Source organism: Pseudomonas panipatensis (genome assembly GCF_900099785.1).
GTDB classification, from domain to species: domain Bacteria; phylum Pseudomonadota; class Gammaproteobacteria; order Pseudomonadales; family Pseudomonadaceae; genus Pseudomonas; species Pseudomonas panipatensis.
In genome coordinates this window covers 1-220594 of the sequence record NZ_FNDS01000001.1, presented here as the reverse complement: position 1 = coordinate 220594, position 220594 = coordinate 1, and the positions used below count along the sequence as shown (strand labels likewise).

At 67.1% G+C, this 220594-nt stretch carries 217 protein-coding genes, 1 rRNA gene, 2 pseudogenes and 1 riboswitch (1 of these 221 cut by a window edge); of the genes and pseudogenes, 107 read left to right on the top strand and 113 right to left on the bottom strand.

The window, feature by feature from the left end; translation table 11 throughout:
* The 3 genes in view from BLQ74_RS01085 to BLQ74_RS01075 are tightly spaced (at most 3 nt apart) and all read left to right on the top strand, a layout consistent with a single transcriptional unit that may run on beyond the window.
* A protein-coding gene (locus tag BLQ74_RS01085; RefSeq protein WP_090259954.1) for a high-affinity branched-chain amino acid ABC transporter permease LivM crosses the window boundary here: on the top strand, positions 1 to 154 show its 3' portion. 1103 nt of this gene lie to the left of the window's left edge; only the last 154 of its 1257 coding nucleotides appear in the window; its start codon lies beyond the left edge, outside the window; it ends in the stop codon at positions 152 to 154.
* Positions 151 to 918: a high-affinity branched-chain amino acid ABC transporter ATP-binding protein LivG gene (livG, locus tag BLQ74_RS01080; protein WP_090259952.1), complete on the top strand. Its 768-nt coding sequence runs from the start codon at positions 151 to 153 to the stop codon at positions 916 to 918. The genes BLQ74_RS01085 and livG overlap by 4 nt, the downstream gene beginning before the upstream one ends.
* A 3-nt stretch (positions 919 to 921) precedes the next feature.
* The gene (locus tag BLQ74_RS01075; RefSeq protein ID WP_090259951.1) at positions 922 to 1623 is read left to right on the top strand and encodes an ABC transporter ATP-binding protein; all 702 of its coding nucleotides are present in this window, start codon (positions 922 to 924) and stop codon (positions 1621 to 1623) included.
* Positions 1624 to 1685: 62 nt separating this feature from the next.
* Here the strand turns inward: BLQ74_RS01075 and BLQ74_RS01070 are convergent, their stop codons facing one another.
* Both BLQ74_RS01070 and BLQ74_RS01065 read right to left on the bottom strand, forming a co-directional pair.
* Complete coding sequence (locus BLQ74_RS01070; RefSeq protein WP_090259950.1) at positions 1686 to 2372, bottom strand: GntR family transcriptional regulator; 687 nt, start codon at positions 2370 to 2372, stop codon at positions 1686 to 1688.
* Between the two features lie 73 nt (positions 2373 to 2445).
* Entirely contained in the window at positions 2446 to 3180 is a 735-nt protein-coding gene (locus tag BLQ74_RS01065; RefSeq protein ID WP_090259948.1) for an SDR family NAD(P)-dependent oxidoreductase, read from the bottom strand.
* 302 nt (positions 3181 to 3482) lie between these two features.
* Here BLQ74_RS01065 and BLQ74_RS01060 point away from each other — a divergent pair, with 302 nt between their 5' ends.
* The 3 genes from BLQ74_RS01060 (at position 3483) to BLQ74_RS01050 (ending at position 6968) form a co-directional block, all read left to right on the top strand.
* On the top strand, positions 3483 to 4514 hold the full coding sequence (locus tag BLQ74_RS01060; protein WP_090259946.1) for an ABC transporter substrate-binding protein: 1032 nt from the start codon (positions 3483 to 3485) through the stop codon (positions 4512 to 4514).
* 67 nt (positions 4515 to 4581) lie between these two features.
* A complete protein-coding gene (locus BLQ74_RS01055; protein WP_090259943.1) occupies positions 4582 to 5649 on the top strand; it encodes a phosphotransferase in 1068 nt (355 codons plus the stop codon).
* A complete protein-coding gene (locus BLQ74_RS01050; RefSeq protein ID WP_090259940.1) occupies positions 5646 to 6968 on the top strand; it encodes an aspartate aminotransferase family protein in 1323 nt (440 codons plus the stop codon). The genes BLQ74_RS01055 and BLQ74_RS01050 overlap by 4 nt, the downstream gene beginning before the upstream one ends.
* 3 nt (positions 6969 to 6971) lie before the next feature.
* Here the strand turns inward: BLQ74_RS01050 and BLQ74_RS01045 are convergent, their stop codons facing one another.
* A complete protein-coding gene (locus BLQ74_RS01045; RefSeq protein WP_090259938.1) occupies positions 6972 to 7433 on the bottom strand; it encodes a sn-glycerol-3-phosphate transporter in 462 nt (153 codons plus the stop codon).
* A gap of 274 nt (positions 7434 to 7707) precedes the next feature.
* Positions 7708 to 8622: a LysR family transcriptional regulator gene (locus BLQ74_RS01040; RefSeq protein ID WP_090259936.1), complete on the bottom strand. Its 915-nt coding sequence runs from the start codon at positions 8620 to 8622 to the stop codon at positions 7708 to 7710.
* A gap of 104 nt (positions 8623 to 8726) precedes the next feature.
* Between BLQ74_RS01040 and BLQ74_RS01035 the strand changes: the two genes are divergently transcribed.
* The gene (locus BLQ74_RS01035; protein ID WP_090259934.1) at positions 8727 to 9326 is read left to right on the top strand and encodes a short chain dehydrogenase; all 600 of its coding nucleotides are present in this window, start codon (positions 8727 to 8729) and stop codon (positions 9324 to 9326) included.
* A 51-nt stretch (positions 9327 to 9377) separates the two neighbouring features.
* Here BLQ74_RS01035 and BLQ74_RS01030 read toward each other — a convergent pair whose 3' ends face one another.
* Positions 9378 to 9776 (bottom strand): DUF488 domain-containing protein, encoded by a 399-nt coding sequence (locus tag BLQ74_RS01030; RefSeq protein WP_090259932.1) that lies wholly within the window; start codon positions 9774 to 9776, stop codon positions 9378 to 9380.
* 105 nt (positions 9777 to 9881) lie between these two features.
* Between BLQ74_RS01030 and BLQ74_RS01025 the strand changes: the two genes are divergently transcribed.
* Complete coding sequence (locus BLQ74_RS01025; RefSeq protein WP_090259930.1) at positions 9882 to 10550, top strand: COG3650 family protein; 669 nt, start codon at positions 9882 to 9884, stop codon at positions 10548 to 10550.
* An 18-nt stretch (positions 10551 to 10568) separates the two neighbouring features.
* Here the strand turns inward: BLQ74_RS01025 and BLQ74_RS01020 are convergent, their stop codons facing one another.
* The 9 genes from BLQ74_RS01020 to BLQ74_RS00980 all read right to left on the bottom strand — a co-directional run bounded on the left by BLQ74_RS01020 (position 10569) and on the right by BLQ74_RS00980 (position 19176).
* Positions 10569 to 11672, bottom strand: coding sequence for a PLP-dependent cysteine synthase family protein (locus BLQ74_RS01020; RefSeq protein WP_090259928.1), 1104 nt, complete (start codon positions 11670 to 11672; stop codon positions 10569 to 10571).
* 19 nt (positions 11673 to 11691) lie between these two features.
* Positions 11692 to 12597, bottom strand: a complete 906-nt coding sequence (locus BLQ74_RS01015) for a DMT family transporter (RefSeq protein ID WP_090259926.1) — start codon at positions 12595 to 12597, stop codon at positions 11692 to 11694.
* A 155-nt stretch (positions 12598 to 12752) separates the two neighbouring features.
* A complete protein-coding gene (locus BLQ74_RS01010) occupies positions 12753 to 13082 on the bottom strand; it encodes a Na+/H+ antiporter subunit G (protein ID WP_090259925.1) in 330 nt (109 codons plus the stop codon).
* Entirely contained in the window at positions 13079 to 13348 is a 270-nt protein-coding gene (locus BLQ74_RS01005; protein WP_090259924.1) for a K+/H+ antiporter subunit F, read from the bottom strand. The genes BLQ74_RS01010 and BLQ74_RS01005 overlap by 4 nt, the downstream gene beginning before the upstream one ends.
* The gene (locus BLQ74_RS01000; protein ID WP_090259922.1) at positions 13333 to 13833 is read right to left on the bottom strand and encodes a Na+/H+ antiporter subunit E; all 501 of its coding nucleotides are present in this window, start codon (positions 13831 to 13833) and stop codon (positions 13333 to 13335) included. The genes BLQ74_RS01005 and BLQ74_RS01000 overlap by 16 nt, the downstream gene beginning before the upstream one ends.
* Positions 13830 to 15332: a monovalent cation/H+ antiporter subunit D gene (locus BLQ74_RS00995; RefSeq protein ID WP_090259920.1), complete on the bottom strand. Its 1503-nt coding sequence runs from the start codon at positions 15330 to 15332 to the stop codon at positions 13830 to 13832. The genes BLQ74_RS01000 and BLQ74_RS00995 overlap by 4 nt, the downstream gene beginning before the upstream one ends.
* Positions 15329 to 15661, bottom strand: coding sequence for a Na+/H+ antiporter subunit C (locus BLQ74_RS00990; RefSeq protein ID WP_090259916.1), 333 nt, complete (start codon positions 15659 to 15661; stop codon positions 15329 to 15331). The genes BLQ74_RS00995 and BLQ74_RS00990 overlap by 4 nt, the downstream gene beginning before the upstream one ends.
* A complete protein-coding gene (locus tag BLQ74_RS00985) occupies positions 15661 to 18459 on the bottom strand; it encodes a monovalent cation/H+ antiporter subunit A (RefSeq protein ID WP_090259914.1) in 2799 nt (932 codons plus the stop codon). The genes BLQ74_RS00990 and BLQ74_RS00985 overlap by 1 nt, the downstream gene beginning before the upstream one ends.
* A 252-nt stretch (positions 18460 to 18711) precedes the next feature.
* A complete protein-coding gene (locus BLQ74_RS00980) occupies positions 18712 to 19176 on the bottom strand; it encodes an outer membrane lipoprotein (RefSeq protein WP_090259911.1) in 465 nt (154 codons plus the stop codon).
* A 181-nt stretch (positions 19177 to 19357) separates the two neighbouring features.
* Here BLQ74_RS00980 and BLQ74_RS00975 point away from each other — a divergent pair, with 181 nt between their 5' ends.
* Entirely contained in the window at positions 19358 to 19594 is a 237-nt protein-coding gene (locus tag BLQ74_RS00975) for a hypothetical protein (RefSeq protein ID WP_090259909.1), read from the top strand.
* Here the strand turns inward: BLQ74_RS00975 and BLQ74_RS00970 are convergent.
* The 6 genes from BLQ74_RS00970 to dinG form a co-directional block, all read right to left on the bottom strand.
* Complete coding sequence (locus BLQ74_RS00970; protein ID WP_090259906.1) at positions 19579 to 20718, bottom strand: glycerate kinase; 1140 nt, start codon at positions 20716 to 20718, stop codon at positions 19579 to 19581. The two genes, BLQ74_RS00975 and BLQ74_RS00970, sit on opposite strands and share 16 nt — an antisense overlap.
* Positions 20719 to 20809: 91 nt before the next feature.
* Positions 20810 to 21457 carry a pyridoxamine 5'-phosphate oxidase gene (pdxH, locus tag BLQ74_RS00965; protein WP_090259904.1) on the bottom strand — a complete coding sequence of 216 codons (648 nt, stop codon included), beginning with the start codon at positions 21455 to 21457 and terminating at the stop codon, positions 20810 to 20812.
* 84 nt (positions 21458 to 21541) lie between these two features.
* Entirely contained in the window at positions 21542 to 22333 is a 792-nt protein-coding gene (locus BLQ74_RS00960; protein ID WP_090259902.1) for an OmpA family protein, read from the bottom strand.
* 279 nt (positions 22334 to 22612) lie between these two features.
* On the bottom strand, positions 22613 to 23758 hold the full coding sequence (locus BLQ74_RS00955; protein WP_090259900.1) for a serine hydrolase domain-containing protein: 1146 nt from the start codon (positions 23756 to 23758) through the stop codon (positions 22613 to 22615).
* 108 nt (positions 23759 to 23866) lie between these two features.
* Positions 23867 to 26155, bottom strand: a complete 2289-nt coding sequence (locus BLQ74_RS00950) for an alpha-amylase family protein (RefSeq protein WP_090259898.1) — start codon at positions 26153 to 26155, stop codon at positions 23867 to 23869.
* A 99-nt stretch (positions 26156 to 26254) separates the two neighbouring features.
* Positions 26255 to 28399 carry an ATP-dependent DNA helicase DinG gene (gene dinG / locus BLQ74_RS00945; RefSeq protein WP_090259896.1) on the bottom strand — a complete coding sequence of 715 codons (2145 nt, stop codon included), beginning with the start codon at positions 28397 to 28399 and terminating at the stop codon, positions 26255 to 26257.
* 121 nt (positions 28400 to 28520) lie between these two features.
* On the opposite strand from dinG, the gene BLQ74_RS00940 reads away from it, so the two are divergent.
* A complete protein-coding gene (locus BLQ74_RS00940) occupies positions 28521 to 28985 on the top strand; it encodes a CopD family protein (protein ID WP_090259894.1) in 465 nt (154 codons plus the stop codon).
* Positions 28986 to 29014: 29 nt separating this feature from the next.
* On the opposite strand, the gene BLQ74_RS00935 is transcribed toward BLQ74_RS00940, so the two are convergent.
* The 3 genes from BLQ74_RS00935 to BLQ74_RS00925 all read right to left on the bottom strand — a co-directional run bounded on the left by BLQ74_RS00935 (position 29015) and on the right by BLQ74_RS00925 (position 30804).
* Entirely contained in the window at positions 29015 to 29779 is a 765-nt protein-coding gene (locus BLQ74_RS00935; protein WP_090259892.1) for a hypothetical protein, read from the bottom strand.
* Complete coding sequence (locus BLQ74_RS00930; RefSeq protein ID WP_090259890.1) at positions 29772 to 30050, bottom strand: DUF1145 domain-containing protein; 279 nt, start codon at positions 30048 to 30050, stop codon at positions 29772 to 29774. The genes BLQ74_RS00935 and BLQ74_RS00930 overlap by 8 nt, the downstream gene beginning before the upstream one ends.
* Before the next feature lie 121 nt (positions 30051 to 30171).
* Positions 30172 to 30804, bottom strand: coding sequence for an OmpA family protein (locus BLQ74_RS00925; RefSeq protein ID WP_090259889.1), 633 nt, complete (start codon positions 30802 to 30804; stop codon positions 30172 to 30174).
* 140 nt (positions 30805 to 30944) lie between these two features.
* Here BLQ74_RS00925 and BLQ74_RS00920 point away from each other — a divergent pair, with 140 nt between their 5' ends.
* The 3 genes from BLQ74_RS00920 (at position 30945) to BLQ74_RS00910 (ending at position 32670) form a co-directional block, all read left to right on the top strand.
* Positions 30945 to 31433 carry a DUF6231 family protein gene (locus BLQ74_RS00920; protein WP_090259886.1) on the top strand — a complete coding sequence of 163 codons (489 nt, stop codon included), beginning with the start codon at positions 30945 to 30947 and terminating at the stop codon, positions 31431 to 31433.
* Positions 31434 to 31435: 2 nt separating this feature from the next.
* The gene (locus BLQ74_RS00915) at positions 31436 to 31909 is read left to right on the top strand and encodes a YchJ family protein (RefSeq protein ID WP_090259884.1); all 474 of its coding nucleotides are present in this window, start codon (positions 31436 to 31438) and stop codon (positions 31907 to 31909) included.
* A gap of 134 nt (positions 31910 to 32043) precedes the next feature.
* Complete coding sequence (locus BLQ74_RS00910; protein WP_090259882.1) at positions 32044 to 32670, top strand: trimeric intracellular cation channel family protein; 627 nt, start codon at positions 32044 to 32046, stop codon at positions 32668 to 32670.
* Positions 32671 to 32677: 7 nt separating this feature from the next.
* Here the strand turns inward: BLQ74_RS00910 and BLQ74_RS00905 are convergent, their stop codons facing one another.
* Positions 32678 to 33214, bottom strand: a complete 537-nt coding sequence (locus tag BLQ74_RS00905) for a hypothetical protein (RefSeq protein WP_090259880.1) — start codon at positions 33212 to 33214, stop codon at positions 32678 to 32680.
* A gap of 122 nt (positions 33215 to 33336) precedes the next feature.
* Between BLQ74_RS00905 and BLQ74_RS00900 the strand changes: the two genes are divergently transcribed.
* The 8 genes from BLQ74_RS00900 to BLQ74_RS00865 all read left to right on the top strand — a co-directional run bounded on the left by BLQ74_RS00900 (position 33337) and on the right by BLQ74_RS00865 (position 41330).
* Entirely contained in the window at positions 33337 to 33822 is a 486-nt protein-coding gene (locus BLQ74_RS00900) for an LEA/WHy family protein (protein WP_090259877.1), read from the top strand.
* Positions 33823 to 33829: 7 nt separating this feature from the next.
* Complete coding sequence (locus BLQ74_RS00895) at positions 33830 to 34027, top strand: SEC-C metal-binding domain-containing protein (RefSeq protein ID WP_090259875.1); 198 nt, start codon at positions 33830 to 33832, stop codon at positions 34025 to 34027.
* Positions 34028 to 34237: 210 nt separating this feature from the next.
* Complete coding sequence (locus BLQ74_RS00890; RefSeq protein WP_090259874.1) at positions 34238 to 36781, top strand: penicillin acylase family protein; 2544 nt, start codon at positions 34238 to 34240, stop codon at positions 36779 to 36781.
* A gap of 346 nt (positions 36782 to 37127) precedes the next feature.
* A complete protein-coding gene (locus BLQ74_RS00885; RefSeq protein ID WP_090259873.1) occupies positions 37128 to 37907 on the top strand; it encodes an ABC transporter substrate-binding protein in 780 nt (259 codons plus the stop codon).
* Positions 37908 to 37997: 90 nt separating this feature from the next.
* The gene (locus BLQ74_RS00880; protein ID WP_090259871.1) at positions 37998 to 38723 is read left to right on the top strand and encodes an ABC transporter permease; all 726 of its coding nucleotides are present in this window, start codon (positions 37998 to 38000) and stop codon (positions 38721 to 38723) included.
* Positions 38720 to 39433: an ABC transporter permease gene (locus BLQ74_RS00875; RefSeq protein ID WP_090259868.1), complete on the top strand. Its 714-nt coding sequence runs from the start codon at positions 38720 to 38722 to the stop codon at positions 39431 to 39433. Before BLQ74_RS00880 ends, BLQ74_RS00875 begins: the two co-directional genes overlap by 4 nt.
* Positions 39434 to 39439: 6 nt before the next feature.
* Entirely contained in the window at positions 39440 to 40558 is a 1119-nt protein-coding gene (locus tag BLQ74_RS00870) for a succinylglutamate desuccinylase/aspartoacylase family protein (RefSeq protein WP_090259866.1), read from the top strand.
* A 7-nt stretch (positions 40559 to 40565) separates the two neighbouring features.
* A complete protein-coding gene (locus tag BLQ74_RS00865) occupies positions 40566 to 41330 on the top strand; it encodes an ABC transporter ATP-binding protein (RefSeq protein WP_090259864.1) in 765 nt (254 codons plus the stop codon).
* Positions 41331 to 41506: 176 nt separating this feature from the next.
* Here BLQ74_RS00865 and dcd read toward each other — a convergent pair whose 3' ends face one another.
* A complete protein-coding gene (dcd, locus tag BLQ74_RS00860) occupies positions 41507 to 42073 on the bottom strand; it encodes a dCTP deaminase (RefSeq protein ID WP_090259862.1) in 567 nt (188 codons plus the stop codon).
* 250 nt (positions 42074 to 42323) lie between these two features.
* Here dcd and BLQ74_RS00855 point away from each other — a divergent pair, with 250 nt between their 5' ends.
* Entirely contained in the window at positions 42324 to 44249 is a 1926-nt protein-coding gene (locus BLQ74_RS00855) for an AMP-binding protein (protein WP_090259859.1), read from the top strand.
* 127 nt (positions 44250 to 44376) lie between these two features.
* Here BLQ74_RS00855 and BLQ74_RS00850 read toward each other — a convergent pair whose 3' ends face one another.
* The 3 genes from BLQ74_RS00850 to fabG are packed head-to-tail and all read right to left on the bottom strand — an operon-like array spanning position 44377 to position 48064.
* Positions 44377 to 45687 (bottom strand): aspartate aminotransferase family protein, encoded by a 1311-nt coding sequence (locus BLQ74_RS00850; RefSeq protein WP_090259857.1) that lies wholly within the window; start codon positions 45685 to 45687, stop codon positions 44377 to 44379.
* Positions 45688 to 45698: 11 nt separating this feature from the next.
* Complete coding sequence (locus tag BLQ74_RS00845; protein ID WP_090259855.1) at positions 45699 to 47249, bottom strand: APC family permease; 1551 nt, start codon at positions 47247 to 47249, stop codon at positions 45699 to 45701.
* Between the two features lie 41 nt (positions 47250 to 47290).
* Positions 47291 to 48064, bottom strand: coding sequence for a 3-oxoacyl-ACP reductase FabG (fabG, locus tag BLQ74_RS00840; RefSeq protein WP_090259853.1), 774 nt, complete (start codon positions 48062 to 48064; stop codon positions 47291 to 47293).
* A 218-nt stretch (positions 48065 to 48282) separates the two neighbouring features.
* Here fabG and BLQ74_RS00835 point away from each other — a divergent pair, with 218 nt between their 5' ends.
* A complete protein-coding gene (locus tag BLQ74_RS00835; protein ID WP_090259851.1) occupies positions 48283 to 49293 on the top strand; it encodes a phosphotransferase enzyme family protein in 1011 nt (336 codons plus the stop codon).
* Positions 49294 to 49525: 232 nt separating this feature from the next.
* Positions 49526 to 50563: an AraC-like transcriptional regulator QhpR gene (qhpR, locus tag BLQ74_RS00830; protein ID WP_090259849.1), complete on the top strand. Its 1038-nt coding sequence runs from the start codon at positions 49526 to 49528 to the stop codon at positions 50561 to 50563.
* Here qhpR and apbC read toward each other — a convergent pair whose 3' ends face one another.
* On the bottom strand, positions 50564 to 51658 hold the full coding sequence (gene apbC, locus BLQ74_RS00825; RefSeq protein WP_090259847.1) for an iron-sulfur cluster carrier protein ApbC: 1095 nt from the start codon (positions 51656 to 51658) through the stop codon (positions 50564 to 50566).
* Between the two features lie 163 nt (positions 51659 to 51821).
* On the opposite strand from apbC, the gene metG reads away from it, so the two are divergent.
* The 14 genes from metG to BLQ74_RS00755 all read left to right on the top strand — a co-directional run bounded on the left by metG (position 51822) and on the right by BLQ74_RS00755 (position 63403).
* On the top strand, positions 51822 to 53909 hold the full coding sequence (metG, locus tag BLQ74_RS00820) for a methionine--tRNA ligase (protein WP_090261135.1): 2088 nt from the start codon (positions 51822 to 51824) through the stop codon (positions 53907 to 53909).
* A gap of 173 nt (positions 53910 to 54082) precedes the next feature.
* Positions 54083 to 54412, top strand: a complete 330-nt coding sequence (locus BLQ74_RS00815) for a hypothetical protein (protein WP_139199019.1) — start codon at positions 54083 to 54085, stop codon at positions 54410 to 54412.
* Positions 54412 to 55527: a glutathionylspermidine synthase family protein gene (locus tag BLQ74_RS00810; protein WP_090259843.1), complete on the top strand. Its 1116-nt coding sequence runs from the start codon at positions 54412 to 54414 to the stop codon at positions 55525 to 55527. Before BLQ74_RS00815 ends, BLQ74_RS00810 begins: the two co-directional genes overlap by 1 nt.
* A 37-nt stretch (positions 55528 to 55564) precedes the next feature.
* Positions 55565 to 55963, top strand: a complete 399-nt coding sequence (locus BLQ74_RS00805) for a DUF350 domain-containing protein (protein WP_090259841.1) — start codon at positions 55565 to 55567, stop codon at positions 55961 to 55963.
* 69 nt (positions 55964 to 56032) lie between these two features.
* Positions 56033 to 56278: a type II toxin-antitoxin system CcdA family antitoxin gene (locus BLQ74_RS00800; protein ID WP_090259839.1), complete on the top strand. Its 246-nt coding sequence runs from the start codon at positions 56033 to 56035 to the stop codon at positions 56276 to 56278.
* On the top strand, positions 56278 to 56589 hold the full coding sequence (locus tag BLQ74_RS00795; RefSeq protein WP_090259837.1) for a CcdB family protein: 312 nt from the start codon (positions 56278 to 56280) through the stop codon (positions 56587 to 56589). Before BLQ74_RS00800 ends, BLQ74_RS00795 begins: the two co-directional genes overlap by 1 nt.
* A 43-nt stretch (positions 56590 to 56632) precedes the next feature.
* The gene (rsxA, locus tag BLQ74_RS00790; protein ID WP_090259835.1) at positions 56633 to 57217 is read left to right on the top strand and encodes an electron transport complex subunit RsxA; all 585 of its coding nucleotides are present in this window, start codon (positions 56633 to 56635) and stop codon (positions 57215 to 57217) included.
* Positions 57214 to 57780: an electron transport complex subunit RsxB gene (gene rsxB, locus BLQ74_RS00785; protein WP_090259832.1), complete on the top strand. Its 567-nt coding sequence runs from the start codon at positions 57214 to 57216 to the stop codon at positions 57778 to 57780. Before rsxA ends, rsxB begins: the two co-directional genes overlap by 4 nt.
* The gene (gene rsxC / locus BLQ74_RS00780) at positions 57777 to 60074 is read left to right on the top strand and encodes an electron transport complex subunit RsxC (RefSeq protein ID WP_090259830.1); all 2298 of its coding nucleotides are present in this window, start codon (positions 57777 to 57779) and stop codon (positions 60072 to 60074) included. The genes rsxB and rsxC overlap by 4 nt, the downstream gene beginning before the upstream one ends.
* A gap of 3 nt (positions 60075 to 60077) precedes the next feature.
* Positions 60078 to 61115 carry an RnfABCDGE type electron transport complex subunit D gene (locus BLQ74_RS00775; protein WP_090259828.1) on the top strand — a complete coding sequence of 346 codons (1038 nt, stop codon included), beginning with the start codon at positions 60078 to 60080 and terminating at the stop codon, positions 61113 to 61115.
* Between the two features lies 1 nt (position 61116).
* Positions 61117 to 61770 carry an electron transport complex subunit RsxG gene (gene rsxG, locus BLQ74_RS00770; protein WP_090259826.1) on the top strand — a complete coding sequence of 218 codons (654 nt, stop codon included), beginning with the start codon at positions 61117 to 61119 and terminating at the stop codon, positions 61768 to 61770.
* Entirely contained in the window at positions 61767 to 62477 is a 711-nt protein-coding gene (locus BLQ74_RS00765; RefSeq protein WP_090259824.1) for an electron transport complex subunit E, read from the top strand. The genes rsxG and BLQ74_RS00765 overlap by 4 nt, the downstream gene beginning before the upstream one ends.
* Positions 62474 to 63112, top strand: coding sequence for an endonuclease III (nth, locus tag BLQ74_RS00760; protein WP_090259822.1), 639 nt, complete (start codon positions 62474 to 62476; stop codon positions 63110 to 63112). Before BLQ74_RS00765 ends, nth begins: the two co-directional genes overlap by 4 nt.
* A gap of 108 nt (positions 63113 to 63220) precedes the next feature.
* Positions 63221 to 63403, top strand: coding sequence for a PA3496 family putative envelope integrity protein (locus tag BLQ74_RS00755; protein ID WP_090259821.1), 183 nt, complete (start codon positions 63221 to 63223; stop codon positions 63401 to 63403).
* Positions 63404 to 63485: 82 nt separating this feature from the next.
* On the opposite strand, the gene gloA is transcribed toward BLQ74_RS00755, so the two are convergent.
* The 3 genes from gloA to BLQ74_RS00740 form a co-directional block, all read right to left on the bottom strand.
* Complete coding sequence (gene gloA / locus BLQ74_RS00750; RefSeq protein ID WP_090259819.1) at positions 63486 to 63878, bottom strand: lactoylglutathione lyase; 393 nt, start codon at positions 63876 to 63878, stop codon at positions 63486 to 63488.
* A gap of 92 nt (positions 63879 to 63970) precedes the next feature.
* Positions 63971 to 65188 carry an argininosuccinate synthase gene (locus BLQ74_RS00745; protein ID WP_090259817.1) on the bottom strand — a complete coding sequence of 406 codons (1218 nt, stop codon included), beginning with the start codon at positions 65186 to 65188 and terminating at the stop codon, positions 63971 to 63973.
* 117 nt (positions 65189 to 65305) lie between these two features.
* Positions 65306 to 66304 (bottom strand): flagellar protein MotY, encoded by a 999-nt coding sequence (locus BLQ74_RS00740; RefSeq protein ID WP_244507125.1) that lies wholly within the window; start codon positions 66302 to 66304, stop codon positions 65306 to 65308.
* A 140-nt stretch (positions 66305 to 66444) separates the two neighbouring features.
* On the opposite strand from BLQ74_RS00740, the gene pyrC reads away from it, so the two are divergent.
* On the top strand, positions 66445 to 67491 hold the full coding sequence (gene pyrC / locus BLQ74_RS00735; RefSeq protein WP_090259813.1) for a dihydroorotase: 1047 nt from the start codon (positions 66445 to 66447) through the stop codon (positions 67489 to 67491).
* Positions 67488 to 68162, top strand: coding sequence for a ribonuclease T (gene rnt / locus BLQ74_RS00730; RefSeq protein WP_090259811.1), 675 nt, complete (start codon positions 67488 to 67490; stop codon positions 68160 to 68162). The genes pyrC and rnt overlap by 4 nt, the downstream gene beginning before the upstream one ends.
* A gap of 123 nt (positions 68163 to 68285) precedes the next feature.
* Here the strand turns inward: rnt and BLQ74_RS00725 are convergent, their stop codons facing one another.
* Positions 68286 to 68888, bottom strand: a complete 603-nt coding sequence (locus BLQ74_RS00725; RefSeq protein ID WP_090259809.1) for a peroxiredoxin — start codon at positions 68886 to 68888, stop codon at positions 68286 to 68288.
* 272 nt (positions 68889 to 69160) lie between these two features.
* Here BLQ74_RS00725 and BLQ74_RS00720 point away from each other — a divergent pair, with 272 nt between their 5' ends.
* Together BLQ74_RS00720 and bfrB are read left to right on the top strand one after the other, a co-directional pair.
* Positions 69161 to 69376 carry a bacterioferritin-associated ferredoxin gene (locus BLQ74_RS00720; protein WP_090259807.1) on the top strand — a complete coding sequence of 72 codons (216 nt, stop codon included), beginning with the start codon at positions 69161 to 69163 and terminating at the stop codon, positions 69374 to 69376.
* Positions 69377 to 69577: 201 nt separating this feature from the next.
* Positions 69578 to 70054, top strand: a complete 477-nt coding sequence (bfrB, locus tag BLQ74_RS00715) for a bacterioferritin BfrB (protein ID WP_024765400.1) — start codon at positions 69578 to 69580, stop codon at positions 70052 to 70054.
* A gap of 42 nt (positions 70055 to 70096) precedes the next feature.
* Here the strand turns inward: bfrB and BLQ74_RS00710 are convergent, their stop codons facing one another.
* The 3 genes from BLQ74_RS00710 to BLQ74_RS00700 all read right to left on the bottom strand — a co-directional run bounded on the left by BLQ74_RS00710 (position 70097) and on the right by BLQ74_RS00700 (position 73902).
* A complete protein-coding gene (locus tag BLQ74_RS00710) occupies positions 70097 to 71257 on the bottom strand; it encodes an MFS transporter (RefSeq protein ID WP_090259805.1) in 1161 nt (386 codons plus the stop codon).
* A gap of 92 nt (positions 71258 to 71349) precedes the next feature.
* Positions 71350 to 71676 (bottom strand): Grx4 family monothiol glutaredoxin, encoded by a 327-nt coding sequence (grxD, locus tag BLQ74_RS00705; RefSeq protein ID WP_090259803.1) that lies wholly within the window; start codon positions 71674 to 71676, stop codon positions 71350 to 71352.
* Positions 71677 to 71808: 132 nt separating this feature from the next.
* A complete protein-coding gene (locus BLQ74_RS00700; protein ID WP_090259800.1) occupies positions 71809 to 73902 on the bottom strand; it encodes a molybdopterin oxidoreductase family protein in 2094 nt (697 codons plus the stop codon).
* 306 nt (positions 73903 to 74208) lie between these two features.
* Between BLQ74_RS00700 and argF the strand changes: the two genes are divergently transcribed.
* Positions 74209 to 75126: an ornithine carbamoyltransferase gene (argF, locus tag BLQ74_RS00695; protein ID WP_090259798.1), complete on the top strand. Its 918-nt coding sequence runs from the start codon at positions 74209 to 74211 to the stop codon at positions 75124 to 75126.
* A gap of 142 nt (positions 75127 to 75268) precedes the next feature.
* Positions 75269 to 76342 carry an ABC transporter ATP-binding protein gene (locus tag BLQ74_RS00690; RefSeq protein WP_090259796.1) on the top strand — a complete coding sequence of 358 codons (1074 nt, stop codon included), beginning with the start codon at positions 75269 to 75271 and terminating at the stop codon, positions 76340 to 76342.
* Positions 76343 to 76368: 26 nt separating this feature from the next.
* Here the strand turns inward: BLQ74_RS00690 and BLQ74_RS00685 are convergent, their stop codons facing one another.
* Entirely contained in the window at positions 76369 to 77118 is a 750-nt protein-coding gene (locus BLQ74_RS00685; RefSeq protein ID WP_090259794.1) for a helix-turn-helix transcriptional regulator, read from the bottom strand.
* Between the two features lie 196 nt (positions 77119 to 77314).
* Here BLQ74_RS00685 and lon point away from each other — a divergent pair, with 196 nt between their 5' ends.
* From lon to cmoB, 5 genes are all read left to right on the top strand, one after another.
* Positions 77315 to 79714 (top strand): endopeptidase La, encoded by a 2400-nt coding sequence (gene lon / locus BLQ74_RS00680; protein WP_090259792.1) that lies wholly within the window; start codon positions 77315 to 77317, stop codon positions 79712 to 79714.
* A 277-nt stretch (positions 79715 to 79991) separates the two neighbouring features.
* The gene (locus tag BLQ74_RS00675) at positions 79992 to 80387 is read left to right on the top strand and encodes a protease inhibitor I42 family protein (RefSeq protein WP_090259790.1); all 396 of its coding nucleotides are present in this window, start codon (positions 79992 to 79994) and stop codon (positions 80385 to 80387) included.
* Positions 80388 to 80775: 388 nt separating this feature from the next.
* On the top strand, positions 80776 to 81348 hold the full coding sequence (locus BLQ74_RS00670; protein ID WP_090259788.1) for a hypothetical protein: 573 nt from the start codon (positions 80776 to 80778) through the stop codon (positions 81346 to 81348).
* A gap of 121 nt (positions 81349 to 81469) precedes the next feature.
* Positions 81470 to 82210: a carboxy-S-adenosyl-L-methionine synthase CmoA gene (gene cmoA / locus BLQ74_RS00665; protein WP_090259786.1), complete on the top strand. Its 741-nt coding sequence runs from the start codon at positions 81470 to 81472 to the stop codon at positions 82208 to 82210.
* The gene (cmoB, locus tag BLQ74_RS00660; RefSeq protein ID WP_090259784.1) at positions 82207 to 83175 is read left to right on the top strand and encodes a tRNA 5-methoxyuridine(34)/uridine 5-oxyacetic acid(34) synthase CmoB; all 969 of its coding nucleotides are present in this window, start codon (positions 82207 to 82209) and stop codon (positions 83173 to 83175) included. The genes cmoA and cmoB overlap by 4 nt, the downstream gene beginning before the upstream one ends.
* Positions 83176 to 83264: 89 nt before the next feature.
* On the opposite strand, the gene pdxJ is transcribed toward cmoB, so the two are convergent.
* From pdxJ to rpoE, 12 genes are all read right to left on the bottom strand, one after another.
* The gene (gene pdxJ / locus BLQ74_RS00655) at positions 83265 to 84008 is read right to left on the bottom strand and encodes a pyridoxine 5'-phosphate synthase (protein WP_090259782.1); all 744 of its coding nucleotides are present in this window, start codon (positions 84006 to 84008) and stop codon (positions 83265 to 83267) included.
* The gene (recO, locus tag BLQ74_RS00650) at positions 84001 to 84705 is read right to left on the bottom strand and encodes a DNA repair protein RecO (protein ID WP_090259781.1); all 705 of its coding nucleotides are present in this window, start codon (positions 84703 to 84705) and stop codon (positions 84001 to 84003) included. The genes pdxJ and recO overlap by 8 nt, the downstream gene beginning before the upstream one ends.
* 52 nt (positions 84706 to 84757) lie before the next feature.
* Complete coding sequence (gene era / locus BLQ74_RS00645) at positions 84758 to 85666, bottom strand: GTPase Era (RefSeq protein WP_090259779.1); 909 nt, start codon at positions 85664 to 85666, stop codon at positions 84758 to 84760.
* On the bottom strand, positions 85659 to 86348 hold the full coding sequence (rnc, locus tag BLQ74_RS00640; RefSeq protein ID WP_090259776.1) for a ribonuclease III: 690 nt from the start codon (positions 86346 to 86348) through the stop codon (positions 85659 to 85661). The genes era and rnc overlap by 8 nt, the downstream gene beginning before the upstream one ends.
* Entirely contained in the window at positions 86345 to 86722 is a 378-nt protein-coding gene (locus BLQ74_RS00635) for a DUF4845 domain-containing protein (protein WP_090259774.1), read from the bottom strand. Before BLQ74_RS00635 ends, rnc begins: the two co-directional genes overlap by 4 nt.
* Positions 86723 to 86864: 142 nt before the next feature.
* Positions 86865 to 87719, bottom strand: a complete 855-nt coding sequence (gene lepB / locus BLQ74_RS00630) for a signal peptidase I (protein ID WP_090259772.1) — start codon at positions 87717 to 87719, stop codon at positions 86865 to 86867.
* 5 nt (positions 87720 to 87724) lie between these two features.
* On the bottom strand, positions 87725 to 89524 hold the full coding sequence (gene lepA, locus BLQ74_RS00625; RefSeq protein WP_090259769.1) for a translation elongation factor 4: 1800 nt from the start codon (positions 89522 to 89524) through the stop codon (positions 87725 to 87727).
* 147 nt (positions 89525 to 89671) lie between these two features.
* Entirely contained in the window at positions 89672 to 91096 is a 1425-nt protein-coding gene (locus BLQ74_RS00620) for a DegQ family serine endoprotease (RefSeq protein ID WP_090259767.1), read from the bottom strand.
* Complete coding sequence (locus BLQ74_RS00615; RefSeq protein ID WP_090259766.1) at positions 91084 to 91587, bottom strand: SoxR reducing system RseC family protein; 504 nt, start codon at positions 91585 to 91587, stop codon at positions 91084 to 91086. The genes BLQ74_RS00620 and BLQ74_RS00615 overlap by 13 nt, the downstream gene beginning before the upstream one ends.
* Complete coding sequence (locus tag BLQ74_RS00610) at positions 91584 to 92534, bottom strand: MucB/RseB C-terminal domain-containing protein (protein WP_090259763.1); 951 nt, start codon at positions 92532 to 92534, stop codon at positions 91584 to 91586. Before BLQ74_RS00610 ends, BLQ74_RS00615 begins: the two co-directional genes overlap by 4 nt.
* 20 nt (positions 92535 to 92554) lie before the next feature.
* Entirely contained in the window at positions 92555 to 93142 is a 588-nt protein-coding gene (locus tag BLQ74_RS00605) for a sigma-E factor negative regulatory protein (protein ID WP_090259761.1), read from the bottom strand.
* A 30-nt stretch (positions 93143 to 93172) separates the two neighbouring features.
* A complete protein-coding gene (rpoE, locus tag BLQ74_RS00600) occupies positions 93173 to 93757 on the bottom strand; it encodes an RNA polymerase sigma factor RpoE/AlgU (protein ID WP_090259759.1) in 585 nt (194 codons plus the stop codon).
* A gap of 391 nt (positions 93758 to 94148) precedes the next feature.
* Here rpoE and nadB point away from each other — a divergent pair, with 391 nt between their 5' ends.
* Positions 94149 to 95765: an L-aspartate oxidase gene (nadB, locus tag BLQ74_RS00595; protein ID WP_090259757.1), complete on the top strand. Its 1617-nt coding sequence runs from the start codon at positions 94149 to 94151 to the stop codon at positions 95763 to 95765.
* Here the strand turns inward: nadB and BLQ74_RS00590 are convergent.
* Together BLQ74_RS00590 and BLQ74_RS00585 are read right to left on the bottom strand one after the other, a co-directional pair.
* The gene (locus BLQ74_RS00590; RefSeq protein ID WP_090259755.1) at positions 95734 to 96186 is read right to left on the bottom strand and encodes a protein YgfX; all 453 of its coding nucleotides are present in this window, start codon (positions 96184 to 96186) and stop codon (positions 95734 to 95736) included. The two genes, nadB and BLQ74_RS00590, sit on opposite strands and share 32 nt — an antisense overlap.
* Positions 96170 to 96424: an FAD assembly factor SdhE gene (locus tag BLQ74_RS00585; RefSeq protein WP_074978862.1), complete on the bottom strand. Its 255-nt coding sequence runs from the start codon at positions 96422 to 96424 to the stop codon at positions 96170 to 96172. Before BLQ74_RS00585 ends, BLQ74_RS00590 begins: the two co-directional genes overlap by 17 nt.
* Before the next feature lie 165 nt (positions 96425 to 96589).
* Between BLQ74_RS00585 and ygfZ the strand changes: the two genes are divergently transcribed.
* Both ygfZ and BLQ74_RS00575 read left to right on the top strand, forming a co-directional pair.
* Positions 96590 to 97534, top strand: coding sequence for a CAF17-like 4Fe-4S cluster assembly/insertion protein YgfZ (ygfZ, locus tag BLQ74_RS00580; RefSeq protein ID WP_090259753.1), 945 nt, complete (start codon positions 96590 to 96592; stop codon positions 97532 to 97534).
* A 56-nt stretch (positions 97535 to 97590) separates the two neighbouring features.
* Positions 97591 to 98427 (top strand): HDOD domain-containing protein, encoded by an 837-nt coding sequence (locus BLQ74_RS00575; protein ID WP_090259751.1) that lies wholly within the window; start codon positions 97591 to 97593, stop codon positions 98425 to 98427.
* A gap of 150 nt (positions 98428 to 98577) precedes the next feature.
* Here BLQ74_RS00575 and ung read toward each other — a convergent pair whose 3' ends face one another.
* Positions 98578 to 99273, bottom strand: a complete 696-nt coding sequence (gene ung / locus BLQ74_RS00570; RefSeq protein ID WP_090259749.1) for a uracil-DNA glycosylase — start codon at positions 99271 to 99273, stop codon at positions 98578 to 98580.
* A 79-nt stretch (positions 99274 to 99352) separates the two neighbouring features.
* On the opposite strand from ung, the gene BLQ74_RS00565 reads away from it, so the two are divergent.
* Positions 99353 to 100213, top strand: a complete 861-nt coding sequence (locus BLQ74_RS00565; RefSeq protein ID WP_090261133.1) for an HDOD domain-containing protein — start codon at positions 99353 to 99355, stop codon at positions 100211 to 100213.
* A gap of 7 nt (positions 100214 to 100220) precedes the next feature.
* Here the strand turns inward: BLQ74_RS00565 and BLQ74_RS00560 are convergent, their stop codons facing one another.
* The gene (locus BLQ74_RS00560; RefSeq protein WP_090259748.1) at positions 100221 to 101102 is read right to left on the bottom strand and encodes an AraC family transcriptional regulator; all 882 of its coding nucleotides are present in this window, start codon (positions 101100 to 101102) and stop codon (positions 100221 to 100223) included.
* A gap of 138 nt (positions 101103 to 101240) precedes the next feature.
* Here BLQ74_RS00560 and BLQ74_RS00555 point away from each other — a divergent pair, with 138 nt between their 5' ends.
* The 4 genes from BLQ74_RS00555 (at position 101241) to mmsB (ending at position 105464) form a co-directional block, all read left to right on the top strand.
* A complete protein-coding gene (locus BLQ74_RS00555; RefSeq protein WP_090259746.1) occupies positions 101241 to 102404 on the top strand; it encodes an isobutyryl-CoA dehydrogenase in 1164 nt (387 codons plus the stop codon).
* A 137-nt stretch (positions 102405 to 102541) separates the two neighbouring features.
* Positions 102542 to 103360: an enoyl-CoA hydratase gene (locus BLQ74_RS00550; RefSeq protein WP_090259744.1), complete on the top strand. Its 819-nt coding sequence runs from the start codon at positions 102542 to 102544 to the stop codon at positions 103358 to 103360.
* A 10-nt stretch (positions 103361 to 103370) separates the two neighbouring features.
* A complete protein-coding gene (locus tag BLQ74_RS00545; RefSeq protein ID WP_090259741.1) occupies positions 103371 to 104474 on the top strand; it encodes an enoyl-CoA hydratase/isomerase family protein in 1104 nt (367 codons plus the stop codon).
* Positions 104475 to 104579: 105 nt separating this feature from the next.
* On the top strand, positions 104580 to 105464 hold the full coding sequence (mmsB, locus tag BLQ74_RS00540; RefSeq protein WP_090259739.1) for a 3-hydroxyisobutyrate dehydrogenase: 885 nt from the start codon (positions 104580 to 104582) through the stop codon (positions 105462 to 105464).
* A 64-nt stretch (positions 105465 to 105528) separates the two neighbouring features.
* On the opposite strand, the gene BLQ74_RS00535 is transcribed toward mmsB, so the two are convergent.
* Positions 105529 to 105708, bottom strand: coding sequence for a hypothetical protein (locus BLQ74_RS00535; RefSeq protein WP_090259737.1), 180 nt, complete (start codon positions 105706 to 105708; stop codon positions 105529 to 105531).
* A gap of 47 nt (positions 105709 to 105755) precedes the next feature.
* On the opposite strand from BLQ74_RS00535, the gene BLQ74_RS00530 reads away from it, so the two are divergent.
* Positions 105756 to 106397 (top strand): NAD(P)-dependent oxidoreductase, encoded by a 642-nt coding sequence (locus BLQ74_RS00530; protein WP_090259735.1) that lies wholly within the window; start codon positions 105756 to 105758, stop codon positions 106395 to 106397.
* Between the two features lie 190 nt (positions 106398 to 106587).
* On the opposite strand, the gene BLQ74_RS00525 is transcribed toward BLQ74_RS00530, so the two are convergent.
* Positions 106588 to 108573 (bottom strand): alkyl/aryl-sulfatase, encoded by a 1986-nt coding sequence (locus BLQ74_RS00525; RefSeq protein ID WP_425287469.1) that lies wholly within the window; start codon positions 108571 to 108573, stop codon positions 106588 to 106590.
* Between the two features lie 112 nt (positions 108574 to 108685).
* On the opposite strand from BLQ74_RS00525, the gene BLQ74_RS00520 reads away from it, so the two are divergent.
* On the top strand, positions 108686 to 109615 hold the full coding sequence (locus BLQ74_RS00520) for a LysR family transcriptional regulator (RefSeq protein ID WP_090259733.1): 930 nt from the start codon (positions 108686 to 108688) through the stop codon (positions 109613 to 109615).
* Positions 109616 to 109648: 33 nt separating this feature from the next.
* Here the strand turns inward: BLQ74_RS00520 and BLQ74_RS00515 are convergent, their stop codons facing one another.
* Together BLQ74_RS00515 and BLQ74_RS00510 are read right to left on the bottom strand one after the other, a co-directional pair.
* Entirely contained in the window at positions 109649 to 109846 is a 198-nt protein-coding gene (locus tag BLQ74_RS00515; protein ID WP_090259731.1) for a hypothetical protein, read from the bottom strand.
* Between the two features lie 121 nt (positions 109847 to 109967).
* Positions 109968 to 110216 carry a DUF1145 domain-containing protein gene (locus tag BLQ74_RS00510; protein WP_090259729.1) on the bottom strand — a complete coding sequence of 83 codons (249 nt, stop codon included), beginning with the start codon at positions 110214 to 110216 and terminating at the stop codon, positions 109968 to 109970.
* A gap of 262 nt (positions 110217 to 110478) precedes the next feature.
* Positions 110479 to 110577, top strand: a riboswitch (guanidine-I (ykkC/yxkD leader).
* 57 nt (positions 110578 to 110634) lie between these two features.
* Between BLQ74_RS00510 and BLQ74_RS00505 the strand changes: the two genes are divergently transcribed.
* The 13 genes from BLQ74_RS00505 to BLQ74_RS00445 all read left to right on the top strand — a co-directional run bounded on the left by BLQ74_RS00505 (position 110635) and on the right by BLQ74_RS00445 (position 125569).
* On the top strand, positions 110635 to 111711 hold the full coding sequence (locus tag BLQ74_RS00505; RefSeq protein WP_090259726.1) for a putative urea ABC transporter substrate-binding protein: 1077 nt from the start codon (positions 110635 to 110637) through the stop codon (positions 111709 to 111711).
* A 53-nt stretch (positions 111712 to 111764) separates the two neighbouring features.
* Entirely contained in the window at positions 111765 to 112580 is an 816-nt protein-coding gene (locus BLQ74_RS00500; RefSeq protein WP_090259725.1) for an ABC transporter permease, read from the top strand.
* Positions 112577 to 113389, top strand: coding sequence for an ABC transporter ATP-binding protein (locus BLQ74_RS00495; protein WP_090259723.1), 813 nt, complete (start codon positions 112577 to 112579; stop codon positions 113387 to 113389). The genes BLQ74_RS00500 and BLQ74_RS00495 overlap by 4 nt, the downstream gene beginning before the upstream one ends.
* Before the next feature lie 14 nt (positions 113390 to 113403).
* A complete protein-coding gene (locus tag BLQ74_RS00490) occupies positions 113404 to 114132 on the top strand; it encodes an urea amidolyase associated protein UAAP1 (RefSeq protein WP_090259721.1) in 729 nt (242 codons plus the stop codon).
* 11 nt (positions 114133 to 114143) lie between these two features.
* Positions 114144 to 114779, top strand: coding sequence for an urea amidolyase associated protein UAAP2 (locus BLQ74_RS00485; RefSeq protein WP_090259719.1), 636 nt, complete (start codon positions 114144 to 114146; stop codon positions 114777 to 114779).
* Positions 114780 to 115009: 230 nt separating this feature from the next.
* On the top strand, positions 115010 to 118630 hold the full coding sequence (gene uca, locus BLQ74_RS00480) for an urea carboxylase (RefSeq protein ID WP_090259717.1): 3621 nt from the start codon (positions 115010 to 115012) through the stop codon (positions 118628 to 118630).
* Positions 118631 to 118795: 165 nt separating this feature from the next.
* Positions 118796 to 120604, top strand: coding sequence for an allophanate hydrolase (gene atzF / locus BLQ74_RS00475; RefSeq protein WP_090259716.1), 1809 nt, complete (start codon positions 118796 to 118798; stop codon positions 120602 to 120604).
* A 99-nt stretch (positions 120605 to 120703) separates the two neighbouring features.
* Positions 120704 to 121777 (top strand): DUF2157 domain-containing protein, encoded by a 1074-nt coding sequence (locus tag BLQ74_RS00470; protein ID WP_090259713.1) that lies wholly within the window; start codon positions 120704 to 120706, stop codon positions 121775 to 121777.
* Entirely contained in the window at positions 121777 to 122601 is an 825-nt protein-coding gene (locus BLQ74_RS00465) for a DUF4824 family protein (RefSeq protein WP_090259711.1), read from the top strand. The genes BLQ74_RS00470 and BLQ74_RS00465 overlap by 1 nt, the downstream gene beginning before the upstream one ends.
* A gap of 85 nt (positions 122602 to 122686) precedes the next feature.
* Positions 122687 to 122902 (top strand): cysteine-rich CWC family protein, encoded by a 216-nt coding sequence (locus BLQ74_RS00460; protein WP_090259709.1) that lies wholly within the window; start codon positions 122687 to 122689, stop codon positions 122900 to 122902.
* Positions 122902 to 123597 carry a pseudouridine synthase gene (locus tag BLQ74_RS00455; RefSeq protein WP_090259707.1) on the top strand — a complete coding sequence of 232 codons (696 nt, stop codon included), beginning with the start codon at positions 122902 to 122904 and terminating at the stop codon, positions 123595 to 123597. The genes BLQ74_RS00460 and BLQ74_RS00455 overlap by 1 nt, the downstream gene beginning before the upstream one ends.
* 73 nt (positions 123598 to 123670) lie before the next feature.
* A complete protein-coding gene (locus tag BLQ74_RS00450) occupies positions 123671 to 124738 on the top strand; it encodes a L,D-transpeptidase (protein ID WP_090259705.1) in 1068 nt (355 codons plus the stop codon).
* A gap of 84 nt (positions 124739 to 124822) precedes the next feature.
* Positions 124823 to 125569 (top strand): murein L,D-transpeptidase catalytic domain family protein, encoded by a 747-nt coding sequence (locus tag BLQ74_RS00445; protein WP_090259703.1) that lies wholly within the window; start codon positions 124823 to 124825, stop codon positions 125567 to 125569.
* A 119-nt stretch (positions 125570 to 125688) separates the two neighbouring features.
* Here the strand turns inward: BLQ74_RS00445 and BLQ74_RS00440 are convergent, their stop codons facing one another.
* The 4 genes from BLQ74_RS00440 to BLQ74_RS27365 form a co-directional block, all read right to left on the bottom strand.
* Positions 125689 to 125937 (bottom strand): hypothetical protein, encoded by a 249-nt coding sequence (locus BLQ74_RS00440; protein ID WP_090259700.1) that lies wholly within the window; start codon positions 125935 to 125937, stop codon positions 125689 to 125691.
* A gap of 371 nt (positions 125938 to 126308) precedes the next feature.
* Positions 126309 to 129185, bottom strand: coding sequence for an HD domain-containing phosphohydrolase (locus tag BLQ74_RS00435; RefSeq protein WP_090259697.1), 2877 nt, complete (start codon positions 129183 to 129185; stop codon positions 126309 to 126311).
* A complete protein-coding gene (locus BLQ74_RS00430; protein ID WP_090259695.1) occupies positions 129182 to 130024 on the bottom strand; it encodes a substrate-binding periplasmic protein in 843 nt (280 codons plus the stop codon). The genes BLQ74_RS00435 and BLQ74_RS00430 overlap by 4 nt, the downstream gene beginning before the upstream one ends.
* 287 nt (positions 130025 to 130311) lie before the next feature.
* Complete coding sequence (locus tag BLQ74_RS27365) at positions 130312 to 130479, bottom strand: hypothetical protein (protein WP_170842748.1); 168 nt, start codon at positions 130477 to 130479, stop codon at positions 130312 to 130314.
* 95 nt (positions 130480 to 130574) lie between these two features.
* On the opposite strand from BLQ74_RS27365, the gene BLQ74_RS00425 reads away from it, so the two are divergent.
* Positions 130575 to 131474: an alpha/beta fold hydrolase gene (locus BLQ74_RS00425; RefSeq protein WP_090259693.1), complete on the top strand. Its 900-nt coding sequence runs from the start codon at positions 130575 to 130577 to the stop codon at positions 131472 to 131474.
* Positions 131475 to 131641: 167 nt separating this feature from the next.
* Here BLQ74_RS00425 and BLQ74_RS00420 read toward each other — a convergent pair whose 3' ends face one another.
* Complete coding sequence (locus BLQ74_RS00420; RefSeq protein ID WP_090259691.1) at positions 131642 to 132061, bottom strand: ArsR/SmtB family transcription factor; 420 nt, start codon at positions 132059 to 132061, stop codon at positions 131642 to 131644.
* Positions 132058 to 132708 carry a peroxiredoxin gene (locus BLQ74_RS00415; RefSeq protein ID WP_090259689.1) on the bottom strand — a complete coding sequence of 217 codons (651 nt, stop codon included), beginning with the start codon at positions 132706 to 132708 and terminating at the stop codon, positions 132058 to 132060. Before BLQ74_RS00415 ends, BLQ74_RS00420 begins: the two co-directional genes overlap by 4 nt.
* A gap of 146 nt (positions 132709 to 132854) precedes the next feature.
* Here BLQ74_RS00415 and BLQ74_RS00410 point away from each other — a divergent pair, with 146 nt between their 5' ends.
* The 3 genes from BLQ74_RS00410 (at position 132855) to BLQ74_RS00400 (ending at position 136373) form a co-directional block, all read left to right on the top strand.
* Positions 132855 to 133793, top strand: a complete 939-nt coding sequence (locus BLQ74_RS00410; protein ID WP_090259688.1) for an MBL fold metallo-hydrolase — start codon at positions 132855 to 132857, stop codon at positions 133791 to 133793.
* Between the two features lie 96 nt (positions 133794 to 133889).
* Complete coding sequence (locus BLQ74_RS00405; RefSeq protein WP_090259685.1) at positions 133890 to 135569, top strand: bifunctional protein tyrosine phosphatase family protein/NAD(P)/FAD-dependent oxidoreductase; 1680 nt, start codon at positions 133890 to 133892, stop codon at positions 135567 to 135569.
* Positions 135570 to 135578: 9 nt separating this feature from the next.
* Positions 135579 to 136373, top strand: a complete 795-nt coding sequence (locus BLQ74_RS00400; RefSeq protein ID WP_090259683.1) for a sulfite exporter TauE/SafE family protein — start codon at positions 135579 to 135581, stop codon at positions 136371 to 136373.
* 24 nt (positions 136374 to 136397) lie between these two features.
* Here the strand turns inward: BLQ74_RS00400 and BLQ74_RS00395 are convergent, their stop codons facing one another.
* The 15 genes from BLQ74_RS00395 to BLQ74_RS00325 all read right to left on the bottom strand — a co-directional run bounded on the left by BLQ74_RS00395 (position 136398) and on the right by BLQ74_RS00325 (position 153133).
* On the bottom strand, positions 136398 to 136673 hold the full coding sequence (locus BLQ74_RS00395) for a hypothetical protein (protein WP_090259681.1): 276 nt from the start codon (positions 136671 to 136673) through the stop codon (positions 136398 to 136400).
* Between the two features lie 60 nt (positions 136674 to 136733).
* Positions 136734 to 137996 (bottom strand): arsenic transporter, encoded by a 1263-nt coding sequence (locus BLQ74_RS00390; RefSeq protein ID WP_090259679.1) that lies wholly within the window; start codon positions 137994 to 137996, stop codon positions 136734 to 136736.
* Between the two features lie 107 nt (positions 137997 to 138103).
* On the bottom strand, positions 138104 to 138889 hold the full coding sequence (locus tag BLQ74_RS00385) for a cyclase family protein (protein ID WP_090259677.1): 786 nt from the start codon (positions 138887 to 138889) through the stop codon (positions 138104 to 138106).
* Positions 138886 to 139878, bottom strand: coding sequence for an NAD-dependent epimerase/dehydratase family protein (locus tag BLQ74_RS00380; protein WP_090259675.1), 993 nt, complete (start codon positions 139876 to 139878; stop codon positions 138886 to 138888). The genes BLQ74_RS00385 and BLQ74_RS00380 overlap by 4 nt, the downstream gene beginning before the upstream one ends.
* A complete protein-coding gene (locus BLQ74_RS00375) occupies positions 139869 to 140861 on the bottom strand; it encodes a fumarylacetoacetate hydrolase family protein (RefSeq protein WP_090259673.1) in 993 nt (330 codons plus the stop codon). The genes BLQ74_RS00380 and BLQ74_RS00375 overlap by 10 nt, the downstream gene beginning before the upstream one ends.
* A complete protein-coding gene (locus BLQ74_RS00370) occupies positions 140858 to 141430 on the bottom strand; it encodes a cupin domain-containing protein (RefSeq protein ID WP_090259671.1) in 573 nt (190 codons plus the stop codon). The genes BLQ74_RS00375 and BLQ74_RS00370 overlap by 4 nt, the downstream gene beginning before the upstream one ends.
* 11 nt (positions 141431 to 141441) lie before the next feature.
* A complete protein-coding gene (locus BLQ74_RS00365) occupies positions 141442 to 142215 on the bottom strand; it encodes an SDR family NAD(P)-dependent oxidoreductase (protein WP_090259668.1) in 774 nt (257 codons plus the stop codon).
* Positions 142212 to 143402: an MFS transporter gene (locus BLQ74_RS00360; protein WP_090259664.1), complete on the bottom strand. Its 1191-nt coding sequence runs from the start codon at positions 143400 to 143402 to the stop codon at positions 142212 to 142214. Before BLQ74_RS00360 ends, BLQ74_RS00365 begins: the two co-directional genes overlap by 4 nt.
* A gap of 150 nt (positions 143403 to 143552) precedes the next feature.
* Positions 143553 to 146027 (bottom strand): efflux RND transporter permease subunit, encoded by a 2475-nt coding sequence (locus BLQ74_RS00355; RefSeq protein ID WP_090259662.1) that lies wholly within the window; start codon positions 146025 to 146027, stop codon positions 143553 to 143555.
* Between the two features lie 3 nt (positions 146028 to 146030).
* Positions 146031 to 147086, bottom strand: coding sequence for a WD40/YVTN/BNR-like repeat-containing protein (locus BLQ74_RS00350; protein ID WP_090259660.1), 1056 nt, complete (start codon positions 147084 to 147086; stop codon positions 146031 to 146033).
* A 279-nt stretch (positions 147087 to 147365) separates the two neighbouring features.
* Entirely contained in the window at positions 147366 to 148733 is a 1368-nt protein-coding gene (locus BLQ74_RS00345) for a DUF1329 domain-containing protein (protein ID WP_090259658.1), read from the bottom strand.
* 14 nt (positions 148734 to 148747) lie between these two features.
* A complete protein-coding gene (locus BLQ74_RS00340; protein ID WP_090259656.1) occupies positions 148748 to 150430 on the bottom strand; it encodes a DUF1302 domain-containing protein in 1683 nt (560 codons plus the stop codon).
* 130 nt (positions 150431 to 150560) lie between these two features.
* A complete protein-coding gene (locus tag BLQ74_RS00335; RefSeq protein ID WP_090259654.1) occupies positions 150561 to 151685 on the bottom strand; it encodes an FAD-dependent oxidoreductase in 1125 nt (374 codons plus the stop codon).
* A gap of 152 nt (positions 151686 to 151837) precedes the next feature.
* Positions 151838 to 152188: a Rieske (2Fe-2S) protein gene (locus BLQ74_RS00330; protein ID WP_090259652.1), complete on the bottom strand. Its 351-nt coding sequence runs from the start codon at positions 152186 to 152188 to the stop codon at positions 151838 to 151840.
* A 3-nt stretch (positions 152189 to 152191) separates the two neighbouring features.
* Complete coding sequence (locus BLQ74_RS00325; protein ID WP_090259650.1) at positions 152192 to 153133, bottom strand: VOC family protein; 942 nt, start codon at positions 153131 to 153133, stop codon at positions 152192 to 152194.
* Between the two features lie 284 nt (positions 153134 to 153417).
* Between BLQ74_RS00325 and BLQ74_RS00320 the strand changes: the two genes are divergently transcribed.
* Both BLQ74_RS00320 and BLQ74_RS00315 read left to right on the top strand, forming a co-directional pair.
* A complete protein-coding gene (locus tag BLQ74_RS00320) occupies positions 153418 to 154368 on the top strand; it encodes a LysR family transcriptional regulator (RefSeq protein ID WP_090259648.1) in 951 nt (316 codons plus the stop codon).
* Between the two features lie 202 nt (positions 154369 to 154570).
* Positions 154571 to 155728 carry an alpha/beta hydrolase family protein gene (locus BLQ74_RS00315; protein WP_090259646.1) on the top strand — a complete coding sequence of 386 codons (1158 nt, stop codon included), beginning with the start codon at positions 154571 to 154573 and terminating at the stop codon, positions 155726 to 155728.
* A gap of 292 nt (positions 155729 to 156020) precedes the next feature.
* Here the strand turns inward: BLQ74_RS00315 and BLQ74_RS00310 are convergent, their stop codons facing one another.
* The gene (locus BLQ74_RS00310; RefSeq protein WP_090259643.1) at positions 156021 to 156401 is read right to left on the bottom strand and encodes a nuclear transport factor 2 family protein; all 381 of its coding nucleotides are present in this window, start codon (positions 156399 to 156401) and stop codon (positions 156021 to 156023) included.
* A gap of 277 nt (positions 156402 to 156678) precedes the next feature.
* On the opposite strand from BLQ74_RS00310, the gene BLQ74_RS00305 reads away from it, so the two are divergent.
* Together BLQ74_RS00305 and BLQ74_RS00300 are read left to right on the top strand one after the other, a co-directional pair.
* Positions 156679 to 158022, top strand: coding sequence for a metal-dependent hydrolase family protein (locus tag BLQ74_RS00305; protein WP_090259641.1), 1344 nt, complete (start codon positions 156679 to 156681; stop codon positions 158020 to 158022).
* Positions 158023 to 158024: 2 nt separating this feature from the next.
* Complete coding sequence (locus BLQ74_RS00300; RefSeq protein ID WP_244507124.1) at positions 158025 to 158471, top strand: GlcG/HbpS family heme-binding protein; 447 nt, start codon at positions 158025 to 158027, stop codon at positions 158469 to 158471.
* Here BLQ74_RS00300 and BLQ74_RS00295 read toward each other — a convergent pair.
* Entirely contained in the window at positions 158462 to 159391 is a 930-nt protein-coding gene (locus tag BLQ74_RS00295; RefSeq protein WP_090259637.1) for a LysR family transcriptional regulator, read from the bottom strand. The two genes, BLQ74_RS00300 and BLQ74_RS00295, sit on opposite strands and share 10 nt — an antisense overlap.
* 504 nt (positions 159392 to 159895) lie before the next feature.
* On the opposite strand from BLQ74_RS00295, the gene ppnN reads away from it, so the two are divergent.
* Positions 159896 to 161281: a nucleotide 5'-monophosphate nucleosidase PpnN gene (ppnN, locus tag BLQ74_RS00290; protein ID WP_090259635.1), complete on the top strand. Its 1386-nt coding sequence runs from the start codon at positions 159896 to 159898 to the stop codon at positions 161279 to 161281.
* Between the two features lie 96 nt (positions 161282 to 161377).
* On the opposite strand, the gene BLQ74_RS00285 is transcribed toward ppnN, so the two are convergent.
* The gene (locus tag BLQ74_RS00285) at positions 161378 to 161623 is read right to left on the bottom strand and encodes a hypothetical protein (RefSeq protein ID WP_090259633.1); all 246 of its coding nucleotides are present in this window, start codon (positions 161621 to 161623) and stop codon (positions 161378 to 161380) included.
* Between the two features lie 359 nt (positions 161624 to 161982).
* Here BLQ74_RS00285 and BLQ74_RS00280 point away from each other — a divergent pair, with 359 nt between their 5' ends.
* From BLQ74_RS00280 to BLQ74_RS00270, 3 genes are all read left to right on the top strand, one after another.
* A complete protein-coding gene (locus BLQ74_RS00280; protein ID WP_090259631.1) occupies positions 161983 to 162192 on the top strand; it encodes a cold-shock protein in 210 nt (69 codons plus the stop codon).
* 104 nt (positions 162193 to 162296) lie between these two features.
* The gene (locus tag BLQ74_RS00275) at positions 162297 to 162590 is read left to right on the top strand and encodes a hypothetical protein (RefSeq protein ID WP_090259629.1); all 294 of its coding nucleotides are present in this window, start codon (positions 162297 to 162299) and stop codon (positions 162588 to 162590) included.
* 338 nt (positions 162591 to 162928) lie between these two features.
* A complete protein-coding gene (locus BLQ74_RS00270; protein WP_090259627.1) occupies positions 162929 to 163450 on the top strand; it encodes a hypothetical protein in 522 nt (173 codons plus the stop codon).
* A gap of 110 nt (positions 163451 to 163560) precedes the next feature.
* Here BLQ74_RS00270 and BLQ74_RS00265 read toward each other — a convergent pair whose 3' ends face one another.
* Entirely contained in the window at positions 163561 to 164103 is a 543-nt protein-coding gene (locus BLQ74_RS00265) for a flavin reductase family protein (protein ID WP_090259624.1), read from the bottom strand.
* Positions 164104 to 164387: 284 nt separating this feature from the next.
* Between BLQ74_RS00265 and BLQ74_RS00260 the strand changes: the two genes are divergently transcribed.
* Complete coding sequence (locus tag BLQ74_RS00260) at positions 164388 to 164891, top strand: GNAT family N-acetyltransferase (protein WP_090259622.1); 504 nt, start codon at positions 164388 to 164390, stop codon at positions 164889 to 164891.
* A gap of 465 nt (positions 164892 to 165356) precedes the next feature.
* Here BLQ74_RS00260 and BLQ74_RS00255 read toward each other — a convergent pair whose 3' ends face one another.
* Positions 165357 to 166046, bottom strand: coding sequence for a GNAT family N-acetyltransferase (locus BLQ74_RS00255; protein WP_090259620.1), 690 nt, complete (start codon positions 166044 to 166046; stop codon positions 165357 to 165359).
* 311 nt (positions 166047 to 166357) lie between these two features.
* Here BLQ74_RS00255 and BLQ74_RS00250 point away from each other — a divergent pair, with 311 nt between their 5' ends.
* Together BLQ74_RS00250 and BLQ74_RS27360 are read left to right on the top strand one after the other, a co-directional pair.
* Entirely contained in the window at positions 166358 to 167155 is a 798-nt protein-coding gene (locus BLQ74_RS00250) for a class I SAM-dependent methyltransferase (protein WP_090259618.1), read from the top strand.
* A 170-nt stretch (positions 167156 to 167325) separates the two neighbouring features.
* Entirely contained in the window at positions 167326 to 167478 is a 153-nt protein-coding gene (locus BLQ74_RS27360; protein ID WP_170842747.1) for a hypothetical protein, read from the top strand.
* A gap of 62 nt (positions 167479 to 167540) precedes the next feature.
* On the opposite strand, the gene BLQ74_RS00240 is transcribed toward BLQ74_RS27360, so the two are convergent.
* Positions 167541 to 167939, bottom strand: coding sequence for a RidA family protein (locus BLQ74_RS00240; RefSeq protein WP_090259614.1), 399 nt, complete (start codon positions 167937 to 167939; stop codon positions 167541 to 167543).
* A gap of 165 nt (positions 167940 to 168104) precedes the next feature.
* On the opposite strand from BLQ74_RS00240, the gene BLQ74_RS00235 reads away from it, so the two are divergent.
* Positions 168105 to 169028 (top strand): LysR family transcriptional regulator, encoded by a 924-nt coding sequence (locus BLQ74_RS00235; RefSeq protein WP_090259611.1) that lies wholly within the window; start codon positions 168105 to 168107, stop codon positions 169026 to 169028.
* 13 nt (positions 169029 to 169041) lie between these two features.
* On the opposite strand, the gene map is transcribed toward BLQ74_RS00235, so the two are convergent.
* From map to BLQ74_RS00205, 7 genes and pseudogenes are all read right to left on the bottom strand, one after another.
* A complete protein-coding gene (gene map, locus BLQ74_RS00230; protein ID WP_090259609.1) occupies positions 169042 to 169839 on the bottom strand; it encodes a type I methionyl aminopeptidase in 798 nt (265 codons plus the stop codon).
* Entirely contained in the window at positions 169836 to 170102 is a 267-nt protein-coding gene (locus tag BLQ74_RS00225; protein ID WP_090259607.1) for a ParD-like family protein, read from the bottom strand. The genes map and BLQ74_RS00225 overlap by 4 nt, the downstream gene beginning before the upstream one ends.
* 410 nt (positions 170103 to 170512) lie before the next feature.
* Positions 170513 to 171091 (bottom strand): S-(hydroxymethyl)glutathione synthase, encoded by a 579-nt coding sequence (gene gfa / locus BLQ74_RS00220; RefSeq protein ID WP_090259606.1) that lies wholly within the window; start codon positions 171089 to 171091, stop codon positions 170513 to 170515.
* Between the two features lie 67 nt (positions 171092 to 171158).
* Positions 171159 to 171536, bottom strand: a pseudogene (locus tag BLQ74_RS27610) (S-(hydroxymethyl)glutathione dehydrogenase); the annotation flags it as partial.
* Between the two features lie 139 nt (positions 171537 to 171675).
* Positions 171676 to 174813, bottom strand: coding sequence for an efflux RND transporter permease subunit (locus BLQ74_RS00215; RefSeq protein WP_090259604.1), 3138 nt, complete (start codon positions 174811 to 174813; stop codon positions 171676 to 171678).
* 21 nt (positions 174814 to 174834) lie between these two features.
* On the bottom strand, positions 174835 to 175890 hold the full coding sequence (locus BLQ74_RS00210) for an efflux RND transporter periplasmic adaptor subunit (protein ID WP_090259601.1): 1056 nt from the start codon (positions 175888 to 175890) through the stop codon (positions 174835 to 174837).
* Entirely contained in the window at positions 175887 to 177254 is a 1368-nt protein-coding gene (locus BLQ74_RS00205) for a TolC family protein (protein WP_090259599.1), read from the bottom strand. The genes BLQ74_RS00210 and BLQ74_RS00205 overlap by 4 nt, the downstream gene beginning before the upstream one ends.
* 206 nt (positions 177255 to 177460) lie before the next feature.
* Here BLQ74_RS00205 and BLQ74_RS00200 point away from each other — a divergent pair, with 206 nt between their 5' ends.
* From BLQ74_RS00200 to BLQ74_RS00190, 3 genes are all read left to right on the top strand, one after another.
* Entirely contained in the window at positions 177461 to 178123 is a 663-nt protein-coding gene (locus tag BLQ74_RS00200) for a response regulator (protein WP_090259597.1), read from the top strand.
* Positions 178120 to 179469, top strand: a complete 1350-nt coding sequence (locus BLQ74_RS00195) for an ATP-binding protein (protein ID WP_090259595.1) — start codon at positions 178120 to 178122, stop codon at positions 179467 to 179469. Before BLQ74_RS00200 ends, BLQ74_RS00195 begins: the two co-directional genes overlap by 4 nt.
* A gap of 428 nt (positions 179470 to 179897) precedes the next feature.
* Complete coding sequence (locus BLQ74_RS00190) at positions 179898 to 180560, top strand: dihydrofolate reductase family protein (RefSeq protein ID WP_090259592.1); 663 nt, start codon at positions 179898 to 179900, stop codon at positions 180558 to 180560.
* A gap of 21 nt (positions 180561 to 180581) precedes the next feature.
* Here BLQ74_RS00190 and BLQ74_RS28010 read toward each other — a convergent pair.
* Positions 180582 to 180680, bottom strand: a pseudogene (locus tag BLQ74_RS28010) (integrase); the annotation flags it as partial.
* Positions 180681 to 180865: 185 nt separating this feature from the next.
* Here BLQ74_RS28010 and BLQ74_RS00185 point away from each other — a divergent pair.
* From BLQ74_RS00185 to copC, 9 genes are all read left to right on the top strand, one after another.
* Positions 180866 to 181258 (top strand): hypothetical protein, encoded by a 393-nt coding sequence (locus BLQ74_RS00185; RefSeq protein WP_244507123.1) that lies wholly within the window; start codon positions 180866 to 180868, stop codon positions 181256 to 181258.
* Positions 181259 to 181363: 105 nt separating this feature from the next.
* Complete coding sequence (locus tag BLQ74_RS00180) at positions 181364 to 181816, top strand: hypothetical protein (RefSeq protein ID WP_090259590.1); 453 nt, start codon at positions 181364 to 181366, stop codon at positions 181814 to 181816.
* Positions 181817 to 181895: 79 nt separating this feature from the next.
* On the top strand, positions 181896 to 182144 hold the full coding sequence (locus BLQ74_RS27605; RefSeq protein WP_090259588.1) for a DUF2933 domain-containing protein: 249 nt from the start codon (positions 181896 to 181898) through the stop codon (positions 182142 to 182144).
* Between the two features lie 3 nt (positions 182145 to 182147).
* Entirely contained in the window at positions 182148 to 184490 is a 2343-nt protein-coding gene (locus tag BLQ74_RS00170) for a heavy metal translocating P-type ATPase (protein ID WP_090259586.1), read from the top strand.
* 95 nt (positions 184491 to 184585) lie between these two features.
* The gene (locus BLQ74_RS00165) at positions 184586 to 184852 is read left to right on the top strand and encodes a heavy-metal-associated domain-containing protein (protein WP_090259584.1); all 267 of its coding nucleotides are present in this window, start codon (positions 184586 to 184588) and stop codon (positions 184850 to 184852) included.
* Positions 184853 to 184877: 25 nt separating this feature from the next.
* Complete coding sequence (locus BLQ74_RS00160) at positions 184878 to 185327, top strand: DUF411 domain-containing protein (protein WP_090259582.1); 450 nt, start codon at positions 184878 to 184880, stop codon at positions 185325 to 185327.
* A 223-nt stretch (positions 185328 to 185550) separates the two neighbouring features.
* Positions 185551 to 187236, top strand: coding sequence for a copper resistance system multicopper oxidase (locus tag BLQ74_RS00155; RefSeq protein WP_090259580.1), 1686 nt, complete (start codon positions 185551 to 185553; stop codon positions 187234 to 187236).
* 9 nt (positions 187237 to 187245) lie between these two features.
* On the top strand, positions 187246 to 188106 hold the full coding sequence (locus tag BLQ74_RS00150) for a copper resistance protein B (RefSeq protein WP_090259578.1): 861 nt from the start codon (positions 187246 to 187248) through the stop codon (positions 188104 to 188106).
* 55 nt (positions 188107 to 188161) lie between these two features.
* Positions 188162 to 188548 (top strand): copper homeostasis periplasmic binding protein CopC, encoded by a 387-nt coding sequence (gene copC / locus BLQ74_RS00145; RefSeq protein WP_090259576.1) that lies wholly within the window; start codon positions 188162 to 188164, stop codon positions 188546 to 188548.
* Between the two features lie 831 nt (positions 188549 to 189379).
* On the opposite strand, the gene BLQ74_RS00140 is transcribed toward copC, so the two are convergent.
* The 15 genes from BLQ74_RS00140 to BLQ74_RS27350 all read right to left on the bottom strand — a co-directional run bounded on the left by BLQ74_RS00140 (position 189380) and on the right by BLQ74_RS27350 (position 204966).
* Positions 189380 to 191071: a PAS domain-containing hybrid sensor histidine kinase/response regulator gene (locus BLQ74_RS00140; RefSeq protein WP_090259574.1), complete on the bottom strand. Its 1692-nt coding sequence runs from the start codon at positions 191069 to 191071 to the stop codon at positions 189380 to 189382.
* The gene (gene ercA / locus BLQ74_RS00135) at positions 191055 to 192218 is read right to left on the bottom strand and encodes an alcohol dehydrogenase-like regulatory protein ErcA (protein ID WP_090259572.1); all 1164 of its coding nucleotides are present in this window, start codon (positions 192216 to 192218) and stop codon (positions 191055 to 191057) included. The genes BLQ74_RS00140 and ercA overlap by 17 nt, the downstream gene beginning before the upstream one ends.
* An 86-nt stretch (positions 192219 to 192304) precedes the next feature.
* Complete coding sequence (locus BLQ74_RS00130; protein WP_090259570.1) at positions 192305 to 194143, bottom strand: S9 family peptidase; 1839 nt, start codon at positions 194141 to 194143, stop codon at positions 192305 to 192307.
* On the bottom strand, positions 194140 to 195285 hold the full coding sequence (pqqE, locus tag BLQ74_RS00125) for a pyrroloquinoline quinone biosynthesis protein PqqE (protein WP_090259568.1): 1146 nt from the start codon (positions 195283 to 195285) through the stop codon (positions 194140 to 194142). Before pqqE ends, BLQ74_RS00130 begins: the two co-directional genes overlap by 4 nt.
* Positions 195257 to 195535, bottom strand: a complete 279-nt coding sequence (pqqD, locus tag BLQ74_RS00120) for a pyrroloquinoline quinone biosynthesis peptide chaperone PqqD (RefSeq protein ID WP_090259567.1) — start codon at positions 195533 to 195535, stop codon at positions 195257 to 195259. The genes pqqE and pqqD overlap by 29 nt, the downstream gene beginning before the upstream one ends.
* Complete coding sequence (gene pqqC, locus BLQ74_RS00115) at positions 195535 to 196284, bottom strand: pyrroloquinoline-quinone synthase PqqC (RefSeq protein WP_090259565.1); 750 nt, start codon at positions 196282 to 196284, stop codon at positions 195535 to 195537. Before pqqC ends, pqqD begins: the two co-directional genes overlap by 1 nt.
* 10 nt (positions 196285 to 196294) lie before the next feature.
* On the bottom strand, positions 196295 to 197209 hold the full coding sequence (gene pqqB, locus BLQ74_RS00110) for a pyrroloquinoline quinone biosynthesis protein PqqB (protein WP_090259563.1): 915 nt from the start codon (positions 197207 to 197209) through the stop codon (positions 196295 to 196297).
* A 49-nt stretch (positions 197210 to 197258) separates the two neighbouring features.
* On the bottom strand, positions 197259 to 197330 hold the full coding sequence (gene pqqA / locus BLQ74_RS00105) for a pyrroloquinoline quinone precursor peptide PqqA (protein ID WP_003106462.1): 72 nt from the start codon (positions 197328 to 197330) through the stop codon (positions 197259 to 197261).
* A 393-nt stretch (positions 197331 to 197723) separates the two neighbouring features.
* The gene (gene exaC, locus BLQ74_RS00100) at positions 197724 to 199244 is read right to left on the bottom strand and encodes an acetaldehyde dehydrogenase ExaC (RefSeq protein WP_090259562.1); all 1521 of its coding nucleotides are present in this window, start codon (positions 199242 to 199244) and stop codon (positions 197724 to 197726) included.
* A gap of 206 nt (positions 199245 to 199450) precedes the next feature.
* Complete coding sequence (locus tag BLQ74_RS00095) at positions 199451 to 201229, bottom strand: methanol/ethanol family PQQ-dependent dehydrogenase (protein WP_090259560.1); 1779 nt, start codon at positions 201227 to 201229, stop codon at positions 199451 to 199453.
* Positions 201230 to 201425: 196 nt separating this feature from the next.
* Positions 201426 to 202355: a quinoprotein relay system zinc metallohydrolase 1 gene (locus BLQ74_RS00090; RefSeq protein WP_090259557.1), complete on the bottom strand. Its 930-nt coding sequence runs from the start codon at positions 202353 to 202355 to the stop codon at positions 201426 to 201428.
* Positions 202356 to 202382: 27 nt separating this feature from the next.
* Positions 202383 to 203129, bottom strand: coding sequence for a quinoprotein dehydrogenase-associated SoxYZ-like carrier (locus BLQ74_RS00085; protein WP_090259555.1), 747 nt, complete (start codon positions 203127 to 203129; stop codon positions 202383 to 202385).
* A gap of 28 nt (positions 203130 to 203157) precedes the next feature.
* Positions 203158 to 204039: a substrate-binding periplasmic protein gene (locus BLQ74_RS00080; protein ID WP_090259552.1), complete on the bottom strand. Its 882-nt coding sequence runs from the start codon at positions 204037 to 204039 to the stop codon at positions 203158 to 203160.
* A 5-nt stretch (positions 204040 to 204044) separates the two neighbouring features.
* On the bottom strand, positions 204045 to 204482 hold the full coding sequence (gene pedF / locus BLQ74_RS00075) for a cytochrome c-550 PedF (RefSeq protein WP_090259549.1): 438 nt from the start codon (positions 204480 to 204482) through the stop codon (positions 204045 to 204047).
* 328 nt (positions 204483 to 204810) lie between these two features.
* Positions 204811 to 204966 (bottom strand): hypothetical protein, encoded by a 156-nt coding sequence (locus tag BLQ74_RS27350; protein ID WP_170842745.1) that lies wholly within the window; start codon positions 204964 to 204966, stop codon positions 204811 to 204813.
* A gap of 155 nt (positions 204967 to 205121) precedes the next feature.
* On the opposite strand from BLQ74_RS27350, the gene BLQ74_RS00070 reads away from it, so the two are divergent.
* The 7 genes from BLQ74_RS00070 to BLQ74_RS00040 all read left to right on the top strand — a co-directional run bounded on the left by BLQ74_RS00070 (position 205122) and on the right by BLQ74_RS00040 (position 211104).
* Entirely contained in the window at positions 205122 to 206324 is a 1203-nt protein-coding gene (locus BLQ74_RS00070) for an ABC transporter substrate-binding protein (RefSeq protein ID WP_090259547.1), read from the top strand.
* 20 nt (positions 206325 to 206344) lie between these two features.
* The gene (locus BLQ74_RS00065) at positions 206345 to 207313 is read left to right on the top strand and encodes a YVTN family beta-propeller repeat protein (RefSeq protein ID WP_090259544.1); all 969 of its coding nucleotides are present in this window, start codon (positions 206345 to 206347) and stop codon (positions 207311 to 207313) included.
* Complete coding sequence (locus BLQ74_RS00060; protein ID WP_090259541.1) at positions 207310 to 208041, top strand: ABC transporter ATP-binding protein; 732 nt, start codon at positions 207310 to 207312, stop codon at positions 208039 to 208041. Before BLQ74_RS00065 ends, BLQ74_RS00060 begins: the two co-directional genes overlap by 4 nt.
* Positions 208038 to 208850: an ABC transporter permease gene (locus tag BLQ74_RS00055; protein WP_090259539.1), complete on the top strand. Its 813-nt coding sequence runs from the start codon at positions 208038 to 208040 to the stop codon at positions 208848 to 208850. Before BLQ74_RS00060 ends, BLQ74_RS00055 begins: the two co-directional genes overlap by 4 nt.
* Before the next feature lie 105 nt (positions 208851 to 208955).
* On the top strand, positions 208956 to 209510 hold the full coding sequence (locus tag BLQ74_RS00050; RefSeq protein WP_090259538.1) for a PQQ-dependent catabolism-associated CXXCW motif protein: 555 nt from the start codon (positions 208956 to 208958) through the stop codon (positions 209508 to 209510).
* 58 nt (positions 209511 to 209568) lie between these two features.
* Positions 209569 to 210234, top strand: a complete 666-nt coding sequence (agmR, locus tag BLQ74_RS00045; RefSeq protein WP_090259536.1) for a response regulator AgmR — start codon at positions 209569 to 209571, stop codon at positions 210232 to 210234.
* Positions 210235 to 210243: 9 nt separating this feature from the next.
* Positions 210244 to 211104 carry a DMT family transporter gene (locus BLQ74_RS00040; protein WP_090259534.1) on the top strand — a complete coding sequence of 287 codons (861 nt, stop codon included), beginning with the start codon at positions 210244 to 210246 and terminating at the stop codon, positions 211102 to 211104.
* Here the strand turns inward: BLQ74_RS00040 and nahK are convergent, their stop codons facing one another.
* The 6 genes from nahK to rrf all read right to left on the bottom strand — a co-directional run bounded on the left by nahK (position 211105) and on the right by rrf (position 220415).
* Entirely contained in the window at positions 211105 to 213762 is a 2658-nt protein-coding gene (gene nahK / locus BLQ74_RS00035; protein ID WP_090259532.1) for a hybrid sensor histidine kinase/response regulator NahK/ErcS', read from the bottom strand.
* Positions 213692 to 214855, bottom strand: coding sequence for a nitric oxide-sensing protein NosP (gene nosP / locus BLQ74_RS00030; protein ID WP_090259530.1), 1164 nt, complete (start codon positions 214853 to 214855; stop codon positions 213692 to 213694). Before nosP ends, nahK begins: the two co-directional genes overlap by 71 nt.
* 113 nt (positions 214856 to 214968) lie before the next feature.
* Positions 214969 to 217278: a pyrroloquinoline quinone biosynthesis protein PqqF gene (pqqF, locus tag BLQ74_RS00025; RefSeq protein ID WP_090259528.1), complete on the bottom strand. Its 2310-nt coding sequence runs from the start codon at positions 217276 to 217278 to the stop codon at positions 214969 to 214971.
* 117 nt (positions 217279 to 217395) lie between these two features.
* Positions 217396 to 219018, bottom strand: coding sequence for a methyl-accepting chemotaxis protein (locus BLQ74_RS00020; protein ID WP_090259526.1), 1623 nt, complete (start codon positions 219016 to 219018; stop codon positions 217396 to 217398).
* A gap of 213 nt (positions 219019 to 219231) precedes the next feature.
* Positions 219232 to 220035, bottom strand: a complete 804-nt coding sequence (locus tag BLQ74_RS00015; protein WP_090259525.1) for a substrate-binding periplasmic protein — start codon at positions 220033 to 220035, stop codon at positions 219232 to 219234.
* Between the two features lie 264 nt (positions 220036 to 220299).
* Positions 220300 to 220415 (bottom strand): 5S ribosomal RNA (gene rrf, locus BLQ74_RS00010).
* Positions 220416 to 220594 lie beyond the last annotated feature (179 nt).

Here is a 220594-nt window from a genome sequence, read left to right as displayed (position 1 = left end):
CGCCGCCGTGGTGATGATCCTGCTCCCCGAGCTGATGCGCAGCTTCAGCGAATACCGCATGTTGATGTTCGGCGCCATCATGGTGCTGATGATGATCTGGCGTCCGCAGGGCCTGCTGCCCATGCAGCGTCCGCACCTGGAGTTGCGCAAATGAGCCGACCGATCCTCGATGTACGCGGCTTGACCATGCGCTTCGGCGGCCTGCTGGCCGTCAACGGGGTGAGCCTGAGCGTGGAAGAAAAACAGGTGGTCTCGATGATCGGCCCGAACGGCGCCGGCAAGACCACCGTGTTCAACTGCCTGACCGGCTTCTACCAGCCCACCGGCGGCGAGATCCTCCTGCGCGGCGAGCCGATCCACGGCCTGCCCGGGCACAAGATCGCCCGGCGCGGCGTGGTGCGGACCTTCCAGAACGTCCGCCTGTTCAAGGAAATGACCGCGGTGGAGAACTTGCTGGTGGCCCAGCACCGGCACCTCAACACCAACTTCCTCGCCGGCCTGCTGAAGACCCCGGCGTTCCGCCGCGCCGAGGCGGAAGCGCTGGACTACGCGGCGCACTGGCTGGAAGTGGTCAACCTCAAGGAAGTCGCCAACCGCTCGGCCGGCACCCTCGCCTACGGTCAGCAGCGCCGCCTGGAAATCGCCCGCTGCATGATGACTCGCCCGCAACTGCTGATGCTCGACGAACCGGCGGCCGGCCTCAACCCGCGCGAGACCGAAGACCTCAAGGCGCTGATCGCCATGCTGCGCGCCGAACACGGCGTCACCGTGCTGCTCATCGAGCACGACATGAAGCTGGTGATGAGCATTTCCGACCACATCTACGTGATCAACCAGGGCACCCCCCTGGCCAACGGGACGCCGGAACAGATCCGCGACAACCCGGACGTGATCAAAGCCTATCTGGGGGAGGCCTGAGCCATGCTGACGTTCGACAAGGTCTCTACCTTCTACGGCAAGATCCAGGCGCTGCACGACATCAGCCTGGAAGTCCGGCAAGGCGAAATCGTCACCCTGATCGGCGCCAACGGCGCCGGCAAGTCGACCCTGCTGATGACCCTCTGCGGCTCGCCGCAGGCGTCCTCCGGCAGCATCAAGTACCTCGGCGAGGAACTGGTCGGCCAGGATTCCTCGCACATCATGCGCAAGAGCATCGCGGTGGTGCCGGAAGGCCGCCGGGTGTTCGCCCGCCTGACCGTAGAGGAAAACCTCGCCATGGGCGGCTTCTTCACCAGCAAGGGCGAGTACCAGGAGCAGATGGAGCGCGTCCTCGGACTCTTCCCGCGCCTGAAGGAGCGCTTCAACCAGCGCGGCGGCACCATGTCCGGCGGCGAGCAGCAGATGCTCGCCATCGGTCGCGCGCTGATGAGCAAGCCCAAGCTGCTGCTGCTCGACGAGCCGTCGCTGGGCCTGGCGCCGATCATCATCCAGCAGATCTTCGACATCATCGAGCAACTGCGCGCCGAAGGCGTGACCGTGTTCCTCGTCGAGCAGAACGCCAACCAGGCGCTCAAGCTCGCCGACCGCGGCTACGTGCTGGAGAACGGCCGCATCGTCATGCAGGACAGCGGTGCCAACCTGCTGGTCAACCCCAAGGTACGCGACGCCTACCTGGGCGGTTGAGTCCCGCGGCGATGGAAAAAGAAAACGGCCCTGCGGGGCCGTTTTTCATGACCGTGATTGACTCACCCCGCCTGCGCCTGGGCCTGTTCGCCCAGGGCGATGAATTCGAGCATCTTCTCGTTGCCGTCGAGGATATCGGTGCAGATCGCCTGGCGCGCTGCCGCGCCGTCGCCCTGCTGCAGAGCGCGCAGCACTTCCCAGTGGTGCTCGATGGCCATGCGCTCGTTGAAGCTGCCGTAGGCCCGCGCGATCAGTGGCCCGGTGCGCATCCACAGGCTATCGAGGAAGCCGCGCAGCAGGGGCATCCCGGCGATCTCGGCGAGGGCGAAATGGAAGCCCTGGTTGAGCTTGAGCGCCTCGACCAGATCGTCGCGATGGATCGCATCGAGGTTGTCGCGGATGTTCGCCTCCAGCGCCTGCAACTGCTCGGCGCTGACCAGCGACGCCGCGGTTTCCGCGGCCAGGCCTTCCAGCGCCAGGCGAATGCTGCGGATTTCCAGGTACTGCTCGCGCGTCAGCACCGGCACGCGGATGTCCTTGGGCGTCTTCAGCACCAGGGCCTGCTCCTTGGCCAATTGCAGGATGGCGTCGCGCACCGGGGTCACGCTGGTGCCCAACTGCTGCGCCAGGTCACGGATGCGCAACTTGTCGTCGGGCTGGAAGCGGCCGGTGATCAACGCCTCGCGCAGCAGGGCGTAGACACTGCTGCCCAGGTAGGCGTGATTGAGGCCTTCGATCGGATAGTTCATGCGCTTCTCGTCAGGGTTCGGGCGACACTCGGCGAATGATGGGCATTGCCGAGGACTATTGCCAGCCTGCGCGTCACACGTGCTGGCCGCCGTTGACGTGGATTTCCGCGCCGTTCACGTAGGACGCGCCGCTGGTGCAGAGGAAGTGGATCAGCGAAGCGACCTCCTCCGGCTTGCCCAGGCGGTGCATGGGGATGTCGCGCTCGACGATCAGCTCGGTGCCCGAGGAGAGGATCGAGGTATCGATCTCCCCCGGCGCGATGGCGTTGACGCGCACGCCGTGGCGGCCGAAGTCATAGGCCATCTCGCGGGTCAGCGCGGCCAGCGCGGCCTTGGACGAGGCATAGGCGACCCCGGCGAAGGGATGCACGCGCGAGCCGGCGATGGAGGTGACGTTGATGATGGTTCCCTGCGCCGCCTTCAGCTCGTCGAACAGGCCGCGGGCGAGCAGCGCGGTGGAGAACAGATTGACGTTGAACACCTTCAGCCAGGTCGCGTAGTCGCTTTCCAGGACGCCCATACGCTGGCCTTCCGGCCCCTTCGGCGAAATCCCGGCGTTGTTCACCAGCGCGTGCAGCTTGCCGCCGAGTTTCTCGCGGATCAGCGGCAGATTGCGCTCGACGCTGTCGATGTCCTCCAGATCGAGGTGGATGTGATTGAGCAGGCCCTCGGCCCAGGGGCACTCGGCGACCCAGTCGTGGCGCGACGCGGTGAAGACGCGCCAGCCGGCGGCGTTGAAGTGCTTCACGGTGGCATGGCCGATGCCTCGGCTGGCACCGGTGAGCAGCAGGGTCTTGGGCTCGTTCATGATCGATTCCGTCCTTTCGAGGGTGGCACTGAAGAGTAGCTGGGAGGGATGATGGCTCAAAACAAAACATGATGCATCATGTTTTTAAAGGTGCTTTAATGCCTGCGCCGTCACAACAACAAGAAAACGGAGGACTCAGCAGATGCACCCGCTCACTCCCACGGGCCACTCGCCGCGAACACCCGGCCCGCCAGCGTGATCGACCGGAGGAGGTGACGGTTGCCCAGCGCGAACCGCCGCTCTCCCCTCTTGAAGCTGCCCCACTCATTCGGGGCCGGATCGGCCCCACCAGGAGCAACCGCATGTTCAAGAAAGTCGCAGCACTGATTTTGCTGGCCGGCGCCGCCGCCCAGTTGCAAGCCGCCGAAAAGCTCGCCGTGGTCTCGTTCGGTGGAGACAACAAGCTGGCCCAGGAAAAGGCCTTCTACAAACCCTTCAGCACGCAATACAACGCCGATATCGAAGCCACCGAGTACAACGGCGAGATGGCCAAGATCAAGGTCATGGCCGACACCGGCGCGGTCAGTTGGGACGTGGTCGAGGTCGAGTCGCCGGAGTTGATCCGCGGCTGCAGCGAAGGCCTGTTCGAGCAACTGGACTGGTCGAAGCTGGGCAAGCGCGAGGACTTCCTCGACGCCGCCGTGAGCGACTGCGGCGCCGGCATCTTCATCTGGTCCACAGTGCTCACCTACGATTCCAGCAAGTTCGCCCAGGGCCCGGCCAACTGGGCGGATTTCTGGGACCTGAAGAAATTCCCCGGCAAGCGCGGCCTGCGCCGCGGTGCCAAGTTCACCCTGGAGTTCGCCCTGCTCGCCGACGGCGTCAAGCAGGAAGACCTGTACAAGGTGCTCGGCACCTCGGAAGGCGTCGACCAGGCCTTCCGCAAGCTCGATCAGATCAAGCCCTACATCCAGTGGTGGGAAGCCGGCGCGCAGCCGCTGCAATGGCTGGCCGCCGGCGACGTGGTCATGACCTCGGCGTATAACGGCCGGGTCACCACCGCGCAGAAGGAAGGCCGGCCGTTCGTCATGCAGTGGAACGGCAGCCTGTACGATCTGGACCATTGGGCCATCGTCAAAGGCAGCAAGCACAAGGCCCTGGCCGAGCAGTTCATCGCCCTGGCGAACAGCCCGGAACGGCAGAAGGTATTCGCCGAGGCGATTCCCTATGGCCCGACCAACAAGCACACCATCGACCTGATCGATCCGGCCATTCGTGCCAAGCTTCCCACCGCGCCGCAAAACCTTGAGCACGCGCGGGCCACGGATACGGAGTTCTGGATCGACCACGGCGAGGAACTGGAACAACGCTTCAACGCCTGGGCCAGCAAGTAGCCCGGCACGGCCCGTCCGACCGGCGTCGGGCGGGCCGCCCCCGAGAGAGAACGATGGAGTTTGCGCAGTGCCCCTGAATACCATGCCCGTCCACGACCACCTGCTGCAGGCCGCGCCCGCCCAGGTCTCCCCGGAACAGGCCGGCGCCATCGCCAGCGAATGCTTCGGCCTGCACGGCGCGATCCAGCGCCTGGCCGGCGAACGCGACCTGAACTTCCAGATCGGCGCGGCCGACGGTGGCAGTCGCCTGCTGAAGCTATCCCACCCGCTGGAAGACCCGCAGGTGGTGGACTTCCAGAACCAGGCCCTGCTGCGCGTCCAGCGCGCCGACCCGAGCCTACCGGTACAGCGTGTCTACCCCGCCGCCGACGGCAGCTACCAGGTCTGGGTCGAGGTGGATGGCCAGCGCATGCTGGCGCGGCTGTTCTCCTTCGTCGATGGCCTGCCGCTGCACCGCGTCGGCGAGCGCAGCCCGGCGCTGCGGCGCAATCTTGGCGACGCCCTGGCGCGCCTCGACCGCGCCCTGCAAGGCTTCGAGCATCCCGCCTCGGGACACGCGCTGCTCTGGGACATGCAACAGGCCGCGCGCCTGCGCCCGCTGCTGCAACACATCGACGACCTGGCGCAACGCGCCCTGGTCGAGCGCTTCCTCGACGCCTTCGAAGAACACGCCCTGCCGCGCCTGCCGACACTGCGCGCGCAGGTCATCCACAACGACCTCAACCCGCACAATGTCATCGTCGATGCGCAGCACCCCGAGCAACTGCGCAACATCCTCGATTTCGGCGACATGGTGCGGGCGCCGCTGGTCAACGACCTCGGCGTGGCCGCCGCCTACCAGTTGGGCAGCGGCGCCGACGCCCTGGCCCCGGCCCTGGAATTCATCGCCGCCTACCACAGGCGCAACCCGCTGCAGCCGGCCGAGCAGGAAATCCTCGCCGACCTCATGGCCACCCGCCTGGTGATGACCCTGAGCATCACCGCCTGGCGCGCCAGCCTGCACCCGGAGAACCGCGACTACATTTTGCGCAACGTCCACCAAGCCTGGAGCAGCCTGCAGGGGCTGGCCGGCTTGACCCGTTCAGAGGCCCAGGCGCGCATCGCCGCGGCCTGCCAGGAGGAGTCCCCCGCATGAGCATGATCAATGGTTTCAGCCCGGCCGACGCCGAACGCCTGAGCGACAAGGAACGCAGCCTGATCGAGCGCCGCGAGCGCCTGCTCGGCCCGGCCTACCGGCTGTTCTACGAACGCCCGCTGCACACCGTGCGCGGCGAGGGCGTGTGGCTCTATGACGAGCAGGGCCGGCGCTACCTGGACGCCTACAACAACGTCGCCTCGGTCGGCCACTGCCACCCGCGCGTGGTCGAAGCCATCTCTCGCCAGGCGGCAATCCTCAACACCCACACGCGCTACCTGCAGGAAGGCATCCTCGACTACGCCGAACAGTTGCTGGCGACCTTCCCCGCCGGCCTGGAGCGGGTCATGTTCACCTGCACCGGCAGCGAGGCCAATGACCTGGCCCTGCGCATCGCCCGCCACTACACCGGCGGCAGCGGAGTGATCATCACCCGCTTCGCCTACCACGGCGTCACCGGCGACATCGCCGAACTCTCGCCGTCCCTCGGCGCCGGTATCAGCCTGCCCGCCCATGCGCGCACCGTGCGTGCGCCGGATGCCTACCGGCTGGGCGCGGAGCATGTCGCCAAGACCCTCGTCGAGGACGTCCGCGCCGCCATCGCCGACCTGCGCGCCCACGGCATCAAACCGGCGGCGCTATTGCTCGACGGCATCTTCGCCAGCGACGGGGTCTTCCCCGACCCCGCCGGTTTCCTCGCCGAAGCCGTGGCGCTGGCCCGCGCCGAAGGCCTGCTGTACATCGCCGACGAGGTGCAGAGCGGCTTCGCCCGCACCGGCGCCAACATGTGGGGTTTCCAGCGCCATGCCGTGCAGCCGGACATCGTCACCCTCGGCAAACCCATGGGCAATGGCCAGCCGATCGCCGGCGTCGTGGCGCGTGCCGAGGTGATCGAAAGCTTTGGCCGCAGCGTGCGCTACTTCAACACCTTCGGCGGCAACCCGGTGTCCTGCGCCGCCGGCCAGGCGGTGCTCGAGGTGATTCGCGACGAGGGCTTGCAGCAGCGTTCGGCGGAAATCGGCGCCTACCTGCTGCAGGGCTTCCAGCGCCTCGCCGAGCGCCATGAACTGATCGGTGACGTGCGTGGCGCCGGCCTGTTCCTCGGCGTCGAGCTGGTCAGCGACAGGCAGAGCAAGGCGCCCGCCGCGGCGCAGACCCGCCGCGTGGTCAACGCCATGCGCGAACGCGGCGTGCTGATCAGCGCCGCCGGCCCGCTGGAGAACATCCTCAAGATCCGCCCGTTGCTGGTGTTCCAGCGCGAGCACGCCGACCTGCTGCTGGACTGCCTGGACGGCGCGCTGAGCGAGGTGGCCGGCTGAGTCTCAGAAACGCACGCCGACGTTGATCATGCCCGCGGAGTCGCCGAGCACCACGAACTCGGCGCCGACCGGGCCCCAGTGAACGCCGAAGGACGGAATGATCGCTGGCGCCACGCCGTAATGGTTGAACGGAATCTTGTCGCGGTACTCGCCGTGGTAGCCCTGCAGCAGGCCACCGGTCAGCTTGAAATAGAAGGGTGAGCCCTTGAGGTCGAAGCGCTTGCCGACGTAGGCATAGTTGGAGCGCTGGCTGAAGGAGTTGCGGAAGGTCGCGCCGCCCCAGAGCAGGCCATCGGCGTAGTCGCGCTCCAGGCCGATCAGATCCTGGTGGTTGTTGTGCTCCGGGTCATAGCTCCAGTGGTGCGTGTAGACACTGGTCTGCAGATACCAGAAGTCCCCGTCGTCGGCGGCCAGGGCGCAGGGGCTGCCGAGCAGGAAAACCAGGAGCAGGGTATATCGTTTCATGGCGCCTCCATGGCGACGGCAATGCGAACGTGACTCGGTGGACGGCATCGCTGCACGGCTACCGGCCCAGGCACGGATGAGTGGGCGAGGATTCTCGATCGTTACCCGGCCGCGTGATTCGACGCTGTCCCAACGCAGCGTTCAGGCGGGCCGGGCTTCGGCGCGGCAGTTGATACTGCCCGGCCCCTCTGAGGCGCAACCGCAAAGGATAGGCAAAGCCTAGCCAGGCATCCCTGAACCGGCACGGAACCGCGCCCCAACACTGACGGCACGATCAGCCCTGCAACGCTACCAGCCGCTGGCGACTGCGCTCGAACCAGGCGAGCAGGTAATCCACCAGCAACTGGGTACGCCGCGGCAATCCGCCCTGATAGGGATGCACCAGGAACACCGGCGAGGCGCGCGTCTGGTAATCGCGCAGTAACCAGACCAAACGTCCTTCAGCAAGTTCACTCTGAATCATGTACGAGGGCAGACGGCTGATTCCTACACCAGCCATGGCCGCCTTCTTCAGCAGAGTGTAGTGATTGCTCGCCAGCACGCCGGACACCGCGACGCGGAACAATTCGTGGCGACGCTGATAGAGCCACTCCTCGTGGCCCGGATAGTGGGTGTTGAGCAGGCAATTGTGGCCACTCAACTCGGCTGGCTGCCGTGGCTCGCCATGGCTGGCGAGGTAGGCTGGGGTGGCGCAGGTGATCTCCTGCAGGGCGAACAGCGGCCGCGCCACCAGGCGTTCGTCGCCCGTCATGCCGGAGCGGATGGCCAGGTCGAAGCCCTCGGCGACCAGGTCGCGCCGCTCATTGGTCAGATCCAGCTCCAGGCGGATGCCCGGATGAGCACGGGAAAACTCCACCAGCCAGGCATCGAAGAACGTCTCGCCAAGGGACACCGGCACGCTCAGGCGGACCGTGCCCTGCTCCGCTTCCTGCAAGCTCGCCACCGCCTGCCGCGCCCGCGCCGCCTGGGCGTTCAGCGCCTGGGCCTCGGGCAACAGCGCGGCGCCGGCGGCGGTCAGCGACAGACTGCGGGTGGTCCGGTGCAGCAAGGTCACGCCAAGGTCGTCCTCCAGCGCACGGATGCGCTTGGACAACTGCCCCTTGCTGCATCCCAGGCGCTCGGCGGCGCGGGTAAAGCTGCCACAGGCGAGCAGCACGGCGAAGGCGGCGAGATCGTCCAGTTCGCCCATCATTGTTTCCCCATGAAAACGACAGGTTGCCAATTAACCCGATTATCAAAACAAAATACCCACCTAGACTGGTTTCGTCATTTCCCCTCAGCAATGGAGCCAGCATGAAGATCATCCTCATCGGTGCCAGCGGCACCCTCGGCCAGGCCGTGGCCAACGAACTGGGTCAGCGCCATGAAATCGTCCGCGTCGGCCGCAGCAGCGGCGACCTGCGCGTGGACATCACCGACAGCGCCTCGATCAAGGCGCTGTTCGAGCAGACCGGGCCCTTCGACGCCCTGGTCAGCGCCGCTGGCAAGGTGCATTTCGGCGCGCTGGCGGAGATGGGCGAAGCCGAGTTCGCCATCGGTCTCAAGGACAAGCTGATGGGCCAGGTCAACCTGGTGCTGATCGGCAGCCGCTACGCCAACGACGGCGCCTCCTTCACCCTGACCACCGGCATCCTCAGCGACGACCCGATCCGCTTCGGCAGCTCGGCGAGCATGGTCAATGCCGGCGTCGAGGGCTTCGTCCGCAGCGCCGCCCTGGAGCTGCCGCGCGGGCAGCGGATCAACGCGGTCAGCCCGAACGTGCTGGTCGAGTCCATGACCGGCTATGCGCCCTACTTCCGCGGCTTCAAGCCGGTGAGCGCGGCAGACGCGGCGCTGGGTTTCGCGCGCAGCGTGGAAGGCGCGCAGACCGGGCAGGTCTACCGCATCTGGTAAGCGCGCCCGGGAACGCCGTCGGGGCGGATAGCACGCTCGGCGCCATCCGCCCTACTCGCTGAGCCCGGCGTAGCAGGTCGGCGAACTGCCGGGCTGCTGGCGCTCCAGTTCCTCGTCGAGGAAGTCGGCCAGCGCCCGCGCGTTGTTGTGCTGCGTATCCCGCGCGCCATAGAGCAAGGTCAGCTGGCCCTGGCGGGCGATGTCCAGCAGCCGCCACCAGTGCTCGGGATGCGCCGCCAGTTCGGCGCGATAGTCCCGGCAGAACGCCTCGTAGTCCGCAGGGTCCTGGTGGAAGCGCTGGCGCAGCGCATTGGACGGCGCGACCTCCTTCAGCCACTCGTCCAGCGCCAGGGCTTCCTTGCGCAGGCCGCGCGGCCACAGACGGTCCACCAGCACACGGTAGCCATCGCCCTCGGCCACGGCCTCATAGGCACGCTTACAGCGAATCATCCTTCAGCCTCCTACACCCGCGATCAGAAGATTCAAGGCCATCAAGGCGCTTGAGAAGCGCTCGGCCGCTCGGTAACGTGGGCGCATTTTTCGGGAGCCCCCGCCATGCGTTCAGCCCGTTTCGCCCTGTATAGCCTTCTGCCTCTGTTCGCCGCCTGCCAGGTCTGGACCCCCAAGCCCACGGTGGTGAACCTGCCGACCCGAGTACAGGGCGAACTCAGCCGCCAGGGCGATGCGCTGATCCTGCGACCCTGCCAGGAAAATCGCCGCTTCGGCATCGAGGATAGCGCCGATACCGGTCTGGCGCGCGAAGCCCGCGAACTCTTCGCCGGCGGTGCCGACAGCCTGTTCGTCGATGTCCGCGGCAGCTATGGCGGCAGCCGCTCCAGCGGCACCGACGGCGCGCTGCAGGTGGATACCCTGTACCGCATCCAGAACGAAGGCCACGCCTGCGACGATCCCAACTTCAAGCGCACCATCGTCCAGGCCGGCGGCAACGAGCCGGGCTGGAGCGTGATGATCAACGCCCAGGGCCTGTTGCTCGAACGTCCCGGGCAAAAGGCACTGGTAGTGCCCTACGTGGTGGAAAGCGTCCCCGGTGGCAGCAGCAGCTACTCCAGCGAAGCCAATGGCCAGAAACTGGAACTCTGGGTGGCCCCGGCGCGCTGCGTGAACAGCATGAGCGGTGCGGTCAGCACGCTTTCCGCGGAGCTGCGCCTGAACGGCCAGGTTCTGCGTGGCTGCGCCTATCCGGGCGGCGCCAGCAGCGACTGAAGGCGCCCCCCTTCCCACTCAGCCCTGCAAGCCGACGGTTTCGATCGTCGCCGGCAGGGCGACGCCCGCCTCCGCGCACTGCCGCACCGCCTCGATCAGCGGCGCCAACTGGTAGCCCTGCTCACTCAGCCACTTCGGGTCGTAGTAGGTGGTGGCGTAGCGCTCGCCGGCGTCGCAGAGAATCGCCACCAGCGAACCGGACTCGCCATTGGCCAGCATTTGCCGACCGGCGAGCAACGCGCCGATCAGGTTGGTCCCGCTGGACCCGCCGACGTGGCGGCCGAGGCGTTCGGCCAGGTAATACATGGCGGCCAGCGACCAGGCATCCGGCACCTTGGCCATGGCGTCGATCACCGACGGCAGGAAGGATGCTTCGACGCGCGGCCGGCCGATGCCTTCGATGCGCGAGCCGCAATCCAGGGTCAGGCTGCGGTCGCCGCTGCGGTAGGCGTCGAAGAACACCGAGCGCTCGGCGTCGGCGCAGAGTACGCGGGTCTCGTGGCGGCGATAGCGGGCGAAACGCCCGAGGGTGGCCAGGGTGCCGCCGGTGCCGGCGCTGGAAACCAGCCAGGCCGGCTCGGGGAAGCGCTCGTGGCGCATCTGCTGGAAGATCGACTCGGCGATGTTGTTGTTCGCCCGCCAGTCGGTGGCGCGCTCGGCATAGGTGAACTGGTCCATGAAGTGCCCGCCGCTTTCCCGCGCCAGGCGCTCGGATTCGGCATAGATCCGCGTGGGGTCGTCGACCAGGTGGCTCTGGCCGCCGTAGAAGGCGATCTGCGCGATCTTCTCCCGCGAAGTGGTGGCCGGCATCACGGCGATGAAGGGCAGGCCGAGCAGGCGCGCGAAATAGGCTTCGGAGATCGCCGTCGAGCCACTGGAGGCTTCGATCACCGGCGCCCCCGGCTTCAGCCAGCCGTTGCACAGCGCGTAGAGGAACAGTGAGCGCGCCAGGCGGTGCTTGAGGCTGCCGGTGGGGTGGCTGGACTCGTCCTTGAGGTACAGGTCGATGCCCGGCAGGCCTGGCATTTCCAGGGGAATCAGGTGGGTATCGGCACTGCGCTGGAAATCCGCCTCGATGATGCGGATCGCTTCACAGCTCCAGGCACGGGTTCTGGCGGGCATGGGCGGTTCCTCGTCGCGTTCAGTCCAGGACGCCGGCCGGCGGTGGCGGCGCGGCACTGCGCCACTGGCTCAGCGCCACCCCGACGAAGACCAGGGTGGCGGCCAAGGCCTGCTGGGCGTTGAGCACCTCGCCGAGCAGCAGCGCGGCGAAGACCAGGGTGAACACCGGTATCAGGTTGATGAAACCCGAGGCCTGGCTCGCCGGCAGGCGACTGACCCCGAAGTTGTACAAACCATAGGCACCCACCGTGACCACGCTGCCCAGATAGACCAGGGCGAACAGGCCCTGCCCGCTCGGCGCCGGTGGCGTGCCGGCGCTCAGCACGGCCAGCGGCAGGAAGAAGATCGAGCCGATGAAGGCCTGCATGGCGGTCAGGATGAACGGCGAGTAGCGTGCCGACAGGTGCTTGAGCAACAAGGTGTAGCCGCTGGCGCAGAGCATCGCCAGCAGCTCGAAGAAATTCCCCAGGAGCGGCTGCGGCGCGTGCCGGTCGGGCTCGCTGGCCAGGGTCAGCCAGAGCGCGCCGCACACCGCCAGGGCGAAGCCCAGCCAGGTATTGCGGGAGATTCGCTCACGCAGCAGGAGGAAGGCGCCGACCGCCACCAGCAATGGCAACAGCGCGGTGATCATCCCGGCCTGGGCGGCGCTGGTGTACTGCAAGGCGAACGACTCGCAGACGAAGTACAGGCAGGGCTCGCAGATGGCCAGGCCGAGCAGGGACTTCCAGTCGCCCGGACGGTAGTCGATGCGTCCGCGCCAACGCCAGGCGGCAAGGAAGATCAGGCTGCCGATGGCCATGCGCGCGAAAATCACCCACATCGCCGGCCATTCGGCGAAAGCCAGCTTGAGGGCGATGAAGGAACTGCCCCAGAGCGCCATGGCCAACACCAGGCACGCCAGGGCGAACGGCCGGGATTGCTGCACGGGACGCTCCAATGGGAAAACCAGGGAGTATAGAAGCCTGCCCGTGGCGGCCGACAGACACAGCGCCGGGGCAAAACTGTAACGCCGTCCGCCTTACCCGCCAGTCACGCGCGGCGGATGGCGTGGAGCGCTACCCATCGACGGGCCGCGCCGGGTTACTCCCAGGGCTCGCCGCGGGTACGCGATGCGCGCGGCAGGCGTTGCTGCATCGCCGCCTTGGCCAGCAGGTGGGCGCTGACCGGCGCGGTGATGAACAGGAACAGGGTGATCAGCACCTCGTGCAGACTCAGCCCGCCGCCCAGCGTGCTGAAGTACAGCAGCGAGCCGAGCACCACGCCGCCGACGCCCAGGGTCGACGCCTTGGTCGGCGCGTGCAGGCGCGTGTAGAAGTCCGGCAGGCGATACAGGCCGATGGCGCCGAGCAGGGCGAACAGGCTGCCAACCAGCAGCAAGAAGGCGACCAGCGCCTCGATCAGACCGCTCATTCGATGATGTCTCCGCGCAGGAGGAACTTGCACAGCGCCACGGTGCTGACGAAGCCCATCACCGCGATCAGCAACGCAGCCTCGAAATACAGGCCGCTGCCGCGCCAGATACCGAACAGCACGATCAGCGCGATGGCCTCCACCGACAGGGTGTCCAGGGCCAGGATGCGGTCCGCCACGCTCGGCCCGCGAACCAGCCGCGCCACCGTCAGCAGCACGGCCAGCACCAGCAGCGCCAGGCACAGCGGGATCACATGGGCGAGCATTCGAACACCTCCTTCAGCGGCGCCTCGTAGCGCGCCTTGATCTCCGCCACCAGCGCCTGCGGGTCGGGCACGTCGAGGCCATGCACCAGCAGCACGCGGCGATCGGCGCTGAGGTCGGCGGAGACGGTCCCCGGCGTCAGGGTGATGACACTAGCGAGGATGGCGATCGGCAGGTCCTCGCGCAGCGCCAACGGCACCTCGACGAAGGCCGGCTGCAGGCGCCGTGTCGGCCCCAGCACCAGGCGCGCCACCTGCAGGTTGGCTTTGACGATGTCGTAGAGCACCCGGCCGATGAAGCGCAGCAGCAGTCCCGGCCGGCGAATGGGCAGCGGCGCCAGCAGCATGTCCCGGCACAGCAGCGGCAGCGCCAGGGCGAGCACGGCGGCGAGCAGCCAGTGGCCGAAGGAGAAATCGTTGACCAGCAACACCCAGCCCAGCAGCAGGCACAGGCTCAGGAGCGGGTGCGGCAGCAGGCGGCGGATCATGCGCCACCTCCGGCGAGAATCGCCTGGCGGTACAGCTCGCCATCCAGCAATTGCGCGGCCGCGGCCTGGGCATAAGCCAGCAGCGGCTTGGCGCAGGCGACCATGAGCGGGGCGCAGGCCAGCAGGCCGATGGTGGCGAACAGCCGCACGGGGTCACGCTCGGCGTTGCCCAGCACGCTGCGGCCAACGCGCCAGAACAGCGTGCTGCCGGCACGACTCAGGGCGACCAGGGTCACCAGGCCGCTGAGCAGCACCACGCTCCACAACGCCACGGCCGCCCAGCCCGTGGGCAGCGCCTGCAGCAGCAGGACCTTGCCGATGAAACCGGACAATGGCGGCAAGCCGGCCACGGCGATGGCGCCGAGGAAGAACAGCGCGCCGAGCAGGTGCGGCTGCAACAGCGCCGGGCCCTGCACCAGCTCACCGCCCTTGTCGCCACGCTGGCGGGCGATCAGATCGGCGAGGAGGAACAGCCCACCGGCCACCCAGGTGCTGTGCAGCAGGTAATAAAGCGCCGCGCCCAGGGCCGCCTGCGTGCCGATGGCCAGCGCCGCCATCAGGGTGCCGGCGGAGAGCACCACCAGATAGGCCAGCAGCCCCTGCAGGGTGCTCGCCGCCAGCGCGCCCAGGCTGCCGGCGACGATGCCGAGCAGAGCCAGCGGCCACAACCAGTCCTGGGCCAGGTTGGCCAGCTCGCCGGCCTGGGCGCCGAAGATCAGCGTGTAGACGCGCAGGATCGAGTAAATGCCGACCTTGGTCATGATCGAGAACAGCGCGGCGACCGGCGCGCTGGCTTCGGCGTAGGCGCGTGGCAGCCAGAAATACAGCGGCAGCAGGGCCGCCTTGAGGCCGAACACCACCAGCAGCAGCAAGGCCGCGGCGCGCACCAGCGGCGCCTGCTCGGCGCTCAGGTGCGCCACCCGCTGGGCCATGTCGGCCATGTTCAAGGTGCCGCTGATGCCATAGAGCACGCCCACGGCGATCAGGAAGAACGCCGAGCCGACCAGGTTGAGCACCACGTAGTGCAGCCCGGCGCGCACCCGCCCCGCTCCGCCGCCATGCAGCAGCAGCGCGTAGGAGGCGATCAGCAGGATCTCGAAGAACACGAACAGGTTGAACAGGTCGCCGGTGAGGAAGGCGCCATTCAGGCCCAGCACCTGGAACTGGAAGAGCGCATGGAAGTGCCGGCCACGGGCATCGTCGCCGTGCAGCGCATAGATCAGCGCGAAGCTGGCGAGCACGGCGTTGGCCAGCAGCATCAAGGCACTCAGGCGGTCGAGCACCAGGATGATGCCGAATGGCGGCTGCCAGTTGCCGAGGGCATAGAACTGCACCTGGCCGCTGGCGGCCTGCGCCAGCAGGCACGCGCTCAACGGCAGCAAGGCCAGGGTGGCGAGCAGCGACAAGGTCCGGCTGGCACTCTGGCCGAGTCCGCCGCAGAGCAGCAGGCAAGCGCAGAACAGCGGCAGCAGCAGCGGAGCGATCAGCAGATGATTCACCGATCGCCCTCCCCCGGCCTGCCGTCGACATGGTCGTCGCCGGTCTCGGCCAGGCCGCGCAGGGCCAGAACGATGACGAAGGCGGTCATGGCGAAGCCGATGACGATGGCGGTGAGCACCAGCGCCTGGGGGATCGCATCGCCGGCATTGGCCACCTGGCCGAGCACCGCCGGGTCGCCGGCGAGGCGGCCCATGGCGAAGAGGAACAGGTTCACCGCGTAGGAGATCAGGGTCAGGCCGAGCACCACCGGGAAGGTCCGCGCGCGCAGCAGCAGATAGACGCCACTGGCGCTGAGCAGGCCGAGGGTGACGGCGAACAGGGCTTCCATCAGAGCGCCTCCTGGGCGGACGCCGGCGATTCCGGCGGCGGATTGAGTTCGCCGAGGCCGGCGAGGATCAGCAGGGTCGCCCCGACCACCGTGAGGTACACGCCAAGGTCGAAGAGCATGGCCGTGGCCAGCTCGAATTCGCCCACCAGCGGCAGGTAGAAATGGCCGAACGACGAGGTCAGGAACGGATAGCCGAAGGCCCAGCTGCCGAGACCGGTGAGCCCGGCGATGAGGACCCCGAGGCCAGCGCCGCGCGAGTAGTTCAGCGGCAAGCGGGTGCGCACCCAGCGGCTGCCGCAGGCGATGTACTGGAGGATCAGCGCCACCGCGCTGACCAGCCCGGCGATGAAGCCACCGCCCGGCAGGTTGTGCCCGCGCAGGAAGATGAACACCGCCACCAGCAGCGCCAGCGGCAGCAGCAGGCGCGCCAGGCTGGCGAGGATCAGCGGATGGCGCTCGGCCGACCAGGGCCGGCCCTCGCCGTCACGCTCGCGCACCGGCAGGCGCAGCCCGTCGAGCAGGGCGAAGATACCCACCGCGGCGATCGCCAGCACGCTGATTTCACCGAGGGTATCGAAGCCGCGGAAATCGACCAGGATCACGTTGACCACGTTGTGCCCACCGCCGCCGGAAACGCTGTTCGCCAGGTAGTAGCCGGCGATGCTGTCGTAGGGGCGGGTCAGCACGGCGTAGGCCAGCAGTGCCACCATCACCCCGCAGGCCAGGGCCACGAGGAAGTCGCGCAAGCCACGCAGGCTGCTGCTTTCCTTCGGCGTGCGCTGCGGCAGGTAGTACAGCGCCAGCATCAGCAGGACCATGGTCACCACTTCCACCGCCAGTTGCGTCAGCGCCAGGTCCGGCGCGGCGAAGCGGGCGAAGACCAGGGCCACCAGCAAGCCGGCGATGCTCAGTACGATCAGCGCGACCAGGCGTTGCCGATGGAAGGCAGCGGTCAGCGGGCCGCTGAGGGCGAGCAGGGCCAGGCCGAAGGCGGTGACCGCGTCGAGCGAGCTGAGCGGACGCTGGCCGGCCAGGCTCGACAGCGGCGCCAGCCCGGCGCAGACGACCACCAGCGCCGCCAACAGCAGGAGCAGCAGGTAGCGCTGCAGCGAATCGTTCTGCAGTCGCGCGGTGAGGCCCTTGGCGCCGCGCACCGAACGCTGCACCTGCTGCTCGAAGACCAGCTTGGCGTCCAGCGCCGGCAGGCCGGCATACCAGCCGAACAGCGGCTTGCGCTGGACATAGAGCAGCACACCGCCGACCAGTGCGATCAGGCTCATCAGCAAAGGCGTGTTGAAGCCATGCCAGATCGCCAGGCTGTAGTCCGGCGGCGTGCCGTTGAGGCTCGCCGCGACAGCGGCGGATAACAGCGGCGCCACGGTCAGCGAAGGCGCCATGCCAACCAGCAGGCACAGGCCGACCAGCACCTCCACCGGCACCTTCATGTAGCGCGGCGGCTCGTGGGGCTGCTTGGGCAGATTGAGCGGCTCGCCGTTGAAGAACACGTCGTGGATAAAGCGCACCGAATAGCTCACCGAGAACAGCGCACCCAGGGTGGCCAGGCTCGGCATCAACCACTTGAAGCTACCGCTCATGCTCCACGAGAGGGTCTCGCCGAAGAACATCTCCTTGCTGAGGAATCCGTTGAGCAGCGGCACCCCGGCCATGGACGCCGAGGCGACCATGGCCAGCACGGCGGTATGCGGCATGTACTTCCACAGGCCGCTGATGCGGCGCATGTCGCGGCTGCCGGTCTCGTGGTCGATGATCCCGGCGGCCATGAACAGCGAGGCCTTGAAGGTGGCGTGGTTGATGATGTGGAAGATCGCCGCGACGTTGCCCATCGGCGAGTCCAGGCCGAACAACAGGGTGATCAGGCCCAGGTGGCTGATGGTCGAGTAGGCCAGCAGCCCCTTGAGGTCGTTCTGGAACAGCGCGGTGAAGGCGCCCAGCAACAGGGTCGCCAGGCCGGTGAGGCTGACCAGGTAGAACCACAGGTCGTTGCCGGCCAGCACCGGGTACAGGCGCGCCAGCAGGAATACCCCGGCCTTGACCATGGTCGCCGAATGCAGGTACGCCGACACCGGCGTCGGCGCGGCCATTGCGTGGGGCAGCCAGAAGTGGAAGGGAAACTGCGCGGACTTGGTGAACACGCCGAGCAGCACCAGCACCAGCGCCAGCGGGAACAACGGACTGCCCTGCAGCAGCGCGCGCGCTTCGAGCACCCGGGACAGCTCGAAGCTGCCCACCACATGGCCGATCAGCAGGATGCCGGCGAGCAGCGCCAGGCCACCGCCGCCAGTCACCGCGAGGGACATGCGCGCCCCCTTGCGGGCATCCGAGCGCTGGTTCCAGAAGCCGATGAGCAGGAACGAAGACAGGCTGGTCAGCTCCCAGAACACCAGCATCAGCAGCAGGTTTTCACTGAGCACCACGCCAAGCATGGCGCCCATGAACAGCAGGAGGAAGGCGTAGAAGCGCCCGGTCGGCTCCTGCTCGGCGAGGTAGTAGCGGGCGTAGAGGATCACCAGCAGGCCGATGCCGAGGATCAAGAGGGCGAAGAGGAAACCCAGGCCGTCCAGGCGCAGGCTCAGGTTCAGTCCCAGCTCCGGCAGCCAATCGACGCGGGCGAACAGACGCTCGCCCGCCAGCACGCCGCGCTGGCCGAGCAGCAGACCGAGACCGAGCAACGGCGCCAGGGCCGCGGCGGCCGCGCAGGCGTTGCGACCGAAACGCTCGGCCAGCACCGGCAGGCAGCATCCCAGGAAAGGCAGCGCGATCAGCAGCGCCAGCATCATGACCTTCTCCTTACTCGTTCATAGCCTCCGCCCGTTCCATCCAGAACGGACGCGGAATTTCCGATTATCCATGCCTATCGATAAGGCGTCATGGATAGAAATATTTCCAAAAGGCTCACACGGGGCCCGGCCACACCCGCCAGTTCCGGCGAACGGCAAATGACAGCCCCGGAAACGATAGCGCGCGGCACCGGGAACCGGTGTCGCGCGCTTGAAATCGACCGCCGCGCGAGACGCGGCGGTGTCCGCGTATCAGTGAGAGACGCGGCTGGTGCCGTTGACGGTCAGGATGCGCACGCGCTCGCCGACGCGGAACACGGCGCCCTGGTCGACTTCCTGAACGTAGGCGCGGGAGCTGCCGTCGTCTTCACGCACGGTGATCTCCACGCCCTGGGTGCGGGTCAGGCCTTCTTCGGCGGCGGCGCCGGCCAGGCCACCGGCGACCGCGCCGATGATGGCGGTCACGTAGCTGCCACGGCCACCGCCGATGGCGCTACCGCCGATACCACCCACGGCTGCGCCGGCAGCGGCGCCGATCGGGGTCTTGGTGCCTTCGATTTTCACCGGACGCAGCGCTTCGATGGTGCCCCAGCGGACGTTCTGCACGGTACGTGCTTCGTCGCGGCTGTAGGTGTCGCCGGTCAGGCTGGATTGGCAACCGCCGAGAGTCAGGGCCAGGGCCGTGAAACCAGCAACGAAGAAGGCAGAATTACGCATACGGGAACCTCCGAAAAGATTAGGTGGATATTAGACCCTGCCGCGGCATGCGCTGTCACGCGGGCGAGGCCGTAAAATCGGCTTTGTTCAGCGACGGTACAGTTGGCGACCTGCGACAAAACCGCGCCTTTATGTCGCAGCGCGGATTGGATAGGGTCTGCGTCCGCGAGAGGAGCGCCCCATGGACTACTTCATCATCTTCATCACCACCGCCGCCGGCCTGTACTTCCACTGGTGGCTGTTCCGCCGTATCCGCCGCTGGATGGACCGCGACCTGGCGCTATCGCTGGCCGGCGACGATCCGGACAAGCGCAGCTACCTGCTGCGCTGCCTGGAGCGAGCCAAGGCAGAAGGCGTCAAGCGCCGCGACCTGCCCACCTGGCTGCAACGGGCCGCCGAGGACTACCGCGCCGACTGAGCCAGGCTCCACAACCGCGCCAGTTCCTCGGCGCGCGCTTGCAATTCTCCGGCGGCGCCGGCCAGCGCCTCGGCCAGGCTGATCGGCCCCGGCGCCAGGCTGAAGGCTGCGGCGATACCGACCTCATGCAAACGCGCATAGCCCTCGCCGAGGCTGCCGGCCAGGGCGATCACCGGCACCCCCGCGGCGGCCGCCGCTCGCGCCACCCCGACCGGGGTTTTGCCGTGCAGGCTCTGCGCGTCCAGGCGGCCCTCGCCGGTGATCGCCAGATCGGCGCCAGACAGCGCCTCGGCCAGCCCGGAGACTTCCGCGACCAATTCGATGCCCGGCCGGAAACGCGCCCGCAGGAACGCCCGCGCGGCGAAGCCGAGGCCGCCGGCCGCACCGACACCGGGGAAGCGGCTGTGATCCTCGCCCAAGGTCTGCGCCGCCACCGCCGCCAGGCGTTGCAGTGCCTGATCCAACTGCTCGACCTGCGCCGGGCTGGCGCCTTTCTGCGGACCGAACACAGCGGACGCGCCACGCGCTCCGCACAGCGGATTGTCGACATCGGCGGCGACCTCTACCTCGGTCTCCGCCAAGCGCGGGTCCAGGCCGTCCAGCTCGATCCGCTGCAAGCGCGCCAGCTCGGCGCCACCATCGCCCAGCGGCGCGCCCTGCGCATCGAGGAAGCGCACGCCCAAGGCCTGCAGCAGGCCCATGCCGCCATCGTTGGTGGCGCTGCCGCCGAGGCCGAGTATGAGCTTGCGCGCCCCGCCGTCGAGGGCCGCGCGAATCAGCTCGCCGGTGCCATAGCTGGTAGTGCGGGTCGCATCGCGCTGCGCCACGGGGACCCAATGCAAACCGCTGGCGGCGGCCATTTCGATGACCGCAGCGCCCTCCCCCAGCCAGCCCCAGTGCGCCAGCACCGGTTCGCCGAGGGGACCGCGCACGCGACATTCGCGCCGCTCACCGCTGGTCGCCGCCAGGACCGCGTCCACCGTGCCCTCGCCGCCATCGGCCATGGGCCGCAGGAGAATCTCGTCGGTCGGCCGCGCCCGGCTCCAGCCACGGGCGATGGCAGCGGCGACCTCGGGGGCGGACAGGCTTTCCTTGAAGGAATCGGGGGCGATCACGACCTTCATGCAATGACCTCGGGCAGGGAATTCAGCAGCGCTTCGAGACGGCGCGAGCGATCGCGGGCCAGGCCCGCGATGCGTGGCGGGAAGGAGAAACTCAGGGCGCCAGGCGCTCGCGCACCCAGGCGTCGCCGTCCAGGCGGTAATTCAGGCGATCGTGCAAACGGCTGGGGCGGCCTTGCCAGAACTCGATGCGCACCGGCAGCAGGCGGTAGCCGCCCCAGTGTTCGGGGCAATGCGGGGCACTGTCCATGAAGCGCTTCTCGGTTTCCGCCAGCAGGCGCTCCAGTTCCTCGCGGCCACTGATCACCCGGCTCTGCGGCGAGGCCCAGGCGCCCAGACGGCTGCCCAGCGGGCGCACGCGGTAATAGGCGTCGGACTCTTCGGCGGAGACTTTCTCCACCCGCCCTTCGATGCGCACCTGGCGCTCCAGCGCCGGCCAGAAGAAGGTCATGGCCGCGCGGGGGTTGGCGGTCAGTTGATCGCCCTTGGCGCTGTCGTAGTTGCTGAAGAAGGTGAAACCGCGGTCATCCAGCCCCTTGAGCAGGAGCACGCGGCAATGCGGCTGACCGTCAGGGTCGACGGTGGCCAGGGTCATGGCGTTGGGTTCGACAGGCAGTTGCTCGGTCTTCACCGCCTCTTCGAACCATTGTTGGAACAGACTGAGCGGCTCAGCGGGCGCGTGCGCCTCGCTGAGTCCGTCACGGGTGTATTCACGGCGCATGTCGGCCAGGGTCTGGGCCATTGGGAATTCTCCTACACAGGCGGAAACCCTAGCTTAACCAGAGAAGCATCCCAATGCTTGACCGGCGACAAACGCCGCGCTGGCTTATTTGCTCTGGGCCAGGGCCAGCAGGTTGCCGCGCGAGGTCAGCAGCACTTCGACGCGACGATTGAGGGCGCGGCCCTTGGCGGTCTTGTTGTCCGCGCGCGGCTGGTCGCCACCGACGCCCTTGAAGCGCAGGCGGTCGTTGCCCAGGCCGCTGAGGTGGAAGATCGCCGCCACCGCCTGGGCACGTTGCAGGCTGAGCTTGTCGTTGTCGGCCTTGTTGCCGCTGCTGTCGCTGTGGCCGAGCACCACCACGCCGCTCTGCGGATCGTCCTGGACCAGCTTGGCGACCTTGCTCAGCGGACCCAGGGTGTTGGGCAGCAGGAGTTCGTGACGCTTGGCGTTGAACGAGGTATCCGCCGGGGCGATCAGCGCCAGGGCATTGTCACGGCGCTCGACGCTGAACTTGCTGCCGGCCACGGCGCTGCGCAGGGCCTTCTCATAGCGGTCCAGCCATTCCTTGGTGACCGGCACGTTCGGCACCGGCGCCTGCTCCGCGGCCTGCGCCGGCGCGGCCGCCGCGCTGGCGGCGGCGGCGTTCGAGGCGCCGAACGGCCACCACCAGTGCCCGCCGGCAGGCTGTTCGGCCGCGGCGACCTTGGCCGCCACCGGCTGTGCCGCCGGCGTGGCGACGGGGGCGTTGGCGGCGGCTTCATCGGCCTTGCCAAACGGCCACCACCAGTGGGCTGCGCTGGCGGTCTGTTCAGGCGCGGCGCCGCCCTGGGACTGGAAATGGCTGCAGGCGGACAGGCCAACGCAGAGGAGCAGGGTCGAGGTCTTGAGCAATCTCATGGGACGAAATCCATCGGAAAGACAACGGGATTGGCGAGCGGCGCGAGGCACGCGGGCGCAATACTTCATAGTTGAGCTTAAAAGTTGAACATAACTGACTAAGCTGCAAGGGGATTTTATTGTTCGGGCGACGAGTGGCCGCGGCAATGCGGCAAACCTGAAAGTGCCTGTGCGGGCACGCCCCCATGACCGGCGAGAATACCTGTCACGCGGGGCTTCGAGCCGGGCGGCAGCGGAAGGTTCCACGCTGCCGCGGGCAGTCCGTCGACCGGTACGCCGCTACAGGCATTCGCCGGCGATGCGCGCCAGCTTCTGCGCGCGCGGGTCCATCAGCACATAGGGGCCAAGGGTATTGGTGACGAAGCCGAATGCCAATTCCCGCTCGGGGTCGGCGAAACCGACCGAACCGCCGGCACCCGGATGGCCGAAAGCGCGCGGACCGAGGCCATAGGTGGCGTTGGCCAGTTCCGGCTGGTCGAGCATGGTGCCCAGGCCGAAGCGCGTGCAGGTGAGCAAGGTGCGATCCTCGCCGCGCCGGTGCTCGCGGGTCAGTTCGGCGAGCAGCGCCGAATCCAGCAATCGGCCCTGCAGCAGACCGCTGTAGAAGCCGACCAGGGCCCGGGCATTGCCGTGGCCATTCGCCGCCGGCTGCTGCATCCGCCGCCATTCCGCTTTGTTGGTGCTGGTGAGGATCGACGGCGGGTTGGTGAAGGCCCGCGTGCTCAGGGCCGTCGGCTCGCTCATCATGGTCCGCAGCAGGCGCTGCGCGGCGGCATCGCCGAGATTGCCCTTGGCCCGGGCGATATGCGCGACACGGGGAAACTCGCTGTCGGCCAGGCCGATATGGAAGTCCAGCCCCAGGGGCTTGGCGGTGCGTTCGATGATTGCCGGGCCCGGCTCGCGGCCATCGATGCGCCGGATCAGCTCGCCAACCAGCCAGCCATAGGTGATGGGCGCGTAGCCATGCTCGCTGCCGGGGGTCCACCAGGGCTGCTCGGCGGCCAGCGCGGCGGTCATCGCCGTCCAGTCGTACAGGGCCTCGGCGGGCAACAGGTCGCGCAGGGCCGGCAAGCCGGCGCTATGGCTGAGCAACTGCCGCGCGCTGATGGCCTGCTTGCCGGCCGCGGCGAACTCCGGCCAGTAGCGCGCCACCGGCGCGTCCAGATCGAGCTTGCCCTCGCCGGCCAGTTGCAGGGCGGCGACCGCGGCAAAGGTCTTGGTGCAGGAAAACAGGTTGAGGATGGTGTCGGCGTGCCAGGCCTGGCCCTCCTCCTTGCCCGCATTGCCGGCCCAGATATCCACCAGGGTCTCGCCGCCGACCTGGATGCACAGCGCGGCGCCGCGCTCCTGCGGGTCGGCGAACAGCGCACTGAACGCAGCGGCGACGGGGGCGAAGTGGCTATCGAAGTGGCCGTGCAGGGTCATGGACGAACTCCGGGTAGAGAGGCAAGGCGGACATTCTTCCAGCGCCACCGGAGCTTGTGAACCCTGCGTAGGTTCGGCCGCACCAGCATGAGCGCGGCGAATGTCCGCTCATGGCGCGCCCGCTTTGCTCTGCGTGGCGCTGGCGGTGTTCTCCGGTTCGCTGGGCTTGACCGGCGCATCGGGCTGCGCCTTGGCGGCGGCGCGAGCCTCCTCCTGCATGGCCTTGGCGACTTGCTGGTTCCCCTTGCGCACCGCCTCGACGAAGCTGGTGAACGGCAGATCGGTGATGCCGACCAGGCCGATATGGCCGTTCTCGCCATCGAGCAGGCGCCCGGTCACGGGCTGATCGAGATACTGGAACCAGTGCGCGCCGACGATCTGCGGGTCTTTCACCGCCGCGGCGAGGAACTGCTGGTAGCGCTCGCCGCGCTGCTGCTCGTTGTAGACCTCCGAGACGCCGCCCCAGAAGGGTCCGCGATCGCGCGAGCCGAAGTGGAACTCGCTGATCAGCACCGGCTTGTCGAGGCTGCGCACATAGGCGGCGTCGTAGCCCTGCTGGGGCGTCGCGGCATACAGGTTGAAGCTCAGCAGGTCGCAGTACTGTGCGCAGGAGGCCAGGACTTCCGGGGTGTTCACCGAGAAGCGTCCGCCGAGCAGCAGGTGGTTGGGGTCGTGCCAGCTCAGGGAGTCGCGCAAGGTCTTGAAGTACTGGTCGGCATACAGCCGCAGGAAGGCGCTGTAGTCCTGCTCGATAGCGGGATGCCCGGCGCTCGGCTGCGGCGCCCGGTAGCCCGGCACGTCGAGGTCCTCCCAGGCGCCGAGTTCGATGCCCCAGGCTTCGGCCAGGGCTAAGTGGTCGTGATACTTGTCCTTCAATTGCTTGGTGAAGGCGCGCTTGGCCGGGCTGTCGGTGGACAGCGCCAGGGCGCCGACGGCCAACGCGTAGTGGCTCTGCGGGCTATTGCCCTGGCCAGCCCAGGCCAGTTCGTTGTCGGCGTAGTAGCCGAGCAGCCAGGGATCCTCGCGGTGATCGCGGGTGGCAATGGCGATGGCCCGCTCGGCGGCCATGGCGAAGCGCGGATCGAAGGGATCGGGCATGGCGCCCCACCAGTCGTAGCCGGTGCTGACGGTGGCGAAGTCGCCGCTGATCGCCAGCGGCAGGCTGTAGGGGATACGCGAAGCACCGGCGAACGCCGGCTCGCTCCAGTTGCCCAGGGAGTTGAAGCCCCAGGCATCGAGGCGCGCCAGAGTGCGCTCCAGCCAGGCATCGTCGGCCTGCTGGCCGCTCAGTCCGCCGCTGGCCAGATAGCGGTTGGCGGCATAGAAGTCGAACCAGCGACCGTAACCGAAGGCCCGTCCCTGCTGGGCCGCGACGCCTTCGCGGTCGTCGCTCTGGCCGTAGAAGGCGGCCAGCGGCTCGCCCTCCCTGGGCAGGACGCTGAACATGTATTCGCGCCCCTCGATGTAGGTCTGGCTGCTTTCGCGGTTCACCGTGTTCACCCCGAGCGACCAATAGGCATGGCCGTCGGGCGTCACCAGCCACCAGCGGCCATTGCGCTTCTCGCTGTGGAAGAAACCGCTGGCCTCGAAGTTGGGGCCTTCCAGCAGGCCGCCGAAGGTATCGCGCGGCTCGGCGCCGGCCTGCCATTTCTTCAACTGCTCGCCTTCGGCCTTCCAGGCATTGGCCAACTGCTCGACGCTCTTCACCTTCTCCGGCCACTCGCCACGGCTGGCCTGGCCGAAGGCATCGACGATGGCGCTGTAGGCGCGGTGCAGCTCATCGCCGCCGGCGCGGGTTCCGAAACGGCCGACGAGGATGTTCTGCGCCGCCTTGGGATCGCTCAGGTAGATCTTCACCGCGCCGACCTTGCTGCGATTCAGCGACCCCGTGACCACCGGCGCCAGGAGCAGACGCTGGCCGTCCAGGGTGACCGGCATGGGCACACCGGCGCGCATGCCAAACAGCTGCGGCGCGGTTTCCTGCAGCGGCACCAACAGGGTCTGCGCGGGACCGGCGGGCAGCGCCACGCTGGCGTGCAGGCCAGGCTTGCCGTCGAGGTTCTCGATGTCGATTTCCAGGGTCAGCGCCCAATCCATGGCGTTCTGGATGCGCAGACTCATGCTGCCGGCCTGGGACCAGTCCCAACTGCCGCTGGCGGGCGTCAGGCGCAGGGTCGGCCGGGGCGCGGGCGAGAAATGCACGCGGCGCAGGATCTCACCCTCGGCCGTGGCTTCACCGGTGGCGCTGGGCAGGTCGGCATCCTGCAGACCGATGGAGACCACCGACAGCGGCTTGACGAAGTTGAACAAGGTATCGCTGTCGCCAGCGGCCCAGCAGGGCGCGGTGGCCAGGCTCAGGCTCAGCAGCAGCGGCAGATGCCAACGGGTCGAACGCATGCAATCTTGTCCTTCGGGCGGCGCCTGCGCGGCTGGCGCCCGCCATGGTTTGCGACTGGGGACGCAGGCTACGCCCCCGCGTGAATGCCGGCGAGCGCCTCAGGCGATCTCGCGACGGAACGGCGGCAAGGCGTTCAGGATCGCCTTGCCATAGCGCTGGGTCACCACCCGGCGGTCGAGCAGGGTGATGGTGCCGCGATCCTGCTCGGTGCGCAGCAGCCGGCCACAGGCCTGGACCAAGCGCAACGAGGCATCCGGCACGGCGATTTCCATGAAGGGATTGCCGCCGCGCGCCTCGATCCATTCGGACAACGCCGCCTCCACCGGATCATCCGGCACGGCGAAGGGAATCTTGGCGATCACCACGTGCTCGCAATACGCCCCCGGCAGGTCGACCCCTTCGGCGAAGCTGGCCAGGCCGAAGAGGACGCTCGACTCGCCGTCGTCGACCCGCGCCTTGTGCTTGTTCAGGGTCTCCTGCTTGGACAGGTTGCCCTGGATCAGCACGCGCTTGCGCCAGTCGCGCTCCAGGCCATCGAAGACTTCCTGCATCTGCTTGCGCGAGGCGAACAGCACCAGTGCGCCACGGGCGCCTTCGACCAGGCCCGGCAGCTCGCGGATGATCGCCGCGGTGTGGGCCGCCGCATCGCGCGGGTCGGCCTTCAGGTCCGGGACCTGCAGCAATCCGGCCTCGGCGTGGTGGAAGGGACTCGGCACCACCGCGGTGACCGCCGCGCGCGGCAGGCCGGCGCGCATGCGGTAGCGGTCGAAGGTGCCCAGCGCGGTCAGGGTCGCCGAGGTCACCAGGGCGCCATAGGCGACGTTCCACAGGTTGCGGCGCAGGGTCTCGGCGGCGAGGATCGGGCTGGCGTTGGCCTCGATGTCATAGAAGCTGCCGCTTTCCGCCAGGGTCAGCCAGCGCGCCATCGGCGGGCTGTCTTCCGGATCCTCGCAGGTGAAGGCGGTCCACAGCTCCCAGTTGCCCTGGGCGCGCGCCAGCAGACTGCCGAACAGCGGATACCACTCCTCGGCCTGGTAGCTGGCGATGCCGGCGCCACCCTCACCGTCCATGGCGTCCTTGAGCAGCTCGGTGAGGCGAGTGAAGAGGTCGGTGAGCTTGGCGAAGCCCTTCTTCAGCTCGATGCCCATCTCGCGGATATGCTCGGGGATCACCCCACCCTCGAAACGATGACGCGGGCGCTCGCGGCCTTCCATGTCCTCGCCGGCGCGGAAATCGCCGATCTCCTCGCAGGCGGTGAACATGAATTGCTGGTGGGTGCGCAGCTCGCGGGCCAGCTCCGGGACCTGTTCGATCAGGCGGCCGAGGTCGCCGGGCAGCGGATTCTGCGCCAGCAACTTGGTCAGGTTCTTCGCCACCTGCTCCAACCAGTCGGCGGTGGCGCGCAGGCGGGTGAAGTGGGCGAAGTGGCCGATGGCCTTGTCCGGCAGGTGGTGGCCCTCGTCGAAGACATAGAGGGTCTCGCGCGGGTCGGGCAGGATGGCGCCGCCGCCCAGGGCCAGGTCGGCCAGCACCAGGTCATGGTTGGTGACGATCACGTCGACCTTGGTCATGCCTTCGCGCGCCTTGTAGAAAGCGCATTGCTGGAAATTCGGGCAATGCCGGTTGGTGCACTGGCTGTGGTCGGTGGTCAATTGCGCCCAGTGCGCGTCCTCGATGGCCTCCGGCCAGCTGTCGCGATCGCCGTCCCAGCGGTTGCCGGCCAGGCGCTCGATCATCTGGTTGAACAGCTTACTGCTGCTCTCATCGACATCGATGCGGAAGCCTTCCTCCTCGAACAGCTGGGCGGTGGCGTTCTGCGCCTGGCCTTCCTGCAGCAGGTGATCGAGCTTGGACAGGCACAGGTAGCGTCCGCGCCCCTTGGCCAGGGCGAAACTGAAGGCCAGGCCGCTGTTGCGCAGCAGGTCGGGCAGGTCCTTGTGGACGATCTGCTCCTGCAGCGCGACCGTGGCGGTGGCGATCACCAGGCGCTTGCCGGCGGCCTTGGCGCAAGCGATGGCCGCCAGGCTGTAGGCCACGGTCTTGCCGGTACCGGTGCCGGCTTCGACGGCGACCACCGCGGCCTCGCCCGTGCGATGGCCTTCTTCGTCGCTCTGGATGGTGCCGAGGACCTTGGCCACTTCGGCGATCATCAGGCGCTGGCCGTAGCGCGGCTTGAGTTCCTTGGCCTCGAGGAAGCGCGAGTAGGCGCCCTGGATCTGGGCCTTGAGTTCGGTGCTGAGCATGGAGTTCCCGGGCATCGGGCCGGTCCCGCGGGACACATCCGGATGCTGGATAAATTTTCAGTGGTTCGATTGGCCGGCTATGATAGCGCGCTTCGTCCCAACCGCCAGCGGAGATCGCTGAATGACCGCCTTTGCTCCCGTCTATGCCCTTCACGTACTGGCCGCCCTGATCTGGGTCGGCGGCATGTTCTTCGCTTGGATGATCCTGCGGCCGGCCGCCGTCGCCGCGCTGCAAGCACCCGCCCGGCTCACGCTATGGAGCGAGGTGTTTCCACGGTTTTTCGTCTGGGTCTGGGCGGCGATCGTGGTGCTGCCGGTGAGCGGCATCGGCATGCTGCATCTGAGCTTCAACGGCATGGCCGGCGCGCCACGCTATGTACAGGTGATGATGGGACTCTACGTGGCGATGCTGGCGCTGTTCCTGCGTGTACAGGCCCTGCAACTGCCGGAACTGCGCCGCGCGGTGGCCGCCGAGGACTGGCAGGCCGGCGGCGCGGCGCTGGGGCGCATCCGCCGCACGGTTGGCGGCAACTTGCTGCTCGGCCTGGTGCTGGTGGGCTTTGTCGCGATGCGCCCGCACTGGTAAGCGGGCGCTGAACCGCGGGTGCGCTTCGCTCAGAAGCGCACCACCTCGAAGCGGCCGGCGCTCCCCGCCGCGCCCTGGGTTCCGCTGCGGCCATCGCGACCACCGGCCGCGCCCTCCACCGAGTAGACCCAGCAGCCTTTTTCGCCGCTACGCGCACCGGCCTTGCCCGGCTTGCCCGGCGCACCACCGGCACCACCTTCCAGACGCACCTTGACCTGCTCGGCCGGGAAGCGCTCGGGCACTTCCAGGCGCACCAGACCGCCGGCGCCGCCCGCCTGGCCACTGCCAGCGTCCTGACCGTCGCCAGCGGCCTGCGCGCTGCCCCAGAGGCAACCGCCGGCACTGGCGTTGGCGCCATCCAGGCCATCGTAGCCAGGCGCACCGACGCCACCACGGACATCCACCAGCAGGTTGACGACCTCCACGCCTTGCAGGCGCAAGACCAGGTTACGCCCGGCACTGGCCGGGCGATGAAAACTGCCGGACGCGCCCTGCGCGGCAATCACGCTGCCATCGGCGAAGCGCCCGTGCTGCACCTCGATGCGCAACGGCTGCTCGCCGGGGAAGACGCCCAGGCGAGCGTTCTTTTCCAGGTCCAGTTCGCCGACCTTGAGCAGCTTGACCTGCGCTGGAATCAGCAGGGCGCCGCCCGGCGCCACCTCGATACGCTCGAGGCTCAGGGAATCGCCCTTGACCGGCAGGCGCAACACGCTGTTCGCCTCGACATGCACGACGCCAGCGGCCGAACAGGCCAGCGGCGCGAAAAGCGAAAAGGCCAGAACGAACTTACGCATGGCTGCCCTCCTGAGCCGCGGACTGCGGAAGCGAAAGGAAATGGAAGATGCCGAAGAGCAGGACCTGTGCGCGATCCAGCCAGGGCCGCGGGCGGCCCTTGAGGCGGGCGCCGAGCGCAAGCAGTTCGACGATGTGAATCAGCAGTATCAACCCGCCCGCGACCTGCATCAGGGTCGCGAAGGGATGGGCGAAAGGACTCAGGAGATTGGCCAGCAGCGCCAGCCAGAACAACAGGGCAATCAGCTTGCCCAGCCCCACCACAGCCTTCATTTGGACGCTCCCCGGTATTTTCTTGTGCCGGCACCATACCCCGGAGGCGGTGGTGGATGCCAGAGGACCACGGACAGACAACGGGGGCCATCAGGCCCCCGTCGCAGACAGCTCACCGCACTTACTGACGCTTGATCTGGATTTCCACGCGACGGTTCTGGGCGCGGCCTTCCTTGGTCTTGTTGTCAGCGACCGGCTTGCTCTCGCCATAGCCTTCGACCGACTTGATACTGGACGCCGGAACGCCGGACTGCACCAGGTAGTCGGCCACGGCATGGGCACGACGCTCAGACAGCTTCTGGTTGTACTTGTCGGAGCCGACACTGTCGGTATGACCGGAAATATCCAGCTCGGTCGACGCCGCCTCGCCTTTCAGGCGGTTCGCGACCGCGTCGAGTTGGTCCTTGTCGCGCGAATCGATCTTCGACGAGTCGAAGGCGAAATGCAGATCGCGCACCACGATGGTCTCTTCCTTCGGCGGCGGAGCCGGGGCCGGCTCGGGCGCAGGCGCGGGCGGCGGCGCAGCGGCAACCTGCTCCCCGGCACCATGTACCCAGCAGTAGGAGGCGCCCAGAACGCCACCGATCACCGCACCCCATCCCGCCCAGGTGCTGTTTTCGATGGAGCCGAGGCCTGCGCCGCCCACACCACCGACCAGCGCGCACGTCGGCCAGTCGGACTTTTGCAACCCTGCGCAACCGGTGAGCAAACTGCCTACCAGCAAGAGGGGTAAAGCGGTCCTTGTAATGCTCATATATCAGTCTCTCCTCTAGAGATGCGTCTGAACCGACAATAACCGAGTAAAGACGCCCTCTTGGAAATGCGCCAGCACTAGGCCATAAGGACGCCACAGGCTAGTCTCTGCGCATCCGACAGCCGTACTCGAAGAGCCCGATGATTTCCGACCGTACTCCCCAGCAAGCCCTGGCCGCCCTGCTCGACCGCTACGCCCCGCAGCGCCTGCTGCTGGTCGGCGCCGGACGCATTCCGGCCGTGGAAGCCTTCCAGCAGGCGCACCCGAACTGCGAGGTCGCCCATGCCGACGCCGGCGCGCTGCCGGCGGACCTGGCCGCGCAGCGCTATGACCTGGCCCTGCTCGCCGACTGCCTGGAACACCTGGATCGCCGCACTACACTGCAGTTGGTCGGCGGCATCCGCAATCTCAACAGCAGCCGCGTCGCCGTCCTGGTCGATCTGCCGGCGGCCGGGGTCGCCGAAACCGATTTCTACGCCCTCGGCATGCAGGCCAGCGAACGCTTCCAGCGCGGCGAACAGACCCTGACCCTGTTGACCTACGACCTGCGCGAATACAAACAGGTACCGGACTGGCTGAACGCCAAGTTCTGGGCCAACCCGGAAAACTTCGGCAAGTACTGGTGGTGACCATGGCCGAGCCAACCTGCCCCTGCGGCAGCAGCATGCCGCTGCCAGACTGCTGCGGCCGCCTTCATGCCGGCCAGGCGGCGCCCACCGCCGAAGCGTTGATGCGCTCACGCTACAGTGCCTACGCCCTCGGCCTGGTCGACTACCTGCGCGCCACCACGCTGCCGGCGCAGCAAGCCGCTCTCGACCTGGACGCCATCCGCGCCTGGAGCCTCGGCAGCACCTGGTTGGGCCTGGAGGTGGAGAGTCATGAAGTGCTCGGCGGCCAGCCGGAACACGCGCGGGTCACCTTCACCGCTCGCTGGCACGACAGCCAGGGCGAACACAGTCACCGCGAGTGTTCGGGGTTCGTCCAACGCGACGGACGCTGGTACTTCCTCGACCCGACGGTGCCGCTCAAGCTCGGCCGCAACGATCCGTGCCCCTGTGGTTCCGGCGGCAAGCTGAAGAAATGCTGCGGCCCCTGGATCGGCTGAAACCCCGCCAGTCCTGAGAACGACCGCCGGGCGAAGGTCCTGGCGGCCTTGGCGAACGGACGCCCGGCAGCGCGCCCCACTTGGGTGCATGCCCCTCGCTCGGCTAGAATGCGCGCTTTTTTGCGGGCCCCGCCATGCTGCTGACCGTGCTCTACATCATCGCCATCACCGCCGAAGCCATGACTGGCGCCCTCTCGGCCGGCCGCCGCAGCATGGACCTGTTCGGCGTGGTCTTGGTGGCCTGCGTGACCGCCCTGGGCGGCGGCTCGGTGCGCGACATGCTCCTCGGTCACTATCCGCTGACCTGGGTACGCCACCCGGAATACCTGGCGCTGACTGCCGGCGCGGCACTGCTGACGGTGTTCATCGCACCGCTCATGCGCCACCTGCGCTCACTGTTCCTGGTGCTCGATGCCGTCGGCCTGGTGGCCTTCACCCTGATCGGCTGCCGGGTCAGCCTGGAGATGGGCCACAGCCTGCTGATCGCCGCGGTCAGCGGGGTGATCACCGGGGTCTTCGGCGGCATCCTGCGGGACATCTTCTGCAACGACGTGCCGCTGATTTTCCGCCGCGAACTCTACGCCAGCGTGTCGTTCGCCAGCGCCTGGTGCTTCCTCATCTGCATCCAGCTGGAACTGCCCAACGAACAGGCCATGTTGATCACCCTGTTCGCCGGCTTCCTGTTCCGCCTGCTGGCAATCCGTTTCCGCTGGGAAATGCCCAAGTTCGTCTACCAGGACGATCCGCAGCAGAACGGCTGAGCGCAGGTCACTCCACCAGCTTCAAGTGGCTGGTGTCCGGTGCCGGCGCTGCCGCGGCCGCCTCGGCCTGGCCCATGTCGCTGCCCACCGGGGCCAGGCTGAACTGACCGAGGTCGACTGGCGGGGCGCTGACCTCGCCGCGCTCTTCCTGCAGATCGGCGCCCACCGGCGCCAGGCCGAAATCCGGCGCATCGACATCGGCGAAGGCCGCCATGTACTCATCCCGCGGCGCCACCTGCAGCCGTCCCGGCGCCCTGGCGGCTGCCGGCGCTTCGGCGCTGGGCGGAGGCGCCAGCTCGATTTCCTCGATCGGTGCCTCCATGTCCACCACCTCGACACGCGCGCCGGCCCGCTCCAGCGCGCTGCGATACTTCTCCGCCGCGGCTGCGTCGAGGTTATTCTTCAGCACCAGCCGGCGCCCGGAGAACAGCAAGGCGATACGCTGAGCGTCGGCCTGGAAGAGCTTCGCCAGATTGGCCTTCACCGCTTCCGGCTCGGCGCCGGGCAGCGTCTGGCCGGAAAAAACGATTTCATAACGGCTCATCCTTCACACTCCTGTGTTCGCCTATCGGTAGGTCGGCCCAGTATGGGACAACTTCTTTTCAGCTAACAATAACTTGCGGGCAAGCAGGCGCTTGGTACACTGGGCGCTCTTGGGGGATTGAAATGTTTTATCAGGCGCAAATGATAAGAATTATCAGCCTAGTCTGGGCCTTCGCACTCCTCTCCGGCTGTAGCTGGATGACTGGCAGTTTCGAGAAACCGGACGTGAAGCTGGTGAAAGTGGATGTGGTCAAGGCCCGTCTGCTGGAGCAGCAGTTCATGCTGCACTTCAGTATCGACAACCCGAACGACTTCAGCCTGCCGGTACGGGGCCTGGCCTATAAGGTCAAGCTCAATGACGTCGAGCTTGCCGAAGGCGAGTCCAGCCTGTGGTTCACCGTGCCCGCCAACGGCCGGCAGTTCTTCGAGGTGCCGGTGAACACCAACCTGTGGCGCCACATGAAATACATCGTGAAGCTGCTGCAGAAACCCAACCAGCCGATCAACTACAGCCTCGAAGGCGAAGTGAAGACCGGCCTGTTGTTCGGCCACACCGTGCATATCGCACGCAATGGCGAGATAATTCCCGGCGATTTCATCCCGGAGTGAGCTTTCCATGAGCCAGGAACCCCATGTACATGGTCCCGACTGCAACCACGATCATGACCATGACCACCACCATCCCCAGCACGTCCACGGCCCGCACTGCAATCACAGCCACGAGCCGGTGCGCAACCCGCTGAAGGACGTCGGCCGCAACGATCCCTGCCCCTGCGGCAGCGGCGCCAAGTTCAAGAAGTGCCACGGCGCCTGATACCCTTCAGTGCCCGACGAAGGCCCGCAGATGCGGGCCTTTTGCTGACCGCTCGACGGGCTCCCCGCTTGCCGTGCGAACAGCCGCCGGAGATGCCCCCCGCACAACCGCGCGAACCCGCATAAAGCCTGAAGTTGCGGCTTGCGCGGCGGCGCCTGCCTCACTAACGTAGCGCCTTTTCACGCCAGCCCAGTGCAGGAGCACGTTGCCATGGCCTTGCGCGCCTTCCGCCCGCTCTCTCTCTTCGGCCTTGCCGCCACCCTCGGCACCGCCGTCAGCCTTACCGGCTGCCAGTCCCTGCTGAACGACCGCTATGCCGACAGCCTGCCGCCGAGCAAAGGCGTGCAGCCGATCAAGGGCCTGGCCGATAACGTGTCGGTACGCCGCAATAACCTCGGCATGCCGCTGATCGAGAGCAGCAGCTTCCATGACGCGCTCTTCACCCTTGGCTATGTGCATGCCAGCGATCGCCTGAGCCAGATGGTCGGCCTGCGCCTGATGGCCCAGGGACGCCTGTCGGAGATGGTCGGTCCGGGCGCACTGGATATCGACCGCTTCATGCGCACGGCGAACCTCAAGCAGGCCGCCGACGCCTTGTACAGCGGTGCCTCGCCGCGCATCCAGCGTTTCTTCGAAACCTATGCGCGCGGCGTCAACGCCTACCTCTACCGCTACGGCGACAAGCTGCCGATGGACCTGGCCGAATCGGGCTACCGCCCCGAGTACTGGAAGCCACAGGACTCCGCGCTGGTCTTCGCCCTGCTCAACTTCGGCCTGGCGGTGAACCTGCAGGAAGAGCTGGATTCGCTGGTGCTGGCGCAGAAGGTCGGCGCCGAGAAGCTCGCCTGGCTGACGCCGATCTACCCGGACGAAGGCCTGCCCTTCGAGGAAGCCGACAAACTCAAGGGCCTCAACCTCGGCGGACAGATACCCGGCCTGGCCTCGGTCGACGGCGCCGCCGAACAGGTCGCCGCGCTGCAGATGCTCGGTGTCGCGGCCTCGAACAACTGGGCCATCGCGCCGCAACGCAGTCGCAGCGGCAAGAGCCTGCTGGCCAACGACACACACTTGCCGCTGTCGATGCCTTCGCTGTGGAACTTCGTGCAGATCCGCTCGCCGAAATACAGCGTCGCCGGCGTCTCCATCGCCGGTGTACCCGGCGTGGTGGCAGGCTTCAACGGCAAGCTGGCCTGGGGCATGACCATGGTCATGGGCGATACCCAGGACATCTTCCTCGAACAGGTGAAGCGCCAGGGCAGCAAGCTCTATTACCTGGCCGACGGCCAATGGAAGCCGGCCATCGAGCGCAACGAAACCTTCTTCATCAAGGGCCAGCGCCCCGTCCGCGAAATCGTCTACGAAACCCGCCACGGCCCGCTGCTCAACAGCGCGCTGCTCGGTGCGCGGAAAAACGATATGCAGCCGCTGCCGCTGTCCAGTGGCTATGGCCTGGCCTATCAGAGTATCCAGGCGGTCTCCGACAAGAGCCTCGATGCCTTCTTCGACCTGTCGCGGGCCAAGACGGTGGAGCAAGCCTTCGACGCCACCCGCGAAATCCGCGCCATGCCGCTGAACATCGTCTTCGCCGACGAGAAACACATCGGCTGGCAGGTCACCGGGCGCTTCCCCAACCGCAAGGAAGGCCGTGGCCTGCTGCCCTCGCCCGGCTGGGACGGCCGCTATGACTGGGACGGCTACGCCGACTCGATCCTGCACCCGTCCGACCAGGACCCGCAGCAAGGCTGGCTGGGCACCGCCAATAACCGCACCGTGCCGCCGGGCTACGGCGCCCAGTTGTCCAGTTCCTGGTACTACCCGGAACGCGCCGAGCGCATTGCCCAGTTGGCCAACGCCAGCAAGAGCCACGATGCGCGCAGCATGATCGCCATGCAGTACGACCAGACCACCCTGTTCGCCGGCAAACTGCAGGCGATGTTCGCCGCGCCGGGCATGGCCGCTCCGCTCAAGCAGGCGATCCAGGCGCTGCCCGAAGGCCAGCGCGAGCGCGCCCGCGAAGCCCTCGACCGGCTGATGGCCTTCGACGGCAAACTCGCCGCCAACTCAGCCGATGCCGCGCTCTACGAAGCCTTCCTGCAGGAAAGCACCAAGCAGATCTTCCTCGACGAACTGGGCCCGGAGGACAGCCCGGCCTGGAAGGCCTTCGTGCAGAACGCCAACCTGTCCTACTCGGCCCAGGCCGACCACCTGCTCGGCCGCGACGACAGCCCGTTCTGGGATGACCTGCGCACGCCGCAGAAAGAAGACAAGCCGACCATCCTCGCGCGCAGCCTGGCGGCCGCCACCGCCTTCTGCGAACAGAAGATGGGCAGCGATCGCCGCGCCTGGCAGTGGGGCAAGCTGCACACCTACAACTGGGTCAGCGACAGCACCAAGATGGCGCCGAACCTGGAGTCCGGGCAACGCACAGCGGTGAACGCCATCAAGGGCTACCTGGACCGCGGTCCCTACCCCGCCGGCGGCGACCACAGCACCCTCAATGTCTCGGCCTATGGCTGGGGGCAGAACTTCGACACCTGGCTGATTCCGGCCATGCGCATCGTCGTCGACTTCGGCCAGAGCGAGCCGATGCTCGGGGTGAACAGCAGCGGCCAGTCGGGCAACCCGGCCAGCCCGCACTATGCCGACGGCATCGACGCCTGGCTGAAGGGCAACTACGTCAGCTTCCCGTTCCAGGCGCAGAACCTCGACCGCGTCTATGGCAGCCAGCGGCTGACCCTGGTCCCGCAAAAATAATTCAGCGCAACGGGAACTTCAGCCAACGTCGCGTACTCGGATGAATCGACTTACTCCATGATCGTTTTAAGGCACCCTCGGGTGCCTTTCTTTTTGCCCGCGACACCTGCACCCGCGGCCGCCCCGCGCACCAGTTTGTTACCTAACGCCCCGCCACCACGCCCCAGCATGGGACACGCCCCCTGACAGGTGATGCTATACCTGTCGCCAGGGCGCATCTGTCATCCCGATCCGACCACCGACTCCGTTGGCTACGCCTCTGGTTCGAAAATTGCTGTCGTTTTGATGTTGCACAGGTGTTCCCTTTCGTTCCACTGCTTGATCCAACCTCTAAGGACTCCAATCGATGAAAAAAGCATGGCTGACCCTCTCCGCCCTGGCGCTCCTGGCTAGCGCTGGTGCCCTGCAGGCCAAGGAATGGAAAGAAATCCGCTTCGCCACCGACCCGTCCTATGCTCCCTTCGAATCCAAAGCGCCGGATGGCAGCCTGGTCGGCTTCGACATCGACCTGGGCAATGCCATCTGCGAACACCTCAAGGTCAAATGCGTGTGGATGCCGAACGACTTCGACGGCATGATCCCCGGCCTGAAAGCACGCAAGTTCGACGGTGTGATTTCCTCGATGACCGTCACCGAAGCGCGTAAGAAAGAAATCGATTTCTCCGACAAGCTGTTCTCCGGTCCCTCCTCGATGATCAGCAAGAAGGGCTCGGGCCTCGCCGCCACGCCCGAGGCGCTCAAGGGCAAGACCGTCGGCGTCGAGCAGGGCACCATCCAGGAAGCCTACGCCAAGGCCAAGCTGGAGCCGGCTGGGGTCAACGTGAAGAGCTACCAGAACCAGGATCAGGTCTACGCCGACCTGGTATCCGGTCGCCTGGACGCTTCGCTGCAGGACATGTTGCAGGCCGAAATGGGCTTCCTCACCACCGAGCAGGGCAAGGCCTTCGAGAACAGCAAGCCGCTGCATGACCCGCTGCTGCCGGCGGAAACCGCCATCGGCATCAAGAAGGGCAACGCCGAGCTGAAGGCACTGCTGGACAAGGGCATCAAGGCAATGCACGCCGACGGCACCTACGACAAGCTGCAGAAGAAATACTTCGGCGACATCGACCTCTACAACGACTGATCCCGCTCCAGGTTTCGCCGCGACCGGCCACCCGCCGGCCGCGGCGAAGCTATTCTGCATTCATGCCTGACCACGAGGAGCGCTGTGCGCATGCTCCAGGACTTCTTTCACACCCTAGGCGAAAGCCTGAGCCTCAAAGGCTACGGCAGCATCTTGCTGGACGGCACCTGGATGACCGTCAAGCTGTCGATCTGCTCCCTGCTGCTGTCGGTACTGCTCGGCCTGCTCGGCGCCAGCGCCAAGCTGTCCAGCTCGAAATTCCTGAACTTTCCGGCCACCGTCTACACCACGCTGATCCGCGGCATCCCCGACCTGGTGCTGATGCTGCTGATCTTCTACAGCCTGCAGACCTGGCTGGCCGACCTCACCGACTACATGGAATGGGATTACATCCAGATCGATCCCTTCAGCGCCGGGATCGTCACCCTCGGCTTCATCTACGGTGCCTACTTCACCGAGACCTTCCGTGGCGCCATCCTCGCCGTGCCGCGCGGACAGATGGAAGCCGCCACGGCCTACGGCCTGAGCCGCGCGCAGCGCTTCCGCTTCGTGCTTTTCCCGCAGATGATGCGCTTCGCCTTGCCGGGGGTCGGCAACAACTGGATGGTGCTGATCAAGTCCACCGCACTGGTCTCGATCATCGGTCTCTCCGACGTGGTGCGCGCCGCCCAGGATGCCGGCAAGAGCAGCTACCGGCTGTTCTTCTTCCTATTGGTGGCCGCGGCGATCTACCTGCTTTTCACCACCCTGTCGAATATCGTGCTCAGCGCCCTTGAGCGCCGTTTCGCCACCGGCGTCCGCGAGGCCGTGCGATGATCGAGCTGCTCCAGCAATACGGCAAAGCCTTCCTCTGGACCGACGGCTACCACATCACCGGGCTGGCCATGACCCTCTGGCTGCTGGTGGTATCCATCGCCTTCGGCTTCACCTTCGCCATCCCCCTGTCCATCGCCCGCGTTTCGCGCAACCTGCTGATTCGCTGGCCGGTGCAGTTCTACACCTACGTGTTCCGCGGCACGCCGCTGTATATCCAACTGCTGGTTTGCTACACCGGCATCTACAGCCTGGCCGCGGTGCGCGCCGAGCCGATCCTCGACGCTTTCTTCCGCAACGGCCTGAACTGCACCCTGCTGGCCTTCGCCCTGAACACCTGTGCCTACACCACGGAGATATTCGCCGGGGCCATCCGCAACATCGCCCATGGCGAGGTCGAGGCCGCGCACGCCTACGGTCTCAGCGGCTGGCGCCTGTACCGCTACGTGATCATGCCCGCCGCCCTGCGCCGCTCGCTGCCCTACTACAGCAACGAAGTGATCCTCATGCTGCACTCCACTACCGTGGCCTTCACCGCCACCGTGCCGGACATCATGAAGATCGCCCGCGACGCCAACGCCGCGACCTTCCTCTCGTTCCAGTCCTTCGGCATCGCCGCGATGCTCTACCTGGTCACCTCCTTCGCCCTCGTCGGTCTGTTCCGCCTGGCCGAACGGCGCTGGCTGGCCTTCCTCGGGCCGACACGGAGCTGACGACCGATGGAGCAGCACAAGCACCCCCTGATCGCACCGCTGCCGGGCACCGCGCGCAGCATCCAGAGTGTCCACTTCGGCCCGGCCGACGGCGGGCGCAAGGTCTATATCCAGGCCTCGCTGCACGCCGACGAACTGCCCGGCATGCTGGTCGCCTGGCACCTCAAGCAGCGCCTGCGCACGCTGGAGGCCGAAGGCCGGCTGCGCGGCGAGATCGTCCTGGTGCCGGTGGCCAACCCCATCGGCCTCGACCAGCAGGTGATGGACACGCCACTGGGCCGCTACGAGCTGGAAAGCGGGCAGAACTTCAACCGCGCCTTCGTCGATCTGAGCGACGACATCGCCGCGCGCATCGAGGCCGGACTGGGCGCCGATGCCGAAGCCAACCTGCGCCTGATCCGCAGCGCATTCCGCGCCGCGCTGGCGGCACAGGCGCCGCTGTCGCAACTGCAATCCATGCGCCTGACCCTGCAGCGGCTGGCCTGCGACGCCGAACTGGTGATCGACCTGCATTGCGACTTCCAGTCGGTCGAACACCTCTACACCACGCCGCAGGCCTGGCCGGACCTGGAGCCGCTGGCGCGCTACCTGGGCTGCAAGGCCAGCCTGCTCGCCGAGGACTCCGGCGGGCAGTCCTTCGACGAATGCTTCAGCCTGGTCTGGACGCGCCTGCGCGAACGTTTCGCCGGACGCTTCCCGATCGCCGACGGTTGCCAGGCGGTGACCGTCGAGCTGCGCGGCCAGGCCGACGTCAGCCACGACCTGGCCACGCGCGATGCCCAGGCCCTGCTCGATTACCTGATCTGGCGCGGTCTGATCGACGGCCAGGCGCCGGAAGCGCCGCCGCTGCCCTTCCCGGCAACCCCGCTGGCCGGCGTCGAACCGCTGCACGCGCCCTGTGGCGGCGTGCTGGTGCTGCTTGTCGAGCCCGGTCGCTGGGTCGAGGCCGGCACCTTGATCGCCGAAATCATCGACCCGCTCAGCGACCAGGTCGCCCCCATCCATAACCAGCACGCCGGCGTGCTCTATGCGCGCTCGCTGCGACGCATGGCCAGCGCCGGCATGCTGGTGGCCCACATTGCCGGCCGCGATGCCTATCGCAGCGGCTACCTGCTGCAACCCTGAGGTTTGCATGACGACACTGAAGATCGACGAGCTGTACAAGCGCTACGGCGACAACGAAGTCCTCAAGGGCGTGTCCCTGGAGGCGCGAACCGGCGACGTGGTGAGCATGATCGGCGCCAGCGGCTCGGGTAAGAGCACCTTCCTGCGCTGCATCAACTTCCTCGAACAACCCGACGAAGGCCGCATGAGCCTGGACGGCGAAGACATCCGCCTGCTCCCCGGCTACGGCGGCATGCGCGTCGCCGACCCGGCACAGCTGCAACGCATCCGCACGCGCCTGGCCATGGTCTTCCAGCACTTCAACCTGTGGAGCCACCTGACCGTGCTGGAGAACGTCACCCTGGCGCCGCGCCGCGTGCTCGGCGTGAGCCGCAAGGAGGCCGAGGAACGCGCCCGCGCCTACCTGAACAAGGTCGGCCTGCCGGAACAGGTGGTCGACAAGTACCCGGCCTTCCTCTCCGGCGGCCAGCAGCAGCGCGTGGCCATCGCCCGCGCCCTGGCGATGGAGCCGGAGATCATGCTGTTCGACGAACCCACCTCGGCGCTCGACCCGGAACTGGTGGGCGAGGTCCTGAAGGTGATCAAGGCCCTGGCCGAGGAAGGCCGCACCATGATCTTGGTGACCCATGAAATGGCCTTCGCCCGCGAAGTCTCCAGCCAGGTGCTGTTCCTTCACCAGGGCCGCGTGGAGGAACAGGGCGCGCCGCAGGAGGTGCTCGGCAATCCGAAGAGCGAGCGCCTGCGCCAGTTCCTCAGCGGCAACCTGAAATGACCGGCAGCGCGCCCCACGAATGCCCCCGCAGGCCCGCGTGGAGCGCAGCGATACCCGTCCGCGCGACTGTGCCTCTGCCAGGCACAGGAGAGAAGGGGCTCCCCCAGCGCGGTCGGGCGTTTCGCCGGCAATAAAAAACCGGGCCTAGGCCCGGTTTTGTCGCTGCACTCTCGGCCTCAGGCCTTCGGCAGCGTCACGCCGGTCTGGCCCTGGTACTTGCCGCCACGGTCGCGGTAGGAAACCTCGCAGGCTTCGTCCGACTGCAGGAAGAGCATCTGCGCCACGCCTTCGTGGGCATAGATCTTCGCCGGCAGGTTGGTGGTGTTGGAAAACTCCAGGGTCACGTGACCTTCCCACTCCGGCTCCAGCGGGGTGACGTTGACGATGATGCCGCAGCGCGCGTAGGTGCTCTTGCCCAGGCAGATGGTCAGCACGTCGCGCGGAATACGGAAGTACTCGACGGTGCGCGCCAGGGCGAAGGAGTTCGGCGGAATGATGCAGACGTCGCTGTTGATGTCGACGAAGCTCTTCTCATCGAAGTTCTTCGGGTCGACAACGGCCGAGTGGATATTGGTGAAGACCTTGAATTCGGCGGCGCAGCGCACGTCGTAGCCATAGCTGGACACACCGTAGGAGATCACCCGGTTGTCATCGGCGCCGCGCACCTGGCGCTCGACGAAGGGCTCGATCATGCCGTGCTCCAGAGCCATGCGGCGAATCCACTTGTCCGATTTGATGGTCATGGCGGGCGTCCTGTTGATACGGCTGGAAAAAGAAAGGCGAATCTTACCGGGGCAGCCCGCTCGGGGCAAAGCCCAGCCCCCGGGGCCGACGAAGGGCAGCAGCGCTGACAGCTGGACCGCTGCCGGCGGTCAAGTAATTGTGCCCCTGGGTCAAGCGCCTGCCAGCGCTGGCTGGGAGTATGGTCCCAGGCCTCTGCGCCCAGAGCGCGAGGGCCTCCAAGACAATTCCAAGAATCAGGAGAGCCGCCCCATGAATGCCTATCAGCACGCCTACGCTCGCGCCTTGGACGACCCCGAGGCCTTCTGGCGCGAACAGGCCGCCCACTTGGACTGGTACCGATTTCCGCAGCAGATAACCGCCCGCGAACCCTCCGGGCATTGCCGCTGGTTCCCTGACGGCCTGCTGAACACTTGCCACCTGGCGGTGGACAGGCACGTGGAGAACGGGCACGGCGAACGTTGCGCGATCCTCTACGACTCCCCCGTCAGCGCGACCCAGGAACGCATCAGCTACCGCCAATTGCAGCAGCGCGTCGCCCTCTGCGCGGGAATGCTGCACGCCCTCGGCGTGGAAAAGGGCGACCGGGTGATCATCTATATGCCGATGATCCCCCAGGCCGTGGTCGCAATGCTGGCGTGCGCCCGCCTGGGCGCCGTGCACTCGGTCGTGTTCGGCGGCTTCTCCGCTGCCGAGTTGGCAGTGCGCATCGATGATGCGCGGCCCAAGGCGCTGCTCAGTGCCAGCTGCGGCATCGAATATGAGCGTGTGGTGCCGTACATGCCCCTGCTGGAGAAGGCGCTGGAACTGGCGAAATACCCAGCGCAACAGGTGGTGATCCAGCAGCGCCCGCAGTGCCGCGCCGAGCTTCGCGAAGGCCGCGAGCACGACTGGGAAGCCCTGCTCGCCGCCGCCGAGCCCGTGCCGCCGGTGCCGCTGCTGGCCAGCGACCCGCTGTACATCCTCTACACCTCCGGCACCACAGGCAAACCCAAGGGCGTGGTGCGCGACAATGGCGGACACGCGGTGGCGCTGAACTTCAGCATGCAGGCGCTCTACGACGTCCAGCCCGGAGAGGTGTTCTGGGCCGCTTCGGACATCGGCTGGGTGGTCGGCCACTCCTACATCGTCTACGCCCCTCTGATTCGCGGTTGCACCACCCTGCTCTATGAAGGCAAGCCCGTGCGCACACCCGACGCGGGAACCTTCTGGCGGGTGATCGACGAACACCGGGTGAATGTTTTCTTCACCGCGCCCACCGCCTTCCGCGCGATCAAGCGCGAGGACCCGCAGGTCCTGCTTGCCAAGGGGCGTGACCTGTCCTGCCTGAAAGCCGTGTTCGTCGCCGGCGAACGCCTGGACCCGCCCACCGGCGAATGGCTGCAGGGCTTCCTGCCCTGCCCAGTGGTGGACCACTGGTGGCAGACCGAAACCGGCTGGGCCATCGCCGGAAACCCGCGAGGCCTGGGTGACTACCCGATGAAGTCGGGCTCCTCCAGCCTGCCGCTGCCGGGCTATCGGCTGGCAATCCTCGACGACGCCGGCCAGCCCCTGCCAGCCGGCCAGCCCGGCAATATCGCCCTGCGCCTGCCACTACCGCCCGGCACCCTGAGCACCCTCTGGGGCGACCCGCAGCGCCTGGTCGATAGCTACCTGAGCCAGTTCGAGGGTTACTACTGCAGCGGCGATGGCGGCTATCTGGATGACGATGGCTACCTGTTCGTCATGGGCCGTGTCGACGATGTCATCAATGTCGCCGGCCACCGCCTGTCCAGTGGCAGTCTGGAAGAAGCCCTGGCAGAACATCCTGCGGTGGCCGAGTGCGCGGTGGTGGCCTTGCCCGAATCGCTCAAGGGTGAGGTGCCAGTGGGCTTCGTGGTACTCAAGCAGGGCCAGCAACCGGACCCGGCGCAGCTTGAGCGCGAGTTGCTCGCACTGGTCCGCCAGGCGGTCGGCGCGGTCGCCTCGTTGCGCCGCGTGTTCGTCCTCAAGCGCCTGCCCAAGACCCGCTCCGGCAAGATCCTGCGCAAGACCTTGCGTTCCCTGGCGGTCAGCCCGGAGGTGACGCCTCCGCCGACCATCGAAGACCCAACGGTGCTCGACGAGCTGAGGACGCTGTTCGCCCTGGCCGGCTGCTACGCCGAGCAGGATGCGGCAAAGGCGGCGACCGGCCACTGAGTGCGCTTGCTGAAGACAAGCCAGTCCTTGCGACTGGCTTGTACCCGGACAGAGCAAAACCGCACCGCGCACTGCAGCCAGAAAAAAGCCCCGCCAGGCACTCGCCTGGCGGGGCCCGGCGCGCTCCTCAGCGCCGGCCCAACACCCGCTCCAGCGCGGCCAGGAACTGTTCGACGTTCTCGGCGCTAAAGCACAGTTGCGGACGGATCTTCAGCACGTTGTTCTGCGCCCCGGCCACGCCGATCAACATGTGCTCGTCCCGCAGCAGGTTGACGATACGCCGCGCACTGGCGCCGTCGGCTGCCCCTTGCGCATCCAGCACGTCGACCCCGAGAAACAATCCCGCGCCCCGCACCTGCCCCAGGCAGGCATGCCCCTGGGCCAGCCCCTCGAGACCTTCCTTGAGCTGCGCCCCGACGTGCCGGGCGTTTTCCTGCAAGCCCTCCTCTTCGATCACTTGCAGCACCGCGAGGCCGACGGCGGCGGAAACCGGATTGCCACCAAAGGTATTGAAGTAGCTGGCATTGCGTCCGAAACGCGCGAGGATTTCCGGACGCACCGTCAGGCCGGCCAACGGATGGCCATTGCCCATCGGCTTGCCCAGGGTCACCAGGTCCGGCACCAGGCCATGGCGCTGGAATCCCCACATGTGCGTGCCGGTACGAGCGAAACCCGGCTGCACCTCGTCGGCGATGAACAGGCCGCCAGCGGCGCGCACTGCCTCCACCGCCTCACGGAGGAACCCCGGCGGGTCGGCGAACACGCCATCGCTGGTGAACAAGGTGTCCACCAGCAGGGCCGCCGGCTTGATGCCATGGCGCCGCATGTCGGCCAGCGCCGCACGCACCTGCGCGGCGAACAGCCGACCGACCCGCGCGGGGTCGGCGGGGTCGTGCAGCGGCGCATCGACCACGCGGATGTCGCGCCCCAGCGGGACGTAGTCGCCCACTGACGGCGACAGCTCGGCGATCGACGCGGTCATGCCGTGGTAGGCGTAACGGGTGACGATCACGCCGGTCCCGCCGCTGTAGTCGCGGGCGATGCGCAGGGCCAGGTCGTTAGCCTCGCTGCCCGTGCAGGTGAACATGACATTGCCCAGTTCGGGCGGCATGGTGGCCAGCAGTTTCTCCGCATAATCGAGCACGCCCTCGTGCAGATAGCGGGTGTGGGTGTTCAACTGCGCAGCCTGGCGGGTCAGGGCTTCGACCACGCGCGGATGGCTGTGGCCGATCGACGCCACATTGTTGTACAGGTCCAGGTAGGCAGCCCCTTCGCGGTCGTACAGCCAGGTGCCAGCCCCCCGCACCAAGTGCAGCGGATGATCGTAGAACAACTGGTAGGCCGGCCCGAGCAAGCGCTGACGGCGCTCGATCATGCTGCGTTCGGCGGCGCCGAGGGCATCGGCCTGTTCAGCCTGGAAGGCATTGACTTTCAACATGGCATTTTTCCTCAGGCGCCTTGGCGCTCGTCGTCCATCACGATGCTGCCGATGATGTGGTACTTGCGGCGGTCGAAATAACGGAAGTACAGGGCGATCGAGCCACCGAGCAGGAAGCTCGCCGCGACTATCCAGGGGATCAGCTTGAACAGCAGCGACTCGGCGGCGGTGCCGGCGGCGAAGCTCAGGTTGGCGAACAGCAGGTAGACCACATAGAGCATGCCGATCCCTCCCAGCAACGGCGCGAGGAAGGTCTTGAACCAGTGAGCCTGGGCACGGTGCCGGGTGCCGACGTGGAAGTAGCAGATCACGGCGAAGGCGCACAGGGCCTGGACGATGAGGATGCCCATGGTGCCGAGGATGGCCAGCAGCGCGTACAGATCGGCGTAAGGGTCCTTGCCGGCGACCAGGAAGGCCACGACGATGGCGGTGGCAATCAGGCTCTGTGCGGTGGAGGCCACGTGCGGCGAGCCATGCTGATCATGGGTGCGCCCCACGGTGCGGCCGAGGAAGGCGAACAGATTCTCCCGGCCCAGGGCATAGATGTAGCGCGCGGCGCAGTTGTGGAAAGCCATGCCGCACGCGAAGGAACCGGTCACCACCAGGAGCTTGAACAGGCTCACCGCCCACTCGCCCAGGTACAGCCGGGTCGGCCCGTAGAACACCTCGGCAGCCTTGGCCGGGTCCTGCGCCAGGCGGATCGCTTCGGCCGGGCCGGAACCGGCGATGGCCATCCAGGAGACGAAGACGTAGAACACCCCGATGCCGATCACCGCAAGCAGCGTCGCCAGCGGGATGATTTTCTTCGGATTGCGCGACTCCTCGCCGTACATGGCCGAGGACTCGAAACCGACCCACGACCAGAAAGCGAAGAACAGACCGATGCCCGCGTTGGCGCCGACCACGCCCTCGGCGGGACGGAAGGCGTTCAGCGGGTTGATCGACTCCACCACCATGCCCTGCGGGCCGCCGCCATGCAGCAGCACGGCGAACGCCATCAGCGCCAGCATGAGAATTTCCAGCACCAGGCACAGCCCGAGCACCTTGGCGGTGAGGGAAATATCGAAGTAGCTGAGAATGCCGTTGGCCGCGAGCATGGCCAGGGCGAACACGATCCAGGGAATGTGCACGCCCGCGACGCTGGCCAGCAAGTCCTCGCAGAAGAAGGCGAAGATACCCACCAACGCCGCCTCGAAGACAATGTAGGTGAGGGTCACGGCAATCCCCGAAGCCATGCCCACCACGCGGCCCAGGCCGTGGGAAATGAAGCCGTAGAAGGCGCCGGTAGCGGTGATGTACTTGGCCATCTGCGCGTAGCCGATGGCGAACAGCGCGAGAATGATGGTCGCCACCAGGTAACCGGCCGGCGCGTACTGGCCATTGCCACTGCCGATGGCGATCGGCACGTTGCCAAGCATGGCGGTGATGGGCGCCGCAGTGGCAACGGTCATGAACAGCACGCCCATCAAGCCCACCGCGTTCTTGCGCAGGCGCTGCACCTGGTGGGGTTGTGCCGGATTGTCCAGCCTTGCTTCCAGTTCGCCGCTAAATGTCCCGCTCATCTGGGTGCTCTCCGTTTATCGTTGTTCTGTCACGTAGGGAGTCAGGCCAAGGCCTGCAGGGATTCGGGGAGAATCTGCCCGCCGTCGACGATCAGGCTCTGCCCGGTGAGATAACCCGCCTCCTTCGAGGCGAAGAACAGCGCGGCGTTGCCGATGTCCTCCACGCGCCCCAGGCGTTTCAGCGGAATGGAAGCGGCCATGTCGGCCAGGTAGTCCTCGCCCATGCCCTGCAGGCCTTCGGTGAGGATGTTGCCGGGCAGCACCGCGTTGATGGTGATGCCGTCGCGCGCCAGCTCAATGGCGGCGGTACGCATGAAGCCAAGCTGCGCGGCCTTGCTCGCGCCGTAATGGGCCCAACCGGGAAAACCGGTGACCGGTCCGGTGATGGAAGACGTGAGGATCACCCGGCCATACTCGGCACGGCGCAGGTGCGGCAGGGAGGCCTGCACGCAGAGGAAGGTGCCCTTGGCGTTGGTGTCGAGCACCAGGCTCCAGTCGGCATCGGTCATGCTCTCCAGCGGTGCCGAGGGAAACACCCCGGCGTTGCAGCAGAGCACGTCCAGCCCGCCCTGGGCCTCGACCACCGCTCCGACCAGGCGACCTACTTGCTCGCGATCGGCGACATCGGCGACCAGTCCGATCACCGCGAGCCCCTCGTCGCGCAAGCGGGCAGCCACTGCCTCGACCTTGTCTTTGTGCCGCGCGCTGATCGCCACGCGAGCGCCCTGACGGGCGAACACTTCGGCGATGCCCAGGCCGATGCCACTCGTGGCTCCGGTGACCAACACGCTCTTGCCTTGCAGTGAACTCAGCATTCTCCAGCCCTCGATCCAGTGATGTTGGACCGATGGTGGGCCGCCCCGGGATGGACGACTTGACCACAGGGCACAGATTGCGGGCCGCAGGATCAAATTCTCGATCCGCGCCTGCCGCCTTGTGGCGCCGGGTCAAGATTTCGCGGCGTGCGGTCAAGCGAGCCGCGCGGGCCTCGACTCATGCTGGCAACCAATCCCCTGCCAACGGAGCAAGCCCGATGACCACCACTGCGACCACCAACGCCAGCCTTGCCGCCCTTGACCGTTTCGCGCACCGCGCCCTGGAGGGCTACGCCAGCGATTACCAGGGCCGGGTCGAACTGCTGGTGCACTCGGAAAACGCCACCTACAAGGTGTTGGGGAGCAAGCGTCGTTTCGTCCTGCGCGTGCACCGCGCGGGCTATCACCAGCACGCCGACATCGCCAGCGAACTGGCCTGGCTGGCGGCACTGCAGGAGTCCGGCCTGGAGGTGCCGGTGGCGATACGCGGGCTGGACGGCGAAGCCATTCAACAGGTGGACCTGGCGGGGCACGGTAGCCGCTTCGTCGTGTTGTTCCATTGGATCGACGGCAGCGAGCCGGACCAGCAGCAGCTCAATGCGTCGTTCCGCCGCCTCGGTGGAATCAATGCCCGTCTGCACCGTCATGCCCGGGCATGGCAGCGTCCCGCGAGTTTTCAGCGCCTGACCTGGAACCATCAAAGCATGCTCGGCGACCAGGGCCACTGGGGCCGCTGGCAAGACGCGCCGTATCTGGACGCCTACGGCACCGCGCTGATTCGCGAAACCGTCGCTGTCATCGGCGAGCGCCTGGCAGGCTACGGCGAAGATTCGTCCCGCTTCGGGCTGATCCACGCCGACCTGCGACTGACCAACCTGCTGGTACAGGGGGAGCGCACACGGATCATCGACTTCGACGACTGCGGCATGGGCTGGTACCTGCACGATCTGGCGGCCGCCCTGAGCTTCTTCGAGCATCACCCGGATCTGCTGCAGTGGATCGACAACTGGTTGGAAGGCTACAGCCGCGAAGCAACGCTGGATGCCTACGACCTCGCCATGCTGCCGACCCTGATCATGCAGCGACGCCTGCAACTGCTGGCCTGGACCGGCACCCACCGCGGCACGCCACAGGTCGAATGCCTGGGCGCCGAATGGGTCGCGCAAACCGTCGAACTGTGCCGTCGATACCTGCAGGAACAGCCAGTCGGGGCACTGGCGCGCGCCTGAATCGGCAGGATTCGTCACCAAAGGCTACGCACCACGGAGGTGCGTAGCACGGGCCGCCAGGGACCGGGAAAGGCCCGCAACAATGGCCCTTGAGCGGTTGTCCGGGCATTTCCAGAGCCTTCCACCTCGTGGAATGAAACTTGCTGACGTTGTTAGCCAGCCGTCGGCGGTAACCGATCGAGGAGGATTTCCCGTGCACGTCGCCCAGCCTGGTCAGATCGCTCAGACGGGAATGCCCCTGGGCAGCCCGATAGGAATCCTTGCCTCGGCGGCGACAGGCCTGGTCGATTTCATCCAGCACCAGGGCGGCGATCCCGAACGCATCCTCGGCCGCGCCGGTATCGACGCCTCACGCCTGGAACACCCGACCCTGAGCCTGGACCTGAACCAGTACTGCCAGGTCTTCGAGGAAGCCGCCCGACAAACCGGCAACGATAACTTCGGCCTGCGCTTTGGCCAGCAGTTCAAGCCGGACTCGCTGGGTCTGCTCGGCTACGTCGGCATGTGTTCGGCGACCCTGGGCGAGGCTCTGCGCAACGTCGTCAGCACCTTCCCCGTGCACCAGCAGAGCAGCCTGCTGCGTCTGCAAGAGCGAGGCGAGCTTTGCCAGCTCGACTACCAGGTGCAGTACGGCGCGATTCTGCGCAAGCGGCAGGACGCCGAGCTTTCCCTGGGCATGTTCGTCAACCTGATGCGCCATGCCCTGGGACAGGCTTGGGCGCCGGAGAAGGTGCTGTTCGAGCATCCGCAACCGGAGGCCTGGCACGAGCACTGCAAAGTCTTCGATGCCCCGGTGCTGTTCAACCAGCCGCACAACTCCCTGATATTCCGCCGCAGCGTGCTCGAACGGCCGATGCCCGGCCGCGATCCTCGCTTGCTGGCCATCGTCATCGAAAGCATGCGCATGCTCGGCGGCCAGGCCGGCGTCAAAAGCCGCCCTGGAATCGTCGATGACGTGAAATCCCAGGTGCGCGCGCTGCTCAACGAGGGCTACCCGAGCCTGGAACAGGTTGCCGATCAGCTGCGCCTACCCAGCTGGACCGTGCAGCGACGCCTGCAAGAGCAGGGCCTGAGCTTCTCCGCGCTGGTCGACTCGGTGCGCCAGGAGCTGGCCACCTACTACCTACAGCAGTCCAACCTGCCGATTTCCGAGCTGGCCTTGCTGCTCGGCTACTCGGAAATCAGCGCCTTTTCGCGCGCCTTCCGCCGTTGGTTCGAGGTCAGCCCGAAGCAATGGCGGCAAGCGCACAAGGGCCAGTCGGCCGACTGATCAATCCTCGCTGATCGAAATGCTCGGCATCGCCGGCGCATCCTTCTCGCTCAGGGCGATGCGCGCGCCGACGCAGCGCGCCATTTCCTGGTAGATCATCGCCAACTGGCTTTCCGGGTCGGCGACCACGGTCGGCTTGCCACCGTCGGCCTGCATGCGGATGGCCATGGACAGCGGCAGCGAGGCCAGCAGCTCGACACCGTACTGCGCCGCCAGCTTCTCGCCGCCGCCTTCGCCGAACAGGTGCTCGGCGTGGCCGCAGTTGGAGCAGATGTGCACGGCCATGTTCTCCACCACGCCGAGCACCGGGATGTTCACCTTGCGGAACATTTCCACGCCCTTCTTGGCATCGAGCAGGGCCAGGTCCTGCGGGGTGGTGACGATCACCGCGCCGGCCACCGGCACCTTCTGCGCCAGGGTCAACTGGATGTCGCCGGTGCCCGGCGGCATGTCGATCACCAGGTAATCGAGGTCGTTCCAGGCGGTCTGGGTGATCAACTGGATCAGCGCGCCGGAGACCATCGGGCCGCGCCAGACCACCGGGGTGTTGTCATCGGTGAGGAAGGCCATCGACATGACCTCGACGCCATGGGCCTCCAGCGGTACGAACCACTTCTGCTCGCGGATCTTCGGCCGGGTGCCCTCGGCGATACCGAACATGATGCCCTGGCTGGGGCCGTAGATATCGGCGTCGAGGATGCCCACCCGCGCGCCCTCGCGGGCCAGCGCCAGGGCCAGGTTAGCGGCGGTGGTGGACTTGCCCACGCCGCCCTTGCCGGACGCCACGGCGATGATGTTCTTCACGTTGCTCATGCCCGGCACCTGGGCCTGGGCCTTGTGCGCGGCGATCTTCACGTCCACCCGGACCTGCGCCGCCTCCACGCCGTCCTGGGCTTCCAGGGACATTTGCACGGTCTGCGCCAGACCGTTCTTGAACAGTCCGCAGGCGTAGCCCAGCTCCAGGCCGAGGCTGACGCGCCCGCCCTGGATGTCGAGGTCGCGCAGGTAGCCGGCGTCGAGCAGGTTCTGGCCGGTGTGGGGATCGCTGATCTGGCGGAGGACGGTTTCCACCGTGGCACGGGTGACGGCGCTCATGGGTTCTCCCGAAGAAAGGCTGAGCAAAACAGGCGGTCATAGTAGCAGGCGCAGGCGCGGATCGCGCCGCCGGGCGCGCTTTTAGCCGGCGCCTGTGGCCTGCCGGGCGCCGCTTCTTATATAGTTGCTGACTTTCCTCGATTTCCCCGTACGGCTGATCATCATGTCCGAATCCCGTCAGATCCTCGTCACTAGCGCCCTGCCCTACGCCAACGGCTCCATCCACCTGGGCCACATGCTGGAATACATCCAGACCGACATCTGGGTACGCTTCCAGAAGATGCGCGGCAACCAGGCGGTGTACGTCTGCGCGGACGACGCCCACGGCTCGGCCATCATGCTGCGCGCCGAGCGCGAAGGCATCACCTCGGAGCAACTGATCGACGGCGTGCGCGCCGAGCACATGGCCGACTTCGCCGACTTCCTGGTGGACTTCGACAACTACCACTCGACCCACGCGGAAGAAAATCGCGAGCTGTCCTCGTCCATCTACCTGAAGCTGCGCGACGCCGGGCACATCGCCACGCGTCCGGTGACCCAGTATTTCGACCCGGAAAAGCAGATGTTCCTGGCCGACCGCTTCATCAAGGGCACCTGCCCGAAGTGCGGCACCGCCGACCAGTACGGCGACAACTGCGAAGCCTGCGGCGCGACCTACTCGCCGACCGAGCTGAAGGACCCGAAATCGGCGATTTCCGGCGCCACGCCAGTGCTCAAGGAATCGCTGCACTACTTCTTCAAGCTCCCCGACTTCGACGCCATGCTCAAGCAGTGGACCCGCGGCGGCGCCCTGCAGGAGTCGGTGGCGAACAAGATCGCCGAGTGGCTGGACGCCGGCCTGCAGGAGTGGGACATCTCGCGTGACGCGCCCTACTTCGGCTTCGAGATTCCCGACGCGCCGGGCAAGTACTTCTACGTCTGGCTGGACGCGCCGATCGGCTACATGGCCAGCTTCAAGAACCTCTGCGCGCGCCGCCCGGAACTGGACTTCGAGGCCTTCTGGAACAAGGATTCCAAGGCCGAGCTGTACCACTTCATCGGCAAGGACATCGTCAACTTCCACGCGCTGTTCTGGCCGGCCATGCTCGAAGGCGCCGGCTACCGCAAGCCGACCGCGCTGAACGTGCACGGCTACCTGACCGTCAACGGGCAGAAGATGTCCAAGTCGCGCGGCACCTTCGTCAAGGCGCGCACCTACCTGGACCACCTGAACCCGGAATACCTGCGCTACTACTACGCCGCCAAGCTCGGCCGCGGCGTCGACGACCTCGACCTGAACCTCGAGGACTTCGTGCAGAAGGTCAACTCCGACCTGGTCGGCAAGGTGGTCAACATCGCCAGCCGTTGCGCCGGCTTCATCCATAAACTCAACAATGGGGTGCTTCCATCCAGAGAATTCACCCTCTCTCAGCTGGAAAAAGTTCGCGAGGCGCATGGATGGAGCGGTAGTACCTTCTTCGAGGACGATGGTTTCTATCGCACCATCGAGATTGAGATCGGTCGCGCTTATGAGGCTCGCGATTTTGCTCGTGCAATGCGCGAAACCATGCGCTGGGCTGATGTTGCCAACAACTTTATTGCTGTTACTGAGCCTTGGAAGCTCGCCAAAGAAGGCAAGAACGATGAGGCTATTGCCGTTTGCGCAGAAGGCATCAACTGGTTCCGCTTGCTGGTAATCCTGCTGAAACCAGTATTGCCGAAGCTCGCCGAAGCCGCCGAAGCCTTCCTCAATGTCGCTCCGCTGACGTGGGCCGACCATGAGCAACTGCTGGCCAACCACCAACTGAACCCGTTCAACCCACTGATGACCCGTATCGAGCCCGCGAAAATCGACGCCATGATCGAAGCCTCCAAGGAAGACCTCGCCGCCAGCGCCGCCAAACCCACCGGCAATGGCGAACTGACCAAGGACCCGCTGGCCGCGGAAATCAACTTCGACGCCTTCGCTGCCGTCGACCTGCGCATCGCGCTGATCGAGAAGTGCGAGTTCGTCGAGGGCGCCGACAAGCTGCTGCGCCTGTCCCTGGACATCGGCGACGAGAAGCGCAACGTGTTCTCCGGCATCAAGAGCGCCTACCCGGACCCGAGCAAGCTGGAAGGCCGCCTGACCCTGTACGTGGCCAACCTGGCGCCGCGCAAGATGAAGTTCGGCGTCTCCGAGGGGATGGTCCTGGCGGCCGGCCCCGGCGGCGAGGAAATCTACCTGCTCAGCCCGGACAGCGGCGCCAAGCCGGGTCAGCGCGTCAAGTAAGCCACGCTCGCGGCGGACGCCGGCCAGGAAGCTCGGCCGGCGTCACGCCAGCGCCCTGAGCTGCGTCAGCGGCGGCAAGGCGCAAACACAGTAGATTCGCACGGAGTTCGCGACCCAACCCCCAAGGACGGCAACATGCCCCGTATCCCCTCGTTCCGAGTGGCCGCCCGGTCATGAAGAAATCCGCAGTCGTGTTCAACAGCCTGCTCAGTGGCGGCCTGCTGATGGCCTTCCTGCACCACAGCCCGGTGTACCGCGACCAGTACGCGAGCCGCGAGGATTGCCTGGCCGACTGGCAGAACACCCCCAATGCCTGCCAGGAAGACAGCAGCAGTTCGTCCAGCTCCGGCGGCTCGGGCAGCTCCGCCAAACGCTACTACGGCCCCAGCTACGAAGAAGGCTCGCGCCCGCGCACCACGCAGAGCTACCAGGTGCAGTCGCGGCAGATGGTCAGCCGCAGCGGCTTCGGCTCGTCCGGCGCACGCTTCTCCGGTGGCGGCTGATGCGCCGGCTACAGTTCCAGCCACGCGCGGATTGGCGGCAACGCTGCGAGGACGTCGGCTTCACCTTCCACAGCATCGGCGGCCCGTACTGGGACGAGTCGGTGGCCTGGGAATTCAGTCTGGAGCAGATCGAAACCCTCGAAGCCGCCAGCGAAGACCTGCACCAGCGCTACCTGGAGGCGGTGGACTGGGTGATCGGCAAGCGCTGCTTCGAACCCTTCGCCCTTCCCGAGGCGGCCGTCGAGCTGATCTGCCGCGCCTGGCAAGCCGGTGAGCCGAGCCTCTACGGGCGCTTCGATTTTTCCTGGAACGGTACGGGCGCGCCCAAGCTGCTGGAATACAACGCCGACACGCCCACTGGCCTGCTTGAAGCCAGCGTGGTGCAGTGGCACTGGGTCAGCGAGGTGCTGCCGCACGCCGACCAGTTCAACTCGCTGCACGAGAAACTGATCGCGCGCTGGGGCGAGATCGCCAAGGGCCGCGTGCACTTCGCCGCCATCGACGGCCACGAAGAAGACACCGGCAACGCCCTCTACCTGCTCGACACCGCCCACCAGGCCGGGCTGGACAGCCGCTACCTGCCGATCGAAGGCATCGGCCACGACCCGCTGCGCGGCTGCTTCGTCGACCTCGACAACGAGCCGATCCGCCACTGCTTCAAGCTCTACCCCTGGGAGTGGCTGTTGCAGGACGACTTCGCCCGGCACTTGGAGAGCAGCGGCCTGCGCTTCCAGGAGCCGGCGTGGAAACTGCTGCTGTCGAGCAAGGCCATGCTGCCGATCCTCTGGCGCCTCAACCCCGGCCACCCGAACCTGCTGGCGGCCAGCTTCCACGCCGACCTGCCCGGCGCCTACGTGCGCAAGCCGCTGTATTCGCGCGAAGGCGAGAACATCCGCATCGTCGACGGCCAGCGCCTGCTGGAAAGCGACGGCCCGCACGCCGCGGCGCCGTGCATCTACCAGGCCTACGCGCCGCTGGTCGAAGTCGACGGCGCGCATGCCGTGCTCGGCTGCTGGATGATCGGCGACAGTGCCGCCGGCCTGGGCATCCGCGAAGACGCCAGCCCCATCACCCGTGACAGCAGCCGCTTCGTGCCGCACTACTTCATCGACTGACAGGCGCCGGCCCATGGCCGCCGCGAGGGAACCCCACATGGACCTGTTGCACACCCTGCCGAACTTCCTGATCTACCTGGCCGTGGCCGTCGGCCTGTTCGGCCTGTTCACCAGCCTCTACATCCGCCTGACGCCCTATTCGGAAATACGCCTGATCCGCCAGGGCAACCTGAGCGCCGCGACCGCGCTGGTCGGCACCCTGCTCGGCTTCGCCCTGCCGCTGGCGAGCGCCATCGCCAACAGCGTCAGCCTGCTCGACATGCTGCTCTGGGGCCTGATCGCCATGCTGGTGCAAGCGCTGGTCTACCTCGGCATTTCGCGCCTGGTGCCGGAACTCAAACAGGGCATCGCCAACGATACCCTGGCCCACGGCGTGTTCCTCGGTGGCTGCTCGCTGAGCTTCGGCCTGCTCAACGCCGCCTGCGTGGTGTACTGAGCGCTCATCCACGCATTGCCCCCGCAACACGATGCGCATAACCTATGCGCATTCGCCTCGGAGGTTTCCATGCACATGACCTACGACCCCCTAGCCCCGAAGAAAGCCGCCAACCTGAGCCTGAACAGCGACCTGCTGAAGCAGGCCCGGGAACTCGACGTCAACCTCTCGGCGGTACTCGAAGAAGCGCTGGCCGACGTGGTCAGGGAACGCATGGAGCAGCGCTGGCTGGAACAGAACCGCCAGGCCATCGACGCCTACAATCAGCATATCGAGGACGCTGGCGTCTTCAGCGACGACCTGCGGAGCTTCTGATGAAGCAGTTCGACCTGTACCACAATCCCAGCCCGCGCAGTCGCGAGGACATCCCGCTGCTGCTGGACGTGCAGAGCGACCTGCTCGCCTCGCTGAACACCCGTGTAGTGATCCCGCTCAGCCGCGGCAAGGGCCTGAGCGGCATCAGCCGGCTGATGCCGGAAGTCACCGTGGACGGGGAGAGACTGCTGCTGCTGACTCCGCAGATGGCCGGCATCGCCCGCCGCGACCTGGGCGAGCCCGTGGGCAGCCTGGCCCACCTGCGGCAGGACATCATCAGCGCCATCGACCTGCTGATCACGGGAATCTGACGATGCGCAGCATCCGGCGCATTCCGGTCCGAGGAGCCCGGTCATGAGCGAACTCGTCCTGATCCTGATCAGCGCCATCCTGGTCAACAATTTCGTCCTGGTGCAGTTCCTCGGCCTCTGCCCGTTCATGGGCGTGTCGCGGAAGATCGAGAGCGCCATCGGCCTGGCGCTGGCCACCACCTTCGTCCTCACCCTCGCCTCGGTGTGCAGCTACATCCTCCAGCGCTATGTGCTGCGCCCGCTCGACCTGGAGTTCCTGCGCACCATCGGCTTCATCCTGGTGATCGCCGTGGTGGTGCAGTTCACCGAACTGCTGGTGAAGAAGACCAGCCCGCTGCTGTACCGCGTGCTGGGCATCTTTCTGCCGTTGATCACCACCAATTGCATCGTCCTCGGCGTCGTCCTGCTCAACGCCAACAAGGCCGAGTACGGCTTCCTCCAGTCCACCGCCCAGGGCTTCGGCGCAGGCCTTGGTTTCTCCCTGGTGCTGGTGCTGTTCGCCGCCCTGCGCGAGCGCATCGCCATCGCCGACGTGCCCAAGCCGTTCCAGGGCGCGGCGATCGGCATGATCACCGCCGGGTTGATGTCGCTGGCCTTCATGGGCTTCGCCGGGCTGATCAAGCTATGACCACCCTGCTGCTCGCGGTCGGCGTACTGCTGGCGCTGTGCCTGGCCTGTGGCGCACTGCTCGGCTACGCCGCCGTGCGCTTCCGGGTCGATGGCGATCCGGTGGCCGAGCAGGTCAACGCCCTGTTGCCGCAGACCCAGTGCGGCCAGTGCGGCTATGCCGGCTGCAAGCCCTACGCCGAGGCCATCGCCCAGGGCGACGCGATCAACAAATGCCCGCCGGGCGGCGCCGCGACCATTGCCGCCATCGCCGACCTGCTCGACGTCGAGGCCCCGGCCCTGGACGCGCCGGCGGAAACCCCGCCGCGCGTGGCCTTCATCCGCGAGGCCGAATGCATCGGCTGCACCAAGTGCATCCAGGCCTGCCCGGTGGACGCCATCGTCGGCGCGGCGCGGCAGATGCACACGGTGATCGCCAGCGAATGCACCGGCTGCGACCTCTGCGTCGAACCCTGCCCGGTGGATTGCATCGAAATGCGCGACCTGGAGGTGGGCGTGCGCGAGTGGAAATGGCCGTTGCCCAGCGCGCAGCTGATCGCCAGCGACCGGGGGCAGGCGGCATGAGCGCGCCCATCCAGGACTTCCCCGGCGGCATCTACCCGCCGGCCAACAAGCGCCAGTCCACGGCCGGCGCCATCGTCAAGGCGCCATTGCCGGCGCGCCTGATCCTGCCCCTGCAGCAGCACACCGGCAGCCCGGCCCTGCCCTGCGTGAGCGTCGGCCAGCGCGTGCGCAAGGGCCAGTTGATCGCCGACGCCGGCAGCGCCATCAGCGCGGCCCTGCATGCGCCCACCTCGGGCCGCGTGAGCGCCATCGGCGAGCAACCTTATCCCCACCCGTCCGGCCTGCCGGTCATGGCCATCGTGATCGAGACGGACGGACTGGAAGAGTGGGCGCCACTCACGCCCTGCAGCGACTTCCGCGGCGAAACGCCCGGCGAACTGCTCGAGCGCATCCGCCGCGCCGGCATCGCCGGGCTCGGCGGCGCCGGCTTCCCCACCGCCGCCAAGCTCGCTGCGCGCGCCAGCGAAGACCTGCACACGCTGATCATCAATGGCGCCGAGTGCGAGCCCTATATCAGCGCCGACGACATGCTGATGCGCGAGCGCGCCAGCGAACTGGTCGAGGGCATCGACATCCTGGCGCACCTGCTGCAACCCAGCCAGGTGCTGATCGGCATCGAGGACGACAAGCCCGAAGCCATCGCCGCGCTACGCCAGGCCATCGGCGAGCGCGCCTTCGACCTGCGGGTGATCCCGACCAAGTACCCATCCGGCGGCGAGCGCCAGTTGATTCAGATCCTCAGCGGCCGCGAGGTGCCCAGCGGCGGCCTGCCCGCGGACATCGGCATGGTCTGCGTGAACGTCGCCACGGCAGTAGCGGTGCGCGATGCCGTGCTGCTCGGGCAACCGCTGATCTCGCGCATCACCACCCTCACCGGCGCGGCCCTGGCGCGGCCGATGAACGTCGAGGCGCTGCTCGGTACGCCGATTGGCGAACTGCTCGACTTCGCCGGCCTGGACCACGCCCTGCTCGACCGCCTGATCCTCGGCGGCCCGCTGATGGGGCTCAGCCTGCCGTCGCTGCACGCGCCGCTGATCAAGACCGCCAACTGCCTGCTCGCCGCCAGCCGCGCCGAACTGCCGCCGCCACCGCCGGCGCTGCCGTGCATCCGCTGCGGCGACTGCGCCCAGGTCTGCCCGGCCAGCCTGCTGCCACAGCAGCTGCACTTCTTCGCCCGCGGCGGCGACCACGAACAACTGCGGGCGCACCACCTGTTCGACTGCATCGAGTGTGGCGCCTGCGCCTACGTCTGCCCGTCGAGCATCCCGCTGGTGCAGTACTACCGCGCGGCCAAGGCGGACATCCGCGAGTTGCAGCACAAGCAACAGAAGGCCGAGCATTCGCGCCTGCGCTTCGAGCAGCGCCAGGAGCGCCTGCGTCGCGAAGAACAACGCAAGGCCGAGGAGCGCCAGGCGCGCCTGGAGCGCGCGGCGCGCGCCCGCGAAAGCCAGGCCGCGCCGCCCGCACGGGAGGCGCCGCAGGCCGCCATCGAGCGGATCAAGGCGGAGAAGGCACTGGGCAACGCCGGCGAGCACCTCAAGCGCCTGAAGATCGACGCCAGCATGGCCCGGGTGGCTCTGCAAAAGGCCGAGAAGCAACTGGCCGCCCACGATAGCGAGCCACTGCGCGCCCAGGTGGATTCCCTGCGCGCCGCCGCCGAGCAGGCGCAGGCCGCACTGGCCGCCGCGGAAGCCGTCGAGCGCGCGGCGCCATCCAGCGCTCCAGCGGTGGATGACGGGGCGCTGAAGAAGGCGAAGATCGAAGCCGCCATGGCCCGCGCGCAACTGAAAAAATCCGAGCAGGCCTTCGGCACGGCACCCGACGCCACACAACAGGCGAGCCTGGCGCAACTGCGCGACGCCGCCGAGCGCGCCGAGCGACACCTGCAGGTCCTGCAAGCGGCAACAGCGGCCAAGCCGAGCGAGGACAACGCCGGCATCGCCGCCCTGAAAAACGCCAAGATCGCCCTGGCCACGCGCCGCGCCGAACTGAAGAAGGCCGAACGGCAGGGCGCCGATGAAGCCGAGCTGGCGCCCCTGCGCGAGGCCCTGGCCAACGCCGAACGGCAACTGCACGCCGCCGAGGACGCCAGCGGCAAGCCGGCCCCCGACCTGCAACGCATCGACAAGCGCCCGGTGGACGCAGCCACTCGCGCGCTCAAGACCGAACTGGCCTATGCCCGCGCCGACCTGAAGAAGCTCGAACGCGAAGGCGCCGACGCGGCGCGATTGGCCGTCGCCCGCGAACGCCTGGCCAACGCCGAACACGCCCTCGCCGCGCGAGCCCCGGAGTAACCCATGGCCCTGCCCCGCATCACCTCGCCCCATGCCAGCGGCGGCAATCGCACGCAGACCGTCATGCTGCAAGTGCTCGCTGCCTGCGTGCCGGGCGCGCTGGCGCTGATCGCCCTGTACGGCGTCGGCCCGCTGTTCAACCTGCTCTGGTGCTCAGCCGTCGCGCTGGGTTGCGAAGCGCTGATGCTGTGGCTGCGCAAGCGTCCGCTGGCGCCCTTCCTGCAAGACGGCAGCGCCCTGGTCAGCGCGGTGCTCCTGGCCCTGGCCCTGCCGCCCTATGCGCCCTGGTGGCTGAGCCTGATCGCCACCGCGTTCGCCCTGGTGTTCGGCAAGCACCTGTATGGCGGCCTCGGGCAAAACCCATTCAACCCGGCGATGCTCGGCTACGTCGTGGTGCTGGTCTCCTTCCCCCTGGAAATGACCCGTTGGCCCAGCCCCGAGGCCAGCCTGGGCCTGGTCGATGGCCTGGCGCGGATCTTCGGTCTGGCCGGGTCGCAGCCGGATGCCTGGGCCGGGGCCACGGCCCTCGACGTGCTGAAGAACAACAAAAGCCTGACCATCGACGAACTGCTGCGGCAGAGCACGACGTTCGGCCACGTCGGTGCGCGCGGCGCCGAACTGGTCAACCTGGCCTTCCTCGCCGGCGGCCTGTTCCTGCTCTGGCGCAAGCTGTTCACCTGGCACGCACCGGCCGGCATGCTCGCCGGCCTGTTCGTCATGAGCCTGCTGTTCTGGAACGGCTCCGGCTCGGACTCCCACGGCTCGCCGCTGTTCCACCTGTTCAGCGGGGCGAGCATGCTCGGCGCCTTTTTCATCGTCACCGACCCGGTGTCCGGCGCCACCAGCACCCGCGGGCGGCTGGTCTTCGGCATCGGCGTGGGGATCATCACCTATGTCATCCGCGCCTGGGGCGGCTACCCGGACGGCGTGGCCTTCGCCGTGCTGTTGATGAACCTGGCGGCACCGACCATCGACTACTACACGCGGCCGCGTACCTACGGCCACAAGAAGCCCAGGCGCGGCTTCAAGCTGGGGGAATGAGATGAGCGATGTCCTCCCGCAAGCCCGCCGCTCGATGCTGAAGAACGCGCTGATCCTCGGACTCTTCGCGGTGATCTGCGTCGGCCTGGTCGCGCTGGTCGAGCAGCTGACGCGAGCGCGCATCGACGCCTCCCAGCGTGAAGCCCGCGGTCGTCTGTTGCTGGAGCTGCTGCCGGCCGGCAGCTATGACAACCACCCGCTGGACCAGCCGCTGCGCGTCTTCGATCCCAAACTGCTGGGCAAGCCCGAGCCGACCGATGCCTTCGTCGCCCGCCTGCACGGCCGCGCCACCGCGGTGATCCTCCCGGCCACCGCGCCGGACGGCTACAGCGGCGCCATCCATCTGCTCGTCGGGGTCAGCGCCGAAGGCCGCCTGCTCGGCGTGCGGGTGGTCTCGCACAAGGAAACCCCGGGCCTGGGCGACCGCATCGAAACCAGCAAGAGCGACTGGCTGCACGGCTTCGATGGCCGTAGCCTGAAGTCCCCCGACGACACCGGCTGGCAGGTGAAGAAAGACGGCGGCCAGTTCGACCAGTTCGCCGGCGCCACCATCACCCCACGCGCCGTGGTCAAGGCCACGCACAAGGCGCTGCAATACTTCGACGCGCACCAGGCCGAACTGCTGGCGCCGGCCGCGGGAGGCAATGCCCCATGAACAGCTACCGCGAAATCGCCCTGCAGGGGCTGTGGAAGAACAACCCCGGCCTGGTCCAGCTGCTCGGCCTCTGCCCCCTGCTGGGCACCAGCAACTCCATGGTCAACGCCCTCGGCCTGGGCCTGGCCACCCTGCTCGTCCTGGCCTGCTCGAATGCCGCGATATCGCTGATCCGCCGCTCGCTGAGCGAGGCCGTGCGGCTACCGGTGTTCGTGCTGATCATCGCCGCGCTGACGACCTGCATCGAGCTGCTGATGCAGGCCTGGACCTACGAGCTGTACCAGATTCTCGGCATCTTCATTCCGCTGATCACCACCAACTGCGTGATCCTCGGCCGCGCCGAAGCCTTCGCCGCGCGCAACGGCGTGGCCCGCGCCGCCTTCGATGGGCTGATGACCGGCGCCGGCTTCGCCCTGGTGCTGCTCGCCGTGGGCAGCCTGCGCGAGCTGATCGGCCACGGCACCCTGCTGGCCGACATGCAACTGCTGTTCGGTCCTGCCGCGGCGAACTGGAAGATCCAGCTACTGCCGCACTACCAGGGCTTCCTGCTGGCGGTGCTGCCGCCCGGCGCCTTCCTCGTGCTGGGCCTGCTGATCGCCATGAAGAACCGAATCGACCAAAGCCTGGCGGAACGCGCCAAGGCGCAGGCGGGCGAGCAACCCGCGAGCCAGCGCCAGCGCGTCCGCGTCACCGGAGTGATCGAATGAATGCCGCCAAACGCGCGGAGATTTTCCGCCGTCTGCACGAAGACAACCCCGAGCCGAAGACCGAGCTGGCCTACTCCAGCCCCTTCGAGCTGCTGATCGCCGTGATCCTCTCGGCCCAGGCCACCGACGTCAGCGTCAACAAGGCCACGGCCAGGCTCTACCCGGTGGCGAATACCCCGGAAGCCATCCACGCCCTGGGCGTCGAGGGACTCTCCGAGTACATCAAGACCATCGGCCTGTTCAACAGCAAGGCGAAGAACGTCATCGAGACCTGCCGCATCCTCGTCGAGAAGCACGGCAGCCAGGTGCCGGAACGGCGCGAAGACCTGGAAGCCCTGCCCGGGGTCGGCCGCAAGACCGCCAACGTGGTGCTGAACACCGCCTTCCGCCAACTGACCATGGCAGTCGACACGCACATCTTCCGGGTCGCCAACCGTACCGGCATCGCCCCCGGGAAGAACGTGCTCGAAGTAGAAAAGAAGCTGATCAAGTTCGTCCCCAAGGAATACCTGCTCGATGCCCACCACTGGCTGATCCTGCACGGCCGCTACGTCTGCAAGGCGCGCAAGCCGCAGTGCGGCAGTTGTCGGATCGAGGATCTGTGCGAATACAAGGACAAGACCTCGGACGATTGATTGCTACACTGAAATAGCTATCGATCCATTGAAAAAATCTTTTTTACCGCCCGGTTCTTTGTCGATATAAGGGGCGCCAAGCACACCCCGCACGTTGGAGTGATCGTTATGGCTAAAGAGAAAGAAGACCTCGAACTCGAGGACGATGTGACCGTCGAGGAAGCCGACGACAGCGTCGAAGCCGCCGCGGAGGTCGCCAAGACCAACCTGACCAAACGCCGCATCATCGACAACTACCTCGAAGAACGCCGCCTGCAACGCCAGCTGTCCGATTACGATTTCGATCTCTGAAACAGCACCCCGCATGAAAAGCCCCGCAATTGGCGGGGCTTTGTCTTATGGGCCGAACCGACCTGGCGGGGCGACGCCCGCCTCAGTCCTTGCGCTGCGGCGAGAGCAGTTCGATCTTGTAGCCGTCCGGGTCTTCGACGAAGGCCAGGATGCTCGAACCATGTTTCATCGGCCCCGGCTCACGGGTGATCTTGCCGCCACGCGAGCGGATGTCTTCGCAGGCCTTGTAGACATCGTCCACTTCCAGGGCGATGTGGCCGTAGCCAGTGCCCAGCTCGTACTTGTCCACGCCCCAGTTGTAGGTCAACTCGATGACGCTGTTCTCGTCCTCGGCACCGTAGCCGACGAAGGCCAGGGTGAACTGGCCGTCCGGGTAGTCCTTGCGGCGCAGCAGGGTCATGCCGAGAACTTCGGTGTAGAACGCGATGGACGTGTCCAGGTTGCCGACGCGCAGCATGGTGTGCAGCAGTCTCATGGGGTGGTCTCCTCATCTCGCCCTGTTCCGGGCTCATAAAAGCAAACCCCGGCTCGTGGCCGGGGTTCGTCTGGCTCAGGCGGACAAGCTTATCAGAACAGCTTGCGCCCCTTGTTCGCGGCGATGCGCATGCGCAGGGCGTTGAGCTTGATGAAGCCAGCGGCGTCAGCCTGGTTGTAAGCGCCGCCATCTTCCTCGAAGGTCGCGATGTTGGCGTCGAACAGCGAGTCGTCGGACTTGCGGCCGACCACGATGACGTTGCCCTTGTACAGCTTCAGGCGCACGACACCGTTCACGTTGGTCTGGGAAGCGTCGATCATCTGTTGCAGCATCAGACGCTCCGGGCTCCACCAGTAGCCGGTGTAGATCAGGCTGGCGTACTTGGGCATCAGCTCGTCTTTCAGGTGCGCGACTTCGCGATCCAGGGTGATCGACTCGATGGCGCGGTGCGCCTTGAGCATGATGGTGCCGCCGGGGGTCTCGTAGCAGCCGCGCGACTTCATCCCGACGTAGCGGTTCTCGACGATGTCGAGACGGCCGATGCCGTTGATACCGCCGATGCGATTCAGCTCGGCGAGCACCTGGGCCGGGGTCATGTCCTTGCCATCGATGGCGACGATGTCGCCCTGGCGATAGGTCAGCTCGATGTAGGTCGGGGTATCCGGAGCCTTCTCGGGGGACGTGGTCCAGCGCCACATGTCCTCTTCGTGCTCGGTCCAGGTGTCTTCCAGCACGCCACCTTCATAGGAGATATGCAGCAGGTTGGCGTCCATGGAATACGGCGACTTCTTCTTGCCGTGGCGCTCGATCGGGATCGCGTGCTTCTCGGCATAATCCATCAGCTTCTCGCGGGACAGCAGGTCCCACTCGCGCCAGGGAGCGATCACCTTCACGCCCGGCTTCAGCGCATAGGCGCCCAGCTCGAAACGCACCTGGTCGTTGCCCTTGCCGGTGGCGCCATGGGAAATGGCGTCGGCGCCGGTCTCGTTGGCGATCTCGATCAGGCGCTTGGCGATCAGCGGACGAGCGATGGAGGTACCCAGCAGGTACTCGCCTTCGTAGACGGTGTTGGCGCGGAACATCGGGAAGACGAAGTCACGGACGAACTCTTCGCGCAGGTCATCGATGTAGATTTCCTTGACGCCCATGGCTCGCGCCTTGGCGCGGGCCGGCTCGACCTCTTCGCCCTGGCCGAGATCGGCAGTGAAGGTCACCACTTCGCAGTTATAAGTATCCTGCAGCCACTTCAGAATCACCGAGGTATCCAGGCCACCGGAATACGCCAGGACTACCTTCTTCACGTCCGCCATGCCATCACTCCACGGGGGGTTGTCACGAAAACCCACGATTCTACTGCCGCCCCGAAGTAAATTACAGAGGCGCGACAGCTTTTGATGACAAAGCGACAAATCCGATCAAGGCTGCGACTAAGCGCCGCTGGGCGCCGCTTTGCCCTGACCGAGCGAAGGCGCCGCAGCGGGTGGCACAGCCGGCGTTGGCGCCGCCTTGGCCGCCGGCGCTGCCTGGGGAGCAGGCGTGGTGGCGGGCGCTGCGGCCGGTGGCGGCGTTTCCGGCTCCGCCACCCGCGACAGGTGCACGGTCACCCGGCGATTGCGCGCCCGGTTGGCTTCGGAAGTGTTCTTCACCAGCGGATAGCGTTCACCGTAGAAACGCACGACGATCTGGCTTTCCGGCACCCCATTGGCCTTGAGGTACTCCATCACCGCGACGGCACGCCGCCGCGAGTTGTCGCGATTGCTCAGGCGATTGCCGCTGTTGTCGGAATGGCCGTCCAGCTCGAGGTGGTTCACCGAGGGATCGGCCTTGAGGTACTGCAGGATGATGTCGAGCTTGGCGCGGGCCAGCGAATCGAGTTCGCTACCGCCGCCGGGGAAACCGACCTGGGCCTGGCGGATCTGCTCGAAATTGACCGGCAGCATCTTTGCCGAGCAGCCCTGCAGCTGTGCATAACCGTCGGCGAAGCGCGTCGGCAGCAGGCGCACCAGCAGGCTCTCGCCGCTTTCCGTGCGATGCCGCACCTCCGGGCTGCGCCCCTCCAGCAACCCGCTGAGCAAACGTCCGGCCTGCTGCTGGCTGCTGTTGAACGGCACCTCGCCGGCGACCACCGGAACCGATCCCAGGTTGATATCGCCCTGCCCCGGGCGCCAGGGCGCGGCGGCGGCCAGCAGGGTCGCCGAGCCACGGCCGAGCCATGCTTGCTGCGGCTTGAGGCGGAAGGTCGGTTGCTCGCCGGCGCGCCAGACGAACTCACCGACTCCGAAACCGGCCACTTGCTGCGACAGACGGCACTCGAACTGATCGCCTGCCGCTGTCCACTGGGCATTCTCCAGGCGCGTCTGGAAGGTGAGCCCCCAGGCCGGCAGGCTGGCGCAAAGGCCGAGCAGAAGGAAGAAGGGCTGGCGCACGAAGGGCTCCACGGCGGGTGGGGAATACCCAGGAAATATCGGACAGCCGCGAGGAAACTTGATAGCGAGTGCCGGCGACCGCCTTTTCCGGTAGCATTTCGCACACATCCCCCCGCTGCAAACCGCTTTCTGGAATCCCCATGTCCGACCGCCTGACCCTGCTGCGCCCCGACGACTGGCACATCCACCTGCGCGACGGCGCCGCCCTCGCCCAGACCGTCGGCGATGCCGCGCGCACCTTCGGCCGCGCCATCATCATGCCCAACCTGGTACCGCCGGTACGCAACGCCGCCGAAGCCGACGCCTATCGCCAGCGCATCCTGGCCGCACGCCCGGCCGGCAGCCGCTTCGAGCCACTGATGGTGCTCTACCTCACCGACCGCACCAGCGCCGAGGAGGTCCGCGCGGCCAAGGCCAGCGGCTTCGTGCATGCCGCCAAGCTTTACCCGGCCGGCGCCACTACCAACTCCGACTCCGGCGTGACCAGCATCGACAACATCTTCCATGTGCTCGAAGCCATGGCCGAAGTCGGCCTGCCGCTGCTGGTGCATGGCGAAGTGACCCGCTCCGAAGTGGACGTGTTCGACCGCGAGAAGCGCTTCATCGACGAGCACCTGACCCGCGTGGTCGAGCGCTTCCCGACGCTCAAGGTGGTCTTCGAGCACATCACCACCGGTGACGCCGCTCAGTTCGTCCTGGCCGCACCGGCCAACGTCGGCGCCACCATCACCGCGCATCACCTGCTGTTCAACCGCAACCACATGCTGGTCGGCGGCATTCGCCCGCACTTCTATTGCCTGCCGATCCTCAAGCGCAACGTGCACCAGGAAGCCCTGCTCGACGCCGCCACCAGCGGCAATCCGAAGTTCTTCCTCGGTACCGACTCGGCCCCGCACGCCCGCCATGCCAAGGAAGCCGCCTGCGGCTGCGCCGGCTGCTACACCGCCTACGCCGCCATCGAGCTGTATGCCGAGGCCTTCGAACAACGCAATGCGCTCGACAAGCTGGAAGCCTTCGCCAGCTGCCACGGCGCGGATTTCTATGGCCTGCCGCGCAATCGCGAGCAGATCACCCTGGTCCGTGAAGCCTGGCAAGCGCCGGCCAGCCTGCCGTTCGGCGACCATGAAGTGGTGCCGCTGCGCGCGGGCGAAACGCTCCGCTGGCGTCTGCTGGAGGCTGGCGCATGAGCGAAGAAACCTACGAAGAGGAATTCGACGGCAACTACCCGCCCGGTCCTCGCCATCCGATGGCACAGCGCTTCCGTGGCTACCTGCCGGTGGTGGTCGACGTCGAGACCGGCGGTTTCAATGCCGCCACCGATGCCCTGCTGGAGATCGCCGCGGTAACCGTCGGCATGGACGAGAAGGGCTTCCTGTTCCCGGAGCACACCTATTTCTTCCGTGTCGAGCCTTTCGAGGGCGCCAACATCGAACCGGCGGCCCTGGAATTCACCGGCATCAAGCTCGACCACCCGCTGCGCATGGCGGTGCCGGAAGAGCAGGCGCTCCACGAGATTTTCCGTGGCGTGCGCAAGGCGCTGAAGGCCAATGGCTGCAAGCGGGCGATCCTGGTCGGCCACAACAGCAGCTTCGACCTCGGCTTCCTGAATGCCGCGGTGACGCGCAGTGGCGTGAAGCGCAATCCGTTCCACCCGTTCTCCAGCTTCGACACCGCCACCCTGGCCGGTCTCGCCTATGGCCAGACCGTACTGGCGAAAGCCTGCCAGACCGCCGGCATGGAGTTCGACAACCGCGAGGCGCATTCGGCGCGTTACGACACCGAGAAGACCGCCGAGCTGTTCTGCGGCATCGTCAATCGCTGGAAGGAACTCGGCGGCTGGATGGATGACGACGACTGATCACCAGTCTCGGTAATGGAAAAAGCCCGGCACTGCCGGGCTTTTTCATGCTCGGGGCAACGGCGAGCGCGAGCCCCAAGAAAAAGCCCCGCATTCGCGGGGCTTTTCACTGGCAGGCTGCGTTTACAGCTTGCTGGCGTTCTCGGCCAGGTACTTGGCCACGCCTTCCGGCGAGGCAGTCATGCCCTTGTCGCCTTTCTTCCAGTTGGCCGGGCAGACTTCGCCGTGCTCTTCGGTGAATTGCAGGGCGTCGACCAGGCGCAGCAGCTCGTCCATGTTACGGCCCAGCGGCAGGTCGTTGACGATCTGCGAACGCACCACGCCGTTGGTGTCGATCAGGAAGGCGCCACGGAAGGCCACGCCGCCTTCGGACTCGACGTCGTAGGCCTTGGCGATTTCATGGCTGATGTCGGCGGCCAGGGTGTACTTGACCGGGCCGATGCCGCCCTTATCCACCGGGGTGTTACGCCAGGCGTTGTGGGTGAAGTGGGAGTCGATGGAGACGCCGATCACTTCGACGTTGCGCGCCTGGAACTCGGGAATGCGGTGGTCCAGAGCGATCAGCTCGGACGGGCAGACGAAGGTGAAGTCCAGCGGATAGAAGAACACCAGGCCGTATTTGCCCTTGATGGCATCGGACAGGCGGAAGCTGTCTACGATCTCGCCATTGCCCAGTACGGCGGCTACGTTGAAGTCGGGCGCTTTCTTACCTACGAGTACGCTCATTCCTTGTCTCCTGAGTGATGCGGGATTTGAGGGCTACGCAACCTGTCGGCCTGACCCGGAAAGCCTTGCCGGCCTGGCCGCGCGCCCTTAGAGTGGCCTGGCATCATACACCGCGTTTTCCGCCCCCGCCCAGCGCTTTTACCCCCGCCCGCACGTTAACTCCTTGTCCGAAAAAGCATTTGTCGAGCCTCGAAAACCCGACCAACGAACTTTGACAATCATTCTCATTAAGATTAGTATCGTCGCCAACAACCCATCAGCGTAGTGCCGCCATGTACGTCTGCCTCTGCCAAGGTGTTACCGATACTCAGATCCGCGATGCAATCTATGAAGGTTGCTGCAGTTACCGCGACGTGCGCGAGAGCACCGGCGTCGGCACCCAATGTGGCAAATGTGCCTGCCTCGCCAAACAAGTGGTTCGCGAAACCCTTGGCGAATTGCAGAGTGCACAGTCTTCCGCCTACGCACAGGTCTATGTCGCCAATTGACGCATACCCTTCGACAATGATGAAAACCGGGCCAGGCCCGGTTTTTTTATGTCGGAAATTCAAGGAATTAGCGATTCATTGCAGAATCAAAACATTCGCATTTATATTTCTTTTATAGGCAATTCAAGTACTTACGTTTGACACCCAATTATATGGGGGACAAACTTCAGAACTTCCCCTCTCCGCACGGCAGGACTCGGCATGAAAGGCGACAAGAAAGTCATCCAGCACCTGAACAAGATCCTCGGCAACGAGCTGATCGCCATCAACCAGTACTTCTTGCACTCGCGCATGTGGAACGACTGGGGCCTGAAGCGCCTTGGCGCGCACGAGTACCACGAGTCCATCGATGAGATGAAACATGCCGACAAGCTCATCGAGCGCATCCTTTTCCTGGAAGGCCTGCCCAATCTGCAAGACCTGGGCAAGCTGCTGATCGGTGAGAACACCCAGGAAATGCTGCAGTGCGACCTGAACCTGGAACTGAAGGCCACCAAGGACCTGCGCGACGCCATCGTGCATTGCGAAAGCGTGCATGACTATGTGAGCCGCGACCTGCTCAAGGACATCCTGGAATCGGAAGAAGAGCACATCGACTACCTGGAAACCCAGTTGGGCCTGATCCAGAAGGTCGGTCTGGAAAACTACCTGCAGTCGCACATGCACGAAGACGACTGACGCGCCAGGCGCCGGCCTGCCGCTGGCGCCCTCTTCCCCAGGCTAGGCCGCGGCTGTCGGACGCCGCACCAGGCCCGCCCCCAGCACCAGCCCGGCACTGAGCGCCACCACGACCAGCAGGGCCAGCCGCAAGCCAATGTGCTCGGCCAGCACGCCGATCAGCGGCGGTCCCAGCAGCAACCCGCCATAGCCGAACGAAGCCACGGCGGCGACACCGCGGGCAGCATCGACATCCGCCTGGTTGCCCGCCGCGCCCATGAGGATCGGCACCACCACCGACAAGCCCACGCCGACCAGGGCAAAGCCCAGCACCGAAACACCGACCGGCGCAGCGAACAACGCCAGCAACATCCCCACGCATGCCAGCACGGCCAAACCGCGCACCAAGGCGACGTCGGAAAAGCGCAAGCGCAGGCGATCACCGAACAGGCGTCCCGCCACCATGCTCGCCGAGAATGCCGCGAAGCCCAGCGCCGCGACCCGCTCGGAGGCGCCCATCACGCTGTGCAGGAGCAACGCGCTCCAGTCCGCCACCGCACCTTCGGACACGAAGGCGCAGAGGGTCAGCAGCCCCAGACCGAGCAGACTCGCTGGCGGCAGACGCAGGCCACGCCGGCGCGGCTGCGGCTGTGGGCTCGGCTCGCCCCGTCCATCCAGCAGGCGCTTGCCAAGAAACGGCAGGGCCAGCAAGGCGAGACCCGCCAGCAGGGTGAAATGCCAGACGGGAGGCAGTCCGGCGCAGGCCGCAGCACCCAGCGCGCCAAGCAGACCGCCCAGGCTGAACATACCGTGCAGGCTGGACAGGCATGGCCGCGCCAGCGCGCGCTCGACCTCCACCGCCTGGGTATTCATCGCCACGTCCATGCAGGCGAACGTCACGCCGATCGCCAGGAAGCTCAGCGCCAGGTGCCACCACTGCTGGCACAGCCCGAGCAATGGAAACACCAGCAACAACGCCACGGCGCTGCCCAGCGTCACCCGACGGCTGCCATAGCGGCGCACCAGGGTGCCGCTGAACGTGAACGCCAGCAGCGCCCCCACCCCGGCGCCGAGCAGTGCCTGGCCAAGCCCCTGCTCATCGATCCCGGTGAGATTCTTCAGTGCCGGAATCCGCCCCATGACGCTGCCATGGGTCAGCCCGCCCACGGCAAAACAGAAGGCGCATGCCCAGCGGGCCGCGCGGGCCCGAGCCTTGTCATCCATTACCTGTCATCCATTGCCTGCCACTCAAGCTGCCAGCAGAAATGAAAAACCCCGCGCGGGCGGGGTTCTTCGAACCACTGGGACAGCGTCGATCAGGCTTCCGCCTTGCCCGCCGCCTTCTTGATCAGCGGCTGCAGTTCGCCCTTCTCGAACATCTCGGCGATGATGTCGCTGCCGCCGACCAGTTCGCCATCCACCCACAGCTGCGGGAAGGTCGGCCAGTTGGCGTACTTCGGCAGATTGGCGCGGATTTCCGGGTTCTGCAGGATGTCGACGTAGGCGAACTTCTCGCCGCAGGCCATCAGCACCTGGGCGGCGCGTGCCGAGAAACCGCATTGCGGAGCGTTCGGCGAACCTTTCATGTACAGCAGGATGGGGTTGTTGGCGATCTGCTCTTTGATGGTATCGATGATGTCCATGGCTTACCTCGGCTGAACTATCCGGTACTGGCCCGGCACTGCTTTGGAGGCGACGGCCGGAACTTGGCGCGCATTGTAGCGGAAAGCCTAGCGCTGCGCTCGGCTTTGCCCGAGGCCGACCAGCAGGCCGCGTCAGGCCGCCTCCACCTCCACTGGAACGCCATTGAGCGCCGCATTCCCAGACAGCGCATCGAGATAGCGCTCATCGGTCAGGTCGTTGGCGCTGGCGCCACCCTGCTCGCTGGCGATGGCCAGTTGCACCCCCGGCCGGGCATGCCCCCAGCCATGCGGCAGACTGACCACGCCGGCCATTACCTCCTCGCTGGCGGCGACTTCGACCTCGATGCTGCCGACCCGCGAGCGCACCCGCACGCGCTGGCCGTCGACCAACCCGCGCCGGCTCAGGTCCTCGGGATGCATCAGCAACTGGTAACGCGGCTTGCCCTTCACCAGGCGGTGGTAGTTGTGCATCCAGGAGTTATTGCTACGCACATGGCGGCGGCCGATCAGCAGCAATTGATCGGCGCTCGGCGCGGCAGCCGCGGCGAATCGCTGGAGGTCGGCAAGGAACAGTGGCGGCGCGGCCAGCACGGTGCGGCTGGCCGTTTTCAAGCGCCCCGTCAGGTTGGGCCGCAGCGCGCCCAGATCGAGGCCGTGGGGATGTTCGCGCAGGCGCGCCAGGCTGAGCTTGTGCTCGCTGGCATCGCCATAGGGACCGAAACGCAGGCCCATGTCGATCATCTGCTCCGGGGCGACCGTCGGCTTGAGTTCGATGCCCGCGCGCGTGGCATAGGCTCGCGCCAGGCCGACGAAGATTTCCCAGTCGTGCAGCGCGCCCGTCGGCTTGGGCAGCACGGCTTCGTTGAAGCGGGTGACGTTGCGCACGGCGAAGACATTGAAGGTGGTGTCGTAGTGGTCGTGCTCCAGCGGCGCGGTGGGCGGCAGGATCAGATCGGCATAGCGCGTGGTCTCGTTGATATAGAGATCGATGCTGAGCATGAACTCCAGCCCGTCCAGGGCCTGCTCCAGGCGTCGCCCGTTGGGCGTGGAGAGCACCGGATTGCCAGCCACGGTGACCAGCGCGCGAATCTGTCCGTCGCCCTCGCTGAGCATCTCCTCGGCGAGCGCCGCCACCGGCAATTCGCCGCCGTATTCGGGCAATCCGGACACACGGCTCTGCCAGCGGTTGAAGGCCCCTCCCGAGGTACTCGCCACCAGGTCCAGCGCCGGGCTGGTGCAGAGCGCGCCGCCGACGCGATCGAGGTTGCCGGTGAGCAGATTGATCAATTGCACCAGCCATTGGCAGAGGGTGCCGAAGCGCTGGGTGGAAACCCCCATGCGCCCATAGCAGACGGCCTTGTCGGCGGCGGCGAAGTCTCGCGCCAACTGGCGGATGACATCGGCGGACACACCGCAACGGGCGGCCATCGCCTCGACCGTGAAGGGCTGCAAGGCCGCGCACACCTCCTCCAGCCCGTCCACCGGCAAGTGCGTGGCGCGGGTCAGGCCCTCGCGGAACAGGGTATCGAGAATACCGAGCAACAACGCAGCGTCCTGGCCGGGCCGGATGAACAGATGCTGGTCGGCGATGGCCGCCGTTTCGCTGCGCCGCGGATCGACCACCACCAGCTTGCCGCCGCGCGCCTGGATGGCCTTCAAGCGCTTTTCCACATCCGGCACGGTCATGATGCTGCCGTTGGAAGCCAGCGGGTTGCCGCCGAGGATCAGCATGAAGTCGGTGTGGTCGATGTCCGGGATGGGAATCAGCAGCCCGTGGCCGAACATCTGCAGACTGACCAGGTGGTGCGGCAGTTGGTCCACCGAAGTGGCCGAGTAACGGTTGTGGGTCTTCAGCAGGCCGAGGAAGTAGTTGCTGTGGGTCATCAACCCATAGTTGTGCACGCTCGGGTTGCCCTGATACACGGCTACCGCATCGCTGCCATGGCGCTCACGGATATCCGCCAGGCGCGCGGCGACCAGTTCGAAGGCCTCGTCCCAGCCGATCGGCTGCCATTCGCTGCCGACCCGGCGCATGGGCTGACGCAGGCGGTCGGGGTCATGCTGGATATCCTGCAGTGCCACCGCCTTCGGGCAGATATGGCCACGGCTGAAGCTATCCTGCGCATCGCCCTTGATCGACAGGATGCGCTGCTCCTCGGTTTCGATGGTCAGGCCGCAGATGGCCTCGCACAGATGGCACGCACGGTGGTGGAGGGTCTTGCTCATGGCTCGCCTCTTGTTGTGGCGCCGGCGCCTCGCCGCGCCGGGCTTTTCGAACCCCCACTATGAAAGCCGACCTCGGCGAACGCCACCAGCTTAAAGCGGGTGAATCCCCTGCCATCAGGGTCGGGTATGCCACGGCGGACGCGGCCTCGGGCATAAACTTGCGTGAATGCGTAATTTCCTTATAGGATCGCGTCCTCCCCAATTTTCCGCTGCATGCGGTCACGCCGCAGGTTCAGTCCGTTTTTTCTCGAAAAAGCCGGCCAGTACCTCGGCCTGAAACTGAGAATAAGCAGTAGGTACTGAATCATGAGCGCTAGGCATTTTCTCTCGATGCTGGATTACACGACCGACGAACTCCTCGGTCTGATCCGCCGAGGCAGCGAGCTGAAGGACTTGCGCGAGCGAGGCGTGCTCTACGAACCGCTGAAGAACCGCGTGCTCGGCATGATCTTCGAGAAGGCCTCGACCCGTACGCGGATTTCCTTCGAGGCCGGCATGATCCAGCTCGGCGGCCAGGCGATCTTCCTCTCCCCGCGCGATACCCAACTGGGCCGCGGCGAGCCGATCGCCGATGCCGCCCGGGTGATGTCGCGGATGGTCGACGCGGTCATGATCCGCACCTTCGCCCACAGCAACCTCACCGAATTCGCGGCCAACTCCCGAGTACCGGTGATCAACGGCCTGTCCGACGACCTGCACCCCTGCCAGTTGCTGGCCGACATGCAGACCTTCCACGAACACCGCGGCAGCATCGCCGGCAAGTCGGTGGCCTGGATCGGCGACGGCAACAACATGTGCAACAGCTATATAGAAGCGGCCATCCGCTTCGATTTCGAGTTGCGCGTGGCCTGCCCCGAAGGCTATGAGCCGAACGCCGAACTGCTCAAGCTCGCCGGCGCGCGCGTGCGTGTCGTGCGCGACCCGCGCGAAGCAGTGGCGGGCGCGCATCTGGTCAGCACCGACGTATGGGCCTCCATGGGCCAGGAAGCCGAAGCCGAAGCGCGCATGCGCCTGTTCCACTCGTTCCAAGTGACCCGTGCTTTGCTCGACGGTGCCGCCAAGGATGTGCTCTTCATGCACTGCCTGCCGGCCCACCGTGGCGAGGAGATCAGCGAGGACCTGCTCGACGATCCGCGCTCGGTGGCCTGGGACCAGGCGGAGAACCGTCTGCACGCGCAGAAGGCGCTGCTCGAACTGCTGGTCGAACACGCCCACTACGCCTGATCGGCCTGGATGCGCCGCACGCTGCCTCGGAGGCGCGTGCGGCGCATTGTCGCCTCCGCGGCATTGAGGTGAGTAATTCTCATTCACCGCCTGTACACTGCGCGCTCCCCTATTCGCATCGCCCCGCATTCACGGCCCGTCCATGACCCGACCGCTGTTGCTCGAACTCAGACACCTTTCCTGTGGCTATGGGCAGCAACGCGTGGTGCAGGACGTCAGCCTGCACCTGAACAGCGGCGATATCGGCTGCCTGCTCGGCCCCTCCGGCTGTGGCAAGACCACCACGCTGCGCGCCATCGCCGGCTTCGAAGCAGTGCAGGCCGGTGAGATCCAGTTGGCCGGCGAGTGCATTTCGCGCCCCGGTTTCAGCCTGGCGCCGGAAAAGCGCCGGATCGGCATGGTGTTCCAGGATTACGCGCTGTTCCCGCACCTGAACGTGGAGGACAACGTCGCCTTCGGCATCAGCCGGCATCCCGAACGCCAGCGCATCGTCAGTGAGCTACTGGCGCTGGTGAAGCTCGATACCCTGGGCAAGCGTTATCCCCATGAGCTGTCCGGCGGTCAGCAACAGCGTGTCGCCCTGGCCCGCGCGCTGGCGCCGGAGCCGTTGCTGCTGTTGCTCGACGAGCCATTCTCCAACCTCGACGTGGCGCTGCGCCGCACACTCAGCCACGAGGTCCGCGACATTCTCAAGGCGCGCGGCACCAGCGCCGTCCTGGTGACCCACGACCAGGAGGAAGCCTTCGCCGTCAGCGACCAGGTCGGCGTGTTCCGGCAGGGTCGCCTGGAACAGTGGGACACACCGTTCAACCTCTATCACGAGCCACGGACGCCCTTCGTCGCCAGCTTCGTCGGCCAGGGCTACTTCATCCGCGGGCAGATGCTCACCGCGGACAGCGTGCGAACCGAACTCGGCATCCTGCGTGGCAATCGCGCCTACCGGCTGCCGAGCGGCAGCCCGGTGGACGTACTGCTACGCCCGGACGATCTGGTCCATGCGCCGGAGGCGTCGCTGAAAGCGCGAATCGTCGGCAAATCCTTCCTCGGCGCCGCCACCCTCTACCGCCTGCAATTACCCAGCGGCACGCAGTTGGAGTCGCTGTTTCCCAGCCACGCCGACCATCAGCCGGGCGAAGAAGTCGGCATCGGCATCGCCGCCGAGCACCTGGTGCTGTTCAACGCCGAAGGCAGCATCGCGAGCGGCTCGACCAACTGACCAGCACGCGAAGCGACCGCCCGGGCTCAACCGCGACGCAGTGACTTGGGTGTCAGGCCGAGGTAGCGGCGCATCGCCGTGGTCAGCGCGCTCTGGCTGGAAAAGCCGCACTCACCGGCGACCCGCACCAACGGCAGATCGCTCTCCCGCAGCAGGCGCGCGGCGCGATCCAGGCGCAGCTTGAGCAGATACTGGTGCGGCGTCAGGCCGACGCACTCCTTGAACTGCGCATGGAAATGACTGGGGCTGAGGCAGGCCACCTGGGCCAGCTCGGCAACCGTGATGCGTCGCGCCAGGTTGCCGAGGATGTGTGCGTCCAGGCGCTCCATGTCCAGCGGCCCGCAGGGCAGCGCTGACGGCTCGCCGAACAGGCGCAGGTGCAAGGCACGGATCAGCACGCCACCCAAGGCCCGCGCCAACAGCGGATCGCTGCCGTAACGGGCCAGCTCGGCGCCGGCATAACTGAGCAGGTTCTGGAAGTCGGCATCCAGGGTCGGGTAGCCCGGTGCTTCGAACAGCCGCGCGAGCAACTCACCATCGTCGGCCGGCACGGCCTGCGGGCCGAGGTCGATGATCAGCATGCGATTGTCGCCGACGCCGGCGAAGGCATGATCGGCATCGCCAGGCACCAGGCAGGCGCGCATGCGACAGACTTCGCCGCCGCGCCCCGCGACCTCGAATTCGGCACGCCCGGACAGCGACATCACCAATTGGTGATGATCGTGCGCATGGGCATGGGACTGGTCCGACAGGCGGGCGATTCGGGTTTCGAACATCGACGGTGAAAGCTCAGGTTTCGCGCACTCTAGCGGAGTTGCCGGCCCCTGCACAGGCACAGCCGTCGTGGCGTCCGGACAGGCATGGTGAAGGGCCGCTCCTGAGCGATTCAGCGCATGCGCCACAGCCGGGGGAATTGAAAGTCACAGGTGGATTCCCCATCTAGACTGTCATCTCCAATCAGTCAGGTGCCTCATGAGCGACCACGACGACAATCAAGACGCCCAGAGTGCCGGAGCCAGCCACGGCACCGGCCTGGTACTGCCAGGGCAGAACCTGCCGACCACCGTCTACGTCATCCCGATCCATAACCGTCCGTTCTTCCCGGCCCAAGTCCTGCCGGTGATCGTCAACGAAGAGCCCTGGGCGGAAACCCTGGAACTGGTGGCCAAGACCGACCACCACAGCCTGGCGTTGTTCTTCATGGACAATCCGCCGGATGACCCGCGCCATTTCGACCCGAGCAGCCTGCCCGAGCACGGCACCCTGGTGCGGGTGCACCATGCCAGCCGCGAAGGCGGCAAGCTGCAGTTCGTCGCCCAAGGCCTGTCGCGGGTGCGTATCCGTGGCTGGCTCAAGCGCCACCGCCCGCCCTTCCTGGTCGAAGTGGACTACCCGCATACGCCCAGCGATGCCAGTGACGAGGTCAAGGCCTATGGCATGGCGCTGATCAATGCGATCAAGGAACTGCTGCCGCTCAACCCGCTGTACAGCGAGGAGCTGAAGAACTACCTGAACCGCTTCAACCCCAACGACCCCTCGCCGCTCACCGACTTCGCCGCCGCGCTCACCACCGCGCCCGGCAGCGAACTGCAGGAAGTGCTGGACACCGTGCCCATCCTCAAGCGCATGGAGAAGGTTCTGCCGCTGCTGCGCAAAGAGGTCGAGGTCGCGCGCCTGCAGAATGAACTGTCCGCCGAGGTCAACCGCAAGATCGGCGAGCGCCAGCGCGAGTTCTTCCTCAAGGAGCAACTGAAGATCATCCAGCAGGAGCTGGGTATCACCAAGGATGACAAGAGCGCCGACGCCGACGAGTTCCGTGCCCGCCTGGAAGGCAAGGTGCTGCCGGAACAGGCGCGCAAACGCATCGACGAGGAGCTGAACAAACTGTCGATCCTCGAAACCGGCTCGCCGGAGTACGCGGTGACGCGCAACTATCTGGATTGGGCCAGCTCGGTCCCCTGGGGCGTCTACGGCAAGGACAAGCTCGACCTGCAGCACGCGCGCAAGGTCCTCGACAAGCACCATGCCGGCCTCGATGACGTGAAGAACCGCATCCTCGAGTTCCTCGCCGTGGGTGCCTTCAAGGGTGAGATCGCCGGCTCCATCGTGCTGCTGGTCGGCCCGCCGGGCGTGGGCAAGACCAGCATCGGCAAGTCCATCGCCGAAAGCCTCGGCCGGCCCTTCTATCGCTTCAGCGTCGGCGGCATGCGCGACGAGGCGGAGATCAAGGGCCATCGCCGCACCTACATCGGCGCCCTGCCCGGCAAGCTGGTGCAGGCGCTGAAGGAGGTCGAGGTGATGAACCCGGTGATCATGCTCGACGAAATCGACAAGCTCGGCGCCAGCTACCAGGGCGATCCGGCCTCGGCGCTGCTGGAAACCCTCGATCCGGAGCAGAACGTCGAATTCCTCGACCACTACCTGGACCTGCGCCTGGACCTGTCCAAGGTGCTCTTCGTCTGCACGGCGAATACCCTGGATTCGATTCCGGGACCACTGCTCGACCGGATGGAAGTGATCCGCCTGTCCGGCTATATCGCCGAGGAGAAACTGGCCATCGCCAAGCGCCACCTGTGGCCGAAGCAACTGGAGAAAGCCGGGGTGCCGAAGAGCCGCCTGTCGATCAACGACGCCGCCCTGCGCGCGGTGATCGACGGCTACGCCCGCGAAGCCGGGGTACGGCAATTGGAGAAGCAGCTCGGCAAGCTGGTGCGCAAGGCCGTGGTGAAGCTGCTGGAAGACCCGCAAGCCAAGCTGAAGATCGGCGCCAAGGACCTCGAAGAATCGCTCGGCATGCCGGTATTCCGCACCGAGCAGTTGCTTTCCGGGATCGGTGTGATCACTGGCCTGGCCTGGACCAGCATGGGCGGCGCCACGCTGCCCATCGAAGCGACGCGCATCCATACGCTGAACCGTGGTTTCAAGCTGACCGGGCAGCTCGGCGACGTGATGAAGGAGTCGGCGGAGATCGCCTACAGCTACATCAGCTCGCACCTGAAGCAGTACGGCGGTGATCCGGCCTTCTTCGACCAGGCGTTCGTCCACCTGCACGTGCCGGAAGGCGCCACGCCCAAGGATGGCCCGAGCGCCGGCGTGACCATGGCCAGCGCCCTGCTTTCCCTGGCGCGCAATCAAGCGGCGAAGAAAGGCGTGGCCATGACCGGCGAACTGACCCTGACCGGTCAGGTGCTGCCGATCGGCGGGGTGCGGGAAAAGGTCATCGCCGCGCGTCGACAGAAGATCTTCGAGCTGATCATCCCGGAGGCCAACCGTGGCGATTTCGAGGAGCTGCCGGCGTACCTCAAGGAAGGCCTGAGCGTGCACTTCGCCAAACGCTATGCCGACGTGGCCAGGGTGCTGTTCCCGGCCTGAAGCCAGCCAGGGTGACGCCAGCACGGCGTCACCCTGTTCCTCGCCGGAGGCGCTGCCCCCTCTCTGCGCCTCCTCGCCTTGGGCCGTGGTGATATCCGCCACTGACGCGCCGGGTAAAGCGCTCCACTGTATTCGCCCGACGCTCGCCACCCAGCCCGCGCCAAGCGCCCCTCGCCGCCGCTCCGGTACAGCATCGATGCAGGCCGGGCAGCGCCTACAGTTCGCCCGCGGCTTTGCGTTATCCTGCCGACTGTCCGCGCCCACCCGAGGAGTCGTCATGCCGTCGCCCCGCCTGTTGCTACCCCTGTCGCTCTTACTGCTCGCCGGCTGCGCCAGTCAGCCCAAGTCCGTGGTCAGCCTGGAGAACGAGCGCGACTGCAAGCCACTGGCGTTGCACCAGGGCCAGGAGCTGGTGCTGATGCTGCCAAGCAATCCCACCACCGGCTTCCGCTGGGAGATGCGCAACGCCGCCAGCAATCTGCTGCGCAGCCTGGGACCGGAGGTCTACGCCAACCCCGAGAACAGTGACCTGGTCGGCGGCGCCGGTCAGTCAACCTGGCGCTTCCGCGTCATCGCCAGCGGCGAGGCACATCTGCAATTGGTCTATCGCCGCCCCTGGGAAGCCGAGGCAGCCCCCGAGCAGACCTTCGACTGCGCGCTCAAGGCACGCTGAACGCGGCGTCATTTGCCGCTCGACTCGACGCCCCTGGCCTGGCGGTGCATGCCTGCAAGCCTCTACCGCTGCTTGCGCTGTCGCTCTTGGGGGAGCACCGCCGAAACGCCTCGCCAGCACACCCGCCCGGCCATCAGCGCCATGCTCTGGCGCTGGATGACCACGGCCCCTGGCGCCGCCCGGTATCGCCGGAGAAGTCCGCCGCCCCCCATCCGACCGAGCGGAAAGGAGGCTTGCGTCGCTGGCGCCGGGCCGCTGCCGGGCGGCCACCGATGGGCGGTTAGCAGCACCCATTCGACTAAAACCGGGCTCGGCGAGAAAAGTCCGGCAAGCCGGTACTCGATCGTCTATAGATCAATAACCGGGGCGTAGGGAATGGAGGCGTTTCATGCGTACTGAAGTCCGTTTCACGGTAGTACTCTGTACCTGCTGGTTGCTCTCCGGCTGCGGTAGCCTGCTGCCCAGCGAACGCGCCGAAGTCCAATCCCCCTTCCTCGACTATCAGGACGCCGAGCACCGTTACGAACAGGTCGTACCGGGCAAGACCACGCGCTCGCAACTCCTCGGCCTAGGCTTCGACCCACTGACCCAGGGCAATGCCAAAATGCTGTCCTTCATCGACGTGCGGCTGCTCTTCGTGCAACCCAACATCCCCATCGACTACCTGCCCGACGGCCTGGTGACCTGCCTGCAGGCCAAGGACCGCTGCATCGGCTACTCCTTCGACTTCAGCAAGACCGATAGCCAGCGGGTCGGCAGCTTCTGGGCGGACATCTTCAACTTCCGCAAGCGTCGCCAGGTCGAGGGCTGGTCGTTCCGCCCGGTGTTCGTGCTGATCGATGACGTCGTGGTGCACAAGGTCAGCAACGGCGAGCCGAACATCCGCCGCATGGAGGACAAGCACAACCCGCTCGGTCCGCTGCAAGGCGCCGGGGAATACTTCTCCAGCCAGTTCAAGTGAGGCGCTCAGGGCTTGTCGCCCAGAGGTTGGGGCGTCCGGCCCGCTCGGCTACAATGCGCCCCCGGCAACGCCATCCGCGCGTTCGCCGGCATCCCGCAATCGCCGTACCGAGGCCCCCCGCGTGAGCGAGCCAGACCGCATTTTCGCCCAGCCCCTGCAACAGGTCACCGACTTCACCTTCAACGAAGACGTGGCCCGCGTCTTCCCGGACATGATCAAGCGTTCGGTGCCAGGCTACCCGACCATCGTGGAGAACATTGGTGTCCTCGGCGCGCGCTTCGCCCAGCCCAACAGCCTGCTCTACGACCTGGGCTGTTCGCTGGGCGCCGTGACCCAAGCCCTGCGCCGGCACGTGAAGACCGATGGCTGCCGGGTGATCGGCGTGGATAACTCCGCCGCCATGCTGCAGCGCTGCCGCGAGTATCTCAGCGCCCAGGACGCCATGTACCAGGAACTGCTGCCGGCCGAGCTGCTGGAAGCCGACATCCTCGACCTGGAGTTCCAGCCCTGCGCGCTGGTGGCGATGAACTTCACCCTGCAATTCATCGAACCCGCTCGCCGCCAGGAACTGCTCGGTCGTATCCGCCAGAGCCTGCTGCCCGGCGGCGCGCTGATCCTCTCGGAGAAACTGCGCTTTGCCGATGCGGCCGAGCAGGAACTGCTCAATGAGCTGCACTTGGACTTCAAGCGTGCCAATGGCTACAGCGAACTGGAAATCGCCCAGAAACGCAGCGCCATCGAGAAGGTGATGCTTCCCGACACCCTGGAAGAGCACCGTGAACGCCTGTCTGCCGCCGGTTTTTCCAAGGTGGTGCTGTGGTTCCAGTGCCTGAACTTCGCCTCGCTGATCGCCCTGCCATGATCGAACGCTTCGCCCTCGAAAGCCTGTGCCGGGAACTGGCCGGCACGCCCCTGCAAACCTGGAGCGAATCCCTCGCCACGCAACTCGCGGCCAAGGTCGCGGAGGGGCATGGCGACCTCGCACGCTGGCTCAGCGCCGTCGACCAACTGCCGGCACTCCAGGCCTCGACCATCGAACTGCGGGAGCACTTCGCCCTCGACGGCCCGTGCGACGAAGCCACCCGCGCGGAACTGAAGAGCACCCTGCAAGGCCTGATCCCCTGGCGCAAAGGGCCGTTCGATGTATTCGGCGTGCATATCGACACCGAATGGCGCTCGGACTGGAAATGGGAGCGCGTCTCGCCGCACCTCGACCTGGTCGGCAAGCGTGTGCTGGATGTCGGCTGCGGTAACGGCTACTACCAGTGGCGTATGCTCGGCGCCGGCGCACGCAGCGTGGTCGGCGTGGACCCGAACTGGTTGTTCTTCTGCCAATTCCTGGCGATGAAGCGCTACCTGCCGCAGCGACCGGCCTGGCACCTGCCGCTGACGCTGGAAGAACTGCCGGAGAGACTGGAAGGCTTCGACACGGTGTTTTCCATGGGCGTGCTCTACCACCGCCGCTCGCCGATCGATCACCTTTTCGCGCTCAAGGACTGCCTGCGTCGTGGCGGCGAACTGGTGCTGGAAACCTTGGTGGTGGAAGGCGACGAGACTACCGTGCTGGTCCCGGAAGATCGCTATGCGCAGATGCGCAACGTCTGGTTCCTGCCCTCGGTGCCAGCCCTGGAACGCTGGCTGCGCCGTGCCGGTTTCAGCGATGTGCGCTGCGTGGACCTGAGCCGGACCACGGTGGAGGAACAGCGCTCGACCCAGTGGATGCGCTACCAGTCGCTACCGGAATTCCTCGACCCGCACGACCACAACCGCACCATCGAAGGCCTGCCGGCGCCGCTGCGCGCCACCCTGGTGGCACGCAAGCCCTGACGGCCATCCGGGGGCAATGCGCCGAAAGCGCGCAGCCGGACGTAGAAGCGCACGATCGCAAGCGTCGCGCGCGTCTACCGGTGCCGGATTCAGCGCCGGGCGGCAGCGACGATCAGCGCTTTCATTTCCGCCACCGCCTGCTTGAAGCCGACGAACAGGGCATGGGCCACGATGGCGTGACCGATGTTCAGCTCATTGACCCCGGGAATCGCCGCCACCGGCTCGACGTTGTGGTAATGCAGGCCGTGGCCGGCATTGACGATCAGGCCGTGGGACAGGCCGAACTCGACGCCATCGCGAATCCGCGCCAGCTCCAGCGCCATCTCCGCCGCGCTGTGGGCATCGGCGTAACGTCCGGTGTGCAATTCGATGGCCGGCGCGCCGATCCGTGCCGAGGCTTCGATCTGCCGCGGATCCGGATCAATGAACAGCGAGACTTCGCAACCGGCCGCGCTCAGGCGCTGCACCGCTTCATGGATACGCGCCTGCTGGCCAGCGACGTCCAGACCACCCTCGGTGGTCAGCTCCTGGCGAGTTTCCGGGACCAGGCAGACATGCGCCGGACGGATGCTCTCGGCGAAGGCAAGCATCGCCTCGGTAACGCCCATCTCGAAGTTCATCCGCGTCTGCAGCACCTCCGCCAGTACGCGTACATCGCGATCCTGGATGTGCCGGCGGTCTTCGCGCAGGTGCACGGTAATGCCGTCTGCACCCGCTTCCTCGGCATCCAGGGCCGCTTTCACCGGGTCGGGATAACGCGTGCCGCGGGCCTGGCGCAGGGTGGCGACGTGGTCGATGTTGACGCCGAGGAGGATGCGGTTGGCTTCAGTCACGGGAGGGTTCCTTACGATTCATGAAGAGTTCGCGGCTGACCAGCGGCCGGCCGCCGAGATGGGGTGCGAGCGCTTGGCGCATCAGACGCTTGGCCGCCGCCAGCGCACCGGGAGCGCTCCAGTCGGCCTCGGCCATGGCCAGCAGATCGGCGCCATGGAACAGCCCCGGCTGCAGATCGCCCACCGGCTCCAGGCCGGCATCCGGCAACAAGCGGTACAGGCCGGCTGGCGCAACGGGTTGTCCGACAATATCGCGGTCGAGGGCGAAACCATAGCCCAGCTCATCCAGCAGGCGCCACTCGAAGGCGCGCAACAACGGCTCCAGCGGACGCCCGGCAGCCAGCAGCGGCAAGGTCGCGCGGTAGTGCTCGAACAATTCGGGGTGAGCGACCTCCGCCGGCAACAAGCGGATCAGCAGCTCGTTCAGGTAAAGCCCGCTGAACAGTGCCTCGCTGGCCAGCAGGTTGGGGATGCCGGCGGCCTCCAGCCGGGAGACGTTCTTCAGCTCGCTGCGGCCGCGAAACTCGGCTTCCAGCGGCACGAAGGGCCGCGCCAGGGCCCCGGTCTTGCCACGCGCGCCGCGCAGCACCGCGCGCAGACGCCCCTCGGGGGTGAGGAAGTCCACCAGCGCGCTGGTTTCCTTGTAAGGCCGGCTGTGCAGGATGAAGGCCGGCAGGGGAACGCTGACGAAGCTCATGCGGCGGCGCGGCCTTCAGGCGGCCCGCAGGCGCGGGCCGCATTCGAGGGGATCAGAGGTCGCCGTAGCCGAGCGAGCGCAGGGCGCGCTCGTCGTCGGACCAGCCGCCTTTCACCTTCACCCAGAGATTGAGCATGACCTTGGAGTCGAACAGCACCTCCATGTCCTTGCGCGCGTTCTGGCCGATGCTTTTGATGCGCTCGCCCTTGTCGCCGATGATGATCTTCTTCTGCCCTTCGCGTTCCACCAGGATCAGCGCATGGATATGCAGCACATGCCCTTCCTGCTTGAACTCTTCGATCTCCACGGTGATCTGGTAGGGCAGCTCGGCACCGAGCTGGCGCATGATCTTCTCGCGCACCAGTTCGGCGGCGAGGAAACGGCTGCTGCGGTCGGTGATCTGGTCTTCCGGGAAGAAATGCTCGCTCTCCGGCAGGCGCTCGGCCACGAGCTTTTCCAGCAGATCCAGATTCTGTCCGTGCTGGGCCGAGATCGGCACCACCTCGGCATTCGGCAGTTGCTCGGCGAGCCACTGCAGGTGCGGCAGCAATTCACCCTTGTCTTCCAGGCGATCGACCTTGTTCACCGCGATCAGCACCGGGCACTGAACATGCACCACGCGATCGAGCACCAGTTGGTCCTCGTCGGTCCAGCGCATGCGGTCGACGACGAAGATCACCACGTCGACGTCCTTCAGTGCGGCGCTGGCCGTCCGGTTCATGTAGCGGTTGAGTGCCTTGTCGTTGTCCTTGTGCAGGCCGGGGGTATCGACGTACACCGCCTGCACCGGGCCCTCGGTCTTGATGCCGAGCAGGGTGTGGCGGGTGGTCTGCGGCTTGCGCGAGGTGATGGCCAGCTTCTGCCCGAGGATGTGGTTGAGCAGGGTCGACTTGCCCACGTTGGGGCGGCCGACGATAGCGACGTAGCCGCAGCGGCTGATGTCGTCTTGGTGTTCAGTCATGGCCATTCTCCACGCCCAGGGCCACCAGCGCGGCGGCCGCGGCCACCTGCTCGGCGATACGCCGGCTACCGCCGTGACCGTGGGTCTTGTCATTCAACAGAGCGACTTCGCATTCGACGAAGAATGTCCGGCAATGCGGCTCGCCCTGGATATCCACCACGTCATAGCGCGGCAATTCGCAGGCACGCGATTGCAGGAATTCCTGCAGGCGCGTCTTCGGATCCTTGTTGGTGTCCACCGGGGTCAGCTCGCGCAGTTGCGGGCCAAGCCAGCCAAGGATGCGCTCACGCGCGGAATCCATGCCGGTATCCAGGTAGATGGCGCCGATCAGCGCCTCCATGGCGTCGGCGAGGATCGACTCGCGCCGGAAACCGCCACTTTTCAGCTCACCCGAGCCCAGGCGCAGGTAGTCGCCCAGTTCGAAGCCGCGCGCCAGCAAGGCCAGCGTCTCGCCCTTGACCAAGCGCGCGCGCAAGCGCGACAGCTGCCCTTCGCGAGCCTGTGGAAAATGGCTGAACAGGGCTTCGCCGATGACGAAGTTGAGGATGGCGTCACCGAGGAACTCCAGGCGCTCGTTGTTGCGCCCGGCGAAGCTGCGATGGGTCAGGGCCAGGACCATCAGGTCCTGGTCCTTGAAGGTGTAGCCGAGCTTGCGCTCGAGTCGGTCCAGGGTATTGCTCACGGCATTCTTACACGGAAATCTTTATCGAAATGGACCACCAGATCGAGGTTCTCGATCAGCGGCTCGCGTTTTTCATACTTCAGGTGGACACGGAACTCGTTGCTATCCAGTTTCACATCCATCGCGTCCTGCAATTTCAGGTCGCGAATACCGTTGATGGTCAGCGCCTTATCCACATAAGAGTAGAACTCCGGGACGCTGCGCACCTCCGCGGCCTTGTCGGTCTCCACCGAGGTAATGGCTTTCTCGATGGAGTAATAATCCAGGTAGTGCGGAATGATCTTGAACGCGGTACTGGCAAAGAATGCCACCAGGGCGAGCACGATCAGCCAGCCCAGCAACGACATTCCCTTCTGCGAACGAGCGTAAGTCATAGCGACCTCATGTCGGTATCGTTGTCATTTCCCGCCAACGGCGGCTCCAAGTGCAAACGGGGCTGCCCCGCTCCCCGCGTGCAGCCCCGCCCCATCGTTCTAACATCGGGCGCCAGGCCCGTGCTGGAACTCACTCCACAACTCAGTGAATCACGCCGACCCGGGAGAAATTCGGTAGATTGCGCGGTTTGGGATCGGGCCAGCTCATCCACACGGCGAACGCCTTGCCGACGATATTGCGGTCCGGAACCATGCCCAGCAGATCCTTCGGAATCTTCGGGTCGTTCCAGTAACGGCTGTCGTTGGAGTTGTCGCGGTTGTCGCCCATCATGAAGTAATGATCGGCCGGAACCGTCCATTCCTTGCCCGGCTCGACGCGATAGCGGGTCATTTCCTTGCGGATCATGTGCTCCACATCGCCCAACTTTTCCTTGTACAGCGTAACGCTGCCCAGGCTGCCCGGCTCTTCGCCGATCAGCTGCTCGGCCACCAGTTGGTCGTTGATGTAGAGGCGCTTGTCGCTGGTGTAGCGAATCTTGTCCCCCGGAACCCCGACCACGCGCTTGATGTAGTTGATGTTCGGATCGCTGGGGTAGCGGAACACCATGACGTCACCGCGCTGCGGGTCGCCAACGGGGATCACCTTGGCGTCCAGCACCGGCAGGCGGATGCCATAGGCGAACTTGTTGACCAGGATGAAGTCGCCCACTTCCAGGGTCGGCTTCATCGAACCGGAGGGAATCTGGAACGGCTCGACCAGGAAAGAGCGCAACACCAGCACGATGAACAGCACCGGGAAGAAGGACTTGCCGTACTCGATCAGTACGGGCTCCTTGTTCAGCTTGTCGAGCACTTCCGGATCGGGCTCACTGACCGAGCCCTGGTAGGCGGAGATGGCCGCCCGGCGACGGGGTGCGAACAGCACCAGGTCCACCAGGGCGAGAACGCCGCAAACAGCCACGGCGATCACCAGCAACAGCGGGAAATTCAGCGTCATAGTTTCTAACTGTCCACTTTGAGCACGGCGAGGAAGGCTTCCTGGGGAATTTCCACGCTACCGACCTGCTTCATCCGTTTCTTACCGGCCTTCTGCTTCTCCAGCAGCTTGCGCTTACGGCTCACATCACCACCGTAGCACTTGGCCAGCACGTTCTTCCTGAGCGCCTTGACCGTCGAGCGAGCGATGATCTGCCCCCCGATGGCCGCCTGAATCGCGACGTCGAACATCTGACGCGGGATCAGTTCCTTCATCTTCTCCACCAGCGCGCGCCCTTTGTAGGGAGCGTTGTCGCGGTGAACGATCAACGCGAGGGCATCGACCTTCTCGCCGTTGATCAGCACATCGAGGCGGACCAGATTGGCCGGCTCGAAACGATCGAAGCTGTAATCGAGCGAAGCATATCCACGGCTGGTCGACTTCAGTCGGTCGAAGAAGTCCAGCACCACTTCGTTCATCGGCATGTCGTAGATCACCTGGACCTGACCGCTGAGGAAGTGCATGTCGCGCTGAACACCGCGCTTCTCGATGCACAGGGTAATGACGTTACCCAGGTGCTCCTGAGGCACAAGAATGGTCGCACGGCAGATCGGCTCGCGCATTTCGTCGATGAACGAGAGGTCGGGCAGCTTGGACGGGTTGTCGACATAGATGATGTCGCCGTTCTTCTGCACGATCTCGTAGACCACGGTCGGCGCGGTGGTGATCAGGTCCAGATCGTATTCGCGCTCCAAGCGCTCCTGGATGATCTCCATGTGGAGCATGCCGAGGAAGCCGCAACGGAAGCCGAAGCCAAGCGCTTCCGAGCTTTCCGGCTCGTACTGCAGCGAGGAGTCGTTCAGCGTCAGCTTCTGCAGCGCCTCGCGGAAGTCCTCGAAGTCATCCGAACTGACCGGGAACAGACCGGCGTAGACCTGCGGCTTGACGCGTTTGAAGCCCGGCAGGACCTCCACGTCAGGCGTGTTGCTCAGGGTCAGGGTGTCACCCACGGGCGCGCCATGGATGTCCTTGATACCGGCGATGATGAAGCCCACTTCGCCGGCCTTGAGGTCAGCCATCTCGGTGTGTTTCGGAGTGAAGACACCGACGCTGTCCACCTGATGGATCTTGCCGGTGGACTTCACCAGAATCTTGTCGCCCTTCTTCACCCGGCCGTGCTTGACCCGCACCAGCGAGACCACGCCCAGGTAGTTGTCGAACCAGGAGTCGATGATCAACGCCTGCAGCGGCGCCTCGATTTCGCCTTCCGGCGCCGGAATGGTCGCGACCAGGCGCTCGAGCACCTCGTCCACACCCATGCCGCTTTTCGCCGAGCAGGCAACGGCGTCGGTGGCATCGATACCGATGATGCTCTCGATCTCATCCTTCACCCGATCCGGGTCGGCCTGCGGCAGGTCCATCTTGTTCAGCACGGGCATGACTTCCAGGCCCTGCTCGATGGCGGTATAGCAGTTGGCGACGGACTGCGCCTCGACACCCTGGCCGGCGTCCACCACCAGCAGCGCGCCCTCGCAGGCAGCCAGCGAGCGGCTGACTTCATAGGTGAAGTCGACGTGGCCGGGGGTATCGATGAAGTTCAGTTGATAGGTCTTACCGTCCTGCGCCTTGTAGTGCAGGGTGACGCTGTGCGCCTTGATGGTGATGCCGCGCTCGCGTTCCAGATCCATGGAGTCGAGAACCTGCGCTTCCATCTCGCGGTCGGAAAGACCACCGCACATCTGGATGAAGCGGTCGGCGAGGGTCGACTTGCCATGGTCGATGTGGGCGATGATGGAGAAATTGCGGATATGACTCAGGTCACTCACGGCTTGACACACTCGGAAGGCTGAAGGCGGCGATCTGCCGAAAAATAGCCGGGGAGTTTACCTGAGTCCGCCACATCACGTCACGCACGCGGCAGCTCGGCGGACATGAAAAAGGGCGGCCAGAGCCGCCCTTTTCACCTTTCAGGATTATTCACCCAGCTTGAAAGTGATGAAGCTGGCACGCCCCTGACGCAAGACGCGCATGGACACCGAACGATCCTTCGGCAAGCCCTTGGCGATATCGGCGAACACCTTGGCAGAGTCCACCTGGCGATTGTTCAGGTGGGTGATGACATCCCCGGGACGCAGACCGATCATCGCTGCCGGACCATCCTGAACGTCGCGAATCACTACGCCGCCCTTGATATCCATCTGCTTGAGCTGCTCGGCGGTCAGGTCGGCAACGGTCACACCCAGGCGATTGCTGCTGCGCTCGGCACCCTGGCCTTCGACCGCGGCGACCTCTTCATCCTGATCCGGCAGGTTACCGATGGTCATGTTCAGGGTCTTGCGCGAGCCCTCACGGAACACGTCCAGGGAGGCTTTGTCACCCGGCTTCATGCCGCCCACCAGATGCGGCAGATCTGCCGATTCGTTGATGGTCTGACCATTGAGACTGAGGATCACGTCGCCAACCTGCAGACCACCCTTGGCTGCCGGACCATCCTGCACCAGTTGCGCGACCAGCGCGCCGGCCGGCTTGTCCAGACCGAGGGATTCGGCGAGATCCTTGCTGACCTCCTGAATCACCACGCCCAACCAGCCGCGACTGACCTTGCCACCTTTTTTCAACTGATCGGCGACATTCATCGCCACATCGATTGGAATGGCGAAGGAAAGGCCCATGAAGCCACCGGAACGGGTGAAGATCTGCGAGTTGATACCGACCACTTCCCCCTGCAGGTTGAGCAAGGGACCACCGGAGTTGCCCGGGTTGATCGCTACGTCGGTTTGAATGAAAGGCACATAGTTCTCGTTCGGCAGGCTACGCCCCTTGGCGCTGACGATACCGGCGGTCACCGAGTGGTCGAAACCGAAAGGAGAACCGATGGCCAGCACCCACTCACCCACCTTGAGCTTGTCGGAATCGCCAAGCTTAAGGGTCGGCAGGCTCTTCGCGTCGATTTTCAGCAGGGCCACATCGCTGCGCGGGTCCGCCCCAACCAACTTGGCCTTGTGCTCGCTGCGATCGGACAGACGCACGAGAATCTCATCAGCATCCGCCACTACGTGGTTATTGGTCAGGATGTAACCATCATCGGAGATGATGAAGCCCGACCCCAGGGACTGGGCCTCGCGCGGAGCGCCACGGGGAGTCCGCTGTCCACCCTGCCCACGCGGCATGCTGCGCTCGATGAAGTCACGGAACATCGGCGGCAACCCTTCCAGGTCGGGCATCTGCCCACTGGCGACCTGCTCGGGCAGTTTTTGGGTAGTGCTGATATTCACCACCGCTGGCGAAGCCTTCTCCACCAACGTGGTGAAATCCGGCAAATCGGCGCGGGCAACGACTGACAGGCTCAAGGCCAACAGAGCGACCAACGCAGCCATACTGCGTTTCAGGGTTTGCATGGACTACTGCTCCCGTGTTCAAAGGGAAGTTGACTTAGACGGGCCTCTCGCCCCCCCATGACCAGCGCACGCAGCACGACAGGTTGCAACGCCGGATCATTCGAATGGCGCCGCGAATGGCGCCGCACCAGCAGCCAGGCAGCGAGGAATCCCGCAAGGCCGGCCACAACCAACCAAGGCTCGGCCAGTCCGCAGAACTGCGCAAGCAGGGCGACGAAAAACAGGCCGAACAACGGAAACAGATAGAACAGCAGGGCACTCTTCAGCAAGAGTTCTTCGCGCACGCCGAAAACCACGCGATCGCCCACCCTCAACTGCAACTCACTCAGCGCACGCACCCGACGGCATCCGGAGCCACTCCCCAGACGCTGCAAGATCCCCTGACCACATCCGGCATTCAGCGCACACGCGGAACAGGTGCCTTGGCGCAGCGTTTCGACCCAGACAGCTCCAGGTTCAACACCGACCACACACCCCTGCTCCTCGATCACTGCGCGGCAGCACCCTGGGCTTGAGGGCGCACCGACATGGCGATTCGTTCGGCGGTGCCACTGGGTATCTCGCCGACTACGGTGACCATCATGCCGCCATCATCGGTATTCAGTCGCTTGGCCACTACCGCGGTCGGACCCAGTTGAGTTCTGGCATCGTCAACCTTGGCGCCGTGCAGCGGCTCGACGAAGATCGAGAAACGGGCCAGGCCATCACCATAATCGAAGCTAGCGACCTGATCCTCGGACACCGGGCTGCGCTGCATGGAAACACCATCAAGCGTAAAGCCGGGCGGAACCCACTCCGAATGCCATGGCACTTTCGCCGACACTTCCGGCTTGGATGCGCGAATCGCCTGGCAGTCGGCCGAAGGCTGCAACGCTGCATCATCCGGGGTGTCGATACTCACCCGGGTGAACTGCAGACGTTCGAGAATCTGTCCCTTTTCATTGAGCAGCAACGATTTGAGCGGCAAGCCGGTCTGCTGGTCGATATGCAATTCAAAACCATAGCGGTACTGATCTCGCGGGACCAGGGCAATCACCATCGCATCACGCCCAGCGATACGTGACTCTCCCAACATGCGGAGGTCATACCAGGATGCGAGATCGGCGGCATTGAACTTACGCGCCGGCCACAGAGGCCCGCCACCCAACTGGCCAGCCATACCGCCCGCGATGCACTGGGTGACACCGTCGATCCGCGACACTTCCTGGCGGGGCCCGTCCAGTTGTAACAGTCGTTCGCGCACTGCCCCACCCGGATCTGCCCGATGCCAAATCTCATGGGTGGAAAAAACGCCATTGCGCTCGTAAACGAAAGTGCCCTGGAAACTCTGTCGCTGCTCAACGTCGGAAAGACGCTTGACCCAGACCAAAGCATCGGCGGCCTGGACCGGCATCGCCAGCAGACCGCCAAGGAACAACAACAGGACTGTAGCGCGCATGTCGCTCCTTACATCGGCTATCAGCGACTTTCCAGGCTAGCGGCGCGCGCGTATGGCAGGGCGCTGTCGGTACCACTCACAGCCGACTGCTGGGCATGCTGGCGGAGGTACCCCGGAAGACGCTGTTCATGCCACGTGGTTGGGCTACCCGAACCACCGGTAATGACCTGCGGTGCATCCTCGCTCTGGTTGTAGCCTGCCAGCACCGCCGGGCCCTGTACCTGCGGCAGGGTCAGCTGCGGGGTGGCGCCTTGCTGAGCCAGGCTGGGCGCAACGCTGTCGTTCTGATGGTATAGCCGAACACCAGCCAGTACGGCCAGCGTCACGGACGCGGCAACGGCCAGACGCCCCAGATTGCGCCACGGCTTACGCACCGGCTGAGCGGGCGCTGCCTCTTCGGCCAGGGCTGCCGATACCGCCGCAGCGATGTCCAGCTTGGGCATGACGGGCTCACGGTGCATGACCGAACGCGCCAGTTGATAGCGCGACCAAGTGGCACGCAATTCTGCATCTTCGCCGCAGGCTGCGAGCACGCGGCGCAGTTCGAGTTCGTCCGCTTCGTTATCCATCACAGCGGACAGCGACTCCTGCAGGGCTTCACGACTCATGGCGTACCTCTCTTGGCTGTTGCCGCCGTATCAGGACTCTTCATGCAGCAAAGGCTGCAAAGCTTTGTCTATTGCCTCCCGCGCACGGAAAATCCGTGAGCGGACAGTTCCCACCGGGCATTGCATCACGGTGGCGATATCCTCGTAGCTCAATCCCTCGAATTCGCGCAGGGTCAGGGCCGTGCGCAAGTCCTCGGGCAATTGCTGGATGGTGCGATGGACTGTTTCCTCGATCTCATCCCGCAACATCGCCCGCTCCGGAGACTCGATGTCCTTCAGGGCATGGTCGCCCTCGAAAAACTCCGCATCCTCGGCTGTCACATCACTGTCCGGAGGCCGCCGACCGCGGGCAACCAGATGGTTCTTCGCGGTATTGATGGCAATCCGATACAACCACGTATAAAAGGCACTGTCTCCGCGGAAGTTGCCCAAGGCCCGATAAGCCTTGATGAAGGCCTCCTGAGCAACGTCCTGGGCTTCCTGAGCGTCGTGCACGAAGCGCACGATCAAACCTAGAATCTTGTGTTGGTACTTCAGTACCAGTAGATCGAAAGCCCGCTTGTCGCCGCGCTGTACCCGTTCAACCAGTTGCTGATCCTGTTCCTGGGTTAGCATGCATGCTCCTCTACGTGCCTGGAGGAGCCTCGAGCACCCTGGTGAATCGCTCTGCCAAGATAGACTCGGGTGTTTTGCAAAAGTTCTCCCCTCCACGCATACGCCGCACAGTTTTTTTACCGCCTCGCGGCAATCGGGCCGAAGACTGAGTCAACGGCCCATTTGATTCGACTGTAACGGGTAAATAATCGGCGCCTTCTCTGCGCATTTTGAACCTACAGAAAAAGGCTTCAGACATTCACCGTTAGAACCGGAAACACTGAGATAGTTCCGCGCTCTACACGCGCGAATCCAGGCACCGACGAATATCCACAGCCGGGCCCGGCATTGGGCCGCTATTGTGCCGCTCCCCCCTTCTATATACTAGGCCGCCACCATCTGGAATCAGGGCATGAGCGAGCACTTTCAGCACGATGTACTAGTGATCGGCAGCGGGGCCGCGGGCCTCAGCCTGGCCTTGACGTTGCCGCAACACCTGCGCATCGCGGTCCTGAGCAAAGGCGAGCTGTCCCAGGGTTCCACCTTCTGGGCCCAAGGTGGGGTCGCCGCCGTACTCGATGACACCGATACCGTCGAGTCCCACGTCGAAGACACATTGGTTGCAGGCGCCGGCCTGTGCCGTGAAGATGCGGTGCGCTTCACCGTCGAGCACAGCCGCGAAGCCATCCAGTGGCTGATCGACCAGGGCGTGCCCTTCACCCGCGACAGTGAGCCGGGACGCGAGGATGGTGGCTTCGAGTTCCACCTGACCCGTGAAGGCGGCCACAGCCACAGACGCATCATCCATGCCGCCGATGCCACCGGCGCGGCCATCTTCAATACCCTGCTGGAGAAAGCCCGGCAGCGCCCGAATATCGAATTGCTGCCGCAGCGCGTGGCGGTCGACCTGATCACCGAGCGCAAGCTGGGGATTTCCGGCCAGCGCTGCCTCGGCGCCTACGTACTGAACCGCGACAGCGGCGAGGTGGACACCTTCGCCGCCCGCTTCACCGTGCTCGCCTCCGGCGGCGCCAGCAAGGTCTACCTGTATACCAGCAACCCGGATGGCAACTCCGGCGATGGCATCGCCATGGCCTGGCGCGCCGGTTGCCGGGTGGGCAACCTGGAGTTCAATCAGTTCCACCCGACCTGCCTGTATCACCCGCAGGCCAAGAGTTTCCTGATCACCGAAGCGCTGCGTGGCGAGGGCGCGTTCCTGCGCCTGCCCAACGGCGAGCGCTTCATGCATCGCTTCGATCCGCGCGCGGAACTGGCCCCGCGCGACGTCGTGGCCCGCGCCATCGACCATGAAATGAAGCGCCTGGGCGCCGATTGCGTGTACCTGGACATCAGCCACAAGCCGGCGGAGTTCATCAAGGAACACTTCCCCACGGTCTACGAGCGCTGCCTGGGCTTCGGCATCGACATCACCCGCGAGCCCATCCCGGTGGTCCCGGCTGCACACTACACCTGCGGCGGCGTGCTGGTGGACCAGCACGGCCACACCGACGTGCCGCATCTCTATGCCATAGGCGAAACCAGTTTCACCGGCCTGCATGGCGCCAACCGCATGGCCAGCAACTCATTGCTGGAGTGTTTCGTCTACGCCCGCTCGGCGGCTGCCGACATAGAAGCGCGGCTAGAGCGAACCCCGCAGCCGAGCGCCCTGCCCAGCTGGGACGCCAGCCAGGTCACCGACTCCGACGAAGACGTGATCATCGCGCACAACTGGGATGAGCTGCGGCGCTTCATGTGGGACTACGTCGGCATCGTGCGCACCAACAAGCGCCTGCAGCGCGCCCAGCACCGCGTACGCCTGCTGCTCAGCGAGATCGACGAGTTCTACAGTAACTACCGGGTGAGCCGCGACCTGATCGAGCTGCGCAACCTTGCCCTGGTTGCCGAGTTGATCATCGGTTCGGCCATGCTTCGCCACGAAAGCCGCGGCCTGCACTACACGCTGGACTATCCCGAGCAATTGCCGGAAGCGCGCGACACTATCCTGGCGCCGCCCACCTATCACGACTGAAGCGCAGCCGCAGGCGCAAGCGCCGGTGCGCTTCCGCCGTCAGGCTGTCGGCGGGCAGGCACAGCCCCCGGCTCCAGCGGCTGCCGGGCAGGCGGAAACGCAGAACGATCAATGCGGGCAGCGCCAGGCTGTCAGGACGCAGTTGCACTGCCTGCCAGCCATGCGCCGCACTCCACAACTGCCAGCCGCCGGCATCGTGACGCAAGGCGCCATAGGCGTGCGGACTGCGCAACAGGATGTGCCGCGGCAAGACCCATAGCCCGTGCCCCAGGCAGAGGAGCAATCCCAGGCCCTGCCATAGCGCTTCGATGGCCGCCAGGCAGAGCGCCGCAACGGCCAGGATCAGCGCGACGAGATAGGCCGCCAGCAATTGCCCCGAGGGGCGCCAGCGGCATTCGAAGGCATCACTTCGGTTGGACACGGTCCAGGATCATGCGCACGATGTGGCGCAGGTCGGCGTCTTCCGGCTCGCCCCGCTGCATGAACCAGCCGAACATGTCCTGGTCTTCGCATTCCAGCAGCTTGCGGAAGCGTGCCTGGTTCTCGGCATCCAGGCCTGGATAGACCTCCTGCACGAAGGGCACCAGCAGCACGTCCAGCTCCAGCATGCCGCGGCGGCTGTGCCAGAAGAGTCGTTTCAGTTCGGTTTCATCGGTCATCTGCGGGGGTCCTCGGCGCTACATCGGAAGTTCCACGGACCGGCGCCTGTCCGGTATCCGTGAAAGCAGCCGCATTATACGCATGCCCCCGCCCGCCGGCACCCGCTGACAAGCGCAGGCCCCGGCTCTATGATGGCGACCCTAACTTTCTTCCAGCGATCCGCAATGGCCGACTCCGCGTTCTACACCGCCCTGACCCACGAAGGGGTCCTCGCCGTCCGAGGCGTGGACGCCGCCAAGTTCCTGCAAGGCCAGCTGACCTGCAATCTCAATTACCTCGATGCCGAAACCGCCAGCCTGGGCGCGCGTTGCACGCCCAAGGGACGCATGACGTCGAGTTTCCGCATACTCGCCGAAGGCGACGGCTACCTGCTCGCCATGGCCAGCGAGCTGCTTGAAGCGCAACTGGCGGACCTGAAGAAATACGCGGTCTTCTCGAAGGCCAGCCTGAGCGACGACAGTGCCACCTGGGCGCGCTTCGGCCTGGTCGGCGGCGAAGCCGTCCTCGCCAGCCTGGACATGCGCCTGCCGGCCCAGGTCGATGGCGTGGCGCGCGCCGGCCAGTTGCTCGCGGTGCGCCTGGGAGAGGATCGCGCCGAACTCTGGGTGCCCGCCGCGCGGGCCAGCGAGGTACGCGAGCGCTTGGCCGCCAGTCTCGGCGAAGGCAGCCTCAACGATTGGCTGCTGGCTCAGATCCGCGCAGGCGTCGGCCAGGTCTTCGGCGCCACCCGCGAGCTGTTCATCCCGCAGATGATCAACCTGCAGGCCGTGGGCGGCGTCAGTTTCAAGAAAGGCTGTTACACCGGCCAGGAGATCGTCGCGCGCATGCAGTACCTCGGCCGCCTCAAGCGCCGCCTGTACCGCCTGGCGCTGGATGCCGGCGAGTTGCCCGCACCGGGCAGCGAGCTGTTCTCGCCGGTGCACGGCAGCAGTGTCGGTGAAGTGGTGCTGGCCGCCCGCGCCGGCGATGCCATCGAGTTGCTCGCCGTGCTGCAGGACGACGCCGTCGCCGACGGGCGCATCCGCCTGGGGCAGGCCGAAGAGGGTCCGGCGCTGCGCCTGCTCGACTTGCCTTACGTGCTGGACAGCGACCGCGAAATCCAGCGCTGATCCGCTCAATCGAATTGCCTGCCGGGCGGGGAGCCCGGCCCCACCAAGGAACAGCCATGAGCAAGCTTGCCGAAAAAGTACAACAGGAACTGCTGCGGGCCATCGATAACGACGAGCTGGTGCTGCCGACCCTGCCGGAAGTGGCGCTGCGGGTCCGCGAGGCGGCGGAAGACCCGGATGTCAGCATCCAGGACCTGAGCCGGGTGATCGGCAACGATGCCGCCCTCACCGCGCGCATCATCAAGGTGGTGAACAGCCCGTTGCTGCGCACCAACAAGGAAATCACCGACCTGCAGATGGCCATCGGCCGCCTCGGCATCAATTACACCAGCAACCTGGCCACCGGCCTGGCCATGGAGCAGATGTTCCAGGCCACCTCCGACGTGGTCGATCGCAAGATGCGCGAGGTGTGGAACAAGAGCACCGAGATCGCCGGCATCTGCCATGCGCTCTGCCGCCACTACACTCGGCTGATGCCGGACCAGGCGACCCTGGCCGGACTGGTGCACCAGATCGGTGTGCTGCCGATCCTCACCTACGCCGAGGAACACAGCGAGCTGCTCGCCGACTCCATCAGCCTCAACCATGTGATCGAGCGCATCCATCCGCTGATCGGCGACCGCATCCTCAAGACCTGGGAGTTCCCCGCGCCCATCGCCGCGGTACCCGGCCAGCATCTGGACTTCAATCGCGATTCGGTCCGGGTCGACTACGTGGACATCGTCCAGGTAGCCACCCTGCAGAGCCTTCTCGGCACCCAGCACCCCTACACCGAGCTGGACTGGAGCAAGATTCCCGCGTTCGCCAAGCTCGGTCTGGACCCGCACGCCGACCTCAAGGCCGACGAAGACCTCTCCGCCGCCATGGAAGCGGCCATGAGCATGCTGCAGTAAGCGGCGCCGGACGAACACGAACGCCACGGGCTGCCGTGGCGACGGACATGACCCGCCTCGCGCGGGTCTTTTTTTGCCCGGACGGCTGCGGCTCCGCCCTAGGGAAGCCGCACGATCAGGCCAGACTGGCGGGCGGCGCTGAACGACCCTTCAAAGCGCCGGCAGCGCCCAGTCGATCGGCGCCTTGCCGTGCTGTTCGAGGAACTTGTTGGTGCGGCTGAAGTGGCCGTTGCCGAGGAAGCCGCGGTAGGCCGACAGCGGCGACGGATGCGCCGACTTGAGGATCAGGTGCTTGTGCGGGTCGATCAGCTTCTGCTTGCTCTGCGCGTGCGAGCCCCAGAGCAGGAACACCAGGCCGTCGCAGCGCTCGTTGATCACTTCGATGACGCGGTCGGTGAAACGCTGCCAGCCGGCATTGGCGTGCGAACCGGCGCGCGCCTGCTCGACCGTCAGCGAGGTGTTGAGCAGCAACACGCCCTGCTCCGCCCAGTGCTGCAGGTAGCCGTGGTCGGGAATCGGGATGTTCAGATCGCGCTGCAGCTCCTTATAGATGTTCTGCAGCGACGGCGGCGTCGGCACGCCCGGCTGTACCGAGAAGCACAGGCCATGGGCCTGGCCCGGACCGTGGTAGGGGTCCTGACCGATGATGACCACCTTGACCTTGTCCAGCGGCGTGGAGTTCAGCGCATTGAAGATCAACGGCCCCGGCGGAAAGATCACCTTGCCGGCGGCCTTCTCGCTACGCAGGAATTCGCTGAGTTCCTGCATATAGGGTTTGTCGAACTCTTCGCGAAGGGCAGCCTTCCAGCTTTCCTCCAGTTTGATACGATCGTCGCTCGCGCTCATGGGACACCTGATGGAACATGCCCGGCGCACCCTAGAAAAGCCCGTGCCCCTTGTCAATCCGGCCTTTGCAATGGACTCCATGGAACCTTCCAGCAAGCCCCTGGCGGCTGAGGCGCTGCGCTTCGCCCTGTACAACCGCTTTCTGAAAGGCGAGGCGAAGATTCCGCAAATGCCCGAGGCGCAACTGCGTATCCGTCGCTTGCTGAGCGATCCACGCAGCTCGCTGGAGCAATTGGCGCGCGTGATCAATGCCGACCCGCCGCTGGCCGCCTACCTGATGCAGTTCGCCGATAGCCCGCTGCTGCGCGGCAGCCGGCCCTGCGCTTCGCTGCGCGACGTGCTGGCGCGCCTCGGCACGCGCCGGCTGGGCAACCTGGTGTTCAGCTTCGGCGTGCGCAACCTCTATATCGGCAAGGAACCGGCGCTGCAACGGCTCTTCCGCGCACGCTGGAAAGCCGCGCTGGAGCGCGCCGCCTTCAGCGCCATCCTGGCCCAGCACAGCCAGGTGGCCGACGTCGACGACGCCATGCTCGGCGGCCTGTTGCAGGATGTCGGCAGCCTGCCGCTGCTCGCCGAACTGGAGCGCTGGCCGCATTACCCGCGCGAACCAGAGGCGCTGCAACAGCTCTGCGAATGGCTGTCCGGCGACATCGGCGTGGTCATCATGACCGTCTGGAAACTGCCCACGGTGATGATCGAATGCGCCCGCCAGCGCACCCACTGGGCGCGCCAGCACGATGGCGCGGCCGATCTCGCCGACCTGGTGCAGGTCGCCCACCACCTGCGCGATCCACAGCTGGCCGCCGAGTCCCTGCAGCGCCTGCCGGCCTTCGACCGGCTGAGCGCTGTCTGCCCGATGCTGCGCCAGCCGGCCGACGCGCTGCGCGCGTTGCTGACCGAGGAAGCGGCGTTGTGGCAGCGCCTGCTCGGTGGCCGCTGAGGCGCCGTCAGCCCTGGTGCAAGGCCCGGTAATGACTGGGCGCCATGCCGACCACGCGCTTGAACAAGCGCGAGAAGTAATACGCATCGGCATACCCGAGCTGCTCGGCGACCTGGCGCACGTCCAGGTTGCCCTGGTCGAGCAGGCGGCAGGCATGGGTCATCTTCAGGCGGATGAAATCCTGGATCGGCGCCTGCCCGGTCAGCGCGCGGTAGGTCTTGGCGAAATGGAAGCGCGACAGGTGGAACTGCGCGGCCAACTCATCGAGGTTCAGGCTCGTATCCAGGTGCTCGCGCATCAGCGCCTGCACCGCGTCGATATCCAGCACCCCGCCGGACTTCAGGCGCGCCCGCACCGGACGCAGGGCCAGCGAGGTGAGCAGGCTCTGCAGCAGGTGCGCGGCATGGATGAAGTGCGGCAGGCTGAGGCCCTGGCGGCGCAGCGCCAGCAGCGCGTCGAACTCACCACGCAGGCGTGGCTGCACGCCGATACGCAAGCGCGGCGACTTGCCCAGTGGGCGCAGGAACTCCTCGGCCAGGCTGCCATCCAGGTGTACCCAGAAGATCGACCAGGGCCGCTCGGCGGCGGCGCCATAGGCGTGGGCGCGTCCCTTGGGCAGCACCAGCAGGTCGCCGGCCTGGATATCGAATCGTCCATCCGCGTTCTCCAGCCAGCCCTCCCCGGCGCTGCAATAGATCAGCAGGTGATCGTCCGGCGTCTGGCGCTGCATGCGATGCCCGGCCGCCGCCGGGTAATAGCCCAGGGCCAACGGATAGCAGGCCTGGCCCAGAGGGTGCCGAGCCAGGGCGCGGCGCAGGCGCGGCGGGGTGATGAAGCGGATGCCCTGCTGGGGCAACGGCCAGGCGGAGATAAGTGGGCTGCCGGACATGGGAAAGCGGCCTTGGGCTACAGTCAGTGAATGCCAAGATCGTCCATCCATCGAGCAAGATCGTCAATCCACAGGTCGGTCCCTTCCGCGCTATAACCCCAGGCACGCTCCAGCCCACAAGAACAACGAGGAAGCCCCATGGATTTCGAACTCAGCGAAGAACAGCGCCTGCTGGTGGATAGCGCCCGGGCCTTCGCCAGCCGCGAACTGGCGCCACACGCGGCGGACTGGGACCGCGAGCATCACTTCCCGGTAACGGTGATCCGCCGCGCCGCCGAACAGGGCTACCTGGGCCTGTACATCGGCGAGGACGATGGCGGCCTCGGCCTGTCGCGGCTGTCCGCCTCGCTGATCTTCGAGCAACTGGCCGCCGGCTGCGTGGCCACCACCGCCTACATCACCATCCACAACATGGCCAGTTGGATGCTCGCCAGCTTCGGCGACGCCGCGCTCAAGGAGCAGTGGCTGCCCGGCCTGATCGGCGGCGAACTGCTCGCCTCCTACTGCCTCACCGAGCCGGACGCCGGTTCCGACGCCGCGCACCTGCGCACCCGCGCCCGCCGCGACGGCGAGGAATACGTGCTGGACGGCGCCAAGACCTTCATCTCCGGCGCCGGCTCGACCGACGTGCTGATCGTCATGGCGCGCACCGGCGAGGATGGCGCCAAGGGCATCTCCTGCTTCCTGGTGCCGGCCAACGCCGAGGGCGTGCGCTACGGCCGCAACGAAGACAAGATGGGCTGGAAGGCACAGCCGACCCGCACCATCACCTTCGAGGGCGTGCGCATCCCGGCGGGCAACCGCATCGGCCCGGAGGGCCAGGGCTTCGTCTACGCCATGAAGGGCCTCGACGGCGGCCGCCTGAACATCGCCAGTTGCTCCCTCGGCGCGGCCCAGGCGGCGCTGGAACAGTCGCTGCGCTACGTCGAGGAACGCAAGCAGTTCGGCAAGGCCCTGGCCGAGTTCCAGGCCTTGCAGTTCAAGCTCGCCGACATGCTCACCGACCTCACCGCCAGCCGCCAGATGGTCCGGCTGGCGGCGCACAAGCTGGATCACCAGGATGGCGAGGCGACCCTCTACTGCGCCATGGCCAAGCGCTTCGCCACCGACCGCTGCTTCGCCCTGTGCAACGAGGCGCTGCAACTGCACGGTGGCTACGGCTACCTCAACGACTACCCGCTGGAGCGCTGGGTGCGCGACGCCCGCGTGCACCAGATTCTCGAAGGCACCAACGAAATCATGCGCGTGATCATCGCCCGCCGCCTGCTCGACCAGGGCGGCATGCTCGACCGCCTGCTCTGAATCAGGCGAATGGCAAAAGCGCCCGCCGCGACGGGGGCAAACTGGACACTTCGGACATAGACCCGCGCCCCGCGCCTGCCTAGAGTCCCGCAGATACCGCCGGCCGCCACGCGGCGGCAACCGACAAGGAGACACCCATGAGCAACGCCGTCGAACCCTACAAGCCCGGCCACTTCGACCTGACCCACAAGCTCACCGTGGAGAAGCACGGGCACACCGCGCTCATCACCATCAACCACCCGCCGGCCAACACCTGGGACCGCGACTCGCTGATCGGCCTGCGCCAGCTCATCGAACACCTCAACCGCGACGACGACATCTACGCCCTGGTGATCAGCGGACAGGGACCGAAGTTCTTCTCCGCCGGCGCCGACCTGAACATGTTCGCCGACGGCGACAAGGCCCGTGCCCGCGAAATGGCCCGGCGCTTCGGCGAAGCCTTCGAGGCGCTGCGCGACTTCCGTGGCGTGTCCATCGCCGCGATCAACGGCTACGCCATGGGTGGCGGCCTGGAATGCGCCCTGGCCTGCGACATCCGCATCGCCGAGCGCCACGCGCAGATGGCCCTGCCGGAAGCCGCGGTGGGCCTGCTGCCCTGCGCCGGCGGCACCCAGGCGCTGGCCTGGCTGGTCGGCGAAGGCTGGGCCAAGCGCATGATCCTCTGCGGCGAGCGGGTCGACGCCGAGACCGCCCTGCGCATCGGCCTGGTCGAGCAGGTGGTGGACAGCGGCGAAGCGCGTGGCAGCGCCCTGCTGCTGGCGGCCAAGGTAGCGCGGCAAAGTCCGGTGGCGGTGCGCACCATCAAGCCGCTGATCCAGGGCGCGCGCCAGCGCGGGCCGAACACCTGGCTGCCGGAGGAGCGCGAGCGCTTCGTCGATCTGTTCGACGCCGACGACACCCGCGAGGGCGTCAACGCCTTCCTGGAGAAACGCGAGCCGAACTGGCGCAACAAATAAGGACGGCCCCATGAACGTACTTTTCGAGGAACGCCACGGCCTGCACGGCTACCGCATCGGCATCGCCACCCTGGACGCCGAAAAGAGCCTCAACGCCCTCAGCCTGCCGATGATCGAAGCCCTGGCGCACCAGCTCAAGGTCTGGCGCCGCGACGAGCGCATCGCCTGCGTACTGTTGCGCGGCAGCGGCGGCAAGGCCTTCTGCGCCGGTGGCGACGTGCGCAAGCTGGTCGATGCCTGCCGCGAACACCCCGGCGAGGTGCCGGAACTGGGCCGGCGCTTCTTCGCCGACGAATACCGTCTCGATCACCTCATCCATACCTACGGCAAACCGCTGATCTGTTGGGCCCACGGCTACGTGATGGGCGGCGGCATGGGCCTGATGCAGGGCGCCGGGGTGCGCATCGTCACGCCATCCAGCCGTCTGGCCATGCCGGAAATCAGCATCGGCCTGTACCCGGACGTCGGCGCCAGTTGGTTCCTTGCCCGCCTGCCGGGCCGCCTGGGGCTGTTCCTCGGCCTCGGCGCGACGCAGATGAACGCCCGCGACGCGCTGGACCTCGACCTCGCCGACCGCTTCCTGCTCGACGACCAGCAGGACGCGCTGCTCGACGGCCTGGTGCAGTTGAACTGGCGCGAACGCACCGAGGTGCAACTGCACAGCCTGCTCCGCGCGCTGGAGCACGAGGCCCGTGGCGCGCTGCCGGAAGCCCAGTTGCTGCCGCGCCGCGAACGCCTCGACGCGCTGCTCGACTGCGCCGACGCCGCCGACGCCTGGCAGGCCCTGGCCGCCTGCCAGGACGACGCCGATGCCTTGCTCGCGCGCGCGGCGAAAACCATGGCCAGCGGCTGCCCGCTGACCGCCCGGCTGGTCTGGGAACAGATCCGCCGCGCGCGCCATGCCTCCCTCGCCGAGGTGTTCCGCATGGAGTACGCCATGAGCCTGAACTGCTGCCGCCACCCGGAGTTCGCCGAAGGCGTGCGCGCCCGGCTGATCGACAAGGACAACGCACCGAACTGGCACTGGGCGGATATCGCTGCCATACCTGAGGCAGTGGTGGAGGCGCATTTCGAGGCGACCTGGGAGGGCGCGCACCCGCTGGCGGATCTCTGATCGTCGCTCTCCCTGGTTCGCCGACGCCCCCTTGCCGGGCTGTCGGCAGGCTACGCGCCGGCCGGCGCCACGCGGTCCGGCGCGCACAACCAGAGGAGAACGCACATGAAACAGATCGCCTTCATCGGTCTCGGCCACATGGGCGCGCCCATGGCCGCCAACCTGCTCAAGGCCGGCTACCTGCTGCGGGTCTTCGACCTGGTGCAGAGCGCCATGGACGGCCTGGTGCCACTGGGCGCCAACGCCGCGCGCAGCGCCCACGACGCGGTGGACGGCGCCGATGTGGTCATCACCATGTTGCCGGCCAGCGTGCACGTCGAGGGGCTCTACCTCGGCGACGAAGGCCTGCTCAAGCACATCGCCCCCGGCACCCTGGTGCTGGAGTGCTCGACCATCGCCCCCAACTCGGCGCGCAAAGTGCACCATGCGGCGGCCGAGCGGAACATCCCGATGCTCGACGCCCCGGTCTCCGGCGGCACCGGCGGGGCCATCGCCGGCACCCTGACCTTCATGGTCGGCGGCGACGCGACTGTGCTGGAGAAGGCCAGGCCGATTTTCTCCGCCATGGGCCGCAACATCTTCCACGCCGGCGGCGACGGCGCGGGACAGGTCGCCAAGGTGTGCAACAACCAGTTGCTGGCGATCCTCATGATCGGCACGGCCGAATCCCTAGCCCTCGGCGTCGCCAACGGCCTCGACCCGGTGGTGCTGTCGGAGATCATGCGCCGTAGCTCCGGCGGCAACTGGGCCCTGGAGGTCTACAACCCCTGGCCCGGCGTGATGGAAAACGCACCGGCCTCGCGCGGCTACAACGGCGGCTTCATGACCTCGCTGATGGCCAAGGACCTGGGCCTGGCCCAGGAAGCCGCGCAGGTCAGCGGCAGCAGCACGCCGCTGGGTGGCCTGGCCCTGAGCCTGTACCGCCTGCTGCTCAAGCAAGGCTATGGCGAGAAGGACTTTTCCGTGGTGCAGAAGCTGTTCGACCACTGAGGGCGCACGGATAGCCGATTCGCCAAACAGCCGGACCACCCTGGGCTATGGCGATATCCAGGCGCTAGGCGCGCCGGCAGGTCTTCTGGCCGCCAGCGATGCGGTGATCGGCGTGTTCTTCATCGCCCTGGCAGTAGCCCGCGTCACCAACCTGCTGCACGACCGCGAGCTTGGATTGTGAAGCCAGACTAACGAGTGCATGGAAGCGGCAGCGGTTTATCCGGCATCGACCAAGCTCGATCATGGCCGCCGTTCCTGCCGCCGTCGCGGCTCAACTCACGGAGATCTCCCATGAAAATCGCCCTGATCGGCGCCACCGGCCACGTTGGCCAATACTTCCTCGAAGAAGCCCTGCGCCGCGGCCATGCCGTCAGCGCCCTGCTCCGCGAGCCGAGCAAGCTGGCCGGTCGCGATGGCGTCACGCCGCTGCAGGCGGATGTCTACGACCCGGCCCAGGTGGCCCGCGCGGTGGCCGGCCATGACCTGGTGATCAGCGCCTTCAACGCCGGCTGGGGCGAGCCGCAGATCCGCGCCCGCCACGCCGCCGGCAGCCGCGCCATCCTCGACGGCGTCAAGGCTTCCGGGGTCAAGCGCCTGCTCGTGCTGGGTGGTGCCGGCAGCCTGGAAATCGCCCCCGGCCAGCGCCTGGTGGACAGCCCCGACTTCCCCGCGCAATGGAAGGAAGGCGCCCTCGGCGCCGCCGATGCGCTCGACCAGTTGCGTGGCGAAAAGGAGCTGGATTGGGTCCTGCTCAGCCCGGCGATGCTGCTCGAAGGCGAAACCCGCAGCGCCCGCTTCCGCATCGGCGGCGACCAGGTGCTGTTCGACGCCGCGGGCGAAAGCCGCATCTCCCTGCCGGACCTGGCGGTGGCCATGCTCGACGAAGCGGAAAAGCCGGCCCACCACCGCCAACGCTTCACCGTGGCCTACTGAGCCGGAATGACGGGTTCGGCGGTCACGCACCTCCCCTGCCCGCCAAACACCGCCCCAATCGTGGGGCGGATAACGCCCGAGGCGTTATTCGTCCCACGCTGCCGACTCATCGGCGGAGGGCGCCCGTCGGCTGGGCGGAGCTGCGCTACCCATAAGGCTCCAGGCCGACCAGCGAGGCGCCCGCTGCGGCTCAGCCCGCGCGCTGCGCCGGCGTGACGATGTCGAACCAGAAGTCGAAGTCATCCAGCATGCCGAACAGTTTGCGCAGCAACAGCGGGTTGCCCGAACTCTTCAGCTTGCCTTCGGCGATCAACAGCAGCGGCGACACCTCCTTGAGCAGCAGGCGGTTGAGGTCGGCGCGGTCGATGGTCACGGTCTGCCCGGCGTCCTCGCTCTGCACGCCCTTGAGGTTGTTCAGGTGCGAGTTTTTCAGTTCCAGCAGGTATTCCTCGTGGATGTCCGGCAGGCGCAGGTTGATGCTCAGCGCCTCGCCTTCGGCCTTCGCCGCGTTCAGCCGCACGCCCAGGTAGTCGAACAGCAGGCCGGTATCCATCGCCGCCAGGGCGTCGGGGTTGGCGCCCCTGAGCGACGGCAGGTCGCGCGGCACGCCGTGGCGCAGTTCGTCAGCGGCGGCCAGGTAGCTGTTGCGCCAGCCGGCGTTCTCCGCCTGGTAGCCGAGTTGCTCCAAGGCATCGGCCTGCAACTGGCGCGCGGCCTGGTTGCCCGGTTCGGCGAAGACCAGCTTGTTGACCACCTCCACCACCCAGCGGTACTCGCCCTTGTCGTAGGACTGCCGGGCCAGTTGCAACAGGTGCTCGGCGCCGCCCATGTACTCCACGTAGTGCTTCGCCGAGTCTTCCGGGGCCAGCGGGTCGAGGGTCGCCGGGTTGCCGTCGTAGTAGCCCAGGTACTTGTTCACCACCGCGCGCACGTTGTGGCTGACCGAGCCGTGGTAGCCGCGGTTGTACCACTCCCTGGCCAGCTCATCGGGCACCTTCAGGCGCTCGTGAATCTGATTGATGGTCACCCCCTGGTTGGCCAGGTGCAGGCTCTGGTCGTTGAGGTAGCCGTACATGTCACGCTGCTTCTCCAGGGTGCGGACGATGTCGTCGTGGCCCCAGCGCGGCCAGTTGTGCACGGCGAACATCACCTCGGCCTGGTCGCCGTAGCGGTGCAGCGCCTGGTTGATGTACTTGCTCCAGGCCAGCGCATCGCGGGTCTCCGCGCCGCGCAGGGTGTAGAGGTTGTGCAGGGTGCCGGTGACGTTCTCGGCCATCAGCAGGGCCTTCTGCTGCGGCAACCAGACGTTCATCTCGGCGGGGGCTTCGGTGCCCGGGGTGTTCTGGAAACTGAAAGGCACGCCATCGATCACCAGTTCCTCGTTGTCCGCGACGATCGAGCGGGTCGGCGCGATCAGGCTCAGCGGGCCATGCGCCAGGCCTTTGCCGATGGCCATGTCGACCTGCCCGCGCGGCCCCTGGGCCAGCTCGGTGCCGTACTGGTAGGTGGCGCGGCGGATCATGGCGTTGCCGGCCAGCACGTTCTCCTTGATCGCCGACTCCATGAAGCCCTTGGGCGCGATGATCTGCACCTCGCCCTTGTCCACCTGCTCCTGGCTGACCAGGCCCTTGACCCCACCGAAATGGTCGGCGTGGGCGTGGCTGTAGATGATCGCCCTGATCGGCCGCTGGCCCAGTTCCTGGCTGACCAGGGCATAGGCCGCCTTGGCGGTGGCCGGGGTGGTCAGGGTGTCGATGACGATCCAGCCGCTCTGCCCCTGGACGAAGGTGATGTTGGCCAGGTCGAAGCCGCGCACCTGGTAAATCCCATCGGTGACCTTGAACAGGCCGTACTTGAGGTTGAGCAGCGCCTGGCGCTGCAGGCTGGGGTTGATGCTGTCGATGTCCTGGCCGGCGTTGAGGAAGTCATAGCCGCCGAGTTGCCAGGCGACGCTGCCGTCCTCGTTCTTGATCAGCAGATTTTCCGGTCGCTTGATCAGCCCCCTGTCGACCCGCTCGAAGTCCGCACGGTCGGCGAACGGCAGTGCTTCGCGGACCTTCTGCTGGGCCGCGACGGTGAAGGCGCTCGGCGGCTTGGGCGCATCGGCGGGCAGATCGGCGGCCATCAGGTTCGGGCACAGGCCGCAGAGGAGGATGGCGGTGGACAGTCGGATCATGCGGGAACTCCGGTTCTTGTTTTGGCAATGGCGCTGATACGGCTGGCACTATGCCGAGCAAGCAGCCAATAATTCCAATGCATTCCTTTTCAACTTCCAATGCATAGCGTGCATGAACGACCTTCGCCAGCTCCGCCATTTCGTCGCCCTGGCCGAACACGGCCACTTCGCCCGCGCCGCCGAGGCAGTGAGCCTCAGCCAACCGGCGCTGTCGCGCAGCATCCAGGCCCTGGAAAACCAGCTCGACTGTCGCCTGCTCGACCGCAACCCGCGCGGCATCAGCCTCACCGCCCACGGCCGGCTGGTGCTGGAACACGCGCGCCGGCTGCTCGCCGGCAGCCGCGCGCTGGACAACGCGGTGCGCCAGTTGGGCAACCTGGAAGCCGGCGAGCTGCGCCTCGGCGCCGGGCCCTTCCCGGCGGCGCGGCTGCTGCCGCAGACCCTGGCCGCGTATAGCCGCGCGCACCCCAAGGTCAGCCTCGTGCTGTGCATCGAAAACTGGCAGAACCTGCACCAGCGCCTGCTCGACGATGAACTGGAGCTATTCGTCGCCGATTACAGCGAACTCAGGGACGACCCGCGGCTGGACATCCAGCCGCTGCGGGTGCACGAAAGCCGCCTGTGCTGTCGCCCCGGGCACCCGCTGCTCGCCGCCGCGACACTCGACCTGGCCGCCTTGCAGGGTTTTCCGCTGGCCGGTCCGCGCCTGCCGCGCGATGCCGAGCAAGGCCTGGCCGCCGCGCTGGGACGCGAGCAGCCGCTGGACGTGCAGTGCGACGACGTCCTGCTGCTCAAGGAATTGGTGAGGAACAGCGATGTGATTTGCCTGGCGACCTGGGATGTGATCGCCGCCGATGTCGCCGCCGGGCACCTGGCCGCGCTGCCCTGGCCGGGTTTGCTGGACGGCGCCAGTCCGCGTGGCTCGGCCTATGCCCTGGTGCGCCACGCCAGCCGCAGCCTGTCGCCGGCGGCGGATGCCTTCGTGCAGCGGTTGCTGGAGACCGACGCCAGCGGCGAAGCGCTCAGTCCGCCGCATGCCTGACGGCACCCGCGGGTGCCGTCGGCCGTTTGTCGATCAACGCCGCCAATCGTGGTCACGGTAGTCGCGATCGCGGTCGTATCCGTGGCCGTAGCCGCGGTCATAGCCACGCTCGTAGTAACCCGCTGGCGGACCGTAGTAACGCGGGCCGCCGCGCCAGCCATGATCATGCTCATAGACCACGCAACCGGACAGCGGAAGGAACAACAGCAGAGCGATGAATAAGCGACGCATGGCGCCTCCTGGACTGGGCAAGTCCGCTTCGCGGGTTCGCGAAACAGTGACTTAACCGATCAGACAGAAGGCGCCCCGGCGAGTGCCGCGCGCCAAGGTAAAGCTTTTGTAAAACAGCCGTTTACGCCCGCAGGGCGGGCCAGTGCAGAAGGCCGAACAGAAGCACCTGCAGGCGCTCCAGCCAGGGCCGCCGACGGGCGCGCAGGCGCCGGCCGAAGAGCAGCACCTCGCCGAGGTGGGCCAGCAGGAGCGCCCCGGCCAGCAGCATCAGCGGGCGGTGCAGCTCGCCGAACGGGTAGATCAGATTGAGCGCGGCGACCAGCCAGAACATGGCCAGGGCGCCCTTGGCGAATGACAGCGTGTGGGACATGGAGAACTCCGCGGCGGTGGAAGGTCCGCGCAGTCTGCCGCGAGCCATGCGCGGGTGCCTACCGACTTTCGTCGGGCGCACCAAATTGCAGCGCGCCTGCCGCATTTGTGGGCGACGCATCGCCCGGCAGCGCCGGCGAACGCCCCTCGAAAGCGCGGCAAAGCCATCAACCACGGGCCCTACAGCAAGTTGGCACGCCGCTCGCTATGCATCACCCGTGCAGGAGTTGCCCGCGTCGCCGGGTCCGCAGCACCACAATTCGACAATGGATGGCTAGGGTTCCGGCTCGCGCAGCGAGTGTCTGGTCCGAGAGCCATCGACCTCCAGCGAGGTTACACGGCGGGACAAAAGCCCGGGAGAAGCGTGCGACAGATGCCGCCGACTCCTGCCTGCCCGACAACCGAACCGGAGTGTTTCAATGTTCAAGCCCCGTCTGCCCGCCCTGCTCGCCGCCGTTCTCGCCACCTCGCTGGCCACCTTCAGCCTGTCCGCCGCCGCCGCGCCCAAGGACAGCTTCAACCTCTGCTGGACCATCTACGCCGGCTGGATGCCCTGGGAATACGCGGCCAGCCACGGCATCGTCGACAAGTGGGCGAAGAAGTACGGGATCAAGGTCAAGCTGACCCAGCTCAACGACTACATCGAGTCGATCAACCAGTACACCGCCGGCCAGTTCGACGGCTGCACCATGACCAACATGGACGCCCTGACCATCCCCGCCGCCGGCGGCGTCGACTCCACCGCGCTGATCGTCAGCGACTTCTCCAACGGTAACGACGGCATCGTGCTCAAGGGCGAAGGCAAGACCCTCGCCGACCTCAAGGGCATGAAGGTCAACCTGGTCGAACTCTCGGTCTCCCACTACCTGCTGGCCCGCGCCCTGGAAAGCGCCAAGCTCAGCGAGAAGGACGTGAAGACCGTCAACACCTCCGACGCCGACATCGCCGCCGCCTTCGACACCGACGAAGTGCAGGCCGTGACCACTTGGAACCCGATGCTCTCTGAGGTGCGCGCCAAGCCCGGCACCAGCGAGGTGTTCGACTCCAGCAAGGTGCCCGGCGAAATCATGGACATGATGGTGGTCAACAGCCAGACGCTGAAGGACAACCCGGCCCTGGGCAAAGCGCTGACCGGCGCCTGGTTCGAGACCCTGGCGCTGATGCAGGCCGACAACGCCGAGAGCAAGGCGGCGCTGGCGCACATGGCCAAGGCCTCGGGCACCGACCTGGCCGGCTACCAGGCGCAACTGGCCACCACCAAGCTGTTCTACACGCCGCGCGAAGCCCTCGATTTCGCCACCGGCGCCAGCCTGCCGGCGACCATGGACAAGGTGGCGAAATTCTCCTTCGCCCACGGCCTGCTCGGCGAAGGCGCGAAGAGCCCCGACGCGGTCGGCATGAGCTTCGCCAACGGCGCCAGCCTCGGCGCGCAAGGCAACCTCAAGCTGCGCTTCGACCCGAGCTACGTGCAGCTGGCCGCCGACGGAAAACTCTAAGGCGCCCGACGCGCCAGCGTTATCCGCCCGACGTCCTGCCAAAGAGACGAGCCATGCGCCTGATCAACCTGCAACCCGAACGCGGCAGCCGGCTGTTCCTGGTCCTGCTGCCCTTCGCCCTGCTGCTGTTCGCCTACTTCACCGGGTCGGCCAGCCGCCTGGCGGAGAACCCCAACGACAAGCTGCTGCCCAGCGCCGCGCAGATGGTCGATGCCGTCGAGCGCCTGGCCTTCAGCACCGACCAGCGCACCGGCGACGTGCTGTTCTGGGGCGACACCGGCGCCAGCCTGCAGCGCCTCGGCCTCGGCCTGGGCATCGCCGCCCTGCTCGGCCTGGTGCTCGGCGTGGCCGCCGGCAGCGTGCCGCTGTTCGGCGCGCCGCTGTCGCCGCTGCTCACCGTGCTGTCGATGATTCCACCGCTGGCGGTGCTGCCGGTGCTGTTCATCGTCTTCGGCCTCGGCGAGCTGTCCAAGGTGGTGCTGATCGTGGTCGGCATCACCCCCTGCATCGCCCGCGACATCGAACAGCGCGCGCGGGAAATCCCCCGCGAACTGCTGATCAAGGCGCAGACCCTCGGCGCCTCGACCTGGACCCTGATCCTCCGGGTGGTCCTGCCCCAACTGCTGCCGCGCCTGCTCATCTCGCTGCGGCTGATGCTCGGCTCGGCCTGGCTGTACCTGATCGCCGCCGAAGCCATCGCCTCCACCGACGGCCTCGGCTACCGCATCTTCCTGGTCCGCCGCTACCTGGCGATGGACGTGATCCTGCCCTACGTGGTGTGGATCACCCTGCTCGCCTGGCTGCTCGACTACGCACTGCGCCTGCTCACCCGGCGCGCCTTCCCCTGGTACGAAGGAGGCAAGGCATGAGTTTCCTCAGCGTCCGCAATGTCTGGCAGCGCTATGCCGACAACCTGGTGCTGGAGCGCCTCAACCTGGAGGTCGACGAAGGCGAGTTCTGCACCCTGGTCGGCGCCTCCGGCTGCGGCAAGTCGACCTTCCTGCGCCTGCTGCTCGGCCAGGAACTGCCCAGCCGTGGCGACATCCTCCTCGACGGCCGGCCGCTGCCCGGCGAACCGGACCCGAGCCGCGGCGTGGTGTTCCAGCGCTACTCGGTGTTCCCGCACCTGAGCGTGCTGGACAACGTCGCCCTCGGCCTGGAATTGCCGCGCTCGCCGCTGCTCGGCCGGCTGTTCGGCGCGGCCAAGCGCCAGGCCCGCGAGGAAGCCGCCGCGCTGCTGGAGAAAGTCGGCCTCGGCCACGCCCTGGAGCAATACCCCAGCGCGCTGTCCGGCGGCATGCAGCAACGCCTGGCCATCGCCCAGGCGCTGGTGATGAAACCGCGCGTGCTGCTCCTCGACGAACCCTTCGGCGCGCTCGATCCGGGCATCCGCAAGGACATGCACGCGCTGCTGCTGCAGCTCTGGCGGGAAACCCGGCTGACCGTGTTCATGGTCACCCATGACCTGTCCGAGGGCTTCACCCTCGGCACCCGCCTGCTGGTTTTCGACAAGGTCCGCCTCGACCCGCACGCGCCCGGCGCCTATGGCGCGCGCATCACCTACGACATTCCCCTGAACGCCGACCGCCGGGCCGCCCGCGCTGCCATCGCCGCGCTGCCGCCACGCCTCGTCGGGCAACCCGAAGACGACGCCCCGGTACTCACCCCGGCCTACTGACACGAGGAAGCGCCATGACCGCCACTCTCGCCCTGCGTCCCACCCTCTACGAAGAAACCGTCCCCGGCGGCGGCCACACCTCCTTCGTCCTCAAGCGCGGCCAGTTGCTGCGCCTGACCGACCTGGAAGGCGGCGGCAACGTCAGCCTGCTGCTGTTCAACGCCGCGGAAAAGAGCGAGCGCCTCAACCTGCCGGACAGCCTCAAGGCCCAGCACACCGCCAAGCTCAGCGCCGGCCACTGCCTGTACTCCGACATGGGCCGCGTGCTGGCGGCCATCAGCGCCGACACCTGCGGCTGGCATGACAGCTTCGGCGGCGTGCTGAACGCCGCCGAGGTGCTGGAGAAATACGGCGCGGGCCGCTACCAGGAACTGCGCAACGGCTTCTACCGCAACGGCGTGGACAACCTGCTGGTGGAAATGGGCAAGTGGGACATGCGCCTGCAAGACCTGCTGATGTGCCTGAACCTGTTCAGCCGCGTCGACGTCGACGCCGACGGCTGCTTCCACTTCGTGCCCGGCAACGCCAAGGCCGGCGACTACGTCGAGCTGTACGCGCCGATGGATACCCTGGTGGTGCTCACCGCCCTGCAGCACCCGCTGGACCCGAACCCGCGCTACGCGCCCAAGCCCATCGGCCTGTCCTGGCACAAGGTCGAGTCCGACGGCATCAGCGTGCTCTGCCGCACCTCGCGCCCGGAGAACGGCCGCGGCTTCCACAACACCGAACGCCTGTACATCTGAGGAGCGCGAGCATGCCCATCACCCACAGCGACAAGCACCCCGAAGCCGCCGTCTCGCGCCGCCTGATCGCCGCCGGCGAACCCAGCCTCAGCGAACTCAAGGCCGGGCAGACCCTGCGCATCCTCGACCTGGAAGGCAACCAGGCGGTCGACACCCTCTTCTACAACGCACGCAACCCGCGCGAGCGCTATGACGTGCAACGCACCCTGCGCAAGCAGGGGCGGGTCTACCTGAGCAGCGGCAGCGTGCTCTATTCCAACCTCGGCAACCCGATGCTGACCATCAGCGCCGACACCTGCGGCCGCCACGACACCCTCGGCGGCGCCTGCGCCCAGGAAAGCAACACGGTGCGCTACGCCCTCGACAAGCGCTACATGCACAGCTGCCGCGACAACTTCCTGCGCGCCTGCCTGCACGACGGGCGCCTGTCCAAGGCCGACATCAGCCACAACATCAACTTCTTCATGAACGTGCCGGTCACCGCCGAGGGCGGCCTGACCTTCGAGGACGGCATCTCGGCGGCCGGCAAGTACGTCGAACTGGTCGCGCACATGGACATCATCGTACTGATCTCCAACTGCCCGCAGTTGAACAACCCGTGCAACGGCTGGAACCCGACCCCGGCGGAGCTGCTGGTATGGGACTGACCGCGCGCCTGCGCCACTGGCTCTGGCTGCTCTGCCAGAGCCGCTCGGGACAATGCCTGCGCCAAGCCCCCGTCGCCGGGATCGAGCGCCGCGCCCCCACAGCGAGGCGGCAGGCGATTGATGGGTAGCGCTTCGCTCCGCCCATCCTGCGAATCCTGTTTCCATCCCGGACGGCCGGGATGCGGACCCAATAGCGGCGGGACGGCCCGCCACCCCATGGGGACTTCCTCATGTTCGACAAACTCCTGATCGCCAACCGCGGCGCCATCGCCTGCCGCATCCTGCGCACCCTGCGTGCCCTCGACGTGCAGGGCGTGGCGGTGTACGCCGAAGCCGACGCCGCCAGCCTGCACATCCAGCAGGCCGACCAGGCCTTCAGCCTCGGCGACGGCCCGGCCGCCAGCACCTACCTGGTGGTCGAGAAAATCCTCGGCGCCGCTCGCGACAGCGGCGCCAGCGCCATCCACCCCGGCTACGGCTTCCTCTCCGAGAATGCCGCCTTCGCCGAGGCCTGCGAGGCCGCCGGCATCGCCTTCGTCGGGCCGACGCCCGAGCAGTTGCGCGTGTTCGGCCTCAAGCACACCGCACGCGCCCTGGCCAAGGCGCACGGCGTACCGATGCTCGAAGGCACCGACCTGCTGGAAAACCTCGACGCCGCCCTGCTCGCCGCCGAGCGCGTCGGCTACCCGGTGATGCTCAAGAGCACCGCCGGCGGCGGCGGCATCGGCATGCGCGTGTGCCGCCACGCCAGCGAGCTGAGCGACGCCTTCGAGGCGGTGAAGCGCCTGGGACAGAACAACTTCAGCGACGCCGGGGTGTTCATCGAGAAATACATCCAGCGCGCCCGCCACCTGGAAGTACAGGTGTTCGGCGACGGCCGCGGCGACGTCATCGCCCTCGGCGTGCGCGACTGCTCGGTGCAGCGGCGCAACCAGAAGGTGCTGGAGGAAACCCCGGCGCCGAACCTGCCGGCCGGCATGGCCGAGCAGCTCTGCGCGGCGGCGATCACCCTGGCCAAGGCGGTGAACTATCGCAGCGCCGGCACCGTGGAATTCGTCTACGACAGCGCGGCCGAACGCTTCTACTTCCTCGAAGTGAACACCCGCCTGCAGGTCGAGCACGGCGTCACCGAGCAGGTCTGGGGCGTCGACCTGGTGCGCTGGATGATCGAACTGGCGGCCGGCGAGCTGCCGCCGCTGGCCGAGCTGGCCGCCGGCCTCGAGCCCGTGGGCCACGCCATCCAGGCCCGGCTCTACGCCGAGGACCCGGGCCGCGACTTCCAGCCCTGCCCCGGCCTGCTCACCGCCGTGCGCTTCCCGGCGGCCGACGGCAAGCACCTGCGCCTCGACACCTGGGTCGAGGCCGGCTGCGAGATCCCGCCCTACTTCGATCCGATGATCGCCAAGCTGATCGCCTGGGCGCCCGACCGCGAGCAGGCCCGCGCCAGCCTCGACCGCGCCCTCGGCGACACCGAGCTGTACGGCGTCGAATGCAACCGTGGCTACCTGCGGCAGATCCTCGCCGACACGCCCTTCGCCAGCGGCTCGCCCTGGACCCGCTGCCTTGAGGGCCTGCGCTACCGCGCCGAGACCCTCGAAGTGCTCAGCGCCGGCACCCAGACCAGCGTGCAGGACTACCCCGGACGCCTCGGCTACTGGGCCGTGGGCGTGCCGCCGTCGGGGCCGATGGACGACCGCGCGCTGCGCCTCGGCAACCGTCTGCTGGGCAACCCGGAAGGCGCGGCGGCGCTGGAGATCACCCTCAACGGTCCGAGCCTGCGCTTCAACACCGACGCCGTGGTCGCCGTCTGCGGCGCGCCGATCGGCGTGACCCTCGACGGCCGCGAGCAGCCGATGGACCGCACGCTCTTCGTGCCGGCCGGCGCCGTGCTCAGCCTGGGCGCCATCGCCGGCGCCGGGGCGCGCAGCTACCTGTGCCTGCGCGGCGGCCTGCAACTGCCGGACTACCTGGGCAGCAAGAGCACCTTCACCCTCGGCCAGTTCGGCGGCCACGGCGGCCGCGCCCTGCGCGCCGGCGACGTGCTGCACCTGGCGCCATTGCACGACGCGCGCCACGGCGAGTGCCTGCCGGCCGAACTGCGCAGCGAGCTGCCGGCGCTGCGGCGCATCCGCGTCATCTACGGCCCCCACGGCGCCCCGGAATACTTCAGCCCGGCTTACATCGAGACGTTCTTCGCCACCGCCTGGGAGGTCCATTTCAACTCCAGCCGCACCGGCGTGCGCCTGATCGGGCCGAAGCCGGAATGGGTGCGCGACAGCGGCGGCGAGGCCGGCCTGCACCCGTCGAACATCCACGACAACCCCTATGCCGTCGGCGCGGTGGACTTCACCGGCGACATGCCGGTGATCCTCGGCCCGGACGGCCCGAGCCTGGGCGGCTTCGTCTGCCCGGTGACGGTGATCGAGGCCGACCTCTGGCAGCTCGGCCAGCTCAAGGCCGGCGACAAGGTGCGCTTCGAGCCGGTGGATATCTCCAGCGCGCGGGCCCTGGCGCAGGCGCGCAACGGCGAAGTGCGGAGCCTCCAGGCCAGCACCGGGCAGCGCCTCGCCGCGCCGCAACGGACGACCGCGGAGCACCTGCTCTCGCCCATCGTGCTCGACCTCGGCGAAGGCGACACGCGCCTGGTCGCGCGGCTCTCCGGCGACACCCACCTGCTGCTGGAAATCGGCCCGGCGGAGCTGGACCTGGTGCTGCGCTTCCGTGGCCATGCGCTGATGCAGGCGCTGGAGGCCCTGGCCCTGGACGGCGTGATCGACCTGACGCCGGGCATCCGCTCGCTGCAAGTGCACTACCAGCCGGAAACCCTGCCGCTGCAACGGCTGCTGGCCACCGTCGCCGGTCTCTGGGACGACGTCTGCTCGGCGCAGGACCTGCGCGTGCCCTCGCGCATCGTCCACCTGCCGCTGTCCTGGGACGACCCGGCCTGCCGCCTGGCCATCGACAAGTACATGACCACGGTGCGCAAGGACGCGCCCTGGTGCCCGAGCAACCTGGAGTTCATCCGCCGCATCAACGAGCTGCCGGACCTGCAGGCCGTGTACCGCACCGTCTTCGACGCCAGCTACCTGGTGCTCGGCCTCGGCGACGTCTACCTCGGCGCGCCCGTCGCCACCCCGCTCGACCCGCGCCAGCGGCTGGTCACCACCAAGTACAACCCGGCGCGCACCTGGACCGCGGAAAACTCGGTGGGCATCGGCGGCGCCTACCTCTGCGTGTACGGCATGGAAGGCCCCGGCGGCTACCAGTTCGTCGGCCGCACCCTGCAGATGTGGAACCGCTACCGCGCAGTCGAGGCCTTCGACGGCAAGCCCTGGCTGCTGCGCTTCTTCGACCAGATCCGCTTCTATCCGGTGGACGCCGAGGAACTGCTGCGCATCCGCCGCGACTTCCCCCTCGGGCGCTACCCGCTGCGCATCGAGCACAGCGAGCTGCGCCTGGCCGACTACCAGGACTTCCTCGCCCGCGAGGCCGAGGGCATCGCCGCTTTCCGCGACCACCAGCGTGCCGCCTTCGACGCCGAACGGCAGCGCTGGATCGCTTCCGGCCAGGCGCATTTCGACAGCGAGGAAGTCGCCCCCGAACTCGGTGAGGATGCGCCGCTGGGCGCTGGCCAGCACGCCATCGAAAGCCATGTCGCCGGCAATCTCTGGCAGGTGCAGGTGGCCGAGGGCGCCAGCGTCAAGGCCGGCGACGTGCTGGTGATCCTTGAGTCGATGAAGATGGAAATCCCCCTCACCGCACCGCGCGACGGCGTGGTCCGCGAAGTCCGCGTGCAGCCCGGCTCGCCGGTGCGGGCGGGGCAGCGCGTGGTGGTGCTGGAAGAGGCCTGACCGCACGGCGGAGCCCCCCTCTCCCAGCGGGGAGAGGGAACCGTTCGACGCCCGCCTCAACGACCGAACGCTTTCTACAACTCGCGCCGGATTGCGCCTTCCCCCCTCGCCCTCCAGATGAGGGCCGGGGGACAGGGCAGCCGGCCCTGAACTGGACACCAGACCATGAGCCAAGCCTTCGACCTCCGCCTCGCCACCCTCCGCGCCATCTACCGCGACGGCCGCAGCACCCCGCGCCAACTGATCGCCGGCCTGCGCGACAAAGCCGCGGCGCTGAACCCGGATTACCACCTGTTCCTGCACCTGCTCAGCCTCGACGAACTGGAGCCCTACCTGGCCGCGCTGGACGGGCAGTCGCCGGAGACCCTGCCGCTGTACGGCATCCCCTTCGCCATCAAGGACAACATCGACCTCGCCGGCATCCCCACCACCGCCGCCTGCCCGGCCTTCGCCTACACCCCGAACGAATCGGCGAGCCTGGTGCAACGGCTGATCGAACTGGGCGCGGTGCCGCTGGGCAAGACCAACCTCGACCAGTTCGCCACCGGCCTCAACGGCACCCGCTCGCCCTACGGCGAATGCCGCAACAGCGTGCTGCCGGAGTACCCCTCCGGCGGCTCCAGCGCCGGCTCCTCGCTGGCCGTGGCGCTGGGCGTCGCCAGCTTCGCCCTGGGTACCGACACCGCCGGCTCCGGGCGGGTGCCGGCGGCGCTGAACAACCTGGTCGGGCTCAAGCCATCCAAGGGCCTGCTGTCCAACCACGGCCTGCTGCCGGCCTGCCGCAGCCTGGACAGCATCACCTTCTTCACCGCCAGCGCCGCCGAAGCCAGCGAATTGCTCGCCCTGAGCGCGCGCCACGACCCGCTGGACGCCTACAGCCGCCGCAACCCGCTGTGGAACGACGGCAGCGCCTTCGGCACCCCGCGGCCGTTCCGCTTCGGCGTGCCGCGCGGCGCCGACCTGGAGTTCTTCGGTTGCGCCGAAGGCCCGGCCTTGTTCGAGCAGGCCATCGCGCAACTGCGCGCCCTTGGTGGCGAAGCCGTGACGGTGGATTTCTCGCCCTTCCTCGAAGCCGCGCGGCTGCTTTATGAAGGGCCCTGGGTGGCGGAACGCTACAGCGTCGTCGGCGAGCTCATCGAACGTGATCCCGAGGCGGTGCTGCCAGTGATCCGCGCGGTGCTGGAGAAGGCGCCCGGCGCCAGCGCGGTGGAGGCCTTCCGCGCGCAGTACCGCCTGCAGGAACTGAAAGCGCAGTGCGATGCCGTCCTGGCCGAGCTCGACTGCGTGCTCACGCCGACCATCGGCCGCCCGGTGACCCTCGCCGAGCTGCACGCCGAGCCGGTGCGGCGCAACGCCGAACTGGGTTACTACACCAACTTCATGAACCTGCTCGACTACGCCGCCGTGGCGCTGCCCAGCGCCTTCATGGCCAACGGCCTGCCCTGGGGCCTGACCCTGTTCGGCCGGGTCTTCACCGATCAGTACCTGCTCAGCCTCGGCGATGCCCTGCAACGCCACAGCGGCCTGCCGCTGATCGGTGGCAACGCCCTGGCCACGCCGGCGCCGGCCGGCACCGCGCGCAATGACCGCGCGCGCCTGGTGGTGTGCGGCGCGCACCTCGATGGCCTGGCGCTGAACGGGCAATTGCGCCAGCGCGGCGCGCGTCTGCTCGAAGCCACCCGCAGCGCCCCCGCCTACAAGCTCTACGCCCTGGCCGGCGGGCCGCCGCTGCGCCCGGGCATGCTCCGCGTGGCCGAGGGCGGCCAGGCCATCGACGTGGAAGTCTGGGAACTGCCCAGTGCCGAACTCGGTTCCTTCCTCACCGGCATCCCGGCGCCGCTGGGCCTGGGCAAGGTGGAACTGCACGACGGCCGCTGGGAAACCGGCTTCATCTGCGACGCCTGGGGCCTCGACGGAGCCGAGGACATCAGCGCCTTCGGCGGTTGGCGCGCCTGGCTGGCCAGCCGCGCCTGAGCCTTCCGCGCCCGCCCGGCAACTGCGACACCGGGCGGGCTGGAGAGCTGGCCCAGGAGTCGCTAGAGTGAATCTGTCGCCTGTCGCCAAGGATGCAGAATGCCCACGCTCAGCCATCACGACGCCCAATCGAGGGTCAATGACATCCACGCCTTCACCCGCGAGTTGCAACGCCTGCGCGAGGAAGGCGCGCTGAGCCTGGACGCGGACCAGCGCGCCGGCCTGGAGGCGCACCACCTGCGCCTGCTCGACGACTACCGCGCACAATTCGACATCGACCGCGACAGCCAGGACAGCCGCCTCTCCCTGGGCATGCGCATGGCCTCGTTCCTCGGCGCGCTGGCCCTGGCGGCCAGCCTGTTCTTCCTCTTCTACCAGTTCTGGGGGCTGTTCGGCGAAAGCGTCCAGGTCGCCATCCTCATCGGCGCCTCCCTGGTCACCCTGCTGGCGACCTTCTGGCTGCAACGCCACGACGCCTCCGGCTACTTCGCCAAACTGTCGGCCATGCTGGCCTTCGCCGCCCTGGTGCTGAACGTCAGCATGCTCGGGCAGATCTTCAACATCACCCCCTCGGACCGCGCCCTGCTGCCCTGGGCCGCCTATGCCCTGCTGCTCGCCTACGTCTGCCAGTCGCGGCTGTTGCTGGGCGCCGGGCTGATCTGCCTGATGGGCTTCGTCGCCGCGCGCTGCGGCACCTGGAACGGCGTCTACTGGCTGGACGTCGGCGAACGCCCGGAGAACTTCTTCCCCGCCGCGCTGCTGATCTTCGCCATCCCCCTGCTGTTCAACCAGCACCGCTTCGACGGTTTCGCCGCGCTGTACCGCGAGTTCGGCCTGCTCGGCCTGTTCCTACCGATGCTGGTGATGGCCAACTGGGGCGGCGGCAGTTACCTGCCCTTCAGCGCGCACCGCCTGGAAGGCTTCTACCAGGTGCTCGGCTTCGTCTTCGCCGCGGCGGCCATCTGGCTGGGCGCCAAGCGCGAATGGCCGGAGGTGGTGAATACCGGCTTGGTGTTCTTCGTCATCTTCCTCTACACCAAGTTCTTCGACTGGTGGTGGGACGCCATGCCCAAGTACCTGTTCTTCCTGGTGCTGGGACTGGCGGCGGTGCTGATCCTCTTCGTCCTGCGCTACCTGCGCAACGTGCATGGCCTGCTGGGAGGACGCCCGTGATGAACTGGACACGTAGCCACGGCCTGCTCGCCGGACTCGGCCTGGTCCTGCTGGTCAACGCCGCCGCCCTCGGCGCGGCGGCCTGGAACCGCAGCGGCGAACCGGAAAGCCGGTTGACCCTGAGCGAGCGCGAACTGCAGCGCAACAGCGACTGGCACCAGGAAAACAGCGGCATCAGCCTGCGCCTGCTGTGGCGCCTCCCCAGCGACGAACCCGACGCCCCCTGGGCGCCGCGTATCGCCGCAGAAACCATGCAGGGCCTGGGCTTCCGCGTGCCGACGCACATCGACCGTGGCAGCGCCCTGCTCTTCGACCACCAGCAGGCGCGCGACGCCCTGCTGGTGCTGGAACTCGACGGCCCGCTGTACCAGCGCGAGCTGCGCCTGGCGCGGCAACGCCTGGCGCAGGCGGAAAAGGCCCTGGCCGCCGCCCCCGACAACGTGCACCTGAAGAGCGAGCGGGATTTCCAGCGCGAGAACCTGGAGCACGAAGAGAATCTCGCCAGCCGCCTGTTCCTCGCCGACGCCGGCACCGACCTGCGGGCGCTGCGCGCGCGCTACCCGGACCGCCAGCACTACGCCATCGTGCATGGCCAGGTGCGGCCGCTGTCGCTGTACCGCAACCGCGCCTGGGTCATCGGCGGCAACGCCAGCACCGAGGGCGTGCGCGCACTGAACGTGCCGCAGCGCTGGCACGCCGAACTCGAAGGGCTGGCCCCGCGCGCCGAACGCCGCGCCATCGAGGAAGCCGGGGAACCCTTCGTCGCCGAGGTCGCCTTCGGCCAACGCCTGGAGCCCTGGATCGAGCAGATACAGGCGCAGTGATCGGCAGGTCGGCCATCGCCAGCCCCTTGCGCGCAAGCGCCGGGGGCTGCACCCTGTGCGCCCGTCGCAACACCGTCAGACGCCCATGAGCGACACCCTCGACCCCAGCCGCTGCCCGCTCTGCGGCCAACGCAACCACTGCCGCCAGGCCAGCCCGGACGCCAGCGACGCCGCCTGCTGGTGCTTCGCCGCGCGGATCGACCCGCAGGCGCTGCGCCGCGTGCCGCCCGAGCAACTCGACCGCGCCTGCCTCTGCCCACGCTGTGCGCAGAACCTGCCGCCTACGGACGAGCCGAGCTGATGCGCCTGGACCGTTTCCTCGCCAACCTGCCGCATCTCAGCCGCCAGGACGCGCGCCTGCACCTCGCCGCCGGGCGCGTGCGAGTCGATGGCGCCAGCGTGCGCGACGGCCAGCACGAAGTGCGCGTGTTCAACCGCGTGGAGCTGGACGGCGAACTGCTGCAGGCCGGCAAGCCGGCGCGCTACTTCATGCTGCACAAGCCTGCGGGCTGCGTCAGCGCCACCCGCGATGCCGAGCACCGCACCGTGCTCGATCTGCTCGACGAACCGGACAAGGACGACCTGCACATCGGCGGGCGCCTCGACTTCAACAGCACCGGCCTGTTGCTGATCACCAACGACGGCCAGTGGTCGCGGCGCATGACCCTGCCCGGACGCAAGCTGGCCAAGGTCTACTACGTGGAGACCGAGCAGCCGATCGAGGCGCACTACGCGCAGGTCTTCGCCGAGGGCCTGTACTTCCGCTACGAAGACCTCACCACCCTCCCCGCGCACCTGGAAATCCTCGCCCCGCGCGCCGCCCGCCTGACCTTGCACGAAGGCCGCTACCACCAGGTCAAGCGCATGTTCGGGCACTTTCAGAACAAGGTGACGCGGCTGCACCGCGAGCGCATGGGCAGCCTGAGCCTCGATCCGCAGCTGGCGCCCGGCCAGTATCGCGCCCTCAGCGCGGCGGAAATCGCTGACCTGGAATGACGCCCGAGAGGGTTTGCAGCGGCCCTGCGACGCCGACTAAGCTGCGAGGACGCCAGCGCCTCGAAGGACCACGATGAAGATTCTGCACACCACCCTGTTGCTGTTCGGCCTGGCCGCCACCCCGGCACTGGTAGCGCCAGCCTTCGCCGCATCGCCTCAGGCCGCCTCCGGGCACGCCTCGCCGCTGAACGACCTGCAGGCCGCCGTGAAGAAGCTGCGCCCCGGGCAATTCCTCTGGTACCCGGAAATCTCCCCGCAAGGGCCGGTGACCGTGGTGGTCAGCCTTACCGAACAGCGCGCCTACGTGTACCGCAACGGCATCGCCATCGGCGTGGCCACCGTCAGCACCGGCAAGCGTGGCCGGGAAACCCCCACCGGGGTGTTCACCATCCTGCAGAAGAAGGTCGAGTACCAGTCCGACCTCTACGACAGTGCGCCCATGCCCTACATGCAGCGCCTGACCTGGGACGGCATCGCCCTGCACGCCGGCCGCCTGCCCGGCTACCCGGCCTCGCACGGCTGCATCCGCCTGCCCATGGACTTCGCCAAGCGGCTCTACGAAGTCACCGGCTTCAGCTCCACCACCGTGGTCATCTCCGACGCCAGGAGTTCGCCGGTGGAGGTCTACCACCCCGGCCTGCTGGCGCCACAGGTCAGCGACGGCAGGGCCAGCGGCCCGTCCAGCCCGGCGGTCGAGCCTTACTGGAGCGACCCCGGCCCGAGCAGCGGACCGCTCTCGGTGCTGATCAGCCGCGCCGACCGGCGCGCCTACGTTTATCGCGGCGGCACGCAGATCGGCAGCGCGCCGGTGAGTTTCGACAACCCCGGCGCCAGAACCGGCGTCGCCGCCTTCTCCCTGCTGCAGAAACCCAGCCCGGAACAGATCGCCAGCGCCACCCCGAACCTGCGCTGGAGCGCGGTGCAGGTGAGCAACCCGCAGGCCGGCCTGACACCGCGCGAACAGCTGGGCAAATTCAGCATGGACCCGTACTTCCTGCACGACCTGCTGCTGGCCATGGACGTCGGCAGCACCCTGGTGATCACCGACCTGCCGTCCAGCCGCGAGACGCAAAGCACCTCGGACTTCACGGTGATCACTACCAATGACCGACGGGCGGTACCGGCATCGATTAAAAAATAAGCGAAAATCTGGACAAATTTCGCGCACTTGCGCGCTTAACTGAAAAAAGACCTTAGGAATAAATAACACAGGGGGACCGGCGCCATGCCGTCCATTGCACTGCTGTGGGGAAAGCTCCGGCCGTTGTTTGCCGGGGCTGCGCTTTATGCGCTGGGAGGCTGGAGCGCCGCCCATGCCGCTGGTCTGCCCAGCGCCGAAGAACTGCACCGCCTGGCCCCGGCCACCGACATCAAGGCCCTGCGCCTGGCGCTCAACGCCTACCAGTGCGCCAGCAGCCAGTTGGGCGGCAAGGGTGAGCTGCTGACCGTCATCGACTACTCCAAGCCCTCGCGCGACAAGCGCCTCTGGGTGTTCGACCTGAAGCAGCGCAAGCTGCTCTTCGAAGAGTGGGTGGCCCACGGCAAGAACAGCGGCGCCGACCTGGCCACCGCCTTCTCCAACCGGCCGAACAGCTACCAGTCGTCCCTCGGCCTGTACCAGACCGGGCAGATCTACAGCGGCAAGCATGGCCGCTCGCTGCGCCTGCAAGGACTGGAGCCGGGCTTCAACGACAACAGCGAAGAGCGCGCCATCGTCGTCCACGCCGCCGCCTATGCCGATCCCAAGGTGGTCCCCGGCCTCGGCCGCCTCGGCCGCAGCCAGGGTTGCCCGGCGGTCCGCCCGGCCGTGGCGCAGAAGCTGATCGACACCCTGCAGAAAGGCAGCTACGTGTTCGCCTACTACCCGCAGCAGCAATGGCTGAGCAACTCGCAGTTCCTCGCCGGCGCCAGTTGCACGGTAGCGAAGAACCCCGGCATCAACCGCTACGCGCAGAACCTCGCCAAGCGCTGAGCGAAGCACGCCTCATCGCGGGGCTGACCCCGCGCCCCCCGCGCGCGCCTACCCGAGAACCTCCCTCGCGTAGGCGCGCGACCTGCCCAGGCCGCCCGTGGCGAGCCTGGCGCTTCCGACTAACGCCCCTCGGACGCCAGCCGGCGCGCCGTCGCATAGAGCCGCTCGCTATCCGCGGCCAGCAGCTGCAGGCAGGTGAAGGCGCCTGCGAGCACCTCGGCCGAAGGCGCGCCGAGATCGCGGGCACCGGCCAGCAGCTGGAGCATATCGAGCAACGCGGAATGACGGGCCTGGGCCGCGTCGAAGAGATCGAGGGCGCCAGGTGCGGTATCGATATCCAGGTATTTGAACGTGTGTGCGTGAGGCATGAGTAGGTCCTTGGGATGATTAGCCTTCACCTACCCGCCAAGACGCCAACCCTGGAGAGCAGGCCGTACAGGTTGGCGTACCGGCCCAAAGTTCCGGCGCATCCGAAGATGCCCTGCACGGCCCGCCCATGACACAGGCATGACCATGCCGGCCGGAGCGTTGCCGCTCTGGCCCACTTTGGGAAAACGAGACGCCAATCCCGTACCGCCCAGGTTGGGCGGCGCGGACACGTTAGGCAGACGGCGACGGGCTGTCAATGCAGCCCGTAGGTCGAATAACGCGCAGCGTTATCCGCCGCCGTCGGCTTTCGTTCCGCGGGGGCTCCCGCCAGGGCCGGCGCCCGCGGAGCAACCCGGTCGGAATCGCCCGTTCAGGCCCGCAGCGGCTCGTCGAGCAGCGCCAGGATGGCCTTTTCGTTCACCTCGTCGAGCTGTTCCGGGCGCAGGAATCGCCTGCCGTAGTCGCGGTACACGCCGCTTTGCACGAAGAGCCGGAACAGGTCGGCGTCGACGTGCCGGTCGCGGGCCATGAAGGCGAGGATCTTCAGCGATTCGGAGAGGCTCTTGGGCGCCTTGTAGGGACGGTCGGCGGCGGTCAGCGCCTCGAAGATGTCGGCGATCGCCATGACCCGTTCGGGGATGCTCATGGCTTCGCCCGGCAGGTGCCGAGGGTAGCCGCTGCCGTCCATTTTCTCGTGGTGGTTGGCGGCGATGGTCGGCACCCGCCGCAGGTGCCTGGGCAGCGGCAAGGCGCTGAGCATGATCAGCGTCTGCACAATGTGTTCGTTGATCTTGAAGCGCTCTTCCTCGGTGAGGGTACCGCGGCGGATGCTCAGGTTGTACAGCTCGCCCTGGTTGCTCGCGCAGGGCGGCAGGCGCATGTCGAAGCCCCAGCGGTTGCGCGGGTCGCCCTTCTCCACCGGCGGTTTGCGCTCGCCCCAGGGCACGCGGTGGGCGGCCTTGTCAGCGAGCAGGCGTTCCTCCGCCGGCAGGCGCGCCGGCGGCGTGCCGGCGAGGCGCTCGGTTTCGTCCTGGGACAACCCCAGGCGGTCGTCGAAGTGCCGCCACCAGCGCCGCTCGCCGATGTGCCGGAGACGCTCGATGTCCTCGTCCTGCATGAACTCGCCACCGACGTTGGCCTGGGCGACGAAGGCGAAATCGTCGAGCAGGGCACGCTGCTCGGCATCGCGCCGGTAGGCCAGCGCGCCTTCCTCGCCGCCTTCGGCGCGGCCGCGCCAGTAGTCGATCTCGGCGTCGCGCCAGAGCACTTCGAAGCGCATGCGCACTTCGTGCAGGCGGTTGTACAGGGTCTCCAGCTTGGTGGCCTTGTCCACCACGTATTCCGGGCTGGTGATCTTGCCGCAGTCGTGCAGCCAGGCGGCGATCTGGAATTCGTAGCGCTCGGCGTCGCTCATGGTGAAGTCGGCGTACTGCCCCTGGCGGGCGTCGATGGCTTGTTGCAGCAGCATGTCGGCCAGTTGCGGCACGCGCTCGCAGTGGCCGCCGGTGTAGGGGCTCTTGGCGTCGATGGCGTCGGCCAGCAGTTTGATGATGGCGTCCAGCAGGCGCTGCTGGGCTTCGATCAACTGGCGCGTTTCGATGGCCACCGCGGCGGCGCCGGACAGTTCTTCGACGAAGCGCTTGAACGGCTGCCGTGGCGTGCGCCGCCGCTCGCCCTCCTCCGGCAGTTGCAGGACCAGGATGCCGAGCAGCTCGTCGCTGCGGTTGCGCAGGGCGACCTCCATGTAGTGCCCGTCGCGATCCAGGGCCTGGTCGAGCAATTGGCTCAGTTGCGACTGCTCGATGCCGTCGATGGGCAGCGACGGTGGGTAGTGCTCGCCGTTTTCCAGGCAGGCCAGGTTCAGCCGCCGTTCTTCCTCGTCCAGCAGGTAGACGGCGCCGCCCTGCACCGCGGTGGCCTCGACCAGCCGCGAGAGCACGCCGGCGAGCATGCTGTCCAGGCGGGTTTCGCGGCTGAGGGTGAGGGTGATGGCCTGGAAGTTGAGGATGGTCCGCGACATGCGCCCGAGCACCCGGCTCAGCTCGCGCACTTCGACGATCCGCGAGTTCACCCCCAGCGGCCGGCTGAAGTCGAAGGCGGCCAGCGCGCCGACCTGCTCGGTCAGCGCGCTCAGCGGCCGGGCGATGCGCCGGCCGAGCAGCCAGCCGAGGCCGAGCAGGAGCAGCAGCAGGGCGCCGCTCCACAGCGCCTGTTGCAGCAGCATGCGCCGCGCCCCGGCGAGCAGTTCGCTGGCCGGGATGCTGATCAGCACGCGTGCCTGGTTGCTGGCCAGCTTGAGCAGCGGCACCGAGATGCCGTACCAGGCTCGCCCGTCCACCGAATAGGGATGCGGCACGCCGGCGGGGGCGTTCAGCGCGGCCAGTTGGCTGAGACTGGCGACACCGAGTTCGTCGAGGCTGGCCAGGCGCACGTCCTCGCCTTGCTGGATCAGCACCCGCTTGAGGTCCGGGTAGGCGATCACGGTGTTCTTGCCGTCGACCACCGCCAGTTCGGTGTGCGGCGTCTGGCGCAGGTCATTCATTTCCTCGCCGAGGTCGTTGACCGAGGCGTCCATGCCGATCACCGCCGCGCCGTCGACGCTGCGGTGCGCCAGGGTCAGGCCGATCTCGCGGGTGGTGAAGAACACGTAGGGCTGGGTCAGTACCGTCTGGTCGCTGGCGCTGGCCTGCTGGTACCAGGGCCGCTGGCGCGGGTCGAAACGGTAGTCGGGGCGTTCCTGGCGCTGCAGCAGGCGCAGGTCGCGGTCGTAGAAGCGCCACTCGCCGAGCAACGCGCCCTGCGGGTCGAGGGTCAGGCTCTGGACCAGGTAGGCGGTCTTGTCCGGCGCGTTGAGGCGTGCCAGCACGACCGCTTCGCGCAGGGCCCGCACCAGCAGGAACTCGCCGTTCGGGTAGCCGATGTAGACCGCGCCGAGCGTGGGGTTGGCGCGCAGGTTCTCGACCAGCATGGGCAGGCGCTCCAGGCGCGCCGGCAGATTGTCGGTGTGCGAGATGCTGTCGAAGCTGAGCAGGCGCAGGGCGCCTTCGGCGGGATCGAGCAGGCGGCGGATACGCTCGTTGACGGTGACGCCGAGCTGCCCGGCGGCCTCCCCGGCGGCGGCCACCATGGCGCTTTCCGCGCCGCGGTAGCCCTGGAAAAGCAGCGAGGCGGCCAGCACCAGCATGCTCAGGATGATGGCTGCGGTGACCAGGAGTTGCAGCGGAATGCCGCGTTTGAATGCCGTCATGGTGCCACGTCCTTAGCCTCGGAAGCGAAGCGATATCCGCTATCGGTGAGTCCCGCCGCCACGTCCAGCGGTGCATTGCGCAGCATGATCCGGGCCAGGCCACCGTCCAGCCGCAGGTCTTCGATCAGGCGCTGCCACTCGGCGCTCTGCGCCGCGCTGAAATGCCCGCGGGCGAGCACCAGGCCATGGCCGACGCCCGGTCCGGGGGCGACATCGACCACGCGGAAGCGCCGCCGCTGGGCGGCGTCGGCGATGCTGCCGACCAGGTTCAGTTCATGACCGATGGCGCCCTGCACCTGGCCATCGAGCAGCGCCTTGAAGCGCGCCGCATCGTCGGGGTAATCGAGCACCCGCCCCTGGCCACGGAGGATTTTCAACATGCCGTCGTAGAAGGGGCCGAGGTCGTAGCCGGCGATGACGCCCAGGCGCGCGCCGGGCAGGCGCTGGAAGTCGTCGAGGCTGCGCAGGTCCGGCGCCAGGCTGAGGGGCACGATCAGTTTGTTGCGCAGGTACAGGTAGGGCACGAAGAAGGCGTAGCGACGCCGCTCGTCGGTGGCCACCCCGCTGGTGGCGACGTCCAGCTCGCCACGCTGCAGCGCCCGCCAGATATCGGCGCGCGAGCGCACCGAGGTGTCGAATCGGCAACCGCTGCGCCGCGCCAGCTCGGCGATCAGGTCCGGGTCTATGCCGTGGCCATCGCGGTAGAACAGCTCATTGCGATAGAACGCCAGGCGCAGCGGTTGCGCGCAGCCGAAGCGATCGTCGGCGACGCCGGGCTCGCACAGGCAAGCAGCCAGCGCGAACGCCAGCCCGCTTCGAAGCAAGGGAGACACAGCCATGGTCCGACCTATCCGTTGTGTCGGCCTGAGAGGAGCGCAGCCGGCTCTTCCGCGGCAAGGGATTCGTCAGGTTGCCCAGGGGCGCCCACTGCGCTGGCGGGCATTCGCGGGCAACCTCGATGAACGACTAAGGGAAAAGTGTAATAGGCCGTAGGCCTTTTGCCGGACAAAACGCATTTCGTCGGATTCCTCCGACGGCCACGCAGAAAATCCCGGTAAAAGCCGCGCGACAGACTTGCGGCCGTCGAACCGGCCTGCTTAACTCTGCCCCATGTGTGACTTGCCGGTCACACCGATACATCTAACAAGATTTTTTGCCCGGCACCTCCCCCGCCGAGGCTCTTCTCCCTGCCGCGATACCCCCGCACAGCCACCTCGAACATGGCTGTCGCGATGCTTTTCAGAACACATAAGTTATTGAAAATAAAATAATTATTAACTTCCGCCGGTGACATGAAGCTGTCACCTCAAAGCGCTTTCCTCTGCCTGGTAGTCCTCGCGCATCCGAGGGTCGGATGCATACATTCGAGCTGCGTCTGGAGGAAACGACATGAGGCCGGAAACCGCCATCGTCGAGATTCATCAACATCGGATTTACACGGAGTTCCACGCGAACAAGGACGCTCGCCAGACCATCATTCTGGTCAATGGCTCGCTGTCGACGACCGCCTCCTTTGCGCAAACGGTGAAATACCTGCAGCCGCACTTCAACGTGGTGTGCTACGACCAGCCCTACGCCGGCGGTTCCAAGGCGTACAACCAGCCCGGCGAATTCATCACCAAGGAATACGAGGCGCAATTGCTGCTCGGCCTGATCGAGCACTTCCGCGCCGACGTGGTGATGTCCTTCTCCTGGGGCGGTGTGGCCACCCTGCTGGCCCTGGCGCAGCGCCCGAGCCGCATCCGCAAGGCGGTGATCGCCTCCTTCTCGCCGCTGCTCAACGCCGCCATGCTCGACTACCTGCACCGCGGCCTGGACTTCCTCGGTAGCTGCGACCGGGCCAACGTGGCCAATCTGGTCAACGACACCATCGGCCGCTACCTGCCGCATCTGTTCAAGCGCTACAACTTCCGCCACGTCGCCAGCCTGGACGACCATGAATACCTGCAGATGCACTACCACGTCTGCCAGGTGCTCAAGCTCAGCGCGGAAAACTACATGGACGGCTTCTCCGCCATCGACATTCCGCTGCTGTTCGTCAACGGCGAGCTGGACCACTACACCGCGCCGGCCGACGCGCGCCTGTTCCAGCAGTTGATCAACGATTGCCGCTTCCACACCATCCGCAACGCCGGGCACTTCATCGACGTCGAGCACAAGCAGGGCTGGCATGACACCCGCGACGCCCTGCTCGGCTTCCTGCGTCCGCAGCGCCAGCCCAGCCTGTCCCTGGCCGACAGCTACCTGCCGAGCCATCAGGGCATGCCGATCGCCGCGCTGGCCGGCTGAACGCGCCAGTGAAGCCGGGAGCCCCGCCTCCCCCTTCACGGCGTGTCATGCCACGTGCACGGTCCGGCAGCGCCGGCAGCAGCGAAGCGCGTCCCGCGGCGAGCGGGGACGACAGTGCGCGGAAAAGCCTGGGGCGGTAGGAAGGAACGAGCGTTCGGCGCCGCCGGTCAGCGACGCACCTGAGCGAAACGCGCGCTGTCGCCTCGCGCCGCTGGCGCGGCCTGCGTGGGTTGCGCGAGCAGGGCTTGCCCCTCGCCCAGCGTCGGCGGCGGCGGGCCGCCACAGAAGGCGCCATGCAGCGCCGCGAGCAACACCCGCACCCGTTCATCGGCAATCGTGTAATACACCGAGCGCGATTCCCGGCGCGTCTTCACCAGCTTGTTCTGCCGCAACTCGGCCAGTTGCTGCGACAGCCCCGGCTGGCGCAAGCCGAGGTCGCGCTCCAGTTCAGCGACGGAACATTCGTTGCGGGCGATATGGCAGAGCAGCAGCAGGCGCGTCGGATTGGCCAGCAGGCGGAGCAACTCCGCCGCCTCGTTGCTGTGCGCCTTGAGCGCCTCCAGGTCGTCACCGCCGAGCGGACTCACGGGCGCCTCCAGCGGTAATACCAGGTCTCGTCGGCGGCGGGTTCGATGTCCAGCGCGGTGCTCGCGTCGACGGCCACCGGTTCGAGCATCCGCTCGCCCGGCTGCCAGCCTTCCGGCGTCGATGCCCCCTGGCGGTCGCTGGCCTGCAGCGCCGCCACCAGGCGCAGCAGTTCGTCCACCGAACGGCCGACGCTCATCGGATACCAGGTCATCGCCCGGATGATGCCGTCCGGGTCGATCACGTAAGTGACCCGCGCCGTCGAACTGTCGGCCGCATCGGCGGCGAGCATGCCGTAGCCCTGGGCGATGGCCATCGACGGGTCTTCGAGGATCGGGAAGTCGATGGTCACGCCGAAGCGCTCGTGGATATCGCGGATCCACGCCAGGTGCGAATAGAGGCCATCCACCGACAACGCCAGCAGCGCGCAGCCGAGCGCCTCGAAGCGCGGCCGCGCCTGGGCGAAGGCGATGAACTCGCTGGTGCACACCGGGGTGAAGTCGGCCGGGTGGGAGAAGAACAGCAGCCAGCGGCCACGGTAGTCGCTCAGGGCGATGTCGCCCTGCGTGCTGCGCGCCCGGAACTCCGGCGCGCGCTCGTTCTGGCGCAGCGGTGGCGGCGAAGGAGTGGCGGAAGCGATCGGGTCCACGGTGCTCGAAATCCTCGGTTGAACAGGCTCGCCATGCTAGCGCCCCCGCTCCATGGCGTCGACGTCGCTCACGACCTTGGTTCAATTGCACACTTACTGAAACAATGTAATTATGACCTGCATCAATATTGCAGGAGATAGTCCAGATGCCCGCCAGCCGCCCTGACGAAGCGCTCGCCAGCGCCACGACGATCATCGACGAGGTCCGCGCCGGACGCGCCAGCGCGCCGCAGGTGACGTCGTTCTTCGACGAAGCGACCTTCACCGTCAGCCATGTGGTGCGCGATCCGCACAGCGACGCCTGCGCCATCATCGACAGCGTCCTCGACTTCGATCAGGCCAGCGGCCGCACCCACGACAGCTCGGCCAAGGCCCTGCAGGCATTCATCGACGACAACGGCCTGCGCGTGGAATGGCTGTTGGAAACCCATGCGCATGCCGATCACCTGTCCGCCGCACCGCTGTTGCAGGAGCGCCTGGGCGGACGGATCGCCATCGGCCGCGAGATCACCACCGTGCAGCGCACCTTCGGCAAGGTGTTCAACGCCGGCACGCGCTTCGCCGTGGACGGCAGCCAGTTCGACCAGTTGTTCGGCGATGGCGAACGCTTCCGCATCGGCGGCCTGGAAGCCATCGCCCTGCACGTGCCCGGCCACACCCCGGCGTGCATGGCCTATGTGATCGGCGACGCGGTGTTCCCCGGCGACACCCTGTTCATGCCCGACTACGGCACCGCGCGCTGCGACTTCCCCGGCGGCGACAGCGCCACCCTGTACCGCTCGGTGCGGCGCCTGCTGGCCCTGCCCGACGCCGCGCGGGTGTTCCTCTGCCACGACTACAAGGCCCCCGGACGCGACCGCTATGTCTGGGAAACCACCATCGGCGCGCAGCGCAGCGACAACATCCACGTCCACGACGGCGTCAGCGAGGCCGAGTTCGTGGCCATGCGCCAGGCGCGCGACGCGACCCTCGCCATGCCCCGCCTGATCCTGCCCTCGGTGCAGGTGAACATGCGCGGCGGCCGCCTGCCGGAGCCGGAGGAAAACGGCGTGCGCTACCTCAAGGTGCCGCTCGACCTGCTCTGATTCAGCGGCTGGCGAGCCGCGCCGACGCGGCCGGCGACTCGCCAGCCTTCGCCCCCTCCCTTGCCTGCGCCGCCCACGAAAAAAGAGGAATCCGCCTTGCAACGTCTCGCCCTCGACGACGCATTTTCGGTCGCCCCCCAGATTCAACCGGAGGATGTCGCCGAACTCGCGGCCGCCGGTATCCGTACCCTGATCTGCAACCGTCCCGACGGCGAAGCCGCGGACCAGCCCGACACCCAGGCCATCGCCCAGGCCGCCCATGAACACGGCATCGTCTTCGTCCACCAGCCGGTGCTCAGCGGCGCCATCGACGCCAGCGACGTCGCCGCCTTCGGCGCGGTCCTGGCCAAGCATGCCGGGCCGGTCCTCGCCTTCTGCCGCAGCGGCACCCGCTCGGCCACCCTCTGGGCCCTGGCGCAGGCGTCCACGCGTTCGCCGGAGGAGATTCTCGCCGCCACCGCCCGCGCCGGTTTCGATCTTTCCGCCCTGCGCCCGCGCCTGCTGGCCGCCGGCCGCAGCAGCGGGCGCGGCGAGCCGACCTATGACGTGGTGGTGGTCGGCGGCGGCGCCGCCGGCCTGGCCACCTGCGCCAGCCTGCTCAAGCGCCGCCAGGGCCTGAGCATCTGCGTCGTCGAACCGGCCAGCGAGCACTACTACCAACCGGGCTGGACCATGGTCGGCGCCGGCGTCTTCACCCAGGAGCGCACGGTGCGCCCGATGGCCCGCCTGATCCCCGACTGCATCGCCTGGGAACGCTCGGCGGCGGCGGCCTTCGAGCCCGAGCAGGACCGCGTGCTCCTGGCCAACGGCGGCAGCCTGCGCTATCGCGTGCTGGTCATGGCGCCGGGGCTGAAACTCGACTGGGACGCCATTCCCGGCCTGCGCGAAACCCTCGGGCGCAACGGCGTGACCTCCAACTATCGCTTCGACCTGGCGCCCTATACCTGGGAACTGGTGCGCGGCCTGCACCGTGGCCGCGCGCTCTTCACCCAGCCGCCGATGCCGATCAAGTGCGCCGGCGCCCCGCAGAAGGCCATGTACCTGTCCGCCGACCACTGGCTGCGCGGCGGCCGTCTGGATGGCATCGAGATCCAGTACCACACCGCCGGCGCGGCGATCTTCGGCGTCGAGGCCTATGTGCCGGCGCTGCTGGAGTACGTCGAGCGCTACCGCGCCGACCTCAACTTCGGCTCGACCCTGGTGGCCATCGACGGCCCGGCGCGCACCGCGACCTTCGCCCGCACCGACGGCAGCGGCCAGCGCATCGAGGAAACCCGCGACTTCGACATGATCCACGTGTGCCCGCCGCAGACCGCCCCGGACTTCGTGCGCAGCAGCCCGCTGGCCGGCGCGAGCGGCTGGATCGACGTCGATCCGGTGACCCTGCGCCATGCGCGCTATGCCAACGTGTTCGCCCTCGGCGACGTTTCCGCCGCACCCAATGCCAAGACCGCCGCGGCGGCGCGCAAGCAGGCGCCGGTGGTGGCCGAGAACGCCCTCGCCTGCCTCGACGACAAGCCGCTGCTGGCGGCCTACGACGGCTACGGCTCCTGCCCGCTGACCGTCGAGCGCGGCAAGATCGTCCTCGCCGAGTTCGGCTACGGCGGCAAGCTGCTGCCGTCCTTCCCGTCCTGGCTGATCGACGGTCGCCGCCCCTCGCGGCTGGCCTGGCACCTGAAGTCCGAGGCGCTGCCTAGCCTCTACTGGAACGCCATGCTCAAAGGCCGCGAGTGGCTTTGCGCCCCCGGCCGCCGCGCCATCGAGCAGACCGTCTGAGGAGCCACCATGCCGACCCTGAGCCTGATGCAGTACCTGCTCGGCGCCGCCGCCGGTTCCCTGGTGGGCTTCACCCTCGGCCTGGTCGGCGGGGGTGGCTCGATCCTCGCCGTGCCGCTGATGGTCTACCTGGTCGGGGTCGACAACCCCCATGTGGCCATCGGCACCAGTGCCCTGGCGGTGGCGGCCAACGCCGCCGCCAACCTGCTCAACCATGCGCGCCGGGGCAACGTGAAATGGCCCTGCGCCAGCGTCTTCGCCCTGGTCGGCATGGTCGGCGCCTTCTTCGGTTCGTCCCTGGGCAAGGCTTTCGACGGGCAGAAACTGCTGGTGCTGTTCGCCCTGCTGATGCTCCTGGTCGCCGTGGTCATGCTCAAGGCGCGCGGCGCCGAAGGTAACGCCGAGGTCGCCCTCGGGCGCGGCAACGCCCCGCGCCTGGCCGCCTTCGGCGGGCTGGCCGGTGCCCTGTCCGGGTTCTTCGGCATCGGTGGCGGCTTCCTCATCGTGCCGGGGCTGATGGCCGCCACGCGCATGCCGATCCTCTTCGCGGTGGGTAGCTCGCTGGTGGCGGTGACCGCGTTCGGCCTGACCACAGCGGTCAACTATGCGCGTTCGGGACTGGTCGACTGGGCGCTCGCCGCGGTGTTCATCGGCGGCGGGGTCGGCGGCGGGCTGCTCGGCGCCTGGCTGGCGACACGCCTGTCGCGCGGCCAGGGCGCGCTGAACCTGGTGTCCGCCGGAATGATCTTTTTCACCGCGCTGTACATGCTCTACCGCAGCCTCGGCGCGCTCGGCGTGATCTGAACCGCGACAGCGGCGGCGCCGGCGTCAACCGGCGTCGCCCTCCCCGCCCAGCAGCAAGGCACGATCCTCAGCCAATGCCTCGTGCGCCACGGCGCTCAGGCCGTCGCGGGTGAAGCAATGCGCGGGGGTGCAGGGTTGCGGCAGGCGACAATCGATGCCGGGATTCACGGCCGCATAGTGTCGGGCCGCCTCCCGACAGGTGACGGCCTCCTCTTCGCTGTGGCACACGATGAAGAACGTCCCCAGGAAGACCTTCCATGTGGGCGGATCACCATCGAACTTCTCGATCCGGATGTCCATGCCCGAAGCCTAGCAGGCCGCGGCCTGCGCCACCGTCGAGCAGACGAAGCGTCATCCCTCTCAGGCGCCGCCGGGCAGCAGCCACAGCGCCGCCAGGGCCATGAGCAGCGCCGGCGGCATCACCAGCAGGCCCAGGCGCAGGAAGCTCAGGGCGCTGACGTGCAGGCCCTCGCGACGCACCGCCAGCAGCCACAACAGGGTCGCCAGCGAGCCGGTGATCGACAGGTTCGGCCCCAGGTCGATGCCGATCAGCAGCGCCGCCGTGGTCTGTCCCGGCAGCTCCGCCAGCCTGGCCACGGAACCGGCCATCAGCCCCGCCGGCAGGTTGTTGATCAGGTTGCTCGCCAGCCCCGTGAGCACGCCGGCGAACCAGGGCGCCTGGCCCGCCGGCAGCCCCCGGATGGCGCTTGCCAGGGAGTGCAGCACGCCGGTCGCGGCCATGCCCTCGACCAGCACGAAGAGCCCGGCGACCATCGGCACCACGCCCCAGGCCACTTCTTTGAGCACCGGCAGCGGACTGCGCCGCGCGCACAGGTGCACCAGCGCGGCGGACAGCGAACCGGCGACCAGGGTCGGCAGCCCCAGCGGATAGCCGGCGGCCGAGGCGACCAGCAGGGTGCCGGCGGTGAGCCCGACGCCAGCGGCGGACAGGCGCACCCCGACGCTCATCGGCGGCAGGTGCAGATCGCGGGCCAGCGGCGTCTTCAGCTCGCCACGGAAGACCCAGCGCAGGGCGCCGTAGGTGCAGGCGATGGCCAGCAGCGACGGCAGCGAGAACTGCGTCAGCCAGGGCCACAGCGCCGGCATGCGCGCGCCGAACACCACCAGGTTGGCCGGGTTGGAGATCGGCAGGACGAAGCTCGCCGCGTTGGCGATGAAGGCGCAGATGAACAGGTACGGCAGCGGTGGCGCCTTGACCGCCCGCGCCACTGCGTACACCGCCGGCGTCAGGACCACGGCGGTGGCGTCGTTGGACAGGAACACGGTGACCAGGGTGCCGACCAGGAACACCAGGTCGAACAGCCGCCGCGCCGAGCCCCGCGCGTAATCGGCGGCGAGCAGCGCCAGCCAGTCGAACAGGCCCTGCTGCCGGGCTACCTCGGCGATCAGCATCATGCCGATGAGGAACAGGTAGACGTCGGTGCCCTCGGCGATCGCCTGCAGCGCGCTGGCGCCGGGCAGCAGGCCGAACACCACCAGGGCCAGGGCGCCGAGGCTGGCCCAGAGGTATTCGGGCAGGCGCCAGGGGCGCAGCAGGATGGCCAGGGTGGTGGCGGCACAGATCAGCCAGGTCAGCGGAGCGGGGTTGGCAAGCGCAAGCATCGTCGGTCGGGGGCCAGGGCAAGGGACGGGATCGAACGCGCGCCGGAACGGCGGCGCGCCATTCTAGGCGATCGACCCGGCCGCCGCAGCAGCCCCCGGCGGCCGCCTCAGTCGGCGAAGATGGCCACCGCGCGCACGAACCCCGCCGAGGCATGGCGGATCTTGTAGGGGAAGCAACTGACCAGGAAGCCATGGGCCGGCAACTGCTCCAGGTTGGCGAGCTTTTCCATCTGCCCGTAGCCGATGTCGCGGCCGGCCTTGTGCCCTTCCCAGATGATCGCGGCATCGCCGCTGGCGGCGAAGCGCTCGCGGGTGTACTTGAAGGGCGCATCCCAGCTCCAGGCGTCGGTGCCGACTACGCGCACCCCGCGTTCGAGCAGATACAGGGTCGCCTCGCGGCCCATGCCGACGCCGGCCTCCAGGTAGCCGGGCTGGCCGAACAGGCTGCCGGCACGGGTATTCACCAGCACGATGTCCAGCGGCTGCAAGTCGTGGCCGATGCGCGCCAGTTCGGCTTCCACCTCGGCGGCGCTGACCACATGGCCGTCGGGCAGTGCGCGGAAGTCCAGCTTCACCCCCGCTTGCAGGCACCACTCCAGCGGCAGTTCGTCGATGCCGAAGGCCGGCTTGCCACCGTCGGTGGTCGAGGCGTAGTGCCAGGGCGCGTCCATGTGCGTGCCGCTGTGGGTGGTGATCTGCAGGCGCTCGGCGGCCCAGGACTCGTCGCCGGGCAGGTCCTCCTTGCGCAGGCCGGGAAACATCGCGGCCATCTCCGGCCAGCCCTGCTGGTGGTCCATGTAGTCGATCTTCGGCAGCAACGGCGGCGGATCGCTGTAGGGGTTGTTGTCGAGGGTGACCGAGAGGTCGACCAGGCGGCGCTTGCTCAGGTTCATGCGCGGGCTCCTGCGCGGCGGGCGGCCGGGCGCGGGTGACGCGCGGCGGCCTGGGGATCGAGGGCGTTGCGGATCAGCGTGGCGGCGCAGCCGTCATGGCGGAAGCCAAGGGCGCGCGCCTGCGGCGTCTTCAAGGCCGGGAAGCGGCCGAACAGCGCTTCCAGCGCCGGCTCCGGGGCGAACTCGATCAGCCCGCGGCGCGCTTCGCCATAGGTCGCGGCGAGAGCATCGAGGACCTGGCCGATGGACAGCTGCAGCACCGGCAACTGCCAGACGCGCGAGCCAGCCGGCGCATCGATCTGTGCCGCATGCAGCAGGTTGTTGACGCAGCAGCGTTGCGACATCCACCAGGCCGTGGCCTCCGGCGACACCGGGCAACGGTAGGCCTCGCCCGCCGCATAGGCATGCAGCAGATCGCTCATGAAAGCCGAGCGCAAACCATTGGGCTCGCGCGGACGGGCGACGATGCCCGGCAGGCGCAGCGCGCGGCCGTCCACTTCGCCGCGCCGGGCGAGGTCGCTGAGCGCGGTCTCCACCATCAGCTTGTGCGCGCCATAGGACAGGCTCGGGCGCAGCGCCTGACGCTCGTCCATGCGCGCCGGCAGCTCGCCGCCGTAGACCGCCACGCTGCTGGCGTACACCAGCAACGGCGGACGCTCGCGGTTGCGCAGTTGTTCGAGCAGTTCCAGGCTGGCCAGCAGATTGACCTGGTAGCCCAGCTCGTACTGCGCTTCGGCGGCGCCGCCGGGAATGCTGACCAGGTGGAAGACCACGTCGATGCCGTCGGCCAGGGCACGGCGCAGCAAGGCCGTATCGGTGACGCTGCCGAAGTGCCGGCGCAGGCGGCTGTCCTCGGCGAAGCCGCTGAGCTGCTGGTCGAGCAGCAGCAGCGCCTCGATGCGCCGCCCGCGCAGCTCGCCGGTGGCCAGCAGCCGCTGCACCAGGGCGCGGCCGACGAAGCCATTGGCGCCAGTGACCATCACGCGCATGGCCAGCCTCCTTGCACCACGCGCTGCTCGATGGCGCCGAACAGCGGCTGGCCGTCCAGCCCCAGCGCTTCCATGCGCACCCGGTCGCCGAAGCGCATGAAGCCGGTGCGCGCTTCGCCGTGGGCGATGATTTCGATCGCGCGGCGCTCGGCGATGCAGGCCGAGCCGACCGAGCGATCGGCGTTGGACACGGTGCCCGAGCCGATCAGGGTGCCGGCGCTCAGGCGGCGGGTCATGGCGGCATGGGCGATCAACTGATGGAAGCCGAAGTGCATGGCGCCGCCGTGGGGATGGCCGAACCAGGCGCCGTTCCAGGCCACGTTCAGCGGCAGGTGCACGCGGCCGTCGCGCCAGGCCTCGCCCAGCTCGTCCGGCGTCACCGCCACCGGGGCGAAACTGGAGGACGGCTTGGCCTGCAGGAAGCCGAAGCCGGTGAGCATCTCGCGCGGCGCCAGGGCGCGCAGGCTGACGTCGTTGAGCTGGAGGACCAGGCGCACATGGGCGAGCGCCTGGTCCGCCGGGCAGCCCATGGGCACCTCGTCGAGCAGCACGGCGAACTCGCCCTCGAAGTCGATGCCGTGGGCCTCGCTGGGCAAGGCAATGTCCGCGCGCGGGCCGAGGAAGTCGTCGCCGGCGCCCTGGTACATCAGCGGGATGCGCTCGGCGCCGTCGATCGGGTCGAGGTTGAAGGCCTTCTGCATCAGCGCGCCGTGGCTGAGGAAGCAGGAGCCGTCGAGCCATTGCCAGGCGCGCGGCAGCGGCGCCAGGAGGTCTTCGGCGCAGAGCGGGAAGGCGCCCGCCGCGTCACCGGCATTGAGGCGCCGGTAGAGCGGTTGCAGCGCCGCTTCGAGCCGCGTCCAGTCGTCCAGCGCCGCCTGCAGGGTCGGTGCGATGGCGCTGGCGTCCAGCGCCTGGCTGAGGTCGCGGGAGACCAGCAGCAGGCGGCCGTCGCGGCTGCCATCATTGAGGGTCGCCAGCTTCATGCGAGCACCTCGCGCAGTTCCTCGGCATAGCGCCCGTCGAGGAGGATGAAGACCATCCGCGCCATCTGCTCGGTGCGGTTGCTCCAGGCATGGTTGGTGCCGCGCTGGACGACGATGTCGCCGCGCCGCAGGTGCACCTCTTCGCCGTCCAGCACCAGCCACACCTCGCCCTCGGTGACGATGCCGTAGTCGAGGGTCTCGGTGCGGTGCATCAGCTTGTGCTTCGAGTCGGCCTTGCCGGTGCCGGCGTGGGACTCGCCGATTTCGGCGAAGCAAGCGGCGGCGTCCTCGGCGCTGACCTGGTTCTGCACGCTGTCCGGCGGGATATCCACCACGCGGATCAGGCTGCCCAGCGCGGCCGGGCTGAGCTGCAGCGGCTTGGCCGTGGGGTCGCCGGCGTTGTCCAGCAGCGCCGGACTGCCAGTGCTGTTCCACACCTCGTAGAACAAGGTGCCGGGCACTGCCTTGAGCGGGAAGTTGTGCGGCGTCGGCCCGCAACTGGCGACCAGTGCCTGGCCTTGGGCGTCATGCCCGGTGACGACACGTTTGAAGGCGGGAAGCGCTTGCATGGCATCTCCTTTCAATTGCCGTCGCCGATGGTCGTGCCACCGTCGACGATGAGGTTCTGTCCGCTGATGAAGGCGCCGCCGGGAGCGGCCAGCAGCAGCGCCAGGGCGGCCACCTCCTCGGGGCGGCCGACGCGGCGCAGGGGGGTCAGCGCCAGGCGGCGCTGCAGGATTTCGGGCTGCTCGGTGAGCGGGCGGGCGAACTCGGTGTGGATCACGCCGGGGCTGATGGCGTTGACGCGCACGTTCGCCGGCCCCCACTCCACCGCCAGGTTGCGCGCCAGTTGCGCCAGCCCGGCCTTGGACAAGCCGTACAGGCCCAGGCCCTTGTTGCCGCGCACGCCGGCGATGCTGGCCATCAGCACCACGCTGCCACCGCCCTGGGCGGCCATCGCCGGCAGCAGGGCGTTGCTCAGCCACAGCGCGCTGCGCAGGTTGACCGTCAGGGTCAGCTCCCAGTCGGCGTCGCTGGCGCTGGCCAGCGGCCCCAGGTGCGGCGCCACCCCGGCATTGCAGACCAGCGCGTCGAGGCGGCCGAAGTGCGCCAGGCAGGCATCGGCCAGGGCCTCGACCTGCGTCTGGCAGGCCAGGTCGGCCGGCAGGGCGATCGCCTCGATGCCCTCCTCGGCCAGCCGCGAGAGCGTGCGCCGGCAGTCCTCGGCACTCTCGCTGCTGATCGCCAGGCGCGCGCCGGCACGGCCATATTCACGGGCGATGGCCAGGCCGATGCCACGGGTGGCGCCGGTGATCAGCGCGGTCTTGCCGCGCAGGGAAAAGAGTTCGCTCATGCAGCCTCCACCGCCAGGCGGCCCCGCCCCCGGCGCAGCAGCGCCAGGCACAGCGGTGCGATCAGCAATTGCACGCCGGCGATCAGCAACAGCGCGTGCGGCAGCGACTCGCGCACGCCGTCGGTCAGCGCCAGCACCGCCAGCGGGCTGACGAACTCGCCGGCGAAGATCGACGCGGTGAAGCCGCCGGTGGCGCGGCCGCGCTGGTCGAAATCGACCTGGGCCATGACCTGGGTGATCAGCGTGGGCAGCAGCAGGCCGACGCCCAGGCCGTTGACCAGGACCGCCAGCACCACCGGCGCGTGGCTGTCGGCCAGGGCCATGAGCGCGCCACCGAGACCGGCGGTGGCGAAGCCGAGGGCCAGCAGGCGCGGCGCCGGCAGGCCGCCCAGCAGGCGGAAGCCAATGGCCCCGGCGAGCACGCCGAGCTGGTTGGCGCCCATGGTCATGCCGATCTCCTGCGGCCCGTCGACGTGCAGCAGGTTGAGCAGGTAGCCGGCCTGCACCGGGACGATGAACAGGCTGATCCCGGCCAGCACGGTCAGCAGGTACAGCGGCGCCAGGGCACGCCAAGGGAAGCCGCCGGCGGGCGCGCTCGCCGCCGGCGCCGCCTGGCGTTGCGGCTCCCAGAGCAACGCGGCCATCAGCGGCAGGCACAGCAGGCCCACCGCGTAGAGGCTGAAGGGCGTGCGCCAGCCGCTCTCGCCGAGGGCCCCGCCGGCCGCCATGAACAGCGCGGCGGACAACGAGGTGGCGACCATCTGCAAGGCGAACAGGCGCTCACGCCGCTGGCCTTCGTAGTAGTCGCCCATCAGCGTGGTGCAGCAGGTCATGATGCCGGCCTCGGCCAGGCCGATCCCGGCGCGGCTGGCGACGATCAGCGGCAACGACTGCAGCCACAGCGGCAGCAGGCCGCACAGTGTGTAGAGCAGCATCGAGGCGAGCAGCAGCGGCTTGCGCCCGAGGCGGTCGGCGAGCACCCCGGCCAGCGGCGCCAGCACGGCGATGACCAGCGCCGGCAGGGTCAGCGCGATGGGCACCAGCAGGGCCGCCGCCGGGGTTTCGGCGAAGTGCGCCTGCATGCGCGGCAGCACCGGGGCGATCAGCACCGCGCCGAGCACCGGCAGGCAACTGCCGAACAGCAGCAGCAGGGATTGCGCCGCGCCGGCGGAGCGTTCAGCGCTCATCGCGCACCTCCGCCAGGCAGCACAGGGTGGTGGCGTAACAGGCCAGGCCGGCGGGCAGTTCATGGCGCAGGCACAGCAGCAGTCGGGTCAGGCAAGGCATGCTCGGGTTCCTCATCGTTGTTCTTGTTCTGCCGTCGCGGCGGCGGAGTCTCAGGCCAGCGGCACGACCCTGCGCTCGCCGCAGCACTCGTCGCTGTGATGGATTTCCGCCGTGCAGTGCGCCGGCTCGCCGCTCGCCGGGGTGGCGGCCGGCTGCGCCTGGCGCGGCAACAGGAAGTAGGCCAGGGCCGGCAGCAGGACCAGGGCGCCGACCATGTTCCAGACGAACATGAAGGCCAGCAGCACGCCCATGTCGGCCTGGAACTTGATCGGCGAGAAGATCCAGGTGCCGACGCCGATGGCCAGGGTCATGCCGGTCAGCATCACCACCTTGCCGGTGAACAACAGCGCCCGGTAATAGGCTTCGGAGAGGCTGGCGCCCTGGCGCAACTGGGCCAGGACGATACTCATGACGTAGAGCGCGTAGTCCACGCCAATGCCCACGCCGAGGGCGATCACCGGCAGGGTGGCGACCTTGACGCCGATGCCGAGGACGACCATCAGCGCCTCGCAGAGGATCGAGGTGAGCATCAGCGGCAGCACCGCGCAGAGCACCGCGCGCCAGGAACGGAAGGTCACCAGGCAGAGCAGGATGACCGCGCCGTAGACCCACCAGAGCATGTCGTGGCTGGCCTGCTTGACGACGATATTGGTGGCCGCCTCGATGCCGGCGCTGCCGGCGGCGAGGAGGAAGCGCGCCTGCTCGCTGTCGTTGTCGCGGGCGAAGGCCTGCACGCGCTCGACCACGCGGCTCAGGGTGTCGGCCTTGTGGTCGGTGAGGAAGGCATAGAGCGTGAGCAGGCTGCAGTCGTCGTTGTACAGGCCACGCGGCGCGCCGGCGGTGATCATGTTCAGGCTGGCCTGGTTGTTCAGCAGCTCGTACCACTTCGGGTTGCCTTCGGAGAGGCCGACCAGCACGCGGCGGTTGAGCAGCGCCAGCGAGTTGCTCGAGTCCACGCCGGGCAGGCCGCGCAGTTGCCATTCGAGGTCGTCGACGCGCTTCAGGGTGTCATAGCTGGAGCAGCCGCCGGCCGGGGTCTTGACCATCACCGCGAAGACATCGCTGCTAGCCCCGTAGTGCTGGGTGAGGAAGGCGTTGTCGCGGTTGTAGCGCGAGTCCGGGCGCAGTTCGGGGGCGCCGGCATCGAGGTCGCCGATCTTCAGTTGCAGGCTGCTGGCGTAGCCGCCGATGGCCAACAGCAGCGCCGCCGCCACGCAGGCGCTCGCCCAACGCCGTTGCGTGAACAGATCGAGGAAGCGCCACAGCGCGTGCTTCTCGCCGCCGGCCTCGACCGCCGCCTCGCTCTTCAGGCTGCGCCTGGCCGCTGAAGGACTGACGCCGACATAGGAGAGCAGGATCGGCAGCAGGATCAGGTTGGTGACGATCAGCACCGCCACGCCGATGCTGGCGATCATCGCCAGGTCCTGGATCACCTGGATCTTGATGATCATCAGCACGGCGAAACCGACCGCGTCGCACAGCAGCGCGGTGAGGCCGGCGAGGAACAGGCGGCGGAAGGTGAAGCGCGCGGCGACCAGGCGGTGGGTGCCGCGGCCGATGTCCTGCATGATGCCGTTCATCTTTTGCGCGCCGTGGCTCATGCCGATGGCGAACACCAGGAAGGGCACCAGCACCGAATAGGGATCGAGCTGGTAGCCGAGCAGCGGCAGCAGGCCGAGTTGCCAGACCACCGCCACCAGCGAGCAGCTCATCACCAGCAGGGTGCTGCGTGCGCAGCGGGTATAGCCGTAGAGCACCACGGCGGTGATGGCGATGGCAGCGGCGAAGAACGACAGGACCTGGTGCAGGCCGTCGATCAGGTCGCCGACCACCTTGGCGAAGCCGGTGATGTGGATCTCCACGCCGTCGGCCTGGTACTTGCCGCGCAGCGCTTCGAGCTGCCGGGCGAAGGCGCTGTAGTCAAGCGCCTGGCCGTCCGGGGTCTTCTCCAGCAAGGGCACGTAAACGATGCTCGAACGCTGGTCGAAGGCCACCAGTTGGCCGATCTCGTTAGAGCGCTCGACGTTGCGCTTGAGTGCCTCCAGGCTCGCCGCCGAGCCGTCGTAGCCGTCGGGAATCACCGGGCCGCCTTCCAGGCCTTCCTCGGTGACCCCGGTCCAGCGCGTCGACGGCGTCCACAGCGACTTCATCGCCGCACGGTCGACGCCGGGCAGCAGGTAGACCTCGTCGTTGAGGCGCTGCAGGGTTTGCAGGTAGTGCTGGTCGTAGATGCCCCCGGCGGGGTTGGCCACGTCGATGCGCACGGCGTTGCCCAGCCCGGCCAGCTCCTGGCGGTGCGCCAGGTAGTTGACGATGAACGGATGCTCCTTGGGGATCATCTTCTCGAAGCTGGCGTTGAGGCTCAGGCGCGTGGCCTGCCAGCCGAGCAGCAGGGTCGTCGCCAGGCACAAAAGCAGGACCAGGCCGCGATGGTTGAACAGGGCGCGTTCGAGCAGCGAGCCGGAGGCGCTATCGAAGTCGGCGAGGCGGCCGCTGGACGGCGCGGAGGAAGTCGGGGCATGCATGGCTCAGTCCGCCTTGGTGGATGAAGAGGTGGAGGCCAGGCGGCGAGCGCCGGCCATGCCGACGGCCACCAGGGCGCCATCGGCGGCCTCGGTCGCGGCGCTCAGCGGCAGGCCGTCGGAGACCGCCAGCGGTTGCGCGGCGAAGTCTTGCAGGCCACTGCGCAGGAGCATTCCCGCCTGGTTCACCAGCAGCAGTTGGTGGCCGGCGACACGGATGCCGTTGAGCGAGGCCGGGATCGGGTTGGCCAGGGCCTGGAAGCTCGCGCCCTGGTCGGCCGAGGCAAACAGCTTGCCGCGCAGGCCACCCACCAGCAGGCGGCCGTCAGGTAGCACGGCGGCGGCGAAGTAACTGCCTTCATAGGGGCCTTGCAGCGCCTCGAAGTGGCCGCCGGCATCACGCGAGCGCAGCAGCAGGCCCTGCTCGCCGGCAACGTAGAGATCGTCGCCTTGCCGGGTCAGGGCATATAGATGCAGGCCGCGCGGATTGGGCAGGCGACCCATCCAGGAATGCCAGCTGCGCCCGCCGTCCTCGGTGGTTAGCGCCAGTCCGTAGGCGCCGGCGATCAGGCCATGATTGGCGTCGGCGAAGCTGAGCGCGAGAAAGGGCTTGTCGGCGCCATCGGCAACCAGGCGCTGGGCGGCGGCGATACGGCCGGCCTCCCCCGCCGCTTCCGCGGCCTGCAGTTCCAGCGCGGCGGCGCGCTTGCCGTCCAGTTGCAGGCCCCAGTGCTCGCCACCGTCCTCGCTGTGCAGCACCGCCCCGGCATGGCCCAGGGCCCAGCCGTGGCGGGCGTCGGCGAACTGCACGGCGGTCAGGGTGACGCTCACCGGGCTCGGCGCCTGGCGCCAGTGCCGGCCGTCGTCGTCGGAGAGCAACACCACGCCGCGCTCGCCCACCGCCACCAGGCGATCACCGGCACGGGTCACGTCCAGCAGCACCGCCTGCAGCGCCTGCGGACCAAGCACGGCGGGCTGCGCCAGGACATCCACGGCAGCCGCCCGGGCCGGCGGCACCGCGCAGCAGGCCGCCAGCAGCAGGCCGGAAAGCATCTTTTTCATCGCACGCAACCTTTGTTTTCTTGTAATCGGTACAGCGAGGTTCGCGAGTCCGTAGGATGGGTTGAGCCCGCGAAACCCATGCGGTCGCCCGGCTGCCAAGGTGATGGGTATCGCTGCGCTCAACGCCATCCTACGAAGCCCAGGCCACAACCATGCGGCACCCGTAGGATGGGTTGAGCCGCGAAACCCATGCGGTCGGCATCAGCCTCCGCGTCGGACTCCCGCTGGGCTCGTGCAGCATGGGTTTCGCTTCGCTCAACCCATCCTACGAAGCGCCCCTCAGCGCACACCCTCGCCCGCCATGGCGTCGGCGGTGAACACCGAGTCCTTGTAGGGCGGCACGATGCGGTACTGCTCGTTCTTGCCGGCGAACAGGTCGCCGGCGAACCAGGCCCCGGAGAGCAGGTCGTAGAAGCCGTTGGTCAGGGTCACCACGCCGGGCAGGTCGGGCAGCACCACCGGCGAGGTCCAGAGCACCTTGGCCAGTTGGCCGCGGGCGTCGTAGCGCTCGCCGAGCACGGCGGCCCAGGTGTCCTCGTCGAGGTAGTAGGTGCTCTTGGGCATCACGTGGCGCTGGCCGTTCTTCAGGGTCGCTTCCACCACCCAGACGCGGTGTTTCTCCCAGCGGATGGCGTCGGACTTCATGTGGTGGGCGTCGAACAGGTCCTCGGGGCCGGCGGCGGTGAAGACCTTGTTGGCGTTGTAGGGGATGACCATCTCCTTCTTGCCCACCAGCTTCCAGTCGAAGCGATCGACGCGGCCGTTGAATACGTACAGCTCGTCGAAGCTCATGACCCCGGCGGTGGCCGGCGTCGGCGTATCGCAGCAGGCGTTGGGCAGGCGGCGCACACGGCGCTGGCCGGGCAGGTAGGTCCAGACCGAGGCCTTGTCGGCGTTGAGGTTCTCCAGCCCGGTGATGGCCTCGCCAGCGCGCAGCGGCGGGCCGTCGTTGATCATGCGGATCGACCAGAACACGCCCTTCTCGGCGCCGCCGCCGGGCAGGTACCAGGGCATCTGCAGGTCGGCGCGCGAGTCGTTGGTCAGCACGTGCTTGCCGTCGGAGGTGGTCAGGTACTGGGTGAAGCTGGCGTGCCAGGAGGCTCCGCGCCAGCGCAGCAGGTGGTTCCAGATGGCCTCGACGCCGCTCTGCGGGATCGGGAACGGGATGCCGCCGGCGGCGCTCTCGGGCATGGGCCCGGCCGGGCCGTCGACCAGCTTGCCGCTGGTGGCGTTGGCGAAGGTGGCGTCGTACACCGACTGCGGCGCGGCGGCGCTGCGGTGGGTCGGATAGACCTCCAGGCGGTAGCTGTCGGGGTACTTCTTGAGCATCGCCTGGATGCCGGGGGTGAGCTTGTCGGCGTACTGCGCCATGTTCTGCGCGGTGATGGTGTACAGCGGCTTGTCGCTGGCGTAGGGGTCGCTGCGCTTGCCGCCGTCCTTGTAGGCCGGGTCGGCCTGGATGTAGCCGCCGGTCCAGGCCGGGATGCTGCCGTCGGCGTTGCCGGCGCGCTCGGCGCCCAGCGGCGTCAGGCTGGTCTTCAGCTTGGCCGCTTCGTCGGCGGACACGGCGCCCATGGCGCTGTGGGCGAACAGCAGCGAGGCGCTCAGGGCAGTGAGCAGGGAAACGAAGGTCTTGTGGGTTTTCATCGGAGGGTCCTCGGTCAGAACGTGCGGCTGACGGTGAAGGCGATGAAGTCGCGGTCTTTCAGCGACTGTTCGAAGGAGTAGTTGTTGTTGGCGTCGAGGAAGGTGCTCTCCGGGCCGTAGTAGTGGGTGTACGTCAGGCCCAGGCTCCAGGCGTTCAGGTAGTTGCCCTTGAGGCCGATGTTGAGGTCGCCGCCGTGGTCCGCGCCGAAGCCGGTGCCCAGCGCTTCGGAGGCGCCGTTGGTGTAGCTCGCGCCGATCGGCACCGAGAGGTCGAGACCGGGGTAGATCTGCCGGTACATCGGCTCGTAGACCAGGCGCAGGCTGGTGGCGTCGCGGTCGGCGTTGGGGTCCAGCGCATCGGCGTTCTTGCTCACGCTCATCACCCGGTTCCAGGCGATCTCGCCGAGGAAGCTGGTTTCGGCGGCGAGGACGTTCGGCTCCAGGCTGGCCAGCCAGGAGAAGTTGGCGTGCAGGGTGCGGCCGGTGGCGTAGAGCGGGTCGTTGCTGTTGTCGATCGACTCGCCCACGGCCAGGGTGCGCTGGTTGGTGGAGGCCAGCGGCTGGTTCCAGCGGGTGGACACTTCGCCGGCGACGTTGACGTTGCCCAGGGTGGTGGAGAAGCTGCCGCCCAGGGCCTCGATGCCTTCCGGGTAGACCCAGTAGTACTCGCCGGCCTTGCCGGTGAACGGGTTGAGGTTGGCGAAGTCCGGGCGCACGTTCAGTTGCGGGTTCTTGTCGTGGAAACGGATCGCGTAGACGCCCCAGTCCACCGTCTCGGTGCGCCAGCGCAGCTGCACGCCGCCCTGCCCCGAGTCCTTCGCGTCCTTGTCCTGCCCGTGGTAGAAGGCCAGCGGCTGCGCACCGGGGAACAGCGGCGCGCCGATGAACATGCGCTCGTTGCCCTCGCCGAAGAAGTCGTCGGTGGAGAAGTAGCTGCCGGCGGCCGGCAGGCGGTTGGCCTCCCACTCGAACTGGTAGTAGGCGCCGACGGACACGTCGGGCGTCAGTTGCAGTTGGCCGGAGACCTGCTTGACCGGTCGGATCAGTTCCTTGAACTGGGTGTTGGGCACCGACAGGCCCTTGACCACGTCGATCGGCGCCATGCCGCCGGCGATGCCGTTCATGCCGTAGAACAGGCTCTCGCCCCACTGCATGGCGTACTGGCCGAGACGCCCGGACAGCGGCATGTCGCCGAGTTCGCCCTTGCCGAAGACGAAGGCGTCGAGCAGCTCGCCCTTGCGCCCGTGCAGGGTGCGGGTGTCGTCGGTGAACTCATCGTAGTTCACCGAGTAGCTGTTGGCCCGGCTCGGATCGTTGTTGTCGGTGCCACGGTTGTAGACGTCGTCGTACCAGGCCGCGCCGCTGACGCGGGCGCCGACGTTCTGGTAGTTGAGGTCCATCTCGGAGAGCAGGTCGACGCGGTTGGAGATCAGCCCCTTGTTGAAGTTGCGGTCGCCGTCGTCCAGGTTCAGCGCGGTCTGCCCCTCGGTCAGCTTGCTGCTCTGCCCTTCGGTACGCCAGGCGGCGCTGTACTTCAGGGTGTTGTCCCAACGCACGCGCAGGTCGGGATTGCCCGTGTCGAACTCGAACGCCTGGGCCAGGGGCATGCCGCTGACCAGGGCCGCCAGGGCCAGGGCCAGGGGATGCCGCGCCGAACCCAGGACATGGCGTGGGTGTGCACGCTTGCGAGTAGCCATCGATTTACCCTCTTTATTGTTTTTATCCATCGGTCATTGCGTGTCGCCACGGCGCGGACAGGCAAGGCGCGCCGTGCCGCCCCGCAGCGTCGGGGCGGCGGGCGACAGCCAGCGGCTGCCGCCCGGCGGTTCAGATGGGTTGCGCGGTGACTTCGAGCATTCGCTTGACCAGGCCGATACGGTCGAAGTCATGGGCGCGCTGGATTTCCTTTTCACCGGCCAGCAGCGAGCTGTCGCTGATGAACTTGCAGCGCTCGAAACGCCGCGCCATGAAGCGCCGCAGTTGTTCGTCGAGGCTGCCGCCGGCGGTCAGCTCCTCGCTGAGCACCACGGCGTCCTCGATGGCCATGCCGGCGCCCTGGCCCAGGTGCGGGGTGGTGGCATGGGCGGCATCGCCGATCAGCAGAACGCGGCCGCGATACCAGGGCTCATCGACGAACACCGCCTCCAGCGGCTTGTAGACCACCTGCGTGCTATCGGTGATCTGCTCGCGCAGTTCGCCGATCAGCCCGCCGAAGCCGGCCAGGCGCTGGCGCAACTCGGCGGCCAGGCTCGCCTCGTCCATCCACGGATTGCCCGGCTCGTAGGAGGTGGTGAAGAGGTACATGAGGTCGTCGGCCAGCGGCACCAGCCCGGCGTTGCCGGACGGCCCCTGGTAGTTGGCCAGGTGGTCGATCTGCGCCGCGCGCGGGAAGTTGTAGCGCCATACCGACTGGCCGGTGAAACGCGGCTGGTACTTGTCGCCGAAGAGCAGGCCGCGGACCTTGGAGAACAGGCCGTCGGCGCCGACCACCAGGCCGTAGCGCCCACGGCTGCCATCGGTGAACAGCACCGCCACGCCGCTGGCGTCCTGCTCCAGGCGTTCCACCGACAGGCCCAGGCGCACGCCCACGCCGAGGGCGATGGCGGTTTCGCTGAGGACCTTGTGCAGGGCGCGGCGGGAAATGCCGACGTTGGCCGGATACTCGGGACCGGCCAGGCGCTGGCCGGGAATGCGCGCCAGCGGCACGCCCTCGGTGGTGTAGATGGCCACGTCCTCGAAGGCATAGGCGGCGCCCAGGTAGGCATCGAGCAGGCCGAGATGGGCCATCTCGCGCACCACGTTGCTCTGCTGGATGATGCCGACGCCGTAGACGGTCCATTCCGTCTTCAGCTCGACCAGGTCGACTTCGATCCCCTTGCGGCGCAGGGCGATGGCGGCGCACAAGCCACCGATTCCACCGCCGACGATCAGCACGTTGCTCACAGCATTCATGGCGTCTCTCACGTTTTGTTCTTGTTGTCTGCCGCGCCCGGGGGGGGCGGCGAATCCGTGGGGTGGGCACAGCTTCTCGGCATCGCAGGGATTTGACTAATCGCGTCCTCGGATGCGATCTATCGCCAAACGCGATACCTGCCCTCCTCCGTTCAACCGGCCAGTTGCGCCAGCGGCAGGCGCAGCCAGCCGTCCTCGATGCGATGCTCCAGCGCCCGCAGCGACTCGCCCAGGCAGGGCCCGTAGACGCACAGGCCGCTGTCCGGGAGAAACTCCGCGCCATGGGCGTAGCAGCGGATGCGCTGGCCATCGGCGGAGAGGAAGCGGTCCTTGCGGTACTCCAGGCGCACGTCCAGGTGCGGGCAGCGATTGCGGTAGACCCGCACCCCGGCGGCGCAGCGCACGGCGAACAGCGTGTCGCGGCCGATGCCGCCGGGATCGAAGCCGCGCGCCTGCCCTTCGGCCAGTTCGTCGAGCCGGCACAGGTCCAGGCACTCGACCATGGCTCAGCCCTGCTGCGGCGGCGGGCCGCCCGGCGCCCACTTGTCCCGCGAGGTGAAGAGGAACAACTGCGAGTTGTCCGCCGACATCGGCGCCTGGCGCGCGGCCCAGTGGTCGTCGTGCTTGTCCATGTCGGCGTCGTACTCGATGTGGCAGCCCAGCGGGCTGTTGAAGTACCAGAACCAGTTGGAACCGAGCAGGTGTCGGCCGGGGCCCCAGAAGCTGGTCCAGCCGCGCTGCTCGAAGCGCCGCCCGGCGAGCAGCACCTCGGTGCCGCTGCCCATGTGGAAGGTGAAGTGCTCGCAACCCTGCATGTGCGGCGGGGTCTGGATCATGAACAGGCAGTGGTGGTCATCCATCCCCGCCGAGCGCATGAAGGGCCCGACGCCGGTGAAGGTGTCGGTGGTGACGAAGCCCAGGCGGTCGCGGTAGAAGGCCTCGCCCTTGGCCGCGTCGGGGACGAAATACACCACGTGCGACAGGGTGCGCGGCACGGCCGGCATGTCCAGGCTGATGCCCAGTTGATTGAGCGGCCGCTGCGGCGCGCTGCCCGGTGCGTTGGTCAGGTCGGCCGGGGCCGTGAACGGACGCCGGCAACTGACCTGGAAGGCGATGGCGAAGCCGAGGTCGTCGACGCAGTGCAGCACGCCGTCGGCATCGCGGCGCACCTCGCGGTCGCGCCCCAGCTCGTCGGCGATGGCGTCGAGGTCGGCGGCGCTGGCCACGCCGTAGAGGGTTTCGCGCAGCGACGGGGTCGCGCCGATGGCCGCCGGCAGGCGCGGATCGTCGCCGCGGCGGATGACGATGGCGGTGCCGTCGAGGGCTTCGAAGCGCCCGCCGTCGGCGTCCAGTTGCACGGCGGCGAGGCCGTAGTCCCGCAGGCATTCGGCACACGCCTGGATGTCATCGACGCCGAAGACCAGGGCGTCAAGGCCAATGATGTTCATGGCTAACCACTCCATTGAAATTATGATTCGGCGCCGGGCAGGGGGCGGCCGGTGGTGGCGTCGCCGCGGCACGCTGGCCGCTCGACTGGGGCGCAGAGTGATGGCTGGCGCGGCGGGCTGACCAATCGCGAGTGGGGATGCGAGGCATCGGCAATCGCGATACCTGGGCGCGGAGCCAGCGCCATGGGCGTTCACCGCCCACAGAGCGCGGGCGGCTATTGACGTAGCGGAAAGGCGGCGGGAAGGTATCGCGAAAATAACTACAAGAACCGAGAGCCATCGCCATGCGCTTCCACCACCTGGATCTCAACCTCCTGGTGGCGCTGGATGTCCTGCTCGAAGAGCAGAACATCACCCGCGCCGCCGAACGCCTGCACATGACCCAATCGGCCACCAGCGGGGTGCTCGGCCGCCTGCGCAGCTTCTTCGAGGACGAACTGCTGGTGCAGGTCGGCCGCAAGATGCAGCCCACGCCCTACGCCCTGGAACTGGCCACGCCGGTGCGCGAAGTGCTGCTGACCATCCGCTCCTCGATCACCGCCAAGCCGGTGTTCGACCCGACCAGCAGCAAGCGCCACTTCCGCCTGGTGGCCTCCGACTACCTGATCAGCGTGCTCTTCGCCCGGGTCATCCAGCAGATCCACCAGCAGGCGCCGAGCATCACCTTCGAAATGCTCAGCCCCGGCGACAACACCAGCGAACTGCTGACCCGTGGCGAGATCGACCTGATGATCGTGCCCGAGCGCTACCTGCAGGAAGGCCATCCCTCGCAACTGCTGTTCGAGGAACAGCACGTCTGCGTGGTCTGGCAGGACAACCCACAGGTGGGCGACAGCCTGACGCTGGAGCAGTACATGCAGATGGGCCACATCTCGGTCGGCTTCGGGCGTAACCGCCACCTGAGCATCGAGGACTGGTTCATGAGCCAGTACGGCTTCAACCGCCGCCTGGAAGTGATCACCAACGACTTCAACACCCTGCCGCAATTGCTGGTCGGCACCCAGCGCATCGCCACCATGCACCGCCGCCTGGCCGAGCTGTACGCGCAGTACCTGCCGCTGCGCATCCTGCCGACACCGGTGAAGATCCCGGCGATGCGCGAGTTCATGCACTGGCACCGCAGCATGGACGGCGACCCCATGCACCGCTGGCTGCGCGAACGCATCGGCGGCATCATCCACAGCCTCGACCAGCAGCCGGAACAGCAGCCGGCGCCGCTGCGCCAGGTCGGCTGACCCCGCGCCCGGCGCCCCGCCCGGCCAGCTCGCCGGGCGGCACAAGCCCGCCGCGCCATCGCGTTTCGCGATACCTCGCATCCCCACTCACGATTGGCCAAGCCGCCCCGCCGCTGCGTAACGTGCCGGCGAACCGCGCCCTGCGTGCCTGTCCGTTCCTCCCTGGGCGCCGGACTCATGACTGGAAAAGGACAACAAGAACATGTTCCGTTACTTCCCCACCAATTACGTCTGGAACCTCTCGGTGGACCTCGCCATCGAGATGGGCGCCCGCCTGGGCGAGATCGAAGCAATGTGCGCCCCGCTGCAGGAGGCCGCCCGGCAGCCCGACGCCGCCGGCACCCAGGCGTTCCGCGAAACCTGGTCGAAGATGGCCGACAAACTCTGCGACCTGGCCGGCGAAGACGAAGCCGCCGGGCGCCTGCTCTCGGCCGGCGAGAAGTACAACCGCGCCGCCACCTACTACCTCACCTGCGAGCGCCTGCAGGCCCACGGCGCGCCGGGACGCGAGGCGCTGTACCAGCGCTTCCTCGATACCTTCGCCCGCGGCCTCGACCTGTCGCGGGAGAACTGCGAGCGCGTGGAAATCCCCTACGAAGGCAAGCACCTCGCCGGCCTCTACGTGCGCGCCGAGGGCGTCGACGGCCCAGCGCCGATCCTGGTGCAGGTCAACGGCCTGGACTCGACCAAGGAAATGAAATACCGCGTCGGCCTGCCGGCCTGGCTGGCCAAGCGCGGCATCGCCTCGCTGATCATCGACCAGCCCGGCACCGGCGAGGCGCTGCGCCTGCACGGCCTGACCGCGCGCTACGACAGCGAGCACTGGGCCAGCCGCGTGGTCGACTACCTGGAACGCCGCAGCGACATCGACGCCCGGCGCATCGGCCTGGAAGGCGTGTCCCTCGGCGGCTACTACTGCCCGCGCGCGGTGGCCTTCGAGCCGCGCTTCGCCTGCGGCGTGGTGTGGGGCGCCAACCATGACTGGCGCGACGTGCAGAAACGCCGCCTGGAGAAGGAAGGCAACTTCCCGGTGCCGCACTACTGGGCGCATGTGCGCTGGGTGTGGGGCGCCAAGGACATGGACGAATTCATGACCATCGCCGAGAACGTCCACCTCGACGGCGTGCTCGATCGGATCAAGGTGCCCTTCCTCGTCACCCACGGCGAGAAGGACTCGCAGATCCCGCTGAAGTGGGCGCAGCGCACCTACGAACAACTGGTCAACAGCCCGAAACGCGAGCTGAAGATCTTCACCGAGCGCGAAGGCGGCGTGCAGCACTCCAGCTTCGACAACAGCATCAACGCCGGCCACTACATCGCCGACTGGGTCGCCGAAACCCTCGGCGGACACACCGCCTGAGCCCCCGCGTCGGCGCTCGCGACACTGCTCCGCTCCCCTGCGGCAGCGCTTCCCCGCGCTGCCGTTTTTTTTCATTCAGCGGCACGCCAACGCATGGGTATCGCGCTGCGCGCTCAACCCATCCTACGGACCAATCGCAGCGCCGTGCGTAGGATGATGTTGAGCGCAGCGATACCCATCGACCAACCGCGCCAACGCATGGGTATCGCGCTGCGCGCTCAACCCATCCTACGGACCAATCGCAGCGCCGTGCGTAGGATGGCGTTGAGCGCAGCGATACCCATCGACCGGCTCAGGCCGGCGAGCGGGTGCCGTGGAAGGAGGCGATGCGCCAGCCCTCGGCGCCGCGCACCCAGAGCTGGGTGGCGAAGCCCTCGGCGCGCACCGGGTCGCCGCCGGCGCGCTTCTGCAACAGGTTGCATTGCGGCCCGCTCATCAGCGCCAGGTCGTCGCCGAAGAAGCGCAGCCTGAGTTCGCCGCGCTCCACCGCCAGGTAGCGCACGGCGTTGCGCGCGTAATCCAGGTACTGCACCTTGTCCTGCACCAGGCCAGTGGTGTGTACGTAGAGCAGGTCGTCGGCGAAGATCGCGGCGATGCGCGCGTGGTCCTCCTCGACCAGGGCGCGTTGGCGTTCGCTTTCCAGGGCCAGCAGTTCGTCGTGGGCGGTGTTCATGGGGGTTCTCCTGAATCGGTGGGTGAACCGTCGGGGGACGGCGCCGGCACCCTAGGCCGGCGACCGCGGCGCGGAAAAATCGTCATTCGCCATGCCAGCCATCGATAACCCCGATGCCTGCCCGCCGCCCCCGCCGGGCACTGCGCAGCCCAGGCTGCGCGCGGCCTGGCGCAGCTATCGACGGCATCGATGGGCAGCCATCGACAGCATCTGCTGGTCGCCGGCGATGCGGCCGCCCTAGCCTGCCGCCGACCTTCCCCAACCGGAACGACCGCCCATGAGCGCCTTGCACCTGCACTGCCAGAACCTGTTCGACGCCACCGGCCTGGAGGCCCGCGCCGACCAGACCCTGATCGTCGAGAACGGCCTGATCCGCCACCTTGGCCCCCGCCACCAGGCACCGCGCCCGCAGCCGGGCGACCAGGAGCTGCGCGCCGAGTTCGTCATGCCCGGACTGATCGACGTGCACACCCACCTCGCCTTCGGCAACGCGCAGAGCGAGGAAGACATCGATATCTGGACCAGCGACGAATTCCGCGCCCTGCGCGGGCTGTTCTTCGCCCAGCACGTGCTCGCCGCCGGGGTCACCTCGATGGTCTGCCCCGGCGACAGCGGCCAGCTCAGCATCGCCGTGCGCAACGCGGTCAATGCCGGGCTCTTCGAGGGCCCGCGGATCGCCGCCAGCAGCCGCGTGATCACCAACCGGCAGAGCCTCAACGACTGGTTCCCGAGCCGCGTCGGCGCGCCGGAGTACTTCACCGCGCGGCTGGTCACCAGCCGCGCCGAAGCCCTGGCGGAAATCCGCACCCAGGCCAAGGACGGCGTCGACCTGATCAAGATCGCCATGGACGGCACCCAGCGCCGGCCCAACGGCGACATCATCGCCGCCTTCACCCTCGACGAAACCCGCGAGATGGTCGAGGAAGCCCACCGCCTGGGCTGCAAGGTGGCGACCCATGCCTATGGTCGCGAAGCGGTGATGTACGCGGCCAAGGCCGGGGTCGACCTGGTCTTCCACGCCTTCTACATGGACGACGCCTGCATCGAGGCGCTGCTGCAGGCCGGCAGCATCCTCGCGCCGACCATGACCTTCCCGCAGAACACCGTGGACTTCTGCCAGCCCCACGATCCGGCCATCGCCACCGGCTACGCCGGCTACTGTGCACGCACCCTGGAACTGGGCACGCCGGTGCTCAAGCGCGCCAAGGCCGCCGGCATCCCCTTCGCCTGCGGCAGCGACAGCGGCTTCGCCGTCACGCCCTACGGTGAATGGCATGCGCGCGAGCTGGAGCTGCTGGTCGAGCGCCTCGGCTTCAGCCCCGCCGAGGCGCTATACGCCGCCACCAACGTGGGCGCGCGCTGCATGCCGCGCGGCGAGAGCCTGGGCACCCTGGAGGTGGGCAAGCAGGCCGATTTCCTGGTACTCGACGGCTCGCCGCTGGAGGACATCCGCCTGCTCCAGGACCGCTCGCGCATCCAGGCCGTGTACAAGGCCGGCAAGCCGGTGCGCCAGGAACGCACCCGCTACAACCCGAAGCAGGTGTCGGACTTCAACTCGCTGAAATGGACCGACCTCTACACCCGCGAGCGCGTCGCCGAACTCGGCAAATGGAGCCTGTGAACATGTACCTCAGCCTCGACGTCGAAAGCGCCGCGCGCCTGGCCGGCGCCGCCCTGCGCCATGCCCGCCAGCTCGGCCTGCGGCCCATGGCCTGCGCCGTGCTCGACGCCGCCGGCCACCCGCTGGCGGTACTGCGCGACGAGCACGCCAGTTTCCTGCGCCCGCAGATCGCCACCGGCAAGGCCCGCGGCTGCCTCGGCATGGGCTTCGGCGGCCGCGAACTGGCGCGGCGCGCCCAGGCCATGCCGGCGTTCTTCGATGCGATCAACAGCCTCAGCGGCGGCGAGGTGATCCCGGTGGCCGGCGGCGTGCTGCTGCGCGATGCCGAGGGCGGCCTGCTCGGCGCCATCGGCGTCAGCGGCGACACCTCGGACAACGACGAACGCTGCGCCCTGCTGGCCATCGCCGAACTCGGCCTGCACGGCGACTGCGGCGACGCTCAGGCCTGACCCAGCGCCGCCGCCTGCTGCGCCAGCACCTGGCGCAGCCAGGCCAGGGCCGGATCGAGGTCCTGCTGCGGGTGCCACTGCAACACCTGCAGCGCCGCCGGAAAGGCCAGCGGCGCCGGCAGCAGGCGCAGCGGATAACGCCGCGCCAGCGCCTCGGCCTGGCGCCGGAACAGGGTGGCGATGCGCGCCGTGCCGCAGACGAATTCGGCCATCAGCGAAAAGCTCTGCACCGCCACGCCGACCCGTCGCTCGATGCCCAGCTCCTTCAGGTGCAAGGCGTCCATGCCGAGGTTCTGGCCATCGGCGAACTCGCGCAGCACATGCTCGGCCGCGCAATAGTCGGCCAGGCTCAGGCCATCGACGTAGGGACTGCGCTCGGCGCAGACGATGCAGCACAGCTCGTCGGCCAGCAGCGGTGCCTGGGGATAACGTGGATTGAGGCGGCGCTGCGGCACGATCACCGCGTCGCAACGGCGGTACTCCAGGGCCTCGCTGACCACATCGCCATCGCGCGGCAGGGGCAGCTCGCGCAGGCTCAGGCTCACCCCCGGCGCCTGCCGCGCCAGCTCGCGGCTGACCGCCGGCAGCAGCACCGCGGCGACATAGTCCGACGCCACCAGGGTGAAACGCCGCTCGCAGCGCGCCGGCTCGAAGCGCACCGCGGCATCGACGATCTCCCCGGTCAGCGCCAGCGCCTCGCGGACCTTGGGCGCCAGCGCGCGGGCCAGCGCCGAGGGCTCCAGGCGCCGTCCCAGCGGCACCAGCAAGGGATCGTTGAAGTGTTCGCGCAGCCGCGCTAGCGCCGCGCTGGTCGCCGACTGGCCGAGGTGCAGGCGCTCGGCCGCGCGACTGACATTGCACTCCTCCAGCAGCGCGTCGAGCGCCACCAGCAGGTTCAGGTCGAGACGTCGGTAGCGCATTGGCTCAGCTCCGCGCGAGGGCCGCCGCGAACGGCTGGGAACAGGCAGGGCGAGGGCATGGCGGGGTATCCGGTGGCGGTTTCCTGTCGTGCCGGCAACTTAGTCGCCCACGGCGATCCGGGCCAATCGCATCCGCCGCTATGAGGTATCGCCCGGCGCGATACCTGGCATCGGCAAGCGCGCCAGGACAGCCGAACAGCCGCCGCGCGGGCGGGCTACTGCCCGCGAAAAACCACCGCCGAGGAAAAAAGTCAGCCAAAGCAGGCGATTAGCTCGCCGGAAGCTGTCTAAACTGCCAGTGAGCGCCTGGCGTTTTACGCCTCCGCGCCGGACCCGCAGGCAGATGGAGGCTGGCAGCGGCCCGTCGCTGAAATCCGTTCGCGATACCGACACACCCGGGCGCCACACTGGCTCCGCAATCATCGGCGCGATGCCGCCGATGTTCACCCTGCCGACGCGCCGGGCCACGACCCGCCGCGCCGGCATCGAACTCAGGGAAGCAGTATGCCCACACGACATGTGATCAATGCCTCGGTAAGCCCCAAAGGCAGCCTGGAAACCCTCTCCCAACGCGAAGTCCACCAGCTCAGTGCGGCGGGCTCGGGCAGCGTCTACGAACTCTTCCGCCAGTGCGCCCTGGCGATCCTCAATACCGGCGCGCGGATCGACAACGCCAAGACCATCCTCGACGCCTACCGCGACTTCGAGGTACGCATCCACCAGCAGGACCGTGGCGTGCGCCTGGAACTGCTGAACGCGCCGGCCGACGCCTTCGTCGACGGCGAAATGATCGCCAGCACCCGCGAAATGCTCTTCAGCGCCCTGCGCGACATCGTCTATACCGCCAATGAACTGGATAACCAGCGCATCGACCTGAGTACCTCCCAGGGCATCACCGACTACGTCTTCCACCTGCTGCGCAACGCGCGCACGCTGCGCCCCGGCGTCGAGCCGAAAATCGTCGTCTGCTGGGGCGGCCACTCGATCAGCACCGAGGAGTACAAGTACACCAAGCGCGTCGGCCACGAGCTGGGCCTGCGCAGCCTGGACGTCTGCACCGGTTGCGGTCCGGGCGTGATGAAGGGACCGATGAAGGGCGCCACCATCGGCCATGCCAAACAGCGCATGCATGGCGGCCGCTACCTGGGCCTCACCGAGCCGGGGATCATCGCCGCCGAGGCGCCCAACCCGATCGTCAACGAACTGGTGATCCTGCCGGACATCGAAAAGCGCCTGGAGGCCTTCGTCCGCGTCGGCCACGGCATCATCATCTTCCCCGGCGGGGTCGGCACCGCCGAGGAGTTCCTCTACCTGCTCGGCATCCTCATGCACCCGGACAACCAGGGGCTGCCCTTCCCGGTGGTGCTGACCGGACCGAAGAGCGCCACGCCCTACCTGCAGCAACTGCACGAATTCGTCGGCGCGACCCTCGGCGAAGCGGCCCAGCGCCGCTACCAGATCATCATCAACGATCCGGCCGAGGTGGCACGGCTGATGGCCCAGGGGCTGAAGGAGGTCAAGCAGTTCCGCCGCGAGCGCAACGACGCCTTCCACTTCAACTGGCTGCTGAAGATCGACGAGGGTTTCCAGCGGCCCTTCGACCCGACCCACGACAACATGGCCGGCCTCAAGCTCAGCCGCGCGCTGCCGCCCCACGAGCTGGCGGCCAACCTGCGCCGCGCCTTCTCCGGCATCGTCGCCGGTAACGTCAAGGAGAAAGGCGTGCGCCTGATCGAGCAGCACGGCCCCTATGAGATCCACGGGGACAGCGCAGTGATGGGACCGCTGGACGAGCTGTTGCAGGCCTTCGTCCAGCAACACCGCATGAAGCTGCCGGGCGGCGCGGCCTACGCGCCCTGCTATCGGGTCGCGACGGCAGCCATGGCCTGAGGCGAGCGTCGCAGCGGGGGCCGGCGCGGCCCCGCTGCGACGCCGGCACTGGCGGCGCAGACCCGCCCGCGCCGGTGGGCGGCTGCCGAGGCGGGCTCAGTGGTCGGAGAAACTGAAGATCGGCTGGTTCCGCGCGTCGATGGTGATGATCCGGCTCACCGCCTCGTCCGCTGCCGAATAGGCCTCATCCACGCTGGCGAAGAATTTCTTGATGAAGACTTGGTGGTAAATGACCTCGGCGCCAGGGTCGGTACTTCGGATGGCGACATAGGCCAGCGCCCTGCTGCCCCTCAACTGCGCCGCACTCCAGGCAATATGGTTGGAAAACGCGCGCTGTCTCATACGAGCCTCGGGTTATAAATAAAATTGAGTATGCGCGTATTCAATCTGCACCCCCTTATTACCGATGGGTGGTATTTCCGAATAGTTTTCGCGTGTTTTTTACTTATTTTCGACGGGAGGTCAGGCCTTGCGGCTCTAGCCTTCCAGGGCATTTCCCGTCGTCCCCGGGCGGCATCGCAAGAAAATAAAATAGCTTTCCTACAGAAACCCTGTATGCTGATTTTCGCTGTGTAGCGCCTTTACCGCGATTCTGAACTGATGCTTGTAGTAATTTCATCTCCTCGGTTTCTCTCTAAATATTTCGCCTCTCAGCTCCACTGTTTCATTCAAATATATACAGATATCCCTGGAGATAAATTATGACTACTCGTCAAACCGGCACCGTTAAATGGTTCAACGATGAAAAAGGCTTCGGCTTCATCACCCCGGAATCCGGCGCTGATGTATTCGTGCACTTCCGCGCGATCGAAAGCACCGGCTTCAAGAGCCTCAGCGAAGGCCAAGCGGTCAGCTTCATCGTGGTAAAAGGCCAGAAAGGCCTGCAGGCTGACCAGGTCCAAGTGATCTGACAGCCGGTCCCGAAAGCCCCGCCTAGCGGGGCTTTTCTCCGTCAAGTCCAGCCGTTTCTGTTCTCACGAACCTAGCGACGCCGGGCCTGGCACAGGAGAGTGCAATGAACAGAATCAACTTCGATCAGATCGCTACGGTCGACCTCACGGGTGTCACACACATCCTCGCCGTCCTCCGCGGAGGCCTGGCCAATGATGGCGTCCTGATCTGGGAATCCCGCCGATCCTCCACTTTCCACGGCTTCTCGTCCGCGATGGACGATGTACTGATGAGCACCTTGCTCGTCGAAGTCGAGGCCACGGACGATCCGCGTAGCATCCGCGATATCGAGGATGCGCTGAAGAGCAAGGAAACCTTGCGCGGCAAAGACCGCTACGGGTTCAAGACCTCCCGCTGAGGAGGCATGTTTTTGTAGCGGTCGGTTCCGGAGCCCTTGGGTAACGCAGCCCTACACTAGAGCTCCGGCCCGTACTGCTGCACCCCTTCGCTGCACCTCCCCCCGCCACCCGCGCAACCTGCTCGACGCCGCCTGCTCCGGGCTGCAATCCGCTTCGCCTCGCCGTCCGCCAGCGCCCCGCCCCCGGCGCGCAACGCCGCCTATTCCTGCGCGCCTTGTGTTGAATCAAAGTCTTCCCGCCACAGTGCTGCATGCTGAGCACGGATCGTCCCTGGACGCGATACCGAGGGGGCAATCCATGGCCTTTCGACCCCACATTCTGCAGAAGGAAGCCAACCATGAATCGCAAACTGCTGTGCGCCGCCATGCTCGCGCTGGCCGTGGCCCCTGTTCCCGTGCTGACACAGGCAGCGACCGAGGAAAAGGAGGCCGCTGCGGCGACCGCGCCGAACCCCGCGGAATTCGACAAGCAGATGGCCCAGGCCCTGGAGAACATGAAGACGATGCAGGCGCAGATGGAACGCCTGCAAGCCACCAAGGACCCGCAGGAGCGGCAGAAGCTGTTACAGGAACACTGGGACGCCATGCAGGCGACCATGGGCAGCATGCGCGGCATGTGGGGGCCGGGGATGATGGGCGGCGGCGCCTACGGCAAGGGTGGCGGCATGATGGGTGGGCCGATGATGGGCTGGGGACACATGGGCGGCTACTACTCGAAGCTCACCCCGGAACAACTGAAGGAACGCCAGTACATGATGGATCAGTACATGGGCATGCAGCAGAACATGATGAACCACATGATGTGGCACCAGCAGTACCTGCAACAGCAGCAGGAGCAGAAGCCCGCGCCCAAGCCCTGACAGCGCTTCCGCCTCGGCGGGGCGCTCTGGCGACGACTTGTCCGGGAGCGTGGCGAGACGCGATGCTCGCCAACGCCCCCGGCTGCATGCCAGCGCCCTACCGCGGCGTGCTAGACCCCCGGCGGCAGTTTGGCGCGCATCATCTCCCGTCGATCGAGGATTTCACCGTCGACGATGAAGGTGCCATCGCCCACCGCATGCAGGGTGCGTCGCTCGGCCCGCGAACGATCGAGGTAGGCGGCCACGCCTTCGAGCACGACGATATTGTGCCGCTCGACGATATCCACCACCTTGCATTCGATATTCGCCAGGCACTCCTTGATCAAGGGCGCCCTGACCTGCTTCCCCCTCACCGCCGTCAGGCCGAATGTCGCGAACTTGTCGGTATCGGCGCCGGAGCAGGTGCCGATACCGACCACCTGGTCGATCAGGTCCACGGTGGCAATGGCGATGACGCACTCCTTGTACTGGCGCAGCGCGGCGTATGAATGGTTCCAGGCGCCGGTGGTTATCGCGAACCGCGGCGTGAAGTCCATCACCATGGTCCAGGAAATGGTCATCAGGTTGTCCTTCACGCCATCGTGGGTCGTCACCAGGACAACCGGCCCCGACTCCAATAGCGTGAATGCCTTGCCGAGTTCCAGCTTCTTCATCGCCAGACGCTCCCCTCTGAATTCGCCCACCCTGGGTAGCGCTCGGCCCCGGGTGCATCAACCGAGCAGCGATGGTGCGCAACCCCACGCAGAACCACCGCTCTGAAAATGTAGCCGGCATCCGGTCTTTGCCGATGGCATTGGCCCGGCGTTTTGTCAAAAATACCGCCACGCCAACCGGCAAGCCCCGAACGGCAGCCGTGCCGCCCCTCCTTCTGCCGCGAGATAGCCATGCCTTCGACTCCCGACGCCTTCCGCCAGCGCATCGCAGGCGAGCCACGCCCATGAACGACGCCACGGTCGAGCTATTGCAAACCGGCCCGGAGCAGGCCGAGCTGATCCGCAACCTGTACCAGTTCTATGCCTACGAGTCGTCGGACTGGGAGCAGGAAGACGTCGAGATCGACGGCCGCTTCTACATCCACGAGGCCCACCTGCAGCGCTATTGGCAGGAGCCGCAGTGGAGCGCCAACCTGATCCTGGTCGACGGCTTCATCGCCGGCTTCCTGCTGATCGAACGCAGCGAACTGCCGGGGCTCGACGCCCTGGAACTGGCGGACCTGTTCATCCTCAAGAAATACCGCCGACTAGGCATCGGCCGCGCCCTGGCCACGCAGGTACTGACGAGTGGAGAAAGCCCCTGGCTGGTGCGCTGCTACCAAGAGGACGCAACGGCCCTGGCGTTCTGGCGCGCGGTACTGGACGAGCTGCCGCGGCCGGCCAGCGCCATCGAGATCGATGACGATCCGCAGCTACTGAACTTCCTGGTGACCCCGGCGAGCCATTGAGCGAGCCGGAAAGGCGCGTGCGGTCTTGGCGAGCGGAGTTGAATCTCCAGGCGCATGGGGCTGGGTGTTCTTGGCCGTTCTCTGCCAGCGTGGGCGGCTGACGGCGGCCTGAAGCGGAGGGCGGGACGCGGCCACTGCTTGTATCTTAAGGAACGCTCCTTGCGCCATCGCATCCACGCTATTTGCCATCGAGCGAGCTTCTCTCGCAGCCCTTGCGCTTGGCTGGCTATCGACGACATGCCCATAGAGCTGCCTGTACCCGTTGGATCGCTGATAGTCGGTCAGTGAGCTTTGCTTTGAGTGAGTTCTGCAACGCGCCAGGTGAGTTCGAGAACTTACTCAGGAAATGCGCTGGCCAATGATGGAGCGGCCGTCAGTCGTCGTTGGGAAACCTGCATCGTCCCTATGTCCGCGCCTGGCCGGGACGGACGTTTACAGCAGGAAGAAGCCTGTCCCCTCTGGCCGTCAGTGAATCGTAGGAAAGCGCTCTTCCACCAATGCCTGAGCCTGACGGGCCATCTGATCGAGCAGGCGGTCGCGTTTGTTCTCGGCCTCGCCCATGGCCTTCTTGCCGTGCTGCTTCACCAGGTAGGCGTGGATCTGCCGGACTTCCTTGGATTGGAATATCGGGGCCAGATCCTGCACTGCCACCAGGCCGTCCGAGCGATGATCGCGGGTGTTCAGCAGCACGTGCGGCCCCTGCGCCGCCAGTAACTGAAACCCCATCGACTCGAAGATCGGCACCTTGCTCGCCGCGCAGGCCAGTTCGACGTGGGGCCGATGCTCGACCATCCGCTGCAACAGAGCCCGGGCAATACCGCGGCGGCGGTGGCTGGCTTTGACGGCCATATAGGCCAGCGTGCAGGCCTCGGCATCATCCTGGCTCGGCAGGTACAGGGCAAAACCCAGCACCTGGGAGGGGTCTTCATCATCCAGGGCCAGGATCAACCGCGCGGTGCTCTCCAGAGAGCCGTTCATGGCCTGCAGATACAGATGCACCTCATAGCCAATCACGTACTGATACAACTGATAGAGCGGATTGCTAGGGGTCAGCGACACCGGACTGATGTCGCTGAAGTAGTCCACCACCATGTGTAGAACCTGACTCTTCAGGGATTCAGGCGGCGATGTGTCCAGGGTTACAAGGGTGAACATCTGAAGCTGGCTCCGGGCGTGCCCGATCCGGGGAATCGGTGCTGGCGCCATTGTAACGCCCGTGAGCATCGAGCGTTCCCGCCGCACTCGCATAGGCGCGTCCAGCCAGAGGGACACCCCCTCATCACGGCGCGCTGAATAAATCGATCGTTGACGTGCACGTGCGACCCGACGCGGACATGACACCCGAACGTTCCGGGATCGAAGCAGGGCGCGAGGTCGGGAAATAGCGTTTCGTTTTTTGACGAGCCGCGTCCAGAGGTAAACAATCCAATCGTTTCCTCAATCGCCGCCGCAGGAAGGAGTTCGCCGTGTCAAACGATCCGTTTGCCCAGCTCAAGGCCATCCAGCGCGAGGGATGGTCGCTCTTCGCGCCGCTCGAAGCCGTTACCACGACGACGGCGGCGGAACTCGTCAAGCACGCGTGCATACGCGCGAACCAGCGGGTGCTCGATGTCGGCTGCGGCACCGGCGTGGTGGCGCTGACGGCGGCGCGCATGGGCGCGAAGGTCTGCGCGCTGGACCTTTCGCCCGTGTTGATCGAGCACGGCAGGCAGCATGCCGCCCTTGCCGGCGTCGAGATTGAATTCACGGAGGGCGATGTCGAGGCCATGCCCTACGGGGACTCGACGTTCGATGTGGTGATCAGCCAGTTCGGCCACATGTTTGCGCCAAGGCCGGACGTCACCACTGCCGAGATGCTGCGCGTACTCAAGCCGGGCGGCACGCTGGCGTTTTCCACCTGGCCGCCGGAACACTACGTGGGGCAGATGTTCGCGCTGGTCGCCAAGTTCGTTCCTCCACCGCCAGGCGCAGCCGCGCCTCCGCTGTGGGGAGACCCAAACATCATTCGCCAGCGGCTCGGCGATGCCGTGACGGACATCGTGTTCGATCGCTCAGTCATGGTGTTTCCTGCGTTGAGTCCACAGCACTATCGCAAAGGCATAGAGGAAACCCTCGGCCCAGTGGTGAAACTGGTTGCTGCTTTGAGGGATGAACCGGCCAAGCTCGCGGCCTTCAGGGCGGAGCTCGACAGCTTCGTCGCAGGTTACTTTGAGAACAATAGGGTGCGTCAGCACTACTTGATGACCCGGGCAACGAAGAAATAGCACTAGCCGCTGGCCCGAGCAGCACACGCCACATCGCTGGATCAACAGCGCTCGGTAGGGGCTGATCGACCGATAATCTGACGGACCGATCCTGGCCGATCTTGACGGGCAGAAACCGGCCAGGAGCGGACTTACAATTGGGCTTCCCTCAGAGAGGGGGCGATGCCTACGTGACGCAGCAGCACTCGCTGGACGATCTGCGCGAAGGCCGTGTGCGATTCACCCTGGACCTGTCCCACGAGCGCTTCCAGGACGACGCCCTGGAAGCGCTCAAGTACATCCGCGACGACTACGTGGCGGCGACGACGGCGGCGTCGCGCTGAGGGTATACGCGCCATGCTAGCCGGCCGGGGGATCGCTGGCTGCGCGAGCAGATGGCCAATGATTAGCTTTCCTCCGGCAGCTTGGCGATCACCTTGATCTCGAAGTCAAAGCCGTACAGCCAGGTGACGCCGATGCCGGTCAGCGTGGGATGCGGGGCTTCGCCCCAGTACTCCGGGACAATCTGCCAGATGCGCTCGAAGGTCTGCTCGGGGTTGACCAGGAACACCGTCACGTCGATCACGTCATCGAAAGTGCAACCGGCGCTGGCGAGGATTGCATTGAGGTTGTCGAAGGCGCGGCGCACCTGGGCTTCCAGCTCGGGTTCCGGCGAGCCGTCTTCGCGACTCCCGACCTGTCCGGAGACGAACAACAGGCCGTTGCTGCGGATCGCCGGGGAATAGCGGTTGCGCTCATAGAGGGCTTGGCGGCCGGAGGGGAAAACCACGTCACGGGTACTCATCGACTTGCTCCATCAAGGGGCGCAGCGGCCCCGGCTTCAACGATGGAGGCAGGTTACGGCACGCAGCGACGGCGATAATTGGGCAATACTGGTCAGCATTGTTTGTAGAATTCAAACAATACCCTCGATTCGCTGCCCCCCTTTCGTGACCCTGCCGGAGCCACCATGGACCGTTTCGATGCGATGCAAGCCTTCACTCGCGTGGTGGAAACCGGCAGTTTCACCAAGGCCGCCAATACCCTGCACATGAGCCGCGCCAGCGTGACCCAGTTGATCCAGCAACTGGAAACGCGGTTACGTGTACGCCTGCTCAATCGCACCACCCGCAAGCTCAACCTCACCGCTGATGGCGCTGCCTACTATGAACGCGTGGTGCGTCTGCTGGCGGACATGGACGACGCCGAGACCAGCCTCTCCAGCGCCGCCGCCGTACCTCGCGGGCGGCTGCGGGTCGACGTGCCCAGCCCGTTGGCGCGCCTGTTGCTGATCCCCGCCCTACCCGACTTCCACGAGCGCTATCCGGACATCCAGATCGACATGGGCGTCAGCGACCGCATGGTCGACCTGATCGACGAGAACGTCGACTGCGTGGTGCGCGGCGGCGAACTCAGCGACCAGTCTTTGATGGCCCGACACGTAGGCGACCTGCCAATGGGCATATTCGCAGCGCCGGCCTACCTGCAACGCGCCGGCGTGCCGCTGCACCCGCGCGACCTGGAGAACAGCCAGCAACGCATCGTCGGCTATCTCTGGGCGCGCACCGGCAAGCCGCTTTCCTACGTGATGAACAAGGATGACGAAACCGTGCAGGTGCATGGCCGCCCGGTGCTCACGGTGGACGACGGCAACGCCTACCTGGCCGCCGGGATCGCAGGCATGGGCATACTCAGGCTGCCGCGCTACATGGCAGTTGACGCTGTGGCGCGCGGGGAACTGGTGGAGCTGTTCGGCGACTGGACCATGGAGAGCATGCCGCTCTACCTCGCTTTCCCGCCCAATCGCCATGTCAGCGCCAAGCTGCGGGTATTCATTGACTGGATCGTGGGGTTGATGGCGCGACATGCGCCGGTAGCCAAGCCGCCGCTGTAGGGGTTCTCCCCCGTTAACCCGGGGTAATCGGCAGATATCCATCGACCGAATCGGGCCAGGTGCTCAGCACTTCGAATCCCGCGGGCGTTACCGCCACCATGTGCTCCCATTGTGCTGACAATGATTGATCCCTGGTCTTTACCGTCCAGCCATCAGCCAAGGTCTTAACCTGGTGTTTGCCAGCGTTCAGCATCGGCTCAATGGTAAAGATCATTCCGGCCTTCAGCTTCATGCCCTGGCCCGGACTGCCGTAATGCAGAATCTGCGGCTCATCGTGATAGACCTTGCCGATGCCATGTCCGCAGAAGTCTCGAACCACGCTATAACCTTCGCGGGCGGCTACCCGCTCAATGGCGCGACCGATATCGCCCACGTTCGCACCAGGCCGAACTGCGCGAATGCCAGCACACAGCGCTTCGTATGTCGTTTGCACAAGCCGCAATGCTTCTGCGCTGGTTTGGCCAACGACATACATACGGCTGGTGTCGCCATACCAACCGTCTTTAACCACGGCGACATCGATGTTGACGATATCTCCGTCCTTGAGCTCAGTGGGCGAAGGGATGCCATGGCAAACCACATCATTGATCGATGTGAGCACGGTTTTCGGGTAACCCTGATAGCCAACGTTGCCGGGAATCGCCTTCTGAACGTGAACGATGTAGTCGTGGCAGATCTGGTCAAGCCGCTCCGTGGTAATGCCAGGTTTGACATGCTCAGCAATCATCGCCAGCACATCGGCCGCCAGGCCAGCCGCCACTTTGGAGCGGGCGATATCAGCCGCACTGTGGATGGGTACATGCCGTTTCATGATGCGTGTCCCGCCGCAGCGTTCGGGCGGGAAGCCGAGGACTCGTCCGCGAGCTCGCAGACCCGGCTCAAACTCAGCCCACCGGCTTCTTCAGCACGTATCAGAAGTCGGCATATCTGGCTGTGGTTGAGATCGGGGTAGAGCTCGGTAAGCATGCCGAGCCGCAACCAGTGCTCCGCCTGTGCGTTGATGGAGCGGCTCAGTGCGCTACTGGAGAGACGCAGGTTCTCATGCATCGCGTCAGAGATTTTCAGAATGCCCATCGCTCGATCCTATATGAAACATATACGTATCGTATAATAAATATGGATCGGTCGTCGACAACACATATGCGAGCGGCAGGTTTAGGGCTCTGAACTTTCGGTCGTGGCTTGTTGACCGCCCGCTATTGGCTGTGGATGCAACTGAAGTCGCCGCATGGCGAACAGGCGCAGCAGGAACGCGCAACCGCAATATGTGCAGCGGAAGATGGCGCATTTGCCTTGTGATTTCCTGGCGCAGGACACCTCACGCCGAGTTCTTGCACAGCGCCTCCCGGGTGCGTAGACACCGACGTTCATGGCTTCCCTGGACGCCGGCGGGGTATGCATAGACGTCCTGCCAACCGCCGGAGCGGGCGTGATGTGCCACGCGGTCCCGGTTCCTTTCTCACTTCGGCGGTCGGCGGGGTCTGTCAGGCGTCGCGGTAAGTACCTTTCTGCTTGGCGGCATGGGTGGCCAGGGCGTCCATCAGGGGCGGCGACAGGCAGTCATAGGGCTCCAGATGGAGTTCGCGCAGGCGCTTGCGAATCGACTCCATCTGCGAAGGCGGGGTGCCACTCTCGATGACCGACGAGACAAAGGCGGCGAAGCCCGGTGCCGACCAGCCTTCCTGCGGGGAAAGTTCGGTATGGACGAAATCGAGGCCGTAGAAGGCGTGCCCTTTGTTCTCGATGCGGCCGAACAGGTGCGCACCGCATTCGCGGCAGGCGTGCCGCTGGATGACGGCGCTCTGGTCGACGATATGCAGCTTTTCGGGGTGGGCCACCACGCTGACCTTGTCGCGCGGCACCACCGCGATTACCGCGAAGGTCGCCCCCTCGGGCTTCCAGCACTTGGTGCAGCCGCAGGCATGGTTGTGGAGCGTCTGGGCTGCGACCGCGACTTCCACCTTATCGGTCGCACACAGGCATTGGAGTGTCCCTCCGCTGAAGCCGGGCCGCTCCGGGCGGATGCCGTTGTCCACTGATGGATGAATGTGAATCGCGCTCATGTGATAGATCCTCCTCGCGTTCGATCCGGCAGGGAGCGCGCAGCGACATGCCGCGCCGGAAACCCTGTCAGTCGATATGGATGACGGTGCGGATGGACTTGCCTTCGCGCATCAGCTCGAAGGTCTTGTTGATGTCTTCGAGGCCCATGGTGCGTTTGACGAAGGGGACGAGATCGATCTGGCCTCTCACCGGGTCCTCCAGCAGGCCCGGCAAGCGGACGCATCCTTCGACGCCGCCGCAGGCCACGCCCTGCCAGCGGCGGCCGGTGACCCGCTGGAAGGGATGGCAGATAGCGCCGTGCCGGCACCGGCATCGCCGAAAACGATCGACTGCCCTCAACCACGATAGGCGAATTTCAGGGCGGCACGCATGAGATTGACGTTGCCGCCGCACTCGAACCTGTGCTCGCCCCCTTCCGCTCATCTCGATGAGTCCCTGGCGGACCGCCCCAGCTCGAACGTGCCTGGGGTGGCGCAAGAGGCTGGCCCCTACCCGGGAAGGCCGCCTAGCCGGCGGTGTGTGCTCCTGGCCAGTGGTTAGCGTCGACTGGGTGCTGCAGTTCGGCTTCTGTATGCCGACGGTGTCACTCGAAGGGCAGTCCTGCCGATGGGCCGGAGCCTGGTTCCGAGAACACTTGCGTCTTCCTGGCGAAGCGCCCGAAGTGCAACGCCAGGGTCGGCAGCACCAACAGGTTGAGCGCCGTCGAGGTGACCAGTCCGCCGAGGATCACCAGCGCCATCGGCCCTTCGATCTCGTTACCGGCGGCGCCGCTGGCCAGTGCCAGGGGCAGCAGGCCGAGGGCGGTGACCACGGCGGTCATGAGAATCGGCAGCAAGCGCTCGGCGGCACCGCGGCGCGCGGCCTCCGCGCTCCAGGTCAGGCCCTCTTCGTCGACCAGGTGCTGATAATGCGAGACCAGCATGATGGAGTTGCGCAGGGTGATGCCGAACAGGGTGACGAACCCTACCAGCGAGCCGAGCGACAGGTCGCCGCCGCTGACCAGCACCGTGAGCACCCCGCCGACCAGGGCGAAGGGCAGGTTGATCAGCACCAGCAACAGCGCGCGGGTGTTCTTCAGGGCCAGGAACAGCAGGAGCATGACCCCCAGGGTGGCGAGCAGGCTGTACACCAACAGATCGTTTTCCGACTGGCTGCGGGCCTGGTCTTCGCCGGCGAACAGCACATAGACGCCGTCGGGCAACTTGACCTGGTCGGCGATGCGCTGCCGCGCCTCGGCGACGAAGTCGCTCACCGCGCGACCGCGCACGGCAGAGGACACCGTCTGCAGGCGCTGGCCGTCACTGTGCATGATCTGGTAGCGGCTGCTGGTCTGGCCGATTTGCGCCAGTTGCCCGAGCGGCAGCGTGATACCGGCCGGACTGCGCAGCGGTAGGTCGGCGATCCGCGCCACGTCCTGGCGCGCCGTCGGCGTCAAGGACAGATTGACGTCGTAGGCCTGGTTGCCTTCGTACACCTGGGCGACGTTGACGCCTTCGTAGGCCGCCTGGATGGCCTCCAGTACATCCAGCGGCGCGAAGCCATAGCGCGTCAGTTGCTCCGGGATCAGGCGCAGGGTCAGTTGCGGGGCATACTGCGCGGCCTCCACCCGCACGCCGATGGCGCCGGGGATCGAGCCGACCAGCATGGCGATTTCATTGGCCTTGTGCTCGATCACGTCGAGGTCGGGGCCGAAGACGTTGATCACCACGGGGGCCGTGACGCCGGAAATGCTCTCGTCGATGCGCTCGGCGAGGAAGGTGTTCACCGAGGCGGTGATGCCAGGGAAGCTCGACAGAACCTGTTGGATGCCGAGCAGCGCCTGGCGCTGCTCGGCGGGCGAGCCACGCCTCAGGTCCACTTCGAATTCGCTGATGTTGACCCCGGTCGGATCGACGACCTCGCTGGCCCGTCCGGCGCGCTGCGAGACCAGGCGCACGCCGGGCACGGCGTCGAGCGCCCTGCTCAGTTGCTGGCCCACGCGCATGGACTCCGGCAGGGACGATCCAGGAGCCAGGGCCATATGCACCAGGTAATGGCCTTCGTTGAGTTGCGGAATGAAGTTGCCGTTCATGAACGGCAGGCTGGCGATGGCGATGCCACAGAGCAGCGCGACGCCCGCGAGAATGCCGCGATGGTGCGACTCGATCCTGGCCAGCAGCGCCAGATAGCGGGCCTTCAGGCGGCTGAGCAGCGCCGGCTCGGCATCCCGCAGCGGGCGTTGGGTCAGCAGCAGGAAGGCCAGGGCCGGCGTCACGGTCAGAGCCACCAGCAAGGACGCCAGGATAGCCAGGATGTAGGCGATGCCGAGCGGGGCGAAGAGCTTGCCGGCGATGCCGCTCAGGCTCAGCACCGGGAGGAAGGCCACGGCGACGATCAGCGTGGCGTAGACCACCGCGCCACGGACCTCCAGGGACGCGCCGAGCACGACGCTGGCGGCCAAGCGCGGGTTGGCGAGCGCCTGGTTCTGGCGCAGGCGGCGGAAGATGTTCTCGACATCCACCACGGCATCGTCCACCACTTCGCCCAGGGCGATGGCCAGGCCGCCGAGGGTCATGGTGTTGAGGCTGACGCCGAAGCGCTGCAGGAGAATCACCGCGGCGAGCAGCGAGAGGGGAATGGCGGTGGCGGAAATGATCGCCGTGCGCGCGTCGAGCAGGAACAGGAAAAGCACCGCTATCACCAGCGCGCCACCGAGCAGCAGGGCGTTGCGCAGATGCCCCATGGCGCTTTCGATGAAACTGGCCGGGCGGAACACGTCGGCGTGCAATTCGACCTTCTCGCGAAGCAGTTGCGGCTTCAGTGCCGCCAGGGCCCGCTCGACCCCGTTGGACACGCTCATCATGTCGACGCCGTACTGGCTCTCGACCATCAGCGACACCGCCGGCGTGCCATCCACCGCCGCCGCACCCACCGCCGGCCCCGGGCCGATCTCGACGCTGGCGACATCGCCCAGGCGCAGCGGCTGGCCGTTCTGGTAACGCAGCACGACCTGGGCCAGTTGCTCGGGACGCAGCGTCTGTCCCTCGCTGCTCAGGACGATGCGCTGGTTGGCGCTCTCGATGAAGCCGCCGCCGCGCACGCCTGTCGCCCGCTGGGCCGCACTGAGCACGTCCTGCAGCGACAGGCCGTATCGCACCAGGCGCTCGGGCTGCACATGAATCTGCAGTTGCCGCGCCTCGCCGCCGAACACGATCACATCGGCCACGCCCGGTACGCGCAGCAACTGCGGACGCACTGTCCACTCCGCCAGCGTGTGCAGATCCATCAGCGAGCGTTGTTGCGAGGTCAGGGCGGCAACCAGGGCGACGCTGGTGGAAGAAGTCAGTGGCAGTAGCGTCGGTGCCCTGGCCTCGCGTGGCAGGCTACTGGCCAGTGTGGCAAGCCGCTCGGCGGTGAGTTGCCGGGCCTGGTAGAGGTCGGTGCCGTCCTTGAAAGTGAGCGTCACCAGGGACAGCCCCTGCAGGGACTTCGAGCGCAGGCTGGCCAGGCCCAGGGTGCCGGCCATGGCGTTCTCGACCGGCTGGCTGACCAGCGCCTCCACCTGTTCCGAGGTCAAGCCGGGGGCCTCGGTCTGGATCACCGCCTGGGGCGGGGCGAACTCGGGGAACACATCCTCGCGGGCCTGGGTCAGGCTGTAGAGACCGTAGCCGGCCAACAGGCAAGCGAGGGCGATCACCACGCCGCGCAGGCGAATGGCGAAACGAATGACGGAATTCAGCATGGTTTTCTCGCCACGGGCGTGTCAGTCGTCACATTCGGGGTCTTTGCAGGCGGAGGCGGCGATCTGCGGGCGTTGCTCCTCCGAGAGCAACAACTGCGCGCCACGCACGACCAGCGGTTCGCCGGCCTTGAAGCCACTACCGACGAAGTAGCCCTCCGGCACCGCAATCGCGTCGTTCAAGGGCCGACGCACGAAGCGCCCGGCCTCGACCTGCACGTAGGCCCAGGGCATTCCGCCGAACCAGAGCACCGCGCTCTGGGGGATCAGCACCCCCTCCAGCGTGGGTTGCACCGTCGGCAGGTGAGCCAGCAAGCGGGCGCCGAACGGCAGCGGCACCGCGCTGCGGTACAGGTAGACCGGCCCGGCCAGGTTCGGATCGCTCTGTGGGGCGGGCGCGAGCAGCTCGGCCGCCACAGGGTGCCGGGATTCGTCTTCGACGCTGATCCGCGCGGGCGGCGTGTCCTTGTCCAGCGCCGGGATAGCGATCCGCAGCAAGCTGTCCTGGTGGTTCAGCAGGCGGCTCAGCTCGGCCGACGGCTGTGCCGCCACCAGTTGCGCCAGGCGTTCGCCGAACTGCTGCGAAAGGCTGGCGCGCAGCGCCTGAAGGTTGCTTCGCGCACTCTCCACCCGGGCCTGATCGGCGGTGGCCGTCGCCTCCGCTGCCTGCAGGCTTTTCTGCGAGACATTGCCGGCATCGCGCGCCAGCGCGCGGCTGCGCTGCAGTTCCTGGTTCGAGGCCGTGGCAGTGGCCTGGGCCACCGCGACCTCGCCCTGGGCGACGCGGTAGCGGTTGCTCAGGTCGGTGAGCGACTGGATGTCCGGCACGCTGCCATAGGCGAGGCCTTCGGCCCGATGGCGGGTCGCTGCGATCGTGGCGGTCTGGATACCGGTCCGCGCCAGGGTCGCCGGGTCCAGTGTGACCAGCGTGAGACCGGCCTCGTTGGTCAGCCACGTGGGGGCAACCCCTGCTGGCGCCGGCGGCTGCAGCGGTTGCAGATAGAGCCAGGCGGCCAGTGCGGCTGCGCTCGCAGCCGCGCCGGTGATCAGCAGGGGCAGCAGAACGGGACGTCGTTTCACGGTTGGCGGTCATCCAGGGCGATGGGCGGTGAGGTGTTGGCGCCCTGCAACGGCCGTTGCAGGGCGTTCTCCAACTGCAGAAGGGTTTGCTGCACCTGAACCTGCGCGTCCAGGCGCGCGAGGGCGTCGAGGCTGGCGGCCAGATCAGACTGTCGGAGGGCCACGCGATCCATTTCGCCGCTGGCGAAGGCGCGGCGGTTGGCGTCGAGCGCCGCTGCCTGGCTGTCCTGGAGCTGGTCGAGCAGGCTCAGCCGTTGCCTGGCCGCGTCGAAATCGCGCAGGGCGGCAGTGGTGTCATTGATCGCCTGTTCCTGCAGTGTCTCCACCTTGGCCGCGGCTTCCTTGCGATGTGCCTCGGCCTGGGCGATGGCGCCCTGGTTGTGGCTGAACAGGGGAAGGCTGACGACTCCGGGCGTGAGGCTGTATTTCTCGGCGCCCTGGTCGAAGGAGTAGCCCATACCGAGCGAGAGGTCCGGGTACTGCCGGGCGACTTCCAGTTGCAGGGCGGCCTGGCTCGCTTCGTACTCGTTCAGCGCCGCGAGCAGGTCGCCGCGATTGAGAATGGCCTCGCGCCTCGCGCGGCCGGACGGAATCGCCGGCGCTGCGCGCGCGAAGGCACTCAGGTCGGGCGTGATGGCTTCCAGCGCGGGCAATGGAATGCCGATGGCGGCGGCGGCCCGGCTGCGCGCGTCCAGGCCGGCCTGACGCGCGGCGGCCAGGTCGCTCTCGGTTCGTTGCAGCGCCATGCGTTGCTGAAGCGCGTCCGCCGCTGCGGTTTCCCCGCGCCGGACACGCTGCTCGAACATGCCCAGCAGTTCCTGCTGCACGGCCAGCTGTCGTTGCAGGATGTCCTCGCGCTTGCGGCTGGCGAAAAGGTCGAGCAAGGCGGCGCGCAGGCGGCCGCGGATCTGCCAGGCGGTCTGCCCGATCGCCAGTTGCGCCGCGCTGGAGAGCTGCTGCGCCTGGACGATCCGGTAGCCACGCTTGCCGGCGGTTTCGATGGGGATATCCAGGGCCAGGCCATAAGTCCAGGGTTTGCTCGCCGCAGCGGTGTACTGCAGCGGCAGGGTCAGCGTCGGATTGGGCCGCTCGCCAGCGCTCTCGACGGCGGCCCTGCTGGCCGAGTAGTGGGCGCGCGCGGCATCCAGTTCCGAGCTGTAGTAGAACGCGGCGAGAGTTAGCTGGTCCGCTGTCCAGACAGACGAGGGCGAGCCGGAGTGGGCCGTGACGTATTCGCGCAAGCGCGGATCGTTCAGGTCGCGTGTTTCATAGGCGGCAAGCATCTGTGCCGGGGCAAGGGGCTCCGGGTGGTAGGTCGCGCAGCCGGCCAGCAAGACCAGGCCGAAGAGTAGAATTTTCTGCATGCTTGTCACGCTGGCCGGTGTCTTCGAAAGTCGTGCGGATGGGCGCGGGGCATTCCACGGGGCATGCGGACGGTAGAAAACGCTGGCTTAAAACCATCTTAAAAATCGCCGTGCGAACATGCGCGCAGTGCCAGCCCTGGCTGCGAAACCCGCCTGATAGCCGGGCACACGCTGGTTCTGATGTCTTGAGCTTCCCGGAGGAAGGTATGCGCCTGTTACTGGCCGAAGACGACGCAATGATTGGCGAGGGCCTCCAGCAGGGGCTGCGCAAGGAGGGATACAGCGTGGACTGGGTACAGGACGGCAAGTCTGCCCTGCTGGCCCTGGAAACCACCGAATACGCCCTGCTGTTGCTGGATCTGGGCCTGCCGCGAAGCGATGGTATGGAGGTCCTGCGGCGCATTCGCCGCAGCGAAACGGCGCTGCCGGTGATCATCATCACCGCGCGCGATACCTTGCCCGATCGCGTGGCGGGCCTGGACTGCGGCGCCGACGACTACCTGGTGAAGCCGTTTGCCATGGAGGAGCTGCTGGCGCGCATGCGAGCGGTCAGCCGGCGCCAGGCCGGGCGCGCACAGAGCGAGCTGAACGTCGGGCCATTGCGCATGGACCCGGCCGGCCACCTGCTATGGCTGCGGGGCCAGCCGGTGACGGTTTCGGCCAAGGAGTTCGCCTTGCTGCAGGTGCTCATGCAGGGCCCCGAACGCATCCTGTCCCGCGAGCAGCTGGAGGATCGCCTCTACGGCTGGGGGGAGGAAGTGGGCAGCAACGCCGTGCAGGTGCATATCTTCAACTTGCGCAAGAAACTCGGTGCGGAGGTGATTCGCTCGGTACGCGGGGTGGGCTATCACATCGGAGAAGACCAATGAACTCGCTGCGTCGACGCTTGCTCCTGTGGTTGCTGCCGGCGACCTTCGCCGCCGGAGCCCTGGCCAGCGTCGGCACCTACTGGGGCGCGCTCCTCGAACTGGACGACCTGCTCAACGACCAGATGCGCTACATCGCCAGGCACGTGAGCCTGGCGGGCGAGCAGGTTTCCTTCGATGAGCGCAATAGCCGGCTCAGCACGGCTGACGAGGACAAGGCCGACGAGGTGCTGCTGCAGATCTGGGATGGCCACGGGCAGTTGCACTACAGCTCGGACCCGGCCCTGCAGCTGCCAGCCCCCTCGTCGCCGGGGCTCAGCGACGTGCCCTATCGCGAACAGACCTGGCATACCTTCGTCGAGCAGCGCGGCGACCGCCTGATTCGCGTGGCCCAGGCCCAGGATGCACGCTGGGAGGCATTGGCCGGGCTGGCGGTGCACCTGCTCTGGCCGGTCCTGTCGCTGTTGCCGCTACTGGCATTGTTCCTCTGGTTCGGCATCGGCTACGGGCTCAAACCACTGCACAGGATCGTCGCCGAGCTTGCGCAGCGTAACGCCAGCAGCCTGGTGCCGATCGCGGACATCGATCTTCCCAGGGAAGTCAGGCCTCTGGTGGCCGAGCTCAACTCCTTGCTCAAGCGGCTGGATCAGGCCTTCACCCAACAGAAGGACTTCATCGCCGATGCCGCGCACGAGCTGCGCACGCCGATCATGGCCCTGAGCCTACAAGCCGACCTGGCCCGGCGCGCCGAAAGCGAGGGCGAGCGCCGCTCCACGCTCGCTCAGTTGCAGGCCGGCGTCACCCGGCTGGCGCACCTGTCGCAGCAACTCCTCACGCTGGCCCGCCTGGAGCCGCAGGCACAGGACGGCCCCTGGCAGCCGGTGCCGCTGTTGGGCCTGTGCAAGTCGGTGATCGCGGACCAGATCCACCAGGCCGAGGCAAAGGCAATCGACCTCGGCCTGAGCAGTCAGGACGACGCCTGCGTTCGGGGTGATCCCGAGGCCTTGCGAATCCTGCTCAACAATCTGGTCGACAACGCCATCCGCCATTCACCGGGCGGCACCATCGATCTGGCGGTACGCCGGGAAGGCGATGGGGCGATTCTCGAAGTCACCGACGACGGCCCCGGGATTCCCGAAGCGGAGCGAGCGCGGGTACTGGAGCGTTTCTATCGCGGAGCCGGCCAGAAGTCTGCCCAGGGCAGCGGGTTGGGGCTGTCCATCGTGGCAAGGATCGCCGAGCGGCATGGGGCGCGGTTGTCATTCGGGCCAGGAGCCGATGGGCGCGGTTTGCAGGTGCGCGTGCACTTCCCGGCGGTCGCGAGCGCTCGGCTCGACGGCAAAACCTGAGCACAGGGCGGATGAACCCGCCCGGCCCGACCGCAAGCGCAGCGGGCAAGGAGCTTGTCAGGCGCCCGGTCGCTGGCCATGACCTGTTCCTAGGTGGGAAGCAACCGGATGCCTTGGTCCATTTCTCTCCGCCCTCGCTGCGGCCACGCTCCCGCCGTTGCCGTCCAAGCAGCGCGTTGCTGGGATGTCGTCGCACAGATGTCCAATCAACGCTGCGAAAGGCCACTGATGGCCAGTTTCTGCCGACTCCCAGCGGCCGCTGAACGTTGCCTCCAGCCTCCTCCAAGCCGGCCATCGACAAGCAATTTCCGCTTCCCTGAACGTCCACTACAGTGACCCTGGTATCGAGGCAGCTCGGAAGGTCTCGCCGTAGAACCAAAGCACGCGCCCTGCCACTGCCGACAAGCATGTCCAAACGGAGGCAAACGATGGCACGGGTTCGCGTTGCAGGCTTCACCCTTTCGCTCGACGGATACGGGGCAGGACCGGATCAGGACATCGACAATCCGCTCGGCGTTGGCGGGACGGAGCTGCACCAGTGGCTGATCCCGACACGCACCTTCCAGCGGTCCCTGTTCGGCAAGGACGAGGGTACGACCGGGATTGACGATGATTTCGCCGCCCGTGGCTTTCAGAACGTCGGGGCCTGGATTCTCGGGCGGAACATGTTCGGCCCCATTCGCGGGGAGTGGCCGGACACACGCTGGAAAGGCTGGTGGGGAGACAATCCGCCCTATCGGGTTCCGGTCTTCATCCTGACCCATCACGGGCGTCCCTCCCTCGAGATGGACGGCGGCACGACCTTCCACTTCGTGACCGGCGGCATACGCGAGGCGCTCGACCGCGCACGCGAGGCCGCCGCAGGCAAGGACGTGCGGATTGGCGGCGGGCCGGACACCATCCGCCAGTATCTTCGCGAGGGCCTCATCGACGAGCTGCACATCGCGATCTCGCCGGTCCTGCTCGGCCGCGGAGAATCGCTGCTCGAAGGGATCGACCTGCGGGCCCTGGGATACGCATGCGGCGAGTTCGTAGCGTCGGAGAAGGCCACCCATGTCGTGCTGCGGCGCCAGGGGGGCACGGGCGCCTGAGCATTCGCTGAAGGCCGACGTCCTGACAGGCCAAATAGCGCTGAGCCGGAGCAGGGCTTTCTGCCCGACGAGCTTTCCCCTATTCCAAGACTGATGGCTGTGGGCAGCAGTGATGTTCATGGCTTGTCCTCCGCGTTGAGGGGGACAAGGGTGGATCGGTCTCGATACACGGTCGCGAACCGACCTGAAGTGGACTTCTCCGCCAACTAGACTGCGACGAAGCCAGGTGCTTTGCTTGATGTGGATCAACAGCCGCGATGCTGCGGGCGCTAGGGTTAATCCGAATTTTTCGCCGGACTGATTGAATGCTCTGGTTCCGTATCCACCAACGCGTGCTGCTTCGCATGGCCCTGGCGCTGTGGGTGCTGGCATTCGGGGTGGCCGCGAGCCATGGATGCCTCTCCTATCCGCAGCATGATGCGGCAGGTTCGCACGCCAGCCTGAGCACCGCCGCGCACGACCAATCGCACCGTCTCCATGCCACCGGTTGCCTGCAGCACTGCGAGGACAGCTCGGTCGCCTTGAGTGTCTCGCCCGGCCACGTCTCGCTCGACCAGGTTGCCTGGGTCGTACTGCTGATACTCCCCATCCTCCTGCTGCCCGTTGTCATCCCCTCGCGCTTCGGCGCGCTCGCCCTGCATTTGCCGCCGCCCCGGCTTCCACCGGCACGCCTGCGTTTCGTCCGCTTCAACGATTGATCCACCTTCCGTGCGCCCGGACCTCCGGACGCACAGTCTTGTCGCGCCTGCCCAGCGCAGCGCGGCCTCGTTTCATTTCATCCGTCCAAACACCCGGAGATCATCATGCACATGACCCTCAAATCGCTTGTCGCCGCACTGCTGATCAGCAGCCCGATGATTGCCGCGGCTGTCGATGAGCATCACCCCGACGAGGCCCCGGCGAAAGCCGAGAGCAAGTCCGCCCCGACCCAGGCCCAGGAAAAGGCCATTACCGAGCAGATAACGAAAATGCAGGCGATCCACGACAAGATCGCAGCCGCCAAGACCCCCGAGGAGCGCCAGGCCGCCATGCGTGAAGGCATGCTGGCGATGAAGGAAGGTCTCGGCATGATGCAGAACGGCTGCGCCGGCAAGGGCATGGGCCAGCACATGAAGATGATGGATTCGAAGATGATGGGAATGATGATGCAGATGATGGATCAGCAGGCCAGCATGATGGGCCCGCAGTCAGGCATGCAGGGTATGCCCATGCAGGATATGCCCATGCAGCAGCCGGCCGAGAAGCCCGCGCAGTAATCGTTCGGCGCCGCCTGGTGGGCGCAAGCGCCACCAGGCTGGCATTGGGGCACCTCACTCCCGCCCCTGGAGAATGGTCATGAATGCTTCGCCCCCCTCTGATCGGCAGCCTTCCTTCTGGCGCAGCAGGCCCGGCATCGCCCTGGGCATGTTGCTGGTCATCGCGCTGTTCTACCTGGCACGCGAGCACTACGGCCATATCTCCCTGCTGCTGCCATACGCGATCCTGCTGCTATGCCCGCTGATGCATCTGTTCGGCCATCACCACGGTGGCCATGGCCACCATGGCAGGACGGAACCCCCTCCCAAGGACGATGAAAGAGGCTGACTCATGCACGGACACCCGCACGCCCCGGGCGAAAGCCTGCCTGTCGAAACCCAGGACCCGGTCTGTGGGATGCCGGTCGCGGCAGACAGTCCTCACCGCTTGCAGTACGCGGGGAACGCCTACCGGTTTTGCAGCGAAGGTTGCCTGTCGAAGTTCAAGGCGGCACCGGAGCGCTATGGCGCCGCCGCGCAAGCCGTCGCGTCCAATACGCCGCCGAGGGCGAGTGACACCTGGTACACCTGTCCGATGCACCCGGAGGTACGCCAGCAAGGGCCCGGGAACTGTCCGAAGTGCGGCATGACCCTGGAGCCCCTGCTGCCAGAACTGGAGCAGGAAGAGAACCCCGAACTCAGGGACTTTTCCCGGCGCTTCTGGTGGACCTTGCCGCTGACCGTCATGGTCACCCTGCTGGCCATGAGCGGACATGCCCTGAACCTGTTCCACGGTGCCACGCAGAACTGGGTCGAGCTGGCGATCGCCAGCCCCGTCGTGCTCTGGGCGGGGTGGCCGTTCTACGTGCGCGGGGCGCGCTCAGTCATCCAGCGCAGCCCCAACATGTGGACGCTGATCGGCCTTGGCACCTCCGCCGCCTATCTCTACAGCGTCGCCGCCACCCTGGCGCCGGCGGTCTTCCCGGCGACCTTCATGATGGAGGGCCGCATTGGCGTCTATTTCGAGGCCGCCGCGGTCATCATCTCGCTCACCCTGCTGGGCCAGATGCTCGAACTCAAGGCGCGCTCGCAGACCTCCGCGGCCATCCGCTCCCTGCTCGGCCTGGCCCCCAGGACGGCGCGCCGGATCAACGCCGACGACAGCGAAGAGGACATCCCGCTGAGCCACGTTCACCCCGGCGACCGGCTGCGCGTCCGTCCCGGCGAGAAGGTCCCGGTCGACGGCTCGGTCGTGCAGGGCGAAAGCGCCGTCGACGAGTCGATGCTGACCGGGGAGCCCGTTCCGGTCGTTAAACGGGTGGGCGATGCCCTGATCGGCGCCACCCTGAACACCCACGGCAGCCTGGTGATGCAGGCGCAGAAGGTCGGCTCGGCGACCGTGCTTGCGCAGATCGTGCAGATGGTCGTCCAGGCGCAACGCTCGAAGGCGCCGATGCAGCGCCTGGCCGACGTGATCGCCGGCTACTTCGTGCTGGTGGTCATCGCCATCGCGGTCCTGACTTTGTTCGCCTGGGGCCTCTGGGGGCCGGAGCCCGGCTGGGTGTTCGGCTTGATCAACGCGGTGGCGGTGCTGATCATCGCCTGCCCCTGTGCCCTTGGCCTGGCGACGCCCATGTCGGTGATGGTGGCCAGCGGCAAGGCCGCCGGCAGTGGGGTGCTGTTCCGCGATGCGGCAGCCATCGAGAATTTGCGTCGAATCGATACCCTGATCGTCGACAAGACCGGAACCCTCACCGAAGGCCGGCCAGCCTTCCAGAGTATCGAAGCGGCGCCCGGCTTCAGCGCCGACGAAGTGCTACGGCTGGCCGCCAGCCTGGACCAGGGCAGCGAGCATCCGCTGGCTCACGCCATCGTCGAGCAGGCGCGGGCGAAGGGGCTGGTGTTGGGCGAGGCGCAGGAATTCGAAAGCGCTTCGGGCATTGGCGTGCGCGGGCGGGTCGATGGACGGCACCTGCTGCTGGGCAACACCGCGTTGCTGACCGATGCGGGCGTGTCCTGCGAGGCCCTGCTGGCACGCGCCGAACAGCTGCGCGGCGAAGGCGCGAGCATCATGTACCTGGCGGTGGATGGCACCGCGGCCGGCCTGCTGGCGGTGGCCGACCCGCTCAAGCCGACCTCCCGACAAGCCGTGGAGCGCCTGCAGGCGGTCGGTGTGCGGGTCATCATGGCCACCGGTGACGGGCCGACGACGGCACGCGCGGTGGCCCGCCAACTGGGCATCGAGGAGGTGCATGGCGAGGTCAGGCCGCAGGACAAGGAGCGCTTGGTGGCCGACCTGCAGCAGGCCGGACGCCGCGTGGCGATGGCCGGCGACGGCATCAATGACGCGCCCGCCCTGGCCCGTGCCGATATCGGCATTGCCATGGGCACCGGCACCGACGTGGCGATGAACAGTGCCCAGGTCACCCTGGTCAAGGGCGACCTGCTCGGCATTCTCCGCGCCCGCAGCCTGTCCATGGCAACCGTGCGCAACATGCACCAGAACCTGACGTTCGCCTTCGCCTACAACAGCATGGGCATACCGCTGGCGGCCGGGCTGTTCTACCCGCTGACCGGGCACCTGCTGTCGCCAATGGTGGCGGCACTGGCCATGAGCGTGAGCTCGGCATCGGTCGTTTTCAACGCCTTGCGCCTGCGCAAGGTCTCGCTCGATGGCCGGGACCGACAGGCTTGACCTTTCCACGATGGCAAGGTTGAGCATGGATTCGGGTCCGGGAAAGCAGCCAGGCTGCCCAGACAAGATTCAATTCCTATCCAGGAGACTCCACGATGAAACGTATCGATCTGCGCGTTGAGGGTATGACTTGCGGTTCCTGCGTCAAACATGTGAGCGCAGCCCTCACTCCTATCACCGGCGTTACCGAGGTGTCGGTCGATCTGTCGGCAGGGCGTGTGCATGTCGGCGGTGACGCAGATGCCCAGGTATTGATTTCGGCACTGCGGGAGGCTGGCTATCCGGCCAGCGTCGAAACCACCGGCCCTGTCGTCGAGAGCGGCAAGGCCCGAGGTTGCTGCGGCTCGTGCTCTTGCCATTGACTCAATAGCTCAAGGGAGAAACGCCATGCACAAGGCACTTCGCTTGACGGCCCTCGCGGGCCTGTTCATGGCGGCCATCGCTCAGGCCGCCACGCCGATTGATGTCTACCGCGATCCGAACTGCGGTTGCTGCAAGAGCTGGATCAAATATCTGGAGGCCAACGGCTTCAGCGTGAACGACCATGTCGAGCCCAACATGAGCGCGCTCAAGCAACGCCTCGGCGTGGCGCCACGCCTTGCCTCCTGTCATACCGCGGTGATCGGTGGGCAGTTCGTCGAGGGCCACGTTCCAGTGGCACAGATTCGCGATCTGGAGAAGCACCCTGAATTGGCCGGCATAGCGGTTCCGGGGATGCCCGCCGGGTCGCCGGGCATGCAGACAGGTCAGGTGCACCAGGCCTATCAGGTCATTGGCCTGACTCGCGACGGAGCGGACCGGGTCCTGGCCAGCTACCCGGCGGATTCGTCTCTTTGAGGCACGACAGGCCACGGGCGCGGCTATCCGCCTCGTGGCAGGTCATCCCGAGCACTGGCCTACGCAGCGCTAGCTGACATGAATGTAATCTGCAGCTCAGGCATGAGTCAGCCGGAGGCAACTAAGGTTCCTACAGCACGCTTGCGTGGGCCGTGACAGGCTTCGGCACAGCGCCGCCGGGTTCGGCCCGGGAAATCAATCGTAGCGGGAGGGAGACCACGGCATGCAGAGCAGAACGTCGAGACGGACTTTCGTCAAAGGGCTGGCCGCGACCGGTCTGCTGGGTGGACTCGGTTTGTGGCGCGCGCCCGTCTGGGCGTCGAACGCCCCGATGCAGACGGCCGTGCTGAGCGGCACCGAGTTCGACCTCTTCATCGGAGAGACGCCGGTAAATCTGACCGGCGCCAAGCGCACGGCGCTGACCATCAACGGCTCGCTGCCAGGACCGACCCTGCATTGGCGCGAAGGCGACACCGTGACGATCCGCGTGCGCAATCGCCTCGCCGAAGAAACCTCCATCCATTGGCACGGTATCCTGCTGCCGACCAACATGGACGGCGTGCCGGGCCTGAGCTTCGACGGCATCGCCCCTGGCGGCGCCTACGAATACCAGTTCAAGGTCCGCCAACATGGCACCTACTGGTACCACAGCCACTCGGGCACCCAGGAGCAGGTCGGCGTCTACGGTCCGCTGATTATCCAGCCGAAGGAGCCGGAGCCCTTCACCTGCGATCGCGACTACGTCGTCATGCTCAGCGACTGGTCCGACGAAGATCCGGCGCGGGTCCTGGCCAAGCTGAAGAAAGACTCCGGCTACTACAACTTCCACAAGCGCACCGTCGGCGACTTCATCGACGACGTCAGCGACAAGGGCTGGGCCGCGACCCTCACCGAACGGAAGATGTGGGCCGAGATGAAGATGAGCCCCACCGACCTGGCCGACGTCAGCGGGTATACCTACACCTACCTGGTCAACGGCCATGCGCCGGATGGCAACTGGACCGGACTGTTCCGCCCCGGCGAGAAAGTCCGCCTGCGCTTGATCAACGCCTCGGCGATGACCTACTTCGATGTGCGCATTCCCGGGTTGAAGCTGACGGTGGTGGCCGCCGACGGGCAGCCCGTCCAGCCGGTCAGCGTCGACGAATTGCGCATTGCCGTGGCGGAGACCTATGACGTGATCGTCGAACCCGCCGCCCAGCCGGCGTACACCCTCTTCGCCCAGTCCATGGACCGCAGCGGCTACGCGCGCGGCACCCTGGCCGTGCAACAGGGGCTCGCTGCACCGGTGCCACCGCTGGACCCGCGACCGCGGATCAGCATGGATGACCTGGGCATGGGCGACATGGCCGGCATGGACATGTCGGCCATGGATCACGGCTCGATGCAGGCGCACCCGGCCTCGGAGACTGGCAACCCGCTGGTCGACATGCAGACCATGAGCCCCACGGCGAAGCTCAACGATCCCGGCATCGGCCTGCGCAACAACGGCCGCCGCGTGCTGACCTACGCCGACCTGCGCAGCACCTTCGAGGACCCCGACGGTCGCGATCCGTCGCGCAACATCGAGCTGCACCTGACCGGGCACATGGAGAAATTCTCCTGGTCGATCGACGGCATCGAGTTCGCCGATGCCAAACCGTTGCTGCTCAAGTACGGCGAACGCGTGCGCATCACCCTGGTGAACGACACCATGATGACGCATCCCATCCACCTGCACGGGATGTGGAGCGACCTGGAAGACGAGAACGGCAACTTCATGGTGCGCAAGCACACCATCGACATGCCGCCGGGGTCGAGGCGCAGCTATCGGGTGACAGCCGACGCACTGGGTCGTTGGGCGTACCACTGCCACCTGATGTACCACATGGACCTGGGCATGTTCCGCGAAGTGCGGGTACAGGAGTAGGAGAACCCCATGGACGTTCATTCGACCTTCAGACCCGTGCTGACCGCTCTCGCGATACTCGGACTCGGCCTGTCGCCGTTGGCCATCGTGCATGCCGAGTCCACGCAGGGCATGGAAGACGACTCGGAGATGCAGGGCATGCAATCTGCCGCCCCCACCGAGAGCCGTACCCCTATCCCCGCGCTGACCGATGCCGATCGCGCCGCGGTATATCAGGGTGACATGAGCCATCACATGGCGAAGCCGATCAACTCGCTGTTGGTCATTGACCAACTGGAGTGGCAGGACGCCAACCAGGGCAGTGCGCTGAATTGGGAGGCCCACGGTTGGGTGGGCGGCAACATCGACCGCCTGTGGCTGCGCTCGGAGGGCGAGCGGCTCAATGGTGTGACCGAGAAGGCCGAACTCCAGGCGCTCTGGGGGCACGCCATCGGGCCCTGGTGGGACGTCGTCGGCGGCGTGCGCCAGGACTTCAAGCCAGGCTCGCCGCAGACCTGGGCGGCGTTGGGCATCCAGGGGCTGGCCCTGTACGACTTCGAGACCCAGGCTACGGCCTTTCTCGGTGAGGGCGGCCAGAGCGCGCTGCGCCTGAAAGGCGACTACGACATCCTGCTGACCAACCGGCTGATCCTGCAGCCGACCGCCGAAGTGAACGTCTATGGTCGCAACGATCCGCAGCGGGGCGACGGCTCAGGCCTGGCCGACAGCGAGATCGGACTGCGCCTGCGCTACGAGATCGTCCGCGAGTTCGCGCCCTACGTGGGCGTGACCTGGAACCACCTGTACGGCAAGACCGCGGACTTCGCCCGCGAAGAAGGCGCCGACCGCAACGACACGCGCCTGGTCGTGGGCGTGCGAATGTGGTTTTAAGCCCCGAATCCATCACCCACCCATCCCACGGGCGCCCAGGCGCCAGGAGGCATGCATGCGAAACCCACGGAAACCGATCCTCGTTGCGGCGTTGAGCGTTGGCTTGCTGCTAAGCGCAGCAGCCCAGGCCGAACCCAAGCTGGTCTCATCCACACCAGCGGATGGCAGCACGGTCGAGGCGCCGGCGAAAGTCGAGCTGCGCTTCTCTGAAAAACTGCAGGCTCAGCACTCCGGCGCCAAGATCATCATGACCGAAATGGCCGGCATGGCCCACGCTGAGCCCATGGGCGTGAAGGCGCGAGTCTCGGCCAGCAGCGACCCGAACGTGATGCTGATCACCCCCGCTTCTCCGCTGACCAGCGGCACCTATCGCATCGACTGGCGCGCCGGCGGCGCCGAGGGACAGCCGGCCAAGGGGGCGGTGACCTTCAAGGTGAAATGAACCGGAGAGCGTTGCCGATCCGATCCGGATTCAGCCCTTCCGGTCGCAGGCGCTCAGGCTTTCGGACGTGGTTGAACGAGCCCGGGCGATCCATTATCGAGGTGGAGAGCCGGCGCAGAACCGTGACGATCAGCCGGGCGACACGAATGCCTCGTCAATGGCGAGGCATTCGCATGTGGCGCGGGCGGCGCATCAGCGTGTAGACCGTGCATCAATCGCTTGGGGGGCGCGATGTCCTGCTCAGCCGAGGTGCGTCGGTCGGCCGATTCTGCCACTCGCAACAACGCCGCCCGCAAGCCCAAGCGACACCCCAGCGATCACACCCGAGGCTCATGGGGGGGGAAGAAGCGGGCGACGTCGCAAGAGCACGAAAACGGACAGCTCCATTCACATAACCTCGCTTCAGCGCGTCGAATGACGTCGTGTGGCAACGACGTCCGGCGTCCTGGGTGCCGGAGACACTGGATAGTCATTCGTCACGCATGCCTCCAGCCACGTCAATGCCGCTATCGAGAGGTGCCGAAGCCCGGCCGCGCTCGGCCGAACGCGTCCCATGGTGCCGCAACCGATAACACGGAATTTCCCTGCCTGCCCCTTCCTTGCCCCGCGACAACCCACCCTCCTCTCCTCCGCCCGTCACGATCGATCCCGTGGCCGGCTGTGGCGGCCTGACGTCGAGGCACTCGTGCCGATGCAGAGAAAGCCGCTCCCCCCAGCATGGTGGATCGCGCGGGGAGGCCTTCGGGTCTGCCGGTTCCTGTTTCCGGTCTGGCAACGCCGCGCGATCCGCCGCCCTTCGAATGACAGCGGCAGGTGGCAGCTCTAAGCGTGTCAGCCGCTGAGCATGGCGCTGAGCACGGCGCGCAGCTTGCCCGGCTTGACCGGCTTGTTCAGCAGCGGAATGCCCAGGCGCTGGAGGGCGCGGCGGCAGTCGTCGGTGCGGTCGGCGGTGATCATCACGGCGGGGACTTCGCTGGCGAAGTGTTCGCGCAGGGCGCTGACCAGTTGGCAGCCGGTGGCGCCGTGGTCGAGGTGGTAGTCGGCGAGTATCGCTTCCGGCGGGCAGCCGTCGAGCACCGCGAGGGCGCCCTCCAGGTCGCTGGCGGTGAGCACGTCGCAGCCCCATTGGCCAAGCAGCGCGGCCATGCTGTAGAGGATCGCTTCTTCGTTATCCACCACCAGCAGGCGGCGGCCGGGCAAGGGATCGCCGGCCGAGGGACGCGGACTGGCCTCGCTGGCCGGCGGCGCCGGGGCCTCGTCGGCCAGCGGCACTTCGATGGAGAACACCGAGCCGCGCCCCGGCACCGAGCGCACGTCGACGCGGTAGCCGAGGATGCCGGCGATGCGGTCGACGATGGCCAGGCCGAGGCCGACCCCGCGGCGCTCGGCGGCACGGCCGACGTCGAGCTGGTTGAATTCGAGGAAGATCGCCTGCAACTGGTCGGCCGGTATGCCGCGGCCGCTGTCCCACACTTCCAGGCGCAGCTTGTCGCCGCGCCGGCGACCGCCGAGCAGCACGCTGCCACGCTCGGTGTAGCGGCAGGCGTTGCTGAGGAAGTTGCGCAGGATGCGCGAGAGCAGGCGCACGTCGGTGCGCACCGCCAGGCGGGGGATGCGCACGCGCAGGTGCAGGCCGGAGGAACGCGCCACGCCGTCGAACTCCGAGGCCAGCGGGCCGAGCAGTTCGTCGAGATGGTGGTTGTCCAGGTCCGGGCGGATCGCGCTCTGGTCCAGGCGGGCGATTTCCAGCAGGTCGGTGAGCAGCGTTTCGGCGCCTTCCAGGGCCTGGTGGGTGCGTTCCACCAGTTGTTGCTCGGCGGCCGGCAGCGGCCGCTCGCGCAAGGTGTCGACCAGCAGGCGCGCGGCGTTGAGCGGTTGCAACAGGTCGTGACTGGCGGCGGCCAGGTATTTGTCCTTGCTGTTGTTGGCGGCTTCGGCGGCGTCGCGCGCTTCGCACAGTTGCTGGTTCAGCGCCACCAGCTCGCGGGTGCGCGCGGCGACGCGCTGCTCCAGTTCCTCGTTGAGGGTCTGCAGGCGCTGCTGGGCCTGGATGCGCTCGGTGATGTCGGCGACGAAGCCCTCCACCAGGCCCTCTTCATCGGGCTTGATCAGCAGGTTCATCAACACATCGACGTGGCTGCCGTCCTTGCGCCGCAGGCGGGTTTCGTAGCCGAACAGGCCGCCGCGCTCGCGCAGCAGCGCGCGGATGCGGCGCATCTCCGCCTCGCCGCCGACGAACAGGTGGCTGGCCATGTCCTTCAGGGTCCACAGCACCTGCTGCGGGTCGCTGTAGCCGAGCATCCGCGCCAGCGCCGGGTTGGCCGCGCGCAGGCCGTCGTTGAGGCTGGCCTGGAAGATGCCGTGCACGGCGTGCTCGAACAGCCATTTGTAGCGGTTGCGTTCGGTTTCCAGTTCTTCCAGGCGCGCCAGCAGTTCCGGGTAATGGCTCTTGCGCGCCGACTGGCTGCCCAGGCCGAGCAGCCCGGTGAGCGCCTGTTGCTGCTCGTCAGAGGGCCTCGCCATAGACCACCTCGACGTCGCGCTGGCTCGACTCGCGCGGGTTGGTGAGGATGCACGGGTCCTGCATGGCGTGGCGCGAGAGGAAGGGAATGTCGGAACTGCCGACGCCGTGCAGGCCGAGGCTTTCGTGGAAGCCAACGGCGCGCTTGAGTTCGATCAGGTGCTCGACCAGGCGCTGGCGGATCTGCGCGTGGTTGAGGCCACGGCAGTCGATGCCGAAGGTCTCGGCGATGACCTTGAAGCGCTCCGGCGCGGCGCTGTAGTTGAAGGCCACCACATGCTCCACCAGCACCGCGTTGCACAGCCCGTGGGGCAGGTCGAGGAAGCCGCCGAGGCTGTGCGACATGGCGTGCACCGCGCCGAGAATGGCGTTGGAGAAGGCCAGCCCGGCCTGCATGCTGCCGAGCATGATCTTCTCGCGCAGGGCGATGTCGTTGGGGTTGGCGATCATCTGCACCAGGTTGCCGTTGATCAGGCGCATGGCTTCCAGCGCGTGAGGATCGGTGAGCGGGCCGTTGCCGGTGGAGACGAAGGCCTCGATGGCGTGCACCAGGGCGTCGATGCCGGTGCAGGCGGAGAGGAACGGGTCCATGGTCAGGGTGGTTTCCGGGTCGATCAGCGAGACGTCGGGCACCACCGCCTTGCTGACCACGGAGAACTTCATGCGCTCGGCCTGGTTGGAAATGATGACGAACTGGGAAACGTCCGCCGAGGTGCCGGCGGTGGTCGGGATGAGGATCAGCGGCGGGCTCGGCACGCGCAACTTATCCACACCTTCGAATTCGAGAATGCTGCGCCCGTGGGCGGCGACGATGCCGATGCCCTTGGCGCAGTCCATCGGGCTGCCGCCGCCGACCGCGACGATGACGTTGCAGCCCTGGCTGCGGTAGACCTCGGCGCCGAGCATGACTTCCTCGACGCGCGGGTTGGGCGACACGTTCGTGTAGCGGTGGAAATCGATGCCCTGCTCGCTCAGGCTGCGCTCGATGTCGGCGACCCAGCCGGCGGCGACCACGCCGGGGTCGGACACCAGCAGGACCTTACGGGCACCGAAGGTTTTCGCGTAATTGGCAACACTGTGCCGGCAGCCGGCGCCGAAGATGATCTCCGGCGAGACGAATTTGCGGAGCTGGCTGAGGTCGTGACTCATCTGACGGACCATTCTTATTGTTATCGGACATTTCGGGCAGCCTACTGCATCCGTCGGTTATTGCAATGCGACCTTGGCCAGTGCGCTCAACCGTTCAGCCGGGCGCGGTAGAAACGCCACTCCGCTTCCAGCGCGTGGGCCAGGTTGAGCGCCTGGCGCAAGCCGTGGCGCTCGCCGGGATAGCAGTGGTATTCCACCGGCACGCCGCGCGCGCGCAGGCTGGCGACCATGGCGTCGGTCTGCGCCGGCACCACCACGGCGTCCAGCTCGCCCTGGAAGAAGATCACCGGTGCCTCGATGCGCGCGGCGTGCAGCAATGGCGTACGCGCACGGTAGCGGCGAGCGTCGCGGCACGGGTCGCCGATCAGCCAGCCGAGGTAGTCGGCCTCGAACTTGTGCGTGACCCGCCCCAGCGCCAGCGGATCGCTGACCCCGTAGAGGCTGGCGCCGCCCCGGAAGCCGCCGACGAAGGCCAGCGCGCAGAGGGCGCTGTAGCCGCCGGCGCTGGCGCCACGCACGAACACCCGCTGGCGGTCGATGCGGCCGCTCTGCGCCAGGTGCGCCACCGCCGCCCAGATGTCTTTCACCTCCAGACTGCCCCACTGGCCGCGCAGCTTGTCGCGGTAGGCGCGGCCGTAGCCGCTGCTGCCGCGGTAGTTGAGATCGGCGACAGCGAAACCGCGCTGGGTCCAGAACTGGATGCGCGCATCGAACACCGGGTAGCAGGCCGAGGTCGGCCCGCCATGCAGGAACACCACTAGCGGCGGCCGGCGCCCGGCCTCGCCGCGGCACAGGGCATTGCGCGGCGGGTAGAAGAAGCCGTGGCCGTGGTCGCCGCCATCCACCGCGTAGCGGAATGGCTCGCTGCGCGAGAGTTCCGCCTCGTCCAGCGGCCGCTCGCCGCCGGCCAGCACCTCGATGCAGCCATCCGCGCGGCGGATCGCCAGGATCGCCGGCAGCCGGTCCGGCGCGGCGGCGACGCAGTAGCAGAACTCGGCGTCGGCGCTCAGGCAGCGAAAGCGGCTGTAGGCCCGCGCCAGGCGCCGCTCGCTGCCATCCGCCGCGCGCAAGGCGAGTACCCCGTGGCCGTCCTCGAAGCGGCTGAGCAGCAGTTCGTCGGCCGCCAGCGGCAACCAGGTGCAGGCCCCCAGTTGCCAGGGCGCGCCGGCATGGTCGGCGGCGGCGAAGCTGCCGACCATCGGGGATTCGCCTTGCGGCCGCCACCAGCCGCTGTGGTCGCTCAGCCAGTGCAAGCGGCCCTGCGCGTCGAAGCGCGGTTGCTGGATCGACTCGCCGCCGCCCTCCCCCGCCAGGCAACGGCGAACGCCCGCGCGCGACTCGCACAGGCGGGTGCTGGTCCAGGGTTGCTGCGGACGCTGCCATTCCACCCAGACCAGGCGTTGCGCGCTGGCGTCGGCCAGCGGCGCGGCATAGAAATCGGCGCCCTCGACCAGCACCTGGCGCGCGCCATCGGCGTCCAGGCGCACGATGCGATGGCGCACGGCGTCCGCTTCGTGGCTTTCCTCCAGCGCCAGCAGGGCATTCCAGGCGGGCACGTAGCGCAGGTCGCCGTAGCGGCTCTGCGCGCGCTGGGTGAGGAGCCGCGGCGCGCCGTCGAGCGCTTGCCAGCGCACCTGCTGGTCGGCCTCCTCGACCCAGGCCACGCCATCGGCGGTGGCGCAGCAGGCGCCGCCGCCATATTCGTAGACCCGGCTGCGCACCGAGGCGCCCGGCGGGGTCAGCTCGCGCCGCGCGCCGTGGCGCCACAGGTAGAGGCGGCAGCGCGCGCTCGGCGGGTCGAACTCGACCCAGAGCAGCCCGCCATGGGCCGCGTGCAACTCGGCGAAATCACGTCCGGCGGCGACCGCCCGGTGCGCGCTCCACTGGCTCGGCCAGTCGCCGTGGGCCAGGCTGCGCAGGTTCATGCCTTGAAGATCAGGCGCGAGGCGCGCTCGTTGCGCCAGGTCAGCTCGGTCAGTGGCAACGGCGCCTCCTCGGCCAGGCGCCGCGCTTCGAGGATGACCCCGTGGTGCGCCGACTTGCTGCACACCGGGTCGGTGGCGGCGGCGTCGCCGGTGAGCAGGAAGGCCTGGCAGCGGCAGCCGCCGTGGTCGCGCTCCTTCTCGTCGCAGGAACGGCACGGCTCGGGCATCCAGGCATCGCCACGGAAGCGGTTGAAGCCGAAGGATTCGTACCAGATGTGCCGCAGGCTGTGCTCGCGCACGTTGGGGAACTGCACCGGCAGTTGCCGTGCGCTATGGCAGGGCAGCGCGGTGCCGTCCGGGGTGACGTCGAGGAACACGCTGGACCAGCCGCCCATGCAGGCCTTGGGGCGTTCCTCGTAGTAGTCCGGGGTGACGAAGATCAGCTTGCACGGGTTGCCGGCGGCGGCCAGGCGCTGGCGGTACTCGGCGGTGATCCGCTCGGCGCGTTCGAGCTGTGCGCGGGTCGGCAGCAGGCCGGCGCGGTTCAGCTCGGCCCAGCCGTAGAATTGGCAGGTGGCGAGTTCGACGAAGTCGGCTTCCAGCTCGATGCACAGCTCGATGATCCGTTCGATGTTGTCGATGTTGTGCCGGTGGGTGACGAAGTTGAGCACCATCGGATAGCCGTGCGCCTTGACCGCGCGGGCCATCGCCAGCTTCTGCGCGAAGGCCTTGCGCGAGCCGGCGAGCAGGTTGTTCACCTCCTCGTCGGCGGCCTGGAAGCTGATCTGGATATGGTCCAGCCCGGCCTCGGCGAACTGCGCCAGGCGCGCTTCGTCGAGGCCGATGCCGGAGGTGATCAGGTTGGTGTAGAAGCCCAGCCCGCGGGCCGCGGCGATCAGCTCGGCGAGGTCCTGGCGGACCAGCGGCTCGCCGCCGGAAAAGCCCAGTTGCGCGGCGCCCAGCTCACGCGCCTGGCGGAACACCTCGATCCACTCGGCGGTGCTCAGTTCGGCACCGCCACGGGCGAAGTCCAGCGGGTTGGAGCAGTACGGGCACTGCAACGGGCAACGGTAGGTCAGCTCGGCCAGCAGCCACAGCGGCGGGCCGGCCACGTCAGTGCAGCTCGATCCAGAATTGCGCATGGGCCACCTCGAGGAACGCCAGGATGTCTTCGTCGATCCCCGGTACGTCGGGGAAACCTGCCCGCAGCTCGTCGATGATCGACGCCACGTTGCGCCGCCCATCCACGCGCTGGAGGATTTCCCCGGCGCTGCCGTTGAGCTTGACCATGCCCTCCGGGTAGAGCAGCACGTGGCAGTCCTGCGCCGGCTCGAACTGCAGGCGGAAGCCACGGCGCAGCGCCGGTACGCTGCCGAGCGACGGCAGGCCCATCACAGCAGCCCCCGGTGCCAGACGCGCACGCCGGTCACCGTGTGGTACGGCGGGCGCTGCAGTTCGTAGGCCATGCTCATGGCGTCGAGCATGCTCCAGAGCACATCGAGCTTGAATTGCAGGATCTCCAGCATGCGTTCCTGGGCCTCGCGGGTGCGGTAGTGGTCGAGGGTGATGCGCAGGCCGTGCTCGACATCGCGGCGCGCCTGCGACAGACGCTGGCGGAAGTAGTCGTAGCCGCTGGCGTCGATCCACGGGTAGTGCTGCGGCCAGCTATCCAGGCGCGACTGATGGATCTGCGGGGCGAACAGTTCGGTCAGCGAGCTGCTCGCCGCTTCCTGCCAACTGGCGCGGCGGGCGAAGTTGACGTAGGCGTCGACGGCGAAGCGCACGCCGGGCAGCACCAGCTCCTGGGACAGCACCTGCTCACGCTGCAGGCCGACGGATTCGGCCAGGCGCAGCCAGGCTTCGATGCCGCCCTCCTCGCCGGGTGCGCCGTCGTGGTCGAGGATGCGCTGCACCCACTCGCGGCGGGTTTCGCGGTCCGGGCAGTTGGCCAGGATGGCGGCGTCCTTCAGCGGGATGTTCACCTGGTAGTAGAAGCGGTTGGCCACCCAGCCCTGGATCTGCTCGCGGGTGGCACGGCCCTCGTACATGGCGACGTGGAACGGGTGGTGGATGTGGTAGCAGCGGCCCTTGTCTCGCAGCGCCTGCTCGAATGCGGCACGGCTCATGGCTTCGCGGGTCATGGCGGTCTCCCTAGAGGTGGATGGCCATGCCATCCCAGGCCACTTCGATGCCGCGCGCGTCCAGTTCGGCGCGCTCCGGCGAGGCAGTGTCGAGGATGGGATTGGTGTTGTTGATATGGATGAGCACCTTGCGCGGTCCCGGCAGGCCGTCGAGCACCTCGAGCATGCCGCCCGCGCCGCTCTGCGCCAGGTGGCCCATCTCGCTGCCGAGCTTGTCGCCGACCTCGCAGTGCAGCATCTCGTCGTCGCGCCACAGCGTGCCGTCGAGCAGCAGGCAGTCGGCGCGGCGCATCCAGCCGAGCAGCGCGTCGTCGACCTGGCCGAGACCGGGGGCGTAGAACAGCGCGCCGCCGCTGCGCAGGTCTTCGACGAAGAGGCCGATGTTGTCGCCCGGATGCGGGTTGCCCCGGTGCGGCGAATACGGCGGCGCACTGCTGCGCAGGGGAATCGCGGTGAAACGCAGGTTGGCGCAGGCAGCCACGCCGAAGGGTCGCTGGTCGAGGCCGATGGGCCGGTGGCGCAGGCCGCCGTTCCAGTGCGCCAGCATGGGGAACAGCGGGAAGCCCGTGCACAGGTCCTGGTGGACCGGCTCGGTGCACCAGACTTCGTGCGGGCAGCCTTCGCGCAGGCTGAGCAGGCCGGTGCAATGGTCGATCTGGCTGTCCAGCAGGATGATCGCGCCGATGGCGCTGTCGCGCAGCTTGCGCGCCGGCTGCAGGGCCGGGAAGGCGGCGAGCTGGGCGCGGATGTCCGGCGAGGCGTTGCAGAGAATCCAGCTCACCCCGTCGTCGGACAGGGCGATGGACGATTGGGTGCGCGGCTGCGCGGCCACGCTGCCATCGCGCACGCCACGGCAGTTGCGGCAATTGCAGTTCCACTGGGGAAAACCGCCGCCGGCGGCGGAGCCGAGAACCCGGATATGCATGCTGCGCCCTCCTTCGGGCAGACGCCCCGGCGAACCGGGGCGGTGCGGATCAGCGGTTGGCGAAGTACAGGGTGACTTCGAAGCCGAGGCGCAGATCGGTGAAGCTGGGTTTAGTCCACATGGTTCGCTCCTGGTCTGATGACGCCGGAGGATTCCGGCAGCCCCAGTTAAGCACCGGGGCCGGGGGCGCCGAACTGTACTTTGGAACTAGTTTCGGCTGCCGTTGGTAGGGGGCCGGCGCGGGGCAAACCCAGGGGGAAACCGGCGCTGGACAACGGCCAGGAATCGATGGGTATCGCTGCGCTCAACGCCATCCGACGGAACCGCTCCGCGTTGCTCCGGTAGAACGTCGGGAGCGATGCCGCGCCCACAAAAAAAAAAGCGGCCCGAAGGCCGCGTCACGCCAAGCTCGCTGTTGGGAATGTGGGGTGGCGCCCCGGCGCGAGTCGCACCCGCAGGTGCGTTGGCAAATGGCTCCGCGCGCCGCTCGAGACACGCGGGGCCGTTGGAGGGATCAGAAGAAGCCCAGCGGGTTGATGTCGTAGCTGACCAGCAGGTTCTTGGTCTGCTGGTAGTGGTCGAGCATCATCTTGTGGGTTTCGCGGCCGACGCCGGATTTCTTGTAGCCACCGAAGGCGGCATGCGCCGGGTACAGGTGGTAGCAGTTGGTCCACACACGGCCGGCCTTGATGCCACGGCCCATGCGCCAGGCGCGGTTGATGTCGCGGGTCCAGACACCGGCGCCGAGGCCGAATTCGGTGTCGTTGGCGATGGCCAGGGCTTCGGCTTCGTCCTTGAAGGTGGTGACGCCGACCACCGGGCCGAAGATTTCTTCCTGGAACACGCGCATCTTGTTGTGCCCCTTGAGCAGGGTCGGCTGGATGTAATAGCCGGTGGCCAGGTTGCCTTCGAGTTTTTCGCTGGCGCCGCCGGTGAGGATTTCGGCGCCTTCGTTCTGGGCGATGTGGAGGTAGGAGAGGATCTTGTCGTACTGCTGCTGCGAGGCCTGGGCGCCGACCATGGTCTCGGTGTCCAGCGGGTTGCCGCGCTTGATCGCCTTGATCTTCTTCATCACCTCTTCCATGAACTGCTGGTAGATGGATTCCTGGACCAGCGCGCGGGACGGGCAGGTGCAGACTTCGCCCTGGTTGAAGAAGGCCAGCACCAGGCCCTCGGCGGCCTTCTCGATGAAGCTCGGCTCGGCGCGCATGATGTCTTCGAAGAAGATGTTCGGGCTCTTGCCGCCCAGCTCGACGGTGGAGGGGATGATGTTCTCCGCCGCGCACTTGAGGATGTGCGAGCCGACCGGGGTGGAGCCGGTGAAGGCGATCTTGGCGATGCGCTTGCTGGTGGCCAGCGCTTCGCCGGCCTCGTTGCCGAAGCCCTGGACGATGTTGAGCACGCCGGGCGGCAGCAGGTCGCCGATGATTTCGGTGAGGATGGTGATGGCCAGCGGGGTCTGTTCGGCCGGCTTGAGCACGATGCAGTTGCCGGCGGCCAGGGCCGGGGCGAGCTTCCAGGCGGCCATCAGCAGCGGGAAGTTCCACGGGATGATCTGCCCGACCACGCCCAGCGGCTCGTGGATGTGGTAGGCCACGGTGCTGTCGTTGATCTCGGCGGCGCTGCCTTCCTGGGCGCGGATGCAACCGGCGAAGTAGCGGAAGTGGTCGGCGGCCAGCGGCACGTCGGCGTTGAGGGTTTCGCGCACGGCCTTGCCGTTGTCCCAGGTTTCGGCGACGGCGAGCATTTCCAGGTTCTGTTCGATGCGGTCGGCGATCTTCAGCAGGATCAGCGCGCGCTCCTGCACCGAGGTGCGGCCCCAGGCGTCGGCAGCGGCATGGGCGGCGTCCAGCGCCTTGTCGATATCTTCGGCAGTGGAGCGGGGGAATTCGGCGATCACCTGGCCGTTCACCGGCGAGGTGTTGGTGAAGTACTGGCCGTTGAGCGGGGCGACGAACTCGCCGCCGATGTAGTTGCCGTAGCGCGGCTTGAGGGTGACGACGGCGCCGGGGGTTCCGGGTTGGGCGTAGATCATGGCGATGCTCTCCTGTCGGTTCCCGGCCCACGACGGCCAGGTCATGGATCGATCTTAGGCAGCGCCCTTGCCTCCCCGATATGCCCCCATGGGAGCGATGACTTACTCATTTGGTAGTAGATGCCGAGGCATGCCGAGGCGCCTGCGCCGGGCATCAACGACAAGGGCCGGCACAATGGCCGGCCCTTGTCGCTTCAATGTCGCGCTCAGCGCTTGGCGACCACGTCCTTGGGCAGTTTGAAGGTCCAGATCATGCCGCCCTGGTCGAGGTCCTTGATGCGCTTGGCCACCTCGCCCCCCCACAGCGGCACCGCGCCGCCCCAGCCGGAGACCACGGTGACGTACTGCTCGCCATCCATCTCCCAGGTGATCGGCGAGGCGATCACGCCCGAGCCGGTGTTGAACTCGTAGAGCTTCTTGCCGGTCTTGGCGTCGAAGGCCATCAGGTAGCCTTCCGGGTTGCCGGTGAACACCAGGTTGCCGTGGGTCGCCAGCACCCCGCCCCAGAGCGGCGCGTAGTTCTTGTAGCGCCAGACTTCCTTGCCGGTCTTCGGATCGATGGCGCGCAGCACGCCGATGTAGTCATCGTTCAGCGGCTTGATGGTGAAGCCCGCGCCCAGGTAGGCGGCGCCCTTCTTGTAGGCGACGCCCTCGTTCCACATGTCCATGCCCCACTCGTTGGAAGGCACGTAGAACAGCCCGGTGTCCTGGCTGTAGGCCATGGGCATCCAGTTCTTGCCGCCGAGGAAGGACGGGGCGACGAACACCGAGGTGCCCTTGGCGCCTTCGCTCGGCGCGCCGGGACGGTGGGCGTCGTCGTAGATCGGCCGGCCATCCTTGTCCAGGCCCTTGGCCCAGGTCACCTTGTCGACGAAGGGGAAGCCGCGGATGAACTTGCCGTTGGTACGGTCGAGCACGTAGAAGAAGCCGTTGCGGTCGGCGGTGGCGGCGGCCTTGATGGTCTTGCCGCCGTCCTTGTAGTCGAAGGACACCAACTCGTTGACGCCGTCGAAGTCCCAGCCGTCGTGCGGGGTGGTCTGGAAGTGCCACTTGATCGAGCCGTCGTCGGGGTTCAGCGCCAGGCGCGAGGAGGAGAACAGGTTGTCGCCCGGACGCAGGTGCGAGTTCCACGGCGAGGGGTTGCCGGTGCCGATGAACAGCGAGTCGGTGGTCGGATCGTAGTAGCCGCCCAGCCAGGGCGCCGCGCCGCCGGTCTTCCACAGGTCGCCCGGCCAGGTCTGGCCCGGCGCGCCGCCGGACAGGCCGTTCTCGATGGCCTTGCCGTCCTTGTAGACGTAGCCCATGTGGCCTTCGACGGTGGGCCGGCTCCACAGCAGGTCGCCGTTGTTCGGGTCGTAGGCCTCGACCTTGCCGACCACGCCGAACTCGCCGCCGGCGACCCCGGTGATCAGCTTGCCCTTGGCGATCAGCGGCGCGGCGGAGATCGAGTAGCCGGCCTTGTAGTCGGCCACGGTCTTCTTCCACACCACCTTGCCGGTGTCCTTGTTCAGCGCCACCAGCTTGGCGTCCAGGGTGCCGAAGATCACCAGGTCGCCATACAGCGCCACGCCACGGTTGATCACGTCACAGCAGGGCATGATGCCGTCGGGCAGGCGCGCATCGTACTCCCAGAGTTTCTTGCCGGTGCGCGCGTCGGCGGCGAACACCCGCGAGTAGGAGGCGGACACGTACATCACACCGTCCTTGATCAACGGCTGGGCCTGCTGGCCACGCTGCTTCTCGCCGCCGAAGGAGAGTGCCCAGACCGGGCGCAGTTCCTTGACGTTGTGGCTGTTGAGGATGCCCAGCGGGCTGAAGCGCTGGCCCTGCTGGTTGATGCCGTTGACCACCACCTGATCGGTGCGTTTGGCGCTGTCGCTGATGTCCTGGTCGGTAACCGCGGCCTGGGCCGCCAGGCTGGCCAGGGTGACGGCGGCGAACAACGCCGTGCGCGCGAAGGAAGGGGTCGGAGCAGTGCGTTTCATTGCGGCTACCTCTGCGGATTTGTTGTTGTACCCGGGAAAGTTTCCCGGTCTGTGGCAGATTCTTGGCCGCGCCCGACGCGCCAACAATTGACCCCTATATCGATTTTTCTCATCCCTTGGTAGCAATACCGCCCCCGATGGGAGTCGCCGCGGGACATCGCGGCGGATGGCAGCGCGGCTCGACGCCGACGCCGCGCTACTGCCCGTCGATGCGCGGCAGGGCCTGCTGCTCGTAGCGCGGGTAGAGGTGGGTGACGCTGCGGATCAGCTCGTAGCGGGTCAGCTCGATGCGCGCGAAGCGCTCCGGGATAGGCGTGCGCAGCAGGTCATTGATGTCCGCGCCATCGGCGACCGCGGCACGCATCAGCGCATCGAGCCAGCCGAGGTAGTCGCGCATCTGGGCGAAGGGCGCGGCGTCGCTGGCCAGCGGGCCATGGCCGGGAACGATGAGTTTCCATGGCAGTTTTTCCAGCACATCGAGGTCGCTCAGCCAGACGTCGAGACCGGGGCTGTTCGGCGTGGTCAGGGCGCGCTGGTAGAACACCAGGTCGCCGGCGAAGAGCACCCCGGTGGTCTCGTCGAGGATCGCCAGGTCGGCGCCGCTATGGCCACGCAGACCGAGCAGGCGCAGGCGGTGCCCGCCGATGTCGAGGTTGCCCGGCTCGACGGTCTGGGTCGGCAGCAGCACCTCGGTGCCGCGCATCCAGTCGCCGACCATCCGGTACATGTTCTCGGCCATGGCATTGCCCTGCTCCTGGAGCAGCTTGCGGGTGCCGGCCAGGGCGGCGATGGGCACGTCGGCGAAGGCCTGGTTGCCGAGCACATGGTCGGGGTGGTGGTGGGTCAGCAGGAGCAGTTTCACCGGCTTGCCGGTGGTCTTGGCGATCGCCTGGCGCAAGGCCTCGCCGTAGCGCCGCGAGGGGCCGCTGTCGATCACCACCACGCCGTCGGCGGTGTCGATGAAGGCGACGTTGACGATATCGCCGCCATTGCTCGCGGCGAAGTTCTCCGTGCGCCCTTCCAGCAGCCAGGTGCCTTCGGCGATGCGCCGCGGTTGCAACGGGTATTGCAGCTCGGCGCGCAGCGGCGTGCAGGCCAGCAGCAGGACGATCAGCAGGTAACGCATGGGGACCTCGCCAGCGCAGGCGACCGGCTAGAGCCCGGCCTTGAATTCGTTGCCATTGTTGTCGTGCAGCCAGAGCTGGGTGTGCGGATGACCGCGCACCTCGAAGGTGAAGGTGGGGTTCTCGCTGACCGCCGGGAACAGGTCGAGGCGCGCCAGCAGCTCGCCCTCGCTGCCGCGCAGCTCGGCGTGGTCGAGGTAGAACTCGGGGATGCCGCCGACCAGGCCGTTGTCCATCGGGTGCGACACCGACAGGCGCAGGCGACTGTTCGCGCCGCGCTCGTAGCGCCGCCCGTGGACCTGGCCCAGACGCTCCTCCCAGCCCGGCTGCGCACGCACCACGCTGGGCGCGGTGCAGCCACCGCCGGCGGCGTCGATCCAGGCCGAGCCGACGTGCCAGAGGCCATCGCTGCCGCGCAACGCGGCACGGATCGGCGTGGCCTGCTGGATGCGGATGCGCACCGCCAGCAAGGGCTCCAGTTGCGGCCCCGGATAGAGCGTCAGCACATGCGCGATGGGGTTCAGTTCGGCCCACAGCAGCAGGCGCTCGAAGCGCCCCGGCAAGGCTCGCGCATCGACCTCCACCGGCACCTGCCGGGCGTCCTCGGCGAAGGGCGGCACGCTGAGTTTCACCCGTGGGTCGAAGACGAAGGGTTCGCCGTTCAACAGGCGCTTGTGGTGGAAGTCCCACATCACCGAGGGCATCGGATCACCCTCCACGGCCGCCGCCAACAGCGGCAGGCCGCAGAGGCCGAAGAGCAGGCTGCGTCTGCGCATCACGTCTCCCTGGGAGCGGCCGCGCCGCTCATTGCACGTCCTGGTAGAGCCCCGGCAACTCGTAGCGCAAGCCGTAGCCGGCATAGATCTTCGCCAACTCGCCGCTGTGGATCAGATCCTCCAGCTCGCCGTCGATGGCGTTGGAAAGCTGGCGGTTGCTTTCATGCACCGCCATGCCGATGTCCCACTCCGGCTGACCGAGGTTGGGATAGGCGTTCTCGGCATTCTTCAGGTTGTCGTCATGGGCCTGCGCGCGCATCCAGTCCAGCTCGCCGCGCAGGGCCATGACCGCGTCGACCTTGCCGCCGCGCATGGCGTCGAAGGCCGCCTGGGTGCTCGGGTAGTGCTCGGTCATGGCGCTGAGCTGACCGCCCAGCACCGAGCTGAGGTAGAACGACGGCACGCTGTCCAGTTCGACGCCGATGCGGTGCTCGCGGAACGCCGCGATGGTGTCCACCTGCGGCAGCCGCCGGGTGTCGCTGACCACCTGCCAGCGCTCGCGCTGGTAGGGGCCGAACATCACCACCTGGGCGTTGGCCAGTTCGCCGACGTCATTGCGCCGGTTGGAGAATTCGCGATCGTAGGGCACCCGCAGCATGATGTCGGCGAGTACGCCGGGGCGCAGGTAATGGCCCTTCCAGATGAAGTTGCGCAAATCATCGTCGATGCGCTCGCCGGGCGTCACCCAGAGGAACTCGGGACGCAACCCGAGCCCCTGGGCGAGCCGGGTCGCCAGGTCGATGTCGATCCCGTGCGCCTGGCCATCCTGGACGAAGCTGTACGGCGGGAAGTTCTCGTACACCGCCACCTTGAGCACGCCCGAGGCGACGATGTCGTCGTACGGGCGCACATGGGCCTGCGCTTGCGAAAGCAGCAGGAACAGAGCCACGAACAGAGTCAGCAGGCGCATGGCGGTCACTCGTCGACGTGCTTGCTTTCCAGGTAGCTGCGGATCGCCCAGAGGCCTTCCTGGCTGATGTAGTCGGCCATCTTCGGCATGTACACCGCGCCATCGCGCACCGCACCGTTGATCACCCGCTCCTTGAACCACTCGTCACCCTCGGTGCCCGGATCGAGCTTGCGCAGGTCGGGCGCGATGCCGCCGGAGATGGCCTCCAGGCCATGGCAGCGCGCGCAGTTCTGGGTGTAGGCGGAAGCGCCGATTTCCACCGCCAGCTTGTTGTTCGCGTAGGGCGCGCGGTACGGGTTGCTATCGCGCCAGTCCTTGCCCAGCGGGTCCAGCCCCTTGGTGTCCACCGCCTGCGGGGTCACGTCGCCATGGGCGAAGACCAGGGCCGAGACAGCGAGACCGGCCAGCAGCAGCAGGCCACGCAGGGAGTTTTTGTTGTTCATCACTTCATCCTCTTTGAGATGCTGGGCAAGGCGAGGCGTCCGGTGGAGCGCCATGGGATGCATGTTAAGAACGCCAGCGGACACCCCGAATGCTGCTTTGGATGACCTTGCCTACTCCCTTCGTACTAGGGCGGCGGTACGCCGCCAGACGGCCCCCGCGCCCCTGGCGAAAGGCCCGCGCGGCCGGATGCCGCCGGGCCGGGCCAGGCGCACGACGGGGCGCGACGGAAGACGTGAAGGAACGGCGGACGCCGCCATGCGCCCGGCCGGACGGGGTGACGCGACGAGGGATGGCGCCGGCGCGAGCAGCCGGCCGGCGCCACGCGGGTCAGGGCCCGAGGTGGCAGGCGCGACCCTCGGCGCAGAGGCGCGTGGCCTGCGCCTGACCGGCGGCCTGCTGGGTCTTCATGCTGTAGAGAAAGTCGAAACCGAACAGGCTGAGCATCAGCAGGATCGGCAGGACGAGGGTGACGGCGATGCGCATGGCGACGGCTCCTCTTCTGGTTCTTGTGCCGCCATGCTAGAGCCGCGACGCGGCGAGCGACCTACTACCTTGGTATCGCCCCAACGCTACTTTCTGCATATTTTCCGCCCCCACGGCGCTTCCTATGCTGGCGACACAACAACAAGGAGTCGCCCATGCGCCCGTTCGCGTTACACGGCATGGCCTACCTGCTCGCGCTGGCCTGCGCCGCCCTGCTCAGCCTCGATGCCCGCGCCACCGACGCGCCCGCCGCGCTCGACGTACGCATCGGCTACCTGGGTTACACGCCCGATCCCGGCCCGCTGCTCTCCAACGTCATCCCCGAGCCGAGCGACGCCGGCCTGCGTGGCGCCGAGCTGGCGATCAGCGACAACAACAGCACCGGGCGCTTCCTCAATCAGCACTACAGCCTGCTCAGCGCCAGCGGCGACAGCCCGCAGCAGCTCCTCGCCGAAGCCCGCCGCCTGCATGACCAGGGCCTGCGCCTGTTCGTCGTCAACGCCCCGGCCGCGACCCTGCGCCAGCTCGCCGGCGCGCTGCCGGACAGCCTGCTGTTCAACGCCGGCGCCGCCGATGACGAACTGCGCGCCAGCGACTGCGCGCTGAACGTACTGCACACCCTGCCCAGCCGGCTGATGCTGACCGACGCCCTGACCCAGTTCCTGGTCCTGCGCAAATGGACCCACTGGCTGCTGATCGTCGGCCAGCGCCCGGAAGACCAGGCCTACGCCGCCGCCCTGCGCCGCTCGGCCAAGCGCTTCGGCGCGACGATCATCGAAGAGAAGGCCTTCACCTTCGCCAACGACCAGCGCCGCAGCGCCCAGGCCGACATGCCGCTGTTCACCCAGTCCGGCGATTACGACGTGGTGCTGGTGGCCGACGAACACGGCGACTTCGGCGAATACGTGCCCTACAACACCTGGCTGCCGCGTCCGGTGGCCGGCACCCAGGGCCTGGTGCCGACCGGCTGGCACAAGACCGTGGAAACCTACGGCGCCGCGCAGTTGCAGAAACGCTTCGAGGACTACGCCAAGCGCTGGATGAACGACCGCGACTTCGCCGCCTGGATCGCCGTGCGCAGCATCGCCAGCGCGGTGACGCGCCTGCGCGACGCCGACGCCATGGCGATCCGCGCGCTGTCGCTGAGCCCGGACCTGCCGCTGGACGGCTTCAAGGGCTACAAGCTCAGCTACCGCACCTGGGACGGCCAGTTGCGCCAGCCGATCCCGCTGGTGCAGCCGCGCGCGCTGGCCAGCACCTCGCCGCAGGAAGGCTTCCTGCACCCCGACAGCGAACTCGACAGCCTCGGCCTCGATGCAGCGGAAAGCCGCTGCAACCTGGCCGCCGGCAAACCCTGATGGCCCTTGAGGAACCCGCCATGCCCAGATCCGCCCTGCCCTGCCTGCTCGGCATCGCGTTGTCCCTGGCGCCACCGGCCTTCGCCGCGACCGCCTACGTGTCCAACGAGAAGGACAACAACCTCAGTGTGATCGACCTCGACAGCATGACGGTCACCCGCACCCTGGACACCGGCAAGCGTCCGCGCGGCCTGGCGCTGTCCCACGACAACAAGCTGCTGTACATCTGCGCCAGCGACTCCGACACCGTGCAGGTGATGGACCTGGCCAGCGGCAAGATCATCAGGCAACTGCCTTCGGGCGCCGACCCCGAGCAGTTCGCCCTGCACCCCAACGATCGCTGGCTGTACATCTCCAACGAGAACGACTCGCTGGTGACGGTGGTCGATACGCAGACCGCCAAGGTGCTCGGCCAGGTCAACGTCGGCGTCGAACCCGAGGGCATGGCGGTCAGCCCCGACGGCAAGTGGGCGGTGAACACCAGCGAAACCACCAACATGCTGCACTGGATCGACACCGCCACGCAGACGCTGGTGGACAGCACCCTGGTCGACCAGCGCCCGCGGCACGTGGAGTTCAACAAGGACGGCAGCCAGGTCTGGGCCTCGGCGGAAATCGGCGGCACCGTCAGCGTGGTCGACGTGGCCAGCCGCAAGATCCTCAAGACCCTGCGCTTCGCCATCAAGGGCGTGCACCCGGACAAGATCCAACCGGTGGGGGTGAAGCTGACCAGTGACGGCAAGTACGCCTTCGTCGCCCTCGGCCCGGCCAACCACGTCGCGGTGGTCGACGCCAAGACCTTCGAGGTGCTCGACTACCTGCTGGTCGGGCGGCGCGTCTGGCACCTGGCGTTCAACCCGGACGAAAGCCTGCTGCTGGCCACCAACGGCATCAGCGGCGACGTCTCGGTCATCGATGTGCCCTCGCTCAAGGTGACCCGCTCGATCAAGGTCGGGCGCTATCCCTGGGGCGTGGTGGTGACGCCATGAACGCCCTGGAGGTTCGCGACCTGGCCTTCGCCTACGGCGCCCGCCGCGCCCTCGATGGCGTCGGTTTCAGCCTGCCGGCCGGGCGCTTCACCGCCCTGCTCGGGCCCAACGGCGCCGGCAAATCGACCCTGATCGCCCTGCTCACCCGCCTCTACGACCTGCAGCAGGGCGAGATCGAGGTCGGCGGCTGCTCGCTGCGCCGGCAACCGCGCCTGGCCCTGCGCCAGCTCGGCGTGGTGTTCCAGCAGAGCACCCTCGACCTGGACCTGAGCGTCGAACAGAACCTGCGCTACCACGCCGCCCTGCATGGCCTGCCGCGCAGCGTGGCGAGCGCCCGCATCGACCAGGAACTGCTCCGCCAGCAGTTGCACGAACGCCGCCACGACAAGGTCCGCGCGCTCAACGGCGGCCACCGGCGGCGCCTGGAAATCGCCCGCGCGCTGCTCCATCAACCGCGCCTGCTGCTGCTCGACGAGGCCAGCGTCGGCCTCGACCCGGCGGCGCGCCAGGCGCTCAACCAACACGTCCGCAAGCTGTGCCGCGACGACGGCCTGGCGGTGCTCTGGACCACCCACCTGCTCGACGAGGTGGGCGACCAGGACGCCCTGCTGGTGCTCGATCGCGGCCGCCTGGTGGCCCAGGGCGAAACGGCGGCGATCTGCGCGCCGCACGCCGGCAGCCTGGCCCACGCCTTCGACCACCTGACCGGCCTGGGAGCCTGTGCATGAGCAGCGCCGTCGCTTTTCCCCTCAGTGCCTACTGGCAGTGCCTGCGCGGCATCGTCGTGCGCGAATGGCTGCGCTTCGTCCTGCAACGCTCGCGCTTCCTCAGCGCGCTGGTGCGACCGCTGCTCTGGCTGCTGGTGTTCGCCGCCGGCTTCCGCGCCGCGCTGGGCATCTCGATCATCGAGCCCTACGACACCTACGTCACCTACGAGACCTACATCGTCCCCGGGCTGTGCTGCATGATCCTGCTGTTCAACGGCATGCAGGGCTCGCTGTCGATGGTCTACGACCGCGAGATGGGCAGCATGCGCGTGCTGCTGACCAGCCCGCTGCCGCGCGCCTTCCTGCTCGCCAGCAAGCTGCTGGCCACCGCGCTGGTGTCCTTGCTGCAGGTCTACGCCTTCCTCGTCATCGCCTGGCTGTACGGCGTGCAGCCGCCGGCCTGGGGCCTGCTCGCCGCGCTGCCGGCGCTGCTGCTGGCGGCGCTGCTGCTCAGCGCCCTGGGCCTGCTGCTGTCCAACGGCATCCGCCAACTGGAGAACTTCGCCGGGGTGATGAACTTCGTCATCTTCCCGCTGTTCTTCCTCTCCTCGGCGCTCTACCCGCTGTGGAAGATGCGCGAGGCCAGCCAGTGGCTGTACTGGCTGTGCGCGCTGAATCCGTTCAGCCATGCCGTGGAGCTGGTGCGCTTCGCCCTCTACCAGCGCCTCAATCCGCTGGCGCTGGGCGTCTGCCTGGGCCTGACGCTGCTCTTCGCCGGCCTCGCGGTGGCCACCTTCAACCCGCAACACGCGGCCTTGCGCAAGGGCTGAAAATTCATCCTTTAGTACTGTTTTTCCCCTCTCAACGTCGCATTTGCAAAGTCGCGCGCCTGGCATGTAATGGCGGCTACAAAAAGAAAAACCCGAGATACCGCCATGCCACGCCTCGCCCCTGCCCTGCTCGGCTGCCTGCTGGGCCTGCTGATCGCTTCCGCCCCGGCGGCACGGGCGGAGGATGCCGCGCTGTTCTCCGCCGACGGCTACCGGCTCAGCCAGTACCGCAGCCCGACGCCGCCCAGCGCCGATCACGCCACCACCCTCGACACGCCGGCCCTGCGCGTTTTCCTCAAGCGCCAGCCGGGCGCGCGGCTGGTCGACGTCTACCGCCGCCAGTGGCTCAACGGCCAGTTCATCGAAGACGCGCCGCACCGCAACCTGCCCGGCAGCCTATGGCTGGCGAATACCGGCAATGGCCAACTGGACGCCGGCTGGCAGGCCTATTTCAGCGACAACCTGCGGCGCCTGACCGATGGCGACCCGAGCCGCCCGCTGGTGTTCTACTGCCGATCCGACTGCTGGTTGAGCTGGAACGCGATCAAGCGTGCCCACGCGCTGGGCTATACCCGCTTGTACTGGTACCGTGACGGTATCGACGCCTGGGAACAGGCCGGTCTGCCCCTGCAGGACGCCCAGCCGCAACCCTATCCCTGATCGACCCACGGCGCCTTGCCGCGCGCCGCGCAGCACGATAACAACGAGGTCACTGGCCATGTACAAGATCCTGATCGCCGACGATCACCCGCTGTTCCGCGAGGCCATCCACAACGTCATCGCCGACGGCTTCCCCGGCAGCGAAGTGATGGAGACCGCCGACCTCGACAGCGCCCTGGGCCTGACCCTGGAGCACGACGACCTCGACCTGATCCTGCTCGACCTGAACATGCCCGGCATGCACGGCCTCAACGGCCTGATGAGCCTGCGCAACGAAGCCCCGACCATTCCGGTGGTGATCGTCTCCGCCGAGCAGGACAAGCAGGTGGTGCTGCAGGCCATCACCTACGGCGCGGTGGGCTTCATCACCAAGTCCTCGCCGCGCGGGCAGATGACCGCGGCCATCGAGCAGATTCTCAACGGCAACGTCTACCTGCCCTCGGACATCATCCGCACGCAGAAGACCTCGCCACGGCGCAGCGGCCACGAGGAGCACAGCATCCCGCCGGAACTCCTGCAGGCGCTGACGCGCAAGCAACTGCTGGTGCTGGAGCGCATGACCAAGGGCGAGTCGAACAAGCAGATCGCCTACAACCTGGACATCGCCGAAACCACGGTGAAGGCCCACGTCTCGGCGATCCTACGCAAGCTCAACGTGCACAACCGCGTGCAGGCGATCCTCAGCGCCAGCGACATCGACTTCTCCACCTACCTGCGCCGCTGAGGCTCGCTCGTGCCCAGCGCGCGCACCCTGCTGCTGACGCTGCTGGCGATGCTGGCCTTCGCCGGCAACTCGCTGCTCTGCCGCCTGGCCCTGAGGGCCACCCGCATCGATGCGGTGAGCTTCACCGGCGTGCGCATCCTCTCCGGCACGCTGATGCTCGGCCTGTTGCTGCGCCTGCGCGCCGGCGACAGCCGGATCGCCGGTGACTGGCGCGGCGCGGCGGCGTTGTTCGTGTATGCCGCGGCCTTCTCCTATGCCTACGTGCAACTGGATGCCGGCAGCGGCGCGCTGCTGCTGTTCGGCGCCGTGCAGGTGAGCATGATCCTCGCCGGTCTGCTGCGCGGCGAACGCCTCGCCGGGCAGGCGCTGCTCGGCTTGCTCCTGGCCCTCGGCGGGCTGCTCGCGCAGTTGCTGCCCGGCGCCAGCGCGCCGCCGCTGGCGGGCGCCCTGCTGATGCTGCTGGCCGGCGTGGCCTGGGGGCTGTATTCGCTGCTCGGCCGGCGCGGCGGCGATCCGCTGGCGGTGACCAGCGGCAACTTCCTCCGCGCCATTGCCTTCGCCGCCCTGCTCGCCCTGCTGTTCCAGGCGCGCCTGCGCCTGGATGGTGCCGGCCTGGCCTACGCCCTGCTCTCCGGTGCGCTGACCTCCGGCATCGGCTACGCCATCTGGTACAGCGCGCTGCCGGGGCTGTCGGCGATCCAGGGCGCCTCGGTGCAACTCAGCGTGCCGATCCTCGCCGCGCTGTCCGGCGCCACCCTGCTCGGCGAAACCATCAGCCCACGGCTGTTGCTGGTGTCGCTGGCGGTGCTCGGCGGCATCGCCCTGATCCTCCTGGCCAAGGCCCGCGCGCCGGCCGCCGGGCGCGCCTGATCAGGCCGCGCCGCAGGGACCGCCGCCGCGTTCGAGCAGGTGACACATGGCGGTCTTCAGCTTCATCGGCCGCACCGGCTTGTGCATCAGCGTGTGGCCCAGCTCGCGGACCTGCTGCTTGAGTTCGTTGCTGTAGTTGGCGGTGATCATCAGCGCCGGCAGAGGCGTGCCGCGGCGGGCATTGATCGCCGCCACCGCATCGACACCGTTGCGGCCGTCGTCGAGGTGGTAGTCGACGATCAGCAGGTCGGACTCGGCATGGAAGTTATCCACCTGGCGCGCCAGGTCTTCTTCCGACAACGCGGTGACCACCCGGCAGCCCCAGGTTTCCAGCAGTGTGCGCATGCCGGCGCAGATCGCCGCATCGTTATCCAGCACCCAGACCCGCGAGCCGCGCAGGCGTTCCAGCGGGCTGTCCGAGGCCAGCTCCGGCTCGGCCTGCGCCTGCACCGCGCCACGCGCCAGCGGCACCTCGATGGCGAAGCGCGAGCCCTTGCCCGGCACCGAGGCGACCTGTATGCGGTGGCCGAGCATGCGCGCGATCTTCTCGACGATGGCCAGGCCGAGGCCGAGGCCACGGTCCTGGTGCGAGCGCTGCACATCGCCGCGCTTGAACTCCTGGAAGATCTCGCCGAGCTTGTCGGCGGCGATGCCCACGCCGGTGTCCCAGACCTCGATGGACAGGCTTTGGCGCCGCCGCCGGCAGCCCAGCAGCACGCGCCCGCTGGGGGTGTAGCGAATGGCGTTGGAGAGCAGATTGCGGAGGATTCGCGCGAGCAGTTGCAGGTCGCTGCGCACCCGCGCGCCAGAGGCCACGAAATCCAGGCGCAGGCCTTCGCTGGCGGCCACCTGGCGGTACTCGGCGGCGAGATTGCCGAGCAGATCGGCGACCTCGAAGGCGGCGATATCCGGCTTGATCACCCCGGCATCCAGCTTGGAAATATCGACCAGGGTGCCGAGCAGGTTCTCCACGTCGGTCAGCGAATGGCTGATGTTGCGCACCAGGCCATCGCCGCCGACCGCCGCGCCGCGCTCCTGCAAGGCGCTGGTGAACAGCCGCGCGGCGTTCAGCGGTTGCAGCAGATCGTGGCTGACGGCGGCGAGGAACTTGGTCTTCGACAGGTTGGCCTGCTCGGCCTCGCGCTTGGCTTCACGCAGGCGCGCCTCGACCTGGCTGCGTTCGTCGATTTCGCGCTTGAGCTGGTCGTTCAGGCTGGTCAGCTCGGCGGTGCGTTCGCGGACCCGCTGTTCGAGGTTCTGGTAGGCCTGGTGCAGCGCCTCGGCGGTACGCCGGCGCTCGGTGATGTCGCGGATCAGCACGAACAGGCCGATCACCTGGCCGTCGGCCTGGCGGTTCGGCACGTAGGCGCGCTGCATGTAGCGCTCCTGCCCGGAGAGGTTGGTCTCGGCGATCTCGAAGGTCACGCTCTCGCCGGACAGGGCGCGCTCGAAGTACGGTTCCAGGCGCTGGCAGTGCTCGGCGCTGTGCGCATCGCGCAGGCTGCGACCGAGCATCGAGCCGCTGGGCCAGTGGTACCACTCCTCGTAGACCTTGTTGGTGAACTCGTAGACCAGGTCGGCGCTGAGGTAGGCGATCAGCGCCGGCACCTGGTCGGTGATCAGGCGAATCCAGCGCTCGCTGGCGCGCAGCGCCTCGGCGTGACGGTAGCGTTCGGTGATATCGGTGAAGGTGTTGACGAAGCCGCCGGTGGGCAGCGCGTGGGTGCGGATCTCCAGCATGCGGCCGTCGAACAGGCGCTGCTCCAGAGCGTCCAGCGGCGTGCCGGCGGCGCCACGGCTGCTGGGGGTGAGCAGCGGCAGCTCGCTGTCCGCCATGACATCGGCGAACGGCCGGTGCGCCTCGATCGGCGCCAGCCCGCAGAGTTCCAGGAAGCGCCGGTTCCACAGCTCCAGGGCGCCGTCGCTGCCGACCATGGCCACGCCCTGGGAAAGGTTATCCACCGCGCGTTGCAGCAGGTGCGACTTCTGCGCCACCGCCTGCTCGCGGCGCAGGGTCTCGCTGAGCTTGATCTCGGTGATATCGGTGTAGAGCACCACCAGGCCGCCGTCGCGCGTCGGCCGTTCGCTGACCCTCACCCAGCGGTCGTTGCGCAGGCGGTAGAGGCTGTGTTCGTCGTCGCTGCTGCGCTGCTCTTCGACGATCAGCCCGCTGCTCTGCGCCAGCCGGCGCAGCTCCGCCAGGCGCATGCCGGCGCCGACGCGCGCGCGGGTCTGCGCCCAGAAGGCGCGGAAGCGCTCGTTGAACAGCACGATGCGTTGCTGCGGGTCGAACAGGACGAAGGCGTCGGAGATGCTCTCGATGGCGTCGAGCAGGTGTTGGTGGGCAGTCTCGGCGCGCAGGCGCGCATCGCTGAGCAGTTGGTTGCTCGACTTCAGTTCGGCCATCGCCTGGCTCAGCGCGTCGGTGCGCTCGCGCACCTGCTCGGCCAGCTCCACCGAATGCTGGAAGGCGCCATAGGCGCCGTCGCCGCGCGAGGCGCTGGACTCGATGCGCTCGATCAGCGCGCCGTTGATGCGCTGCAGCTTGGCGTTCTCCTGCTCCAGGCAGGCGACGCGCGCCTGCAGTTCAGCGAGCGCTTGCGCCTCGGGGCTGGCCAATGGCGACGCCGGTGAAGGTCTGGTTGATGTGCATGCCATTGAATTGCTCTCCGTAGGTGTTGAAGCCGATCACCTGCTGGCGGCGGAGAAACGCGGCGGTGGCCTCGGTGTCGTCGGCGACCTCCAGCTCCAGGCGGCGCAGGAAGCAGTCGCAACCGATGGTCAGCAGCGGCGGGCCGAGGCGTTCGTGCAGGCGCTGGAACTGCGTCTGCAGGTTGGGCAGCAGCGGCCCGGTGTCCATCGCGGTGAGGACGATGCCGTTCTCCACCGCGCAGTAGAAGGTCAGGCTGAGGTCGTCGTTGACCTGCTGGATCGAGCGCACGTAGTACTGATCCTTGATCCGCACCGCCAGCGGGTGGGCGGAAAACAGCGCGAAGTCCAGCGTCTCCAGCGGTACGCCGACCAGACGCGCGTACTCCAGCGCCGCCGGTTCGGCGTTGAGTTCGAAGACCCGGCGGCTGGCGCTGTCGGCCTGGGTCACCACCAGCTTCTCGCCGCGCGGCACCACGTGGTGGGTGGTGAACACCTCGAAATCCAGCCAGGTATTCACCAGCACCACTACCGCCGCGCCGGTGTGGAACTGGCCACGGTAATAGACATGGGTGTGGGTCAGGTGATTGTCGTCGCCGGCCGAGCCGCCGAAGTGCGGAATGGCGCCAAGGGCGGCGCTGAGCGCGGCGAGCACCACTTCCTCGCGACTGGACAGGCCATCGAGTAGGGTCAGGGCGAAGCTGTGCCCCTTGATCGGCGCCAGCCCGCTGCTGCGGCAGTCGGCCACCAGCGACTCGACCATCTGCTGCGCGTCGATCAGGCTGAAGCGCTCCATCTCGTCGATCAGCGCGCTGGCGATGGCGAAACTGCGCAGGTCGAAGCCCACCGCGCTGACACAGCCGCGCCCGTAGCCCTGCAGGGTGATCTCGCCAGCGGTGGTGCAGCCGACCAGTTCGATGCCGCCGAAGTACTGCTCCAGCGCGGCGGCCAGGGCCGGCAGGTCGTACTCGGCGGAGCAGAAGAACAGCACGAAGCCCAGGTGCGGGTGGATCAACTGCCGCGCCAGGTCCTGGGCGACCACCTCGACGTCCTTCGCCGCGGACATGCCGCGCACCACCCCTTCCGTCTGCCCTTCGTGCATAGCCTGCCGCTCATAGCCGGATTTCGACGGGACCATTCTAAGGAGGCGCACGGCGACGCCCCTATGCTACTTGGGTCGCGCCGGACACCTCCGAAAGTAGCGGGCCAAGGGCCTCAGGCCCGGCTGTAGAGCACCCGGCAGCCACCCTGGCCATTCATCAGCGCGGCGTGGCTGGCGAGCAGATCGGCATGGCTCAGCGCCTGGGCGGCGGCGACCAGGCGCTGCGCATGATCGGCGGCGACGCCGGCGAGATGATCCTGCCAGGCGAGCTGCGCGCGACCGACGGCATCGGTGGGCATCGCGGCCAGGTCCTCGGCCAGCGCCTGGCGCAAGCTCGCCAGGCGCTCCGCGGGCAGTTGCCGGAGCCTCTCGCCCTGCTCGCCAAGCAGCGCCTCGATATGCCCGAGCAAGTCGGCCGGCCGGCCATGCGGCGACTGCACGGCGAACAACAGACCGCGCTGGTCCGCCACCTGGCGGAAGCCGCAGAACAGCGCGTAGCCCAGTTGCAGTTCGCTGCGCAGGCGCTGGAAGAACGCCGACTCGATGACACGCGCGAGCAAGCGCCAGGCCGCTTCGCTACGCGCGTCGCGGGCGCCCAGCGGATAGAACAGCAGCAGCGCCGACTCGCCGTCGATGGCCAGGCTCAGTCGCTGCCGGGCGTTGCTCGGCGGCGCCGGTCGCAAGGCCGTCGCCGCCGCGCGGCCCGGCACCTGCTCCGGCGTCACGGGCGTGGCGCCGCAAGCCAGGCAATCCCACTGCGCGGCGGCCCACTCCGCGTGCTCGGCGGGAGGCCCGGCGAGGGCCAGCGGCAGGGCATCGAGCAACTGGCGAATCGGCAACTCGGCGGCCCGCCGCCGCTGTTCCGCCGCCAACAACCGCGGACCTTGGGCCAGCGCCGTGGCAGGCGGGTCGCGCAGCAGCGCCAGGGCTTGCGCCAGGCAATCGTCCAGGCGCTCGCCAGGCCCATGCAGGGCAAGCAGCCAATCGCCGCCGACCTCCGTGAAGCGCAGGTTCACGCCGGCCAGACGCGCGCCACCGACCCGCGGGCGCAGCGCTCGTTGCAGGGCGAAGAAGCGCGCGCGGCAGGGCGCCTGCGGGAAACGCCAACGCAGGTACAGCGCGCCGCTCGCCGCCGTGCTGGCCGGCCAGGCCGTGGGAAATACCCAGTCGCGGCGAGCGCTCGCCACGGGCCGCGCCCGCGAGCGCGCCAGGGTGAGGGCGAAACCGGCCGACTCGAGCGACTCGCCGTGCACCTCGGCGCCCAGGTGCAGACGCAGCATGCGCGGCGCTCGCAGTTGTTCCAGCCAGGTCAGCTCCAGTGCTGCGGGAATACCGCGCACACGCTGCTGCAACTGTTCCAGGGGCGCCAGGCCCGGCACAGCCGTGAGCGCCAGACGCCCGGCCAGCGCCTGTGGCCCGGCGGCGCGCAAGGCATCGAGCCAACCGAGGAAGGCGGCCTCGACGGCCGGCGCGGCGGCCGCCGTGACCAGCTCGAACTGCACCACCAGCAGCCCCTGCCCCGCCGCCCGGCCGGCCAGACGCACCCGCAGGCCATCGCACAGCGCCTGCTCGCCCAGATGGGCGAGCAAGCCACCGGGGGACTCATCAGCGAGCAGATCGGCGAACAGCTCCAGGGCCTGCTCGTCGGCCGGGTGAAACGCATCGAGGGCGAACGCCAGCACCAGGCGCGGCGGACCGGGCAGGCGTAGGTGCAGGTCGGCGTCCAGCAGCGGCAACAGCGAAGGCGGCGCCGGGCTGACGCGGGCGGGCCCCGCCGGCAGGAGCATGGCCTGCTGGCGCGCCAGGGCCTCCAGCTCATCCAGCGCGTGTGGCCCCTGCAGCCACAGGCTCAGGTTGGCCGCCCGATAGTGGCACTGATGAAAATCGTGCAGTGCGCGCTGGAAGGCCTCTTCCTCCAGCGCCAGGCTCGCGCGCCGACCGGCGACGAAGCGGCGCAGCGGATGACCGGGCGCCAGGCCAAGGGCCAGGGCGGCGTCGATCAGGCTGTCGGCATCGGCGGAGCGGGCAATGAATTCGGCCTCCAGCACCTCGCGCTCGCGCTGTTGTGCGTCCAGTGCCAGAGTCGGCCGCGCGAGCATGTCGAACAGCCGCGCCAAGCCTTCGCCCAGCGCCTCGGCCGGCACCTCGAAGAAGTAATCCGTGGTCCGCGCCTGGGTGCTGGCATTGAGCCGCCCGCCGCGGCCCTGCACCCAGGGCATCAACCGTTCGCCGTCGCGGTAGCCAGCGCCGCCGAGGAACAGCAGGTGTTCGAGGAAATGCGCCAGCCCCGGGTGTTCCTCCGGCTCATCGTGGCTGCCGGCGGCGACCCGCAGCAGCGCCGCCGCACGCGGCGCGTCCGGGCTGTGGATAAGGTTCAGGCGCAAGCCATTGGCCAGGACGATGCGTCGAGGGCAGTTGTGCATGGGGCGGTTCGCAGCCTCTGTTGGCGACTCCGCTCACCTTAGCCCGCCGCAGCGAGAAGGAAATACTTCTTTGGATCGAGGCCAGGGCCCGACCGGCACCGGGCCCGCCGCTCCGGCTCAGAGTTCGAATCGCCCCACCATCGCCTTGAGGTTGTGCGACAGCCGCGACAGCGACTGGCTGGCCGAGTCGATCTGCCCGGCGCCTTCGGAGGTCTGCAGCGAGAGGTCGCGGATGTTCACCAGATTGCGGTCGATCTCCCGCGCCACCTGGGCCTGCTCCTCGGCCGCGCTGGCGATCACCAGGTTGCGTTCATGGATGCTCTGGATGGCCTCGGCGATCTCGTTCAGCGCGGTGCCGGCGACGCTCGCCTCGCCCAGCGTCGATTGCACCTGGCGGTGGCTGGCGCCCATGCTCTCGACCACGCTGCGGGTGCCCTGCTGGATGCTGGCGACCATCGTCTCGATCTCCTGGGTGGAGGTCTGCGTGCGCCCGGCCAGGGCGCGCACTTCATCGGCGACCACGGCGAACCCGCGCCCGGCCTCGCCGGCCCGCGCCGCCTCGATGGCGGCATTGAGCGCGAGCAGGTTGGTCTGCTCGGCGATGGCGCGGATCACATCGAGCACCTTGCCGATCTCTTCCGAGCGCTCGGCCAGTTCGCCCACCTGCTGCGTCGCGCTGTCGGCGTTCAGGCTGATCCGCTGGATCGCCTGCAGGGTCGATTCGACGCGCTCGCGGCCGCGCTGCGAAGTAAGCGTGGAGTCCTTCGACGCATCGGCGGTGGACACCGCGTTGCGGGCCACCTCCTCCACCGCCGTGGTCATCTCGGTCATGGCCGTGGCCGCCTGTTCCACCTCATCGTGCTGATTGCCCAGGTCATTGGCGGTCTGCTGGGTGATGGCGGTCATCTCTTCGGCGGCGACGGCCAGTTGATGGGAGGAATCGCTGATCAGCCGCAGGGTGTCGATCAGGCTCTGCTTCATGCGTGCCAGGGCATGCAGCAGCTGCGCCGGCTCATCGATGCCCTGGGGGCGTTGCAGGCTGCGATTGAGCTTGCCTTCGGCGATCGCCTCGGCAGCCTCGATGGCCACTTGCAGCGGCTTGACGATGCTGCGCGTGAGCACCCAGGCGAGCAGCAGGGTGAGCACGAACACCGTCAGCAGGGCGAGGATGGTGGCGCGCTTGGCGGTTTCGTAACTGGCGCGGGCGTCAGCGGTGTAGCGCGCGGCGGCCTCGGCGTTGATCTTCACCAACGCATTGAACAGGTCGCCGCTGCGGTTGGAAGCATCCTGGATCGGACCGTTGAGCAGCTTGAGCATGCCCTCGGTGTCGTTGCTCGCGGACAGCGCCTGGTAGCGATCCAGTTCCTGGTTGTAGCTGGCCAGCACCGATTGCAGTTCGGCATAGGTGCCGCGTGCTTCCTCGCTGGCGACCCGCAGATAGCCGGCCATGGCCTTGTCCAGCTCGCCACGGAGGAATGCCAGGCGCTCGACGGTGGGCTTGAGTACGTCGGGATCGCGGTTGAGCATCATGCGCAGGGTGATCACGCGGATTCCCAACTGGTTGTCGCGTATCTGTCCGAGATAGCGCGTCCCGGCGTGCGACACCTCTTCGGTGTGCACCACGGCTTCGCGCATCTGGATGATCTGGTTGAGCGAAAAGACACCGAAAGCGAGGACGAGCAGGGCGATCAGGCCGAAGCTGGCGAGGGCGCGAGTGGCAATGCGGAATTGACTGAGCATGGGTGTTCTCCTGGGACACACAAGCTTCTCGGCAGCACGCCGATTCCCTCGAAACGATCCGGCCGGCTACCGCACACAAACACGCGAGACAGGCCGCCGGCCGCCGCCTCGGCTCAGCGGGGAGGTCAATGGCGGAGGGCGACAAGGGGTATCGGGCTGGGCGTGGAAAGTAGCGATTCGGCCAGCGACGGCGTTTCTCGCCCGGCCGACGCGCTAGGGAAACCAGCGTGCATGAATCTGCTGCAGCACACCGTTGGCCTGGATCTGCCGGTATCCCTCTTCATAGGCGTGCAGGGCCCGCAGGCCGTCCGGGTGCGCCAGGCTGAAGCCGAGTGTCCCCGTGGTGGTTCCACAGTTGAAGGCGAAGCGCACGGCCTTTTGCGTACCGGCCTGGACTACCCGCTGCATCTTGTCCTGCAGGTCGTTGGTGATCACCAGCGCCGCCTGAATGCGATGCGCGGCCAGCTTCTTCAGACTCTGTAGGTCTGACTGGGCACTCTCGAACGTCGTGCCGGCAGTCTCCAGCGCCACGACCTGGGGGGAGTATTCGTAGTCCCTGGTAATGCCGAGCAGCGTGCCGGGCGGCAAGCTGCACTGGCCGTCCGCCGGCTTCGGCAAGGGGGCGTCGAGGCTCTCGAAGACATCGTTATTGACCCGATAGATCGGCTGCTCGGCCAGCCGGACCTTGCCCTCGAGTTCGGGTTGCCAGGTCATGTTGAAGCAGGCCACCACATCACCATTCAGCACCTGGTGCTTGCAGCGCGCATAGGGCACGACTTTCAGGCGCGCCTCGATCCCTATCGCCTTGAAGGCGGCGATCACCACATCGTTGGAGTAACCGGTGCCGTCACTCTTCGACCAAGGGTCGGCGGCATCCTCCACCAGGATCGTCAATGTTTGCGGCAGCGCCTGCGCGACAGCGGAGCCCGCTGCCAGCAAGTGGACTGCACACATCAGCAGGAGCACTCTCAGTGGTCGCATGCGTCGGTCAATCTGCGGGAATACGTGGTTGCTCATTGAGCGGTCGGCCTTTTTAGCACACCTCCTGGAGATCAGGTGCAGTGCCAAGCGGACCCGGATCACATCGCGAGCAACGACTGGCCGAGCCGAGCGGAGATCGCCCCATGCACCTGCCGGAGCGGACGCCAGCCAGCGCGGGCCCCGCCCCAAACAGGCGCCAAGGCGCGCCCCGCAGGAGGAAATCGCGAGAGAGGCTCCGAGCTTTTCCGTGCGCAAAAGCAAAACCCCTGGTCATTGCTGACCAGGGGTTTTGGGATAGGTGCTTGACGATGACCTACTCTCACATGGGGAAACCCCACACTACCATCGGCGATGCATCGTTTCACTACTGAGTTCGGGATGGGATCAGGTGGTTCCAACGCTCTATGGTCGTCAAGCAATTCTTTAGGATGCTCGTCTTTCAACGCTCATCCGAATTCGGGTATGTGATTCAGGCATTTGCGGTTCTTGCGAACTTTCGGTTCGTCGACTTCACCGTCTAACACCAAATTGTTTGGGTGTTATATGGTCAAGCCTCACGGGCAATTAGTATTGGTTAGCTCAACGCCTCACAGCG

What these genes read in the sequence shown, in the direction of transcription:
- livG (WP_090259952.1), top strand. Translation starts at nt 151, where the DNA reads ATGAGCCGACCGATCCTCGATGTACGCGGCTTGACCATGCGCTTCGGC.
- BLQ74_RS01075 (WP_090259951.1), top strand. Translation starts at nt 922, where the DNA reads ATGCTGACGTTCGACAAGGTCTCTACCTTCTACGGCAAGATCCAGGCG.
- BLQ74_RS01070 (WP_090259950.1), bottom strand. Translation starts at nt 2,372, where the DNA reads ATGAACTATCCGATCGAAGGCCTCAATCACGCCTACCTGGGCAGCAGT.
- BLQ74_RS01065 (WP_090259948.1), bottom strand. Translation starts at nt 3,180, where the DNA reads ATGAACGAGCCCAAGACCCTGCTGCTCACCGGTGCCAGCCGAGGCATC.
- BLQ74_RS01060 (WP_090259946.1), top strand. Translation starts at nt 3,483, where the DNA reads ATGTTCAAGAAAGTCGCAGCACTGATTTTGCTGGCCGGCGCCGCCGCC.
- BLQ74_RS01050 (WP_090259940.1), top strand. Translation starts at nt 5,646, where the DNA reads ATGAGCATGATCAATGGTTTCAGCCCGGCCGACGCCGAACGCCTGAGC.
- BLQ74_RS01045 (WP_090259938.1), bottom strand. Translation starts at nt 7,433, where the DNA reads ATGAAACGATATACCCTGCTCCTGGTTTTCCTGCTCGGCAGCCCCTGC.
- BLQ74_RS01040 (WP_090259936.1), bottom strand. Translation starts at nt 8,622, where the DNA reads ATGGGCGAACTGGACGATCTCGCCGCCTTCGCCGTGCTGCTCGCCTGT.
- BLQ74_RS01035 (WP_090259934.1), top strand. Translation starts at nt 8,727, where the DNA reads ATGAAGATCATCCTCATCGGTGCCAGCGGCACCCTCGGCCAGGCCGTG.
- BLQ74_RS01030 (WP_090259932.1), bottom strand. Translation starts at nt 9,776, where the DNA reads ATGATTCGCTGTAAGCGTGCCTATGAGGCCGTGGCCGAGGGCGATGGC.
- BLQ74_RS01025 (WP_090259930.1), top strand. Translation starts at nt 9,882, where the DNA reads ATGCGTTCAGCCCGTTTCGCCCTGTATAGCCTTCTGCCTCTGTTCGCC.
- BLQ74_RS01020 (WP_090259928.1), bottom strand. Translation starts at nt 11,672, where the DNA reads ATGCCCGCCAGAACCCGTGCCTGGAGCTGTGAAGCGATCCGCATCATC.
- BLQ74_RS01010 (WP_090259925.1), bottom strand. Translation starts at nt 13,082, where the DNA reads ATGAGCGGTCTGATCGAGGCGCTGGTCGCCTTCTTGCTGCTGGTTGGC.
- BLQ74_RS01005 (WP_090259924.1), bottom strand. Translation starts at nt 13,348, where the DNA reads ATGCTCGCCCATGTGATCCCGCTGTGCCTGGCGCTGCTGGTGCTGGCC.
- BLQ74_RS01000 (WP_090259922.1), bottom strand. Translation starts at nt 13,833, where the DNA reads ATGATCCGCCGCCTGCTGCCGCACCCGCTCCTGAGCCTGTGCCTGCTG.
- BLQ74_RS00990 (WP_090259916.1), bottom strand. Translation starts at nt 15,661, where the DNA reads ATGGAAGCCCTGTTCGCCGTCACCCTCGGCCTGCTCAGCGCCAGTGGC.
- BLQ74_RS00985 (WP_090259914.1), bottom strand. Translation starts at nt 18,459, where the DNA reads ATGATGCTGGCGCTGCTGATCGCGCTGCCTTTCCTGGGATGCTGCCTG.
- BLQ74_RS00980 (WP_090259911.1), bottom strand. Translation starts at nt 19,176, where the DNA reads ATGCGTAATTCTGCCTTCTTCGTTGCTGGTTTCACGGCCCTGGCCCTG.
- BLQ74_RS00975 (WP_090259909.1), top strand. Translation starts at nt 19,358, where the DNA reads ATGGACTACTTCATCATCTTCATCACCACCGCCGCCGGCCTGTACTTC.
- BLQ74_RS00970 (WP_090259906.1), bottom strand. Translation starts at nt 20,718, where the DNA reads ATGAAGGTCGTGATCGCCCCCGATTCCTTCAAGGAAAGCCTGTCCGCC.
- pdxH (WP_090259904.1), bottom strand. Translation starts at nt 21,457, where the DNA reads ATGGCCCAGACCCTGGCCGACATGCGCCGTGAATACACCCGTGACGGA.
- BLQ74_RS00960 (WP_090259902.1), bottom strand. Translation starts at nt 22,333, where the DNA reads ATGAGATTGCTCAAGACCTCGACCCTGCTCCTCTGCGTTGGCCTGTCC.
- BLQ74_RS00955 (WP_090259900.1), bottom strand. Translation starts at nt 23,758, where the DNA reads ATGACCCTGCACGGCCACTTCGATAGCCACTTCGCCCCCGTCGCCGCT.
- BLQ74_RS00950 (WP_090259898.1), bottom strand. Translation starts at nt 26,155, where the DNA reads ATGCGTTCGACCCGTTGGCATCTGCCGCTGCTGCTGAGCCTGAGCCTG.
- dinG (WP_090259896.1), bottom strand. Translation starts at nt 28,399, where the DNA reads ATGCTCAGCACCGAACTCAAGGCCCAGATCCAGGGCGCCTACTCGCGC.
- BLQ74_RS00940 (WP_090259894.1), top strand. Translation starts at nt 28,521, where the DNA reads ATGACCGCCTTTGCTCCCGTCTATGCCCTTCACGTACTGGCCGCCCTG.
- BLQ74_RS00935 (WP_090259892.1), bottom strand. Translation starts at nt 29,779, where the DNA reads ATGCGTAAGTTCGTTCTGGCCTTTTCGCTTTTCGCGCCGCTGGCCTGT.
- BLQ74_RS00930 (WP_090259890.1), bottom strand. Translation starts at nt 30,050, where the DNA reads ATGAAGGCTGTGGTGGGGCTGGGCAAGCTGATTGCCCTGTTGTTCTGG.
- BLQ74_RS00925 (WP_090259889.1), bottom strand. Translation starts at nt 30,804, where the DNA reads ATGAGCATTACAAGGACCGCTTTACCCCTCTTGCTGGTAGGCAGTTTG.
- BLQ74_RS00920 (WP_090259886.1), top strand. Translation starts at nt 30,945, where the DNA reads ATGATTTCCGACCGTACTCCCCAGCAAGCCCTGGCCGCCCTGCTCGAC.
- BLQ74_RS00915 (WP_090259884.1), top strand. Translation starts at nt 31,436, where the DNA reads ATGGCCGAGCCAACCTGCCCCTGCGGCAGCAGCATGCCGCTGCCAGAC.
- BLQ74_RS00910 (WP_090259882.1), top strand. Translation starts at nt 32,044, where the DNA reads ATGCTGCTGACCGTGCTCTACATCATCGCCATCACCGCCGAAGCCATG.
- BLQ74_RS00905 (WP_090259880.1), bottom strand. Translation starts at nt 33,214, where the DNA reads ATGAGCCGTTATGAAATCGTTTTTTCCGGCCAGACGCTGCCCGGCGCC.
- BLQ74_RS00900 (WP_090259877.1), top strand. Translation starts at nt 33,337, where the DNA reads ATGTTTTATCAGGCGCAAATGATAAGAATTATCAGCCTAGTCTGGGCC.
- BLQ74_RS00895 (WP_090259875.1), top strand. Translation starts at nt 33,830, where the DNA reads ATGAGCCAGGAACCCCATGTACATGGTCCCGACTGCAACCACGATCAT.
- BLQ74_RS00890 (WP_090259874.1), top strand. Translation starts at nt 34,238, where the DNA reads ATGGCCTTGCGCGCCTTCCGCCCGCTCTCTCTCTTCGGCCTTGCCGCC.
- BLQ74_RS00885 (WP_090259873.1), top strand. Translation starts at nt 37,128, where the DNA reads ATGAAAAAAGCATGGCTGACCCTCTCCGCCCTGGCGCTCCTGGCTAGC.
- BLQ74_RS00880 (WP_090259871.1), top strand. Translation starts at nt 37,998, where the DNA reads ATGCTCCAGGACTTCTTTCACACCCTAGGCGAAAGCCTGAGCCTCAAA.
- BLQ74_RS00875 (WP_090259868.1), top strand. Translation starts at nt 38,720, where the DNA reads ATGATCGAGCTGCTCCAGCAATACGGCAAAGCCTTCCTCTGGACCGAC.
- BLQ74_RS00870 (WP_090259866.1), top strand. Translation starts at nt 39,440, where the DNA reads ATGGAGCAGCACAAGCACCCCCTGATCGCACCGCTGCCGGGCACCGCG.
- BLQ74_RS00865 (WP_090259864.1), top strand. Translation starts at nt 40,566, where the DNA reads ATGACGACACTGAAGATCGACGAGCTGTACAAGCGCTACGGCGACAAC.
- dcd (WP_090259862.1), bottom strand. Translation starts at nt 42,073, where the DNA reads ATGACCATCAAATCGGACAAGTGGATTCGCCGCATGGCTCTGGAGCAC.
- BLQ74_RS00855 (WP_090259859.1), top strand. Translation starts at nt 42,324, where the DNA reads ATGAATGCCTATCAGCACGCCTACGCTCGCGCCTTGGACGACCCCGAG.
- BLQ74_RS00850 (WP_090259857.1), bottom strand. Translation starts at nt 45,687, where the DNA reads ATGTTGAAAGTCAATGCCTTCCAGGCTGAACAGGCCGATGCCCTCGGC.
- BLQ74_RS00845 (WP_090259855.1), bottom strand. Translation starts at nt 47,249, where the DNA reads ATGAGCGGGACATTTAGCGGCGAACTGGAAGCAAGGCTGGACAATCCG.
- fabG (WP_090259853.1), bottom strand. Translation starts at nt 48,064, where the DNA reads ATGCTGAGTTCACTGCAAGGCAAGAGCGTGTTGGTCACCGGAGCCACG.
- BLQ74_RS00835 (WP_090259851.1), top strand. Translation starts at nt 48,283, where the DNA reads ATGACCACCACTGCGACCACCAACGCCAGCCTTGCCGCCCTTGACCGT.
- qhpR (WP_090259849.1), top strand. Translation starts at nt 49,526, where the DNA reads ATGCCCCTGGGCAGCCCGATAGGAATCCTTGCCTCGGCGGCGACAGGC.
- apbC (WP_090259847.1), bottom strand. Translation starts at nt 51,658, where the DNA reads ATGAGCGCCGTCACCCGTGCCACGGTGGAAACCGTCCTCCGCCAGATC.
- metG (WP_090261135.1), top strand. Translation starts at nt 51,822, where the DNA reads ATGTCCGAATCCCGTCAGATCCTCGTCACTAGCGCCCTGCCCTACGCC.
- BLQ74_RS00815 (WP_139199019.1), top strand. Translation starts at nt 54,083, where the DNA reads ATGAAGAAATCCGCAGTCGTGTTCAACAGCCTGCTCAGTGGCGGCCTG.
- BLQ74_RS00810 (WP_090259843.1), top strand. Translation starts at nt 54,412, where the DNA reads ATGCGCCGGCTACAGTTCCAGCCACGCGCGGATTGGCGGCAACGCTGC.
- BLQ74_RS00805 (WP_090259841.1), top strand. Translation starts at nt 55,565, where the DNA reads ATGGACCTGTTGCACACCCTGCCGAACTTCCTGATCTACCTGGCCGTG.
- BLQ74_RS00800 (WP_090259839.1), top strand. Translation starts at nt 56,033, where the DNA reads ATGCACATGACCTACGACCCCCTAGCCCCGAAGAAAGCCGCCAACCTG.
- BLQ74_RS00795 (WP_090259837.1), top strand. Translation starts at nt 56,278, where the DNA reads ATGAAGCAGTTCGACCTGTACCACAATCCCAGCCCGCGCAGTCGCGAG.
- rsxA (WP_090259835.1), top strand. Translation starts at nt 56,633, where the DNA reads ATGAGCGAACTCGTCCTGATCCTGATCAGCGCCATCCTGGTCAACAAT.
- rsxB (WP_090259832.1), top strand. Translation starts at nt 57,214, where the DNA reads ATGACCACCCTGCTGCTCGCGGTCGGCGTACTGCTGGCGCTGTGCCTG.
- rsxC (WP_090259830.1), top strand. Translation starts at nt 57,777, where the DNA reads ATGAGCGCGCCCATCCAGGACTTCCCCGGCGGCATCTACCCGCCGGCC.
- BLQ74_RS00775 (WP_090259828.1), top strand. Translation starts at nt 60,078, where the DNA reads ATGGCCCTGCCCCGCATCACCTCGCCCCATGCCAGCGGCGGCAATCGC.
- rsxG (WP_090259826.1), top strand. Translation starts at nt 61,117, where the DNA reads ATGAGCGATGTCCTCCCGCAAGCCCGCCGCTCGATGCTGAAGAACGCG.
- BLQ74_RS00765 (WP_090259824.1), top strand. Translation starts at nt 61,767, where the DNA reads ATGAACAGCTACCGCGAAATCGCCCTGCAGGGGCTGTGGAAGAACAAC.
- nth (WP_090259822.1), top strand. Translation starts at nt 62,474, where the DNA reads ATGAATGCCGCCAAACGCGCGGAGATTTTCCGCCGTCTGCACGAAGAC.
- BLQ74_RS00755 (WP_090259821.1), top strand. Translation starts at nt 63,221, where the DNA reads ATGGCTAAAGAGAAAGAAGACCTCGAACTCGAGGACGATGTGACCGTC.
- gloA (WP_090259819.1), bottom strand. Translation starts at nt 63,878, where the DNA reads ATGAGACTGCTGCACACCATGCTGCGCGTCGGCAACCTGGACACGTCC.
- BLQ74_RS00745 (WP_090259817.1), bottom strand. Translation starts at nt 65,188, where the DNA reads ATGGCGGACGTGAAGAAGGTAGTCCTGGCGTATTCCGGTGGCCTGGAT.
- pyrC (WP_090259813.1), top strand. Translation starts at nt 66,445, where the DNA reads ATGTCCGACCGCCTGACCCTGCTGCGCCCCGACGACTGGCACATCCAC.
- rnt (WP_090259811.1), top strand. Translation starts at nt 67,488, where the DNA reads ATGAGCGAAGAAACCTACGAAGAGGAATTCGACGGCAACTACCCGCCC.
- BLQ74_RS00725 (WP_090259809.1), bottom strand. Translation starts at nt 68,888, where the DNA reads ATGAGCGTACTCGTAGGTAAGAAAGCGCCCGACTTCAACGTAGCCGCC.
- BLQ74_RS00720 (WP_090259807.1), top strand. Translation starts at nt 69,161, where the DNA reads ATGTACGTCTGCCTCTGCCAAGGTGTTACCGATACTCAGATCCGCGAT.
- bfrB (WP_024765400.1), top strand. Translation starts at nt 69,578, where the DNA reads ATGAAAGGCGACAAGAAAGTCATCCAGCACCTGAACAAGATCCTCGGC.
- BLQ74_RS00710 (WP_090259805.1), bottom strand. Translation starts at nt 71,257, where the DNA reads ATGGATGACAAGGCTCGGGCCCGCGCGGCCCGCTGGGCATGCGCCTTC.
- grxD (WP_090259803.1), bottom strand. Translation starts at nt 71,676, where the DNA reads ATGGACATCATCGATACCATCAAAGAGCAGATCGCCAACAACCCCATC.
- BLQ74_RS00700 (WP_090259800.1), bottom strand. Translation starts at nt 73,902, where the DNA reads ATGAGCAAGACCCTCCACCACCGTGCGTGCCATCTGTGCGAGGCCATC.
- argF (WP_090259798.1), top strand. Translation starts at nt 74,209, where the DNA reads ATGAGCGCTAGGCATTTTCTCTCGATGCTGGATTACACGACCGACGAA.
- BLQ74_RS00690 (WP_090259796.1), top strand. Translation starts at nt 75,269, where the DNA reads ATGACCCGACCGCTGTTGCTCGAACTCAGACACCTTTCCTGTGGCTAT.
- BLQ74_RS00685 (WP_090259794.1), bottom strand. Translation starts at nt 77,118, where the DNA reads ATGTTCGAAACCCGAATCGCCCGCCTGTCGGACCAGTCCCATGCCCAT.
- lon (WP_090259792.1), top strand. Translation starts at nt 77,315, where the DNA reads ATGAGCGACCACGACGACAATCAAGACGCCCAGAGTGCCGGAGCCAGC.
- BLQ74_RS00675 (WP_090259790.1), top strand. Translation starts at nt 79,992, where the DNA reads ATGCCGTCGCCCCGCCTGTTGCTACCCCTGTCGCTCTTACTGCTCGCC.
- BLQ74_RS00670 (WP_090259788.1), top strand. Translation starts at nt 80,776, where the DNA reads ATGCGTACTGAAGTCCGTTTCACGGTAGTACTCTGTACCTGCTGGTTG.
- cmoB (WP_090259784.1), top strand. Translation starts at nt 82,207, where the DNA reads ATGATCGAACGCTTCGCCCTCGAAAGCCTGTGCCGGGAACTGGCCGGC.
- recO (WP_090259781.1), bottom strand. Translation starts at nt 84,705, where the DNA reads ATGAGCTTCGTCAGCGTTCCCCTGCCGGCCTTCATCCTGCACAGCCGG.
- era (WP_090259779.1), bottom strand. Translation starts at nt 85,666, where the DNA reads ATGACTGAACACCAAGACGACATCAGCCGCTGCGGCTACGTCGCTATC.
- BLQ74_RS00635 (WP_090259774.1), bottom strand. Translation starts at nt 86,722, where the DNA reads ATGACTTACGCTCGTTCGCAGAAGGGAATGTCGTTGCTGGGCTGGCTG.
- lepB (WP_090259772.1), bottom strand. Translation starts at nt 87,719, where the DNA reads ATGACGCTGAATTTCCCGCTGTTGCTGGTGATCGCCGTGGCTGTTTGC.
- BLQ74_RS00620 (WP_090259767.1), bottom strand. Translation starts at nt 91,096, where the DNA reads ATGCAAACCCTGAAACGCAGTATGGCTGCGTTGGTCGCTCTGTTGGCC.
- BLQ74_RS00610 (WP_090259763.1), bottom strand. Translation starts at nt 92,534, where the DNA reads ATGCGCGCTACAGTCCTGTTGTTGTTCCTTGGCGGTCTGCTGGCGATG.
- BLQ74_RS00605 (WP_090259761.1), bottom strand. Translation starts at nt 93,142, where the DNA reads ATGAGTCGTGAAGCCCTGCAGGAGTCGCTGTCCGCTGTGATGGATAAC.
- rpoE (WP_090259759.1), bottom strand. Translation starts at nt 93,757, where the DNA reads ATGCTAACCCAGGAACAGGATCAGCAACTGGTTGAACGGGTACAGCGC.
- nadB (WP_090259757.1), top strand. Translation starts at nt 94,149, where the DNA reads ATGAGCGAGCACTTTCAGCACGATGTACTAGTGATCGGCAGCGGGGCC.
- BLQ74_RS00585 (WP_074978862.1), bottom strand. Translation starts at nt 96,424, where the DNA reads ATGACCGATGAAACCGAACTGAAACGACTCTTCTGGCACAGCCGCCGC.
- ygfZ (WP_090259753.1), top strand. Translation starts at nt 96,590, where the DNA reads ATGGCCGACTCCGCGTTCTACACCGCCCTGACCCACGAAGGGGTCCTC.
- BLQ74_RS00575 (WP_090259751.1), top strand. Translation starts at nt 97,591, where the DNA reads ATGAGCAAGCTTGCCGAAAAAGTACAACAGGAACTGCTGCGGGCCATC.
- ung (WP_090259749.1), bottom strand. Translation starts at nt 99,273, where the DNA reads ATGAGCGCGAGCGACGATCGTATCAAACTGGAGGAAAGCTGGAAGGCT.
- BLQ74_RS00565 (WP_090261133.1), top strand. Translation starts at nt 99,353, where the DNA reads ATGGAACCTTCCAGCAAGCCCCTGGCGGCTGAGGCGCTGCGCTTCGCC.
- BLQ74_RS00560 (WP_090259748.1), bottom strand. Translation starts at nt 101,102, where the DNA reads ATGTCCGGCAGCCCACTTATCTCCGCCTGGCCGTTGCCCCAGCAGGGC.
- BLQ74_RS00555 (WP_090259746.1), top strand. Translation starts at nt 101,241, where the DNA reads ATGGATTTCGAACTCAGCGAAGAACAGCGCCTGCTGGTGGATAGCGCC.
- BLQ74_RS00550 (WP_090259744.1), top strand. Translation starts at nt 102,542, where the DNA reads ATGAGCAACGCCGTCGAACCCTACAAGCCCGGCCACTTCGACCTGACC.
- BLQ74_RS00545 (WP_090259741.1), top strand. Translation starts at nt 103,371, where the DNA reads ATGAACGTACTTTTCGAGGAACGCCACGGCCTGCACGGCTACCGCATC.
- mmsB (WP_090259739.1), top strand. Translation starts at nt 104,580, where the DNA reads ATGAAACAGATCGCCTTCATCGGTCTCGGCCACATGGGCGCGCCCATG.
- BLQ74_RS00535 (WP_090259737.1), bottom strand. Translation starts at nt 105,708, where the DNA reads ATGATCGAGCTTGGTCGATGCCGGATAAACCGCTGCCGCTTCCATGCA.
- BLQ74_RS00530 (WP_090259735.1), top strand. Translation starts at nt 105,756, where the DNA reads ATGAAAATCGCCCTGATCGGCGCCACCGGCCACGTTGGCCAATACTTC.
- BLQ74_RS00525 (WP_425287469.1), bottom strand. Translation starts at nt 108,573, where the DNA reads ATGATCCGACTGTCCACCGCCATCCTCCTCTGCGGCCTGTGCCCGAAC.
- BLQ74_RS00520 (WP_090259733.1), top strand. Translation starts at nt 108,686, where the DNA reads ATGAACGACCTTCGCCAGCTCCGCCATTTCGTCGCCCTGGCCGAACAC.
- BLQ74_RS00515 (WP_090259731.1), bottom strand. Translation starts at nt 109,846, where the DNA reads ATGCGTCGCTTATTCATCGCTCTGCTGTTGTTCCTTCCGCTGTCCGGT.
- BLQ74_RS00510 (WP_090259729.1), bottom strand. Translation starts at nt 110,216, where the DNA reads ATGTCCCACACGCTGTCATTCGCCAAGGGCGCCCTGGCCATGTTCTGG.
- BLQ74_RS00505 (WP_090259726.1), top strand. Translation starts at nt 110,635, where the DNA reads ATGTTCAAGCCCCGTCTGCCCGCCCTGCTCGCCGCCGTTCTCGCCACC.
- BLQ74_RS00500 (WP_090259725.1), top strand. Translation starts at nt 111,765, where the DNA reads ATGCGCCTGATCAACCTGCAACCCGAACGCGGCAGCCGGCTGTTCCTG.
- BLQ74_RS00495 (WP_090259723.1), top strand. Translation starts at nt 112,577, where the DNA reads ATGAGTTTCCTCAGCGTCCGCAATGTCTGGCAGCGCTATGCCGACAAC.
- BLQ74_RS00490 (WP_090259721.1), top strand. Translation starts at nt 113,404, where the DNA reads ATGACCGCCACTCTCGCCCTGCGTCCCACCCTCTACGAAGAAACCGTC.
- BLQ74_RS00485 (WP_090259719.1), top strand. Translation starts at nt 114,144, where the DNA reads ATGCCCATCACCCACAGCGACAAGCACCCCGAAGCCGCCGTCTCGCGC.
- uca (WP_090259717.1), top strand. Translation starts at nt 115,010, where the DNA reads ATGTTCGACAAACTCCTGATCGCCAACCGCGGCGCCATCGCCTGCCGC.
- atzF (WP_090259716.1), top strand. Translation starts at nt 118,796, where the DNA reads ATGAGCCAAGCCTTCGACCTCCGCCTCGCCACCCTCCGCGCCATCTAC.
- BLQ74_RS00470 (WP_090259713.1), top strand. Translation starts at nt 120,704, where the DNA reads ATGCCCACGCTCAGCCATCACGACGCCCAATCGAGGGTCAATGACATC.
- BLQ74_RS00465 (WP_090259711.1), top strand. Translation starts at nt 121,777, where the DNA reads ATGAACTGGACACGTAGCCACGGCCTGCTCGCCGGACTCGGCCTGGTC.
- BLQ74_RS00460 (WP_090259709.1), top strand. Translation starts at nt 122,687, where the DNA reads ATGAGCGACACCCTCGACCCCAGCCGCTGCCCGCTCTGCGGCCAACGC.
- BLQ74_RS00455 (WP_090259707.1), top strand. Translation starts at nt 122,902, where the DNA reads ATGCGCCTGGACCGTTTCCTCGCCAACCTGCCGCATCTCAGCCGCCAG.
- BLQ74_RS00450 (WP_090259705.1), top strand. Translation starts at nt 123,671, where the DNA reads ATGAAGATTCTGCACACCACCCTGTTGCTGTTCGGCCTGGCCGCCACC.
- BLQ74_RS00445 (WP_090259703.1), top strand. Translation starts at nt 124,823, where the DNA reads ATGCCGTCCATTGCACTGCTGTGGGGAAAGCTCCGGCCGTTGTTTGCC.
- BLQ74_RS00440 (WP_090259700.1), bottom strand. Translation starts at nt 125,937, where the DNA reads ATGCCTCACGCACACACGTTCAAATACCTGGATATCGATACCGCACCT.
- BLQ74_RS00435 (WP_090259697.1), bottom strand. Translation starts at nt 129,185, where the DNA reads ATGACGGCATTCAAACGCGGCATTCCGCTGCAACTCCTGGTCACCGCA.
- BLQ74_RS00430 (WP_090259695.1), bottom strand. Translation starts at nt 130,024, where the DNA reads ATGGCTGTGTCTCCCTTGCTTCGAAGCGGGCTGGCGTTCGCGCTGGCT.
- BLQ74_RS27365 (WP_170842748.1), bottom strand. Translation starts at nt 130,479, where the DNA reads ATGTCACCGGCGGAAGTTAATAATTATTTTATTTTCAATAACTTATGT.
- BLQ74_RS00425 (WP_090259693.1), top strand. Translation starts at nt 130,575, where the DNA reads ATGAGGCCGGAAACCGCCATCGTCGAGATTCATCAACATCGGATTTAC.
- BLQ74_RS00410 (WP_090259688.1), top strand. Translation starts at nt 132,855, where the DNA reads ATGCCCGCCAGCCGCCCTGACGAAGCGCTCGCCAGCGCCACGACGATC.
- BLQ74_RS00400 (WP_090259683.1), top strand. Translation starts at nt 135,579, where the DNA reads ATGCCGACCCTGAGCCTGATGCAGTACCTGCTCGGCGCCGCCGCCGGT.
- BLQ74_RS00395 (WP_090259681.1), bottom strand. Translation starts at nt 136,673, where the DNA reads ATGGACATCCGGATCGAGAAGTTCGATGGTGATCCGCCCACATGGAAG.
- BLQ74_RS00390 (WP_090259679.1), bottom strand. Translation starts at nt 137,996, where the DNA reads ATGCTTGCGCTTGCCAACCCCGCTCCGCTGACCTGGCTGATCTGTGCC.
- BLQ74_RS00385 (WP_090259677.1), bottom strand. Translation starts at nt 138,889, where the DNA reads ATGAACCTGAGCAAGCGCCGCCTGGTCGACCTCTCGGTCACCCTCGAC.
- BLQ74_RS00380 (WP_090259675.1), bottom strand. Translation starts at nt 139,878, where the DNA reads ATGCGCGTGATGGTCACTGGCGCCAATGGCTTCGTCGGCCGCGCCCTG.
- BLQ74_RS00375 (WP_090259673.1), bottom strand. Translation starts at nt 140,861, where the DNA reads ATGAAGCTGGCGACCCTCAATGATGGCAGCCGCGACGGCCGCCTGCTG.
- BLQ74_RS00370 (WP_090259671.1), bottom strand. Translation starts at nt 141,430, where the DNA reads ATGCAAGCGCTTCCCGCCTTCAAACGTGTCGTCACCGGGCATGACGCC.
- BLQ74_RS00365 (WP_090259668.1), bottom strand. Translation starts at nt 142,215, where the DNA reads ATGAGCGAACTCTTTTCCCTGCGCGGCAAGACCGCGCTGATCACCGGC.
- BLQ74_RS00360 (WP_090259664.1), bottom strand. Translation starts at nt 143,402, where the DNA reads ATGAGCGCTGAACGCTCCGCCGGCGCGGCGCAATCCCTGCTGCTGCTG.
- BLQ74_RS00355 (WP_090259662.1), bottom strand. Translation starts at nt 146,027, where the DNA reads ATGCATGCCCCGACTTCCTCCGCGCCGTCCAGCGGCCGCCTCGCCGAC.
- BLQ74_RS00350 (WP_090259660.1), bottom strand. Translation starts at nt 147,086, where the DNA reads ATGAAAAAGATGCTTTCCGGCCTGCTGCTGGCGGCCTGCTGCGCGGTG.
- BLQ74_RS00345 (WP_090259658.1), bottom strand. Translation starts at nt 148,733, where the DNA reads ATGAAAACCCACAAGACCTTCGTTTCCCTGCTCACTGCCCTGAGCGCC.
- BLQ74_RS00340 (WP_090259656.1), bottom strand. Translation starts at nt 150,430, where the DNA reads ATGGCTACTCGCAAGCGTGCACACCCACGCCATGTCCTGGGTTCGGCG.
- BLQ74_RS00335 (WP_090259654.1), bottom strand. Translation starts at nt 151,685, where the DNA reads ATGAATGCTGTGAGCAACGTGCTGATCGTCGGCGGTGGAATCGGTGGC.
- BLQ74_RS00330 (WP_090259652.1), bottom strand. Translation starts at nt 152,188, where the DNA reads ATGGTCGAGTGCCTGGACCTGTGCCGGCTCGACGAACTGGCCGAAGGG.
- BLQ74_RS00325 (WP_090259650.1), bottom strand. Translation starts at nt 153,133, where the DNA reads ATGAACATCATTGGCCTTGACGCCCTGGTCTTCGGCGTCGATGACATC.
- BLQ74_RS00320 (WP_090259648.1), top strand. Translation starts at nt 153,418, where the DNA reads ATGCGCTTCCACCACCTGGATCTCAACCTCCTGGTGGCGCTGGATGTC.
- BLQ74_RS00315 (WP_090259646.1), top strand. Translation starts at nt 154,571, where the DNA reads ATGTTCCGTTACTTCCCCACCAATTACGTCTGGAACCTCTCGGTGGAC.
- BLQ74_RS00310 (WP_090259643.1), bottom strand. Translation starts at nt 156,401, where the DNA reads ATGAACACCGCCCACGACGAACTGCTGGCCCTGGAAAGCGAACGCCAA.
- BLQ74_RS00305 (WP_090259641.1), top strand. Translation starts at nt 156,679, where the DNA reads ATGAGCGCCTTGCACCTGCACTGCCAGAACCTGTTCGACGCCACCGGC.
- BLQ74_RS00300 (WP_244507124.1), top strand. Translation starts at nt 158,025, where the DNA reads ATGTACCTCAGCCTCGACGTCGAAAGCGCCGCGCGCCTGGCCGGCGCC.
- BLQ74_RS00295 (WP_090259637.1), bottom strand. Translation starts at nt 159,391, where the DNA reads ATGCGCTACCGACGTCTCGACCTGAACCTGCTGGTGGCGCTCGACGCG.
- ppnN (WP_090259635.1), top strand. Translation starts at nt 159,896, where the DNA reads ATGCCCACACGACATGTGATCAATGCCTCGGTAAGCCCCAAAGGCAGC.
- BLQ74_RS00285 (WP_090259633.1), bottom strand. Translation starts at nt 161,623, where the DNA reads ATGAGACAGCGCGCGTTTTCCAACCATATTGCCTGGAGTGCGGCGCAG.
- BLQ74_RS00280 (WP_090259631.1), top strand. Translation starts at nt 161,983, where the DNA reads ATGACTACTCGTCAAACCGGCACCGTTAAATGGTTCAACGATGAAAAA.
- BLQ74_RS00275 (WP_090259629.1), top strand. Translation starts at nt 162,297, where the DNA reads ATGAACAGAATCAACTTCGATCAGATCGCTACGGTCGACCTCACGGGT.
- BLQ74_RS00270 (WP_090259627.1), top strand. Translation starts at nt 162,929, where the DNA reads ATGAATCGCAAACTGCTGTGCGCCGCCATGCTCGCGCTGGCCGTGGCC.
- BLQ74_RS00265 (WP_090259624.1), bottom strand. Translation starts at nt 164,103, where the DNA reads ATGAAGAAGCTGGAACTCGGCAAGGCATTCACGCTATTGGAGTCGGGG.
- BLQ74_RS00260 (WP_090259622.1), top strand. Translation starts at nt 164,388, where the DNA reads ATGAACGACGCCACGGTCGAGCTATTGCAAACCGGCCCGGAGCAGGCC.
- BLQ74_RS00255 (WP_090259620.1), bottom strand. Translation starts at nt 166,046, where the DNA reads ATGTTCACCCTTGTAACCCTGGACACATCGCCGCCTGAATCCCTGAAG.
- BLQ74_RS00240 (WP_090259614.1), bottom strand. Translation starts at nt 167,939, where the DNA reads ATGAGTACCCGTGACGTGGTTTTCCCCTCCGGCCGCCAAGCCCTCTAT.
- BLQ74_RS00235 (WP_090259611.1), top strand. Translation starts at nt 168,105, where the DNA reads ATGGACCGTTTCGATGCGATGCAAGCCTTCACTCGCGTGGTGGAAACC.
- map (WP_090259609.1), bottom strand. Translation starts at nt 169,839, where the DNA reads ATGAAACGGCATGTACCCATCCACAGTGCGGCTGATATCGCCCGCTCC.
- BLQ74_RS00225 (WP_090259607.1), bottom strand. Translation starts at nt 170,102, where the DNA reads ATGGGCATTCTGAAAATCTCTGACGCGATGCATGAGAACCTGCGTCTC.
- gfa (WP_090259606.1), bottom strand. Translation starts at nt 171,091, where the DNA reads ATGAGCGCGATTCACATTCATCCATCAGTGGACAACGGCATCCGCCCG.
- BLQ74_RS00215 (WP_090259604.1), bottom strand. Translation starts at nt 174,813, where the DNA reads ATGCTGAATTCCGTCATTCGTTTCGCCATTCGCCTGCGCGGCGTGGTG.
- BLQ74_RS00205 (WP_090259599.1), bottom strand. Translation starts at nt 177,254, where the DNA reads ATGCAGAAAATTCTACTCTTCGGCCTGGTCTTGCTGGCCGGCTGCGCG.
- BLQ74_RS00200 (WP_090259597.1), top strand. Translation starts at nt 177,461, where the DNA reads ATGCGCCTGTTACTGGCCGAAGACGACGCAATGATTGGCGAGGGCCTC.
- BLQ74_RS00195 (WP_090259595.1), top strand. Translation starts at nt 178,120, where the DNA reads ATGAACTCGCTGCGTCGACGCTTGCTCCTGTGGTTGCTGCCGGCGACC.
- BLQ74_RS00190 (WP_090259592.1), top strand. Translation starts at nt 179,898, where the DNA reads ATGGCACGGGTTCGCGTTGCAGGCTTCACCCTTTCGCTCGACGGATAC.
- BLQ74_RS00185 (WP_244507123.1), top strand. Translation starts at nt 180,866, where the DNA reads ATGCTCTGGTTCCGTATCCACCAACGCGTGCTGCTTCGCATGGCCCTG.
- BLQ74_RS00180 (WP_090259590.1), top strand. Translation starts at nt 181,364, where the DNA reads ATGCACATGACCCTCAAATCGCTTGTCGCCGCACTGCTGATCAGCAGC.
- BLQ74_RS27605 (WP_090259588.1), top strand. Translation starts at nt 181,896, where the DNA reads ATGAATGCTTCGCCCCCCTCTGATCGGCAGCCTTCCTTCTGGCGCAGC.
- BLQ74_RS00170 (WP_090259586.1), top strand. Translation starts at nt 182,148, where the DNA reads ATGCACGGACACCCGCACGCCCCGGGCGAAAGCCTGCCTGTCGAAACC.
- BLQ74_RS00165 (WP_090259584.1), top strand. Translation starts at nt 184,586, where the DNA reads ATGAAACGTATCGATCTGCGCGTTGAGGGTATGACTTGCGGTTCCTGC.
- BLQ74_RS00160 (WP_090259582.1), top strand. Translation starts at nt 184,878, where the DNA reads ATGCACAAGGCACTTCGCTTGACGGCCCTCGCGGGCCTGTTCATGGCG.
- BLQ74_RS00155 (WP_090259580.1), top strand. Translation starts at nt 185,551, where the DNA reads ATGCAGAGCAGAACGTCGAGACGGACTTTCGTCAAAGGGCTGGCCGCG.
- BLQ74_RS00150 (WP_090259578.1), top strand. Translation starts at nt 187,246, where the DNA reads ATGGACGTTCATTCGACCTTCAGACCCGTGCTGACCGCTCTCGCGATA.
- copC (WP_090259576.1), top strand. Translation starts at nt 188,162, where the DNA reads ATGCGAAACCCACGGAAACCGATCCTCGTTGCGGCGTTGAGCGTTGGC.
- BLQ74_RS00140 (WP_090259574.1), bottom strand. Translation starts at nt 191,071, where the DNA reads ATGGCGAGGCCCTCTGACGAGCAGCAACAGGCGCTCACCGGGCTGCTC.
- ercA (WP_090259572.1), bottom strand. Translation starts at nt 192,218, where the DNA reads ATGAGTCACGACCTCAGCCAGCTCCGCAAATTCGTCTCGCCGGAGATC.
- BLQ74_RS00130 (WP_090259570.1), bottom strand. Translation starts at nt 194,143, where the DNA reads ATGAACCTGCGCAGCCTGGCCCACGGCGACTGGCCGAGCCAGTGGAGC.
- pqqE (WP_090259568.1), bottom strand. Translation starts at nt 195,285, where the DNA reads ATGCGCAATTCTGGATCGAGCTGCACTGACGTGGCCGGCCCGCCGCTG.
- pqqD (WP_090259567.1), bottom strand. Translation starts at nt 195,535, where the DNA reads ATGGGCCTGCCGTCGCTCGGCAGCGTACCGGCGCTGCGCCGTGGCTTC.
- pqqC (WP_090259565.1), bottom strand. Translation starts at nt 196,284, where the DNA reads ATGACCCGCGAAGCCATGAGCCGTGCCGCATTCGAGCAGGCGCTGCGA.
- pqqB (WP_090259563.1), bottom strand. Translation starts at nt 197,209, where the DNA reads ATGCATATCCGGGTTCTCGGCTCCGCCGCCGGCGGCGGTTTTCCCCAG.
- exaC (WP_090259562.1), bottom strand. Translation starts at nt 199,244, where the DNA reads ATGATCTACGCCCAACCCGGAACCCCCGGCGCCGTCGTCACCCTCAAG.
- BLQ74_RS00095 (WP_090259560.1), bottom strand. Translation starts at nt 201,229, where the DNA reads ATGAAACGCACTGCTCCGACCCCTTCCTTCGCGCGCACGGCGTTGTTC.
- BLQ74_RS00090 (WP_090259557.1), bottom strand. Translation starts at nt 202,355, where the DNA reads ATGCGTTACCTGCTGATCGTCCTGCTGCTGGCCTGCACGCCGCTGCGC.
- BLQ74_RS00085 (WP_090259555.1), bottom strand. Translation starts at nt 203,129, where the DNA reads ATGCGCAGACGCAGCCTGCTCTTCGGCCTCTGCGGCCTGCCGCTGTTG.
- BLQ74_RS00080 (WP_090259552.1), bottom strand. Translation starts at nt 204,039, where the DNA reads ATGCGCCTGCTGACTCTGTTCGTGGCTCTGTTCCTGCTGCTTTCGCAA.
- pedF (WP_090259549.1), bottom strand. Translation starts at nt 204,482, where the DNA reads ATGAACAACAAAAACTCCCTGCGTGGCCTGCTGCTGCTGGCCGGTCTC.
- BLQ74_RS27350 (WP_170842745.1), bottom strand. Translation starts at nt 204,966, where the DNA reads ATGCGCATCGCCGTCACCCTCGTCCTGCCGATCCTGCTGATGCTCAGC.
- BLQ74_RS00070 (WP_090259547.1), top strand. Translation starts at nt 205,122, where the DNA reads ATGCGCCCGTTCGCGTTACACGGCATGGCCTACCTGCTCGCGCTGGCC.
- BLQ74_RS00065 (WP_090259544.1), top strand. Translation starts at nt 206,345, where the DNA reads ATGCCCAGATCCGCCCTGCCCTGCCTGCTCGGCATCGCGTTGTCCCTG.
- BLQ74_RS00060 (WP_090259541.1), top strand. Translation starts at nt 207,310, where the DNA reads ATGAACGCCCTGGAGGTTCGCGACCTGGCCTTCGCCTACGGCGCCCGC.
- BLQ74_RS00055 (WP_090259539.1), top strand. Translation starts at nt 208,038, where the DNA reads ATGAGCAGCGCCGTCGCTTTTCCCCTCAGTGCCTACTGGCAGTGCCTG.
- BLQ74_RS00050 (WP_090259538.1), top strand. Translation starts at nt 208,956, where the DNA reads ATGCCACGCCTCGCCCCTGCCCTGCTCGGCTGCCTGCTGGGCCTGCTG.
- agmR (WP_090259536.1), top strand. Translation starts at nt 209,569, where the DNA reads ATGTACAAGATCCTGATCGCCGACGATCACCCGCTGTTCCGCGAGGCC.
- nahK (WP_090259532.1), bottom strand. Translation starts at nt 213,762, where the DNA reads ATGGCATGCACATCAACCAGACCTTCACCGGCGTCGCCATTGGCCAGC.
- nosP (WP_090259530.1), bottom strand. Translation starts at nt 214,855, where the DNA reads ATGCACGAAGGGCAGACGGAAGGGGTGGTGCGCGGCATGTCCGCGGCG.
- pqqF (WP_090259528.1), bottom strand. Translation starts at nt 217,278, where the DNA reads ATGCACAACTGCCCTCGACGCATCGTCCTGGCCAATGGCTTGCGCCTG.
- BLQ74_RS00020 (WP_090259526.1), bottom strand. Translation starts at nt 219,018, where the DNA reads ATGCTCAGTCAATTCCGCATTGCCACTCGCGCCCTCGCCAGCTTCGGC.
- BLQ74_RS00015 (WP_090259525.1), bottom strand. Translation starts at nt 220,035, where the DNA reads ATGAGCAACCACGTATTCCCGCAGATTGACCGACGCATGCGACCACTG.